This is a genomic window from Tessaracoccus rhinocerotis, from assembly GCF_007197885.1.
Lineage (GTDB): Bacteria > Actinomycetota > Actinomycetes > Propionibacteriales > Propionibacteriaceae > Arachnia > Arachnia rhinocerotis.
Genome location: NZ_VKKG01000005.1, coordinates 167,801 through 356,301, shown reverse-complemented (window position 1 = coordinate 356,301; position 188,501 = coordinate 167,801). Strand labels below are relative to the sequence as shown.

Genomic DNA, 188,501 nt, shown 5'->3' with positions numbered 1-188,501 from the left:
AAGCCTCTCAGCGCCGATGGTACTGCAGCGGGGACGCTGTGGGAGACTAGGACGCCGCCGGACTTATAATCACCCCCCGTTCATCCAACTTTTGTTGGGTGTCGGGGGGTGATTTTTTTGTCCCCATTTCACGTCAGACTGGTCGTCCGCCTGCTGGACGCTCGCGCCCGCCATGTGGGACTCAATGTGGTTCGGAGTAGTCTTCGGGGTTGAACCACCCAGGAAAGTGAATCGATGCCGCAACTGCGTTCCCGCACCAGCACCCACGGCCGCAACATGGCCGGAGCCCGCGCCCTATGGCGCGCCACCGGGATGGGGGAGTCCGACTTCGGCAAGCCGATCGTGGCCGTTGCGAACTCGTTCACGCAGTTCGTACCGGGGCATGTGCATCTCCGCGACATGGGGAAGCTCGTCAGTGAGGCGGTGGCCGAGGCAGGCGGGGTCGGACGCGAGTTCAACACGATCGCAGTCGACGACGGCATCGCCATGGGTCACGGCGGCATGCTCTACTCACTACCGAGCCGAGAGCTGATCGCTGACTCCATCGAGTACATGGTCAACGCCCACTGTGCCGATGCGCTCGTGTGTATCTCCAACTGCGACAAGATCACCCCCGGCATGTTCCTCGCGGCCCTCAGGCTGAACGTGCCGACCGTGTTCGTCTCCGGCGGCCCGATGGAGGCCGGCAAGGCCGTCATCCGGGACGGCGAGGTGGAGACCTCCCTCGACCTGGTCGATGCGATGGTGGCCGCCGTCGACCCCAATGTCTCCGACGACGAACTGCAGCGGATCGAGGACAACGCCTGTCCCACCTGCGGCTCGTGCTCGGGGATGTTCACGGCAAACTCCATGAACTGCCTCCTCGAGGCCATCGGTCTGGCCCTTCCCGGGAACGGATCGACCCTCGCCACCGCTTCGGCACGGAAGGACCTGTTCATCCGCGCAGGCAAGCTCGTGGTCGAGCTGGCCAGGCGCTACTACGACGAGGACGACCACTCAGTGCTCCCCAAGTCGATCGCCACCAAGGACTCCTTCTCCAATGCCATGCGGCTCGACGTCGCCATGGGGGGATCCACCAACACGGTGCTGCACCTCCTCGCCGCCGCGCAGGAGGCGGGGATCGACTTCGACCAACGTGACATCGACGCCATCAGCCGGGTCACCCCTTGCCTGGCCAAGGTGGCGCCCAACTCAGACCGCTACTACATGGAGGACGTCCACCGCGCGGGGGGCATTCCCGCCATCCTCGGTGAACTGCACCGGGGCGGCAAGCTCAGCGCCGACGTCCACAGCGTGCACGCACCGTCGCTGCAGGCGTGGCTGGACGAGTGGGACATCCGTGGCGGCAAGGCCTCGGGGTACGCCGTCGAACTGTTCCACGCCGCCCCCGGAGGAGTCCGGACGACGGAGGCCTTCTCGTCGAGCAACCGCTGGGCGAGCCTCGACACTGACTCCGAGGCCGGCTGCATCCGCTCCGTCGACCATCCCTACACCGTCGACGGCGGCCTTGCGGTCCTGTACGGCAACCTCGCCCCCGACGGCGCCGTGGTGAAGACTGCCGGCGTCCCGGAGCATCAGTGGGAGTTCACCGGCCGCGCGAGGGTCGCGGAGTCCCAGGACGACGCCGTCGAGATGATCCTCGGCAAGAGGGTCGTCGAGGGCGACATCGTGATCGTGCGCTACGAGGGCCCCAAGGGCGGCCCCGGGATGCAGGAGATGCTCTACCCGACTTCCTACCTGAAGGCACTCGGCCTCGGCCAGAAGTGCGCGCTCATCACCGACGGCCGGTTCTCCGGCGGGTCCTCCGGACTCTCCATCGGGCACGTCTCCCCGGAGGCCGCCTCGGGCGGAGCCATCGGCCTGGTGGAGGACGGGGACGAGATCACCATCTCCATCCCGAACCGTTCCATCACCCTCAATGTCGACGACGCCACGCTCGAGGGTCGACGCGCGGCGGCCGAACAGCGAGGCTGGAAGCCCAGGAACCGCCAGCGCGAGGTCTCCACGGCGCTGCGCATCTACGGTGCCCTCGCCCAGTCGGCGGACAAGGGCGCCGCGCGTAGGTTCACCGACTGACACGAGCCCGGGGCTCGATGAGCCCGCATCGTCATCCTTTGCTAGGTTGAAGTTGCGAAGGGAGGCCGAATGGCTGATATCGAGGACTTCGACCTCGACAGGACCACGGCGATGGCCTGGGAGGCATTCACCGACAGGCTCGACGACGTCCTGTCGGTGATGGACGAGACCGCCGACCTCACCATCTCCGTCTCCAGGAGCGGCGCCACGTTCGACGTGCCACCGGCGATCCGGTTCTCCGCCGTCCGCGACGGCGTCATCGAGGCCACGCTGCTGGGTCCGGACGACGTGCGCCTCGCCGGGCTGGGCTGGGTGGCACAACCGGACGGCACCGAACGCGTCCTCGTCGACCAGGAGGACTCGAGGCGGCTCGCCGAGATCACCACCGCGACGCTGTCCCAGGTCCTGCGCGTACTCCACCCCGTATTCCTCGAGCCGGACCAGCTGGCAGAACTCCTCAGCGGCATCCCCGAGGGGGAGGAGGTCTCCGAACCGGACACCCGCGGCGTGGTGAAGCCGGGCAGCCAGGAGGAGTTGGATGCGATGGTCGACGTCGAACTCACACGCGAGTTCGGCCACCCGCCCATGCGCAACAGCGACGGGGACGTCGCGATCCGCGTCGGCTCGACCATGATCTTCCTGCGTTCGACGCCGGACTACCGGGAGCTGGTCCTGTTCGCCGCACTCGTGCACGACGTCGCCGGACGCTCACGGGCGTGCGAAATCCTCAACGACCTGAACGTGGAGGCGCGCTACTGCCGGTTCGCGCTGCACCGCGACCGGGTGTTCGTGCAGCTGTCAGTCTTCACCCAGCCGTTCGTGCCGGAGCACCTGCAGCACGCCCTCGAGGCGATTTCTGCCGTGGCGGACGGGATCGATGACGAACTTGCCACCAGATTGAGCGGGCGGACCACGTTCCCCGGATAGACTTGTCTGATCCGGACCAGCAGGCCGGGCAACCAGGAGGAGCATGATGGAAGAGAAGAAGCTACCCCTCATCGTCGTCGGCGTCGATGGTAGTGAGGACGGCCTTCGCGCGGTCCGCTTCGGGGCAGGCACCAGCCTCGCCTTCGGCACCGAACTCCTCCTCGTGCACGCCGTCGACGACGCGATGCTCGCCGGGGCCTGGGGCGTTGTCTACGACCCGGAGGTCCTCCAGAACGCCGGGGCGACCGCCAACGAACAGGCCAAGGAGGTCGCCTTGGAGATGGGGGTCCCGGAGGACCGCCTGCGCACCGAGGTGGTGCTCGGTTCCCCCGGTGGCGTCCTTGGCCGCCTGAGCGAGGTCGCCGACCTCATCGTCGTCGGGCGCCGCTCGGTCTCCGGCCTTGAGCGCATGTTCGTCGGATCCACGAGTGTCAGCGTCGTGGCCAATGCCGCGTGCCCGGTGGTCGTCATCTCCGCCGCGTCCACCCCGAAGCCCGTCGGTGGCCTCGGCCTGGTGGGCGTCGGCCTCAACACCAGTCCCGGCAAGCACGAGACGCTCGAGGAGGCGTTCAAGTACGCCAAGCGCCAGAACGCCCGCCTGGAGATCGTCCACGCCCTCCAGCCCCCCATCGGGATCTTCGGGCCCAAGATGTCGCCCGACGAACTCGAGGAGCAGCTCGAGTTCACGCGCGGCGGCATCGAGGCGGTGGCGAAGTCCATGGCCGAGAAGTACCCCGAGGTGGCCTACGAGGTGGTCGTCGTGGCCGACAGCCCCATCAACGAACTCGTCTCCCGCTCCGCACGCTACGACATGCTCGTGCTCGGCACCAGCGACAGCGGCATCCCCGGGTTCGGCCTCGGCGGACTGCTACGCGGCCTGATGGCGCACGCCTCGTGCCCGCTGCTGATCATCGACTGAACCCGTTGACTGGCCCCAGCGCACCACGGCTCGAGTTCGACCCCGCCCTACCGATCTCGGCCGAGGCGCCCCACATCGCGTCCCTGATCCGCGAGCACCAAGTGGTGGTGGTGGCAGGCGAGACCGGTTCCGGCAAGACCACGCAGCTCCCGAAGATCTGTCTGCTCGCGGGACGCGAACGCATCGCCCACACCCAGCCTCGGCGCATCGCGGCCCGGACCGTGGCGCAGCGGATCGCGGAGGAGTGCGACGTCGAGATCGGTGACTTCGTCGGCTACCAGGTGCGCTTCACCCGGAAGGTGTCGCGCGAGACCCGCATCAAGGTGATGACCGACGGCGTGCTGCTCAGCGAGCTCACCCACGACCGGGACCTGAAGCGCTACGACACGATCATCATCGACGAGGCGCACGAGCGCAGTCTCAACATCGACTTCCTGCTGGGCTACCTCAAGCAGCTGCTCCTGCGCCGACCCGACCTCAGGGTCATCGTCACGTCCGCCACCATCGACACCGCCCGGTTCTCCGAGCACTTCGGCGACGCCCCGGTGGTCGAGGTCTCCGGACGCACCTATCCCGTGGAGGTCCGCTACAGGCCGGTCGAGGAGGACAGGGACCAGGTCGACGCCATCGCCGACGCGGTGGCGGAGATCGCAACCGAGTCCGGGACCGGTGACGTCCTGGTCTTCCTCTCCGGCGAGCGTGAGATCCGCGACGCCGCCGAGGCGATCGCGGGCCTCGGCCTCGACTGGGACATCCTGCCGCTGTTCGCCCGCCTCTCCGCCGCCGAGCAGCAGCGCGTGTTCCAGTCCCACTCGCGCAGGCGGGTGGTGCTCGCCACCAACGTCGCCGAGACCTCGATCACCGTCCCGGGAATCCGCTACGTCGTCGACGTCGGACTCGCCCGAATCTCCCGGTACTCGGCCCGCACCAAGGTGCAACGACTGCCGATCGAGCCCGTGTCGCAGGCAAGCGCGAACCAGCGCGCCGGCCGCTGTGGCCGCCTCGGCCCCGGCATCGCCATCCGGCTCTACAGCGAGGAGGACTTCGAGTCGCGACCCGAGTTCACGGAGCCGGAGATCCTGCGCACCAACCTCGCCACCGTCATCCTGCTGATGGCCCAGGCCGGGCTCGGGGACGTCGAGGGCTTCCCGTTCGTGGAGGCCCCCGTGGCCTCGCAGATCAACGACGGCGTCAGGGTGCTGTCGGAACTCGGCGCCATCAGCGCCCGCAAGCGCCACGAGCACATCAGGCTCACGCGCACTGGCCGGATGCTGGCGCGCATGCCCGTGGACCCCAGACTGGGCAGGATGCTCCTCGAGGGCTCCAGACGCGGCTGCCTCGACCAGGTCCAAGTCCTCGTCGCCGCCCTGACCGTCCCCGACGTCCGGGAGCGGCCCAGCGACCACCAGCAGGCGGCCGACACGCTGCACCGCCGGTTCTGGGAGGGGGTGCCCGGCTCCGAGGCGACGGAGCCGAAGCCGGACGGGGAACCCCTCCGACACACCGCCCACACCGGCACCCGCAAGGAGGCCGGCTCGAAGACGTCCCTCGAGGGAGGCGACTTCGAGGTCCTGCTGAACGTTTGGCAGTACCTACGGGCGCGGCGCCGCGAGCTCTCCGGCAGCGCCTTCCGCAGGCTGTGCCGGCAGGAGTACCTGCACTTCGTGCGGTTCCGGGAGTGGGAGGACCTGGTGTCCCAACTGCGGGAGGTGTCCAAGGAACTCGAGCTGAAGCGGGGCACCGCAGACATGTCCGAGGTGCTCACCAGCCTCCTGTCCGGCCTGTTGTCCAACGTCGGGCTGGCGCAGACCGAGCGTGCAAAGCCCCAGGAGCGCAAGCGCAAGCCGCTCACCGAGTACCAGGGCGCGCGTGGGGCGAGGTTCGCGATCCAGCCCGGATCCTCGTGTGCCAGGAGCACCCCACCGCTGGTTGTTGCCTACGAGCTGGTGGAGACCTCGCGGTTGTGGGCACGCACCGTCGCGCCCATCAAGGCGGACTGGGTGGAAGCTGTAGGGGCTCACGTCGTGACGCGAACCCTCTCCGAACCGCACTGGCAACAGCGCACCGGGACGGTGGTGGCGAGCGAGACTGTGAGCCTGTTCGGGGTGCCGCTGATCAGTGGCCGCCGAGTCAACTACGGAGCCCTCGAACCGAAACTGGCCAGGGAGATCTTCATCCGCACGGCACTTGTCGAGGGGGAGTGGGAGACCCGGCAGGACGTCGTCGTAGCGAACCGGTTCGCCCTGTCCGAGGCCGAACGGCTGACCGACAGGATGCGCAGGCCCGACCTACTCATCTCCGACGACGCCCTCTACGAGTTCTACGACGCCCGGATCCCGGCCGACGTGGTATCGGGCGCGTCGTTCGACAAGTGGCTGCGCTCACTGGACGACGACTCCTTCGTCAGGTTGACCCCGGCCGATTGCGTGACGCAGCCGGGCGCCCTCAGCGTCGCCGACTTCCCCGATCGCTGGCATGTGGGGGAGCACACCCTGCCGATCAGCTACGTCTTCGATCCCGGCGCGGGCCACGACGGCGTCACCATCGACGTGCCGCTGGAGCTCCTGCACCAGCTCGACGGCACCCCGTTCGGTTGGCAGGTGCCCGGGCTCCGTACCGAATTGGCCACCGCCCTGCTGCGCAGCCTGCCCAAGCGGATCCGTACCCGGTTCGTCCCCGCCCCTGACTGGGCGTCCCGAGCCCTGGCCTGGCTCCGGGATGACGGTGCCGGCACGGACGAGGCCTTCACTGACGCGCTCGCGCGTGCCCTCAAGGCGCTCACGGGCGAACTGGTGGCTCCCTCGGACTGGAACGCCGACGCCATCGACAGCCACCTGCGACCCACCTTCGTCATCCACGACGGCAAGCGGGAGGTTGCGCGCGGCAGCGACCTGGACGAACTGCGCACCGAGCTCGCGCCGAAGGTGCGCCAGAAGCTCAACCGGTCGGCCAGCCGCATCACCGCCAGCGGGCAGACCGCGTGGACGTTCGGGACCATTCCCACCACCGTGGAACTCGGCCCCGGAGTCGTCGGCCACCCCGGCCTGGTCGACGAGGGCAGCACCGTCGGGGTTGCCGTCGCGGAGACCCCCGCTCGGGCCCTGCGCCAGCACGAGCTCGGGCTGCGGCGGCTGCTGGTGTGCACCAACCCCTCTCCCGTGCGCTCCGTCGTGGCGCACATGTCCAACACCGACAAACTCGCCCTCGGCGCCAGCCAGTATCCCTCCGTGCCGGACCTGCTGGCCGACGCATGGCTGAAGGCGGGGGGACAACTCCTGCGGCAACACGCCGACCCATTCGACATCCGGGACGAGCAGGCATACCGCCGCGTGGCGGACCTGGTCCGGGCCGACTGCGCGCCCAGGACCCAGGAGGTCGTGCGGGTCGCAGCCCGCACCCTGGCGATCTCGGCCGAGGTGGAACGCCGCCTGGCGGCGATGGCCCCCGACGACCCCGTCCGTAGGGACATCGGCGAACAGCTGGCCAACCTCACGTTCAACAAGTTCATCTCGGCGACCCCGGACCCGTGGTTCGAACGGCTGCCCGCATACCTGCAGGCCATCTCGGTCCGGCTCGACGCACTGTCCAAGAACCCGAGCCGCGACGCGCGATCCAGGGCGGAGGTGGAGGACATGGAGATCCTCTACGCCGAGCTGTGCGACGAGCAGCCACCGGGTCGGCTGCCCGCCGACGTGGAGGAGATCGCCTTCCTCATCGAGGAGTTCCGGATCAGCCTCTTCGCGCAGGGTGTGCGAACCGCGGTACCGATCTCGCCGAAGCGAATCCGACAGGCGATCGCCCGAGCCAGATCAGCGGTGGCATGATGGCCGGGTGCCACATACCGTCGATGACCTGGTAGCCCTCTTCGAGATCGTGCAGGTCGCGGATCTGAAGTTCCGCGGTCCCCAACCCGACACCTACTTCCAGCGCCTCTTCGGGGGCCAGGTGTTGGCCCAGAGCCTCTGGGCCGCGCTCCAGACCGTGCCGGAGGACAGGCTGATCCACTCCCTGCACGCGTACTTCCTGCGACCGGGAACCCCTGAACACGCCCTCCGCTTCGAGGTTGACGACCTGCGCAACGGGCGCACGTTCAGTGCCAGGCGGGTGGCCACGCGCCAGGGGGACCGGGAGATCTTCCAGCTGAACTGCAGCTTCCAGGAGCCCGAGGAGGGGCTGAACCACTCGGCGCACCCACCCACCGACGTCCTCCCGCCGGAGGAGTGCAGGCCGTTGCGGGAGGTTCAGGAGGAGCAGTTCGGGAGCCGACTGGACCACCTCAACGAATGGGACGCCCTGGACGTGCGGCTCGCCAGCGAGCCCAGGCCCAGCGAGCAGGGCGGCGTCATGCGGGCGTGGGTGCGCACCCAGACGCCCCTGCCGGACGACCCGCGCCTGCACGCGGCCGTGGCTGCCTACCTCTCGGACATCACCCTGCTGAGCGTCTCGACCGTGCAGCACGAGATGGCTTTCATGTCCCCGAACCTGCAGGCGGCCTCCATCGACCACGCCATGTGGTTCCACAGGCCGTTCCGTGCGGATCGCTGGCTGCTCTACGACATGGTCTCTCCGTCCACGGCCGGGGCGAGGGGATTCTGCCGGGGCAGCCTCTACCAGGACGGCCTGCTGGTGGCCTCATGCGCACAGGAGGGCCTCATCCGGCTGGGATGAGGCCCTCCTGGGGAGACTTTACGGGGCTCAGGCCGCGGTCGACTGGGCCGCGTCGGTGGTCTCGCGCATCTTCGCCAGCGCCATTCGTTCGATCTGGCGAACCCGCTCTGCGGTGATCCCCCAGTGCTGGCCGATGTCGGCGAGCTTTGCCTGCCGACCGTCGACGAGGCCGTAGCGGCGGCGGACCACGTCCGCGGAGCGCTCGTCCAGGCCGGAGAGCATGCCGTCGAGACGGGCACGGTCCTCCGCGTCCAGCACCATCTCGTCCGGACCGGGCGCGGTCTCACGTGCGATCAGGTCGCCGAGTGCGGTGTCGCCGTCAGCCTCCACCGGGGCGTCGAGGGAGACGTGCTCGCGCGAGTAGCGGATGAGGTCGACGATGCGGGCCTCGGTGAGGTCCAGCTCCGCGGCGATCTCGGCCACCTCCGGCTCGCGCCCGAGCTCGCGCTCCAGGTTGCGACGCACGGCTGCCACCTGGTTGACCTGCTCGGCGACGTGCACGGGCAGGCGCACGATCCGTCCCTGCTGCGCGATGCCGCGGGAGATCGCCTGGCGAACCCACCACGTCGCGTAGGTGGAGAACTTGAAGCCCTTGGCGTAGTCGAACTTCTCGACTGCGCGGATCAGGCCCGTGTTGCCCTCCTGCACCAGGTCCAGCAGCGGCATCTGCGCACGTCCGTACTTTCGCGCCACGGACACCACCAGTCTGAGGTTGGCCTTGATGAAATGCTGCATGGCACGTTCGCCCTGGGCCACCAGTTCCTGGAGTTCGGGCTTCGTGGCCTTGACGGAGGTCTTCACCTCGCCGGCGAGGACCTTGCTGGCGTACAGGCCTGCCTCGATGGTGCGTGCCAACTCCACTTCGTCGGCGGCCGAGAGCAGTGCGGTCTTGGCGATCGAGTCAAGGTAGAGTCCAACAGCATCCTTGCCATCGATGCCGTCAGTGCTCCGGTTTCGAGCGGTTGAGATCATGGATGTCCCTTTCTCGCGTCTACAAATGCTTCAACGCCCTGGGGTCGCAGAAGGTTCCATCGAAACCCCCGAATCCCGCCAGAATCAGACTCAGGTACTACTCGGACGGCCTCGTGTGGGGGACAACCCTGAGGGTTCAACCCCGGATCTGGTTTGAGTCCTGCCCATTCGCGTGGAATCATGGAGGGCGACGTCCCTTGACTGACACGGGTCGTTGCGTGCCCAAAATTTGTAGGACCTTCCGAGAGGATCGCTGTGACTGCTGGATCGAGTCAAGATCAGGCCCCCGCGAAGGCGTCCCGTACCCGAACCACGGGGGCGAGCGCTGAGAAGAACACGACTGCCAAGCCTGCGACCCGTTCCCGAGCCAAGAGCTCCGACGCCGAGCCCGCCAAGGCCGCACCAGCCAAGGCTCCAGCAACGCGAAGGGCCGGTGGCCGCAAGGCTGCGGCGTCGAAGCTGGCCGAGCCCACCATCGAGCAGGCCACCTCTGGCGAGATCGAGGTCGAGGTCAAGCGCGAGGGGGACGACGTCGTCCTCACCGTGGGCGGCAAGAAGCGCTCGCTCGACGACGTCGACGACTCCAAGTTCGAGGAGGCCAAGGAGGCCCCCTTGGAGAAGGAGCTCGTCGAGGACGAGGGATTCGCGCTCAAGGACTCCGACGACGCGGACGAACCGGAGCAGCAGGTGGTCTCCGCCGGTGCCACTGCGGACCCGGTCAAGGACTACCTGAAGCAGATCGGCAAGGTCGCACTCCTCAACGCCGTCGAGGAGGTCGAACTGGCCAAGCGGATCGAGGCCGGCCTGTTCGCCGAGGAGCGGCTCGGCGACGAGGAGCACCCCGTCAGCGCCGAGGAACTCGACGACTACGACTGGATCGCCCGCGACGGTCGCAAGGCGAAGAACCACCTTCTCGAGGCGAACCTCCGCCTGGTGGTCTCGCTCGCCAAGCGCTACACCGGCCGCGGCATGTTGTTCCTGGACCTGATCCAGGAGGGCAACCTCGGCCTCATCCGCGCCGTGGAGAAGTTCGACTACACCAAGGGCTTCAAGTTCTCCACGTACGCGACCTGGTGGATCAAGCAGGCCATCACCCGCGCCATGGCGGACCAGGCGCGCACCATCCGTATCCCGGTGCACATGGTGGAGGTCATCAACAAGCTCGCCCGGGTCCAGCGCCAGATGCTGCAGGACCTCGGCCGCGAACCCACCCCCGAGGAACTGGCGGCCGAGCTGGACATGACGCCGGAGAAGGTCGTCGAGGTCCAGAAGTACGGGCGCGAGCCCATCTCCCTGCACACGCCGCTGGGCGAGGACGGGGACTCAGAGTTCGGCGACCTCATCGAGGATTCCGAGGCGGTCGTGCCCGCCGACGCCGTCAACTTCACTCTCCTCCAGGAGCAGCTCAACGACGTGCTCGACACGCTCAGCGAGCGGGAGGCCGGCGTCGTCTCGATGCGCTTCGGCCTCACCGACGGCCAGCCCAAGACGCTGGATGAGATCGGCAAGGTCTACGGGGTCACCCGTGAGCGGATCCGCCAGATCGAGTCCAAGACGATGTCGAAGCTGCGCCACCCGTCGCGCTCGCAGGTGTTGCGCGACTACCTGGACTGAGGTCCGCGCTCAGCGCGCGTAACGCTGCGCGAAACGCCGCAGGATGCTGTGCACCTGCGGCGTTATCGTTGCCGCCGACGTGGTGGCGAGGAGGGACTGTGTCTCCTCGGGCCGGAAGTAGCCGTTGTGCTTGTAGACCTGGATCCGTAGCCCGATCCCGGGGCCGTCGAGCTCCGGGTGGAACTGGGTGACGTAGCAGTTGGCGCCCACCCGGAACATCTGCACTGGACACTCTGTCCCCGTGGCGAGCAGCACGGCCCCGTCCGGGAGCCGCGAGACCGCCTCCTTGTGCCCGACGAACGCCGTGAATCCGCCAGGCAGCGCCGCGAGTTCTGCCAGCAAGTGGTCCCGGCGCCCGGCGTCGGTGAGCCGGATGTCGACAGCGCTGACCGGCTCCCCGAACTCGCGGTCGACGACGCCGCCGAGCTGGGTGGTGACAGTGCCGACGCCGTAGCAGAGCCCAAGGAAGGGCAGGTCGTCGGCCAGCACCTCCGTCAACACTCGACGCAGGTCGGCTTCGACCCGTAGTTGCAGTTCGGATTTGTCCGGGTCGCTGGAGTTGAAGGGGCCTCCGCCCAGGATCACCCCCGAGTAGTCGGACAGGTCCAGGGCGGGCATGGCGGCAGCCTCCACCCGGACGTGGCGCAGCTCGTCGGGGGAGAGGCCTGCGAACCGGGCAACCGCCCCGTGCTCGCCGATGGCCGCCTCGTCCTCGGCGCGGGTGCTCAGCAGCAGGAAGGGCCTCATTCGTGCCCCTCGAACCTGGGCCGGCCCTGCATCGTCTCGGCGATCACGGAGCGCACGACTGCGTGGACGTCGTCGGTGGCCGCCAGCACTCGTCGTTGCCGGACGTAGCTGGGTCCGGAGGCGAGCAGTCGACCGCAGTCGGCCAGGTGTGCCGCACAACCCAACTGGTCCGCCGTGGGCGCCAACTCGTCCAACCAACGCCGCAGGCCCTCGCGGAGCATGATCGTGTGTTCCTCCGGGCGAGGCGTGATCACCTCTGCACCGAGACCGTAGCGGGCCGAACGCCACTTGTTCTCCCGCATGAACCAGAACGGCAGCCGGTCGATGGTGCCGCCGGCATCCAGTGCCCGGGACATGCGCTCCACCAGCGACTGGCTGAGCGCGGCCAGCGCGCCGATCTCCATGAGGGTCGGGACGCTGTCCATCGACCTGTTCTCGACGGTCCCGAACGTCGAGGGGCGCACGTCCCACCTGATCTCCGACGGGGACTGGATCAGCCCGACGCCCTCGAGCTCGGTGGCGTACTTCTCGTACTCCGCCCAGGACTCCATGTGGTAGGGCAACCCGTTGGTCGGGAGCTGTTGGAACAGCATCGTGCGCTGTGACGCGAAGTGGGTGTCGACCCCCTCCCACAACGGCGAGGAAGCGGACAGCGAGATGAAGTAGGGGATGAAGCGGGCGAGTCCGAAGGTGATGGGCAGGGCCTTGTCCCGCTGCGCGATACCGGTGTGGATGTGCAGCCCGTTGACCGCCATCAGCTCACCCCACCACCCGTTGCGCTCGCGCACCCGCCGGTACTGCGCCTTGCGGACCGGTTCCTGTACGCGGGCGTTGCCGAAGGGGTGCGCGCCCATTGCCAGCACCGTGCAGCCGTGCGGCTCGAGCGCCGAGATCACCTGGTCCAACAGCGAGGCGAGTTCCGCGACGACCCCGGCGACGGTGGTGTGTACGCCGGTGACCAGCTCCACCATGCTGCGCAGGTACTCGCCGCGGATCGGGCCGTCCACCGGATCCTCCACGCCGTCGAGGACGTGGTGTGCCGCCGGGACCTGCTCCAGCGTCGTCAGGTCCACGATCGCGAGTTCCCACTCCACGCCCAACGTGGATTGCGGTGAGTCGCCGAAGGCGATCTTCATGCACTCCTCCTCGGTTGAGGAAAAGATAGTGCAGGCGGCGGCCTGAACACTTGGAATCCGCAACTGTCGGCCAGCGGTAGGCTTTGGTGCGCAAATGACGAAAGGTGCTGCCAATGCCCATCCTTGACCGCGTAGAGCTCGCCCCGGCGGATCCGATCCTCGGGCTCACCGAGGCCTTCAAGGCCGACGACCGGACGAACAAGGTGAACCTCGGGGTCGGGGTGTACCTGGGGGAGGATGGAAAGCTGCCGCTCATGGACGCCGTGCGGATCGCCGAGGAGCGGCTGGCGGGCCAAGCCAGGCCACACGGGTACCTCGGGATCGACGGACTGCCCTCCTACAACCAGGCCACCCGTGCACTCGTCTTCGGCGCCGAGTCGGAGGCCGTCGCCTCCGGCCGGATCACCACGGTCCAGACGCTCGGTGGCACGGGCGCGCTGAAAGTGGCTGCGGACTTCCTGCGCACCATCGACGCGGACGCCAAGGTCCTGATCTCCTCCCCGAGCTGGGAGAACCACCGTGCCCTGTTCACGCGGGCGGGGTTCACCGTCGAGGAGTACCGCTACTACGCCCCAGAGGCACGCGGCATCGACTTCGACGGGATGCTGGAGGACCTGGAGGCCGCCGCGGCCGGGACGATCGTGGTGCTGCACGCCTGCTGCCACAACCCCACCGGCTACGACCTCGCGCCCGAGCAGTGGGACCAGGTGATCCGGACCATCTCCGAGCGCGGCCTGGTTGCCCTCGTTGACATGGCCTACCAGGGCTTCGGCTTCGGGATCGAGGAGGACGGAGCGGTGATCGGCAAGTTCGTCGACGCCGGTCTGGAGTTCTTCGTGACCACCTCCTTCTCCAAGTCCTTCAGCCTCTACGGCGAGCGCATCGGTGCCCTGCACGTCGTCTCGCCGGATGCGGACACCGCCAGGAAGGTGCTCTCGCAGGTGAAGATCTGCATCCGCACCAACTACTCCAACCCCGCGACCCAGGGCGCCGCCCTCGTCGACATCATCCTCGGCGACGCCGAACTGCGCGCGAACTGGGAGGCCGAACTGGGAGGCATGCGCGAACGGATCAAGTCCCTGCGCAGCCGTCTGGTCCAGGGCCTGCAGGAACACGGGGTCGACGACATGGGCTTCATCCGCGAGCAGTTGGGGATGTTCAGCTACTCCGGGCTCACGAAGGACCAGATGGTGGCACTGCGCAACGAGCACGCCGTCTACGGCACCGACAAGGGCCGCATGTGCGTCGCAGCGCTCAACAGCAACAACGTGGACCACGTGGCGAGGGCGATCGCCGCCGTCCGCTGATCCTGGTGCCGGCGAGGCGGGTGCTCAGCGTCCCAGCCCGCTGGCGCGCCGGGCAGGCGTCCTGATCGCCTCCACCAGCGACTCGGGAGTTCCGTAGAGTCGCACTCCCTCCTTCGCACGCGTCACCGCCGTGTAGAGGAGTTGCCTCGTCAGGAGGGGGGAGCCCACGGGCGGCAGGATGACGCTCACCGTGCCGAACTGGCTGCCCTGGGACTTGTGGATCGTCATGGCGTGCAGGTCCACGGCGTCGTCGAGGACGGCGGGGTCGCGCCACAGGGGACCGCGAGCCCGGTCGATGCAGGCCACCAGCCGCCCACCGCGCCGCACGACGACGGCAGTGTCGCCGTTGGCCACCGTGTCGCTGCTGCGGGTGATCAGGAGCGGCTGGCCCACCCACGGACCCGCGGTGAGTCCGTAGTCGGGCAGGCGCTCGGACAGCCACGCCCGCGCGTTGGCCCCCCACCGGCCGACTCCGAAGGCGCCCTCGCGGTGTGCGCACAGGATGCGGTGTCGTTCCAGCTCTCGGTTGGCGAGTTCCCCGTCGCCGGCCTCCGCAGCGGCTCGCACCGCGTTGGCGCACCCGAGCAGGTCCGTGGTCAGCGTCGGGAACTGGGAGAGGGGCTCGGTCCCCGTGTACGGGGTCAGCGTGCAGGTGGTTCCGTCAGCCAGGAGCTGCAGCGCGAGGTCGGCGTCCCCGGTGCGGATCGTGCTCGCCAACGCGTTGATCTCCTGATTGCTGCGCCAGTTCCTGGTGAGTGACACGACCGCGCTGCCGGTGGGGGAGGAGACCAGCGCCTCGGAGTTCGCGATGTCGGCCAGGACGGCACCGACCTCGACGGACTCGAGCTGGTCCGGGTCACCGATCAGAACCAGCCGGGTGGAGTCGGCCACGGCCTCGAGGAGCCAGGACATCATCGTCAGGGACACCATGGAGGTCTCGTCCACGATGACCACGTCGTGGGGGAGCGGGTTGTCGGGCCCGTAGGTGCGCCGTTCGCGCCCGGGGACGATCTCCAACAGCTTGTGGAGCGTCGAGCTGCGCAACCGGAGCCCGTCGGCCTCGCCCAGTTGCTCGCGGACGGAGGTCTCCAGCCGTGTGGCCGCCTTGCCGGTCGGGGCAGTGAGCGCCACCAGGGGCGGGTGCTCGTGGTCCTGCAGGCCGCGCAGGATCCGGGCGACGGTGGTGGTCTTGCCGGTACCGGGCCCACCGGTGATCACCGTCGTGGGGTTCGTCAGCGCGGCCTCGACGGCGAGGTATTGGGGGTCGGCCGGCTCCAGCGCAGGGCTCGTGGCCAGTGCCGCCGCGAGCGCGTCGCCCGGGACGGGTGCCGCCGGTAGGGCGCTGCGTCGCAGCAGCACGGTCTCAACGGCGCGCTCCTCCGCCCAGAAGCGTTCCAGGTACAGCAGGTCCCCCACCAGCCGGAAGGGCCGATCGGGGCCAGCGGGACCGGAGACGGCCGGTGAGGCCTTGAGCGCGGCCAGCCACTCCTGCACCGGCGGCCACTCGAGGTCGGGTTCCGGGGCGCCACCCGGCTCGGCAACCTGGTCCTCCTCGACGTCGGGGCGCAGCGTGTGCGCCGCCGCGACGTCGAGGCAGACGGACCCGAGCCGGAGCTCGCGGGTGGCCAGCGCCATCGCGAGCTCGACCCGCTCGTCGCTCTCCTGGCTGAGCTGGGCCATCCGGCGGGCGAGGTGGAAGTCCACCGGCTGCAGCATCCCCGCCTCGCAGAACTGGAGCAGCACCCCACTGGCCGCGACCGGTACCTCGTGGGTCCTCATCGCACTCCTCCGATCAGTTCGGATGCCGCGAGCACGAGCTCGACCGGCGGGTTCCACGTGAACACACCGCAGGTGTGCCCGTCGACGACCGGCGTAAGTGCGCCCGCCATGCCACGCACGAACAGGTAGCCCGCCCCGCCGAGGTGCTCCTCCGGGCGGTAGCCGGGCAGCCGCCACGAGAGGTAGCGGTGCAACGCGACGCTGTAGAGCAGCGCCTGCAGGGGGTAGTGGGACTGGATCATGGCCTCGGCCATGGCGCGGGGCCGGTAGTGGCCCACGGCCAGCTCCTCATCGGGGCCCACGGGGAGCCGGTTGGTCTTGTAGTCCACAACGATGAAGCGGCCGTCGGTGGTGCGCAGCACCACGTCGATGGAACCGGTGAGCATGCCGTTGAGCACCTGCGTCGCGGCGGGCGAGTCGGCCAGGTGCTGCGGATAGGCGATCAGGGGGTCGCCGGCGGGCAGGAAGCGTGCCATCAACTCGGCGAGCGCGGCCACCGTGGCCGGGGCGCCCCGGTCCGCCATGGGCAGGTCGAAGTCCAGCTCGGCGAGTCGTTGAGCCAGTGGGAAGTCGGTGAGGGCCGAACCTTCGGCGAGTGGGCCCAGGGGCGTGTTGCACACCTCCACCACGGCGTGGGTGAGCCTTTCGGCGTGCTCGGGGGAGAGTCCGTGGCGCGGTGCCAACAGCTCCACCACACGCGCGGCACTGGCCTCCAGAGCACCCGGTGCCCAGTCAACCTCCTCGAACACGGCATGGACGAGGGTCCCGAACGCGGCGCCTCCGGGGAGCCCGGCCATCGGCGAGGCCAGCACGAGTTCCCCACCCGGCGGTGGCTGCACCTCGAGGTCGGCTTCGGGCTCATCCAAGACTGCCGCATGGGCCGCCTCGTGCAGGCCGGCGGTCAGGCCTGAGTAGGAGGTCCGTCGCCAGCTGGGGTCAACGCTGCGTGCCATGGTCGCGGCCCGCAGCGGGGCGTCGCTCACGGGCGGGGCGGTGCGCGACGGTTCCTCGCCGTCGAAGAACCTGGTCACGTTGATCAGGTCCGCGGCCAGCCTCGGTGTGCGCGGGACCTTCGGGTAGGTGGCTGCCAGCTCATCCGAGTCCCGGTCCCTCGCGAGGAGCGCGGTCAGGGCGCCGAGCGCGCTCCTGCGGCCCGTGACGTGCCAGGCGATGGCGAGATGCCGGGCCCTGGTGAGGCCCACGTACAGGAGCCTGAGCTCCTCGTCGCGGCACTGTCGCTGGTAGGCCGCCCAGGTCTCGTCCTCGCGGCGGGGCGGTGGCCCGACGTAGAGGCGGCGTCCACCCTCGGTGACCACTGGAAAGGGCTGGTTCTTGCGCAGCACGAGGTCGCTGACCTCGGGGAGCAGGACCACGCCGAACTCCAGCCCCTTGGCCGAGTGCAGGGTGAGGACCCGCACTGCGCCGACGTCGGAGGCCATCCGGTGGTCCACGGAGTCCACGTCCCGCGAGCGCTCGTCCCGCTGCCTGGTGAACCAGTCCAGGAGGTCCTGCAGGTTTGTGGGCGGCGCACCGCCGAGCAGTTCGGCGACGTGCAGCAGGTCGGCCAGCTGGCGTTCGCCGTCGGGCTGCGCCAGGATCCGGCTGCGCAGCCGGGTCCGGGCCTCGAGCGTTGCCGGCACCGCGGCGAACCCGCGCTCCAGGTAGGCGTTCGCGAGCTGTCGGACGACGACGAAGGCCTCCTCGCTGGCCCGGCTGCCGTCGTCCACGAGATCGGCGAGCCGGAACCCGAGCAGGTCGGTGCAGGCCGCCAGCACGATGCTGGAGCGGTTGGGTGATGCCATCGCCTCCAGGACGTGGGCCCACTCGGCGGCGGCTGGGGAGGTGAGGACGTTCTCCTGGCCTGCTGCCACGGCTGGGATCCCGGCTGCCTCCAGACGGCGCAGCAGCGAGGCGCCCTCGGCGCGGCTGCGCACCAGGACGGCGATGTCGGATGGTGCCAGCGCGCGGTCCTCGATCCGGGCGTGGGCGAGCAGTTGCCTCGTCATCTCGACGACGTCGCGGGCCACGGCGGTGTCGGCCGCCACGCCGAGTTCGTCCTCCTCCGCGCACCGGAGAAGGATCTTGGCCCGGGCCCCCCGCATGTCCAGACGGGACTGGTGACTTGCGTCCACCTCCTCGACGCGGATGTCCTCGTGGCCGAGGCGGACGGTGCCGAAGAGTTCCGCGACGCCGTCGACCACAGGCCTGTCGGAGCGGTAGTTCACGCCCAGGCTCTCCCGGCGGGCCGCTTGGCGTGCGTCCAGGTAGCTCAGCAGGTCCGCGTTGCGGAAGCCGTAGATGGATTGCTTCGGGTCACCGATCAGCACCGTGGCGCGGCCACGGTTCATGAAGGTGGACCGGAGGATCTCCCACTGCACCGGGTCGGTGTCCTGGAACTCGTCCACCATGACGAGCGTGAACCGCTTCCGGAGTGCTTCCACGGCCGCCGGGCCGACCTCCGGTGAAGCGAGCACCTGGGCCAGGCGAACGGGCATGTCGTCGAATGAGACGACGCCCAGTTCCCGCTTGCGCTGTGCGAACCGCTCCCTAACCGCTTCGCAGTACGTGGCCTCGACCGAACCCTGGGGCGCGAGCGGGAGCGTGGACTCGCACGCCTCACGGGCGACCAGCAGGGCCCGGCGCGGTTCCAGCACCACCTCCGGCGCGGTCGCGAACATGTTCAGGTAGACGTCGGTTGCGCACTGCTCGACCACGGCGCGGGGGTCGGACAGCACGGCGTCGTCGGAGTCCCAGTCCCCGAGGACGCCGAGTTCCTTGAGCATGCCCTCGCAGAACGCGTGGATGGTGGAGATCGTGGCACGGTCGAAGGTGGCGAGCGCCTCCCGCAACCGGTCCCGGTGCAGCTCTGCATCGCTCGTGCACAGCAGCGCGGAGACGGCGTCGGTGGGCACCTCGCCGCAGGCGAGGAATCTGGTGAGGGCCTCCTCGGTGTCCTGTAGCCGTTCGAAGACCCGGCTGCGGAGGTCCCGCGTGGAGCGCTCCGTGAACGTGATCAGCAGGACCTTGTCGATGCCCATCTCGGTCTCCGCCAGGAACCGGGTGGCCAGCGCGGCGATGGTCCAGGTCTTGCCGGTGCCGGCGCTGGCCTCGAGCAGCAGGGGACTGGTGGGAAGTGGCCCCGTCACGTCGAACATCATTCGCCTCCCTGGAACATCGGCAGGTAGATGGCTGCGGCCCAGGCCGCGAACGCCGAGTTGCGGCCCAATTGCTCAGGGGGGCGCGGGTCCCGCGTGGTGGCCTCGTCCACGAAGAGCTCGGACGGGACCTCGGAGTAGAACAGCCGCCAGTGCCGGGGGATCCGGCTCCATCTCGCCTCCCAGGATGGCGCAGTCACCTCCCAGGCCTTCTCCTCGTACTGGCCCGACGCCAGTTCCGCGGCGAACAGCATGGCCGGCTCCAGCGGCAGGGGAACCAGACGTGACCGTGACTGGGACCAGGCCCGGATGATGTGTCCGAGAGCCTGAGTGGCCACCTCCTTGCTCTGCGCGCCGAGCTGCGCGGTCTCGCGCTGCAGGGTGCCGTAATGCTTCCTCGTGCGATGCACGACACCGTCCGCCTCGATGCCACAGGCTGCCAGGGCGAGCAACTGCAGCCAGGGCTCGAGCTGCGTCTTGGTGCCGGATCCGGGACTCACCTCGACGATCCGGCCGCCGCGGGTGCGGACGGTGTCGGCCAGGACGACGTTGCCGAGTTCCAGTTCGACGCGGTGGTCCGCGGCCGGGGCCGACCACTCCGGCCAGGCGCGGCGCCACAGGTCCTTGGCGACCTCCAGTTGTTCCGCAAGCACGCGTCGCCCGATCTGGCCCGGGGGCAGAAGTTCCCGCTCCACCTCAAGGGCCTCGGCCTGTTCCGGGTTCAGGCCCTGCTTGAAGGCGGCGAGCAGACGGTCCCGGATGGCCCACTCGTCCAGGCCGTTCAGGACCAGGGGAAGCTCGTCCTCCAGTTCGGGCGCGCTGAACAGCCTGACCCCGGCTGCCGAGCGCAGGAAGTCCTTCGCTGGGTCCTTCAGGAAGGTGCTGAGTTCCCGGAGCGAGATTTCGTGGGCGACGTCGTCGTGCGGCAACGCCAGGGCAGCGCGGCGTCGCAGGACGTGGGGTGCGACGGAGCCGTGCGCGGCTGTGCGCAATGCCACTGCGGCCGAGAGGGCCTGCTGGTCGAAGCTGCGCCCGGCGGTGAAGTTCGACTCGCCATGGGCCAGCAGTGGGTGCTGCACGCGTTCGGGGGTTGCCCCCAGTTCGCGCAGGAACCACGAGATTGTGGTGGCACCCGCCACCTCCTGGTCGGTGAGGGGATCCCGCGTCTGGCCGACGACCAGCACCTCGTCCGCCGCCCGGGCGTGGGAGAGGAGACGGGCGAGCCGGAGCTTGCGGGAGTCTGGCACGTCACCGAGCGGTACCGCGTCGACGTCGCCGCTGCCTTGCCTGTCGCCGATGCCGAGGAGGCACACCAGCCGGAAGTCGACGTGGGCCAGGTCCCCGAGCCCGACGACCTGCAGCGAGCCGTTGCCCACTGTCGGGCGCGGCGCGAACTCCCTGGTCACCGACTCCAGGAGACGGGTGAACTCGCTGCGCTCGAGTGGTTCGGGCTGCTCGCGCAGCTGTTCGGCGAGGTCCGAGAGGGCGGAGTTGGTCTGGAGCAGCATCCACTCGTCGTCGAAGCTGCAGCCGACCACGTCGGCGAGCAGTTGTCGGACCCGGCCCACCCACTCCGAGGCCGGGGCAGCGGTGGCGGCCGCCAGGTTGAAGCGGCGCAGGCGGGAGAGCAACTCACCGACGGTGCCCACGAGGTCCAGGTCCGACGTGGACACTGCGGACACGCCGGTCACGGCCAGCGGGGCGGCCGAACCCGGAGCCAGCGCGATGCCGGCCAGCAACCTGTCCACACCGCGCACCCACGTGTTCTGGCTGATTCCGGGAACCCCGATCTGGGACCGGTGGTGCTGGTCGAGGCCCCAGCGGATGCCGGCGTCGGCGACCAGCGCGACGAGGTCGTCACGTCTGCTGGGACCGAGGCGCCAGCGGTGTGCCACCGGCGACAGCAGCATCAGCTCCACGACGTCCGACGCCGTGGCCCGGGACTCCGAGATCCGAAGGCAACGGCTCACGACCTCGACCACGAGGTTCGCATCCGCCACCGATCCCGTCTGGAGCCGCAGGCCCCGGCCCGGATGGGCCGTCGGGTCGTCCGGGACGGGGGTGAAGGCCGCCAGCAGGTGGGGGCGCCAGACGGCCGGATCCTCGCACACCACCAGCACGTCACGCGGCTCGAGGGTGGGGTCCGCGTCGAACCGGCGTGTCAGTTCGTCCCGCAGCACCTCCACCTGGCGGGACGGGCCGTGGGAGCCGTGGAGGCTGACCGGGGGAGCGGCCGGGCGGCCTGGGGCCGGGGTGGCCGCGTCCAGGGCCAGCGTCCAGTCCTCGAAGCCACTGCCCTCGACCTGCCACACCTGCAGGCCCTCTGAGGCGGCGAGGGCGGCCAGGACCTCACGCTGCGCCTCCGGTACCTCGGGCAGGCAGAAAACCTGTGGGGGCGGGGTTGGTGTGCCGGCGACGGCATTGGCCAGTCCGGCCCAGACGTCCACCGGATCAACCTCAAGTTGCTCCGCCACCCCGCGCAGCAGCGCCGGCTGCCAGGCCAGGTGCGCAGGCAGTTCCACGCCGGCGGCGTCGACGTCCAGGTCCTCGAGCCAACGCGAGACCATCTGCGGGGCATGGTCCACGTAGCGGCGGAACAGGCGCATGCTGCGCTGGGCGAGGAGTTGACGCCTCGCGGGCGAGCCGTTGGCGTTCAGGTGGGCGGCGAGTACCGGGTGCTCGTCTGCCAACTCGGCGAGGACCCGAGCCGCGACCACGACGGCGCGCACGCTCTGCCAGGCCTCGAGGTCCTCGAGCAGTCCATGCCTGCCGGCCGTGGTGCGCAACCACTGCGGCAGCGTGGGGAACGAGATTCCGGCGCAGATACCGCCCGGTAGGCGGGCCGCAAGCGCTTGGCTGAGCATCCTGCCGGCACCGTGTGAACTGACGATCACCTCGACCTGATCGAAGGGACCCGGTGCGGCGGTGGCCAGTTCGTCGGCCAGTGCCGTCACCAGTTCCCGCCACCGGCCGGCGCGATGGATGCGGACGCCCATCCCAGTCCCCCTTTCCAGGTACGGTGCACACCCTATCCAGCCGCACCGACAGATCCCGTCCGGGTCCGGCCGCGGCAGGACCTGTCAGCGGGGTGGCCCACAATGGGCCTGTGACAGATCCGATCCTCGACGTCCTCGACCCAGACCAGTTGAGAGTTGCAACCACATTGGAGAGCCCGCTCGTGGTGCTGGCCGGCGCCGGCACCGGCAAGACCCGTGCCATCACGCACAGGGTCGCCAACGCGGTCAGGGAGGGCCGCTACCTGCCGAGCGCCACCTTGGCCGTGACGTTCACCACCCGCGCCGCGGGGGAGATGCGCAGCCGGCTCGCGGGGCTCGGCGTGAGGGGGGCGCAGGCGCGCACCATCCACGCCGCCGCGCTGCGGCAGTGCCGCTACTTCTGGCCGCAGACCTTCCGCACCGAGTTCCCGGCCGTCGCCGACAACACGTTCTCGTTCGTGGCGCGGGCGGCCAACCAGGTGCTCGGCGGTGCGGAGACCGCCCTGGTGCGGGATCTCGAGACGGAGATCTCCTGGGCGAAGTCGAGCAACGTGGCGCCCGCCCGGTACGCGGAACTGGCAGGGCCCAACGGGCGGGACGTCTCGGGAGCCACCCCAACCCAGGTCGCCGCGGTGATGGTCAACTACGAGAAGGCCAAGTCCGCCGCCGGACTCGTGGACTTCAACGACGTGCTGCTCTGCGCCGCAGCGCTCCTGGCCGAGTACCCAACGGCAGGGGAGGCGATCAGGGAGCAGTACCGCCACTTCATCGTCGACGAGTACCAGGACGTCTCGGCCATCCAGCACCGCCTGATCTCGTTGTGGGTCGACGGCCGCAGCGACGTCTGCGTGGTGGGAGACCCGAACCAGGCGATCCACTCCTTCGCGGGGGCTCGGGCCGAGTACCTGCTTGGGTTCGCGGCGGAGCACGACGCCGAGCAGGTGCGGCTCGTGCGCAACTACCGTTCCACGCCCGAGATCCTGCAGGTCGCCAACAAGGTGCTGCGCCTTGGTGCCGCGGCCGACGCGGCGCTCCGGGCCACGCGCGGTTCGGCGGGTGCCGCGCCCTCCTTCCACTCCGAGGGCAGCGAGGCCGACGAGGCGGCCGCGGTCACCGACTGGTTCAGGACCCTGCACGCGCAGGGCACGCCGTGGTCCGAGATGGCGGTCCTGTTCCGGATCAACGCGCAGGCGCCAACCATCGAGGCGGCGCTCGCCAACGCCGCAATCCCGTACTCAGTGCGCGGCACCGATGCCTACTACCAGCGTCCCGAGGTCCGGCAGGCTGTTCACGCGCTGTCGGCGGCGGCGGCCCGGGAACCCACGGCGGAGCCGGTGGCGCTTGTCGGCAGGTACCTGGAGTCCACGGGGTGGACCAGCGAGCCGCCGTCGGGCATGGGCCGCCAGCGGGAGCAGTGGGAGTCCCTGAACGCGCTGAAGGACATGGCGGTGGCGGAGGCCGAGAGCAGGGTCGGATGGACGGCGGCTGAGTTCAGTGCCTGGCTCTCGGAACGGGCGGCCTGGGAGGAGTCCCCGGTGGCTGAGTCGGTCACGCTCACAACGATGCACGGCGCCAAGGGCCTCGAGTGGGACGCGGTCGCCGTGGTCGGAGTCCGCGAGGGGCTGGTCCCGTTCGCGCTCAGCACGGAGGAGCCCGCACTGTCGGAGGAACGCCGCCTGCTCCATGTCGCGCTCACTCGCGCCCGGACGCACCTGAGGGTCTCGCACCCCACCTCGGCGGTCAGGGGGAAGGCCGTCCGCTCACGGTTCCTGGACGGTGTGGCCGCCACCCAACCGGCGGCGCGACCCGCCACCGGCGGAGCGTCCTCACCACGTTCCCGGCGCTGCTCCGTGTGCGGTCACCCCGTCACCACGGGCGCCGAGCGCAAGCTGTTGAGGCATCTCGACTGCGTCGTCGAGTACGACGAGGGGCTGCTCGAGGCGCTTCGGGAATGGCGCACCAGGACGGCCGCCGTAGCATCAGTACCGGCGTTCGTGGTCTTCACCGATGCCACACTGCAGGCGGTGGCGGAGGCGGTGCCGAGGGACCGTGCCGAACTGCTGCGGATTCCGGGGGTGGGGGCGGTCAAGGCGGACCGCTACGGTCCGGGCGCCCTACAGGTCATCTCCGACCACCTGGCCGGGGCATAGAAAACGGGAGCGGGCCGGTGATCCGTCACCGGCCCGCTCCCGTTGAAGTCCTGTGGGACTCAGGCCTTGCCGAGGATGCGGTTCAGGTTGGTGCCGCACACGGGGCACTTGCCCTTGGCCATCTTCGTGCCCTTGGCGTTCACGACGACTTCACCGGTGGCGTCGCGCTTCTCCTTGCACTTCACGCAGTAGAACGAGCCCTCGTAGGTCTCTGCAGCCATTGTTCCTCCTAGATTGTTTTTAGTACCTTCGCCCCGGTCACCGAGGCGAGTCCTGTGCAACTGTAGCCGTCCGGGGGTGAATTACGGCGCAACCCGGGCCGCCCAATTCAACTTGCCGTCCCCGTGAACGTAGCGAGAGTCCCGTTGGCTGCACTCGCCTTCCCCTGCGCGTGCTTCCTTCGGGACCCTCGGTAGACGAGTCTGTCGGGACTTGAGTGCCCGCGTCAAGTGGTTCGTCAGTTTCCGCTGTCACCGAGCAGTTTTCGCAACTCCACGTCCAGTTCGTCCTGCTCTGGTTCGGCGGACGTCTCCTTGCCGTAGGAGAGCGGATCAGCGAGATGCCCCGCGGTGGGCAGGAGGTCCGGGTGCTGCCAGACCGCGTCGCGGCCCTCGGCTCCACGCTCGTGCTCGATGGCTGCCCACAGGTTCTCCGCGTCGCGCACCACCCGTGGGCGCAGGTCGAGGCCCAGCAGGTTGCTGAACACGTCCTTGGTCGGTCCGCCGGCTGCCCGACGCCGGCGCACCACCTCGCTCAGCGAGCCGGCGTTGGGCATCCAGGCCTCCGTGGCGCGGAAGGTGACGTGGTCCACCCAGCCCTCGATGAGGGCCAACAGCAGTTCCAGCCGCCCGAGGATCTCCAACTGGGTCTCGGTGCTCGCGGGCTTGAAGAAGGAGCCCCGGACCCGTTCACCGACGGCGACGATGTCCTCCAGCGAGAACTGCTCCAGGCTGGAGGGATCCAGTTCGGAGGAGATGGCCTCGAAGTCGATGACGATCTCGCGGGCGTAGTGGGCCAGCAGCGCGTTGAGCTGTGGGCCCAGCCACGTGACGTGGTGGAACAGCCGGATGCGAGCGGCCTCGCGCAGCACCAGGTAGAGCAGTACGTCGGCCTCGGGGATCTCGAGGTCCCGGGTGAACTCGGCGACGTTGCTCGGCAGGATCGTGACGCGTGCCCGGGGGAGGAGGTTGATGCCGATCTCGGTCCCCGTCAGGGTTGAGCCCGCCACCTCGGCGAGCACCTTCTTGAGGCGGTCGCGATAGATCAGGGAGGCCGACTGCTTCATCATCGGGGCAAGCATCGACGTGAGCGCCCCCAGCTCGGGCTCGTCCTCGGCCATTGCGCCACGGCCCAGAGCCTCGGCCAGCCCGTTCATGATCGGTTCCACGATCTCGCGCCAGCCGGCGCTGGTCTCGTCCAGCCAGTCCTCCCTGCGCAGGGTCTCCGGTGGCACCCCGGTCTCGGGGAAGGAGGTCTTGGCGGAGAGCCAGCTCTGCGCCAGGCGTTCGGCGTCCACGATCGCGTGGCTCTCAGAGGAGGTGAGCGCCGGATCCGGGCCGAGTCCCTGCGTCAACTGCTTCGCCGAGGTGATCGTCGTGCGCCAGGCAGCGTCCGGGTCGCGGTCGGCGTTGGTGAAGCCGAAGCCCACGCCCCCCGCGGCCTGTGCGCGCGAGAACTGTTCCATGAGCTTGGAGAAGTCAATGTCCCCGGCGCCGCTCATCCCCAGTTGTTCGAGCAGCTTGCGGAGTTCCTCGAAGTCGAATCCTCCGAAGCCCCCGGGCGTTGGTCCGGACGTGTCGCCGCCTGACATGGTGGGTCCCTTTCCTCGGCTGTAGGAACCATTGAACAACACCGGTCAAACACCTGCCCAATGGCACTTCCTCCATGGTTGGTACGCTTGGCCACTGTCGGGTGTCGGCGGTTGAAGGGAGGCTCGATGTCGCGCAACGTGGTGGCCATCGTCTCCTCTATCCTCTTCGTCGTACTGGCGGCGCTGATCGTGCTGGTCCCCGTGCCCGTCGTCACCTGGCGGCCGGGCGAGACCATCGACGTCCTCGGCGCCGACGAGGACGGCCCGCTGCTGCAGGTCAACGGGCTCGAGAACTACCCCACCCGCGGTGAGCTCCGCCTCACGACCGTTTCGCGCTCCAGCGTGGACGCGTCGGTCAGTCTCCCGGAGGCGCTGATCGCGCACCTGGCACCGGACTCCGAAGCGCTGCCCCGCGACGTCGTCTACCCGCCCGGAAAGTCCAACGAGCAGGTCCGGGAGGAGGCCGTGGCCTCCATGGACAGCTCGCGCGACCACGCCGTCGTGGCGGCGCTGCGGGCCGCCGGCCAGCCGGTCACGGAGATGCCGATGGTTTCCAGCGTGGTGCTGGCAGGTCCGTCCAATGGGAAGCTCCATGCCGGGGATCTCATCGAGAGCATCGACGGGCAGGTCGTCTCCACCCGCGACGACGTCGCAGAGGTCATCCGCAACCGATCGGTCGGGGACCCCGTCGTGTTCAAGGTGGTGCGCGACGGCGCCCAGCTGACGGTCAGCGTCGTGACCACGGCGAACGCCGACTCGCAGCCCTACGCCGGCATCGGCGTGGACGTGGGGTATCTCTTCGCGCCGCAGGTCGAGTACCGCATCGACCCTGCGGTCGTCGGTCCCAGTGCCGGGCTCGTGTTCAGCCTCGCCATCTACGACAAGATCACCGAGGGCAGCCTGATCGGCGACCACGTCGTGGCCATCACCGGAGAGGTGGACGCTTCCGGCAAGGTGGAGGGGATCGGTGGCATCCGCGCCAAGATTCGCGGCGCCGAACGTGCGGGCGCGACCATCTTCGTGCTGCCCATGGAGACCTGCAAGAACATCGGTGACTTCCGCACGGACCTGCGCCTGGTCCCGGTGGACACCCTGAAAGATGCCATCGCTGCGCTGCAGTTGATCAAGGAAGGCCAGTCCGACATGGAGGTACCCACCTGTGAGTGAGCCCGATTCCAGCAGGCTCGTCGCCTGTCTCGCCGACATCGAACGTCACGTCTCCGACAACGGTTGGGACCAGCCCGCGCGGCTCTTCGCGCTGGTGACCACCGCGTCCTTGCTCGAGCTGGAACCCCAGCTGCGCGGACGCGTCCCTGAGGCCATGCCCGACGCGCTCACCGCGATCGAGCAGGAGAACTTCGCGGCGGGCAACGACGTCTTCGACCGGCTCGCCGGCATCTACTGGCCGGAGACGGTCGACGGTGCCGCGATCGCGATGGAACGCTCATTCCTGCCCCCCGAGTTCGAGGACGAGATCCCCGAGGAGGTGGATGCCGCCGTCGACTTCGTGCGCAAGCACCCCAAGCGCACCGACGTCCGAGTGGTGGTGGGCGTCCAGCGCGACGGCACCCGCCACGGTCTCGCTCGACTCGTCTCCAATCCCGACGACTTGCTCGGAGCCGATGACTTGGTTCCCGGTCTCGCCGATGCCCTCCTGGGCACCTTCGAAGGAAAGCCGCAATGACAACCTCCAGTGCACACGCCCCCGATGACCAGCAGAGGCGGGGAGCCTTCCTGCCCGCCATCATCGTCCTCGCTGTCGTGGTGGCGATCGTGGTCATCGCCTCCCGGGTGTGGACCGACCTGCTGTGGTTCCGCAGCATCGAGATGGGCACCGTCTTCACCACCCAGCTCGCGGCGCAGGTGGGGCTCTTCCTGGTCTTCGCCCTGATCATGGGTGGCCTCGTGTTCGCGGGGCTGGCCATCGCCTACAGGCTGCGTCCCCGGGTTCGGCACGCGAACCTCGACTCGGAGATGCTGGTGCAGCTGCGCGACGTGCTGGACAGGCGCTCCACGCTCATCATGGCCGTGCCGTCCGCGGCACTAGGGCTGCTCGGCGGCGCCGTCGCGGCCAGCGCCTCCTCGCTGTTCCTCGCCTGGATCCGGGCGACCCCGTTCGGCGAGACCGACTCGGTGTTCGGACTCGACGCCTCGTTCTACGTCTTCCACCTGCCGTGGTGGCGATTCGTCCTCGGGTACGTGACCTTCGCGTTCGTGCTCGCCCTGCTCGGCGCGTTGATGGTGCACTTCCTCACGGGATCCCTGACCTCAAAGGCACTGCGGGGGCTCGGCAACGTGTCGCTGGCGGGCACCAAGGGCGGGCTGGCCGCGCAACGCCAGCTCTCGGTGATGCTCGGGGTGGTGCTGCTGCTGTTCGCAACCTCCCAGGTGCTCGACCGCTACTCGCTGCTGACGACCACCAACCACCTCTTCACGGGTGTCGCGTTCACCGACGCGGCATCGCGCATCCCCGCGCACCTGATCGTCGCGGTCATCGCAGCGATCTGCGCCCTCGTGTGCTTCTACAACGCGTGGCGGGTGCGCTGGAGCGTTCCCGGTGTGTCCATCGCCCTGCTGGTGGTGTCCTCGCTGATCCTCGGCATCGGCTACCCGTGGTTCATCCAGACCATCGAGGTGGACCCGGACGAGCCGGACAAGGAGCGCCCCTACATCGCAGCCAACATCGAGGCGACCAGGCACGCCTTCGGCATCGGCGAGGTGGAGATCACCGACTACGAGGCGACGACCACGGTCAGCGCCGGCCAGCTCCGCGAGGACGCCGCAGCACTGCCCGCCATCCGGCTGATGGACCCGGCGGTCATCCCGCCGGCGTTCGAGCAGCTGCAGCAGGTCCGTGGCTACTACGCCTTCCCATCCACCCTCGACGTCGACCGCTACACCATCGACGGCACGGAGGCGGACGCCGTCGTGGCCGTCCGTGAACTGGACCTTGCCTCCGTGGAGTCCGGTGACACCTGGAACAACATGCGCACCGTCTACACCCATGGGCACGGTCTGGCAGCCGCCTACGGCAACCAGCGCCAGTCCAACGGCGAGCCGGTGTTCTTCTCCGGCGGCATCCCGACGGTAGGAGTGCTGCCCGAGCACGAGCAGCGCATCTACTTCGGCGAGCGCTCCACGCACTGGGTGGTCGCCGGTGGGCCCGACGGTGCGGAGCCCGTCGAGCTCGACACCCCGGGCGGTGGCGAGGGTGGCATGGAGTCCAAGAACACCTACCAGGGCGACGGCGGCGTGCCGGTCGGTGACTTCTTCACGAAGTCGCTGTTCGCGATCCGTTTCGGAGACGTCAACCTGATGCTCTCGGACCGTGTCAACGAGGAGTCCCGCCTCCTGCACAACCGCGTCCCCGCGGACCGCGTCCAGGAAGCCGCACCGTGGCTGACGCTCGACTCCGACCCCTACCCGAGCGTCGTCGACGGCCGCATCGTGTGGATCATCGACGCCTACACGTCCACGGCCAACTTCCCGAACTCCACGAGGGTGGACTGGGCCCAGGCCATCTCCGACACCCGCACTGCGGCCGACAGGCTGCTGGTGGGGACGCAGGTCAACTACGTTCGCAACTCGGTCAAGGCCACCGTCGACGCCTATGACGGCACTGTGAAGCTCTACGAGTGGGACGAGAACGACCCGATCCTGCAGACCTGGGACAAGGTGTTCCCCGGCGTGGTCACCCCCAAGGAGGAGATCTCGCCGGACCTGATGGCACACCTGCGCTACCCGCAGGATCTCTTCAAGATCCAGCGTCAGGTGCTGGGCCGCTACCACACCACCAACACCAACACGTGGTACCAGGAGTCGGACATCTGGGAGGTGCCCAACGACCCGGTCGCACCTGGCCAGCAGCCCACCCAGGAACCTCCCTACTTCCTGACCATCCGTTGGCCGGGCGACACCCAGCCGCACTTCGCCAACACCACCGTGTTCGTGCCGCGAGGCCGCGAGAACCTGTCGGTCTACATGTCGGTCAACGCCGACGCGACCAGCGACAACTACGGCCAGATGCGTGCGCTGAAGCTGTCCGACACCGAACAGATCGCCGGTCCCGGACAGACCTTCAACGCCATCACCACGAACGAGGCGGTGGCCGAGAGGCTCCTGCCGTTCAACCGGCAGGAGGGTGCGACCGCGATCTACGGCAACCTGCTGACCCTGCCCCTGGGCGGCGGCCTGGTCTACGTGCAGCCGATCTACACGCAGAACGACGCCTCGGGCTCGTACCCGGCGCTGCGCTTCGTGGTGGTGCGCTTCGGCGAGCACGTGGGCATCGGCAACACACTGCAGGCCGCGCTCGACCAGGTGTTCCAGGGTGACGCAGGAGCGGACACGGGCGAGAACGTGGAAGAGGAGGAGATCGATCCCGAGGAGCCCGGCAGCGTCCTGGTCGGGGCCGAGCGCGCCAAGGAACTCCTCGCCGAGGGCATGCAACTGTTCATCGAGGCGGACCAGGCGCTCGCCGAGGGTGACCTCGGCACCTACCAGTCCAAGAACGAGCAGGCTCGCGCCACGATGGAGGAGGCGCTCACGGCCCTCGAGGAGAACTGACCGACCACAGGTTCAGCCGGCGCTGTCGAGCACGACGGGATCCAACCCGACGGCTCGCAGCGCCGGTTCCAGTTCCGAGGCGTTGCCGCTGACCGCGATCGTGACCCGGTCCGGACGCACGTGCTCTCGGAAGGCCGCCGTGACGTCGGCCGCGGAGGGCTCCTCCAGCCGTTCGAAGTGCTCGTTGACGAAGGTGGGGTCCTCGTCGGCCGCGGCCAGCACCGACGCCTGTCGGGCGATGTCGGATGCTGTCTCGTTTGCCAACGGGGCCACCCCGAGTAGGAAGGCGCGGGCGTCGGAGACCTCAAGCTCCGTGAACGGGGCGTGGAGTTCAAGGCCCTGCAGGATCCTCGCGACGGCATCGGCGGCAACCTCGGTGCGGAAGCTGCTGCCTGCGTTGAACTGGCCGTCGCTGCGGCGGGCGCCGAAGCCGCCCTGCACGCCGTATGTGTAGCCCAGACGCTCGCGCAGCTCCAGGTTGAGCCGGCTCGCGAACGCCCCGGTGATGGCGTGGCCGGCGAGCTTGAGGGCCGCCCAGTGCGGATGCCGACGGCCGGGCGTGAGGCAGCCCACCTGCACCGTTGCCTGGACTGCGTCGGGCATGTCCGCGATGACCACGGAAGGCGCCAGCGGCGGCGCGGCCGAGCGGGGTGCGGCCGTTCCGCCCACGGGCCACGCGCCGATGGGTGCCAGCACCTCGTCGACGTCGACGCTCGAGAGGTCCCCGGCCAGGATCACGGTTGCCCCGTCGGGGATCCAGTGCCGCTGGTGCCAGGCCACGACGTCGTCGCGCCTGATGGCGGCCAGCGTCTCGGGCGTGCCCGCCGCGGGGCGCCCCTCGCGGGCGTCGCGACCGAAGAGGGCCGACCTGAAGGCACGCTTGGCCACGGCGCCGGGGGAGGCCTCGAGGGAGTCGTGGGTGGCCACCTGCAACCCGACGTGGTGCGCCACGTCGTCGGTCGTGTAGGCGGGGCTCGACAGGACCTCCGCGAACAGGGTGGTGACCTCTGGCAACCGGTGTGCCGGCGCGTCGGTACCGAGCCGGGTGCTGGTCTGGAGGGTCACCCCGTGCACCGACGCCCCCTGCAGTTCGAGGAGTTCGGAGATCCGGCCGTCCGGGTGCGCAACGGTGCCCTCGTCGATGGCGGTGAGCGCCACGGTGGCGACGCCCTCCAGCCCGCGCGGCTCGGCCGCGAGCGGGGTGGGCAGGACGAGCTCCAGCGCGGCGACGTGCTGGCCGGGCAGGTGGAACACCTGCGCGCGCATGCCGTTGGGGAGAGTCCGGAGTTCGGGCGTGGGAAAGTGCCAGCGCTGCGCGAGGTGCACGGTGGGGCGGTTCATCGGGAGCTCTCCTTGGCGAGGTAGTGCAGTTCGCTCGGGGCGGGCCCGAGGTGTTGTCCCACGACGCGGCGAACGTCCTCCGGCGTCAGTGCGGCCAGTTCGGCGAGGCGGAGGTTGACCCGGGTGGGGTCGCCGTGGGTGAGCCACGAGTCGTTGATCATGTCGGCGCGGGCCTCGACGGTGGCGAGGTCCAGCAGCCAGTCCCGCTCGAACTGGGCCCTCGCGCGGGCGAGCTCCTCCTCGGTGGGCCCGGTGACGGTGAACGCAGCCAGTTCCTCCCGCAGCGCCTCGGCGACGGCGTCGGTCGGGACACCGTCGGCCGGCCGCGCCAGCAGGGTGGCGACGGAGCCGGCCCGCAGGTGGAGCAGCGAGGCGCTGTGCACCTCCTCGGCGACGTTGCGGCTGCGCACCAGCGCCCGGTGCAGTCGGGAGGTGTGGCCGTCGGTCAGGATGGCCAGTGCGATGTCGAGGGCCAGTTGGTCGACGTGCGCCGCGGGTGGGGTGGGCCAGGAGGCGTACAGCAACGAGTGGGGGACGTTGCGCGAGACGCGGGTAACCATTGGCGCCGAGAGCGCGGGGGGCGCCTCGGCGTGCTGGGGGCGGGGGAGCGCCGGCAGCGATCCGAAGTGCCGCTCCACGAGTTCGATGGCCTGGTCGACGGCCACGTTGCCCGAGAGCACCAGCCGGGCGTTGGAGGGCCGGTACCAGGCATCGAAGAAGGCCTGCACGTCGCCGAGGCCGGCGTCGTCCAGGTCCTGCATGGATCCGATCGGCAGGTGCCCGTACGGGTGGGTGGCATCGAAGTGGTGCGCGACCAGCAGTTCGAACAGGTCGCCGTAGGGCTGGTTGTCGTAGCGCTGGCGCTTCTCCTCCTTGACCACCTCCACCTGTGCGTCGAAGTTCGCCTGGGTGATGGCGAGGGAGTCCATGCGGTTCGCCTCGAGCCACAGCGACAGCTCAAGCGCTCCCACCGGGACCGTCTCGAAGTAGTTGGTGCGGTCCGTCGACGTGGTCGCGTTGACCGAGCCCCCCACGGCCTCCACGCCGGCCATGTGCTCGCCGCTGGCCACGTCACGAGACCCCTGGAACATGAGGTGCTCGAACAGGTGCGCGAAGCCGGACCGGCCCGGCTGCTCGTCGTAGGAGCCGACCTCGTACCAGAGGTTGACGGCCACGGCCGGCGCCTGCGGGTCAGGTTGGACACAGACCTGGAGACCGTTGCCGAGCGTGTGGGTTGCCAGCTCGTAGGCGAGCTCCGGGCCTGTGGTCATCGACACTCCATGTCATTGCGTACTCGGTCCAGCCCACCGGGTGAACCACTTGAGCCGCGAGTCTAGCCACACCGCGGCAAAGGCTGGACCGTGCCGGGCCCGACGCGTTGTTCCGCATTCCGGGACGCTCGTGACTGGTTTGCCTCGCAGTCTTCAATTTGACAAGCTGGGCATCGTGAAATTCGACGACACGTTGAGCCCCGAGGGTGTTGATGCCCAGACCATGCATCGCCGTGCGGTTTCCGTGGCCAACAGGCTGCTGGGCGGCAGCGGCCGGGCGGAGCTCTTCGCGTTCCGGGCGCAGCCACAGCACTCGATCCCGGTGCTCGCGCACGGCACGCTCCCCGATGGCACGTTCGTCGTCGCGGCATCCATCTCGAACGATGGCGTCGGCGCTGGCGAGCAATCGTTCGACGTGAGGCTCGACGTCGAGAAGGATGCGCCGGAGGCCACGCTGCGCATTCGGGCGGCCACCATGCACGCATTGGGTCGACTCACGTGGGTCGACGAAGAGTTCTCCTCGGGGCCGACGATGGCCGGGCAGCTTCCCGAGCTGGTGGCAGGCCTGGCAGGGATGCCCGGTGTGCGCATCGGGACGGTCGAGTTCCCCAAGGTCCTGCTGCACGACTGCGCAGGGATCATCCCCCTGACCTCGACCGAGATCGGGACGGCAGGCAAGACGGAACCGTTCCCGCAGTTCGGGGAGGAGCTCTCGGCGGCCGAAGCCGTCGCCTCCATGGCTGTGGCGGAGTGGGTCGAGGTCATCGAGGCCGTGCTGACTGGCCGCCTGCCCGGAGAGGAGCTGACCCGGGTGCACCTGCCGACCGGTTGCGCCCACACCCTGGGGACCGTGCGTTGCGTCGACGTGGACGCAACGGGCGTCACGGTGATGCACTTCACCGCCATGGACGCCACGACGGTTTTCGTTCCATTCGCCGCGCCAGTGGCCGACGTCGACGGGCTCCGGGCGGGGCTGGAAGCGCTACTGGCCTCCAGTTTGGCGCCCGCCTTCTGAGTGCGGCGGCTCAGACCGGGGCCACCTCGTAGGTCGTGCAGACGGCGGTGTCGGTGACGGTGATGTCGGCCGCGGTGCACATCAAGTCCTCGTTGTGGACGCACTCGAGGCGCTGGCAGGCGCCGACGGCTCCGTTGGCCACAGGCAGCCCGCCGCGGGCGTCGAGTGCCAGGAACGTGCCGCAGGTGGCGGCGTGGGCCGAGCCGGCGATGGTGATGGCGCCGGCCGCGCAACCGTCCTGGTTGTAGGCGCACGTGGTGGCAGCGCATGACTTCACGGGTGTGAGAGTGGGCATGTTCCCCGACCTTTCGTTAAGTGGTCGTCGTCGACTCGTTGGGCACCACCATACGCCTCTGACTAGCCCATCTCCAGCAAGTGGAGCCTAACCAAAGCGTTTCCGAATGCATGATTACGTTCCTCTGCTGTTGGCAAAATGTGTCGCCGGTGGCCAGAGCGGCCTTGGTCACTCGAACCGCACGATGTTGTTGAAGACCCACTTGTTCTCGCGGGTGTAGGTGTAGCCGCCACCGGACCTTGCGACTGCCCCCAGCACCGTCGCCCAGGTGTAGCTGCGGCAACCGTTTCGTCCGGTGGCCGCGGTGTCGCACTCGGTGCGCCAGCGGCGACCGTCGTCTGCGGTCCACGAGCCGTCGTGGCCCAGCGGGTTCTGGCGCCACAGCGAGCGCTCGCTTGGCAGGTAGGTGAGGTTGTTGAACGCCCAGCCCGTGACGCGACTGTAGGAGCCGTTGGCGTAGCGGACCTGCGTGGCGACGATTTCCGTGCGGCAGCGGGTCGTCTGCGAGTAGGGCTCGCACGTGGTGTTCCACTCACGCCCGTTGACGTGGTGGCGGCCGGGGGTGGTGTATACGTCGACGTCCGATGCCGCCGGGGTACCCGCCAGCAGTTGCGCGCCGTTGGCGTAGGTGGTGCCCAGGCCCGTCAGGTCTCCGCCCCAGAAGTTGACGGTGGAGTACATCCGGCCGCCGGGGGAGCGGGACCAGCCGATCGCGATGTGGTTGAACTCGGGGGTCAGGATGTTGTCCCGGTGGCCCTCCGACTTCATCCAGCCCTCCATTGCGGCGCTGGGCGTGCCGAGGGAGCCGCCTCCCCAGTACAGGTTCTCGCCCGCGCTGTTCGCGCCCGGCCACGCGAGGAGCGAGAGGTCCTGGTGCTCCAGCGGCGCGTCCGCGTCGGCGAGTTGGTCGTTGTACGGCTGGGAGAACTCGACGGCGAGGGTGGGGGAGTAGCGCAGGGGGCCGAGGCCGTGCTCGGCCCGGATCGTGTTGTGGAGGTCCAGCAGTTCGGCGATCTGGGTCCGGTAGGTGGCTTGTTGCTGTGCCGGTGGTGGCGCGGCTGCTGCGGGCAGGGGAGTGGTTCCGCTGCCGAGCAGGCAGAGGAACGCGACGAACAGGGGGATCAGCGTGCGCGTTGCGGCCTTCATGGGGCACCATTCTGGGCGCCGAGGGGTCCAGGCCCGTGCCCGGCGCAGCGGTGGTGCGTTCGCCTGGGCGAACGCGGTCAGTACGTGCGGCCGCCGGTCCGTCTCGCCAGGGCGTGGCGGTGGGTCAGCAGGATCTCGAGAAACTGCTGCAGGCTTTCTCGGAAAGCGGGTTGGTCGAACGGGTCGGTGGGGATGGTCCCGCTGACCCAGATGTCCCGCCGGGCGACGTGCCAGTCCAGCCAGCCGTCCCGGTTGAATATGCGGATGTCGGTGCGTGCCTCGCTCGGTGAACTGACATCCCGAACCACCCGCGCGGAAAGCCGCACCGAGGTCTGGTCGTCGCTGACGCGCACGAAGACCGGTTGGCGCTGCACGTAGAGGGCGAAGTCCACGTGGATGTCCGCGCCGTGCCCGACTGCGGCCTCGACCAGACTCATCAGGTCCTGGGTGGAGGTGGTGACGATGGGCATGGGTGGGCCGTCGTCGGGCTCGGTCGCTTGCGCGAACCGGATGCTGGCGCGTGCCTCGACGGGCACGTCGTCGGTGGCGAGGAGACCGAGGCGACTCGCGCCCGGGACGGCGTGGCCGTCGCCGCGGTAGGTCAGGAGGTCGGGGTGCGCGACCCGGTGGCAGTGCCGCAGCGCCCAGACGGCGTCCGCAGCCAGTTCGGCCAGTTCGCCGATCGGCCTCTCGGTGGTCCACCGTGTGCCGGTCTCCTCTCCCACGTACCAGCCGCGGCGTCGCAGGCCTGCGAGGGCGGCGTGCGCGTTGCCGCCGGCCGTCGCGTGCAGGAGCCTGTCGTCGCCATCGGTGGCCAGTTCGAGGTAGCGCCTCGCGGTGCCGCGTCCAAGGGCGGGGCCGGCGAGTTCCAGCACTAGTGTGTTGCGGCCGCGATCCCGAACCATGTCGGCCAGGTGCTTGATGAGGGCCGCCTCGAACCTGCGCCAGACGGCGTCGAGGGCCCTGATCTCGTCCGCGTTGACGAGATCGGGTGTTTCTCGGTCGTGGGTCTCGGTCATGCCTGCCTCCCCTCTGGGCACGATTGTCACCTGCGGCGCGGGCCAATCGATGCAGGTCGGCTCCGGGCGTGTCGCACGACGGGAAGTGGCGGCTGGACCACCGTGGACTTGCGCGCCATGTGAGGATTGGCGGCAGGACCCGTCTACAGGAGGCCAGCTCGTGACCACCCAGCAGGAAAACCGACCCGACGACGTGCAGCCCGCGCCAGAGGGCGGGGGTTCGGCCGAGGCGACCGGCCCGGACGCTTCCGGGGTCGCCGTCCGGAGCGCAGCCGCGCGGGCCGTGGGGGCGTGGAGTGATCCGCTTGGGCGTGCCGGTGCCCGTGCCGGGCAGACCCTGATGATCGGCGCGGTCGCGGCCGCAACCATCTGGCTGCTGTTGCGCGTCAGCCTGGTCGTCGTGGCGGTGCTGGTGGCGCTGATCCTCGCGGCCGCGGTCTCGCCCCTGGTCAGGTGGCTGGTGTCGAAGGGTTGGACCCAGCTGCTGGCCACCGTCGCCGCGTTCCTCGGGATCCTGCTCCTGCTCGGTGCGACGGTCACGGGAATCGTGTTCGCTGTCCGGTCCGAGTGGGACGACCTGGTGGCCTCGGCCGACGACGGCTGGCAGGCGCTCAAGGGCTGGGTCGCCAGCCTCCCCCTCCCGGTCGACGCCGCGGTGGTCGACGACGCCCTCGGCCAGATCACGGACCTGGTCATGAGCGGCAGCCTCACGAGCGGGCTTGCCAGCAACACCCTCAGCGGCCTGTCCGCCGTGACCCAGTTCCTGACCGGCCTGGTGCTGATGGCCGTCGTGCTGTTCTTCCTCCTCAAGGACGGCGGCCAGATCCTGAACTTCGGCCTGCGCTGGTTCTCCGGCAAGACCCGAGTCAAGCTCGCCGAGTCAGCGGAGCGCTCGTCCGGGGTGCTGGGCGGCTACGTGCGCGGTACGGCCATCATCGCCTTCGTCGACGCCGTGCTGATCGGCGTCGGCATCGCCATCGTCGGCGTGCCCCTCGCACTGCCCCTGGCCGTCATCGTCTTCGTCGGCGGCTTCATCCCCATCATCGGCGCCACCGTCGCGGGTGCGTTGGCGGCCATGGTGGCGCTCGTGGCAAACGGCCCGGTCGAGGCGCTCGTGGTGCTGGCCATCGTCATCGGGGTGCAGCAGTTGGAGGGCAATTTCCTGCAGCCCGTGGTGATGGGCCGCACCCTGAGCCTGCACGCCCTGATCGTGCTGCTCGCCCTGACCATCGGCACCATCGTCGGCGGCTTCTTCGGCGCGCTGCTCGCGGTACCCTACACCGCTGTCGGCTGGACCCTCGTGCAGATCTGGTCCGACCGCTACCAGACCGGCCACGACGAGGTGCTGGGAGACGACCCGGTCAGCCCGCCGGCCCGGAAGAAACCCACGAGCACGTCGTCACTCCTGAGCCGCTCGCTCGAGAAGCGCCGACGCCGCGGCTGAGCGTTGCGCTCGGCACAGTCCCCGATCTCGGCCGTGGATGCCTCAGTCGGCCTTGACGGTCCCTCGTCCGGGTCCGCCACCGAGAAGGACACGTCCGGAGGCAGACAGTTCGTGGATGGCTGTCCGGCCTGATCGGCTGGTGTCGATCAGGCCGGCGTTGCGCAGGACCGCCAGATGTTCACTGGCGGTGGGGGCTGTGACGTCCACGAGCGCGGCCACCACACTGGTCTGCAGTGGGGTGACGGCAATGGCCGCGAGGATCTTCGATCGCGTGCGGCCCAGGAGTTGCTCGAGGGACGCCGGCGGGACGGGCCTGGACCAGAGATATCTTCCGGGGGCGGGGTAGCAGATTGCAGGACCCCAGTGGTCAGAGGTGCTGCACTGGACCCGGTCAGTGATGAACAGGGAGGGGATCAGTACCAGGCCGTCCGGGCAGGCGGAATCCACGTCGACGCAGGTGTCCACGGTGAGCGTCGACTCCCGATACTCGACCGAGGGATGGAGTCGGCCGACCACGGATCGCAGGCCCTCGCGGCTGGTCTGGAGGGCTCGGTCCAGGAGTTCCGCACGCAGGGCCTGCCGCATCGAGGGCCATTCCGGCTCCACTGCGGCCCTCGACAGGCGCATGATCGCGCCGGCGGCCTCCACCTTGGTCCGCTCCGGACTGCCGGTCAGACGCTCGGCGGCCTCGCCCGAGCGGCCCCGGAATGCGTCGACCAGTTCGGCGTGGACCTGGTCTGTCGGCGTTGCCAGCAGTGCCTCCACACCCTCCTCGAAGGTGGGCTCAGGGTGGGGAGGGGGCGGATCCAGGAAATCGGGACGGTACGCCCCATCTGACATGAACACCGTCAAGGCAGACAGGTCGACGTCCTTCAGACGATGTCGTCGGCGGCGCAGCCACGGCTCGTAGACCCGATGCCGCTGCGGCTCGGTGAGCAGCCGTGCGAGGCTGACGACCTCATGGATGGGGGACATCGCCCACCGCACTCCGGCCGCCCCTGCCCCCAACTGATAGCGGATCACGCATCAAACGTTAGGCCACCGCCGAATTGAGCGCGAGGGTGGCGGGTGCGGCTCCAAGCTTGGGGCGTGGAAAATCCACCCCGTGAAACGGGTCCGATCCCGGGCAAGGAGCCTTCAACATGATGGAGATCACAGCTACCGTACTCGCCGGCCTTGTCGCCGCTGCCGTCATCCTGATGGGTTGTCGTGCCTTCTGGGCGCCGGAGGGAGCTGTCGCGTTCGGCATTCCCGGCACACCGGCAAAGGACCGCGCCTTCCATGCGTGGATCGCCGTGAAGGGGGTCCGTGACATCGCCTGCGGTGTGTTCCTCGCGGTCCTGCTGCTCCTGGGCCCCGCCCCTCTGATGGGGTGGTTCATGCTCATCGCGGCGGGCATCCCGGCAAGCGACGCCGTCATCGTTCTCCGCAGCCGCGGGCCCAGGGCCGCGGTCTACGGAATCCACGGTCCGACTGCGCTCACGATGCTGGGCATCAGCCTGCTGCTCCTGGTCGTGCAGCCGAGTCCCATCCTGTGAATGGGGCCAAAACGTGTCGGGGTACCCCTCCCGCAACGCCTTCAACGCTTTCGCTAGAACTGGCTTGGCTGCTGCGGGCAAGAAAGAACCCCCTGACTAGGCTGAGTGCCTTGTCAGGGGGCCATTCTCGTAGCGGGGACAGGATTTGAACCTGTGACCTCTGGGTTATGAGCCCAGCGAGCTACCGAGCTGCTCCACCCCGCGTTGCCTGATCAACAATACACGATGCCTGTCAGGGGCCAAAATCGTGGTTCGGGCCGGGTGCCTCGTCGGGGTCCTCGTAGTCCCTTCGACGGAGCCGACGCAGCCGGGCCGGGCGGAAGGTGACGTCGGCCGGACCCGGGAGTTGCCAGTTGCGCCAGCGAGCCACCAAACCCAGCGCGGTGGCGGTGAGGATCGCGACACCCATTCCGAGAGCGGGTCGTCCGTAGTGCTGCAGTGCGACCATTTCGAGCGCCGCCAGCACGCCGATCGTCGCGTAGATGGGCTTGCCGCCGAAGATCGCCGGCGTCTCGTTGACCAGCACGTCCCGGAGCATGCCGCCGCCCACGGCCGTGATCACCCCGAGCAGGATGGCCGGGATCCAGCCGAGGCCGGCGGCCAGCGCCTTGGACGCGCCGGTGGCGGACCAGCATCCCAGGGCGATGACGTCGACGAGGCTGAGCGCGCGTCTCGAGATGGGCCCGTCCAGCGTCAGCAGGTAGGCGATGACCGCCGCGGTCACGGCACCGCCCAGGTAGAGGGGGTCGGTGAGCGCGACGGGTCGTGCGCTGAGCATGACGTCGCGGATGATGCCCCCGCCCAGCCCGGAGACGATCGCGAGGAATAGGAAGCCGATCAGGTCGAAGCGCCTCGCCCGCGCCACGGCACCGCCCAGGAGGCCGTTGCCGACGACGCCCGCGACGTCGGCGATCCGGAACAGCAGGCTCGGGTCCCAGCCCTCCATCGGCCTCAGTCCTCCATCTGGGGGACCATGTCCCGGGCATCGGTGTACTCGACGCCGCACAGCTCGAGCAGGTCCACGAGCATGGAACGCACCTGGGCAACGATCACCGTCGAGGACAGGTTGGGCTCCAGCGCGACCTTGGACGAGGCGACGCCGACTGCGGCGATCTCCTCGATCTTCGAGTCGGGCCGACGTGCGGCGAACAGCTCGGCCGCGGAGTCGTCGGTGACCTCGGCGAGGCGGGTCAGCAGTTTCAGGTGGGCCTTGGGGATCTGCTCGCCTCGGTAGACGCCCATCGCGGCGCGCCGGGCGAGGACCCGCAGGTTGCGCGTGAACCGGTCGAGGGGGACGGCCACGTCCGCTATCTCCAGCACCTTGTGGCGACGGTGCCGCAGGAACGGCGAGGTCCGCACCACCGCAACCCCCTCGTTCACGAGCGTCGTCAACTCGGACATCTGGGCCTCCGTCGCGCGCGCCCGCTCCAGCACCTCGGCGGCGGCCTCCTCGTCGCGTTCGGTGAGCGCGATCACCATCGCGCGGATGGCCGAGGCCGTCTCGTGGAGCACCTTCGCCGCCTGGATGCGCGGCTTCTCCACGAGGCTGACAGGGGCGACCGTCGCGAACAGCAGCGCGACCCCGCAGCCGACCAGCGCGTCGGACCAGCGGGAGAATCCCGCGTCGAGGCCCGGTGGGATCGTCAGGACCACCGACGCCTGCACCGCGGCCTGGGTGACCATCAGGGTGCGGGCGCCGAGCCAGGTGGTGATGGACATCGCGGCGGCGATCACGAGCATGATCTGCCAGACCCCGGTGCCGAACCAGACCCAGAACAGGTCGCCGAGCGCCACCCCGACGGTGACCCCGACGGCGATCTCGAGGGCGCGGAACAGCCGCTGGCCGAACGAGAACCCCAGGCACACGATGGATGCCACGACGGCGAGGAAGGGCTGCTCGTGGCCCAGCAGCGTCTGCGAGATCCACCAGGACAAACCGGCCGCCAGCGAGATCTGGATGATGATGAACAGGCGGGAGCGCCAGCGGTTCACGCGCTTGCGCTGTGAGCGCCAACCCCGCCGGGCGGCACGTTCGCTGAGGTCGAATGCGCGCACCGAGGCGTGTTGGATTCCCCTGCCTGTGGCCTGCCAGGAGAACCCGCGTTGAGTTGGTTTCTCGCTCACAGTTCAGCTCCAGGGGTGGTGCACGAAACACCGGCTGCTCGGGAGGCCCGTCCGGCGTTGACGTGACCAGCCTAGTGCAGCGTCGGCGCCGATGAACACGGCTGCACGGAGCCCGCAGGCTAGGATGAGCGGCGATCCACCCACCTGCAAGGAACGTGAATGAACCCTCGTCGTCGCATCGCAGCACTGACCAGCCTCCTGGTGGTGCTCGCCATGGCACTGGTCGCCTGCACACGTCCGGACCAACTCCCGGGGGAGCCGGAGCCGGTCGTGCTGAACATCGGCGCGACCCTGGAGCCGACCGGCCTCGACCCGTCGACCGTCAGCGGGGCCGGGACGTCCTACGTGCTGCTGTACAACGTGTACGAGACGCTCGTGAAGCTGGACGAGGACAACCAGTTGCGGCCACTGCTGGCCAGTGAGTGGACGGTCTCCCCGGACAACCTCACCTACACGTTCCAGATCGACCCGAATGCCCACTTCGCGAGCGGGACCCCCGTCACCGCTGACGCGGTCGTGACCTCGTTCGAGCGTGCGATGACCGACGACAGCATCACCAGCCTCGTCAGCGGTGGGTTCGATCCCGTCGAGTCCGTCGAGGCGCAGGACGACGATACCCTCGTGGTCACGCTGGACCGGGTCAGCCACGGCTGGCTCTACCAGATGAGCGGCCCGGCCGGCATCGTCTACGACCCCGATGGCCTCGAGACGCTGGACACCCAGCCCGCCGGCTCGGGTCCCTACCTGTTCGACTCCTGGGACACCGGCTCCAGCATCACCCTCGCCACCAACCCCGACTACTGGGGCACCGGCCCGCGCGTCGACGGTGTCGTCTTCCGCTACTACGCCGACGCGAACGCCATGAACACTGCGATGGTCTCCGGTCAGCTGGACGCCATCTCCAACCTGACCATCCCCGATGCGCTGCAGCTGTTCGAGGACGAGAGCCGGTTCAAGGTCACCGAGGGCCTCACCCACGGCGAGGTGGTGCTGGGGTTCAACCACGAGAACGAGGCACTGTCCGTGCTCGAGGTGCGACAGGCCATCAACCACGCCATCAACCGCAAGCAGTTGCTCGCAACGGTGTGGGGGAGCAAGGGCGAACTGATCGGCTCCATGGTCCCGACCTTCGACCCATGGTTCGACGGCTCCCTGGTGGACCACTACGACTACGACCCGGAGCAGGCCCGTGAGCTGCTCGCCGAGGCGGGCTACGCGTCCGGGCTCAGCCTGCGGCTGCGCATCCCGACGCTGCCCTACGGCCCCAGCTCCGCGCGTGTCATCACCGACCAGCTGGCCGCCGTCGGCATCACCGTCCAGGTCGAGGAACTGCAGTTCAGCGCGTGGCTCGAGCAGGTCTTCACCAACAAGGACTACGACATGACCATCGTCGCCCACGTGGAACCCCGCGACATCGGCCAGTTCGCCAACCCCGACTACTACTGGAACTACGACAACCCCGAGCTCGCCGAGGCGATCGCAGACGCCGACGCAGCGCCCACGGAGGAGGAGTGGATCGACGGCATGCGCACCGCCGCCCGCATGCTGACCGAGGACGCCGCCGCGGACTGGCTGTTCCTGATGCCCAACATCGTGGTCACCACCACGGAGGTCTCCGGCATCCCAGTCAACGCCGCGAGCCTGGCGATCGACCTGACCGCCGTCGCCACCAGCCGCTAGCCAGACAGCTCGTGTCCCTCCTGCGCTCCCTCGGGCTGCGAGTCCTCGGACTGCTCGCGAGCCTGCTGGTGGCGTCAGTCCTGATCTTCCTCACCACCAATGCCCTGCCCGGCGACATTGCGCAGGTGATCCTCGGCACGAATGCCGCACCCGGCGAACTGGAGGCGCTGCGCGAGCGCCTCGGCCTGAACCGACCCCTCACGGTGCGCTACCTCGAGTGGATCGCAGGCGTGGTGCAGGGCGATTTCGGGACCTCCATGATCTCGGGCAGGGACGTGGTCGGCCTGATCGCGCCCAGGCTGGAGGTCTCCGTCTCGCTGACAGTGCTCGGCATGCTGCTCGCAGTGGCGCTGTCCATCCCGATGGGTGCGTTCGCCGCGATGCGTCGACGCCGCACCAGCGGGTTGGTGGTCTCCACGATCAGCCAGGTGGGGCTCGCCGTCCCGTCGTTCTGGGCCGGTATCTGGCTCGTCATCATCTTCGCCGTGTACCTGCGCTGGTTCCCGGCCGGGGGCTACGTCAGCATCTGGGTGGACCCGCTGCTGTGGGCCTGGCACCTGGTGCTGCCCGTGACCGCGCTCGCGATCGTGCAGGCCAGCCTGCTGTCCCGCTACGTGCGCAGCTCCGTGGTCGAGGTGCTGGGTGAGGACTGGTTCCGCACGGCACGCTCGATCGGCTGGTCACGGGTGGGGGCGCTGCTGCGGCACGGCGCCAGGAACGCCGGCATGAGCCTGTTGACGGTCGTCGGGCTCCAGCTCGCGACGGTGCTGGTGGGAGCCATCATCATCGAGCAGGTATTCGCCATGCAGGGACTGGGGTCCCGCCTGCTGCTCGCGGTGAGCCAGCGCGACCTCGTCGTCGTCCAGGCCGTGGTGCTGCTGCTCGTGAGCGCCGTGCTGGTGATCAACTTCCTCGTGGACATGACGTACCAGGTCCTCGACCCCCGGATCCGACGCGTTGGGGAGGCGGCATGAAGCACTCGAGCCTGGCTGTCGGTGGCCTGCTCATCGGCCTGATCGTGGCCACCGCCGTCGTCGGCCTGTTCTGGATGCCGTTCGACCCCAACGCGCTCGTCGGTCCCCGCCTGCAGGCACCGGGGTGGCCACACGTTCTGGGCACCGACGCGTTCGGCGGCGACATCGCCTCGAGGATCATCGACGGCGCCAAGCGGTGCCTGCTGATCGGCGTCGTGTCCGTCCTGGGGGCCGGCGTCGTCGGCATCCCCGTGGGTGTGGTGGCCGGGATGTCGCGATCTTGGTTCGGCGACGTGCTGGCCCGCGCCGCGGACATCCTCTACGGCTTCCCGGCGCTGCTGCTCGCCATCCTGTTCGCTGCCGCGCTGGGCGGCTCCACGTGGACGGCGATGGCGGCCATCGCGATCGCGACGGTGCCCGCATTCGTACGGATCGCGCGCGCCGCCACCATGCAGGTGATGGGACTCGGGTTCGTGGAGGCGGCGCAGCTGTCGGGCACGCCCACGTTCCAGGTGGCACTGCGCCACGTGCTGCCGAACATCGCGCCCGTCCTCGGGGTGCAGGCCTCGGTCAGCGTCGGCCTGGCCATCCTCGCCGAGGCAGGGCTGTCCTATCTCGGGCTCGGCTCCGGGCAGGACGAGCCCACGTGGGGCAGGATGCTCAGGGAGGCCCAGGACCAGCTGTTCAACGCCCCGCTGATCGCGCTCTGGCCGGGTCTCGCGATCGCGCTGGCCACCCTCGGGTTCAACCTCCTCGGTGACGGACTGCGAGACTTCCTGGACCCCCGCCTGCGGGAGATCGCATGAGCCACCTCGAGGTCACGGACCTGACCATCAGCTTCGGACGTCGCCGCAAGGTGGCGGTGGACCACGTCTCCTTCACCCTCGACAAGGACGAGCGGCTCGGCATCATCGGCCAGTCGGGGTCCGGCAAGTCCGTCACCTCGCTCGCCGTCATCGGCCTGCTGCCGGACAACGCCCACGTGTCCGGCTCCGTGCGGCTCGACGGCCGCGAGCTCGTGGGGATGCCCGAGCGCAAGCTCCAGGACCTGCGCGGCGACGAGGTCTCGATGATCTTCCAGGAGCCGATGACCGCCCTCGACCCCACCATGAAGGTGGGCCGCCAGGTCGGTGAGGTGGTTGCGCTGCACCACTCGGAGCGACGCGGCGGCATCCGTGCCGAGGTCATCGACTGGCTCGGCCGCGTGGGCATCCTGGACCCGGAGCGGATCGCCGAGTCCTACCCCCATGAGCTCTCCGGCGGGCAACGGCAGCGCGCCCTGATCGCGATGGCGCTGGCCAACCGGCCCGGCCTGGTCATCTGCGACGAACCCACCACCGCGCTCGACGTCCTGGTTCAACGCCAGATCCTCGACCTGCTCGACGTCGAACTCCGGGGGCGGGCTGCACTTTTCGTCTCCCACGACCTGGGTGTGGTCAGGCAGGTGTGCCAGAGGGTCGCGGTGATGCTCGACGGCCGCATCGTCGAGACCGGTCCGATCGAGCAGGTGGTCGCGCAGCCGCAGCATCCGTACACCAAGGGGCTGATCGCCTCGGCCAGGATCGGCGACGTGCCGCCGGGGCAGCGGCTGCCCACCGTGGCCGACTTCTACGAGGGGGCGGCGGAATGAACGCTCCGATCCTCGAGCTGCGCGGCGTGGACGTCACGTTCCGCCGGCGCGGCGAGGTGTTCAGGGCCCTGCACGAGGTCGACCTGGCGATTCACCGCGGGGAACGGATCGGTATCGTCGGCGGCTCCGGTTCCGGCAAGACAACCATCGCCCGCACGCTGCTGGGCCTCGTGCGCCCCAGCGCCGGGGAGGTCCTGTTCCGCGGCCGCAGGATCGACGGCCTCCCGGAGCGCCAGCTCGCAGACCTGCGGCAGGGGGTCTCGATGGTGTTCCAGGACCCCAACTCCTCGCTCAACCCCCGAATGAACCTGCGCGGCATCGTGGGTGAACCCCTACGCTCGCCCCTGCTGCGGGCGCGCGGCAACCTGCCCCCTGACACCGATGTCACCGTCGAGGCGGTGTTGGCATCCGTGGGGCTGGACGCGGAGGTGCTGCGACGATTCCCGCACCAGCTCTCGGGCGGCCAGCGGCAGCGCGTGGCCATCGCTCGGGCACTGGTGAGCGAGCCCGACGTCCTGATCGCCGACGAGCCGGTCTCGGCGCTCGACGTGTCAGTGCGCGCCCAGGTGCTGAACCTGCTCTCCGACGCTGTCAGCGAACGCGGGCTGGCCCTCGTGCTCATCTCCCACGACCTGGCCGTCGTCGGGCACCTCTGCGACCAGGTCGTGGTCGTCGAGCGGGGACGGGTCGTGGAGAGCGGTCCGACGCGGCAGGTGTTCGACGATCCCCAGCACCCGTACACCCATGACCTACTGGCTGCCAGCCTTCCCATCTGATTCCACCGACGGGCCGCCGAGATGGTGAACGCCCGCTCGCGGAGTAGACTCCGCGCCTGTGAAGATCCTGTTGCTTGAGAACATCCACTCCGAAGCTGTCCGCGTGCTCAACAACCGCGGCTACGAGATCGAGACCGCGTCCGGCGCCCTGGGCGAGGACGACCTGATCGAGGCCCTCGACGGCGTCGACATGCTGGGCATCCGTTCCCGCACCAACGTGACGCGACGCGTGCTCGAGGCCGCGCCGCAGCTGAGCGCCGTCGGCGCCTTCTGCATCGGCACGAACCAGATCGATCTCGAAGCGGCCTCGGACCACTCCGTGGCGGTCTTCAACGCCCCGTACTCCAACACCCGCTCCGTGGTGGAGCTCGCCATCGCGGAGATCATCGCAATGGCCCGTCACCTCACCGACCGCAACCGGGACATGCACGCCGGACTGTGGGACAAGTCGGCCACCGGTTCCCACGAGGTCCGTGGCCGCACACTCGGCATCGTCGGCTACGGCAACATCGGCTCGCAGCTGTCGATCGTCGCCGAGGCCCTCGGGATGCGCGTCTACTTCTACGACCTCGCCGACAAGCTCGCGCTCGGCAACGCCAAGCGCGTCGGTTCGCTCGAGGAACTGCTCGAGGTCGCCGAGACCATCTCGCTGCACGTCGACGGCCGCTCCAGCAACAAGGGGTTCTTCGGGGCGGAGCAGTTCGCCCAGATGCGTCCCCGTTCGCTCTTCCTGAACCTGTCCCGCGGCCAGATCGTGGACCTCGACGCGCTGCACGACGCCCTCGACAGCGGCCACCTGGCCGGTGCCGCCATCGACGTGTACCCGTCGGAGCCGCGCAACAAGGGGGAGGAGTTCGTCTCCAACCTGCGCGGCATGCCGAACGTGATCCTCACCCCGCACGTCGGTGGCTCCACGCTCGAGGCGCAGGAGGACATCGGTCGCTTCGTCGCCGGCAAGCTGGGCGACTACGACGCCCTCGGCAACACCTCGATGTCGGTGAACTTCCCCGAGGTCGCCGCGGCCGAGGTGACCACACGCCGGGTGGTCCACCTGCACCAGAACGTGCCCGGCGTGATGGCCCGCCTCAACTCCGCCCTCGCCAACCACGACATGAACATCGGGTCCCAGATGCTGGCCACCCGCGGCGAGATCGGGTACGCCGTCACCGACATCTCCGGTGACAGCTACGACGGGCTGCTGGCCGAGCTGTCGGCGCTCGACGAGACCAAGCGCGTCCGCATCCTCTGAGCCGTGCCGGGGTCCTGGGTCACTCGCCCAGGGCCCCCATCACTGCCTCGTGCAGGTGGCCGTTGGTGGCCAGGGCGCCCGGTCCCCAGGGACCGGTGGTGCCGTCCAGGTTTGTGAAGCTGCCGCCCGCCTCGCGGACGATGATGTCCAGCGCGGCCATGTCGTAGAGTTCCAGGTCCGGCTCGCAGGCGATGTCCACGGCGCCCTCCGCCACGAGCATGTAGCTCCAGAAGTCACCGTAGGCGCGAGTGCGCCAAACCTGCCGCATCAGGTCCACGAATCCCTGTCCGCGGCCTGAGTCGACCCACTCGGAGAGCTCGGAGAAGGACAGCGACGCGTCCTCCAGTGCGGCCACCCGACTGACGCTGATGTCCTTGGCGTTCATGATGGACTTGCCGGTGAACGCACCACCGCCGGCGCTGGCCCACCAGCGGCGCTGCAGCGCCGGGGCCGAGACCAGACCCGCAACGATCTCGCCGTCGTCCTCGAGACCGATCAGGGTCGCCCACACGGGTACCCCACGCAGGTAGTTCTTGGTGCCGTCGATGGGGTCGATGATCCAACGTCGGGTGGAGTCCCCGGTGTCGGCGAACTCCTCACCGTGGACGGCGTCGCGCGGACGGGTGCGTGACAGGGTGCGCCGGATCGCCTCCTCGACGGCCGTGTCGGCCTCGGTGACGGGGGTGTTGTCGGGTTTCTGGTCGAACCGGAGGTCCTGCGCCCTGAACCTGCTCATGGAGAGCGAGTCGGCGTCATCGGCCATGACGTGCATGAGGCGGACATCGTCGTTGAGAGATCTCGATTGGGCCATGCTCCCAACCTATCGAAGCCCGGCGAGGGCTAGGAGAAGGCGCGCTCCATTCTGCGGAACGACGTCAGCCGGGACCGGTCCAGGCGGCCCTCCTCGACTGCCTTGTCGAGGCCGCAGTCGATCGAGTCGGTGGTGTGCTTGCAGCCGCGGGGGCAGTCCGCGGTGAGCTCTGCGAGGTCCGGGAAGGCGGCGACGAACGACTCGGGCCTGACGTGGCTGATGCCGAAGGACCGCACACCGGGCGTGTCGATGATCCAGCCGCCCTGCGGCATCTCGATCGCCATGGCGGAGGTGGAGGTGTGGCGGCCCTTGCCTGTCAGGTCGCTGACCTGTGCGGTGGCGCGACCGGTGCCCGGGACGAGGGCATTCACGAGCGTCGACTTGCCCACGCCGGAGTGCCCGACCAACACCGTCCGATGGTCCCGGAGGATGTCCAGGACGTGCGTGAGGTCCATGCCCGGCCTGGTGACCACGATCGGGACGCCGAGCGGCTCGTAGGCGTTCACGAGTTCGTCGGGGCTGGCGAGGTCGGCCTTGGTGAGGCAGAGGATGGGGGCGACGCCGGCGTCGAAGGCGGCCACGAGGATCCTGTCGATCATGCCGGTGCGCGGGGGAGGGTCGGCCAGGGCGGTGACGATCATCAACTGGTCCGCGTTTGCGACGATCGGGCGCTCGAAGGTGTCGGCGTCGTCGGCGCTGCGACGCAGCATCGTGGTGCGGGGCTCCACCTCGACGATCCGGGCCAGCGTGCCCTCGTGGCCGGTGGTGTCGCCGTCGAGCTTGACCGAGTCGCCGACGATGATGCCCTTGCGGGAGATCACCCGTGCCCTCGTCGCGGTGACGTGGGTACCGTCGGCGGTCTGGCAGCGGTAGCGGCCACGGTCGACGGTGACCACGCGGGCGATGGGGGCGTCGTCGTAGCTCGGGCGCTCCTTGGTGCGGGGACGGCTCCGCTTGCGCGGCCGTTCGAAGGCCGCGTGGTCGTCCTCGTGGATTCCGCCGTGGGCCATCAGCCGTTCACCAGCGTCGACCAGTCCCGCTCGAAGTCAGGCATGGTCTTGCCCACGCACTCGAGGTCGGTGACCGTTATTCCGGGGATCCGCAGGCCGAGGATCGCCGCGGCGTGAACCAGCCGGTGGTCGGCGTAGGTCTCGAACGGCTGCCGGTAGGTGCCGCCGCCGCCGGTGATGACGATCCCGTCCTCGGTCTCGGAGGCCTTGATGCCCAGCTGGGTGAACTCGTTCACGAGGGCCGCCAGCCGGTCAGTCTCGTGCCCGCGGATGTGGGCCACGCCGCGGATCCTTGACTCGCCCTCGGCGAGCGCCATGAGCGACGCGACCACGAGGGTGAGTTCCGAGCCGGCGTGCAGGTCGACGTCGACGGCGCGCAGCTTGTCCGGACCGGTGAGCGTGACCGAGTCCCCATCGCGGGTGATGGTGGCGCCCATCTCCTCGGCGACGTCGAGGAAGATCATCCCCGGCTGCAGGCTCTCTGCGGGCCAACCCGGAATCGTGACCGTGCCGCCGGTCGCGGCGGCGGCAGCGAGGAACACCGACGCGTTGGTCAGGTCCGGCTCGACGCGGGTGTCGACGGCGGCGATCGGCCCGGGGGCGACGCGCCAGGTGACCTCGTCCACCTCCGTGACCTCGACGCCACGACCGCGGAGCATCTCGACCGTCATTGCGATGTGCGGACGCGAGGGCAGGCCCTCGCCGTCGTGCCGGAGCGTGAGTCCGTCGCTCAGGCGGGAACCGATGAGCAAGAGGCCGGAGACGAACTGGCTGGTGGCGGTCGAGTCGACGGTCACCTCGCCGCCGCGGCCCAGCGGTCCGGTGACGGTGAACGGCAGGCGGTCGGCATCGACGTCGGCGCCGAGCCGGCGAAGCCCCTCGAGGATCCCGGCCATGGGACGTTCGCTCGCGTGCGGGTCCCCGTGGAACGCGGTGGCGCCGTCGGCGAGCGCCGCCAGCGGGGGGACGAACCGCATCACGGTTCCGGCCAGGCCGCAGTCGATGCTGTGCTCGGCCGCGTGGAACGCGGTGGGCGGGGATACGTGGAGGGTGTCGGACCCCTCGGTGGAGACCTCGACGCCGAGCGCGCGCAGGGCCTCGACCATCAGGTCGCTGTCGCGGGACTTCAGGGCACCGACGATGGTGCTGGGGCCGTCGGCGAGGGCAGCCAGAACCAGCGCCCTGTTGGTCTCGGACTTGGAGCCGGGGACCTGTGCCCGGCCGGTGACGGGGGACAGGGCGTGGGGAAGCAGGTGGGTCATCAGGAAACCACGGACTCCAAGGACTTGCGGGTGCTCTTGGCGAGCTTGTCGGCCTGCTTGCGCGCCTTCTTCGCGGTCTTGCGGGCCTTGCGGGAGAGCTTCTCCGTGGTGTGCGAGGCCTGCTTCTCCACCTTGTCGATGGTGTGGCCGGCGCGCCAGGACAGGCTGGGGTTGCCCTGCAGGTCCTGGCTGGCGAGCAGAGTGCTCCCGAGCAGTGCCATCTGGGTGAGCACCTGCGGGCGGGCCGCCTTCTTCTCCGCCTTCCCGGCGTCCTTGGGAGGCATGGCGATGGCGATGTTCAGGACGCTGGCCTTGGCGAGCAGGAGCGCACCCAGTCGGCGGCCGATTCCGGTCGCGAACATGGCTCCGCCCGCGATCTGGGCGGCGCCCCCGATGCGGACCCACGTCTCGGCATCCTCGGGCACCCACGACGAGTAACCGGCGGGCGCCACGCGCTGAACGAGCGGCGTCACCTTCTCCGTGAAGTTCTCGGCCTCGGCCGCGGATTCGGCGGGCTTGGTCACCTTGTTGATGCCGTCCACGATGAACGTGCCGGCGATCAGGCTTCGGGCGATGAAACGCAAGAGACTCATGCCCCCAAACATACCCACTCGCGAGTCCGTGCGAACCGCTCAGGCATAGATTGGGCACATGTGCGGACGCTACGCAGCCACTGCCAACCCTGACGAGCTCGTCGAGGAGTACGACATCTCGCTGGTCACCGACGACGGGGCCGAGGCGTGCGCGCCCCGCTACAACATCGCCCCCACGGACACCGTGCCCGCGGTCGTGGAGCGGCTCGACGACGGGGGTGCGGTGCGCAAGCTCGTGGGTCTGCGCTGGGGGCTGGTGCCGAGCTGGTCCAAGGATCCCTCCGGAGCGGCCCGCCTGATCAACGCGCGGGTGGAGACGGTCGCTCAGAAGCCGTCCTTCCGGAAGGCCTTCGCCGCGCGCCGCTGCGTGCTGCCGGCGCTCGGATACTACGAGTGGCGTCCTGAGACCGAGGGCGGCAAGGCGGTGAAGCAGCCCTACTTCCTCCACCCGCAGGAGTCGCACACCCTCGCGATGGCGGGAATCTACGAGTTCTGGAAGGGACCCGACGGCTGGCTCGCGACGGCGTCGGTGATAACCACCTCGGCCACCGACGAGACCGGATGGCTGCACGACAGGATGCCGATGACCGTGTCCGACGTCGACGCGTGGCTCGATCCCACCCTCGATGACCCGGGGAGCGCCCGCGGCCTGCTGCAGCCGCCGTTCGACCTGGCGCCGCGTAAGGTCTCGCGCGCGGTGAACACAGTCGGCAATGACGGGCCCGCGTTGGTGGCCGAGATCGTGTGAGGCAAGCCCGGATTCCTGACCGGGACGGGAATACCGGACGGGGTGGGGGCGTTGACTGGTCATGGTCACGACAGTCGCGCCCCCGCGTCGGTTGGGCTCGTTCGGGTGGTCGGAGGTATCGTCCTACCTGATGAACATCGAGGCAACCGACGAGAAGGTCTCGACGGCTGACGCAGCGGCGTCGGACGTCGACCAGATCGCCGCGTTCGAAACCGAGGCGCTCAGCCACATCGACCGGCTCTACTCCGCTGCGCTGCGGATGACCAGGAACCCGGCGGACGCCGAGGACGTGGTTCAGGAGACCTACGCCAAGGCGTTTCAGGCGTACAAGACCTTCACCCCGGGCACCAACCTCAAGGCGTGGCTGTACCGGATCCTCACCAACACCTACATCAACCAGTACCGCAAGGCGAAGCGCTCGCCCCAGACCAGCGGCGACGCCGACGTCGACGACTGGCAGATCGCGCGCGCGGCGTCGCACGACTCGACCGGGCTGCGCTCGGCCGAGATGGATGCACTGGACCAGACCCCCGACCAGACGGTCAAGGAAGCCATGGAGCAGTTGCCGGAGAACTTCCGGCTCGCCGTGTACCTGTCCGACGTCGAGGGCTTCTCGTACAAGGAGATCGCAGAGATCATGGGCACGCCGATCGGAACCGTGATGAGTCGCCTGAACCGGGGACGCGCGCAGTTGCGCAAGCTGCTGGCCGACTACGCCGCGGAGCGCGGCATCGCCCGCGCCCGGGAAGGAGGGCGGTGATGTCCGACCCCGCCATGTCGAGCCACGACCACGACGAGCTCGACGAGTGCGTCCGGGCGCTCGAGTCCGTCCACGCGTTCCTCCACAACGAGCTCCTCGAGGCCGACGCGGACATGATCCGCCACCACCTGCACGCCTGTGAGCGATGTATGGAGAACTTCGAGATCGAGTCGACGATCACCGAGATGATCCAGCGCAGCCAGGTGCCCGCCGCGGCACCCGTCACCCTGACTTCGCGGATCACCCGACTCAGCGTTCGTCGTCGGGCCTGATCCAGCCCCGGAACCAAGAAAGCCCCCGCGAGATGCGGGGGCTTTGGCATTGTTCGGTCAGGCGTTGGGACGCTTGCCGTGGTTTGCCTTGTTCTTGCGTCGATCGCGACGCTTACGGCCTCGCTTGCCCATGGCTGCCTCCTAAGTTCTGGTGAGTGCTGGTCCATTCTGCCAGAGGTGAGCCGCCAAACTGAAACAGGAGGGGCCGGGTGGGCGCCGGTGGGTGCGCTTCTGGCAGAGTTGCGCCATGGCCAATGGAGACATTCACGCGTTGTCGGACACCGAGTGGCTCGACGCCTTCGTCGGACAGTGGCACCTGCTGTCCGACCTCAGTTTCTCGGACCTGCTCCTGTGGCTCCCCGACGAGGAGTTCGACTCCTTCACCTGCGTCGCGCAGATCCGTCCCGTCACGGGCCCCACGGCGCTCGAGGATGACGTCACGGGCGAGGTGCTCGAGTTCGAGCCGGACAACCCGGTTCTGGTGGCCTACCTGACGCGTGAGATGTCGGAGACCAGCGACAACGAGTTGAGCGCGGGCATCCCCGTCGACGTGCTCGCAGTGCCGGTGATACGCGGTGACCGCTGCATCGCGGTCATGGAGCGCCACACGAACCAGATGGGGGTGCGGGCCGTGGGTGCCCTCGAGGAGAACTACCTCGAGGCCGCGGAGGTGCTGACGAAGATGGTCCTCGAGGGCAACTTCCCGCTGGCACCGCCCAGCGACAAGGCGCTCGAGCCGAAGGCCGGGGACGGTGTGGTGCGGGTCCAGCCCAACGGTTCCATCACCTACTCGTCGCCGAACGCCGTCACCGCCTTCCGCCGGATGGGTGTGGAGCACGACATCGAGGGCGAGAACTTCAGCGACCTGGTGGCGTCCATGTGGGAGGGGGTCGAGTCGGTCGGGCAGACGCTGATGGCCGACCTCCAGGCCCAGCGGAGCGTGGTGTTCGACATCGAGCGGCCGCGGGCTTCGATGCGGTTCGTGCTGCTGCCCCTGGTGGTCAAGGGTGAGACCGAAGGGATGCTGGTGCTCTGCCGCGACACCACGGACCTGCGCCGGCGGGACCGGATGCTGGTGACCAAGGACGCGACGATCAGGGAGATCCACCACAGGGTGAAGAACAACCTCCAGACCGTCGCCGCGCTCCTGCGGATGCAGTCCCGACGGCTGACCTCGCCGGAGGGCAAGGAGGCGCTGCGGGATGCTAACCGGCGGGTGTCCTCGATTGCGCTCGTGCACGACACGCTGAGCCACAGCTTCGACGACGACGTCGCCTTCGACCAGATCTGCGACAGGATCCTGCGGATGGCGGGAGACCTCGCGGCGGCGTCGGGAACGGTCGACGCCCGACGCGTGGCCAGTTTCGGGGTCGTGCCCTCGGAGGCCGCGACCTCCCTGGCGATGATCATTACCGAGCTGGTGCAGAACGCGGTCGAGCACGGTCTGGGAAGTGGGTCGGGGAAGGTCGAGGTGCGTCCGCAGCGCGTCGGGCCGAACCTGACGGTTGACGTCCTCGACGACGGCGCGGGCCTGCCGGAGGACTTCGAGCTGGGTCAGCAGACCAGTCTGGGACTGGCGATCATCTCAACACTCATGAAGGACCACGGTGGGACCCTCGAGCTCCGGAACCGCGAGGATGGCCCGGGCGCGATGGCCCGGATCAAGCTCACGTTCTGACGGAGGGCTCAGCTGTTGCGGAGGCGGGAGCGGGCGGCGCGACGCTTGATGGCGCGGCGCTCGTCCTCGCTCAGGCCACCCCACACGCCGTGGTCCTGGCCAGCCTCGAGTGCCCAGGCCAAGCACTGCTCTCGCACCTCGCAGCGCTGGCAGATCTTTTTCGCATCCTCGATCTGCTGGAGTGCGGGGCCTGTGTTGCCTACGGGGAAGAAGAGTTCGGGATCTTCCGTAAGGCAGGCAGCCTTGTGGCGCCAATCCATCTGTGTGGCACTCCTTCTACAGAGGTGGGTCCGCCAACGGGCGGGTGTGAGCGAACAGAACTTACCCCCGGGAACCAAGATAAACAAGTATCCGACCCAAAGTGGGGACGTTGCGCAATTCGTGCGGGCGCGCGTCCCGGTTGCCTCGGGAACTCGCCTTCGGCAGAGTACCAGCATGCAAACAGAATCCGGGCCGTCTCATCTCGTGTCGTTGTGGACCGCCCTTGTCGGGGCGGGCCTCGTGGGCCTCGTGGTCATCGGATTCGGGATCGCCTCCGTCGCGTCGGACCATGCCGTGTTCAGCTGGGGGATCGGCCTGTTCCTGATCGTCTACGGGGCGTTCGTCTGCCTCGGGGCGTGGCTCGGGTGGAAGCGGAACTCGCTGGCGCGAGGTCTCATTGTGGCACCTGCGCTGCTGCACATCGCCATCGCCGTGAACCTGCTGACCGGAGGGGACACGCCCCAGAAGGTTGGTGCGGGCGCCGCCCTCGTGGTGCTGCTGGCCACCGTCGTGGCGGCGGTGCTGCCCAGCACCCGGGAGGCGCTCGAGACGAAGGGCAGCTAGTCAACGCTCGGCACCGTCGACGACGGTGTGCACGCTCGCTGCGCCGCGACCGTGGATCGGCAGTTCGTTGACGCCCATGATGCCCAGGAACAGCGTCTCGTAGCGACCCGTGACTCGAACTGTGATGACTCCCGCATCCAGCGACACCGTGCCCGTCAGGTCTGACGCCTCGACGTAGGCTGTGGCGGCCTGCCTGGCGTTGGACGTGTTCGGCTCCGGGCGAGATCCCGGGCCCGCATGCAGGTACTGCCCTCCGGCGCGGGCCGCCTCGGCCGCCACAGCCCGGGCGGACTGCTCCGCCGCAGCATGGCCCGCGAAGTCGACACCCAACCCGACGATGATCACGAATGCGGGGATCACCATCGCGGCCCACACCGCGATGGAGCCGCGCTCGGTGCATCGCCGGGTCCCCATGTCAGTCCTGCTCCACTGGAACGTTCAACACCTGGATCTCGGCCACGGTGAGTTGCTCCGGGGGAGTGGTTAGCTCCATCTCGATGGTGCCGGACTCCCCGATTCCGCTCCAGTTGACCTCCCAGTGGGTGGTGGCGCTGATCTGGTAGTCGCCGTCGTCGGTGTAGCGGTACCCACAGGTGGGGGACTTGATGTCGGTGGTCCCCATCCCCGTGTACTTCGTACCCTTGCCGCACGTGACGGTGTCCCCGTTGCCCATGTCCCAGACGACCTCCGTGACCTGCGCCGTCGCGGTGACGGTGTATCCGCCGGCCGATGCTGATCTCGTGATCGGTCCGAATGTCTCAGCAGATGCGTCGGATACCCACATCCACACGTTCCAGCCGATGATCCCGATGGATTCGGGTGACTGCTTAGTAGTGTGCGGGTACGAGCCGATGTCGATTGCGGTCATGTTCATCTGTGAGACCGCCCGCTGCGCCAAGACTTCTGGATCCGGAGGTGGGACTGGATCCGCGTTCTCGAGCCAGAATTCGAAGCGCACGATTCCGGACGGCGCGATGCACTCAGCGATAAGTCCATTAGTTCTGTTGTGCCACATCGTGTCGGTATGAGGCGGTTGAGGGTCCGCTACGCGCACGTAGCAGTTCTTGTCCGCGTGCCACCATCCGAATTTACCACTGCAAGGTATGACCTCCATGGCATAAGTGCATGTGACAGTCGAGGATCCGGCGTCTACGGGGTGGCCGGATCCTTCGCCCGGCTCTTCTCCAGGATTGACAACTTCGAGAACGCACTTTCCGTGCCTGTTATATTTTGCGCACTCGGCGCCGGTGTCTCCGAATGCTGGCACCGAGCCAACAATAAGGGAGAGGAGCCAAGCAGCGGTGACTGTCAGTATGTGAATTCGGCGAATCATACTCTGCAACCGTCCACGAAGTTGGTAAGGTCTCCGACGATCCAGCTCCCCGCCGGAGAAACGGCGTTGATGGCCCATGAAATCACCGGTACCCGGTCAGGGGAGAGAATCGACTGCCCAGTATCTTGGTCGATGACGTCAGATTGAGTTGAGTCGCTGCAGACCCGCACCTCAACGGTTTTCTGCCCTTCGCTTTCGAGCACTTCCCCGACTGTCAGAATACTCCAATCGACTTTTCCCACTTGAACCGCGTTCATCTCTCGGTACTCAATCAACTCTCCAAGGTAAGTGTCCTGGGTGCTCCCGACAGTGATGTCAGCTAAGGGTTGGAGTGACAGGTCTGGGTTCTGAGCCAACTCGTTTGAAAGACGGAAGAACTCGTTCACGACGTCACGGGCAGCCCGCTGGTCGGCGTCGAGGGTCTCGGACGGGCTTGGGGAGGGTGACGGCTCGGGAGACGCGCTGGTGGGGGTTTCGCTGGGCGTGGGTGTGGTTGCGGCGGACGTGGCGCTCGGCGTCGGGCTGGGGGTCGGATCAGCCTCGGGTGTGCATGCGGACAGGAGACCTAGAGTCACCATGAGTGTGGTGATCGCTGCGCTGCGTTTCATGTACTGCTCCACTGATCCGGGGAAACCGACGCACCGAATCCTGCCAGTCCGCGGGATCACAACCCAGCCGCCAAGGTTCAGCCTGTGGATAACTCGCCAGAGGGTCGGCAAGGGGTGGATGAGCAGACGAGCGTGCGCTCGGCTCCGGAGACGAGCGCACGATATTGACCAGCGTCGACGCAGGCGCGCCGAACGGGCAACTCGGCCTCAGGCCAGGCGGCCAGCTCCCGGTGACGGGGTCGCGATGAACCATTCCGGTGCTCCGAAGCCAGCTGCTGCGAAGGCGTCGGCCACGTTGCGGCCGATGCCGTCGCCCTCACCGGTGCGGCACAGGGCGATGATGCAGCCACCGAAGCCACCGCCGGTCATGCGGGCTCCCAGGGCGCCGGCGGAACGGGCGGTGTCGACCGCGAGGTCGACGGTGGGGACGGTGATCTCGTAGTCGTCGCGCATCGATGCGTGGGACGCGTCCAGCAGGGGAGCGAGGTCCGCGAGGCGACCGTTCATGGCGATCTGGAAGGCCTCCACCGTCCGGGCGTTCTCGGTGACGACGTGGCGCACGCGCTTGCGCATGACCTCCTCGTCCAGCTCGCCGAGTGCGGCCTGCAGGTCCTCGACGTCACGCAGGGCCGGAATGCCCAGCTTCGCGGCTGCTGCCTCACAGGTGGCGCGCCGCGCGCCGTACTCGCCATCGACGTGGCTGTGGGGGGTCTTGGTGTCCAGGACCAGCACCTCGAGTCCCTGCTCGGTCATCGGGAGCGGGACCAGTGAGGACTCGAGTGAACGACAATCGAGGAAAAGCCCCGCGTCGGCCTCGCACAGCGTGCTCGCAGCCTGGTCCAGGAGCCCCGTGGGGGCACCGACGTAGGCGTTCTCGGCGAGGCGCGCGACCTTGGCCCGCTCGACGGGATCGATGTCCAGTTGGAAGAGGTCCACGAGGGCCGCCACGACGGCGCACTCGATGGCGGCCGAGCTGGACAGCCCTGCCCCCAGCGGGACGTCGGAGGTGAGCACCAGGGTCGCTGCGCCCACCTCGGCCCCGGACTCGCGCAGCGCCCACACCACGCCGGCGAGGTAGGCGGACCAGCCCTCGGCGCCGGGTGCGAGGTCGCCGAGCGCGACCTCGACGGTCTCATCCAGTTCGAGCGAGTGCATCACAACCAGGTCGTCGTCGCGACGGCCCGCGGCCACGACGGCCTTCTGGGACAGGGCGAAGGGCAGCACGAAACCGTCGTTGTAGTCGGTGTGCTCCCCGATGAGGTTGACCCGCCCGGGTGCGAACCAGAGACCCTCGGCCTGCTCGTTGGTGAGTTCCGCGTACTTGGAGCGCAACCCCTCGAGGTCCAGTCCTGCACCGATCAGTTGGTCCGTCATCAGTCCTCCGGGTCATCCAGCCGGGCGAGCCAGGAGCCCAGCCGGTCAATCGTCGATTCGAACTCGGGGTTGAGGTCCACGAACGTGCGCAACTGCTCGGACAGCCAGCCGAACGTGATGGACTCGTCGCCCCTGCGGTCCTCGAGTTCCTCGAGGCCGCGATCGGTGAAGTACATCGGTTACTCCGCGAAAGCGCGCTCGTGCAGCTCGTCCGACTGCTGCAGGTGCACCTTGTGGGAACCCACCGAGGGGGCGGAGGCCCACCCGCGGGCAACTCGCTTCATGTGGAGCTCGATGCCCGAAGCGGTGCGGACCGCGTTCGGCAGGTGCACCGAAAGGAACGGCCACGCGCCCTGGTTGGCAGGTTCGTCCTGGACGAAGCGGATGTCCTCCACGTGCGAGTAGCGCTTCAGGATCTTGGCGACCTCCTCGCCAGGCAGCGGGTAGAGGCGCTCGAGGGAGATGATCGCCACCTTGCCCTCAAGTCCGTGCTTCTCGCGGTACGCGGCGAGCTCCCAGCGGATCTTGCCGGAGCACAGCAGCAGCCTCTCGACCTTGGACGGATCGGTGATCGTCGGGTCGTCGAGGGCCGGGTTCCACTGGCCTGAGGTGAACTCGTCCGGGGCCGACGCGGCAGCCTTGCTGCGCAGCATCGACTTCGGCGTGGCGATGACCACCGGGCGGTGGAAGTTCACGTAGGCGTGCTGGCGCAGCAGGTGGAAGTAGCTGGCCGCAGTCGACGGCTGGCACACGGACAGGGCGTTCTCCGCGCACAGCTGCAGGAACCGCTCGATCCGGGCCGAGCTGTGGTCGGGGCCCTGGCCCTCGTAGCCGTGGGGGAGCAGCAGGACCACGCCGGACTTCTGGCCCCACTTGGCCTGCCCGGACGAGATGAACTCGTCGATGATGGTCTGGGCGCCGTTGACGAAGTCACCGAACTGGGCCTCCCAGAGCACCAGCGCGTCGGGTCGGGCGACGGAGTAGCCGTACTCGAACCCGAGGGCTGCATACTCGCTCAGCAGCGAGTCCCACACCTCGAAGGATGCCTGGTCCTCCGAGAGGTGCTTGAGCGGGACCCACGCCTCGTTCGAGACCCGGTCCACGATCGCTGCGAATCGCTGCGAGAACGTGCCGCGGCGGGAGTCCTGCCCGGTCAGTCGGACCGGACGGTTCTCCAGCAGCAGCGAGCCGAAGGCCAGAATCTCCGCGGTCGCCCAGTCGATGGGGCCGTTGAGGATCTGGTCCGCGCGCCGCTGCACCTGCGGCAGCACCTTGGGGTGGCCGGTGAAGCCGTCGGGCAGCTCGGTGTGCACCCTCGAGATCAGCTCCAGAGTCTCCGGGGTGATCTCCGTCAGGCGCTGCTCGGGCTTGGTCGGGTAGTAGGGGACCCGCGTGTACTCGTCGTCCGGTGCGTCCTGGTTGCGGGCCTCGCGGACCTCCCTGAAGACGTTCTCGAGCCGGCTGCGGAACCGGTTCATGACGTCCTCGGCGTCGGCCATCGAGATGTCACCGCGACCGATCAGGGACTCCGTGTAGAGCCGGCGCACCGAGCGCTTCTGCTCGATCAGGTCGTACATCTTCGGCTGGGTGAAGCTCGGGTCGTCGCCCTCGTTGTGACCGCGACGGCGGTAACAGACGAGGTCGATGACGACGTCCTTGTGGAACTTCTGGCGGTACTCGAAGGCGATGCGGGCGGCGCGGATGCACGAGTCCGGATCGTCGCCGTTGATGTGGAGCACGGGCGCACCGATGGACTTGGCCACGTCCGTGCAGTAGAGGGAGCTGCGGCTCTCGCTCGGAGCCGTTGTGAAGCCCACCTGGTTGTTGACGACGACGTGGATGGTACCGCCCGTCTTGTAGCCACGCAGCTGGCTCATCTGCAGGGTCTCGAACACGACGCCCTGGCCGGCGAACGAGGCGTCGCCGTGCAGCAGGAGCGGCAGGACGGGGTAGTCATCGGAGCCGAGCACGTCCTGCTTCGCGCGGGCGATTCCCTGCAGGACCGGGTTCACGGCCTCGAGGTGGGACGGGTTGGCAGCCACGGAGGTCTTGATCGTCCGGCCGTTGCTGGCGACGAAGGCGCCCTCGGAACCGAGGTGGTACTTGACGTCGCCGGTGCCGCTGCGCGGGTCCAGGGAGCCGTCGAACTCGCGGAAGATCTGGGCGTACTTCTTGCCGACGATGTTCGCGAGGACGTTGAGTCGGCCGCGGTGGGGCATGCCGATGCAGACCTCGTCGACGGAGTCGTTGGCGGCCTGCTGGCAGATCTCGTCGAGCAGCACGATCATCGACTCGCCGCCCTCGAGGGAGAACCGCTTCTGGCCGACGAACTTGGTCTGGAGGAAGGTCTCGAAGACCTCGGCCTCGTTCAGCTTGTCCAGGGCGTGCATGTGCTCGTCGTGGGTGAGCGGGCTGCGCGGCACCTCCATCCGCTTCTGGAACCAGCTGCGCTGCTCCGGGTCAGGGATGTGCATGTACTCCACGGCCACCGTGCGGGTGTAGGAGTCCTGCAGGATGCCGAGGATCTCCCTCAGGCTCAGGTAGCCCCGGTCCTCGGTGCCGAAGCGGCCGACGGCGAACTCGCGGTCGAGGTCCCAGATGGACAGACCGTGGGTCTCGAGCCGGAGGTCCTCGGCGGCTCGCTGGCGGTACTCGAGCGGATCGGTGTCTGCGACGAGGTGTCCGAAGGACCGGTACGCAGCGATCAGCTCCAGCACCCGCCCGTGCTTGGTGACCTGGCTGGCGCGGTGGGCCGAGATGTCGTTCGACCAACGGAACGGCTCGTACGGGATGCGCAGGGCTTCGAAGATCTCGTCGTAGAAACCGTTCTTGCCGAGCAGCAGCTCGTGCATCTCCTTGAGGAACTCGCCCGACTGGGCGCCCTGGATGACGCGGTGGTCGTAGGTGGAGGTCAGGGTGGTGACCTTGGACACGCCCATCTCGGTGATCCGCGAGATCGAGGTGCCCTGGAACTCGGCCGGGTAGTCGATGGCGCCGACACCGAGGATCATGCCCTGTCCCGTCATGAGGCGCGGCACGGAGTGGCTGGTGCCGATGCCGCCGGGGTTGGTGATCGAGGCGGTTGTGCGGGCGAAGTCGTCGACCGTCAGCTCACCGTTGCGGGTCTTCGTGACCAGCGCCTCGTACGCGGCCCAGAACTGTGCGAAGTTGAGCGACTCGCAGCCCTTGACGTTCGGGACGAGCAGCTGGCGCGTGCCGTCCTTCTTCTTCAGGTCGATCGCGATGCCGATGTTGATGCTGGGGTTCTGGATGTGCGTCGGCTTGCCGTCGACCACGTCGTAGGCGTCGTTCATCGACGGGATGGCCTGGATGGCCTTGATCATCGCGTAGGCGATGATGTGCGTGAACGAGACCTTGCCGCCCTTGGAGGTGCGCAGGAAGTTGTTGATCAGGGTGCGCTGGTCGATCACCAGCTTCATGGGCACGTTGCGCACCGAGGTGGCGGTCGGGACCGACAGCGACGCGTCCATGTTCTTGGCCGTGCGCATCGGGGCGCCACGCATCGTGGTGAGCTTCGGCTGGGCGCCCGTGGGCTCGGGCCGAAGGCTCGGGTTGGGCGCGTTCGCCGACAGGCCAGCACCGGATCCGGGATCGGTCGGGGTCTCCTTGCCGGACTTGGCCGGCTCGGCCTTCGTCGGGGTGGGCTTGGCCTCCGCCTTCTGGGCGGCGGGCCGCTCGGCCTTCTCCGCGGGCTTCGCAGCCTGGGACTTGGCGGGGGCGGCCTTGGCCGCGGCGGGCTTGCCGCTGGCAGGCTTGGCCGCGGTCTGGGCCTTGGCGGGGGGTGAAGCCGCGGGGCTGGCCTGCTTCGTCGCCGGCTGCTCGGGCTCGGGCTCGTCCTCGGCGACTGAACTGGCGCCGGCGGCGCCGTTCGAGAAGAACTCTCGCCATTCCTCGTCGACCGACTGCGGATCCGTCTCGTACGCATCGCGCATATCGTCGATCAACCAAGAGTTGGCGCCGAAAGCGTCCTTTGAATCCGATGATGACATGTGTGCCAGTGGCTGGGCCACGATTCCCCTCTGTGAGTTGTCTTCCGGCGGCTGTGCCCCCGGACTGGAAGCTTACCCAATGGTCAACGCTGTCGCGGTCAGCCCGCGCCAGCGCTGACGGCCTCCTCGGAGTCCTGCTCCGTCTCGGCCCCCTCGAGTCGGGAGGCCTCCCCCTCGGGGCGCGACGTGGCGCGCCACGCGAGCCGTGTCGTGTACCCGAGCAACGCCACCAGTAGGAGGTTGCGCAGGATGAGCATGGAGGTTTCCAGCCCCGATCCGTTGGGCAGGGCCATGATCCCGTGGGTCCCCCACGGGTAGGTGTACTGCGTCAATCCGGCCACGACGACCATGGCCACCGACAGCACGACCAAGGGTCGCCGCAGCCATTCCGAGCGTCGGGCCAGCAGCAGCGCTGCGACGGGGCCGCCGAGCCAGGTCACGTACTGCGGCGAGAGGGTCTTGTTGGCCACGATGGTGGCCAGCACGATCGCGAGGATCGCCAGCAGCATCGCCTCGTGCAGGTGCCGGGAGTCCGCCCGGAAGCGTCGCACCAGACGCCAGGCCAGCAGTCCGGTCAGCACGAATGATCCGGCGGTGAGCACGGAGGAGACGGTCAGGAGCAACTCAACGCCGGGCCCATCGAGCTCGATCGCGTTGTACTCAGAGAGGAAGACGCGCCAGGCGGGGGAGTCCGTGAAGGTGCGCAGGAACATCAGCGGTGTGGCCGGCACCGACTCCTGCTGCAGCCCCCGCTCTCCCTGCCACGTGATCGGGGAGGCGGAGCGCTCCCATCCGACCGCCACCAGGGAGGCCGTTCCCAGCACCAGGCCGACCACCAGGAAGGACAGGACGCGTTGCCGACCCTTGGTGCGTCGCAACGGGTTCGGGGCGGCCATCGGGAAGGCGAGCAGGGCAGGCCAGAGCTTCACAGAGGCGCCAATGGCGACGAGGGCGCCGGCGATGCGCGGATGGGCGGTGATCCACAGGCACGCCCAGGCCACGAGGGCAGCGGGGATGAGGTCGAAGCGGAACCACACGATTGGGCCGCAGGCGCCCATGAACAAGATCCAGAACAGTGCGCCGCGAGCGTTGTCGCGTCGGAACAGCGTGATGGCGACGATCCCGGTGAGCGCCAGCATGAAGCCCGAGAACCAGGGTGCCCAGGTCTGCCAGCCGCCGCCGACGGTGTAGATCGCCTGCAGAATCCACACGGCGGGCAGCGGGTACTCGGCCATGACTTCGTTGCCGTTCACCAGCATGTCGTTGAGGTGGTAGCCGTAGTAGCTGATGTCGTTCTCGACGAACTTGACGGCCTCTAGCTGCCAGATCTGGAACGTGATGAAGGTGACCAGGACGAACAGTGCTGCCAGGCCGAGCGCCGGGAGCCAGCCCTGGGCGGGCCGGACGGCTTGCTCAGTGTGGCCTGTCACTGGCGTCCCTTCACTGGTGCTACCGATGCGCATGAAAAGCGCCCCCGCGAGGATTCGAACCTCGGCTCCCGCCTCCGGAGGGCGGTGCTCTATCCCCTGAGCTACGGGGGCTTGTGGCCCGTCGCCGAAGCGACCTGCAAAGGTTAGCAAAGATCTGGACCCATTCCTGACACCTGCCACCGCGGCAGCCTCGCAGGCGCCGCGGATGTCCGATGCTGAACGCCACATCGCGGGGCGGGTGTCCCATCTGGCAGGCTTGGAGACCATGACGCACACCCACATCGCCGGATCCATCCACGCGGACGTCGCACAGGCGGGGCCGCAGTGGTTGGAGCTGCCCGCGGACCTCAACGCCCTGGACCCCAAACTGTGGCCGTCCGGGACGCACCGGGACGAGGCAGGAGCGGTGGTCGTCGGCGGTGCCTCCCTGGTCGACGTCGCACGCGAGTACGGTACGGCGGCCTACGTGATCGACGAGGCCGACTTCCGCGCCCGAGCGGCAGCCTTCCGGGAGAGCTTCAAGGGCTGGGAGATCTACTACGCGGGCAAGGCCCTGCTGACACGCACGGTTGCACGCTGGGTGGCTGAGGAGGGCCTCAGTCTCGACGTCACCACCATGGGTGAGATGAAGGTGGCCCTGGCCGGCGGCATGCCCGCCGCGCGGCTCGGCTTCCACGGCAACAACAAGTCGGTCGAAGAAATCCGGTTCGCGCTCGAGCAGGGCGTGGGCCGCATCATCGTCGACTCGTTCGACGAGATCGACCGCATCGAGGCCCTCTGCCGCGAGCTCGGGGTCCGGGCCAGGGCGATGGTCCGCGTCACCACCGGTGTCGAGGCCCACACCCACGAGTACATCGCCACCGCCCACGAGGACCAGAAGTTCGGTCTGTCGATCAGCTCCGGGCAGGCACTGACCGGCCTGGTGCGGTGCCACACCTCCGACGTGATCGACCTCCTCGGCATCCACAGCCACATCGGCTCCCAGATCTTCGAGACGGCCGGCTTCGAGGTCGCCATCCGACGGACGCTCAAGCTCGCACACCAGTTCCGCACCGCCACCGGTGCCGAGCTGCCCGAGCTCGACCTCGGTGGCGGCTTCGGGATCGCCTACGTCTCTGCGGACGCACCAATGCCGACCCCGGACCTCGCGGCAGCCTTCGAGGAACTCATCGACCACGAGTGCCTGGCGCTCGGCCTGGAGCGCCCCCGGCTCTCCATCGAACCCGGGCGGGCGATCTGTGGGCCCGCGGGCGTGGCCATCTACGAGGTGGGCACGGTCAAGGTGGTCGAGGTCGAGAACAACAAGGCCCGCGTCTACGTCTCGGTCGACGGCGGCATGAGCGACAACATCCGTCCCGCCCTGTACGCGGCGGAGTACTCGTGCGTGATCGCGAACCGCAACTCGGACGCTGCGCCGGTGTTGTGCCGCGTGGTCGGCAAGCACTGCGAGGGGGGCGACATCCTGATCCGCTACGTGTTCCTGCCGCGCGACATCGCTCCCGGTGACCTGATCGCCGTGCCGGCCTCCGGGGCGTATGCGCGCGCCATGGCCAGCAACTACAACCAGGTTCCCAGGCCGCCCCTGCTGGGCGTCCGGGACGGCGAGGTCACCACGATGCTGCGCCGGGAGACCCTGGAAGACCTGATGCGACTGGACGTAGGGGAGTGAACATGGCTGAGAACGGACCATTGAAGGTGGCGCTGCTGGGCGCAGGCGTCGTCGGGTCGCAGGTGGCCCGGGTGCTCCTGGCGGAGGGCGACACCCTGGAGTCACGCGTCGGGCGTCGCCTCGAACTCGTCGGCATCGGCGTGCGCCGCGAGGGCATCGAGCGCGCCGGAATCGACTCCTCGCTGTTCACCACGGACTCCATGGGGCTGGTGACCCGCGGTGACATCGACGTGGTGATCGAGGTCATCGGTGGCATCGAGCCGGCGCGCAGCCTCGTGCTGGCCGCGATGCGCAGCGGCGCGTCCGTCATCACGGCCAACAAGGCGCTGCTCGCCCAGGACATGGCCAAGCTCTCCGCGACCGCCAACGACAACGAGGTGGACCTCTACTACGAGGCAGCCGTCGCCGGCGCCATTCCGATCATCCGGCCGCTGCGAGAGTCGCTCGTCGGCGACGAGATCCGCGCCGTGATGGGCATCGTCAACGGCACCACCAACTACATCCTGGACAAGATGACCACCGCGAGCCTCTCGTTCGAGGAGGCGCTGCAGCAGGCGCAGGACCTTGGTTTCGCGGAGGCGGACCCGACGGCGGACGTCGAGGGCCACGACGCTGCCGCCAAGGCCGCGATCCTGGCAGGGCTGGCGTTCCACACCGACGTGCGCCAGAGCGACGTGTTCTGTGAGGGGATCACCTCCGTCACCGCCGACGACATTGCCGCCGCGGACGCGATGGGCTGCGTGGTGAAACTGCTGGCCATCACGAAGTTGACCAACGACGACGAGCCGCGCGTGATCGTCAAGGTCCACCCCACGATGGTTCCCAAGACCCACCCCCTGGCGTCGGTCTCCGGCGCCTTCAACGCCATCTTCGTCGACTCCCGCGACGCCGGACAGCTGATGTTCCTGGGTGCAGGCGCCGGTGGGGCCCCGACCGCCAGCGCGGTGATGGGCGACGTCGTGACGGCGGCCCGCAACCGCCTGCGCGGCAGTGCGGCGCACGTCCAGACCGGCTACATGAAGCGCGAGGTGGCGCCCATCGGCGACGCGACCGCCCGCTACTACATCAGCTTCGACGTGGAGGACCGCCCCGGAGTCCTCGCGGCCTGCGCCACGGTGTTCGCACGCCACAACGTGTCGCTCCAGACCGTGCAGCAGTCCTACCTCGAGGGCCTCGAACGGCGCGACGGCTTCGCCGCGCGGCTCGGCGTGATGACCCACGAGGCGAGCGAGACGGACCTCGCCGGCGTGCTCGCCGAACTGGCCGAGGCGTCGTTCGTCGGCACCGGTGTCAACTACATGCGTGTCGAGGGCAGCTGAGTTGACGGTGCTACGGGTCAGGGTGCCCGGCACCACCGCGAACGTCGGATCGGGTTTCGACTGCGTCGGCATCGCCCTCGACATCGAGGACGAGCTGGAGCTCGAGCTCAAGGACGGCCCCGGCGCCACCACGGTGGTCGTCGACGGTGAGGGCGCCCACCAGGTACCGCTGGACGAGACGCATCTCGTGCTGCGTTCGCTGGACGTGGGCCTGGCCGAATGGGGCGGCCGGCGACACGCCATGGAGCTGCGCTGCACCAACCGGATCCCGCACTCTCGCGGCCTCGGGTCGTCGGCCTCGGCGATCGTGGCCGGGCTTGCCTTCGCATGGGGGATCGCGCACCCCGGACTGGAACTGGACCGGGCCGAGCTGACGCGGGTCTCCAGCCGCATCGAGGGCCATCCGGACAACGCCGGGGCTGCGGTCTGGGGCGGCGCCATCCTGGGATGGTTCGACGGCGACGACGTGGAGCTGGTCAGGTTGCGGGTGCCCGCCACCATCGGCACCCGGGTGTGGATCCCCGCCTTCGAGGTCGGCACCGCCGGCGCGCGCTCCGTCCTGCCCGACGAGGTGCCCCGCCGTGACGCCGTTGCGCAGGCGATCGCCTCGGCCGCGCTGCCCCTGGCGCTGGAGCGCCGCCCCGACCTGCTGCTGGCCGCCACGCGGGACCGGCTCCACCAGGCATACCGAGCCGAATTGATGCGACCCTCCTACGACCTGGTGCTGGCACTGCGGGAACTCGGGGTGCCCGCCACGATTTCCGGCGCTGGCCCGACGGTCTTCGCCGTCGGCACGCAGGAACAGCTCGCCCCGGGAGACGCCCTTGTCGCGGAGGGTTTCGCGCGGCACGCACCGGCAATCGGCGGTGGCGTGCAGCTCCAGCGGCTCGGCTAGGGCCGGGTTCCTGCTTGGAGTTGCGGCGCCGCGGTGCTAGCCTTTAGAGGTCAATCCACACAGATGGCGCCCAGCCCCTCTCTTTTCAGGCTGCCTGAGCTGCGCCGAGTGGTGACTAAATTCTTGACCTCCGGTGGACCCCCTGTACCCAGGCCCGTCCCCGGTGAATCCTTGGAAGGAAATCCGTGACCGATACCGGTACCAACCTGGCGGGCATGAAGCTGGCTGAACTCAAGTCCGTCGCCGCAGGGATGGGCCTTCGTGGTGTCTCCGCAATGCGCAAGGGGGACCTCGTCGCCGCCATCGCCGCCGCCGGGTCCAAGCCCCAGGCGCAGGGCAGCGAGGCTTCGCGTGGCCAGTCCCGTCGCACCCAGAAGTCCGAAGCGCCGACCTCCGACACCCAGCCTGCGCTGGCCGTCGAGACCGCGTCCGGCAAGCAGGACCGCTCCCGGCAGGACCAGCAGTCCGTGGCTGACGCCGTCGGCCAGAGGCTGACATCGGCCCAGCAGCAGTCCGGTGACGTCGGCGCTCAGGACCCCTCCGGCAAACGTGCCGCAGGCGGGAATGCCGGCGGTGGCGAGAACACCGGCGGGGGAGACAACTCCTCGAATGATGGCCGGGGCAACCGCCGCCGTCGTGGCCGGGACCGCGAGCGTGGCGACCGCGTTTCGCAGGAGCAGGTCAACGACGAGGTGGGCGAGCGGCTCGCTGCTGCCATGGGCACCGGTGGTGGCCAGCAGCAGGGCAAGGTGGCGCCCGCCCCCGAGCCGCAGCAGAACAACCAGAGCAGCAACAACAGCGGTGGCGGCGGAAGCAACAGCAACCGCTATGACGACGACGACAGCCAGGGTGGCCGCCGTGGCCGCCGGCGTCGGACTCGCGACCGCCAGAACCGTCGCGGCAGCAGCCGCGGCAACCAGGGCATGGAGCGCTACGAGAACGAGCCGAGCGTCAGCGAGGACGACGTCCTCGCCAACACCTCCGGCATCGTCGACATCCTCGACAACTACGCGTTCGTCCGCACCACCGGCTACCTGCCCGGCCAGAACGACGCCTACCTGCCGATGTCCACGGTCCGCAAGTACGGCCTGCGTCGTGGCGACGTCATCGCCGGCGCAATCCGCACCCCCCGCGACGGGGAGCGCAAGGAGAAGTACAGCCCGCTGGTGCGGATCGACTCCATCAACGGCGACGACCCGGAGAAGGCGAAGAACCGTCCCGAGTTCTCGAAGCTGACGCCGCTCTACCCGCAGGAGCGCCTCAAGCTCGAGACCGCCAGCGCGAACCTGACCGGCCGCATCATCGACATGGTCTCGCCCATCGGCAAGGGCCAGCGTGGCCTGATCGTGTCCCCGCCCAAGGCGGGCAAGACGATGGTCATGCAGGCCATCGCCAACGCGATCGCGGCCAACAACCCGGAGGTCCACCTGATGGTGGTCCTGGTGGACGAGCGTCCCGAGGAGGTCACAGACTTCCAGCGCAGCGTCTCCGGCGAGGTCATCGCCTCCACCTTCGACCGGCCCGCCGAGGACCACACCGTGGTCGCCGAGCTGGCGATCGAGCGGGCCAAGCGGCTCGTGGAACTGGGGCACGACGTGGTCGTCCTCCTCGACGGCATCACCCGCCTGGGCCGCGCCTACAATCTGGCCGCCCCCGCGTCCGGCCGAATCCTGTCCGGTGGTGTGGACTCCGCCGCGCTGTACCCGCCGAAGAAGTTCTTCGGTGCGGCCCGCAACATCGAGAACGGTGGCTCACTCACCATCCTCGCGACGGCCCTCATCGAGACCGGCTCCAAGATGGACGAGGTGATCTTCGAGGAGTTCAAGGGCACCGGAAACATGGAGCTGCGCCTGCGCCGCGAGCTGGCCAACAAGCGGATCTTCCCGGCGATCGACGTCGACGGCTCCGGCACCCGGCGCGAGGAGCTGCTCCTCGGCCGCGACGAGCTGAACATCATGTGGAAGCTGCGTCGTGCGCTCTCCGGGCTCGACGACCAGGGCGCCCTCGAACTCCTGCTCACCCGGATGCGCAAGACCGCCGACAACCACGAGTTCCTGCTCAGCGTCCTCAAGACCACACCCGCCCAGGACGGCTGAGCCCGGAGTTTGGAAGAACCGGTACGCAGTGGCAGAATTGCACCTCGTGCCGGTTCACGCACTCTGCGCTCCCAACGCGCTGCGACCCGGGTAAACACATCACTTAGGAGAAGCCATGAAGCAGGGAATTCATCCCGACTACGTCGAGACCGAGGTGCAGTGCACCTGCGGCAACAAGTTCACCACCCGTAGCACGTCCCAGAAGGGCAAGCTGAGCGCCGACGTCTGCGCCGAGTGCCACCCCTTCTACACGGGCAAGCAGAAGATCCTCGACACCGGCGGCCGCGTCGCACGCTTCGAGAAGCGCTTCGGCAAGAAGTAAGCACCCCGAACCGGGCGCTGTGCGGGCCAAGAGGCCCGTGCGGCGTCCGGTTTTCTCATCCCCGGGAGAATGATGTTCGAGTCAGCAGAGCCACTGGTCAAGGAGTTCCACGAGCTGGAAACCGAACTCGCGGACCCCGCGCTGCACTCGGACCCCGCCCGGTCCAGGAAGGTGGGCCGCCGCTACGCCGCGCTGCGCCCGGTCGTCGAATCGCTCGACGAGTACCGGCGGCTCGAAGGCGACCGCGCCGCCGCCGCCGAGCTGGCGGAGCTCGACCCGGCCTTCGCCGACGAGGTGGTCGAGTTGGAGCGCGCCCTCGAGACGACCACCGGCCGCCTCACCAAACTGCTGGCCCCGCGGGACCCCAACGACGACGCCGACGCGCTCCTTGAGATCAAGTCCGGCGAGGGCGGGGACGAGTCCGCGTTGTTCGCCGGAGACCTCCTGCGGATGTACACCCGGCACGCCGAGCAGGTGGGGTGGAAGGTTGAGCTGCTCGACGAGCAGACCACGGACCTGGGCGGCTACAAGTCGGTCACCGTCGCAATCAAGGGCGCCGCCAGGGACGGCGTCGGCCCCTATGGCCTGCTCAAGTTCGAGGGCGGGGTCCACCGCGTGCAGCGCGTGCCCGTCACGGAGTCCCAGGGACGCATCCACACCTCCGCCGCCGGTGTCCTCGTCATGCCCGACGTGGAGGCCGACGAGGTGGAGATCAGTGAGGACGACCTGCGCATCGACGTCTACCGTGCCTCCGGTCCCGGCGGCCAGGGCGTCAACACCACCGACTCGGCCGTGCGCATCACCCACCTGCCCACCGGCACCGTCGTGAGCTGCCAGAACGAGCGCTCCCAGCTGCAGAACAAGGACTCCGCGATGCGCATGCTGCGGGCCCGGCTGACCGCGCTGGCCGAGGAGAGGGCGGCCGAGGAGGCCTCCCAAGCGCGCAAGTCGCAGGTGCGCACGGTCGACCGCTCGGAGCGCATCCGTACCTACAACTTCCCGGAGAACCGGATCGCCGACCACCGCATCGGCTACAAGGCGCACAACCTCGACGCCGTGCTGGGTGGCGCAATAGGGCCGCTGCTCGAGGCCCTGCAGGAGCGGGACCTGGCGGACAGGCTCGGAGGCTCCGCCCAGTGAACTCCGAGCCGGCCTACGACGTCGCGCTCGCAGCCTCGGCAAGGCTGGCGGAGGCGGGCCTGCCCTCGCCCGGGGCCGACGCCCGCATCCTGCTCGCGCACGTGCTTGGGGTGGACGTCTCCCAGATGCTGCTGGCGCCCCGGGTCACCGCCGCGCAGCGCGACGCCCTCGACGTGCTGCTCGAACGGCGCGAGTCCGGCATGCCGGTCCAGCACCTGACGGGTGAGGCCCACTTCCGCTACGAGACGCTCCGGGTGGGGCCCGGCGTGTTCATCCCACGCCCCGAGACCGAGAACCTGGTCGACCTCGCCCTGCGTGAGCTCGCGCGCCGGCCACCGGAGCGCAGGCGGGTCGTGGAGCTGTGTGCCGGCTCCGGGGCCATCACGCGCTCTCTCGGCACCGAGCTCGGCGGCCTCGAACTGCACGCCGTTGAACTGTCCGCCGAGGCGTGGCCCTACCTCGTCCACAACCTCTCCGGGCTCGAGGTCGAACTCGTCCTGGGTGACATGGCAGATGCGTTCCGCGAACTCGACGGCGAGGTGGACCTCGTCGTCGCCAACCCGCCCTACGTCCCGGAGACTGTGCGCGACGCGCTACCGAGCGACGTGGTGGGCCACGACCCGGACCTGGCCCTCTTCAGCGGCCCCGACGGCCTCGACGCGATGCACGTCGTCAAGGCAGTCGCGGCCAGGCTGCTGCGGCCCGGCGGCTGGGTGATGGCGGAGCACGACGAGTCCCACGCCGACGCCGTCGTCGCCCTCTTCGACGAGCCGCGGTTCGACCACGTCCGCGACCACGACGACCTGACCGGTCGACCCCGCCACGTGACCGCGCAGCGGTCCGCCGTTCCCGACGTGGCAGGATTGGCATCGTGACCGAGACTCCCGCCGCGCCCGCTGTCCACGATCTCGACGAGGACCCGGGGGCAGGCATCGACGCAGCCGCCGCCGCGATCGCCGAGGGCCGTTGCATCGTGGTGCCCACCGACACCGTCTACGGCATCGCCGCCGACGCGTTCTCCGGCGATGCGGTGCGCGGCCTGCTGGCCGCCAAGCAGCGTGGCGAGGACATGCCGCCGCCCGTGCTGATCGCGGAGCGCTCCATGCTGCGGGCGCTGACGGCGGACATTCCGCGCGACGCCATGGCGCTCGCCCGGAACTTCTGGCCGGGGGCTCTCACGCTCATCCTGAAGGCGCAGAAGACCCTGAACCTCGAACTGGGGGAGACCGGCGGGACCGTCGCGGTGAGGGTCCCTGACCACGACGAACTGCGTCGGCTGCTGCGGCGCACCGGCCCCCTGGCCGTCAGCTCGGCCAACATCTCGGGCAAGCCCGCGGCCAACACCGTGACCGAGGCGCAGGAGATGCTCGGCGACGCGGTCGCCCTGTACCTCGACGGCGGCGAGTCCGCCGGGCAGGTTGCCTCCACCATCGTGGACTTCACGAAGTCTACCCGCGGCAAGGTGCTGCGCAACGGCGCGATCCCCTTCGAGGAACTCAAGCTCACCGCCCCGCGGCTGCAGCCGTTCGAGGAGCCGGAGCCGGAGGAGCCCCAGCTCGAGCAGCCCGCGACCGACGAGGCCATCGAGCCTGGCCCGGCGGAGGCCGGGCCGGCCGAACTCGACGCACCGGAGGCGCCGGGGCCGTCCGGGGAGGCCGACGCACCCGACGTCGGCGAGAAGCCGACAGATGCGTGAATACTCCCTGGTCCTGCTGGTCGCAGCCGCCGCCACCTACCTGCTGGCGGGCCTGTGCCGCAGGATCGCGATCAGGACGGGGACCCTGGCCCGGGTGCGGGCCCGGGACGTCCACACCCAGCCAATCCCCTACCTCGGTGGGGTGGCCATGCTCGGTGGGCTCGCCGTGGCCTTCCTGCTGGCCCGGCAATTGCCGTTCCTGGGCAAGCACGCCACCGTCGCACACGACGCGGACGCAGTCCTGTGGGCCGCGCTGATCATCTGCGTGGTCGGGGTGCTGGACGACAAGTTCGACATGCCCGCCATGGTGAAGCTCGGCGGGCAGGTGCTGGCCGCCGGCGTCGCGGTCCTGCAGGGCGTGCGGATCTACTGGATCCCCCTGCCCAACTCGATCTTCGCCCTGGACGATGCCACCAGCATCCTGGTCACAGTCCTGTTCATCGCCCTGTGCGTGAACGCGGTCAACTTCGTCGACGGACTGGACGGGCTGGCCGCCGGCGTGGTGGCCATCGGGTCCGGAGCATTCTTCAGCTACTGCTACCTGCTGGCCTATGAGCAGGAACTGGTACGGGCCACCACCGCGAGCCTGATCACCGTCGCGACGTGCGGCATCTGCCTCGGGTTCCTGGCGCACAACTTCCATCCCGCAAAGATGTTCATGGGGGACTCCGGAGCCATGCTGCTGGGCCTCCTGATGGCGCTCAGCGCCATCTCCTTCACCGGACAGACCGACGCCAGTGCACTCGCCAGCGGCGACATCCTGCCCGCGCTGCTGCCCATCCTGCTCCCGTTCGCGGCCCTCGCGCTGCCGTTCCTGGACCTGATCCTCGCCTACGTCAGACGAACCCGCAGGGGCCAGTTCTGGTTCGTCGCCGACAAGCAGCACATCCACCACATGCTGGTGCGGCGCGGCCACTCGCACCGAGGTGCGGTCTTCCTGATGTACGGCTGGACGGCCGTCTTCGCGGGGGGGCTTGTCTTCATCACCGTCACGCACAGGTCCACGGCCGTGTGGGGAGTCGGGATCGCGCTGGTGCTGGTGCTGATCCTGACCGTCTACCCGCTGCGCTCGGGCCACAGCCCGGCCGCCGATGCCGAGATGCCCCTCGAAGTGCCGGCCGTCGACCAGCCCACCCTTACGAAGGCCGACGCGGACGCCGAGGAGAAACATGGCGCGTGAGAGGAGGGTGAGCGGAGCCACGCGGAGGGCCCGCCAGATGATGGTGGGCGGTCTCGTGCTCGGCCACGCAGCCGGAATCACGGTCCTGGGCCTTGCCCTCGTGCTCGGTGGCGGCGACGCCGCAGTGACCGCAGCACTCGGCTTCGCGGCCGTGGTGATCTTCTTCTCCATCGGCCAGTTCATCGAGATCATCGCCTGCGAACTCGAGCCCGTCCAGGGCATGGGGCTCGCGCTGGTGTCCTACCTGGTACGGGTGGTCGGCGTCGGTGCCGGGATGTACTTCATCCTGCGAAATCCCGCCGTGGCGCCGCACGTGCAGCCGGGCTGGCTCCTGCTCTCCATGGTGGCCACGGTCATCGCTTGGGTGAGCGGTGTCGTGCTGGTGGCGACGCGGCAGCGCGTGCCGATATACGATGCCGAGTATGTTGGCCCCGCAGCCGGGAGCGAAGGTGATTAGCGGGGGATTTTCCGCTAGGCTCCATGTCGACATGGGCATGAAGAGTTCTTCGGACGAGTCGCCGGAACCCCGTCGGGGTGGCAACACGGATGACGGAATGGTTGTGCTCAGCTACATCTTGGCCGGGCTGATCCTCTACGGGGGTCTTGGCTGGTTGGGAGACCACTTCTTGCACACCTCGTGGTTGCTGCCGGTAGGCCTCATTGTTGGACTGGTCTGCAGCATCTACCTGATCATCAAGAGATACGGGAGATTTGAGTGAGGCCTGGACTCCTACCGCTCGAGGACGGCGGCTACACCCCGCCGGGCGTCGACGACTTCAAGTTCGGGGCGGCCTTCGCCGGTTTCCCTGACTGGATCAACAAGCCCTTCCTGCAGGCGGTGATCGGCGCGCTGCTGGTCATCCTGCTGTGGTGGTGGGCGTCGCGCAGGCTCAAGACCAAGCCCGGCAAGGGCCAGTTCCTCGCCGAGTACGTCTACGAGTTCGTCCGCAACGGCATCGCCCGGGACATCCTGCACCACGACTTCCGCAGGTTCCTGCCCTACCTCGTGGGGCTGTTCTCCTTCATCCTGGTGAACAACTGGTTCGGCGAGCTGTTCCTGTTCATGTACCCCACGTTCTCCAACGTCGGTTATGCATACGGCCTTGCCATCCTCTCGTGGCTGATCTACGTCGGAGCCGGCTTCAAGAAGTTCGGGTTCGGGTTCCTGAGGCGGTCCCTCATCCCAGAGGGCGTCCCGCCGTACCTCCTCCCGTTGATCATCCCGCTGGAGTTCCTGGCCACGTTCATCACCCGGCCGGTGACACTCGCGCTGCGTCTCTTCGCCAACCTGTTCGCAGGCCACCTGGTCGTCGTGGTGTTCGTCGTCGGTGGCGGCTACCTCCTGACCGTGCAGGACAACCTGTTCTACAACGTCGCCGGTGGCGTCTCGCTGCTGTTCAGCATCATCATCCTGTTCCTCGAGTTGTTCATCGGGGCCCTGCAGGCATACATCTTCACCGTCCTCACCGCCCAGTACGTCTCGACCTCAATCTCCGAGGCACACTAAGTCCGACTTCCCGCAGACCTGCCGGAAGCCACCCGAAAGGAAAACCATGCTGTCCCTCCTTGAACTCACCGGATCCATCAACATGATCGGTTACGCGATCGCCACCATCGGCCCCGCCCTCGGTGTTGCCTGGATCTTCGCCTCCGTCATCAACGGCACCGCCCGTCAGCCCGAGGCCCGTGGCGCGATGATGAGCACCGCCTTCATCGGCTTCGCCGTGGTCGAGGCGCTCGCCATCATCGGCATCGCCCTCGCCTTCGTTCTCAACTGAGTCGCAGCATGGTCCCCGCATTCGGGGTGTTGCAAGAGATCGACCTAGGGCCTCTTGCGCCCCACTATCTGTCCGAGATCATCGTCGGCATCGTCCTGATGCTGCTCATCTTCGTCGTGATGTGGAAGTTCATCGTTCCCGCATTCGAGAAGATGTACGAGGAGCGGTCGAACCAGATCGAGGGTGGCATGCAGCGCGCAGCCGCTGCCGAGGCCAAGGCCGAGGCCGCGCTGGCTGAGTACAACGCGCAGCTGTCCACCGCACGTGAGGAGGCTGCTCGCATCCGTGAGGACGCGAAGAACTCCGGCGCGCAGATCCTGGCCGAGGCACGCGACAAGGCCGCCAAGGAGTCCGCACGGATCCTCGAGAGCGGTCGCACCCAGCTCGAGGCCGAGCGCTCACAGCTCATCCTGCAGTTGCGCGGCGAGGTCGGCGGTCTCGCCACCACCCTGGCCGGCAAGATCGTGGGGGAGTCCCTCACCGACGACGAGCGCGCCAACCGTACGGTCGACGCGTTCCTGGCCGAGCTTGAGACGTCAGGTTCCGTTCGATGAGCGCCCGCGACGTAGCCACCAGCTCCCTTGACGCGAAGGTGGACGAGACACAGCTCGACGCCACCGCCTCGAGCGAACTGTTCGCTGTCGTCGACCTGCTCGACGGGCAGCCCCCGCTGCGTCGTTCACTGTCCGACCCGTCTGCGGCGGGCGAGACCCGTGCGGCGTTGGCGGAGCGCCTGTTCGGCAGCCGCATCAGCGCGGCCGCGATGCGCGTCGTCTCGACGGTCGTCGCCACCGGTGGCCTCACCGGCCGCCGACTCGTGGAGACCCTGGAACGCCAGGGAGTGCGCGGCCTGCTTCGTGTGGCACACGCCGGGGGAGACCTCGCGCGCGTCCAGGAGGAGCTGCACTCGTTCTCGAACGCTGTGGAGAACGACGCCGAACTCGGTGATGCCCTGCGCAACCGCCGCTACCCCCTCGAGGCCCGTCGTCGGCTGGTGTCGGACCTCACGGCCGGCAAGGTGCACTCGATCACCGGGGAACTCCTGAGCCGGGCCGCAGCAGGCCGCGTCAGGAACCTCCCGATCACCGTGGACACCTATCTCGAGATCGCTGCCAAGCTGGGCAACCAGCAGATCGCAAAGGTCACGGTCGCCAAGCCCCTCGACGAGTCGCGCACGCTGCGGCTGCGCCGCGCCCTCGAGACGCAGGTCGGCGGTCCCGTCGCCCTTCAGATCGAGGTGAACCCGTCAGTCCTGGGTGGTATGAACGTCCAGCTCGGCGACAACATCATCGAATCAACCGTGGCTGGGCGGCTCGAACAAGCCCGTCGGCTGCTGAACTCACACTGAACACTTTCGAAAGTAGGACGCAATGGCTGAACTAACCATCAGTCCGGACGAGATCCGCAATGCCCTGGACAGCTTCGTCCAGTCTTACCAGCCCGAGGCGGCCGGCAAGACCGAGGTGGGCACCGTCGTGACGTCGGGTGACGGCATCGCTCGAGTCGAGGGCCTTCCCTCGGTGATGGCCAACGAGCTGTTGCGCTTCGAGAACGGCACGATGGGAATCGCGCTGAACCTCGAGGAGCGGGAGATCGGCGTCGTGGTCCTGGGCGACTCCGAGGGCATCAACGAGGGTTCCGTGGTGCACGGCACCGGCGAGGTCCTGTCCGTCCCCGTGGGCGACGGTTACCTCGGACGCGTCGTCGACGCCATGGGCAACCCCATCGACGGCCTCGGCGAGATCAGCCCCCTCGAGGAGCGTCGCGCCCTCGAGATCCAGGCGGCCGGCGTCATGGATCGCCAGGAGGTCCGCGAACCGCTGCAGACCGGCATCAAGGCTATCGACGCCATGACGCCGATCGGCCGCGGCCAGCGCCAGCTGATCATCGGTGACCGCAAGACCGGCAAGACCGCGATCGCGATCGACACCATCATCAACCAGAGGACCAACTGGGAGTCCGGCGACCCGACGCAGCAGGTCCGCTGCATCTACGTCGCCGTCGGCCAGAAGGGCTCCACGATCGCCGAGGTGCGCAGCACCTTGGAGGCCGCGGGCGCCCTCGAGTACACCACCATCGTGCACTCGCCCGCCTCTGACCCCGCAGGCTTCAAGTACATCGCCCCGTACGCCGGTTCGGCCATCGGCCAGCACTGGATGTACCAGGGCAAGCACGTCCTCATCGTCTTCGACGACCTGACGAAGCAGGCCGAGGCCTACCGTGCCATGTCCCTGCTGCTGCGTCGTCCCCCGGGCCGCGAGGCCTACCCCGGTGACGTCTTCTACCTCCACTCCCGCCTGCTGGAGCGCTGCGCGAAGCTCTCCGACGAGCTCGGAGCCGGCTCGATGACCGGCCTGCCCATCATCGAGACCAAGGCGAACGACGTCTCGGCCTACATCCCGACCAACGTGATCTCGATCACCGACGGCCAGATCTTCCTACAGTCGGACCTGTTCAACGCCAACCAGCGTCCTGCCATCGACGTCGGCATCTCGGTGTCCCGAGTCGGCGGTGCGGCACAGATCAAGGCCATGAAGTCGGTCTCCGGCTCGCTGAAGATCAACCTGGCCCAGTACCGCGACATGCAGGCGTTCGCGATGTTCGCCTCCGACCTGGACCCGACTTCGCGTCGCCAGCTCGAGCGCGGCGCCCGCCTCGTCGAGATCCTGCGCCAGGGCCAGTACGCCCCGTACCCGGTCGAGGACCAGACGGTCAGCGTGTGGTCCGGCAACGAGGGCCACTTCGACGACGTCCCCGTCGACGACGTGCTGCGCTTCGAGCAGGAGTTCCTGGACCACCTGCGTCACAACGCCAACGTCCTGCAGGAGATCGCCGAGTCCAAGAAGTTCTCGGACGAGGCCAAGGAAGCGACGCTCGCGGCGCTGGCCGACTTCAAGCAGGTCTTCCGCACCTCCGAGGGCAAGCTGCTCGTCGGTCGTGAGGACTACGAGGCGATGGACGACAGCGAGATCGGCCAGGAAACCATCCGCGTCTCCAAGCGGGGTTGATAGACCATGGCGAGTAGCCTGCGAGAACTCAGACAGCGACGCCAGTCCGTGACGGCGACGAAGAAGATCACCCGTGCCATGGAGTTGATCGCCTCGTCCCAGATCGTCAAGGCGCAGCAGATCGCCCGCAACGCGATGCCGTACACCACGGCTCTGACCCACGCGGTCTCGGCCCTGGCATCGCACGGCGAGGTGGCTCACCCGCTGCTCGAGGACCGGGTCCCGGCCCGGCGTTCGGCGATGCTGGTGGTCACGGGTGACCGTGGCCTTGCGGGTGCGTACTCCTCGAACGTCATCAAGGCGGCCGAGCAGCTCTACACCAAGCTGACCGACGAGGGCCAGGAAGTGGTCCAGTACATCACCGGCAACAAGGGCGTGGGCTACTTCGAGTTCCGCAACCGTCCGGTGGAGCAGAAGTGGACCGGCTTCTCGGACAAGCCCCAGTACTCCCACGCACGGGAGATCGCCGAGGTGCTGATCGAGAAGTTCCTGCTCCCCTACGAGGAGGGTGGCGTGGACCAGATCCACGTCGTCGGGACGCGCTTCATCTCCATGCTGTCGCAGCAGGCCACCGCGACGCGGCTGCTGCCGCTCGTGGTGGAGGAGACGGACGAGCCGGCGACTGCGGGGGAGATCATCCCCTTCTACACCTTCGAGCCGAGTGCCGCGGCGGTGCTGGACCAGTTGCTTCCGCTGTACGTCGCCAACCGCGTCTACACCGTGCTGCTGCAGTCGGGCGCCTCCGAGCTCGCCAGCCGCCAGACGGCCATGAAGGCGGCAACGGACAACGCCCAGCAGCTGATCGAACGCCTGACGCGCGAGGCCAACCAGGCCCGTCAGGCCGAGATCACCCAGGAAATCTCTGAAATCACCGGCGGTGCCGCGGCGCTGGCCGAGTCAGCCGGAAACGAGTGAGGAAAGCAATGACTACCACTGCAGATTCGACGGAAGCTGTCGCCACCGGCGGCATCGGCCGAGTCGCCCGAGTGATCGGCCCCGTCGTCGACGTCGAGTTCGCGGCTGACCAGATCCCCCAGATCGGCAACGCGCTGCTCGTCGAGACGGAGGTCATGGGCGACAAGATGACCATGACCATGGAGACGGCGCTGCACATCGGCGACAACCTCGTGCGCGCCATCGCCCTGAAGCCGACCGACGGCATGCGCCGCGGTGCCGAGGTGCGAGACACCGGAGCCCCGATCTCCGTTCCCGTCGGCGACGTCACGAAGGGCCACGTCTGGAACGTGACCGGCGACGTGCTGAACGTGGACCCCGCGAGCATCGAGATCACCGAGCGCTGGCCGATCCACCGCTCGGCCCCCGCGTTCGACGCCCTCGAGTCCCGCACCGAGATGCTCGAGACCGGTATCAAGGTGCTCGACCTGCTCACCCCGTACGTCAAGGGCGGCAAGATCGGCCTGTTCGGTGGCGCCGGCGTCGGCAAGACCGTGCTGATCCAGGAGATGATCTACCGCATCGCCCACAACTTCGGTGGCACCTCGGTGTTCGCCGGCGTGGGTGAGCGCACGCGTGAGGGCAACGACCTCATCAACGAGATGGAGGAGGCCGGCGTCCTGAAGGACACCGCCCTCGTGTTCGGCCAGATGGACGAGCCGCCGGGCACCCGTCTGCGCGTTGCGCTGAGCGCCCTGACGATGGCCGAGTACTTCCGCGACGTCCAGAACCAGGACGTGCTGCTGTTCATCGACAACATCTTCCGGTTCACGCAGGCCGGCTCCGAGGTCTCCACGCTGCTCGGGCGCATGCCCTCGGCCGTGGGCTACCAGCCGAACCTGGCCGACGAGATGGGCCAGCTCCAGGAGCGGATCACTTCGACCAAGGGTCACTCGATCACCTCGATGCAGGCCATCTACGTGCCCGCCGACGACTACACCGACCCGGCCCCGGCGACGACGTTCGCCCACCTGGACGCCACCACGGAGCTCTCGCGTGCGATCGCCTCGCGTGGCCTCTACCCGGCCGTGGACCCGCTCACGTCGTCGAGCCGGATCCTGGACCCGCAGTACGTCGGTCAGGACCACTACGACACCGCCGTGCGCGTGAAGCAGATCCTGCAGCGCAACAAGGAGCTCCAGGACATCATCGCCATCCTCGGCATCGACGAGCTCTCCGAGGAGGACAAGATCATGGTGTCGCGTGCCCGCCGGATCGAGCAGTTCCTCTCGCAGAACACCTACACCGCCGAGAAGTTCACCAACGTGCCCGGCTCGACCGTGCCGCTGAAGGACACCATCGAGGGCTTCCAGATGATCACCCGCGGTGACGTCGACCACATCGCGGAGCAGGCGTTCTTCAACGTCGGCAGCATGGAGGACGTCATGCGCAACTGGGACAAGATGAGCAAGGAAGGCTGAGGCAGTGGATCACGAGCCACTCAAGGTCGAGGTCGTCGCCGCGGACCGGCAGGTGTGGGCCGGTGATGTCGTCAACATCATCGCCCGCACCACCGAGGGTGACGTCGGCGTCCTGCCGGGCCACGAGCCGCTGATGGCGGCCCTGGTCCCGTGCGTGGTGGAGATCGTCACCGCGGACGGACGCAGCGAGACGCTGGCCGTCGACGGTGGCTTCATCTCCGTCGCGGAGGGCCACGTGTGGATCCTGAGCCAGACAGCGGTCATGGGGCAGGAAGTGACCATTGACAAGGCCGAACGCGAGCTGGCTGAGCTGCGAGAGTTGCAGCGCACCGGTGACGCCGACGAGGACCAGGAGCACCGGATCCACATCCTCGAAGCGCAGATCCGGGCCGGCGAACGCGTCCGTTCGGCCTGATTTCTACAACAATTCGGCATCAATCGACCAAGGCGGTCCCACTCCGGGCCGCCTTGGTCATTTCTGAGGGAATCTAAGGGTATCTTTCATCCATGGATCTTGGGGCAGCGATCATCGTGGTGGGTGTCATCGCGATCCTGTGCATGCCCTTCGTCGGGCTCTACGCTCGCCGTCGTTGGCTCACCGGCCACGGCGGCCTTTTTGATTGTGCCTACAGGACCGGCGACGGCGTCCCCGGCAGCGGCTGGGTACTCGGGCTGGCGAGGTACCGCGGCGACCAGTTGGAGTGGTACCGGGCGTTCTCGCTCGCCCTGCGGCCGTCGCTGCAGTTCCAACGTGAGGTCACGTCATTCACCCACCAGCGCCCGTCCAGCGGGCTCGAGGCCGTGGTGCTGTTCGACGCATCCAGGATCGTGACGCTCAAGGACAGGGTGACCTCTCGTGAGCACGCCCTGGCCATGGACCCTGACGCCGCCATGGCGCTGATGAGCTGGCTGGAGTCAGCACCGCCGGGCAGCCACTACATCCCGCACAGCGCCGACTCGCCACTCTGACCCGCCTCCCGCAGGGCGGGTTTTCTCATGTCCGGTTGCGCTCGGGTTTCGGACGGTCGGTACCTGGCACCCACAGCACGTCGCCCGCGGTTCCGTTGGTCGCGCGGCTCATGATGAACAACAGGTCGCTCAGGCGGTTGAGGTAGGTGATGGCGAGGAGGTTCACGCCGCCCTCACCGCGCTCGTCGGAGACCTCGGTGCCGTGCTGCTCGAGGCAGCGCCACGCCACGCGTTCGGCGCGCCGGCACACGGTCCTGGCCACGTGGAGTTGTGCCGCGGAGGGGGAGCCCCCGGGCAGGATGAACGACTTCAGGTTCGGCAGGTCCTCGGAGAGCTCGTCGCACCACCGCTCGAGCCGCTCCACCGACGACTGTTCGATCCGGAGCGGGGGCCACTCGGGGCTGCTGTGCAGCGGGGTGGACAGATCGGCGCCCACGTCGAAGAGCTCGTTGCGGATCAGGTCCAGCATCTCCTCGACGCGTTTCGGGAGTCCGCCGAGTGCGACGGCGACCGCCACGGCGGCGTTGGTCTCGTCGACGGTGCCGTAGGCCTCCACGCGGAGGTCGGACTTGGCCGCCACCGAGTTGTCCGCCAAGCGCGTCTCGCCGGCGTCTCCGGTGCGGGTGTAGATGCGGGTCAGGTTCACCATGTGCGCAAACCTATCCGACATCGGCGTGTACCGAATCGCCCGTTCGCCGATGGGTCAATACAGTGGGGGGCGTGCTGAAGAGACTCCTCGCCGTGTGCGCGTCCACCTGCCTCGTTGCCCTCGTCGGATGTTCCGACGCAAACCAGTCCGCCGAGCCGGGGGAGATGGTGCAGGCCACCACGTGCGAGTACCCGGGCGACGGCTCGCCCGCGCGGCCGGTGGACCCGCCGCAGACCACCGATGTCCCCAACGCGGGCACCGTTGCGGTGACCCTGCACATGACCGCTGGCGACGTCGTGATCACGATGGACCGGGCCAAGGCCCCGTGCACCATCAACTCGTTCGTCTCGCTGGCCCAGCAGGGCTACTTCGACGACACCGACTGCCACCGCCTCGTGGACCAGGGGATCTTCATCCTGCAGTGCGGTGACCCGACTGCGACCGGTACCGGCGGCCCGGGGTACGTGATGGCCGAGGAACTGGAGCACACCAGTGAATACCCGGCGGGGACCGTCGCCATGGCGAAGCGCCAGCAGCCTGGCACCACCGGTGGCCAGTTCTTCCTGGTGTGGGCCGACACGCCGCTCCCGCCGGAGTACACGGTCTTCGGCACGATGGACCAGGCCGGTCTCGACGTCGTCGGCGGGATCGCAGCCCAGGGGGTGGCCGCCGAGGACGGCATGAGCCCCATCGCAGAGGCACACATCAGCTCGGTCACGCTGGGCTGATCCCGAGCCCGCGTTGCGGCTACCGGCTCAGGCGTGCAGGAAGTGCTTCACGGTGGCGATGAAGATTGCCGGCTCGTCGGCGTGCACCCAGTGGGATGCGGTCTTGATGGTTGCTGAGATCACCTTCGGGAACAGCTGGTGCATCGGTTCCCGGTGCTCGGGCAGGACGTAGTTCGAGAGCCCTCCAGCTACCCAGTAGACGACGCCGTCGTAGGTCGCCTCGATCGGGGGCCAACCGCCGATCGTGTAGAGGCTGTCTCCCAGCAGGTCCAGGTTGCAGGTCCATCCCCACTCGCCGCCCTTGCGCCGCAGGTTCTGCAGCAGGAAGCCTCGCACCGTCGAGTCCGGCACCTGGCGGGCCATCCTGCGGTCCGCCTCGCTGCGTGCGGGCAGGTCGTCGAGGTCAAGGTTGCGCATGGCCGAGACCAGGGTCGAGAAGTCGGTGGTGGCGTCGTTGCGCGCGGGGGAGATGTCGGAGACCAGCAGCCGCTCGACCAGTTCCGGGTGGCGCAGTGCCAGGCGCATGGCGATCTTCCCGCCGAGGGAGTGGCCGACGACGGCCACCGGGCGGTCGAAGGTCTTCCTCAGCCAGTCGGCGAGTACGTCGGTCTGGTTGTCGAGGGTGAACTCCACCGTCCAGGAGGATTGGCCGTGGTTGGGGAGGTCGACCAAGTGGGATGTGGCCAGGTCCTCGAGCCCGCGCGCCGTGGTGGTCCAGTTCTTCCCCTGCCCGAAGAGCCCGTGCAGGAAGACGACGTCGGTGGGGCCGTCTCCGACGGTCGTGGAGTTCAGGCTCACAGCGGCAACCTCCAGCAGTGCTTGTGCCAGTGACGGCGCTCCTCGAGTCCCGAGTTGGACCCGAGACCGGGGGTCTCCGGCCAGGCCACCACGTGGGCCATGCCCGCCGGGATCTGGTTGGAGCAACCGGGGCAGGTGTACGGCTTCAGCGCCCGCTCGGCGGGCACGTCGCGCACGAGGAACGTGCCCGAGCTCGTGGTCCGTCTCGACGCGTGCCGCTCCGAGCTGAGGGGGCGTGGCGGACGTAGGTGTTTGCTGGGACGGCGCTTGCTGGGCATCAGAACAGCCGCTCGTCGGCGTTGTCCATGCCTCGCAGGGCGTCGTAGTCGAGCAGTTGGCAGGCAATCCCGCGGTCGGCTGCGAGCACCGCAGCCTGCGGCTTGATCTGCTGGGCGGCGAACACCCCCCTGACTGGGGCGAGCTGCGGATCGCGGTTCATGAGGTCGAGGTAGCGCGTCAACTGCTCCACGCCGTCGATCTCGCCTCGGCGCTTGACCTCGACAGCGACATGGCCGCCGGTGGCGTCGCGAAGCAGCAGGTCGACCGGGCCGATGGGTGTGTAGTACTCGCGCTTGACCAGCTGCCAACCCTCACCGAAGGTGGTCGGGTGCTCCGCGAGCAGTGCCTGCAGGTGCGCCTCGACCCCGTCCTTCTGGAGGCCCGGGTCGACGCCGAAGGTGTGGTCGCTGTCCAGGAACACCTCCCCGATGCTGACCATCAGGGTGTCACCGTCCTTGGACCGGACCTGCCACACCTCGGTGATGCCCAGCTCCTCGGCGGCCGCAGGCTCAGGGGCCAGCACCTTCAGGGTGCACGGGGGGCTCATCCAGTTGAGTGGCTTGTAGGCGCGGTCGTCGGCATGGATGGAGACTGAACCGTCCGCCTTCACCATGATCAGACGCTTCGCAAGGGGAAGATGGGCGGTCAGCCGACCGGAGTAGTCGACCTGACACTGGGCAATCACCAAACGCACTCGGCCAATCTACCAAGCCCGCGGCGGGTGGTCAGGTCGCGTCTAGGTGGGGGATGACCACTTCCCGGAACAGGAGCAGGACGGCCGCGGCGGTTGGGATCGCGATGAGCGCCCCGATCACGCCCAGCAGCGTGCCCCCGATGATGGCCGAGAGGACGACCAGTGCGCCGGGCACCTTGACCGTCCGCTTCATGACGTTCGGGTAGAGCACGTACGCGTCGAACTGCTGGTAGATGAGGAAGTAGATGATGGTGACGATGCCGATGGTCGGGTTGACGGCGAACCCGACCAGCGCAACCACGATCATTGCCAGCGACGAGCCGACGAGAGGGATGAAGCAGAACAGGGCGGTGATGAAGGACAGGGCCAGGGAGTACTGCCCGAGACCCGCGAAGTTCATGAAGATGAAGGCGCAGCCCGAGGCCACGCTGACGATCATGAACATGCCGGTGATGTAGCCCGAGATGCCGCGGAAGATCTCGTCGGCGAGGTACCGGGCCCGTGCCCGGCGGCTCGCGGGGGCGAGACGGTAGATGGTCTCCTTGATCGACGGCAGCGACGCCAGGAAGTAGATCGTCAGCACCAGCGTCATGATCAGGGAGAACACGACGTTCGCGAGGATTCGTCCCGCCCCCCAGATCCCGCCGAAGAGGTTCTGGATCAGGTCTCCGGAGACCAGGAACTCCTCCAGCCGGCCGAGGAGCTGGTACTGCTCGTCCCAGGCAGCGATCTGCGGGTTGTTGTTCAGGTTGTCGATGGCGGTCGGGAGGCTCTTGGCGAGGTCCTGGATCTGGGACGAGAAGATCGGCACGAGCGCCGTGATCCCGAGTCCGATGATCCCCAGCAGAGTCAGGGTGACCACCATGACCGCCACGCCGCGGGGGACCCGGCGGCGGGCCAGGAACTCCACCGCGGGGCTCAGGCCCAGTGCAAGGAACAGCGACATGACGACGAGGATCAGGATGTTCGACACCTCGCCGACTGCGGCGAAGAGGGCCACGGCGACCAGGACGCCGATGGCACCCCAGAACCCGAGGGCGAACGGTGAGGTCTTCAGGAGGCGGGACTCCCCGCTTACGACCACGGGCGGTACGGGTGCGGGCCGGTCCTCGGGCTCCGGCGTCAGGAACTGCTTCGCCCCGCGACGCGCGTCGCCGAAGAACCGACCGGCCAGCCTTCGCGCGCGCGCGGCCATGCGACGGTCCTTCAGGCGCTCCTTGCGGTCCCGCCGTCGCTCGCGCCATCCCATCGCCACGGCGACGTCGTCGGCATCAGGTTCTGGTTGACTGGGGGCGGCCTCTTGTGGCGGCGGCGCCTCTGGGGCGAGGGCTTCTTCGGCCTCGTCCCGGTCAGGGGGCAGTGCCACCTGCTACTCGCTCTCCGGACTCAGCAGGACGGTGTCCTCGGAGTCCGCCTCGTCGGCCTCGGCCGCCATCTCCTTCAGGTTCCCCAGCGCAGCGACCATCGAGGCCCGCTTGGCGTTGAGGGCACCGATCTCGCGCTCCAACTGCTCCTTGCGCCAGGCCACCTGCTCCTCGATCGCGGCCTCGGTCTGGCGGGCGCGGTCCCGCATGGTGGTCAGGGTGTCCTCCGCCTCGCGGGTGGCCGCCAGCCGGATCTCCTCGGCCTCTGCGATCGCCTGGTTCCGGATCCGCACCGCCTCCTCGCGGGCCGCGGCTACGGACTCCGAGGCCGTCCTGGAGTTGGCCTCGCCCTCGGCGAGCTGCTCCCTGAGCGCGTCCTCGGCCTGCTTCGCCTGCTGGGCTGCCCGCGCGAGGGTCTTCTCCGCGCTCTGCTGTGCCTCAAGCTTGGTGGCGGTTCCCGAGCGCTCAGCCACCTGCAGCAGGCGGGCGGCTTCGACGCGTGCGGACTCCAGGGCTGCCTCGGCCCGGGCCTCGGCATCGGTGATGATGGCCTTGGCGCGGGCCTCCGCGTCCGCCGTGACGAGGGCGGCGTCGTTCTTCGAGGCCTCGAGGGCCTGCTTGCCGGCGTCGGCCTGCTCCTGTCGGAGCTTGCGCAGCCCGGCCAACCCACTCAGGCGGACGTCGTCAGCCTCCTTCTGGGCGGACTCGCGCAGGGCAGCGGCGCTGCGTCGGCCCTCGGACTTGATCCGCTCGGCCTCCTGCTCGCCCAGCCGGACAAGTTCGGCCGACTGGGCCTCGGCCGCCTGGAGCAGGTTCTTCGCATGGGCGCCCAGACGGGTGAAGTCACTGGTGCCGGTCTCCGCCCGCACGAACTCCATCTCGCGGCGGAGTTCGCGCAGCTGTACCCGCAGCTCGGTGACCTTCTGCTCCATCTCGCGCACGTAGCCGTCCACGGCCTGCCGGTCGTAGCCCAGCATCGAGTGAGGGAAATTGCCCGCCGCCGAGGCACGGTCCTCGAACAGGTTGAGTCCGGTTTCTTCCGTGTCCTCGTAGTCCCTGCGTGAATCAGTCACCAGTCATCCTCCTCGATCTCCCCCGACGAACTGCTGACGAGCCTAGCGGGTGTCACGGACAAATCGAGGGGGGACAGCCACTCAGTGGTCGGGATCGACAGCGGGTTCGACGAGCTCGAGCAGGACGCCACGGGCGTCCTTCGGGTGCACGAAGTTGATGCGGCTGCCGGCGGTCCCGCGCTTGGCCTCGGGGTAGAGCAGGCGCATCCCGCGGGCGCGCAGTACCTCGGAGACCTTGTCGAGGTCCTTCACGCGGTAGGCCAGTTGCTGGATTCCCTGGCCGTTGCGGTCGAGGAACTTGCCGATCGCGGAATCCGGGCGCAGGGGCGCCAGCAGCTGGATCTTGGCGTTCTCCTCGCCCTGCTCCCCGGTGCCGAGCATCGCCTCCGCGACACCCTGCTCCTCGTTCACCTCGCGGTGCAGTTCACGCCAACCGAACGTCTCGGCGTGGAACTTGACTGCTTCGTCGAGGTCCGGGACGGCAAGTCCGACGTGGTCGATGCAGATGAAGAGGTCGTCATTGTTCATGCACAAAGCCTCTCACGTGGGCCTTCACCGCAGGCGGGCGGGGTCGCATACGCGCCGAGCAGATCGCGGCTCCACCGGCGCGTCGCGCGGAAACGGTTGTGCGGTCGGGCAGACTGTGATCTTGGAATCACTGGGCGACACAGGAGGTAGTGCTGGTGGGCTGGATCAAGAAGATCCTGGTTGTGCTCGTGGCAGCCTTCGTCGTGTTCTACCTGTTCACGCGCCCGGAAGCTGCGGCCGAGGCCGTGAAGACCTTCTTCGGCGCGTTCGAGGCCCTCGGCACGTTCTTCACGAGCCTCGCCGGGTAGGAGCCTTCGATGGGCTTCCTCGCGAGGTTCCTCGAACCCGACGTACGCAGGCACCTCCTCGAGGTCGAGGGTGAGGTGGTGGTCGACGAGGTGCGCAAGCACTGGGCGGCGACGCTGTGGTGGTACGTCCTGATCGCGCTCAGCGGTGTCTTCTTCGTGCTGATGATCCCCGCGGGCAACTACTTCTGGGCCCCGCTCACGGTGGGACTGCTGGCGTTCTGCATCGGGATGTGGAAGTGCCACGTGGCGCACATGGACCGGTTCGTCATCACCAACATGCGGGTCTTCCGCATCCACGGCGTGTTCAACCAGCACCTCGCCACGATGCCCATGACGCGAATCCTGGACATCTCTTTGACCCAGTCGCTGGAGGGGCAGCTGCTCGGCTACGGCCACTTCGTGTTCGAGTCGGCCGCCCAGGACCAGGGGCTCAAGGAGATCCGTTTCGTCGGCCGTCCAGAGGAGCGGGACCTGACCATCCAGCGGGTCATCCAGCGCGCCGGCCTCCGCAAGACCATGCAACTGGACCAGACGCACTTCTGAGCGCCGGCGATGCCGCGTGGCCTGTGGACAAAGAAGTCGCGCGGCCCCGAAACACCAGAGTGTGGGCATGACATTCGAAGACCTGCCCCAGGACTGGGACGACAACCCGATCACCCACGACATGCTGCCCGACGTCGTCGACCTCTTCGTGAAGAGTTCGGACCGGTTCGAGGGCTGCCTCACGCTGCTGCTCCTGACGGAGGACCACAGGCTGATGCAGCCCGTCGCCATCGAGCACTTCGACCCCGCCCAGAACCCGGACGACGCCGAGGCGTTCCTGACCAGCATGTGCGAACTCGCGTGCGACTTCGGCGGGACCTACGTCGTCGCCCGCGGGCGGACGGGACCGGCCGTCGCCACCCCGGACGACCACGCATGGTTCGAGCCGGTCACGCGCAGTCTGGGCAACCACCTGCTGGCGGCCTTCGTCGCAACCGAGCGCGACGTGGTCCCGTTGGAGCTCGACGCGGTGTCGTGATCCTCAGGCGCCCAGGGTCGCGTTGACGAGGGCCTTCGCCTCGGCCTGGACGGCCTCGAGATGGTCGGAGTCCTTGAGGGACTCGGCGTAGATCTTGTACTTGTCCTCGGTGCCGGAGGGGCGGGCGGCGAACCAGGCGTTCGCCGTGGTCACCTTGATCCCGCCGATCGACGCACCGTTGCCCGGGGCCTCGGTGAGCACAGCCGTGATGGGTTCCCCGGCCAGTTCGGAGGCCGAGACGTCGGCCGGGCTGAGCTGCGCCAGGCGGGCCTTCTGCTCCCGGGTGGCGTCGGCATCGATCCGGGCGTAGTAGGACCTGCCGAACTCCGCCTCGAGGTCCGCGTAGTGCTCGCTGGGCGACCTGCCGGTCACGGCCTTGATCTCGCTGGCGAGCAGGGCCAGCAGGATGCCGTCCTTGTCGGTCGTCCAGGTGGTCCCGTCCTTGGCCAGGAACGAGGCGCCCGCCGACTCCTCGCCACCGAAGCCGATGGAACCGTCGGTCAGGCCCGGGACGAACCACTTGAAACCCACGGGGACCTCCACGAGCCTGCGTCCTAGTTTGGCGGCCACCTTGTCGATCAGCGACGAGGACACCAGGGTCTTGCCGATGCCCGCCTCGGGGCTCCAGCCGGGCCGGTTCGCGAACAGGTAGCCGATCGCCACTGCCAGGAAGGCGTTCGGGTTCATCAGGCCCGCGTCCGGGGTGACGATGCCGTGCCGGTCGGAGTCTGCGTCGTTGCCGGTGGCGATGTCGTAGCGCGTCCGGCTCGAGATCAGCGAGGCCATCGCGTCGGGGGAGGAGCAGTCCATCCGGATCTTGCCGTCGGTGTCCAGCGTCATGAACCGCCACGTGGGGTCCACCTCGGGGTTCACCACGTCGAGGTTGAGGCCGGTGGTCTCGGCCAGGTGCTGCCAGTACTGCACCGACGCGCCGCCCATCGGGTCCGCCCCGATGTGCACGCCCGCACTGACGATGGCGTCCAGGTCGAGCGCATCCGCCAGTTCGGCGCAGTAGGTCCTCCGGTAGTCGTAGCGAACAACGTCCGCTGCGGCTCGCTCGTAGGGGGTGCGTCCGATCGCTTCGGGGTTGCCCAACAGTTCGTTGGCGCGGGCTGCGATCGCCGAGGTGGCGTCGGAGTCCGCGGGGCCGCCGTTGGGCGGGTTGTACTTGAAACCACCGTCACGCGGCGGGTTGTGCGACGGGGTGACGACGATGCCATCGGCGAGTGCGCCCTTCCTGCCGCGGTTGTGGCGAATGATCGCGCGCGAAACGGCCGGAGTGGGCGTGAACTCGTCGTCACGCTCGGCGTGCACGGTGACGCCCGCGGCGTGCAGGACCTCGATCGCAGTGCGCCACGCCGGTCCGGATAGCGCGTGTGTGTCCTTGCCGATGAACAGGGGACCGGTGATGCCCTGCCCGCTGCGGTACTCCACGATCGCCTGTGTGGTGGCCGCGATGTGGGCCTCGTTGAACGCCGTGTCCAGGCTGGAGCCTCGATGCCCCGAGGTTCCGAAGACCACCTGCTGGTCCGGGTTGTGGGGGTCCGGTCGGCCGTCGTAGTAGGCGCCCAGCAGGGCGTCCACGTCGATGAGGTCCGATTCTGTGGCCGGCTGGCCGGCGCGCTCGTGTGCCATGGCCCCATACTGGCACCTGTCGGGTGTGGACGCACGCGATCGTCCGGTTGAACCGTTGCGCCGGGACGGCAAAGATGGGTCCATGACTGACCCGAACTTCACTCGTCCAGGAGCCGTCGACCTGTCGGCCCTCGCATCGGCCGCCGAGGCTCCAGCAGCCGGCGCTGCCAGCTACGTCGTGGACGCCGGCGAGGCGGACTTCCAGGCGCTGGTGAACCTGTCCGCGCAGCATCCCGTGATCGTGGAGTTCCACTCCGCGCGGGACGCCCGCGGCGCTGAGGTTTCCAACGTCCTGGCGGCCATGGTGAACGCCGGCGAAGGGCGGTTCCTGCTGGCGCGCGTTGACGTCGACGCCGCGCCCCAGATCGCGCAGCAGTTGGGCGTGCAGGCGGTCCCCACCGTGGTGGCGATCATCGGCGGCCAGCTCGCACCGCTGTTCCAGGGCACCCGCAGTCGGGAGGAGATCCAGCCGCTGCTCGACCAGGTGGCGCAGCTCGCCGTCGCGAACGGCATGACCGGCCGGGCGCAGCCGGTGCCCGGCGCCGGCGCGCCCGCTGCGGGCGCCAGCCAGGAGCAGGCGCCGCCGGCCGACCCCCGCTTCGCCGCGGCCGACGAGGCGCTGGCCGCCGGCGACTACGCCCGCGCAGTGGAAGAGTTCGACAAGCTCCTCGCCGCCACCCCCGGCGACGGTGAGGTGATCGCAGGACGCGCCCAGGCATCGTTGCTGCAGCGCAGCCTTTCCTTCGACGCCAAGGAGATCGTGGAGGCCGCTGCGGCCCACCCGGACGACGTCGCCGTCCAGTTGGACGCCGCCGACCTCGAGGTGATCCAGGGTGAGTACCAGGCGGCGCTGGACCGCCTGCTCGGCCTGGCCGCCGAGAAGTCGGCCGACGAGCGCGAGCCCATCCGGGTGCGGATCCTCGAGCTGTTCGAGGTCATCGGTCGCACCGACCCGATCGTCGCGAAGGCGCGGCGCCGCCTCTCCTCCCTGCTGTTCTAGCAGCAACGGTCGTGGGTCACCGGGCCGGCGGCGCGGTGGTGCCGCGGACGACGAGCTCCGTCGGGACCACCACCCTGTCGTGCCTCGGGATCGCGCTGCGCGGCGAGCGGATCTGGGACAGCACCAGGCGCACCAGCTCCTGGCCGATGTGGGTGAAGTCCTGGCGCAGTGTCGTCAGCGGCGGGTAAACGTACTCGCCGAGGGCGATCCCGTCGAAGCCGACCACCGACACGTCGGACGGGACGCTCCTGCCGGCCTCGCACAGGGCGCGGATCAGGCCGATAGCCATCTCGTCGTTGGCGCAGAAGACCGCCGTGACGTCCTGGCGCGCCGCCAGTTCGCGACCCACCTCGTACCCGGACCGGGGGGTCCAGTCGCCCTGCCAGACCGGCGGCACGGCGATGCCCGCCTGCTCGAGGGTCCGCTCCCAGGCGCGACGGCGCAGTTGCGCCGGCTCCGAGTCCTCCGGCCCGGCGACGTGGTGGACCGTTCGGTGTCCCAACTCGAGCAGGTGGCGCGTGGCGTCCCGGCCACCCTGCATCTGGTCGGCCGTCACGGCGGGGTAGTGGCCCACCAGCCGTGAGTCCGACACCGCCACGGGCATGCCAGCAGGCAGGGTCAGCGTTTCCGGTGTCGCCTCCTCGGCGCGGATGATCACCAGCCCGTCGATCGCCTGGCTGGAGATTCGGTGCGCGGCGCTCTCCCAGTCCGAGGCGTCGATGTTGTCTGCTTCGATGCTGAGCAGCGTGACGGTGTAGCCCTCGGCCGCGGTGGCCTTCACCACGCTTTCCGTGGTCAGCACCTCCCCGGTGCGCGCGTAGCGGTGGGCCAGCAGGCCGATGGTGCCGAAGGAGCCGTTGCGCAGCGCCCTCGCGGCACGGTTGGGGGAGTAGCCGAGCTGGGCCATGGCGGCCAGCACCTTCTCGCGGGTCTTCGGCCGCACCGGATCGGCGCCCGTCGAGACCCGCGACACGGTCTGCGCGGAAACACCCGCCAGCCGAGCCACGTCCTCGATGGAGGGGCCGGTCTTGCGTCGGCCGCGTCCGCTCACGGTACCCATGGCGGGCAGTGTAGCGCGCGCTTTGGTTACGTAACCATTGAACCGAAGCAGATGCGTGTCCGAGCGCGATCCGTCGTTACCGGATGGTTATGTGAAAGGGTCTGGCGGGCATGGTTCGGGGATGCTACGTTGACGTAAACATTCCGGCCGGTGGAAGCGTCCCCGGTCTCGACGAGGACAAGGAAGTCACATGAACGTCTGGAAGAAGCTCACATCGCTGGCGGTGCTCGTGCCGCTCGGCATCGCCCTGTCTGCCTGCGGTGGCAGCGGGGACGAAGGCAACGACGGCGGAGAGGGCAGCGGCGCCGACGGCGCCGGCACCCTGACCGTATGGGCGTGGGACCCGGCCTTCAACATCTACGCGATGGACGAGGCCGCAAAGATCTACCAGCAGGAGAACCCCGACGTGACGGTGGAGGTGGTGGAGACTCCGTGGGACGACCTCCAGACCAAGCTCACCACCCTGGCCCAGTCGCAGGAGTTCGAGGAGCTGCCCGACATCTTCCTCATGCAGAACAACGCGTTCCAGAAGAACGTCATCAACTACCCGGACCTGTTCAGTGACTACTCCGACAGCGAGGTGGACTTCAGCGAGTTCCCGGCCGGCGTCGTGGCCTACTCGACGTTCGAGGACGTCAACTACGGCGTCCCCTTCGACAACGGGACGGCCATCACGGCCCTGCGCACCGACGTCCTCGAGGAGGCGGGCTACACCGTCGAGGACTTCACCGACATCACCTGGGACGAGTTCATCGCCAACGGCGAGGACATCCTGGCCAAGACGGGTCAGCCGCTGCTCTCCGGGCAGGCCGGCTCCTCAGACCTGATGATGATGATGCTGCAGTCGGCCGGCGCCAGCCTCTTCGACGCCGAGGGCAACCCCACGATCGTCGACAACGAGGCCCTGAAGGAGGCCATCGACATCTACGCCCGTCTGGTCGACTCGGGTGTGTTCGTCGAGGTCAACTCGTGGGACGAGTACATCGGCACCCTGGTGAACTCCAACGTCGCCGGCACCATCCAGGGCGTGTGGATCCTCGGGTCCATCCAGACCGCCGAGGACCAGGCCGGAAACTGGGGCATCACCAACCTGCCCAAGATGGAAGGACTCGACGGCGCCACGCACTACTCCGCCAACGGCGGCTCGTCGTGGGCGATCAGCTCCAACGCCGACGTCGAACTCGCCCAGGACTTCCTGGCCAGCACGTTCGCCGGCTCCAGCGAGCTCTACGACACCATCCTGCCGTCCTCGGGCGCACTCGCGAACTGGCTGCCCGCCGGCGAGAGCGACGTCTACGGCGAGCCGCAGGAGTTCTTCGGCGACGAGGCCATCTTCTCCAAGGTGCTGGAGTTCGCTGCCGAGGTCCCGAGCAACAACACCGGTGCCTACTACTACGAGGGCCGGGACGCCGTGAGCGCGGCCCTGACCCAGATCCTCGATGGAGCCGACGTCGACACTGCCCTCGCCGAGGCGCAGAGCAACGTCGAGTTCGCGATGAGCTGACCGCTCGGCCAAGTCACTACCGGGGTGGGGCCGCGGACTGCCGGCCCCACCCCCGACACCCCGAGGGGATCGAGAACATGTCTCAGACAACCAGCACGGCCCGCCGACGGCGCGGCCCCACCGAGGAACAGGAACCCGGGTCCGCCCGCGCCGGTCGCAACCGCCGCTTCGGACTGGAGAAGCAGCGCAGCCTGACCGGCTGGATCTTCCTCCTCCCCGCGGCGCTCCTGATCCTCTGGATGAACTTCTGGCCGATGCTCCAGGCGTTCATCCTGTCCATGAAGACCGGTCGCGGCACCAGGCTCGAGTTCGCCGAACCCCTCTGGTTCAACTACGAGCGCCTCCTCAACGACGAGATCTTCAAGCTCACGGTCGGAAACACCCTGCTCTACCTGCTCGTCCAGGTGCCCATCATGCTCGTGCTGGCGCTCGTCCTGGCGAACCTCCTCAACGACCCGAAGCTGCGCTTCCGGGGACTGTGGCGGACCGCGATCTTCCTGCCCTGCGCCGTTTCGCTGGTCAGCTACTCCCTCGTGTTCCGCACGATGTTCGCCAACGACGGCTTCGTCAACGACCTGCTGCTCGGACTCGGTTTCGTGGACGCGCCCATCAACTGGCTCGGCGAGACCGACACCGCCCGGTTCGTGATCATCCTCGGGCTGCTGTGGCGCTGGACCGGCTACAACATGGTGTTCTACCTGGCCGCGCTCCAGAACATCGACTACTCGTCCCTGGAGGCCGCGAGGATCGACGGGGCGGGCTCGTTCAAGACGTTCTGGTACGTCACGATCCCGCAGCTGCGTCCCATGATCCTGCTGACGGCGATCATGTCCACCAACGGCACGATCCAACTGTTCGACGAGTCCTGGAACCTGACCCAGGGCGGACCGGCTTACACGTCGATGACCATGTCGCACTACCTGTTCGAGCTGTCGTTCCAGAAGAACCCCAACTTCGGCTACGGTGCCGCGATCTCGTACGTGATCCTGATCATGGTGGCCATCCTCGCCGCGATCCAGCTGAAGGTCGGTGACAAGCGTGACTAGGTCCCAGCTCCGCAAGGTTCCCGGCTACGCCTTCCTGACCGTTGCGGCGATCGTCTCGGTGTTCCCCCTGTACTTCATGGTGGTCTCTGCCACCAACACCAGCAACGACGTCCTGGACTCGAGACTGCTCCCGGGCACCGCACTGTTCGACAACCTCGGCAGCCTCCTCGGCCAGCAGGACGTGGTCTCGGCGATGTGGTACTCGACGATCCAGGCCGTCGGCACCACCGTCCTGGCCCTCTTCGTGTGCTCGATCGCCGGCTACGGCTTCGAGGTGTTCCACTCCAAGGGCAAGGACCGGCTGATGGCCTTCCTGCTGCTCGCGATGATGATCCCCTTCGCGGCGATCATGATCCCGCTGTTCCAGATGTTCGCGGACTACGGCATGGTGAACTCGTCGCTGGCGGTCATCCTCCCAGCCATCTCCACCCCGTTCCTGGTGCTGCTGTTCCGGCAGGCCGCGCGGACGTTCCCGCACGAGATCGTCGAGGCGGCCCGTCTGGACGGGCTGAGCGAGGTCAACATCTACCTGCGCATCTTCCTGCCGACGATGCGATCGACCCTGGCGGCCGCGGCCGTCATCACCTTCATGACCGCGTGGAACAACTTCCTGTGGCCGAAGGTGATCCTCGTCAACAACAACTACCAGACCATGCCGATGCTCATCTCGAACCTGAGGGCCGGCTACGTCACCGACTACGGAGTACTGATGCTCGCGGTCCTGCTGGCGTCCCTGCCGACGATGATCATCTTCCTCGTCCTGCAGCGCGCCTTCGCCGAGGGCATCACAGGAGCCATCAAATGACATTCGACCCCACCCGCATCGCGGACCCGACCTTCGTCTCGGAGAACCGGATGGCGGCGCACTCGGACCATCGCTGGTTCGCCGACCAGGGCGAACTCGCCTCGGGCACCAGCAGCTTCGAGCAGTCGTTGAACGGCACCTGGAAGTTCCACCACGCCCGCAACCGGGCCCTGGCCGTCCCCGGTTTCGAGGCCGTGGACTTCGACACCTCGGACTGGGACGACATCCGGGTCCCCGGCCACATCCAGCTCGCTGGACACGACCGGCCCCAGTACGCCAACGTGCAGCACCCGTGGGACGGCTACGAGGACATCGTTCCCGGCGAGGTGCCGCAGCACTACAACCCGGTCGGCAGCTACGTCACCCACTTCGCCCTCGACCACCCGCTGGGCGCGGGTGAGCGGTTGAGCGTCTCGTTCAACGGGGCCGAGAGCAGCGTCGCGGTGTGGGTGAACGGCCACTACGTGGGCTACGGGACAGACGCCTTCACCCCGTCGGAGTTCGACATCACCGACCACCTAGTCGAGGGTCGCAACAAGCTGGCCGCGCAGGTGGTCAAGCACTCGGGCGCGGCCTGGATCGAGGACCAGGACTTCTACCGCTTCTCCGGCCTGTTCCGCGACGTCGTGCTCCACAGGCGCCCGAGCGTCCACCTGGAGGACCTCAAGGTCACCACCGAGGTCTCGGCAGACCTCGGATCCGCCGTGGTGCGGCTCTCCGTGGCCCTGCAGGGGGAGGGGCGGGTGCGGGCCGTGCTGCGCGGCGTCGGCGCGCTCCACGACGATGCCGACGGCCTCGCCGTCACGGTGGACTCGCCGCGCCTGTGGAGCGCCGAGGACCCGCATCTGCACGACTTGGTGATCGAGGTCCTGGACGAGGCCGGCAGCGTCACCGAGGTGGTCCGGCAAGGGGTCGGCATCCGGCGGTTCGGGGTCGAGGACGGCCTTCTGCGGATCAACGGAAAGCGCATCGTGTTCAACGGGGTGAACCGGCACGAGTTCGGGCTGCAGGGCCGGGTGATGACGCGTGAACAGACGGAGGCCGACGTCAAGCTGATGAAGGCGGCCAACATCAACGCCGTGCGCACCAGCCACTACCCGAACAACACCTTCCTCTACGAGCTCTGCGACGCCTACGGGCTCTACGTCATCGACGAGATGAACCTCGAGGCCCACGGCATGTGGGACTGGGTCACCCGCGGTCGGATCCCGCTCGAGGAGGCGGTCCCCGGCAACCTGCCCGAGTGGCGCGACGCGCTTCTGGACCGCGCCACCAGCATGCTGGAGCGCGACAAGAACCACCCGAGCATCGTGATGTGGTCCTGTGGCAACGAGTCGTTCGGCGGCACCAACCTGCGCGACGTGGCCGACCACTTCCGATCCCTGGACGACCGGCCGGTGCACTACGAGGGGGTCCACTGGGATCCTCGCCACCCGGAGACCACGGACGTGGTCAGCCAGATGTACACCAGCGCGGCCGACGTCGAGGAGTTCCTGCTCACCAATCGGGACAAGCCGTTCATCCTGTGCGAGTACGCCCACGCGATGGGCAACTCGTTCGGCGCCGTTGACAAGTACGTCGACCTCGCGCACCGGGAACCGCTCTACCAGGGCGGCTTCATCTGGGACTTCGCGGACCAGGCCATCGCGCTGACCGACCGCCACGGCCGCGAGTTCTTCGGCTACGGCGGTGACTGCGGGGAGTCGCCCCACGACGGCGACTTCAGCGCGAACGGCATCCTGTTCGCCGACCACACCCCCAAGCCATTGCTGGCGGAGGTCCACAAGCTCTACCAGGGCCTCGCGATCGAGATCTCGGCCGACTCGGTCCGGGTCACGAACCGGATGCTGTTCACCGACACCGCCGCCCACGACTGCGTAGTCACGCTGCTGCGCGAGGGCCGGGTCATCGCGAGGGAGACGCTGACGGTGTCCGTGGCACCCGGCGAGACCGGCTCCTTCCCGCTGCCGGTCGAACTGCCCGACGTCGACGGCGAGTACGCGTTCGACGTCAGCTTCCGGCTCCCGCGGGCCACCGCATGGGCACCGGCCGGGCACGAGGTGGCCTGGGAACAGGCCGTGGTCACGGTCTCCGGCGTGCAGCGGCCCCCGGTGCGATCCCAGGAGAGGGCCCCGGAGGTCATCGACGGCGTCCACAACATCGGTGTGCGCGGTGAGCACTTCACCGCGCTGTTCTCGAAGCTGTACGGGGGCCTGGTCTCCTACCGCTTCGGGATGACCGGGGACGGTGGCCGCGAGCTGCTGCACGGGATCCCCAAGCCGAACTTCTGGCACGCCCCCACGTCGAACGAGCGCGGCTGGAACATGCCCTTCAGGGACGGCCAGTGGTTGCTGGCCAGCCGTTACGCCGAGGCCAGCGAGGCCGGACCGGTCCTGGAGCGCCGAGACGACGGCGTCGAGGTGCGCTACACCTACGAGTTGCCCAGCAACCCGGCGGGGGAGTGCGACGTGGCCTATCTGGTCCACGGGGACGGCCGGATCGAGGTCACCCTCACCGCGCGTCCCGGCGCCGGCCTGCCAGACATGCCGGAATTCGGGCTGCTGCTGACCACCACCCCTGAGCTGCGCCACCTCACGTGGTACGGAGAGGGCCCGCACGAGTGCTACGTGGACCGCCGCGCCGGCGCCAGGCTCGGGGTGCACAGCGCGGACGTCACCGAGATGCTCACGCCCTACGTGCGGCCGCAGGAGTCAGGCAGCCGCACCGGTGTGCGCTGGGCGGAACTCACCGACGGGCAGGGGGCCGGGCTGAGGTTCGAGACCTCCGAGGAGATGGAGTTCTCCGCCCTGCCGTGGACCCCGTTCGAGATCGAGAACGCCCTCCATCCCGTGGACCTGCCGCCGATCCAGCGCACGGTGGTGCGTCCGGCACTGCTGCGCCGCGGCGTCGGCGGCGACAACTCGTGGGGAGCCGAGACCCACCCCGAGTACCTGTTGCCGCAGGGCGAGGAACTGGTGTTCACCTTCGCCTTCCGGGGGATCAGGTGACCGGGAGCCCGTTCTCGGTCATCCCACGGTAGCCGTCCAGGACGAGCTCGAGGCGGCGGGCCGAAAGTGCTGTGACGCGCCGGGTGAACTCGCCCCTCGGAACCCAGTGGAGGGCCCGGATCTCGCGGTCGGTGGGTAGCAGGGCCGCGGCGACGTCGTCGGGGAGGACGCCGCCGTCGAAGATGTACTCCACGGCGTCGTCCCACCCGAGGTAGGGCGGCATCCAGTCCACCAGGGCGGGCTGTCCGAAGGTGACCGCGAGCCCGATCTCCTCGAGCACCTCCCGCTCGGCTCCCTGTCGCGGGGTCTCGCCGCGCTCGACGACGCCTCCCGGAAGTTCCCAGTCCTCCTTGTAGACCGTCTCGGTCAGCAGCACCTCGCCCGCCTCGTTGCGGAACACAGCGTGCCCGATCACCCGCTTGGTGGGCAGCACCGAGTTCATCACTCCCGAGAACCCCTCTGCACCGTAGACCGGGTCGACGGCCAGCCGCGCGTAGACGAGCACGTCGACGAGTTCACCCGAGGGCGTCTCCTGCGCCGAGCGCAATATGCCCTCCAGCCGGAAGCCACAGCGGTGCACGGCGCTGCGTGCCGCGCGGTCGCTGGCGAGCAGGTCGACCTGGAGCCGCCGCAGGTCGTGGGCGAGGATCGCGTCGTCCGACGCGAGGCTGACGGCGCGCTGCAGGGTGTCGGAGTCGACGACCTGTTCGTCCCAGCGGAGCCTGCCGACCCCACCCGAGATGTCGACGTGGACCCGGAAGTCCGTCACGGCTGCGCGTTGCGCCGCAACCACACGGAGGCGAGCGGGGGGACCGTTACCCTGGCCCGGGCGCTGAAGTGGCCCCAGGGTTCGGCCTCCGCCTCGACGGCGCCGAGGTTGCCGTGCTGGCCGGAGCCGTCGTAGTGGAGCGAGTCGGTGTTGAGGATCTCCTCCCACGTGCCCACCGCCGGCAGCCCGATCGAGTAGTCGCGCAGGGGCTCCGCCGAGAAGTTGGTGATGCAGGCGACGTGGTTGCCGGCCGAGTCGTTGCGCACCCAGCTGAGCGCGTTGTGGCCGGCGTCATCGGCGTTGATCCAGGTGAATCCCTCGGGGTCGTTGTCCAGCTCGTAGAGGGCGGGGTGCTCCCGGTAGATGTGGTTCAGGTCCCGGAAGAGGCGCTGGAGTCCGCCGTGGCCCCACAGGTCGGAGACCCACCACTCGAGGCTGGTGGACTCGTCGAACTCGGGACGCTGCGCGAACTCCGAGCCCATGAACACCAACTGCTTGCCGGGGAACGACCACATGTAGGAGTAGAAGGCACGCAGCGTGGCGAATTTGCGCCAGTCGTCCTGCGGCACCTTGTTGAGCATCGACCCCTTGCCGTGGACCACCTCGTCGTGACTGATCGGGAGGATGAAGTTCTCGGAGAAGGCGTAGACCATCGCGAAGGTGAGCAGGTTGTGGTCGTACTGCCGGTAGACCGGATCCAGCTGGAGGTAGCGCAGGGAGTCATTCATCCAGCCCATGTTCCACTTGAACCCGAACCCGAGCCCACCCTCGTGCACCGGCTTGGTGACGCCCGGGAAGCTGGTGGACTCCTCGGCGATCATCAGCACGCCAGGCTCACGCTCGTACAGGTGCCGGTTCACGTAGCGCAGGAAGTCGATGGCCTCGAGGTTCTCACGGCCGCCGTACTGGTTGGGCACCCACTGGCCCTCGTCGCGGGAGTAGTCCAGGTACAGCATCGAGGCGACGGCGTCCACACGCAGCCCGTCGATGTGGAACTCCTGGATCCAGTAGAGCGCGTTGGAGACCAGGAAGCTCTTCACCTCGTTGCGGCCGTAGTTGAAGATGTAGGTGCCCCAGTCGGTGTGCTCCCCCTGGCGTGGGTCAGCGTGCTCGTAGAGAGCGGTGCCGTCGAAGCGGCCGAGAGCCCACTCGTCCTTGGGGAAGTGGCCGGGCACCCAGTCCAGGATGACGCCGATGCCGGCCTGGTGCAGTTTGTCGATCAGGTGGCGCAAGTCGTCGGGTTTGCCGAAGCGGCTGGTCGGGGCGAAGTAGCCGGAGACCTGGTAGCCCCACGAGGGCTCGAAAGGGTGTTCGGAGACGGGCATCAGCTCGACGTGCGTGTAGCCCTGCCAGGTCAGGTACTCGACGAGTTCGTCGGCGAGCTCCAGGTAGGACTTGCCCTTGCGCCAACCGCCCAGGTGGATCTCGTAGACGCTCATCGGCTCCGCGTGCGGCCTGGCCTCGCTGCGGCGAGCCATCCAGTCGTCGTCGGACCAGGCGTAGCGTGACTTGTACACGATGCTGGCGTTGGCCGGTGCCTGCTCGCTGAAGGCCGCGACGGGGTCCACCTTCTCGCGCCAGACGCCGTCGGGACCCTGGATCCTGTACTTGTAGAGCGTCTCCTCCTCGAGGCCCTCGAGGAATCTGCCCCAGACTCCCGAGCCGGGGATCAGGCGCAGGTCGTCACCGGTCCACCAGTTGAAGGGACCCACCACCTGGACAGCCTGGGCATTGGGTGCCCAGACCGCGAATCGCACCCCGTCGACGGAGCCGTGCTCGTCGTCGGCGACGGTGATGTGGTGTGCGCCGAACTTCTTCCAGATCTCGGTGTCTCCGCCGCTGTGGAATCCCTCGAAGTCCCAGCCGGTGAGGCCGCCGAAGTAGTCGTGCGCCATGTCAGTTCTCCCTCGCGAGTGATTCCAGAAAATCTAGCGGTACATGCAGCCACGTGGGCCGGTTGCGGGACTCGTAGACGACCTCGTAGACCGCCTTGTCGACCTCGAGCGCGCGCAGCAGCCGCTGGTCGACGTCCCGCGCACCGTAGCCGTCGAGGAACGCCAGCCGGACCTCCTGCAGCCAGGTACCCGAGTCCATCCCGGTGCTCGCCGCCGCGTAGTCGAACGAGCGCAGCATCCCCGCGACGTCGCGCCAGGCGGTGTCGGGGCGCCGACGCTCCTCGATGGACTTCAGCGGCTCGCCCTCGAAGTCCACGTAGCGCCACTGGTCGTCGGTGAGCAGCACCTGCCCCAGGTGGCAGTCGCCGTGGATGCGCTGGGTGGGGAAGTCGTCGTGTCCGACCGCTGCCAGGGTGGACTCGACGAGGCCGCGGAGGTCGGCGAGTTGCGGCACCTCCCGCGCGGCGGCGTCGAAACGCACCCGTGCGGCCGTCGCGAAGTCGGTCCCCGAGGCGGTCGAGGTGGGCAGTCGTTGCGCCAGCGCCGCGTGGATGGTCGCCAACGCCTCGCCGAGCCTGCGCGCGTAGTCGGTGAAGCTGTGCCCGGCGGCGGCGTACTGGCAGGCCAGCACGTACCCGTCGAGCGGATTGGGAAGCGTCTCGAGGAAGATCGCGTGGTCCACCTCGCCGTCGCGCCACGTGCCGTACAGACCCGCGACCGTGCCGGTGTCCGCCAGTGCCTCGTGCAGTTCCGCGTCCGGGTTCCGACCCTCCTCGAGCCGTCGGAACACCTTGCACAGCACTTCGCGCCCGAAGAAGACGGTGGTGTTGGACTGCTCGCCGGAGTAGCGACGCCCGGGCAGCCCGGTCGGGACCTCACGGGCGGGGTGGAAGCCGGGGGCGCCGTCGGCCAGCAACTGCAGCAGCAGGGACGCGGCCCCCGGGTCGTCGAGGAGTTCCCCGACGCAGTACCGGACCCCGTCGACGGTGGCCTCCGCCAGCGTCGGGGCCACCTCGGTGCCCAGCGGGCGGTACACCAGTGGTACGAGGTAGCGCTCGGCTGCGGCGTCCGGATAGCCGACCTCCAGCGTCGCGGTGCGCAGCCCCGGGCCGGGCGAGGGGCCGACGAGCCAGTCGTCGAGCTCGAGCCCGACCGGCTGCCCGCCCCGGGATCGTCCCGAGAACCAGCGGGCGTCCTGCGCGAGCCCCCAGACGGCGGCCAGAAGTTCCTCGGCGGCGGGCACGGTGCTCACACGCCCGTGACGTGGAGGATGTGGGCCGGGCCGGAGGGGTGGAGCCGGACGTAGGGCTGCCGCCCCCAGAAGTACTCCTCGCCGGTCAGCTCGTCCACCACGCGCACCTCGGCGGAGGCGCCGGCGCCGAGGGCCTCGAGGTCCAGGTCGAGGACGGTTTCCACCGTGTTGTCGGGGTCGAGGGAGACCACCATCAGCACCACGTCCTGGCCGTCGTGCTTGGAGTAGGCGATCACCTGGTCGTGGTTGGTCTCGTGGAAGTCGACGTCGCGCAGCTGCTGCAGCGCCGGGTGGTCCTCGCGGATCTCGTTCAGGCGGCCCATCAGCAGGTTCAGGTTCGGCTGGGCGTCGTAGTCGCGCGGGCGGTACTCGTACTTCTCGGAGTCCATGTACTCCTCGCGACCGCGGGCATTGGGCTGGTGCTCGAACAGTTCGAAGCCCGAGTACACACCCCACGTGGGCGACATGGTGGCCGCGAGGATGGCCCGGATCGCGAAGATGGCCGGGTTTCCCGACTGCAGGTGGAACGGGTTGATGTCCGGGGTGTTGACGAAGAAGTTCGGGCGGTAGTGGTCCGCCATCGAGGTGGACAGCTCCGTCAGGTACTCGGTGAGCTCACCCTTGGTCACGCGCCACGTGAAGTAGGTGTAGGACTGCTGGAAGCCGACCTTGCCCAGCGCGCTCATCATCTGTGGGCGGGTGAAGGCCTCGGCCAGGAAGATGACCTCCGGGTTCGAGTGGTGGACCTCCTCCAGCAGCCAGTCCCAGAACTCCACGGGCTTGGTGTGCGGGTTGTCCACCCGGAAGATCGTCACGCCGCGGTCGATCCAGAACCTGACGATCCGCAGCACCTCGTGGTAGATGCCGTGCGGGTCGTTGTCGAAGTTGATCGGGTAGATGTCCTGGTACTTCTTCGGCGGGTTCTCCGCGTAGGCGATGGTGCCGTCGAGCCGTGTGGTGAACCACTCCGGGTGCTCCTTGACCCAGGGGTGGTCCGGTGAGGCCTGCAGCGCGAGGTCCAGTGCCACCTCGAGGCCCAGCGAGTTGGCCTTCGACACGAAGCGGTCGAACGACTCGAAGTCCCCGAGGTCCGGGTGGATGGCGTCGTGGCCACCCGCCTCGGAGCCGATCGCCCAGGGCGAGCCGGGATCGTCCTCGGACGGCGTCAGCGTATTGTTGCGACCCTTTCGGAACGCCCTGCCGATGGGGTGGATGGGCGGCAGGTAGACGACGTGGAACCCCATGGCGGCGGCCGCGTCGAGCCGGGCGTGGGACGAGTCGAACGTGCCGGAGGTCCAGGAGCCGTCCTCGTGCTGCTGCGCGTACTGCGAGCGGGGGAAGAACTCGTACCACGACGAGTACAGCGCGCGTCGGCGCTCCACCCTGATCGGGTACTCCTTGGTGGCGCTCACGAGGTCCCTGGGGCCGAAGCGGGCCATCGCACGGGCAACCGGCCGGGACTCGATGAGTTCCACCAGTTCCTCGGCCGGGGTCTCCGGGTGCAGCACCTCCACCAGCGCCTCCAGGATTGCCGCGGCGCTGTGCACGCCGAGCTTGTGGGCGTTGTCGATGGCGCGACCGACCACCTCCCGGCCCTCCATGCAGACCAGTTCGAGGTCCATCCCCAGCGGCAGTTTCGCCTCGGCGTTGTGCAGCCAGGTGCCCCACGGGTCGGACCAGCCCTCCACGCGGAACGTCCAGTCTCCCTCGGAGGCCATCCGGACGTGTGCCTGCCAGATGTCGAGGCCCATCGGCTCGACCTGTTTGAGGTCAACGCGGCGCTGCGAACCGTGCGGTGCGGTGAGGATGGCCGACGCGTTCACGGCGTCGTGGCCCTCCCTGAACACGTTGGCCCGGATCAGGATGCGTTCGTGCACCACCGCCTTGGCTGGGTAGGCGCCGTCGGCGATGACCGGCTGCACCCCGGTGACCGGGATACGGCCGAAGCCGCCCTCGGTACGGGTCAGGTGGGCACGTGCTGGGGCTGTTTCGCTCACGGTGCCAGCCTAGCGGCGGTGCCGACCGCCCGTGCTCACTCGAAGATCTGGGCGGTGTGCTCGGTGTCGAGCGGCTCGAGCTCCCGCAACTCCAGCAGGTCCGCGCTGGTGGCGGGCACGTCGGCACGCATCACCACCACGCAGCGCCCCGGCAGAGTGAAGGTGTCACCGGAGCCCAGTGGCCCTTCGGAGAGCTCGGCGTCGAGCACCGAGTGCCAGGCGATGGAGTAGCCACCGGCCCAGGGCAGGCTGGGCAGGTTGATCTCTACCGGGTCGGCGCCCGAGTGGAACCAGGTGAGGAAGGCCTCGGAGGAGTTGGACGCGTACATCCCCAGCAGGCGTCGGCTGCCGTCGTGCCAGTCGTCCTCGCCCATCTGGCCGTGCTCGCCGTCCATCCACGTCAGGTCCACGCGCTGCAGGTTCTCGCCGTGGGCGTTGATGACCTCCTGGTGGTAGAGGTACTCGTCGCTGCGCAGCAGCGGATGCGCCTCGCGCAGCGCCAGCAGCGCGGCCGTGCGCTCCCGGACGCGCTCCCACTCGTCGTCGACGTTCCAGTTCACCCAGGTGAGCGGGTTGTCATGGCAGTAGGCGTTGTTGTTGCCGCGCTGGGTGCGGCCGAACTCGTCGCCCGCCATCAGCATGGGCGTGCCGGCGGCCAGGATCTGGGTGGCCTGCAGGTTCAGGACCTGCCGGCGCCGCAGGGCGTTGATGGCCTCGTCATCGGTCTCGCCCTCCCAGCCGTGGTTCCATGAGCGGTTGTTGTCCGTGCCGTCGCGGTTGGCCTCGCCGTTGTACAGGTTGTGCTTGACGTCGTAGCTGACGAGGTCGCGCATCGTGAAGCCGTCGTGGGCGGTGATGAAGTTGATGCTCGACTGCGGGCGCTGGCCCGGTCGGTCGTACAGGTCCGGCGAGCCGGACAGCCGCGTGGCCAGCTCCTGCACCCCGGGTGCCGCGCCGCGCCAGAAGTCCCGCGCGTGGTCACGGAAGCGGTCGTTCCACTCGGACCAGCCCGGTCCGAACTTGCCCACCTGGTAGCCGTAGGGTCCGACGTCCCACGGCTCGGCGATCATCTTGATGCCCTCGAACGCCGGGTCGGAGTTGATCGCCCGCTTCAGGGGATGGTTCTGGTCCACGTGGTGGTTGCCGTCGCGGAACAGGGTGGTGGCGAGGTCGAAGCGGAACCCGTCGACGCCCATCTCCTGCACCCAGTACCGCAGCGAGTCCAGCACCAGCTGCGCGACCATCGGGTTGGCCGTGTTGACCGAGTTGCCGCAGCCGGTGACGTCGTAGTCGTCGCGGCGGTCGTTGGTGAGGCGGTAGTACTGGTGGTGGTCGATGCCGCGCATGGAGACCGTCGGGCCCTCGTGCCCGCCCTCCGCGGTGTGGTTGTAGACGACGTCGAGGATGACCTCGATGTCGGCCTCGTGCAGCGCGCTGACCATGGCCTTGAACTCGTGCACCTGGTGGCCCGTGGTGCCGAGCGTCGCGTAGAACGCGTGCGGGGCGAAGAAACCGAGGGTGTTGTAGCCCCAGTAGTTGCGCAGGCCGCGCTGGGCGACGAACGGCTCCGAGACGAAGTGGTGCACCGGCAGCAGTTGGACTGCTGTCACCCCGAGGTCCTTCAGGTAGGACACCACGCTCGGGTACGCGAGCCCGGCGTAGTTGCCGCGCAGGTGCTCCGGGACGGAGGGGTGGGTCTTGGTGAAGCCGCGCAGGTGCATCTCGTAGATGACGGACTCCGCGAGGCTGCGCCGGGTGCGCAGGGGCGATGGCGGCGGGGTGTCGGCCACCACCACTGACAGCGGGACCGAGCCGAACGAGTCGGTGGGGTCCAGTTCGAAGTGGTCGCCGGAGACGTGGTCGTGGATCGGCCCCGAGTCGTCGATGCCCCCGGTGATGGCACGGGCATAGGGGTCCACGAGCAGGCGGGCGGGGTTGAACCGGCTGCCCGCGCCGGGATCCCAGGGTCCGTGGACGCGGTAGCCGTACAGCTGCTGGTCCCCGACGCCCGGCACGAACACCTCCCAGATCCCGTCGGGACTTGACGACATCTCCACGTTCGACTGTTCCCACGACGCGGACACGAGCACCAGCTCGACGCGTTCGGCACGCGGCGCCCACAACCCGAAACGCACGCCCCCGCCGGTGACGCGCGCGCCCAGCCGGCCGGTGTCCGGAACCCCATCAGTCATTCAGTACAGTCCTGTATCCATCGTGGTCGGCCCACGAGTCATGGGCCAGTCCATTGTGCCGGACATCGCCGATCCTGTCGTGTTACCGCGCGGCGCGCTACGTTTGCCGTCGTGAGCGCAGCGAACACCTACCTCGACCACGCCGCCACCTCGCCGATGCGGCAGGTGGCGATCGAGGCGCTCAACCGGCACCTTTCCATCGTCGGCAACCCATCGGCGCTCCACGTCGCGGGGCAACGCGCCCGGCGCGCCCTGGAGGAGGCCCGGGAGCAGTTGGCCGCCGCCGTCGGGGCGCACCCCACAGAGGTGGTCTTCACCTCCGGCGGCTCCGAGGCCGACAGCATCGCCGTCGTGGGCGGCATGCGCGCCCAGGAGGCCGCTGGGAGGAGCCGCTGTCTGGTGTCCGCGATCGAGCACCCCGCCGTGCTCGGGATGACCGAGCGGGGCGCCGAGACCCTGCCCGTCACACACGACGGTGCGGTCGACGTCGAGCGCGCCGTGGCCCTCGTCGACGGTGACGTCGGAGTGGTCTCCGTGATGGCAGTCAACAACGAGACCGGCATCGTCCAGCCGCTGGAGCCCATCCGACGCGCGGCGCGGGCCGTCGGTGCCTGGTTCCACACCGACGCGGTCCAGGCACTGGGGCACGTGCCCCTCAGCTTCCGCGACGGCGGCTTCGACCTGATGTCGGTCTCGGCCCACAAGGTGGGCGGCCCCGTCGGCGTCGGCGCCCTGGCCGTGCGGCGTTCGGTCAGGCCCGGCGCCATCGGGCTCGGTGGCGGGCAGGAGCGCGAGGTCCGCTCGGGCACCGGGATGGTGGCACTGGCCGCCTCTTTCGCGGCCGCCGCCGAGCAGGCCGTGGCCGAGTTGGAGGCCGAGACGCTCCGGCTGCGCGGCCTGCAGCAGCGCGTGGTGGACCTGGTCTCCGGCTGTGGGGGAGCGGTCAACACCATCCGCGCGGAGCACGCACCCCACATCGTGAACGTCACCTTCCCCGGGCTGCGGGCCGACGACCTGCTGTTCCTGCTGGACCAGCGCGGCGTCTACGCCTCCGTGGGCTCCGCCTGCCGTGCCGGCGTGCACCAGCCCAGCGAGGTGCTGCTCGCCATGGGCCGCAGTGCCGACGAGGCCGCCGCCACCCTGCGATTCTCCCTGGGCCACACCAGCACGGGGGCCGACGTCGACCGCCTGGCCGAGGTGCTGCCCGGCTCCGTCGCACGTGCGAGGGCCGCGAACCCGTCCGCGTAGACTGGCGCCCATGCGTGTTCTTGCTGCAATGTCCGGGGGAGTCGACTCCGCCGTCGCCGCCGCCCGGATGGTGGCCCAGGGCCACGAGGTGACCGGTGTGCACCTGGCCCTGTCGAAGAACCCGCAGAGCTACCGCACCGGCGCCCGCGGCTGCTGCTCCATCGAGGACTCCCACGACGCCCGCCGCGCCGCCGACGTGCTAGACATCCCGTTCTACGTGTGGGACTTCGCCGAGGAGTTCCAGGAGCAGGTGGTGGACGACTTCGTCGCCGAGTACCGGGCCGGCCGCACCCCCAATCCCTGCCTGCGCTGCAACGAGAAGATCAAGTTCGCCGCCGTCCTGGACCGCGGCATCGCCCTCGGCTTCGACGCCGTCGCCACCGGTCACTACGCCCGCGTGGTGGACAACGGTTCCGAGGTGGAACTCCACCGGGCCGTCGACCCGGACAAGGACCAGTCCTACGTGCTCGGCGTGCTGAACCAGACCCAGCTGCGCCACTCGCTGTTCCCGCTCGCCGACACGCCCAAGACGCAGGTCCGCGAGGAGGCGGCCAGGCTCGGGCTCTCGGTGGCGAAGAAGCCCGACTCCCACGACATCTGTTTCATCCCCGACGGCGACACACAGGGCTTCCTGTCGCGCTACCTCGGCACCGACGAGGGCGACATCGTCGACGCCGACGGCGTGAAGCTCGGCATCCACCACGGCAGCCACAACTTCACCGTCGGGCAGCGCAAGGGTCTGGACCTCAAGATCCCCGCACCCGACGGCAACCCCCGCTACGTGCTCAAGATCGAACCGGTGAACAACACCGTCGTCGTCGGCTCCCGCGAACAACTCGCAGTGTCCATCCTGCGCGGCATCCGCCCCACCTGGACCCAGCACCCCGTCGAGGGACCCTGGCGCGGCCAGGCCCAGTACCGCGCCCACGGCACCCCGGTGGATGCCACCATCTCATTGCAGGCCGGGGAACTCGTCGTGGAACTCGACGAGCCCGCCACTGGAATCGCGCCCGGCCAGAGCGTGGTCGTCTTCGACGGCGACCGCGTCGTCGGTTCGGCGACGCTTGCGGAATCGCACTGATGCGGGTCACCGCGGCCGGGTCCCTGCCGGGTGACGACTTCCGCGGCGCTCTCTCTGCGATTGCCGAGGTGCTGCCCGAGATCCTGCCCCTGCCCGAGCTACCCGCTCGCGGATCCTCCTCGGGCATGGTGGGCCGCGCACTGGGACTGGTGGACGGGCTCGGCTTCGACCTCCAGCCTGCCGGTTGGCGACTGGTTCCCGGTTCCAGCCCCGAACACCGCCGCGCCGCCGCGCAGTGGCGCAACGACCTCGACGATACGGAGGAACTCCTCCAGGGCTTTGACGGGGTCCTCAAGGTGGGGGTGGCCGGCCCGTGGACCCTCGCGGGCAGCGTGGAGCGGCCCCGCGGCGACCGGCTGCTGGCCGACCACGGCGCCCGGCGGGAACTGGCCGAGGCCCTAGCTGAGGGGACCGGTGACCTCTTGGCGGAACTGCGCCGCCGTGTCCCGGCCGCCACCGTCCTGCTGCAGCTGGACGAGCCGTTGCTCGTCGCCGTGGCAGACGGTTCCCTGCCCACCGCCAGCGGGTTCTCCCGGCACCGCGCCGTCGACGGGCCCGAACTGGCAGCCGCGCTGCGGCCCCTTGCCGACGGCGCCCTCCTGCACTGCTGCGCTCCCGGTGACTGGCTGCCGACGGCCGGGGCCGCCGGATTCGCCGGCGCCGCCATCGACACCCGCCTGTTCACCTCCACCGCAGCGCTGGACCGGCTGGGAGAGTGGCTGGAGGCCGGCCACCAACTGGTGGCAGGAGTGGTGGACACGACCAGGTCCGAGGTGCAGGGCGCGGACGCCCTGGTCACCGAGGCGCTGCGGATCCTGCGACCCCTCGAACTCGATCCCGAGTCACTGACGCACCGCCTCGTGCTCGGCACCGGCTGCGGTCTGGCTGGCCTCCAACTGCGCGACGTGGTGCCCCAACTGGAGGCCCTGCGCGCCGCGGCACCCCTCCTCGAGGAGCAGCTCGCCCGTTAACAGGGGGGTGCCTGCAGGGGCCCGGGAGGCGGGTGAGACGCTGGGTACATCGAGATGATCGGAGGGACGAAATGCTCAACATCACCACCCGTACCCGCGCGAAGGCCCGCCCCGCGCAACTGACGATCACGACGCTCGACGACGTCGACGCCGCCCGCGAGGCGATCCTCGCGGAACTGGGAACAACCGAGGCGCAGCTGCGCCAGACACGACAGGTTCGTAGTGCCACCGAGTTGCGTGCACTGCGTCGCCTCGACGGCCTGGTGTGGGCCGAACGGGGAATCTGAGTCGAAGGACTCCGGTCCGTGGCTCGCTAGGATGGACGCGTGCGCGTCTTCTCCGACCTGAACCTGAACGGCTCCAGCCCCATGCGGGCCCAGCCGAAGGTGGGTGAGTGGGGCCCCGAACAGGTGCCCGGCACGCGCTGGAAGAAATGGCAGCGCGTCCTCGTGCCCGTCATCGCGGTCGCACTCGCCGTCGGTGTGTTCTTCCTGGCGCGCATGTTCTACCTGATGCTCACCCAGCCGCAGGCCATGGCGGCCGCGCTCGGGTGAGCCCCGCTGCACCGGGCCCCGGCTTGCGTCCCGCCGCGACGTTGAAAGAATGGGCCCATGACCCTGCCCGTCGCGCGTGACTCGAGGCGCGAGAACCTCAGCCTCCTCCTGGGTGGGATCGGCATGCTCATCGGAGGCCTCGTCGGCATCTTCGTGCTGGGCCCCGAGTCCCGACTGTTCGGCCGCGGTTCCGTCGGCGAGGTGGCCGCCGCGACGGCGCTGCCCGTGTCCGCCCTCGCCTTCGGATTCGCCATGAACTTCGTCATGGCAAGGGTGCGTCCCTGGCTGCGCCAGTTGCCCAAGTTCCGACAGGTGTACAGCATCCTGGGTCTCGCGCTGGTGCACGGCGCGCTCGCCACCCTGGTCACCGTCGGGCTGTTCTCCGTGTTCAACGAGGCCTTCCGCGGGGTCCTGCTCGACAACTGGGTGGGTGCGTTCATGGTGGGAGTGGTCTGCGGCATCTCCGCCTACGCCACGGCGGCCAGCGCCACGGCCCTCACCACCGAGTCGCTCTCGCAGCTGGTCGCTGTGTTCCTCGTCGTGGGTGCGCTCGCGAGCGCGCTCAACGCGTCGAACGAGTTGTGGTGGCAGGTTCACTTCTCCGCGCTCGGGGCCACCCTCGACGCATCCGGGATCGTGTTCAACTTCACCCTCATCCTCACGGGCGTCGTCCTGATCACGCTGGCAGACTTCCTCACGCATGACCTGAGGACCTGGGCGGAGCGGGTGGGGGAGCGTCGCTGGAAGGTCGGGGCCATCCGGTTGTCGCTGATCGCGATGGGGCTGTGCCTCGCGGGGATCGGGAGCTTTCCGGTGACCTTCTCCCGCTTCGGCCACAACTTCTTCACCTATTCCCTGATGTACGTCTTCGCCGCGACCCTGGTGGCGGTGCCGATCCTGTTCCGACGCTTGCCGGGTGGTTTCATCGGCGTCACCGTCGTGACCATTGTCCTGACCGTGACGTTCGTCTACCTGCGCAACGGCATCGACTACCTCAACGTCACGGCATTCGAGATCGTCGCCGTCGCACTCGTGTTCGTGTGGCTGCTGCTGTTCGTACGGACGGTCTCCGCCGCGCTGGTGGACCAGCCGCGGCCGCGGCCGGCGGCGGTGCGCGAGTCGGTCTCCTCAGCGGAGCGCGCTGCCCTCGACCGCAGCGGCGAACCAGCCCGTGATGGTTGACGGGTGCGTGATCGCGGTGCCGACGCACACCGAGTGGGCTCCCAGCGCCATCACGGCGGCAGCCTGTTCGACGGTGTGGACGCGTCCCTCGACCACGACGGGTCGGCTGCAGGCAGCGATCACCTCTCGGGCCAGCTCCAGGTCCGGACCCACGGTCTTCTCCCGGTCACCCGAGTAGCCGGCCAGGGTCGTGCCGATGATGTCCGCACCCTCGGCCTCGGCCCGCACACAGTCCTCGAGGGAGCCGCAGTCGGCCATCACGAGCACGTCCGGGTACTCGGCCTTCAGGCCGGCGACGATCTGGGCGAAGGTGGAGCCGTCGGGCCGGGGGCGGCTGGTGGCGTCGATCGCGACGATGTCGGCCCCTGCCTCTGCGCACGCCAGTGCATGCCGCAGCGTGGGCGTGATGTAGACGCCGGTCGTGCCGTCCTTCCAGAGGCCGATCAAGGGAACGTCGAGCACCTTGGCGGTCTCGCGGATGTCGTCGATGCCCTGCACCCGGATGGCGGCCGCACCGCCGACCACGGCGGCCTGCGCCACCTGTGCCATGGTGCGCGGGTCCCGCATCGCCTCGCCGGGATAGGCCTGGCAGGAGACCACGAGACGTCCCTTGAGGGAGGCGAGGTCGACGCTCACTTCAGCAGCCCCGTCCCGACCAGCACCTCGCGCACGGCAGCGACGTCCTCGGCGGGCATGGCCGGGAGCGGCTGCGGCTGTCGGGGTGAGCTGATGAGGCCGAGCAGGTGCATGGCGGTCTTGAAAGCACCGAGACCGGTGGCGTCGCCGCCGCGGCCGCGGGGCTTGAAGACGATCTCGAACTCGGAGTTGATCTGCTCCTGGAGCGAGACCGCGGTGGCCCAGTCCCCGCTCGTCGCGGCGTCCCAGAGGCGTCGGTACGAGACCGGGTCCACGTTCGCGAAGCCGGGGACCATGCCGTCACATCCCATCAGCACGACGGCGTCGTTGACCATCTCGTGGCCGGTGAACAGCTTCAGCGGTGATCCTGCGGCCTTGTTCTGGGCCACCAGACGGCGGTAGCCGACGTCGTCGCCGGAGGAGTCCTTCACTCCAGCGATGACGCCCTCGGTGCCCAGCTGCACGAGCATCTCCGGTGCGAGTTTCACGCCGCCCAGTCGGACCGGGACGTCGTAGGCGAACACCGGGACGTCGACACCCGCAGCGACGAGGCGGAAGTGGTCGGCGATCTCCGGGCCGTTGTTGAGCGCGTAGAACGGGGCGGTCACGACGATGCCGTCGGCACCGGCGGCGACGGCGCGTCGGCCCTGCTCGACCACGCGGGCCGCCGTCATGTCCATGCAGCCGACCAGGAGCGGCACGCGGCCGGCGGCGCGCTCGGCGATCCGGGTGATCACCTGCACCCGCTGCTCGTCGGTGAGGTATGCCACCTCGCCAGTGGAGCCGAGGACGAACAACCCGTGCATCCCACCGTCGATGAGGTGGTCCACGACGTTGCCCAGTGAGTCGAAGTCGATGCTCCCGTCCTCGTGGAGGGGGGTCACGACGGGCGGGTAGATGCCCTGGAAGGTGGGGCGTTCATGCGTTCTGCTCCTGGAGTAGCGACGGAACTGCGGACAGCAGTTTCTTGGTGTAGGGATCCTTGGGGGAGTTGAAGATCTCGTCCGTCGGGGCGAGTTCGACGACCTTGCCGAAGTACATGACGGCGATCCGGTCCGAGATGAAGCGGACCGTGTTGATGTCGTGGGAGATGAAAACCAGGCCGAGGCCCAGGCGCTCCTTGAGGTCCATCAGGAGGTTCAGCACCTGGGCGCGGACGGACACGTCCAGAGCGGACGTGGGTTCGTCGGCGATGATCACGTCCGGCTCGAGCGTCAGGGCACGGGCGAAGTCGAACTCGCGGGCCTGGATCGTCGCGTACGACCGGTCACCGTTCTTGCTGACGCCGCTGATGGACACCTCAGCGACCGGTTCTGTCGCCTGCGAGCAGTAGCACAGCGGGTCGGGGGTGGTGCAGCACCGAATCCCCTCGTCGTAGATGAACTTCACCTCGACGGTAGCCGGGTCGAACTGAACCGGCGAGACCGTCTCCTTCGCAGGCCCGTAGCCGCCGTAGCGGCGCGTCAAGTCGTTGATGTAGGTGTCCCGCTCGAGCCGCGCGGCCGTCAACCGGCCAGCACCCCACACCCGCAGCGCGTCCTCGTACTGCATCTGCTGCCCCTCCACCTTCGCGTCGACGACTCGTTCGGAGGTGACGTGTGCGGCACAGACGACAAAGCCGCGGGGCGAAGTTCACACGGTCGCCCGTTTGCCGACCCACCACGATGCCGTCGCCGCCAACGCGGCCACAGCCAGTAGCGGAGCGACCCACACACCCGCCTCGGTGACGAACCAGGCGCTGTTCGAGTCGTAGCCGAACAACGCGAGCAGCGTGGCCGCAACGACCCCGGGCACCGCCACCCAGCCCCGGACGCGTCCACGGACGAGCCCCACCACCAGCCCTGCAGCCATGACAAACCCGCCAGCCATGCAGATGATCGGCACGACGTTGAAGTAGGCGATGAGCAGGAAGTCGTACCAGGGACCGTTCGTGATCTTGTTGCCGCCCTCAACGCTCCACGTCGTCGCATACGTGGGCAGGAACATGATCACGACAGCGGCAGCAGTGACAACGAGACCGGCGACTGCGAGCAGTTTCTTCACAGCCATCACCTCAGCATGAAATGGGTATTGCTGGCGACGACCCCCGAGTTCAGGACGACGGCCTGCTTACCCGCGTAGGTGTAGTGAACGATGTTGTGCCCATCCTTCGATTTGCCGTAGGCGACGACGGCGTGGGGGATGGACTTACCGTTGACGTAGGCGTCCGGCAGGCTCCCGAAGAGGATGACTGGACGTCCTGCGTTCAGTGCTGAGTTCACATTCGTGCTCGCCCAGTTGTACCAAGCCTGCGAAGCAACCTTCTGACGTGTCAACGCGTGGTAGCCGATGCCATCTGCGACCGGCAGCCCCCAGGACGCCATTGAGCGCCCGTTCCGGATCAGGTCAGCGAAGTCGGCCCCGGAGACAGCCTTGATGTTCGTACCCGTACGGTGCGCTGCCGGGATCAAGACCTTGCCGGAACGGGCGTGCCAGTAACGCATGACAATCGTCGCTGCCACCCATCCGCAGCGTCCCTCGGCGGCAGTGTTGTGGAGGACTGTGCAGCCGGTGATGTAGCCGTAGGAGGGGATCCGGAACTGGACGTTCGTTCCGACCGGGGGCGGCACAGCGGTGATGCCCACACGCGAACGATTTTGTAGCGAGTAGACGTCCGCGGTGGCTGCCAGTGCGCCAATCTGGTCGGTGACCTCACCGATTCGATTCACACTCAGTTCCTCGCGGGGTGCGCCGTTGAGCGCATTCATTGCCTGTCCGTTGGGCATAGCAACGACGTACTCGCCTGGGCCGAGGTATGTCGCGTCCTGCCCTTCAAACCCTCGGAGCGGGCTCGTTGCATCGTCGGAGTACTCGATCATGGCTTGGGACGCCGCGTCGACCAGCACGTAGCCTGAGCGGGACAGCTCCCATAGCTCCAGCTGCGACTTTGGCCCAGAGATCAGTTCCCTCACAGTGAAGGGCGAGCCGGCGCGTTGTGGCCGCCTAGCATCGTTCCTGCACCAGCCAAGCCTGCAGCAACCAAGAGCTGCCGTCTCGAGATCATCATTGACCCTCTCTCCGTCGGTGTCATTGTGACCAGCCCGACTAGACGCAGTGTGCACCTTCGGATGGGGGTTGCGTGGGGATACCAACAAACCGCCCCTTGTCGATCTACGCCGCCACCTCGGCGTCGAACCGTGCACGTCTGCTCGGCGCCGAGGCGCGCCCCTTCAATCACCCGTCTTGCAGGATCCGCCACACTTCGGCCTGGACGCCGGCGTACTCGCTGGTGGACACCCTGGGGTCCCACAGCAGCTTCATGCCCGCCTCGGGGGGGGGGGTCCGGTCAGCCTTCGTCCCGTTGCAGCTGCTGCACGCGGCAACCAGGTTCCCCCACGTCCATCCGCCTCCGCGGGATGCGGGCAGGAGGTGGTCGACGGTGTTTCCGAACCCGCCGCAGAAGCAGCAAGTCCAGCCGTCACGGCGGAGAACGTCCAACCGTGCCACCTTCGTTGCAAGGTCGGGGGCGCGCCTGAACGGGATGTCGACCCAGTAGTTCAGGCGGACGATGACCGGCCAGGCGATGTCGATCCCGCCAGCGGAACGGATCCGTTTGGTGGGGTGGACCTTGAACTCGGTGTACGTGCCGTCGAGGAGACCGATCGTGGCGTCCTGCCACCCGATCTCATGCTTCACGTCGTAGTCGAGGCCGATGACGAACGTGGTCCGGGTGTGGTCGGCTACCTGCTCTGCGGCGATGTGCCGGTGCGGGCGCTGCTTCGTGCGGTTCGTGGACATGTCCGTTCCACCCCTCCATTCTGGGTTCGACGTGTGGGTGTTCGGCACTCGAGGCCACGGACTCAGGCTGGGTGTTGCAGGATGCGGCACATCCGGGACGCCGGGACCACACAAGGGGCACCGTGACGCATCGCACAGCAGCGCCGGGGGTAGCGTGCCCGCAGCCGCTGCAGTGAATGCGTCGTGTTGGTGTTGTGTCCGTCGCCGGGGCACGTGCCGGCTGTGCCGCTTCCAGCCGTCGCCGACTGGTCCCGTCCTTCCTGGGACGCTAACCCCGGGATGGTCCTGCACGGGCGGGAAGCTACCTCTCCGAGAACGACCCGTCCGGGTCACTACTTCCCTGCTCGGCTGCGTCGGGATGGCCGGATTTGAACCGGAATCTGCTGCGTATCAGGCAGCTGCTCTGACCTGGTTGAGCTACATCCCGTCGGCTGTTATCCGATGCAGGCGCAGTCGCCGGAGTTGGCGCGCAGCGTGAAGCATCCCAGGCACAGCGTCTCTGGTTGTCTCGTGTCAGCCATCAAAGGCCTCCTTTCATGTGTGTGGGTGTGGTGTTGGAGCCGGGGACCGGATTCGAACCGTCTCCCTCCCGCGTACGAAACGGGTGAACCTCCGAAGGTTCTTCCCCGGCAAAGGGGGGGTGTCCCTATGGTGTCTGTCAAGCCGCGACGGCAGGTCTTGGTTGGTAGTAGGTCCCGTTGCGGAGCATGGCGTGGAGGACATCGACGCGTCGTCGGGCTAGGCAGATGATCGCGGCGTTGTGTTTCTTCCCAGCGGCGCGTTTCCGGTCGTAGTAGGCGCGGGAGTCGGGGTCGTGGAGGGCTGCGAAAGCGGAGAGGAATAGGGCCCGTTTGAGGTGTTTGTTCCCTGCTCGTGAGGGGTGTTCGCCTCGGATGCTGCTGCCAGATCTGCGGGTGACAGGGGCCAGGCCGGCGTAGGCGGCCAGGTGTCCTGCGGTGGGGAATGCTGTGGCGTCACCGACGTCGAGGAGGAGTCTGGCTGCGGTCCTGATGCCGACTCCGGGCATTGACATCAGGAGCTGGGAAAGAGGGTGGGCATCGAGGGCCTCCTCAACCTGTTTCGCGGCTGCAGCGCGTTGGGCCAGGAGTCCTTGGAGTTGGGCAGCCAGTTGGGGCAACACCAGCTCGGCGGCGCGGGTGCCAGGAACAACTACGGTCTGCTCGGTCAGGGCTTTGATGATCGCGTCGACGAGCCGGGTGTGCATTCGGGGCGCCAACGGTTTCGTCGTGGTGGTCAGGCGTCGCCTGCCCGCGGCAGCGAGGCCTGTCGGGCCGGCGAACTTTGCCAACAGGGCGAGGACCGCGGGGTGGCCGATGTTGGCGCCGATGGCGCGTTCGAGGGCGGGATGGATCTGGGTGAGCATGCCGCGGATCCGGTTCGAGACGCGGTTGACTTCGCTGGCCAGCTCGTCGTCGAACCCAACGATCACAGCCAAGTCGGCGATGAGGTCATCGCCGCCGCCGACGCGTCGCAGCGCGTGGGGCATGGTGCGGCCGGCCTCAGCGATGATGAACGCCTCACGGGCGTCGGTTTTCGCGTTGCCCGGGTGGAGATCAGCGATGCGGCGCATCGCCAGCCCGGGCAGATAGGCGACCTCGATACCCATCGCTCGAGCGACGGTCACAGGCAGTGCCCCGATCGTGGCGGGCTGGTCCACGATCACCAACACCGACCCATGGACGGTGAGCTTGTCGAACACCTCGCGCAGGGCAGCCTCGTCTTGGGGCAGGGCCTTGTCATGCAGACGTCTCCCGGCGCTGTTGAGCGCGGTGGCATGGTGGTGTTCCTTGCCTACATCGAGGCCGACGAATACGTCGAACCGGTCTTGGTCCATGACAGTCCTCCTTAGGACCTAATTCTGGTCACCAAGTCGGGCGAAGATCGTCGGCACCCACGTTACGAAGAGACCACGCTGTCGATGCAGCGGGCCGTGTCCCTATCAGCGATCAACCCACGCCACCAGAACCCGGTGACAACACCCCCCGGATCATCTATGACAGGGGCAGTAAGTCATGCCGGGCCTGGTGACCAGAACCCCGACCATCGGGGCTACCTAGAAGGTAACGGGTGGCGCCCGCGGTCGGGTCCTGCTCAGGGGTGCCGCACGCGGCCAGGGTTGCCGTGAGGCCGGCGGCGGACGTTGTGGCACCGAGCAGCTTGACGAAAGAGCGACGCGAAAGTGCGCTGGCTTCGGTCGGGAGGTTCATCCTTGGATCTCCCCTGATGATCAGATGTCTGATGACTGATGTCAGGTATGCACTAGGGTTGAGTAACTGTGCAAGGGATGGACGTCCTATCCTGCGTGAACGTGACCCAATCGATACACATGGAGGTGTGATGGCCGCAAATGGCCAGCGTGCGGTCGTCAGGAATGGTAGTTCCCTGGCAAGTACCGCCGCCAAGCAGATCAAGGCGCTCATACTGTCCAACGGGCTCCACCCGGGCGACGCCCTGCCGAGCGAGTCGGAACTGTGCGAGCGGTTGAACGTCTCGCGCTCGTCCGTGCGCGAGGCCATCAGGACGCTCACCACGCTCGAGATCGTCGACGTGCAGCACGGCCGGGGCACCTTCGTGGGCGCCATGACCCTGCAGCCCCTCGTCGAGACGCTCGCATTTCGGTCCGTCATCAGCCCCGGCGACGACTTCCGGGCACTGCGCGAGGTGGTGGACGTGCGGGTGGGTATGGACCAAGCGTTCGCGAACCGCGTCGTGGCCCACTTCGCAGGCAGGCGCGACGACCGGCTCCACGAACTCGTGGACGAGATGGCCCGCCGCGCCGCGGTCGAGGAGGACTTCGAGGCCGCGGACAGGGAGTTCCACACCCGCCTGCTGCGCGAGACCGGCCTGGAGATGGCGGCGCAACTGGTGGCGGCCTTCTGGGACGTGCACACAGCGGTGAAGCCCCAGCTCGAGATCCCGACGCCCGAAGACATCAATGTCACGGCCGAGGCGCACGGGGACATCCTGCGAGCGGCGGAGGCGGGCGACGCGGAGGCCTACCGGGCCGCCGTGACCAAGCACTACGAGCCGATCCTGCGCGGGCTCAGCAAGGCCGCACGCTGAGCCGCTTTCCCTGAGGATGCCCGGGAGCCCTAGGATGGGCGGACCCAACCTTGCTAAGGAGATCGACCGTGGCGTTGACCCCAGAGGAGGTCGCCCGGCTCGCAGGTCTCGCGCGCATCCAGCTCACGGAGCAGGAGTGCGCGGAGCTTGCCCCCGAGCTGGACGTGATCCTGACCTCAGTCCACCAGGTGGCCGAAGTGGCAGGCCCGGACGTGCCGCTGATGACGCACGCCATGCCACTGGTCAACGTCACCCGGGAGGACGTCGTGCGACGGTCCCTCACGCCGGCCGAGGCGCTCTCCGGGGCGCCTGCAGTCGAGGAGGGACGCTTCCGTGTCCCCCAGATCCTGAGCGAGGACTGATGAGCGACGCACACCTGTTGACCCGCCCCGCCCACGAACTGGGCGCCCTGCTGACCTCCGGCGAGGTCGGCGCCGCTGAACTGACCCAACTTCACCTGGACCAGATCGAGGCGCTCAACCCCACCCTCAACGCGTTCCTGCACGTCGACGCCGACGGTGCGATGGAGACCGCGCGCTCCATCGACGCCGCACGCGCCTCCGGAGCCGAACTCGGGCCGCTGGCCGGGGTCCCGATCGCCGTCAAGGACAACTTCTGCACCCTGGGCCAGCCCACGACCTGCGGCTCCCGGATGCTCGAGGACTGGGTGCCGCCCTACGACGCCACCGTGGTGACTCGGCTGCGGGCCGCGGGTCTGGTGATCCTCGGCAAGACCAACATGGACGAGTTCGCGATGGGCTCGTCCACCGAGACCTCCGCCTTCGGGCCCACGCGCAACCCCTGGGACACCGACCGGATCCCGGGCGGATCCGGCGGCGGTTCCTCCGCAGCGGTGGCCGCCTTCATGGCCCCGCTGGCCGTGGGCTCCGACACCGGTGGCTCCATCCGCCAGCCCGGCTCGGTGACCGGCACCGTCGGCGTCAAGCCCACCTACGGCGGGGTCTCGCGGTACGGAGTGGTCGCCATGGCCTCCAGCCTGGACCAGCCCGGCCCGGTGACCCGCACCACCCTCGACGCGGCCCTGCTGCACGAGGTGATGGGCGGCCACGACCCGCACGACTCCACCTCGATCGCCCAGCCGCTGCCCGCCCTGTCCGAGGCCGCACGCCGCGGTGACGTGGCCGGCATGCGCGTCGGCGTCGTGAAGGAGTTCGGCGGCGAGGGCTTCGAGGCCGACGTCGAGGCCCGGTTCCACGAGGCAGTCGAGTTGCTGCGCGGAGCCGGTGCGGAGGTCGTCGAGGTCTCCTGCCCGAACTTCCTGTACGCGCTGAGTGCCTACTACCTGATCATGCCCTCTGAGCTGTCCAGCAACCTCGCCCGCTTCGATGCCATGCGCTACGGACTGCGGGTCGGCGACGACGGCACCCGCGGCGTCGAGGAGGTCATGTCGATGACCCGCGGCGAGGGGTTCGGACGCGAGGCGAAGCGTCGACTCATCATCGGGACCTACGCGCTCTCCAGCGGCTACCAGGACCAGTACTACGGGTCCGCCCAGAAGGTGCGCACGCTCGTGGCACGGGACTTCGAGGCCGCGTTCGCGCAGTGCGACGTGCTGGTCTCGCCCACCACGCCCACCGTCGCGTTCCGCATCGGCGAGCGCATGAGCGACCCGATGTCGATGTACAAGGCGGACCTGTGCACGATCCCGTCCAACCTCGCGGGCAACGCCTCCGCGTCGTTCCCCGTGGGGCTGTCCTCCGACGGCCTGCCGGTGGGCATCCAGGTGATCGCGCCCCCGATGGCAGACGACCGTCTGTACCGGGTGGGCGGTTTCCTCGAGGCGACGCTCGAAAAGCAGTGGGACGGCCCAATCCTGGACCGGATGGTCCCACTGGCCGGAACGAAGGTGGTGGCCCGATGAACGACGAGATCCTGGACTTCGACGAGGTGCTCGAGAGCTACGAGCCGGCGCTGGGACTGGAGGTCCACGTCGAGCTCAACACGGCGTCAAAGATGTTCTGCGGCTGTTCCACGGCATTCGGCGACGAGCCGAACTCCAACACCTGCCCGGTCTGCCTCGGGCTGCCGGGGGCGCTGCCCGTCGTGAACCGCAAGGCGGTCGAGAGCGCCATCCGGATCGGTCTGGCCCTCAACTGCCAGATCGCGCCCTGGGGCCGGTTCGCCCGGAAGAACTACTTCTACCCGGACATGACGAAGAACTTCCAGACGTCCCAGTACGACGAGCCGATCGCGCACGACGGCTGGGTGGAGATCGACGTCGAGGGGGAGACGTTCCGCGTCGAGATCGAGCGCGCGCACATGGAGGAGGACGCCGGCAAGCTCACCCACGCCGGCAGCAGCGGCCGCATCCACGGAGCCGAGTACTCCCTGATCGACTACAACCGCGCCGGCACGCCGCTCATCGAGATCGTCAGCCGCCCGGTGCTCGGCGCCGGCGCCAAGGCACCCGCCGTGGCCCGCGCCTACGTCGCCCACCTGCGCGAGATGATGCGCGCCCTCGACGTCTCGGACGTCCGGATGGAGCAGGGATCACTGCGCTGTGACGCGAACCTCTCCCTGGCACCCATCGGCTCGACGACGCTCGGCACCCGTACCGAGACCAAGAACGTGAACTCCCTGCGCTCCGTCGAGCGTGCCGTCACTTTCGAGATGCGGCGGCAGGCCGCCGTCCTCGCTGGTGGGGGCAGCGTCGTGCAGGAGACCCGTCACTTCGACGAGGCGACCGGCACCACCCGCTCCGGCCGACCCAAGTCCGACGCCGACGACTACCGCTACTTCGCGGAGCCGGACCTCGTGCCCGTGGCGCCCTCGGCGCAGTGGGTCGAGGAGCTGCGCGCCACCCTGCCCGAGCCGCCGGCGGAGCGCCGCAGGCGCCTGGCCAGCGAGTGGGGCTTCGACGAGATCGCCATGACGACGCTGGTCAACCTCGGGGCGCTGGGCCTGGTGGAAGACACCGTCGCGGCGGGCGCCTCGCCGCAGGCCGCTCGCAAGTGGTGGGGCACCGAACTCGCCCGTCGGTCCAACGAGGCGGGCATCGGCGTCGACGAGCTCACCATCACCCCGGCCCAGGTGGCCGAGGTGCAACGCATGGTCGACGAGGGCAAGCTGACCGACAAGCTCGCCCGTCAGGTCTTCGACGGCGTGCTCGCGGGCGAGGGCGACCCTGCGGAGGTGGTGGCCTCCCGTGGGCTCGAGGTGGTCTCCGACGACGGTGCGCTGGCCGCTGCGGTCGACGACGTGATCGCCGCGAACCCCGACGTGGCCGACAAGATCCGCGACGGCAAGCACCAGGCCGCCGGCGCACTCATCGGCCAGGTCATGAAGGCCATGCGGGGCTCCGCGGACGCCGCCCGGGTCCGCGAACTGATCATGGAGAGGCTGGCCTAGGGCTCAGAGTCCCTTGACCGACGCCTTGAGCGCCTCGATGGTCTCCGCCTCGCCGGTGAACTCGACGTCGGCGTGCTCCACTCGCCCGGCGCAGAAGTAGAGGATCTCCGACGGCGTGCCGGTCAGGTGGACGGGCCGGTCGCCGGTTCCGTGGGCAAAGCTGCCGCCGATGCTCGGCGTGACCACGAGCCGGCCGCCGAAGCCCTTGGCCACGTTCTTGGCGAACATCCGCGTCGTCGGCAGCAGCGTGCGCTCGTCGGCCTCGCTCAACTCGACCTCCAACCCATTGGGGCGGGCGACGTCGAGGTGGTGGATGGTGTACTCCGACGCGTTCGGGTAGGACATCAGCAGCCTGACAGGCAGCGGCGGCCGGCGCAGCCCGGCCACCAGCGCGTCGAATCCCATGGCATGCATGGTCTCCCGCTGCAGTCGCTCGGTGTGGCCCGCGAACCGCTGCAGCGCGATGCCCGGCAGCGCGTCGACCCGGCGGTCGCGGATCCACAGGTGGGCGGCGAGGTCCTGGGCCTGCCAGCCCTCGCAGTTGGTGGGTGCGAGGGCACCCACCTGCTCGAAGGTGTCACAGATGGCTTGGCGCATGCGGTGGGCGAGACTCATGGTCCCCAGCCTATTCGGGCATGATTGCAGACATGGAATCCACCTTCGACGTCGAACTCAAGCTCGGCCGCGACGGGCTCGTACCCGCCGTCGCGCAGGACGCCACCTCCGGCGAGGTGCTCATGCTCGCCTGGATGGACGCCGAGGCACTCGAGCGCACCCTCACCACGCGACGAGCCACCTACTGGTCGCGCAGCCGCGGCGAGTACTGGGTCAAGGGGGAGACCTCCGGACACACCCAGGAGGTGGTCTCGGTGGCGATCGACTGCGACAACGACACCATCCTGCTGAAGGTGAACCAGACCGGCGCCGCGTGCCACACGGGCAACCGGACCTGCTTCTTCACCGAGCTGACCGGAGCGGCCGGTGAGCAGGCATGAACATCAGCCCGGACCTGGAGCAGTTCCGCGCGCTCGCCGACGGCCGCCGGGTCATCTCGGTGCACGCTCGGATCGTCGCCGACGACGTCACCCCGATCGCGCTCTACCGTGCACTGTGCGGTGAGCGCACCAACACCTTCCTGTTCGAGTCCGCGGAGGCCGGCGTCTGGTCGCGCTACTCGTTCATCGGGGTCCGGACCGCCGCCACCCTGACCGAGACCGACGGGCGGGCCAGGTGGGTCGGCCGGGAGCTGGTCGGCGTCGGTGACGGGGACCCCCTCGCCGTGCTCGCCGAGACGCTCCGCGAACTCGCCACGCCCGCCACCCCGGGGCTGCCGCCGTTCCACGCAGGCATGGTCGGCTACCTCGGCTACGACGTCGTGCGCCGCCTCGAGAAGCTGCCGGACACCAACCCCGATGACCTGGACGTGCCCGAGCTGGTGATGATGCTCACCTCGGAGCTGGCCGTCTTCGACCACCACACCTCCGAGGTGTGGCTGATCGCGAACGCCATCAACTTCGACGGGGGGCCGGACGGTATCGACCGTGCCCACGCCGATGCCGTCGCGGCCGTCGAGGCGATGGCCGAAACGCTGCGCCGGCCCCGGGAGGCGCTGCACCCCATCGCGTCCGAACCGGTCGAACTCGAGGTGCGTCGCCAGCGCAGCAGCGAGGAGTTCCGGGGCGCCGTCGTGGACGCGATCGAGGAGATCAAGGCCGGTGAGGCCTTCCAGGTGGTGGTCTCCCAGCGCTTCGACGTCCCCTCCTCGGCCGATGCGCTCGACGTCTACCGGAGCCTTCGCCTGACCAATCCCAGCCCCTACCTGTACCTGCTGCGGCTGGACGGTTTCGACATCGTCGGCTCCAGCCCCGAGGCGTTGGTGACGGTCACCGACGGCGTCGCCACGACCCGACCCATCGCCGGCTCACGGCCCCGCGGCCGCACCGACGCCGAGGACCAGGCACTCGCAGCAGAGTTGCTGGCCGACCCGAAGGAGAAGGCCGAGCACCTGATGCTGGTCGACCTCGGCCGCAACGACCTGGGCCGCATCAGCAAGCCGGGCTCGGTAACCGTGCACGAGTTCATGAACATCCACCGCTACAGCCACATCATGCACCTGGAGGCGGCGGTCAGCGGTGAACTGGCGGAGGAGAGGACCGCCCTCGAGGCCACGCTCGCCTGCTTCCCGGCGGGCACCCTGTCGGGGGCGCCCAAGGTGCGAGCGATGGAGATCATCGACCGCCTCGAGGTGTCGAGGCGCGGCCTCTACGGCGGCGTGGTCGGGTACTTCGACTTCGCCGGGAACTCTGACGTCGCGATCGCGATCCGGACTGCGCTGCTGAAGCACGGCACCGCGCACGTGCAGGCGGGCGCCGGGATCGTGGCGGACTCCGTGCCGGAGACCGAGGACGCCGAGTGCAGCCACAAGGCGGCGGCCGTGATCGCCGCCCTGGGGCGCGCCGCCGCCACAGGAGCGGCCCAGTGAGGCGTCCCATCGTGCTGGCGATCCTGGCCACCGGTGCCCTTGGGCTGGTGATCGGCGCCAACCTCCTGGGAGCCGGCGGGGGAGTGGCACTCGGCTGGGCCGCCGCGGCCGGTGCCTTCCTGATGCTCATGCTCCGTGGCCCGGGCCTGCGGGCGATGGGCATTCTGCTCGTGCTGCTCGGCCTCGGAGCGGGGGTGTTGGCGGTGCTCACCGGCGGCACCGGATGGTTCCTGCTGGCCCCGGCGGCCCTGCTGGTGCTGGGCGGTGGAGCCGCTGCCCGCTGGGGTCCCGGCTGGCCGACGCGCACCGGCAGCGGGCCCCGGGACGCCCCGCGCGACCAGTGGAAGCAGTTCGACGCGGGCGAGGATCCCACCTCCGGTGACACGGACGTGGTCCCGGACGACGATCCACGATAATCTCACCCGGAGGACCCCGAAGGACAGGAAGGCCCAGCCATGGCACGGACCCCGAAGTACTACCACCACGGACGCAGCCCCGCTGCTTGGACCGGCTCCGTCATCGGTGCCGTCGGATTCATCGTCGCCGCCATCGGGTCCGTCCTCGGCCCCAACTGGGTGGTCACCGGCATCGGCGCCGCCATCGTCCTGGTCGCCTGCCTCACCACGATGGTGATGAAGGCCGCGGGTCTCGGCCAGCCCTGATGAGCACCGTCCTCGACTCCATCATCGCGGGCGTCCGCGCGGACCTGGCCGAGCGCAAGGCCGCCAAGCCCATGTTCTTCGTGGAGCGCGAGGCAGTCGAGGCCGCCGCCGCGATCTCGCCCATGGAACGGTTCCGCGCCCCCGGTCTGGCCGTGATCGCCGAGGTCAAGCGCCGCTCGCCGTCCAAGGGTGACCTGGCCGACATCGTCGACCCGGCAGCGCTGGCCGGCGCCTATGCGGAGGGCGGCGCCGCCGCCATCTCCGTGCTCACCGAGCGGCACCGCTTCAACGGCACCCTCGCCGACCTCGACGCAGTGCGCGCCCGCGTCGACGTCCCCGTCCTTCGCAAGGACTTCATGGTGGACGAGTACCAGTTCTTCGAGGCCCGCGCGCACGGGGCCGACATCGTCCTGCTGATCGTGGCGGCCCTCGACGACAGCGAGCTCGGACGGTTCCTCCACCTCTCGAAGGAGTTGGGCATGACCGCTCTCGTGGAGACCCACACAGCCGAGGAGGTGGACCGGGCGCTCGCGGTCGGGGCGGAGCTCATCGGAGTCAACAACCGCAACCTCAAGACGCTCGACGTCGACCTCGCGACCTTCGGCCTGCTGGCCGACCGCATCGGCGAGGACGCGGTGAAGGTCGCCGAGTCTGGCATTCTTTCTCCTGCGGACGCCGCGCGCGTCGCCTCCGAGGGGGCAGACGTCGTGTTGGTGGGTGAGGCACTCGTGAAGCACGGGTCGCCCACCGAGGCGGTCGCGGAGATGATCAAGGGGTAACACGCGCATGGCCGGTGGACTCGCTGCACTGCTGGACGACATCGCCGCTCTGGCCAGACTGGCCGCAGCCAGCGTCGACGACGTGGCCGCCGGTGCCATGAAGGCCAGCGCCAAGGCCGCCGGCGTGGTTGTGGACGATGCTGCTGTCACCCCCCGCTTCGTCGCGGGCGTCAGCCCCAAGCGGGAACTGCCGATCATCCGCAAGATCGCCGTCGGGTCCCTGCGCAACAAGCTCATCTTCATCCTGCCCGCCATCCTCCTGATGAGCGCGTTCCTGCCCTGGCTGCTCACACCGCTTCTGATGCTGGGCGGCACCTACCTCTGCTACGAGGGGGCGGAGAAGGTCTGGGAACTGCTCTCGGGGCACAAGGGCGAGGACAAGGCACCGGCCCTGGTCAAGGGAGAGGACGCCGAGAAGAAGGTGATCTCCGGCGCCATCACCACGGACTTCATCCTGAGCGCGGAGATCATGGTGATCTCCCTCAACGAGGTGGCCACCGAGCCGCTGTTGTCACGGTCGGTGATCCTCGTCGTGGTCGCCCTTGCCATCACGGCACTCGTCTACGGCGCCGTCGCGCTGATCGTGAAGATGGACGACATCGGCCTGGCACTGACCAAGCGGGACTCGGAGCGCTCGCAGGCCCTGGGACGCGGCCTCGTCGCCGCGATGCCCGTGGTGCTCAAGGTCATCTCCTTCGTCGGGATCTTCGCCATGATCTGGGTTGGCGGGCACATCATCCTCGCCGGCCTGGACACCCTAGGGTGGCACGCGCCCTACGAGTTCGTGCACCACCTCGAGGGCCTCGTCGCCGGGGTCCCCGTCGTCGGCGGGTTCCTGGCCTGGCTCGTCAACACCCTGTGCTCGATGGTCCTCGGGATCGTCTGGGGCGGCGTCGTCGTCGCCGTCCTCCACTTCCTCCCGTTCGGCAAGAGCCATGACGACGACGTCGTCGTGGTGGGTGCGGAGAAGACAGAGGCCGGGGACATCGCGGCGAAGGTCGTGGAACGGGCGCCGCGATCCGGGAGCCCGGACTCGCACTAGGCTGGGGGCATGACCCAGCTGCCCGACTCCATGGGACGCTTCGGGGACTTCGGCGGCAAGTTCGTGCCGGAGGCCCTCCAAGCCGCCCTGTCAGAGTTGGCCGAGGAATTCACCAAGGCCGCCTCAGACCCGACGTTCGCCCACGAGCTCCACCGCCTCCAGCGGGACTACTCCGGTCGGCCCACGCCGATCACGGTCGCGGAGAACTTCTCCAAGCAGTGCGGCAACGCCACCATCTACCTCAAGCGCGAGGACCTGAACCACACCGGGGCGCACAAGATCAACAATGTCCTCGGCCAGGCCCTGCTCACCAAGCGCATGGGCAAGACCCGCGTCATCGCCGAGACCGGCGCCGGCCAGCACGGCGTCGCCACCGCCACCGCGGCCGCCCTCCTCGGGCTCGAGTGCCGGGTCTACATGGGCGAGGTCGACACCCAGCGCCAGGCCCTGAACGTGGCCCGGATGCAGCTGCTCGGGGCCGAGGTGATCGCGGTCGCCGCGGGCTCCCGCACGCTCAAGGACGCCATGAACGAGGCCATGCGCGAGTGGGTCTCCACCGTCGAGACCACCCACTACCTGATCGGTACCGTCGGTGGGCCGCACCCGTTCCCGTGGCTGGTTCGCGAACTGCAGCGCGTGATCTCCACCGAGGCCCGGGCACAGATGATCGCCGACCACGGCGGCCTGCCGGACCACGTCGCGGCCTGCGTCGGCGGCGGGTCCAACGCCATCGGCATGTTCGCGGACTTCATCGACGACCCGTCAGTCGCCCTGCACGGGTTCGAGGCCGCCGGGGAGGGCATCGACACCACGCGGCACGCCGCCACCATCACCGCAGGTCGTCCCGGCGTCCTGCACGGCGCGCGGACCTACGTCCTGCAGGACGAGGACGGCCAGACGATCGACTCGCACTCCATCTCCGCGGGCCTCGACTACCCCGGTGTCGGGCCCGAGCACGCGTGGTTGGCAAGCTCCGGCCGCGCCACCTACGAACCCGTCACCGACGCCGAGGCGATGACCGCCTTCCGGGCACTGACGCGCACGGAGGGCATCATCCCCGCGATCGAGTCCGCGCACGCCGTCGCCGGCGCCCAACGCCTCGGACTGCGCCTGGCGCAGGAGCAGCCCGACCTGCGCCCGAAGATCCTCGTGTGCCTGTCAGGGCGCGGGGACAAGGACGTCGGCACGGCGTTCGAGTGGTTCAAGATGTCCGGCCGACCGGACGCAGTCGTGGGAGGCACGGAGTGAGCAGGTTCGCAGACGTCGACAGGTTGGGCATCTCGGGCAAGGTCCTGGCAGCCGCGGTCGACGAGGGGCGGGCCGCGCTCGTCGCCTACCTGCCGCTCGGCTATCCCAGCGTCGACGACTCGGTGGCGGCGTTCCGGGCCCTCACCGACGGCGTGGGCGCCGACGTGGTCGAGATCGGCGTCCCGTACTCGGACCCGGTCCTCGACGGCGAGGTGATCCAGCACGCCACCACCAAGGCGCTGCGCCGCGGCGTGCGCGTCCGCGACGCGTTCCTGGCCGCCGAGGCCGTGGCCTCCGGTGGCCGGACGCCGGTGGTGATGACCTACTGGAACCTGGTGGAGCAGTACGGCGCCGACCGGTTCGCCCGGGACCTGGCGGCCGCGGGCGGCGCAGGGGTGGTCACCCCTGACCTGACACCGGACCAGGCCGACGAGTGGATCGCCGCGAGCGACGCCCACGGCCTGGACAGGATCTTCCTGGTGGCCCCCTCCTCGAGCGAGGAGCGGCTGGCGATGACCATGCGAGCCTGTCGTGGCTGGGTGTACGCCACCAGCGTGATGGGGGTCACCGGAACCCGCACCCAGACCTCCGACGCGGCCCCCGTGATCGTCGACCGCGCCAGGCGTGCGGACCCCAGCCTGCCCGTGGGCGTGGGCCTGGGAGTCTCCAACGCCGACCAGGCGGCAGAGGTCGCCGCCTACGCGGACGCGGTGATCGTCGGCTCTGCGCTGCTCAAGTGCCTGGCCTCCGACGGCGCCGACATGCCGGGTGACTTGGACCGTCTCCGCGGGCTCGTCGACAAGCTCGCCGAAGGGGTGCGCAGGGGCCGCGGCTGAGGCCCGGCCCCGGCCGCGTTACAGCTGGTTTCCTGCGTCGCAACAGTTCTGCGACGCGGAAGTTACAATCGTGCAACAGGCCTGAATCCGGTCAAATCGCCCCTCTTCGCGTGCATATTCTCCAAGCCTGCAACGAACTTGGAGGTGCCGCATGACCCGTCAGATTTTCCCTCGTCATGAGAAGGTCGGACTCTACGACCCGCTGTACGAGCACGACGCATGCGGGGTGGCCTTCGTCGCCCGACTGGACGGTGTGGCCCGCCACGAGATCGTCGAACAGGGCCTCGAGGCCCTGCGCAACCTCGACCACCGCGGCGCCACCGGCGCCGACGAGGCCGCCGGTGACGGCGCCGGAATCCTGATCCAAGTCCCCGACGCGTTCCTGCGCTCCGTCCTCGATGTCAAGCTCCCCGAGCAGGGCGGCTATGCCGTCGGCATGGCCTTCCTGCCGCGCGAGGCCGACGCTCGCGCCGAGGCCCGGGCCGCGATCGAACGCATCGCCGAGGAGGAGGACCTCGACGTCCTGGCCTGGCGGGAGGTGCCGGTAGAGACCGCCACGCTGTCGTCGATCTCCCTGGACGCCATGCCGCACTTCGAGCACCTCGTCGTGGCCGGCCGCGCCGGACAGCTCGGGATCGACCTGGACCGGCTGGCCTTCGTGCTGCGCCGTCGCGTCCAGCACGAGGTCGGGGTCTATTTCGCCTCGCTGTCCGCCCGGACGATCGTTTACAAGGGGATGCTGACCACCTCGCAGCTCGAGGAGGTCTTCCCGGAACTGCACGACGAACGGCTGGCTTCCGCGCTCGCCCTGGTGCACTCGCGCTTCTCCACCAACACGTTCCCGGCCTGGGAGCTGGCGCACCCGTACCGGATGATCGCCCACAACGGCGAGATCAACACCGTGCGCGGCAACCGGAACTGGATGCGCGCCCGCGAGGCGCTGCTCGTCAGTGACGCGATCCCCGGTTCCCTCGAGCGACTCTTCCCCATCTGCACGCCCGACGGCTCGGACTCCGCCTCCTTCGACGAGGTGCTCGAACTGCTGCACCTGGGTGGCCGGTCACTGCCGCACGCCGTGCTGATGATGATCCCGGAGGCGTGGGAGGGCCACGACGAGATGTCGCCGGAGCGGCGCGCGTTCTACGAGTACCACGCCGCCATCATGGAGCCCTGGGACGGCCCCGCCTGCATGACCTTCACCGACGGCTCCATCATCGGTGCGTGCCTCGACCGCAACGGGTTGCGCCCCGGACGCTTCTGGGAGACCTCCGACGGCCTGGTGGTGTTCGCCTCCGAGGCCGGCGTCCTCCCGATCGACCCCGCGTCGGTGGTCCGCAAGGGGCGCCTCCAGCCGGGCAGGATGCTCCTGCTGGACCTCGAGCGCCACCAGATCCTCTCCGACGACGAGGTCAAGGGCGAACTGGCCGCAGAGAAGCCCTACGCCGAGTGGGTCGCCGCAAACACCATGAAGCTCGACCACCTCCCCGGACGCGCGCACATCGTCCACAGCCACTCCTCGGTCACGCGCCGCCAGCAGGTCTTCGGGTACAGCTCGGAGGAGCTGCGCCAGATCATCACCCCGATGGCCAACACCGGAGCGGAGCCGATCGGGTCGATGGGCACCGACACCCCGCTGCCCGTCCTCTCCGAGCGGCCACGGCTGGTGTTCGACTACTTCACCCAGCTGTTCGCGCAGGTCACCAACCCGCCGCTGGACGCCATCCGCGAGGAGCTGGTGACCTCCCTCACCACGAAGATCGGCCCCGAGCGCAACCTGCTCGAGCCCACCGCCGCCTCCGCGCGCCAGATCACGATGGACCGCCCCATCCTGGATTCGGAGCAGCTCGCGAAGATCGTGCGCCTGGGCGAGGTCCCCGGCTACGCCACCCACGTGGTGCGTGGCCTGTACAAGGTCGCCGGCGGCGGCCGTGCGCTGGGGGCGCGGATCGACGAGCTGTGCGAGGAGGTCTCGGCCGCCGTGCGCGGGGGAGCCCGCGCCATCGTCCTGTCCGACCGCCACTCCACACCGGCGCTGGCGCCGATCCCGTCGCTGCTGCTGTGCGCCGCGGTCCACCACCACCTGGTGCGGGAGAAGACGCGCACCCAGGTGGGGCTCGTGGTCGAGGCCGGCGACGTCCGCGAGGTGCACCACGTCGCGCTGCTGCTCGGTTACGGTGCCGCCGCAGTGAACCCGTACCTGGCGTTCGAGAGCGCCGAGGACCTCGCACGACGCGAGACCTTCGTGAAGGTGCTCCCGGAGGAGGCCATCAAGAACCTCACCAAGGCCTTCAGTAAGGGTGTGCTGAAGGTGATGAGCAAGATGGGGGTCTCCACCGTCGCCTCCTACACCGGCGCGCAGATCTTCGAGTGCGTCGGGCTGTCCCAGGAACTGGTGGACAAGTACTTCACGGGCACCACCACCCGCATCGGAGGGCTCGGGCTCGACGAGATCGCCGAGGAGGTGCGTCTGCGGCACCTGCAGGCCTACCCCTCCGACGGCATCCCGCTGGCCCACCGCGACCTGCAGGTGGGGGGTGAGTACCAGTGGCGCCGCGAGGGGGAGCCGCACCTGTTCGACCCCGAGACGGTGTTCCGCCTCCAGCACGCCACCCGGACCGGGCGCTACGACGTGTTCCAGCGCTACACCTCGCTGGTCAACGACAACTCCGAGCGGCTCATGACGCTGCGCTCCATGCTGGAGTTCCGCGAGCGCCAGCCGATCCCCGTGGAGGAGGTGGAGCCGGTGAGTGAGATCGTCAAGCGGTTCTCCACCGGAGCCATGAGCTACGGCTCGATCTCGCTCGAGGCCCACCAGAGCCTCGCCATCGCCATGAACCAGTTGGGCGGCAAGTCCAACACCGGCGAGGGCGGCGAGGACCCGGACCGCCTGCACGACCCGCTGCGCCGCTCCGCCATCAAGCAGGTGGCCTCGGGACGCTTCGGGGTCACCTCCGAGTACCTCTCCTACGCCGACGACATCCAGATCAAGATGGCCCAGGGCGCCAAGCCGGGTGAGGGCGGCCAGCTGCCCGGCCCGAAGGTCTACCCGTGGGTGGCCAGGACCCGGCACTCGACGCCCGGCGTCGGCCTGATCTCGCCGCCGCCGCACCACGACATCTACTCGATCGAGGACCTCAAGCAGCTCATCCACGACCTCAAGTGCGCGAACCCGTCGGCGCGGGTCCACGTGAAGCTCGTCAGTGAGGTGGGGGTCGGCACGGTGGCGGCCGGCGTCAGCAAGGCCAAGGCCGACGTCGTCCTCATCTCCGGGCACGACGGCGGCACCGGAGCGGCCCCGCTGACCTCGCTGAAGCACGCCGGGGGACCCTGGGAGCTCGGACTGGCGGAGACGCAGCAGACGCTGCTGGTCAACGGGCTGCGCGACCGCATCGTCGTGCAGTGCGACGGCCAGCTCAAGACCGGCCGCGACGTCGTGATCGCGGCCCTGCTCGGAGCGGAGGAGTTCGGCTTCGCCACCGCCCCGCTGGTGGTCACCGGCTGCATCATGATGCGCGTTTGCCACAAGGACACCTGCCCCGTCGGCATCGCCACCCAGAACCCGGAGCTGCGCGCCAAGTACACCGGCGACCCGCAGCACGTCATCAACTTCTTCGAGTTCATGGCGCAGGAGGTGCGCGAGATCCTCGCCACCCTCGGCTTCCGCAGCATCGAGGAGGCCGTGGGGCGGGTCGACGCGCTCGACGTGGGCCGCGCCGTCGGCCACTGGAAGACCGCCGGGCTGGACCTGTCACCGATCCTGGCCACCGTCGCACCCGAGGGTGCGGCGCTGCACAACACCGTCACCCAGGACCACGGCCTGGAGCACAAGCTCGACATGCGCCTCATCGAACTGGCCGAGCCCGCCCTGAAGCGGGGGGAGCCGGTGTCGCACACCCTCACCGTGCGCAACGTGGACCGCACGGTCGGAACAGTGCTCGGCCACCACGTGACGATGGCCACGCAGGGACAGGGGATGGAACCCGGGACGATCCAGTTCACGATGCACGGCACGGGCGGCCAGAGCTTCGGGGCGTTCCTGCCCCGCGGAGTGACGCTGCGCCTGGTGGGCGACGCCAACGACTACGTCGCCAAGGGACTCTCCGGCGGCCGCGTCGTCGTGGCGCCGCCCGCCGACGCCGGGTTCGAGCCGCGCGAGCAGATCGTGGCCGGCAACGTCATCGCCTACGGCGCGACGTCGGGCCAGCTGTTCCTGCGCGGGCTGGTGGGCGAGCGGTTCTGCGTCCGCAACTCGGGAGCATCCGCCGTCGTCGAGGGCGTGGGGGACCACGGCTGCGAATACATGACCGGCGGTGAGGTCCTGGTACTGGGACCCACCGGGCGCAACTTCGCCGCGGGCATGTCCGGCGGCACCGCCTGGGTGCTCGACCTGGACCTGATCCGTCTCAACACCGAGTTCGTCGATCCCGTCGAGCTCAACCCGGGCGACATCGCACGGGTGCGCGAACTGCTCCTGGAGCACCGTGACGAGACCGGCTCGACGGTGGCGGGGGAGCTGATCACGCTCAACGATGCCCAGCTCGCGGCCCGGTTCACCAAGATCCAGCCGCGCGACTACGCGAGGATCATGGAGGTGCGCGACCGCGCCGCCTCCGACGGCCTCGACGACGAAGTGACCACGCGAATGATGATGGAGGCCGCTCATGGCTGATCCGAAGGGTTTCATGACCACGCCCCGTGAGGTGGCCGAGCGCCGCCCGGTTGCGGAGCGGGTGAAGGACTGGAAGGAGGTCTACCCGGGGACCCCCGGCCGAGCCCTCCTGCCGATCATCTCCCAGCAGGCCGGGCGCTGCATGGACTGCGGCATCCCGTTCTGCCACAACGGCTGCCCGCTGGGCAACCTGATCCCCGAGTGGAACGACCTGGTCTGGCGCGAGGACTGGCAGCCCGCCCTCGAGCGCCTGCACGCCACGAACAACTTCCCCGAGTTCACGGGACGGCTCTGCCCCGCACCGTGCGAGACCGCCTGCGTGGTGGCCATCAACCGCGAGGCGGTCACCATCAAGAACGTCGAGGTGGCAATCATCGACAAGGCGTGGGACGACTCCCGCGTCGTGCCGCAGCAGCCCGCCTGGCACACCAACAAGACGGTCGCCGTCGTCGGTTCCGGCCCCGCGGGCCTCGCCGTCGCCCAGCAGCTGACGCGTGCAGGCCACACGGTCGTCGTCCACGAACGGGCCGACGCCGTGGGCGGCCTGCTGCGCTACGGCATCCCCGAGTTCAAGATGGAGAAGTCCGTCGTGGACCGGCGGCTCAAGCAGATGGTGTTGGAGGGTACGCAGTTCAAGACAGGCGTCACGATCGGCGAGGACATCACCGGCCCGGAGCTGCTCGAACGCTACGAGGCCGTCGTCCTGGCCATCGGGTCCACGGTGGCGCGTGACCTCCCGGTGCCCGGCCGCGAGCTCGGCGGCATCCACCAGGCGATGGAGTTCCTGCCGCAGGCCAACCGCGCTGCGGTGGGCCAGGTGGTCCCCGACCAGATCACCGCTCAGGGCAAGGACGTCGTGATCATCGGCGGCGGCGACACCGGCGCCGACTGCCTCGGCACCTCCACCCGCCAGGGAGCACGCTCCATCACGCAGCTGGAGATCATGCCCCAGCCACCGGAGACCAGGCCCGAGAACCAGCCCTGGCCGACGTACCCGATGACGTTCCGCGTCTCGTCCGCCCACGAGGAGAACGGTGACCGGGTCTACGCGGTCTCCACCACCCGATTCACCGACGACGGATCCGGCAACGTCTCCGGGCTCGACCTCACCGAGGTCCGGTTCGAGGGCGGCAGGTTCGTCCCGGTGCCGGGCACCGAGCGCCACATCCCCGCCCAGCTGGTGCTGCTCGCGATGGGCTTCGTCGGTCCCGAGAAGACGATCGGCGAGCAGCTCGGGCTCGAGTTCGACGCCCGCGGGAACATCACCCGCGACGACGACTACGCCACATCAGTGCCCGGCGTGTTCGTGTGCGGCGACGCCGGCCGCGGACAGTCGTTGATCGTGTGGGCCATCGCTGAGGGCCGCTCCTGCGCCAAGGGCGTCGACGAGTTCCTCTCCGGCAGCTCCAAGCTGCCGCGCCCCATCGGTCCGGAGGTGCGCCAGCTGCTGGCCTGAGTCGGCTGTCGGGGCGACGGCCAAGCGTTCGTGCACCCGCTTGCAGGGCGAACCTATGCCCACGGTCGTGCGGATGACTCCGCGCGTCCAGTCCCGCGTCGCGCTTATGCCGATGAGTGGCCGCGCCCCTTGGGCTGACTGGTGCGCACGGCTCCGTCTCCGGTGCCGTGCGCTCCACCCAGGTGGGCCAGTTGGGTGAGGTGCCACGTTGGCTCCGTCTCCGGTGTCAAACGCTCCACGCACAGATCTGCCACATCTGGCGCCTCGCATCGCAGTGATGGATGATGTCGGCATGTGCATCGAAGCGTGGTGGCCGAAGCTGAGGCAGCAGTCCCGTGACTATCTGATGGAGAACAACGGTGATGAGGTCCCGGTCCACCTCGTTGAAGAAATCACTGGGGCAGGCGGAATCATCAGCGCAGGTGCATGGTGGGTCGGCCAAGGCGGTCCAGCCGGGCTATACCTGTCGGACGAGGCGAACGACTGGATCGACGAGGTCGCCAACGGCGAGACCCCTGAACCTCGCGTAGAGGACCGGGCTCCAAATCCTGACATGCCGTGGTGTGCGACGGTAGCCTTCCGGCTTGCCTGGCATCCGAGCACGACGGCCCTCTATTGTCGCGATTGACGCGCGAGAATGACGGAGAAGCTCTCCGGCTGCTAAGCCTTCAAGTCCCCGCCTGCACGGCAAACCTATGCCCATGCCCGAGGGCTGCGATTGAGCGACAGAGGAGTGACTCCACGCAACGCTGATGTCACCCGTTCGTGCAGCAACCCCAACTCACCCTTCGCTTTCTACAAGGTTGTGGACAAGTCAAAGACTCTGAACTACGTCAACCGCGGCCAAGTCCTCGCCAGTTGCAAGGCCCTCAACACCGGAGTCACCTGCTCGATCTCCAAGGGGGCCTCGAGTACCCGAACCGTTCAGCTGGGGATGACTATGAAGCGAGCGGAAATCACCGGTAGCCTTGGAATCAGCAGTGCTGCAACCGTCTCGGTGAATGTCACCTGCACATCACCTACGATGTACAGTGGGCAGGTGTTCAAGGCCTTCCCGATGGGTGAACGCCACCGGTACAAGGTCCAGAGGGAGAGCCTGCTTGGGATCGAGAAGACAGGGTGGTTGTATGCCTTCAATCCCACCGTCAATGGGTTCGCCTGCGGTTTCTAGTAGGAGTCGCATGGTTACAGCGAGGGCGATCGTCGTCGATCGTGAGTCGAGGCACCCCACCCGCAAGGGGAAGCTGTTCCAGGCAGCTATAGGCGTGGGTCTGGCCGCGGCGTTCGTCCTCGCTGGCTGTGGGAGTCCACCACCTGCGGAACCACTGGTCGGCATGACCGTTCTTCAGGTAGAAGCAACTCTGCCTGACGCCACCTTGGTCATCTATGACGTGTCGACGCCGGTTCTGGGACTTGATCCCACATTCACGAACCTACGGGGGGGCGCATTCACGGTCATCAGCGCGTGTGGGGGGATGACCGATTCTGCTCAAGAGGTCGTTCCATTGGCAGTCATTCCGACAACAGAGGTCACTGAGCAGATTAGGGAACGCGCGAACGCCGGGCGGTTTGATGATCAGCTCAGTGAGTGTTCCCCGTGACGCACCCGTGGGTATAGAGCAGCATGCGTGACATCTCACCTGCCGGGTCACGCCTCGGATCGAACGCACTTCGGCAGCAGCTGCCGATCTGGCCGTGCAGGTAGGAACTTATCGCCCATCGGTGGAGCAGACCCCTTCCACAAACCATGCGCTGGTCTCGCTGCCGAGAGGCAGGAGAACTGTCCGGACTTCTCCGGGGCTCAGCGTGCTACGCTGCTGAGAGGCGGGTCGAAGAGCCTATCTCCGGGTCAGTGCCGCCACGCACGAGCTGACGGACGTGGACAAGCTCCACGGTCCTCCGAAGGCTGGGAATCACTAACTTCCCCCTTCCCTTCCGAGACTTCGACTCCTTCTACCGGCACCGGAAAAGGGAGGGGGCGACGGGGTCATACCAGGCGCGACGCGACATCCTCCACGAACTCTTCGAGCCCCTGCACGAAGTACTAGCGGAGCGCGAGGCAGGATCGATCACCTGGGTCTGCTGCACCGCGAGGTGACATCTGCTTTGGTTTACCCCCAGCGATGGGCCGGGGCGTAGCGATCCACTGGCGCACATCCTGGGAGGCGTTCTGCGGCCCCTCGTGGCCGAGTGTTGGAGATCGTCGAGACCAGTCCGTGCCACCAGTGCGTTCTTCCGCGAGCACGCAACCGCCGTAACGGATCGGTTCAACGTCATCGGCGCCCTCTTGGACGACATCCGCTACGTGCGCGACGAGGAGTTCTCAATCGTGCGTATCCACCCGACATGCGGCTGGCTCAGCGTTCCAGCTCCCACTTGCACTCCGTCGAACATGAGTGCCGGCTCCGGCCCAGCGCGGGGCTGGCGGTCTCTCATCGAACTCTCATCTCCAGCTCAGAAATCACTCACGCCCGGCTCATCCGCGACTCATCAACGGTTGGTTGACTCGTTGCATCAGTCGGGAGCCGGCCGAGAGCGAAGGATGAGATCTTGTTGAAGGTAGCGATGTACTCCCACGACTCCGTGGGTCTGGGCCACGCCCGACGCAACCGGGCGATCGCCCACGCGCTCGCGGAGTACCTGCCGGCGCTCACCGGACAGGAGGTCTCGGGCTTCCTGATCGCGGGTCACCCGGACGCCACCCAGGACTCCCTGCCCGCGGGCTGGGACTGGCTCGTGCTGCCCGGCTACGCCCGCGTCGCGGAGGGCTACGCCGCCCGCAGCCTCGGGTTCGCCGTCGAGGAGTTGGTCGACCTGCGCGCCGCCGCCGTCAGGGCGGCGCTGGAGGCCGTCGGTCCGGACCTGTTCATCGCCGACCGCCACCCCTTCGGCGTCGGCGACGAGCTCCGCCCCGCCCTGGAGATGCTGAGGGCCAGGCACCAGACCACCACCATCCTCGGCATGCGTGAGGTGCTGGACACTCCCTCGGTGGTCCAGCAGGAGTGGGAGGACATCGGCGGGGCGGAGGCAGCTGCCGCCATGTACGACGCGGTCTGGATCTACGGCGACGAGGCCGTCCACAACCCCCTGGCCACCGGCGAGCTGCCGGCGCTGTTCACCGACCGGGCGTACTTCACCGGCTACCTCTCCAAGGGCCGCCCCGCCGACGTCGGTGAGGACGCCGAGGTGCCCTACGTGCTGACCATCGTCGGCGGTGGATCCGACGGCGGCCACATCACCCGCGCCGCAGCAGCCGCGCGAGTGCCGCCAGGGCACCGCCACCTCATCGTGACCGGCCCCCAGATGCCCTCCGACGACGTCCGGGCGGCCCGCTCCCTGGCCGCCGCCAACCTCGACGCTGGCCGCATCAAGGTGCTGCACTCCGCCAGCAACGTGCCGGCGCTCATCCGCGAGGCCGCAGCCGTGGTCTCCATGGCCGGCTACAACTCGCTGGCCGAGGTCATGGCAACCTCCACCCCCGCCCTCGTCGTCCCCCGCAACACGCGTCGTGCCGAGCAGCCGATGCGCGCCAGCGACCTCGCGGCCCTCGGCGCCGTCGACGTCCTGCCCGCCGAGCGGCTGTCGCCGACCGCCCTCGGCGAATGGTTCGCGGGGGCCGTCCACCGCCGCACCACCCGCGAGGGCATCCGCCTCGACGGGCTCGCGGAGGTCGGACGGCTGGCCGCCGAACTGATCAACTCCCGCCACTCCGACGTGAAGGTCCCCGACCATGCAGCCTGAACCAGTCATCGGCTACGTGCTGAAGATGTACCCGCGCTTCTCCGAGACCTTCGTGGTCTCCGAGATCCTCGCCCGCGAGGCACAGGGCGAGCGGATCGTGATCTTCTCCCTGCGTCCCACCACCGACCCGAAGTTTCACCCGGAGCTGGCCCGGGTCCAGGCACCCGTCATCCATATCGGCCGGCCCACCTCGGTGAACCGGTTGTGGGAGCAACTCCGCGCTGTCGGGGAAGGGCTCGTCGACGACGTCGCCCGCGAGCTGCCCGAGCTGTTGGACCATCCCGCCGACGAGGCCGCACAGGCCGTGGAGGTCGCCCGGCAGGCCAGGGCCCACGGCGTCACCCACCTGCACGCGCACTTCGCGTCCATTGCCACCACGGTGGCGCGGCTGGCCGGCCGGATCGCGGGGCTGCCCTACTCGTTCACCGCCCACGCGAAGGACATCTTCCACGAGGACGTCGTCGAGGACGAACTCGGTCGCAAGCTGGGGGAGGCCCACCACGCCATCACGATCAGCGGCTACAACGAGACCGACCTGCGGCGCCGCTTCCCGCAGCAGAGCCTCAACCTCCGGCTGGTGCACAACGGGCTGGAGCTGGAACGATTCCCCCTGCGCACCGCCGGGGCCCGAGCCGACGGCGACCGCCCCCGGCTGTTGTCCGTCGGACGCCTTGTCGAGAAGAAGGGGTTCAGCCTCCTCGTCGACGCCGTCGCCGCGCTGCGGAGCCGCGGGATCGACGTGGACTGCGACATCGCCGGCGACGGCCCGCTGGCCGACGAGCTCGCCCGACAGGTCACTGCGCTCGGGCTGCAGGACCGCGTGCGCCTCCTCGGTCCCGTCACACAGGCGCAGGTGGGGCACCTGCTCGGCAGCCACGACGCCTTCGTGGCCCCGTTCGTTGTCGGAGCTGACGGCAACGCCGACGGCCTACCCACCGTGCTGCTGGAGGCGATGGCCCGTGGCATCCCCTGCGTGGCGGCGGAGGTGACCGCAGTGGGGGAGGTGGTCATCGACGGTGAGACCGGCTGGCTCGTGCCCACGGGCGACCTCGGAGCACTGGTCGACGCCATCGCCGAGGCCGTCGCGCCCGGGACCGACCACACCGAAATGATCCGCCGCGCCCGTCGGCTGGTCGAGGAGACCTTCGACTCGCGTCGCCAGGCCGCCCGACTGCGGAAACTCGTCACCACGGAAAGAGGAGACCGATGAGGATCGCATACCTGCTCGCCGACCCCGGCATCGGGGTCTTCGGCACCAAGGGAGCCTCCGTGCACGTCCAGGAGGTCGTTCGCGCCCTGCGCACCCAGGGGCACGACGTCACGGTCTACACCCTCCTGCGCGGCCTCAAGAACGGCGACGAACTGGTCCCCGACGACCTCGCGGACCTGGACGTGCGCGTCGTCGCGATGCCCCGGAACCGGGACGCCGCGAGTCGAGAACTGGAGGTTGCCGGCGCCGCCACGCGCATGGCCATGCAGGCCGCCGCAGATGCCGGGGACGACGGTCTCGACCTGGTCTACGAGCGCTACTCACTGGTCTCCGCCGCCGGCGCCCAACTGCGCGCCCTGCTCCGCGCCCGGGGCCACGAGACCCGGCTGGTGCTGGAGGTGAACGCGCCGCTGCTCGACGAGCAGCGCAGGCATCGCCACCTGGCCCACGAGGAACTCGCCGAGGACCTCACGCGGGCAGTGCTGGCCGCCGCCGACGTGGTGAGTTGCGTCTCTGCCCCGGTGGCCGACTGGGTCCGGGGACGCCTCCCTGGTTCCGCGCAACGGGTGCACGTCATCCCGAACGGGGTCAACACCGAACGCATCCGCCCCATCCCGCGCAGCGCCGAGCGGCCGTTCACCGTCGGATTCGTGGGCACCCTCAAGCCCTGGCACGGCACCGAGCTGCTGCTGGAGGCCTTCGCGGCGACCGGCCGCGTCGACTGGCGGCTCGAGATCTGCGGCGACGGACCCGAGCGTTCCCGTCTGGAGACACTCGCCACCAACCTGGGGATCGCGGCACGGACGCACTTCCACGGGGCGGTGGCCCCCGCCAAGGTCCCAGCCCTGCTGGGCGGCCTCGACGTCGCCGTCGCCCCCTACCCGGCGCCTGCGGACGAGGACGGCCACTACTTCTCACCGCTCAAGGTCTACGAGTACATGGCCGCCGGCGTGGCGGTCGTGGCCTCCGCGATCGGTGAACTGCCCGAGCTCCTGGAAGGCGGCAACGGCGTGACGGTCCCGCCGGGCCGGGTCCCCGCACTCGCCGAGGCCCTCACGCTGCTGGCCGACGATCCGGAGCTGCGGAACCGCCTCGGGCGCTCCGGGCGGGATGCCGCGGTGGCGACGCACGGCTGGCAGCAGCGCGTCCTCGAACTCCTCGGCCACCTCGACGGGGGAACCGACGGGGAGGAGCTCGCAGCATGAGTGCCCGCAACGAACGCGGCCGCCACAAGGACGGCCTGCGCCGCACTCTCCGGCTGCTCGTGCCCTACCTCAAGGAGCACAGACTCCTGATCGCCGTCGGCCTGCTGGCGCTGGCCGGGGACGTCGTGTTCCGGATCCTCGAGCCGTGGCCGGTCAAGTACGCGATCGACGCCGTCACCAGCGCGCTCGGCGCCGACCTTGCAGGGGCCGCGGGCATGGACCCCGACGTCTCGCGCACCCTCGTGACCTGGGCGCTCGTCCTGGCCGCGCTGGTGGCCGGCCGGGCGGCGTGCAACTACGTCTCGACCATCTCCTTCGCCAAGACCGGCGTGAAGGTCGTCACCCGACTCCGCACCCGGGTGTTCAATCACATCCAGTCCCTGTCCATGCGCTACCACTCGAACGCGTCCATCGGCGACACGTCGCAGCGCCTCGTCGGGGACATGGGCCGGCTGCAGGAGGTGGCGGTCTCGGCCGGCCTGCCGCTGGTGGGCAACCTGATGACCCTCCTGGTCCTCCTGGTTGTCGTGCTGGTGCTCAACCCGGTGCTGTCCGTGGTGGTGGTCGCCACCGCGGCCCTGTACTTCCTGCTGTCGCGGGTCTCCGCGCCGAAGATCACCTCCGCCTCCCGCGCCACCCGCAAGGGGGAGGGCAAGCTCGTCGGGGATGCCGCCGAGGCCCTCGCCGCCATCCGCGTGGTGCAGGCCTACGGGCTGGAGGCCACCGTCGCCAAGGGCTTCGCCTCGGGCAACGCCTCCGCGCTCAAGGCGAACATCCGGGCCCGACGCCTGTCCGCCCGGCTCGAGCGCTCCACCGACGTGCTCGTCGGCCTGTCGACGGCCGTCGTGCTCGGCTTCGGGGGCTGGCAGGTGCTGCAGGGGATCATGACGCCCGGTGACATGGTGTTGTTCCTGATGTACCTCAAGGTGGCCATGAAGCCGCTGCGCGACATGGCCAAGTACACCGGCCGCATCTCCCGCGCGACCGCCTCGGGCGAGCGGATCGCGGACCTGCTCGACGAGGAGGTGGAGATCGCCGACCCCGACCGTGCCGTGCCCATGCGCCGCGTCCGCGGCGACATCGCCTTCGACCGGATCAGCGCCCGGGACGGCAGGGGGCGCCAGCTGTTCGCCGGCCTCGACCTCCACATCCCGGCCGGGCAGCGCGTGGGCATCGTCGGTCCCTCAGGGTCCGGCAAGTCGACGCTCGTGAGCTACCTGCTCCGACTCGCCGACACCGACACGGGGGCCGTCCTCATCGACGGCTTCGACACCCGGCTGGTCAGCAAGGAGGACCTGCGCCACACCATGGCCATCCTCCTGCAGGAGGCCGTGCTGTTCGCCACCACCGTGCGCGAGAACATCCGCTACGGGCGCCTCGACGCCACCGACTCCCAGGTCGAACAGGCAGCGAGGCGGGCAGGTGCGCATGAGTTCATCATGTCCCTGCCCGACGGCTACGACACCATGCTCGGCCAGCGCGGCGACACGCTCTCCGGCGGCCAGCGCCAGCGCATCTCGCTGGCCCGTGCCATGGTGCGCGACGCGCCGATCGTGATCCTCGACGAGCCCACCACCGGGCTGGACCCGGCGTCCCGCCAACACGTGCAGGAGGGGCTGCGCGAACTCACCCGCAACCGCACGACACTGGCCATCACGCACGACCTGATCATGCTCCGCGACATGGACCGCGTGCTCTGGCTCGAGGACGGGCGTGTCCTTGAGGACGGCCACCCCCGCAGCCTCCTGGCCGACGCCGACAGTCGTCTGGCAAGGTGGGCCGCGGACCACAACCCGGAGGCCGAGGTCCTCGCGGCCTCGCCGCGGACCCCGGTGGAGGTCGACGCATGACCACCCCCAGCCTGCGCGACGCCACCGCCCACGTAGCCGCCGTCGCCGGGGTCGACGGAGCCGAACAGCTGTTGGAAAACTCGGCACTGTCGGGACTGGTCGGGCATCCGGTCAGCGTCCAGCACCTGCGCCTCAAGCCCGGGCGCAGCGTCCACGTGGCGTGGCGCACGGTGGACGACTCGCCCGCTCGCTGGGGATGGGCGGAGGTGACCGCGGACCCCGACAAGGCCGACAAGGCCGTGCTGCGCGCCGAGGCGGCGGGGGAGACGGTGGAACTGCGCCGTGGAGACGGTGCCGCGCTCCTGTGGGGAGGGCTGCACGGTGACCGTGGCCTCGCCAAGGAACTGCGCGGGGCGCGTGTGGTGCTGGGCGAGGACCTGCCTTGGGAAGTGCTGCGGTACAACCCGGGCAAGCGTGTCGTGGCGAGGCTCGACGACGGGACCGGCCCGGTGGTGCTGCGGGTCAGCCGCGGCACCGCTTCGTTCTTGGAGGCGTCGAGGCGCTGGGCCGAGGCCGGGGTTCCCACGCTCGTCCCGACCCCCGTCGGGGGCCGGGGCTCCGCCGTGCTCACCCCGTGGTGGGGGAGCTCGGACCTCCACCGCGCACCTCGGACGGCGGCCGCGCTCGAGGCCGGCCGGCTGGTCGGCGCCCTGCACCACGGCAGCCGGGGACGGGTGTGGCCTGGCCAGGTGCGGCGCGAGGCCACGCCGGCGGTCACGGCCGCCGGCCTGCTCGAGGTCGCCCCCTGGCTGCGGGGTCGGGTCATCGCGATCGCCCACCAGCTCGAAGCTCGGCTGGGTGAGCTCACCGAGACCGAACCCGCCTGGGTGCACGGCGACCTGTCTCCCGACCAGGTGCTCCATGACGGCAGGGGCGACATCCGGGTCATCGACCTCGACCGCGCGGGCTCCGGCCCGGCCGCCCTGGACGTGGGCAGCTGGCTCGCAGCGTGTGCCTCGATGGGGCTGCCGCAGCTCTCCGAACGGTTCCTGACGGGCTACACGGAGTCGACGGGGGTCGACGACCGGTCCCTCGCCATCTCCGAGGCCCTCGCCCAGTTCAGGGCTGCAGTCGACCCCTTCCGCAAGCTTCGGCGCGACTGGCCGCAGGCCATCACTCGGCGCATCGAGCTCGCCGAGCAGGCACTCGGGCGGATCTCGTGACCCGCGCCACAGCCGGCGCCCCGCCGTCGGAGGTCGTGCTGGGGGACGCCGTGTGGCGGATCTCCCGGGCCTGGCCGTTGGGTGCCGACCCGGCGGCAGGACTGGCGGTGGAGGCGAACTCGGGGCGGGACTCCGTGCGGGCCGCACTGTGGCGCGACGGCGGGCTCGAGTTGCTCGGGGTGGGGGAGGACCCGAAACTCAGCGAGCTCCGCGAACTGGCGTCGGCCGGGACGGTCGTGTCCCACCGCCTCCGCAAGCGCGCTGTGGTGCGGCTGACGGACGGCAGCGAGTTCGTGAAGGTGGTCCGCGCCGGCCGGGCGGACGGCATCCTCGCCGGGATCGAGCAGGCCCGCCCCTTCGAGGCCGGGTTCCGCACCCCCGAGGTCCTCGGATCCACAGCGGCCACCGTCCGGTTCAGCGCCCTGGCAGGCCGCAGCCTCCACGAGGCGACGGCGTTCACCGACGGTGAGTGGCACCGCGCATGGGAACAGGTCGGAAGCGGCCTGGTCCGCAGCCACGGCGCCACGTCGACCCTCGTCGGGAAGGCGCTGCGGCACCACGAGATCGGCGACGAGGTCCGCGTCCTCGAGGATTGGTACGAGCGCGCAGCCCCCTGGGTGGCCGATCCTGGCGCGCTGCGGCTGCTCGTGCTCGGAGCGGTGGCGGACCTGCGCCGCCTGGGCCGCCACGGCTGGGTGCCGACCCATCGGGACCTGCACGACAAGCAACTGATGTGGGACCCCGAGCTGGGGCCGGGGATGCTCGACGTCGACACGGCCTGCCTCTCACACCCTGCCCTGGACCTGGGCAATCTTCGGGCACACGCCCGGTGGCGGGTGCTGCAGGGACTGTGGAGCCGGGACCGGGCGGCCGTCGTTGCTGACATGGTGGATCGCGTCGCCGACTCCGTCGGTGTTCCCCCGGACGAGGTGGCCGTGTTCGAACGGGCCACCCTCGCCAGGATCAGCTGTGTGTACGCGTTCCGCCCCGGGCACGCCCGCACGGCGCAGCACCTGCAGAAGGTGCTGCGCCACCGCGTAAGCGGGCGACAGGGCGGATTTTGTACAAACGAGTTGTACTAATGTCTCCGGCATGACTGAAGCACTTGACCTCGACGTCCGAGAACTCGCCCCGGCGCAGCGCCACAGCACCATCTTCAACACCTGGACCGCACTCGGGCAGGGGGAGGCGTTCGTGCTGGTCAACGACCACGACCCGAAGCCGCTCTACTACCAGTTCGCGGCCGAGCACGAAGGCCAGTTCACCTGGGACTACGAGGAGAACGGTCCCGAGGTCTGGCGGGTCAGGATCGGCAGGACCGCCAGCTAGGTCGCGCCTCAGCGCTCCCGGCCACGCCGGAAGCGGCGCTTGAGGCGCAGGCTGGGCGGGAGCTCCGGGGCGGGCAGCCGGTCGGTCTGCCCGCGGTAGCCGCGGACGCGACCGAACCGGTCGTCAGGGGCTTCGTTCCACTCCTTGCGCAACCTCACGATGTCCTCGTGGCTGCGCCCGATGAAGTTCCACCACATCACGATGCCCTCGTCGAAGGGTTCGCCGCCCAGCAGCATCATCCTGGCGGAGGAGTCGGTGGGGTTCGTGAGCCGCACGTGGTCCAGGCCCGCGTCGCGCACACCCATCGTGCTGCGGTCGAGTCGGACGCCGTCGAAGTCCACGTGTCCGGTGTCCACCAGCACGCCGTGCTCGAACCCGGGATCGACGGCGAACTCCCAGGTGACGCCCGGGTCGAGGACCACTTCGGCGCCCAGCAGTGGGGTCTCGGAACGCACGGGCGAGGACGCGTCGTCGAGGGAGCCGACCAGCACCTTCGCCCGGACCCCCGCGTCCTCGTGGAGGTCCGGGACGTGGTGCTGGAAGTCACGGACCAGGTCCTTGTCCTCCTCCGGCAGCACCACCCACAGTTGCACGCCGTGGAGCAGTTCCCGCCTCGGCGTGGAAACCTCGGAGTGGGAGATGCCATGGCCCGAGGTCATCAGGTTGACCTCTCCGGGGCGGACCATCTCGTGCACCCCGGCGGAGTCCCGGTGCTCGATCTCGCCCGAGAACAACCAGCTGACGGTCTGCAGGCTCGTGTGCGGGTGCGGGGGCACGTCCATGCAGATGCCCTCCTCGGGCCCGTAGTGGTCCGCGAAGCACCACGCCCCCACGAATGAGCGGGTCATCGACGGCAGCGTCCGTCGCACCTGCATCGCGTCCGCACCGCCCAGGGACACCTCCTTGGGCTGGATGACCTGCACGTGGTCGGGGTGGTGCTCCCCGTTCACCACGCAGTCCACCAAGTCCGGATGGGTGTCGGTGTTGCTCATGCCGGGCCTCCTCGCCGTTGCTCCGAGAGTAGGCGAGTGGGCCGGGTCGCGGGCCGGAACTGTCGGGCTCCGGGGGTAGGGTGGGGGGTCGTTGACCAAGGCTGCGGAACAAGAGGAGATCGGGTGTCGGACCAGTTCGTCCACCTGCACGTGCACACGGAGTTCTCGATGCTGGATGGTGCAGCACGGATCCATGACCTGTTCAAGGGTGCGGAACGGATGGGCATGCCGGCCCTGGCGATGTCCGACCACGGCAACCTCTTCGGCGCGTACGAGTTCTACAAGGCCTCGAAGAGCTACGACGTCAAGCCGATCATCGGACTCGAGGCGTACCTGACGCCGCGCACGCACCGCTCCGAGCGCAAGCGCGTCCAGTTCGGCGACGGCACCGGGGACGACGTCGCCTCCAAGGGGGCCTACACCCACATGACCATGTGGGCGGCCAACAAGAGTGGCATGCACAACCTCTTCCGCCTCAGCTCGCGCAGTTCGCTGGAGGGCTTCTTCTACAAGCCGCGCGCGGACCGGGAACTGTTGAACGAGTACGGCAAGGGGCTCATCGCCACCACTGGTTGCCCCTCGGGCGAGGTGCAGACGTTCCTGCGGCTGGGCCAGTACGAGAACGCCCGCAGCGCGGCGGCCGAGTTCCGCGACATCTTCGGCGCCGGCAACTTCTACGTCGAGCTCATGGACCACGGCCTCGCCATCGAGAACCGGGTTCGCAAGGACCTCCTGCGGCTGGCGAAGGACCTACAACTCCCGTTGGTGGCCACCAACGACCTCCACTACGTGCACGCCGACGACGCCGACGCCCACGACACGCTCCTGTGCGTGTCGGCCGGCTCCCGGAAGGCGGCCACGGACCGGTTCAAGTTCGACGGCTCCGGCTACTACCTCAAGTCCGCGGCGGAGATGCGCGCCCTGTTCGCCGAGCTGCCCGAGGCCTGCGACAACACCCTCGCCATCGCCGAGCAGATCGAGACGGAGTTCGACGAGGGCATGGGCACCTACATGCCCAGGTTCGACGTCCCCGAGGGCGAGACCGAGGACACCTGGTTCGCCAAGGAGATGGAGCGAGGGCTGCGCGCGCGCTACCCGAACGGCATCTCGCAGGAGGTGCGGGACCGAGCCGCCTTCGAGACGCAGATCATCTCCTCGATGGGCTTCACCGGCTACTTCCTCGTCGTCGCCGACTTCATCAACTGGGCCAAGAACAACGGCATCCGGGTGGGGCCCGGCCGTGGCTCGGGCGCGGGTTCGATCTGCGCCTACGCCCTGCGGATCACGGACCTGGACCCGATCCAGCACGGCCTGCTGTTCGAGCGGTTCCTGAACCCCGAACGCGTCTCCATGCCGGACTTCGACATCGACTTCGACGATCGTCGCCGCGGCGAGGTGATCCAGTACGTCACCCGCAAGTACGGCTCCGACAAGGTCGCCCAGATCGTCACCTACGGCTCCATCAAGGCCAAGGCAGCCGTGAAGGACGCCTCCCGAGTCCTGGACATGCCCTTCGCGGTGGGTGAGCGCATCACCAAGGCCATGCCGCCCGACGTCATGGGCAAGGGCGTGCCGCTGACCGGCCTGTTCGACACCAACCACAAGCGCTACAACGAGGGCAACGAGTTCCGCGACCTGTACAACAGCGACCCGGACGTGCGCACAGTTGTGGACACCGCCAAGGGCATCGAGGACCTCAAGCGCCAGTGGGGCGTGCACGCGGCGGGCGTCATCATGTCCAACACGCCGCTGCAGGACGTCATCCCGGTGATGAAGCGGGAGGCCGACGGCGCCATCATCACGCAGTTCGACTACCCCGGCTGCGAGTCCCTCGGCCTGATCAAGATGGACTTCCTCGGGCTGCGCAACCTGACCGTGATTGACGACGCGGTCCGCAACATCAAGATCAACCAGGACGTCGACCTGGTGCTCGAGGACCTCCCGCTCGACGACCAGGCCACGTTCGACCTGCTGGCCGCGGGCGACACGCTCGGCGTGTTCCAGCTCGACGGTGGCCCCATGCGCGCCCTCCTGCGCTCCATGCGCCCCGACACGTTCGAGGACATCTCCGCAGTGGGTGCCCTGTACCGTCCCGGCCCGATGGGTGCGGACTCCCACAACAAGTACGCGCGCCGCAAGACCGGCCGCGAGCAGGTGGAGCCCCTCCACCCGGAACTGGCCGAGGCGCTGGAACCGATCCTGGGCGAGACCTACGGCCTGATCGTGTACCAGGAGCAGGTGATGGCCATCGCCCAGCAACTGGCCGGGTACACCCTCGGTGGCGCGGACATGCTGCGCCGGGCGATGGGCAAGAAGAAGAAGTCCGAGCTGGACGCCCAGTACGAGATCTTCTCCGGCGGCATGCTCGAGCGCGGCTACTCCAAGGAGGCCATCAAGGCCCTCTGGGACGTGCTCCTGCCGTTCTCCGACTACGCCTTCAACAAGGCCCACTCCGCGGCCTACGGCGTCATCTCCTACTGGACGGCCTACCTGAAGGCCAACTACCCGACCGAGTACATGGCGGCCCTGCTGCAGTCTGTGCGCGACGACAAGGACAAGTCCGCCGGGTACCTCGCCGAGTGCCGGCACATGGGGATCCGGGTGTTGCCGCCCGACGTGAACTCCTCCGAGACGCAGTTCACCCCGGTCGGCAAGGACATCCGCTACGGGCTGGGAGCCATCCGCAACGTCGGCGACAAGGTCGTGGTGGCGTGGACGGCCGAACGCGCCGAGAAGGGTCCCGCCAAGGACTTCAACGACTTCCTGGACAAGGCGCCGCTGCTGATCTGCAACAAGCGCGTCATCGAGTCCCTCATCAAGGCCGGTGCCTTCGACGAGCTCGGCCACACCCGGCGCAGCCTGATGAGTGTCTACGAGAACGCGGTCGACGGGATCATCGACGTCAAGAAGAACGCGGAGAACGGCCAGGACGACCTGTTCGGCGCGTTCGGCGACGAGGGCGGGGACGATGCCTACGAGCACGCGCCCATCCCGGACCTGGACGAGTGGGACCGCCGCACCAAGCTCGCCTTCGAGCGCGAGATGCTGGGCCTGTACGTCTCGGACCACCCGCTCAACGGGCTCGAGCACGTCCTGGAGGCCAACGGCCAGCACTCCATCACGTCCGTGACGTCCCCGGAGGGGTACCGCGGTGAGACCACCGTCTGTGGGCTGATCACCGCCGTCAACCGACGCGTCAACAAGAAGGGCGCGTTCTGGGCGACGATCACGGTCGAGGACCTCACATCGTCCCTCGAGGTGATGGTGTTCCCGCGCGTCTACGACCAGGTGGCCATGCACCTGGCCCCGGACACCATCGTCTCCGTGCGCGGGGTGGTCGACTCCGAGGAGGACCGGGTGCGCATGCGCGCCCAGGACCTCGTGGCGCCGCAGGTCAACCCCGACGGCGGCTCCGGGCCCGTGATGCTGACGCTGCCCGCCGTGCGCTGCACCCCGACGATCGTCGACCGCCTCAAGAAGGTGCTCTCCGAGTACCCCGGATCCGCGGAGGTCCACCTGCAACTGCGCAGCGAACAGAAGATCACCACGTTCAAGCTGGGCGACGGCTACCGGGTCGCGCCCGGCTCGCCGCTGTTCGCCGACCTGAAGGCCATCCTCGGCCCGAGCGCGGTGGGCGTGGCTAGAGTTGCACCAAATGAGTGAGATCCCCTTCGCCGCCGAGCCGCGCTGGTTCGTGCGCTGGCGTCGGACCCTGGCCGACGCGCGGTGGTCCATTCCGGCCTTCCTGGTCGGGTGCGCCCTCGCAGGTCTGGTGATGGGTGCAATCTGGTTCCTGGGTGCCCACCGCCCCGGCTACACGGTCCTGGAGGACCTCGGCGCCACCATGGACGAACGCGGGCTCGCCAGCCTGTTCGCGGCCGATGCCTTCTTCACGCTGCTGGTTGGGATCCTGGGGCTGGCGGCCGGGATCGTCAGTTGGCTGCTGTTCCGCAACACCGGCTGGTGGGTGTGTCTGCTCGCCGTGCTGGGCTCGACCATCGGCGCCGTTGTCGTGTGGCAGTTCGGGCTGGTGCTTGGCGGCAGCGGCTTCTCCGAGCGCCTGGCCGGAGCGGGGCCCGGGGACGTGGTCCCGGTGGACCTTGCGTTGCAGGCCTACGCGGCGATCCTGGTGGCGCCGTTCCTGGCGATCACCCCGGTGATGCTGTTCTCCGCGTTCTGGCCGGAGGAGGGCGCCCCACCCACGGACATCGTGGCGACCGAGGGCGTGGCGGCCGACTAGACTCTGTTCTCGTGCTGAGAACTGTTGACCTGACCGGAGTGGACGTCGACTTCCGGGCCCACCTCCCGCGCGCCGACTTCAACGTCGATGCCGCAGTGGAGGTCGTGCGCCCCATCTGCGAGGACGTCCATGCCCGTGGCGAGACCGCGCTGGAGGAGTACTCGGCGAAGTTCGACGGCGTCGTCCCCGACAGCCTGCGGGTCCCTGCGGCCGTTCTGGAGAAGTGCGCCGAGGAACTGGATCCCGACCTCGCCGCCGCCTTCGCCGAGGCCGTGCGCCGTCGCCGCCAGGTGGCCGAGGAACTCGAGAAGGACCCCAACCCGTCGCCCGCGTTCCTCGCGGAGGGCGCGACCGTGGGGCTGCGCAACATTCCCGTCGAGCGGGTGGGCCTCTACGTGCCGGGGGGTCTGGCGCCGCTGGCCTCCAGCGTCATCATGAACGTCGTGCCCGCCCAGGTGGCAGGCGTCAGCAGCATCGCCGTCGCGTCCCCGCCGCAGAAGGAGTTCGGCGGCTGGCCGCACCCCAACATCCTCGCGCTTTGCCACATGCTCGGTGTGAGCGAGGTCTATGCCGTCGGTGGTGCGCAGGCGATCGCCATGTTCGCCCACGGCGTCCCCGGGGTCTGTGAACCCGTTTCGCTGGTGACGGGCCCGGGCAACATCTACGTGGTCGCGGCCAAGCGGCTCTTGCGTGGCGTCGTCGGCATCGACTCCGAGGCCGGGCCCACCGAGATCGCCATCATCGCCGACGCCACGGCACGCCCCGAATTCGTCGCCGCAGACCTGATCTCCCAGGCCGAACACGACCCGATGGCCGCCTCGGTCCTCATCACCGAATCGGCGGAACTGGCCGAGCAGGTCCAGGTCGAGCTCCAGGCACAGGTGTCGGTCACAAAGCACGCGGAGCGGATCCGCACATCGCTCGGCGGCAGGCAGAGCGCGATCGTGCTGGTCAGGGACGAGGCCCAGGCCATCCGCGTCGCCGACGCCTACGGCGCGGAGCACCTGGAGATCCAGACCGCGAACGCGGAGGCGGTGGCGCGTCGAATCCGCAATGCCGGCGCCATCTTCGTGGGTGACTACTCGCCGGTCAGCCTGGGGGACTACTCCGCCGGGTCCACGCACGTGCTGCCGACAGCCGGCTGCGCCTGCCACAGCTCCGGGCTCACCGTGCGCAGCTTCATGCGCACCGTGCACGTCATCAATTACGACGAGCAGGGCCTGATGGCGCTCGCCGACGGCGTGGAGCGATTCGCCAACGCCGAGGACCTGCCCGGACACGCCGCCGCCATCACTGTGCGGAGGCCCAGGTGACGGGCGACTTCACGCTCGCGGACCTGCCCCTGCGGGCCGACCTGGTGGGCGCCGAGCCCTACGGCGCGCCCCAGCTCGTCGTCCCGGTGGTGCTGAACGTCAACGAGAACCCGTACCCGCCGTCGGAGGCCGTGCGCCGGGAGATGGCCGAAGCGGTGGTTGCCACCGCTGGGTCCCTCAACCGCTACCCTGAGCGCGAGGCCCTCGCGCTGCGCAAGGACCTGGCCGCCTACCTGGGCCACGGCCTGAGGCCGGAGAACATCTGGGCGGCCAACGGGTCCAACGAGATCATGTCGCAGCTGCTGACCGCCTTCGGCGGCCCGGGCCGCAAGGTGCTGGCATTCACGCCCACCTACTCCATGTACCCGGAGTACGCGCGCAACACCTGCACCAGCTACGTGACCGTTCCGCGCAGGCCCGATCACACGCTGGACGCGCGTCTGGTGCTTGACGCCATCGCCGAGCACGACCCGACCGTCGTCCTGGTCACCACCCCGAACAACCCCACGGGCACCTCCACCGGTCTCGACGTGATCGAGGAGGTCGCCGCGAACACCGACGCGGTCATCGTCGTGGACGAGGCCTACCAGGAGTTCTCGCAGGGCCCCTCGGCGTTGGAGCTGCTGCCACGGTTCCCGCGTCTGGTGGTCTCGCGGACCATGAGCAAGGCGTTCGCACTGGCCGGTGGCCGCGTCGGCTACCTGGCCGCGCACCCCGCCGTCGTGGACGCCTGCCGGATCGTGCGGCTGCCCTACCACCTCAGCGCCCAGACCCAGGCCGTGGCCAGGGTGGCGCTGCGCCACGGTGACGAACTGCTCGCGCGCGTGGACGAGCTGGCGGCCGAGGCCCGCGGCCTGCAGCAGTGGCTGCGGGAGCGCGGCTACGACGTCGTGCCCTCCGACGCGAACTTCGTACTGTTCGGGAGGTTCCCTGACAGGCACCGCGTCTGGCAGCAGCTGCTGGATCGCGGCGTCCTGATCAGGGAGACTGGACCCGAGGGGTACCTCCGCGCATCGGCGGGCACCCCGGACGAGATGGCGGCCCTCAGGGACGCCCTGACCGACATCGCGCCGACGCTGGAAGGAACCAAGCCATGAACCGCACCGCAACCAAGGAACGCTCCACGAGCGAGTCCACCATCAAGGTCTCCATCGACCTCGACGGCACGGGCCGGTCCAACATCTCCACCGGCGTCGGCTTCTACGACCACATGCTCACCGCCCTGAGCAAGCACTCGCTGATCGACATTGACATCCAGGCCAGCGGCGACGTGCACATCGACGGACACCACGTCGTCGAGGACACCGCCATCGTGCTCGGCCAGGCCCTGCGCGAGGCCCTCGGCGACAAGTCCGGCATCCGACGCTACGGCGACGCCCTCGTCCCGCTCGACGAGGCGCTGGCGCAGTGCGTCGTCGACGTCGCGGGCCGTCCCTACGTCGTGTGCGACGGCGAGCCCGACGGCCAGGTCTACGCGCTGATCGGTGGCTCCGGCGTGCCCTATGCCGGATCGATGACCTACCACGTCGTCGAGAGCCTCGCCCTCAACGCCGGGCTCTGCGTCCACCTCAAGCTCATCTCAGGGCGAGACCCGCACCACATTGTCGAGGCCCAGTTCAAGGCCCTTGCCCGTGCGCTGCGCACTGCAGTCGAGCCAGACGCCCGCCAGCAGGGCGCGATCCCGAGCACGAAGGGCGCACTCTGAACGGGCCGAGGCGGGTCGGCCTCCTCGACTACGGCTCTGGCAACCTGCACTCCGCGGCCCAGGCGCTGCGTGCCGCCGGCGCTGCTGTGGTCGTCACCTCCGAACACGACGTGCTCCTGCGTCAGGACGCCCTCGTGGTCCCCGGCGTCGGAGCGTTCGCGGCCTGCATTACCGGCCTCGAGGCCGTCGGCGGCCGTGAACTCGTGGCCGACTGGGTGTCCTCCGGGAGGCCCCTGCTGGGCATCTGCGTCGGTCACCAGGTGTTCTTCGAACGTGGCACCGAACACGGCGTGGACACAGCCGGCCTCGGCCTGTACCCCGGCACGGTGGAACAGTTGCCCGTGCGAAGGCTGCCACACATGGGCTGGAACACCGTCGAGGTGCCCCCCGATTCCCGGCTCTTCGACGGGCTGGCGGGGGAACGGTTCTACTTCGTGCACTCCTACGCGGCGCTCGCCGCCCCGCCCGACGCTTTGGCGACCACCGCCCGGCACGAGGACCAGGAGTTCGTCGCCGCGCTCGAGCGGGACAACGTCGCCAGCACCCAGTTCCACCCGGAGAAGTCCGGTGCGGCCGGCGCACGCCTGCTGCGCAACTGGCTCGCCTCCTGAGCGATACCGCCACGTCGAAGGGAGCAGCCATGGTTCAGCAGTCCCCCCGTGACAGGGGCGCCCGCGTGGGCCTGGGGGCCCTGCTGGGTGCAGTGGCTGGCTTGGTCGGGCTTCTGCCCTGGCTGACGACCGGAGGCACCGCTCCGCTCCAGAACCTGTGGGCGACGGCTACGCCGCCCGACGGCATGCCCTTCGTCCTGCTGCCGTTCAGCCAGTACCACGTGACCGACATCATCGGCCTCGTCGTCGTCGGCTCCGCGGCCGCTGGGCTCATCGGTCGGATCCTGCGCGGCCGACTCTCCAGGGCAGGGATGATCGCGCTCGTCGGCGCGGCGCTGCTCGTGCAGTTGGTGGCCCTCGGCCAGACGACGCTCGAGATCAACGCCGGGCTGCAGGCCGGAACGGCCTCGGCGATCTACCTGGCGACCCTCGTGGGGGTTACCGCGCTGGCCGTGGTGGTGGGTCTGGTTGCAATGCTCCTGGTGTCACTCGCGCCCAGGGCGGGGGCGGTGGTGGGGCTGGCAGTGGGTGCCCTCGCGTTGGGGCCGTGGATGACCGGGCCGTGGATCGGCGGGGGCGAGCTCATCCCCGGCGCCGGAGGCGTGCTGCTCGCTGTTGCCCGCTGGCTGCCGCCCATGCTGGTCGGCGCCGCCATCGCGTGGGCCGGGCTCCGGAGCCTCGGCCGGGTGCTGGCGGCTCTCGTCGGGCTGCTGCTGGTGTGGGTCGTGCCGGCGCTGACGACGGCCATCCAGGCCTCCCTCGGATCGAGGGCGCTGCTGCGGGACCTCCCCGGCCTCCTCGACTACTTCCTCCGTGTCCTCGCCGCAGCGGCAACCACCCCCGCCGTCGCGCTGCCCCCGTTGGTGGTGTGCGTGGTGGTGGCCGGGCTCGGGATGCTGGTCCACCGTGGGCGCCGAGTCGGATAGGGTTGACCGTCGTGGAAGCCTTGCAGTTGTTGCCCGCAGTCGACGTCCAGAACGGCCAAGCCGTCCAACTCGTCCAGGGGGTGGCCGGAACCCAGAAGGAGTTCGGCGACCCGTTGGCCGCCGCCATGCGCTGGCAGGACGACGGGGCCGAGTGGATCCATCTCGTGGACCTGGACGCAGCCTTCGGTCGTGGGTCCAACGCCGAGCTCCTGCGCGGCATCATCGAGCAGCTCGACGTGCAGGTGGAGCTCTCCGGTGGCATCCGCGACGACGCCTCGCTCAAGCGTGCACTCTCCACCGGTTGCCGCAGGGTCAACATCGGAACCGCGGCGCTCGAACAGCCCGAATGGTGCGAGCGGATCATCGCCGAGCACGGCGACCGGATCGCCATCGGACTGGACGTCCGCGGCGAGAACCTCGCCGCCCGGGGCTGGACCCGTGAGGGCGGCCCGTGGCAGGAGACCCTCGACAGGCTGTCGGCCGCTGGCTGTGTGCGTTTCGTTGTCACCGACGTCAACTCCGACGGCATGCTGACCGGCCCCAACTTCGACCTGCTGCGCGCCGTGTGCGAGCGCACCGACGCCGCCGTCATCGCCTCCGGTGGCATCTCATCCCTGGACGACCTCCGCCGCCTGCGGGAGCTGGTGGGCGCCGGTGTAGAGGGCGCCATCATCGGCACCGCGTTGTACATGGGCAACTTCACACTCCCGGAAGCGCTCGACGTGGCCGGGAGGCCCTGACATGGCCAGCGCGCCGAGGAGCAGCTTCGGCGTCCCGGAGACCGCCTCCGTCCACACCCCGCCCCTGCTGGACGGGAGGATCCGGGACCTGCTGGCGGGCAAGAAGGTGGTGATGACCGGTGTCACCGGCTTCATCGGCGAACAGATGCTGTGGAAGTTCCTCACCGAGTGCCCGGAGGTGCGCACCGGAGTGCTGGTGCGCCGCAAGGGCTCTGTGACGGCCGCAGAGCGCGTGGCGAGCCTGCTGAAGAAGAAGATCTTCAAGCCGCTGGTCGAGACTGCCGGATCCGTCGAGGCCCTGATGGCGGCGCGGGTCGACGTCATCGAGGGTGACCTGCCGAACGTGCCGGACCTGCCACGCGACATCGACGTCCTCGTCCACTGCGCCGGCGACGTGTCCTTCGACCCGCCGATCGACCAGGCCTTCATGACCAACGTGATCGGCACGAAGGCGCTGCTCACCAAGTTCCGAGAGTCCTGCAGCGACGCCGCCGGCAACCTCGAGCGCATCCCGCACTACGTCCACATCTCCACCGCCTACACGGCCGGACGTCGCCGCGGCGCCATCCCCGAGGCGGCGCACGCCCACGACGTCGACTACGAGGCCGAGACGCGTGCCGCCATGGCGATGAAGGAACACGTCGAGACGCTCTCGCGAAGCTCGGAGCAGCTCACCGAACTCCGCAAGCAAGCGGAGAGGCTGCACCGTCGCGCCGGTTACCTCACGACGTCGGAGGACACCGAGCGCCGCCGCCAGGACTGGGTCGACCGCGAACTGGTGGCCGCCGGCACAGAGCGGGCCCGCTCGCTGGGCTGGACCGACGTGTACACCTTCGCCAAGGCGATGGGCGAGCGCGTCGTGACGGACCTGGGTGGGGACATGCAGGTCTCGATCGTGCGTCCGGCCATCGTGGAGTCCTCGCTGCGCGACCCCTACCCGGGTTGGATCGAGGGGTTCAAGATGGCTGACCCGCTGATCCTGGCCTACGGCCGGGGGCAGCTTCCGGAGTTCCCGGCCTCGCCCGATGCCGTGATCGACATCATCCCCTGCGACTACGTCGTCAACGCGATCGTTGCGGTCTGCGCCACGCAGCCGGAGATCGGCCAGCCTGAGTTCTACCACTGCAGCTCCGGAGCGAGGAACCCGCTCACGTTCCGGGGGATCTACGAGCACATCCGCTCCTACTTCTCGCAGCATCCCTACACCGAGGGGCAGGGCTCCGTCCCGCTGGCAGTGTGGAACTTCCCTGGCGCCGAGCCCGTGGAGCGGTTGCTCTGGTTCGCGGACAAGGGCATCAAGGTGGGCAACAAGCTGCTCAGCTTCGCGCCGAGGGGAAAGCAGGTCCGGGCGGCGGCGATGTCCCTGGACAAGACCGCCAAGCAACTCGACTTCCTGAACAAGTACCTGTCGCTCTACGGCGAGTACCTGCAGTCCGAGGTGCACTTCGTGGACGACTGCACCCTCGCGCTGCACCACTCTCTGCACCCCGAGGACCGGGAGGCCTTCGGGTTCGACTCCGGCGACGTGGACTGGACCCACTACCTGGAGGAAGTGCACGTCCCCGCGATCACCGACCCGGTGCGGCGTCTGGAGGCCGCGCGCAAGCGGCGCAGCCAGCGCTCCGCCACGTACAAGGCGCTCAAGCCGTCGGAGCCCGGCACTGTGCTGGCGGCCTTCGACCTCGACGGCACCGTCATGGCCACCAACGTCGTCGAGACCTACCTCTGGCTGAAGCTGCCCGAGCTGTCCATCGCGGAACGCGCCGCCGAGGTGGCGAAGGTGATCTGGCAGCTGCCGAACTACATCGGTGCCGAGCGCAAGGACCGCGGCATCTTCCTGCGCCAGATCTACCGGCGCTACGCGGGTGCCGACCTGGCCGAGCTCGAGAACTTCGTGGAGGAGCACCTGTCGGCCTTCATCCTCGACCGCACCTCGCCCGAGGCCATCCGCCGGATCCGCGAGCACCGGGAGGCGGGCCACACCACGGTCCTGATGACCGGTGTCATCCGCCCCCTGACGCGGCCCTTCGAGGGCCTCTTCGACCACATCGTCGCGGCGGACCTGGCCACCGACGCCACCGGTGTGTGCACCGGCTTCCTGTCCGGGCCACCGATGGTGGGGGAGTCGCGTTCCGCATGGCTGCGCCACTACGCGAACCTGCACAAGTTCGACCTTTCCAAGTCGTTCGCCTACGCGGACAGCCACGTCGACCTGCCGATGCTGCGCGCCGTCGGCAACCCCGTCGCCGTCAACCCCGACGTCGGCCTGATGCGGGCGGCCCGCTCCAGCAGCTGGTCAGTGATCGAGTGGCCGTCGGACTCCCCACAGCCCCGCTGGAAGCTTCCCCACGTGAGAGAGGAACGGTAGATGTCCCGTCCCGGTTTTGTCCTTGAGGTCGACGAGAAGACCCCGCCGCTGCTCACGCTGTCCGGTGCCGACCTGCGGCTGGAGCGCTTCGGCGTCGGAACCCGGGTCGCGTACCCGGCAGACTCGGTGGCCTCCGAGGACCCGGTGGGCCTGATCGACGCCGCGCTCGAGAGCCCCGTCGGGGCCGAGCCGCTCCCCAGCACCCTCGACCGCTCCACGAAGCTGACCATCGTGGTCCGGGACGACAAGCAGCCGGAGCCGCGGATGCGCTTCGACGTGCGCCGCAGCATCCTCGAGCGAGTGCTCGAGCATGCGGCCCGGGCCGGGGTGGACGACGTCCAGATCGTGATCGCCACCGGTCTCAACCGCCGCTGGAGCCGACCCGAGATCAGCAAGATCCTGGGTGACCGCGTCGCCACCTCCTTCATCCCGGACGGCCTCATCAGCAGCCACGACGTGACCGCCGAGGACCTGGTCACCATCGGCGACGTCGACGGCGTCCCCGTCAGGCTCAACAAGCGCGTCGCCGAGTCCGACCTCGTGGTCAGCATCGGAGTGGCCAGCGATCACACCTCGGGCTGTGGCCTCGCGCTCGGGCTCACCGACACCGAGACCATCAACCGCCTGGAGGGCCTGTACGCCGACCGGGCCACCACCGACCGGATCACTCGCATCGTGTACGACGCCGTGCCGACGTTCGCCGTCACCGCCGTGCTCGGGCAACCGCTGCTGGGGACGTCCCTGTCCTTCCTGAACAAGCGCGAGTGGGAGTGGCGCCTGCCGGACCAGTTCGCGTTCGCGACGGCCCGCCAACTGGTCTCCGCCCTGACCAAGCGCGGCTCGCAGAAGCTGTTCGGAAATCCCCTCGCCGACTACGCGATCTCCGACATGATCGGCGGGGACGCCGCGCTCGTGCGCCAGCAGGCACGCGAGGCGTGGATGGCCGCCAACTCCGTCGAGTTGCCCGGATCCGCCGACGTCCTGGCCGTCTCGGTATGGGGCTCCTCGTTCGACAACGGCAACCCGGTCGGCTCGCCCATCAACGCGGCCCACGATGCACTGGTGGAGCAGGCCGGTAGCCATGCTGGGACCCCGCTCGTGCGAGAGGGCGGCGTCCTCATCGCGCGCCACCCGCTGTCGCGAAACTTCTCCAACCGCACCCAGTCGGCCGCGGCCGACCTGTTCGCCAAGGTGTTGCCCGAGACGCTCGACCCGGAGGTCATCCGCGAGCGGTTCGAGGGCGCCGCCTCGCTGGACCCCTGGTACCTGGCGCTGTACCGCGAGCACTACGCCAACCACCCGCTCAAGGTCTTCCACACCTGGTACCGGATCAGGGAGGCCACCAACAGGCTCGGCGACGTGATCTGGGTGGGCGGGGACCGGCGCAGCGCCGCCGTCCTCGGGCACCGGGCAGCCACAACCTTCGCCGATGCGCTCGAGATCGCCTCCAACACAGTCGGCTCCCACCCGGACATCACGCACCTGCACGGGCCCGGCCAACTGCTCGGGGTCGTGCGGTGAGCAGGCAGCTCGAGTCCTGGGCCCAGGAGCGGCGCGAGCGGCCCAGGGTGAGGGTGACCTGGTTCTCCGACGTGTTCGGGTTCGCGGGCAGCCTGTTCGGGTTGTGCCACCGGCGCCCACAGGGCGCACCCCCGAAGGCTCCCACCCAGCGGCTGCGCCTGGGCCTGACGGACCTGCAGAAGACGCCGAACCTGCTACAGCTGCTGACGTGGCGCCTGGACTACCAGGTGGCTGGTCTCGACGCGCTCTCCGGCCTGCAACCGCCGGTCATCTTCGCGGTGAACGAGGCCGGTGTCCTGGACTGGCAGGTGCTGCGCGCCGTCCTGCCCAGCGGGCTGCGTGCGACCATCCGGACGCCGAGCCGTTCCCTTGCCCGCGGCAACAGCGTCGTGTTGTTCACCGAGGATCCCGTCGTGGACGGGGAGGTGGGGGAGTTCACCCCGCTGGCGGCCCAGCTGGCGAGCCAGTACAACGTCCCGATCGTCCCGGTCGCGCTGGTGGGCACGTTCAAGCTCAATGAGGTGCTGGGTCTGGCACTGCAGAACAAGCCGCACGTGTCGGTCCGCTTCGGCTCGCCGATCTACGTGCGCGGACGCTCGCTGGCCGAGGCCACCGGTGAACTGCAGTCTGCCGTGGGGCAGCTGTTCCACACGGGGGACCTCTCCTGGTGGACGGTGCAGCACCGACGCGCAGACGACCAGCCCGCCGCGGAGGCGATGCCCAGGTGGCGCAGGCTGTGGCAGCAGACCACGCCGCGCGTCGCCAGGACGCGAAGGCGGATTTGGCGTCGGCCCTCGACCCGCCGCGGATAGACTCGGTGCCAACGAAGCACCTGGGGGTGGCATGGACCCGTACGTCGGCAGGCACCTGAACTGGCGAGCGCTGACCGATGACGACCTCGTTGACCTCGACTCCCTGCGTGGCCAGATCGAGCTGCTCGACGATCCGGTGGTCTCCTCCCTGGAGCGACTCGTCGGCATGGACGACGTCACGGACCTTTCCGACAACAGCGTCGGGGGCTGGGACGACTTCGGCAACCTGCTGGCCTACGGCTGGAACATCGTCGACGAGGACGGGATCGCGAAGGTCTACCTGCTGGGTGGTGTGCACCCGACCCACCGCTACCTCGGGATCGGGCGCTCGGTGCTCGAGTGGCAGCAGCGGCGGGCGATCGAGTGGCGCGACGAGCACCGCCCGGGTGAGCCCGTCTGGCTCGGTTGCTATGTCGACCACGCCCAGGCCGGCCTCGGCAAGCTCCTGGAGAAGCTCGGCTTCGAGCAGGAGCGTTACTTCTACGACATGCACCGACCGCTCGACGACCTGCCTCCGCTGCTCGACGTGGACGGCGTCCGCATCGAGCGCTTCGACCAGCGCCACGCGACGGACCTCCTCAAGCTGCACAACATCTGCTTCCGCGACACCTTGGGCACGCGCAGGGTGGGCAACAGCGTCTGGCAGGAGTCGCTGACCCGCGACAGCTTCCGTCCCGCGTGGTCGTGGGTGGCCCTGGTCGACGACGCACCCGTCGGTTACGCCCTGTCGGGTCTCGACGAGGAGTTGGCGCTCGAGGGTGCCACGTTCGGCTGGACCGACCGGGTGGGCGTCCACCCCGATTTCCGTGGCCGCGGAATCGCGATCGCGCTGCTGCAACGAACCCTCGTGGCGATGGCCGAGGACGGCTGCGACGGAGCCGGGATCGGGGTCGACACGACCGACCCGGCGTCGCCCGGGTTGCTGAAGCGCAACCTCGGCTACGAGCCGCGTGACGGCCTCGTCCTGATGAGCAAGGTCGTGCCCGCCGAGCATCCCTGAGTTCGATAGGGTGGAGGGCGAAATCCGTCCACCCACAACACAAGGCAGGTCGCATGAGCGGACACTCCAAATGGGCCACCACCAAGCACAAGAAGGCCGTCATCGACGCCAAGCGCGGCAAACTGTTCGCCAAGCTCGTGAAGAACGTCGAGGTGGCCGCACGCCTGGGCGGCGGGGATCCCTCCGGCAACCCGACCCTCTACGACGCCATCCAGAAGGCCAAGAAGTCCTCGGTACCCAACGACAACATCGACCGCGCGGTGAAGCGCGGCTCCGGTGCCGAGTCGGGTGGCTCTGACTACGAGACCATCATGTACGAGGCCTACGGCCCCTCCGGCGTGGCAATGCTGATCGAGTGCTTGACCGACAACCGCAACCGTTCGGCCTCCGACGTCCGCGTCGCGGTCACCCGCAACGGCGGCACCATGGCCGACGTGGGATCCGTGCTGCGCCTGTTCGCCCGCAAGGGCGTCGTGGTGGTCCCCAAGCACCAGGCCTCCGGGGAGGTCACCGAGGACGCCGTCCTCGAGGCGGCGCTCGAGGCAGGGCTGGAGGAGACCAACGACGCGGGGGAGAGCTGGGAGGCGATCTCGGACCCCAACGACGTCGTGGAGGTGCGCAAGGCGATCGAGGCCGCAGGTCTCGACTACGACTCCTCCGAGGTCCAGTTCGTCCCGTCCTTCGGCCAGCTGGTGGACTCGGCCGACGTGGCCGGCAAGGTGATGCGAATCGTCGATGCCCTGGAGGACTCCGACGACGTGCAGAACGTCTACGACAACGTCGAACTCAGCCCCGAGGTGCAGGCGCAACTGGCCGCCGAGGACTGAGGGCCTGCGTGTCGGGCCGCGGTCCGGGGTCGCGCCCGCTAGGATCCGAACAGATGTTCGAGAGGGTGTGACATGCGAGTTCTGGGGATCGACCCCGGCCTGACGCGGTGCGGTGTCGGTGTGGTCGAGGGCGACATCGGGCGTCAGGTCAGGCTGGTCGGCGTCGGCGTGGTCCGCACGGACGCCGCCCTGGACGTCGCCAACCGGCTCGCTGAGGTGGAGGCAGGGCTCGAGTCCTGGTTCGACGAGTACCGACCCGACGTCGTCGCCGTCGAACGCGTGTTCGCGCAGCAGAACCTCAACACGGTGATCGGAACGGCCCAGGCCTCCGGCGTCGCAGCCCTGGTCGGGGCACGGCGGGGACTGCCCGTGGCCTTCCACACGCCCAGCGAGGTCAAGGCGGCCGTCACCGGCTCCGGCCGGGCGGACAAGGCACAGGTGGGCGCCATGGTGGTCCGCATCCTCAAGCTTGCCTCGGCCCCCAGGCCGGCCGACGCGGCCGACGCCCTGGCGCTGGCCATCTGCCACCTCTGGCGCGGCGGGAGCAGCAACAGGTACGCCGCCGCGGTGGCGAGAGCGAAGGGAATCGCATGATCGCGCAGTTGACGGGGACGGTCCTGCAGGCCGGGGCCACGCAGTTCGTGCTGGAGGTGGGCGGCGTCGGCTACCTCGTCCACACCACCCCTGCCACCGCGGCTGCGGTCCGTCCCGGGGAGACCTCGACCATCCACACCTCCATGGTGGTCCGCGAGGACTCCCTGACCCTGTACGGGTTCCAGTTCCCGGGGGAGCGGGAGGCGTTCGAGCTGGTCCAGACCGCCTCCGGCGTCGGCCCCCGCCTGGCCGCCGCCATCGTCTCCGTCCTGAGCCCCGCCGAGATCCGTCGCGCCGTCAACAGCGAGGACCTCAACCGGCTCTGCAGCGTGCCCGGGATCGGCCGCAAGGGTGCCCAGAAGCTCGTGATCGAACTCAAGGACAAGGTCCTCCTGCTCCCCGACGACGAGTCGGGGGCCGCTGCCGCCCCGCAGTCGTCGACCCGCGGCGAAGCGTGGCGCGAGCAGGTCGGGGACGGGCTGCAGGGGCTGGGCTGGTCGGCGCGGGACGCCGCCGCCGCCTGTGACAACGTCGCGCACCTCGTCGACGAGGACCCGGGCATCGCCATCGGCACCCTGATGCGTGCCGCGCTCAACTCACTGGCCCGCAAGTGAGCCGCCCCATGGAGCACTCCGAGGTGGACGCGTTGGCGCACCCCGAGGACAGCGAGTTCGAGTCGGCGCTGCGCCCCAAGCGCCTGGACGACTTCCACGGCCAGCCCAGGGTCCGCGACCAGCTCGGTCTCGTCCTCGAGGCCGCCCGCTTCCGCGGCACCAGCCCGGACCACGTGCTGCTGTCCGGGCCACCCGGGCTCGGCAAGACCACTCTCGCCATGATCATGGCGGTCGAGCTCGACTCCAACCTCAGGATCTCCTCGGGACCCGCAATCACCCATGCGGGCGACCTGGCCGCCATCCTGACGGGGCTGGACGCGGGGGACGTGCTGTTCCTGGACGAGATCCACAGGCTGGCCCGGCCCGCGGAGGAGCTGCTCTACCTCGCGATGGAGGACTTCCGCGTGGACGTCGTCGTGGGCAAGGGACCCGGGGCCACGGCGATCCCGATCGAGCTGCCGCCGTTCACCCTGGTGGGCGCCACCACCCGCGCGGGGCTGCTGCCAGGACCGCTGCGCGACAGGTTCGGGTTCACGGCGCAGTTGGACTTCTACGCCGCCGCGGACCTGGGCGGGATCGTGCGCACCTCCGCCCGGAAGCTGGGAGTGGACATCCGCTCGGACGCCGCGGACGAGATCGCGGGGCGTTCCCGTGGCACGCCGCGGATCGCCAACCGACTGCTGCGACGCGTCCGCGACTACGCGCAGGTGGGTGGTCACCCCGTCGTCGCCGTCGCCGAGGCGCGCCAGGCCCTCGAGCTCTACGAGGTGGACGAGCTGGGGCTCGACCGGCTGGACAGGTCCGTGCTCACGGCGCTGTGCAAGCTCTTCGCCGGGGGACCGGTGGGCCTGTCCACCCTGGCGCTCAGCGTCGGCGAGGAGGTGGAGACCATCTCCGAGGTGGCCGAGCCCTTCCTGATCCGCGAGGGCCTGATGATGCGCACCGCCCGTGGCCGCGTCGCCACACCCGCCGGATGGCGTCACCTCGGGATGGAGCCACCAGCGGGTTCCACGCCGTCGCTGTTCGACGAGGACGCCTGAACACCCGGGTGGGGGTTTCGTGACCGGTGAGCTAAAGTGATCGACGGCAAACCTGCTTGTCCCAATGAAGGAAAACAATGGATCTCATTCTTATGGTCGTCGCCTTCGGCGCGATCATGTACTTCCTGATGATTCGTCCGCAGCAGAAGCGGATGAAGCAGCACCAGGAACTCATCGCCTCCCTCCAGCCCGGTTCCCGGGTGCTGCTGACCTCCGGCATGTTCGCAACCCTGCGCCACGTCGGTGAGAAGCAGATGATCGTGGAGCTCGCACCGGGCGTGGAGATCACCCTGCTGAAGGGCAACGTCGCCCGGGTCGTCACCGAGGACGAGGAAGAGTTCGAGTTCAGCGACGATGCCGTCATCGAGGCCGATGACGTCGATGTCGAGGGCGTCGAGGGCGCGGAGGAGTTCAGCGCCGACGACCTCGAGCCGCACCACTTCACCGAGGGCTCCGGCGCGGCCGAGTTCGACCCGCGTCCCTCCGAGGACGACGAGAATCGCAAGAACGACAACTGATCCACGGCGCCGGCAGCGACGCCCCGACGAAAACGACTCAAAACTGTGGCAACAAGTTCCCGCAAGCCCCGCCCGGGTCTGACGCTGACGGCCTTCCTGGTCGTCGTCGGCCTGATGTACACACTCATGGCCGTGACCAGCACCTGGACCCCCAAGCTGGGTCTGGACCTGCAGGGCGGCATGACGATCACCCTGACGGCCACAAACCGCGAGGTCCCGGCGGAGTCGCTGGAGACCGCCAAGAACATCATGCAGCAGCGCGTCGACGGCCTCGGCGTCGGTGAGGCGTCGGTGTCCACGTCCGGTGACCGCAACATCATCGTGTCCGCACCCAACGTGCAGCGCGACGACCTGGTCGACCTCGTGGGCGCCACCGCCCAGCTGGCGTTCCGGCCGGTCCTGGCCGTGGCCACCGGCACCGGGATAGTCCCCGAGCCCGAGGACGAGGGCCCCGGCCTGCCCACCGCCCCGCCCGAGGAGGGCGACGGCGAACGGCTCCCGATGTCCGAGGTACTTGCCTACACCCCCTCGGCCGAGGACACCGCCGCGTTCAACGAGTACGTCTGCGGGTCGGAGACCCCTGACAGGCTTGACCAGCCGCTGTTCGCCTGTGACTCCATCGGTTCGCAGAAGTACCTGCTCGGCCCCGTGGCGATCGCCGGTGAGCAGGTCACCGACGCGTCCTCCGGGATCCCGGCGCAGCAGGTGCAGTACGTCGTCACCCTCGACTTCGACGACGCGGGCGCGCAGCAGATGTCGCAGCTCACGCAGACCCTGCTGCCGAAGACCGAGCCGCTGAACATGTTCGCGATCGTGCTCGACGGTGTCGTCGAGTCCGCGGCCACCACGAACGCCCACATCACCAACGGCGAGGCGATGATCAGCGGCAACTTCACCGCCGAGTCCGCCGCGGCGCTGGCGAACGTCCTGAAGTTCGGGTCCCTCCCGCTGTCGTTCGAACCGTCGCAGGTGGAGAACGTCTCACCGACCCTGGGTGGCGAGCAACTGCAGGTCGGTCTCCTCGCCGGCCTGGTGGGGCTGATCATCGTCCTGCTGTACTGCTTCGTCTACTATCGCGGCCTCGGCATCGTCGTGCTCGGCTCGCTGGCAGTGGCGGCACTGGCGACGTACGCGTCGATGGTGTTGCTCGGGCAGGCCGTGGGCTTCACGCTCAGCCTGCCGGCCATCGCCGGCGCGATCGTGGCGATCGGCGTGACGGCGGACTCGTTCGTCATCTACTTCGAGCGCATCCGTGACGAGATCCGCGAGGGCCGCAGCCTGCGCTCGGCCATCCAGACCGGTTGGGTGAAGGCCCGCTCCACGATCATCATCTCCGACCTGGTGCAGCTCCTGTCCGCCACGGTGCTGTTCCTGCTCGCCGTCGGTGGCGTCCAGGGCTTCGCCTTCGCGCTGGGCCTGACCACGCTCATCGACCTCGCGGTGTGCTTCTTCTTCACCAAGCCGATGGTCACGCTGCTGGGGCGCACGAAGTTCTTCGGTGAGGGACACAAGCTCTCCGGGCTCGACGCCGCCCACATGGGCGTCTCGCGGGACTCGCTGCTGGGCCGTCGCATCCGCCGCACCACCCGACTCAAGGAGGCGTGATGTCAGCCACCAAGATGGGCCTCGCCCACCGGCTCTACACCGGTCAGACATCCATCCAGTTCATCAAGAACCAGCGCATCTGGTACATCTTCTCGGGCGTCCTGCTCGGGATCGCGCTGCTGGCGCTGCTGATCCGCGGGCTCGTCCTCGGGATCGAGTTCGTCGGTGGCACCGACTTCCAGGCCCCGATGCAGGTCACCGCCAACACCGTTGACGAGGTCCGCGCCGCCGTCGACGAGTTCGAGGTGGCGGACCTGGAGGCGCAGGTCTTCGCCCTGGGTGACTCGGCGATCCGGATCCAGGTCCGTTCGCTGAACCCCGACGAGACCACGTCGGTCCGGGCGGCGATCGCCGAGCTTGCCGGGGCCACGCCCGAGGACGTCACGTACAACGCCATCGGCGCCTCGTGGGGCCAGCAGGTCTCACAGCAGGCCGGTATCGCCCTGGTGATCTTCGTGGTCCTGGTCATGCTGCTCATCTGGGCCTGGTTCCGGGACTGGAAGATGTCGGTGGCCGCCGTCCTGGCACTCGCCCACGACGTGGTCATCACGCTGGGCGTCTACGCCCTGGTCGGCTTCACGGTCACGCCCGCCACCCTGATCGGCATCCTGACCATCCTCGGTTACTCCCTGTACGACACCGTGGTGGTGTTCGACAAGATCAAGGAGAACGTCACCGGCCTGAGGGACTCCAGGGACACCTACTCGGAGCGGGCGAACCTCGCCATCAACCAGGTCGTCGTCCGCTCGATCAACACCACCATCATCGGCGTGCTGCCCGTGGGTGCCCTGCTGATCGGTGGCCTGACCCTGGCCAGCGGCCCGCTGCAGGACCTCGGCCTGGCGCTGTTCGTCGGAATGATCGCCGGCGCCTACTCGTCGCTGTTCATCGCAGCGCCGTTGCTGGCGCTCCTCAAGGAGCGCGAGCCGGCGCAGGTCGAGCACCGCGAGACGATCAAGCGTCGCATCGAGCGGTCCGAGGCAAAGGAGCAGCGTCGTGCGGAGCGGGAGGCCGAACTGGCGCGAGCCGCCGTGGGCGGTGGCGGCGAGTCGTCACCCGGAGTGGCATCCGCCTCGACGGGGCCGCGCAAACCTCGTAGGTCCAACACCACTCGTGCGGAGCGGAAGAAGCATTGATTCATCTCGAGCAGAGTGAGGCCCGCAAGCGACTGATTGCGGGCCTCATCCGTGACGTGCCGGACTTCCCGAAGCCCGGGGTCACGTTCAAGGACATCACCCCGTTGCTGGCCTCGCCGAACGGGTTCCAGGCCGCGATCACCGAGATCATCGATGCCGCTCCCAGGGACATCGACGTGGTGGTGGGGATGGAGGCGCGCGGGTTCATCTTCGCATCCCCCGTGGCGCTGGCGCTCGGTGCCGGTTTCGTCCCGGTCCGCAAGCCGGGCAAGTTGCCCGGCGCGGTCCTGAGCCAGTCGTTCGAGCTGGAGTACGGGTCCGCCGAGCTCAACCTGCACGCGGACGCCATCAAGCCCGACGCCCGGGTGCTCGTGGTCGACGACGTGCTCGCCACCGGCGGTACCGTTGGGGCCACCGCTGCGCTGCTGAAGCAGATCGGGGCCGAGCTCGTGCACGTGTCCGTGGTCATGGAGCTGGGGTTCCTCGGGGGCCGGGAGTACCTGGTCCAGCGTGGCATCGACAGTTCAAGCGCAATCCTGACAGTCTGATACCCATGGCAAGACTGAGGCGGGCCGACTCACAGGGCATCAACGCCATGGTCAGCATGCCGCGGCCGACCTCCCGCCCCATCATGGAGCTCGTGCGGCGCGCGCTGCTGGCCTTCGGCCTGCTGCTGTTCAGCACCATGCTGGTGTGGCTGGACCGGGGCGCCTACGTGGACAACGTGAACGCCGACGGCGTCGGCTTCATCGACGCGCTCTACTACTCGACCGTCACCATGACCACAACCGGCTACGGCGACATCACACCGATGGAGCCACACGCCCGGCTCCTCAACGCCATCATCATCACGCCGATGCGCGTCGGGTTCCTGGTCCTGCTGGTCGGCACCACCATCGAGGTGCTCGCCAACCAGGGCAGCCGCGTCATCCGTGACCTGCAGTGGAGGAAGAGAATGCGCAACCACGTCGTCGTGATCGGCTACGGCACCAAGGGCCGTAGCGCCGTCAACACCATGCGCCGCCACGGGGTGCCTCCTGAGAAGATCGTCGTGATCGACGGCAGCTCCATGGCGGTCGAGGACGCCAACCTCGACGGGCTCGCCGCCTTCCAGGGCGACGGCACCCGGCGCCAGTTGCTGCGGCGCGCGGAGATCTCCAAGGCCAAGGAGATCATCATCTGCCTGGACAGGGACGACGCCGCCATCCTCACAACCCTGACGGTGCGACAGCTGAACCCGTCGGCCGGGATCGTGGTATCGGTGCGCGAGCACGAGAACGTGCCCCTCGTGCGCCAGTCGGGCGCGACGTCGGTCGTGACGTCGGCTGACACCGTCGGGCGCCTGATGGGCCTGTCCGCCGTCGGTCCAGACCTCGGTGCGATCATCCAGGACCTCCTGACCAGCGGCACCGGGCTCGAGGTGAACCAGCGCCAGGCGACCCCGGACGAGGTGGGCAAGAACCCGGCCTCGTTCGTGGGCGAACGCGTGATCGGCGTGGTCCGCAACGACACGCTGCGCCGCTTCTACGACCCGACGGCCGCGAAGATCGAGGCCGGTGACGAGCTGATCGTCGTCCGCAAGGGCGCCGGTCGGATCGACGGGAAACGCGAGCGGGAGGAGTAGTCTCGGCGATGGAGGTGGACCATGGCTGAGCCAGAAGTTGAGCAGGGCAACGTTCTGCGGCGGTTCTCGTCGCCCGAACAGCCCCGGTTTCGCATGCGCCACCGCCTTGCGCGCCTCGGGGCGGTGCGGTCCCGTGCGGCCGTGCTGGACCCGTTGTTCAAGATCGTGCGCACCAGCCACCCCAAGGCGGACCTGGAGATAATCGAGCGGGCCTACCGCGTGGCCGACCACCACCACCAGGGCCAGAAGCGCAAGTCCGGCGATCCCTACATCACCCACCCCCTCGCAGTGGCCACCATCCTCGCCGAGCTCGGCATGACCGAGCCGGTCATCGTCGCCGCGCTCCTGCACGACACCGTCGAGGACACCGACTACTCCCTCGAACAGTTGCGCGCGGACTTCTCCGACGAGGTGGCGCGGATGGTGGACGGCGTCACCAAGCTGGACAAGGTCACCTACGGGGAGACCGCAAAGGCCGAGACCATCCGCAAGATGATCATGGCCACCAGCGAGGAGGTGCGCGTCCTGGTCATCAAGCTCGCGGACCGGCTGCACAACATGCGCACCCTCGGTTTCCTGCGGCCCGACAAGCAGGTCCGCATCGCCACCGAGACGCTGAACATCTTCGCCCCGCTGGCCCACCGACTGGGCATGAACACCATCAAGTGGGAGCTGGAGGACCTCTCCTTCGCCGCGATCGAGCCCAAGGTGTTCGCGGAGATCGCCGCGCTGGTCACCGCCCAGGCGCCCGGCAGGGAGAAGTACCTGCGGGAGCTGATCGCGCAGTTCCAGCAGCTGATGGGCGAGAACAAGATCAAGGCCACCGTCTACGGACGTCCGAAGCACTACTACTCGATCTACCAGAAGATGATGGTGCGCGGCCGCGACTTCAAGGACATCTTCGACCTGATCGGCCTGCGGATCCTGGTCGAGGACGTGCGTGACTGCTACGCGGTGCTCGGCGTTGCGCACTCCGCGTGGAAGCCCATCCCGGGCCGGTTCAAGGACTACATCGCCAACCCGAAGTTCAACATGTACCAGTCGCTGCACACGACGGTGCTGGGTGCCCGCAACGAGCCGGTCGAGCTGCAGATCCGCACGCACGAGATGCACCGCCGCGCCGAGTACGGTGTCGCGGCCCACTGGAAGTACAAGGCGAACCTCCGCGACGGCGTGACGCCCGAGGAGGCCGGCCTGCGGGCCATGCACCAGCTCGGCGTGATGAGCAAGGAGACCGAGGACCCGGGCGAGTTCCTGGACTCGGTGCTGTTCGAGATCAACTCCGACGAGATCTACGTCTTCACCCCGAAGGGCGAGGTGATGGCGCTGCCGAAGGACGCGACTCCGGTCGACTTCGCCTTCTCCGTTCACACCGAGGTGGGCTACCACTGCATCGGTGCCAGGGTGAACGGTCGGCTCGTGGCGCTGTCGACGCCGCTGGTGCAGGGCGACAAGGTGGAGATCCTCACCTCGAAGAGCCCCAACGCCGGTCCCAGCCGCGACTGGCTCGAGTTCGTCGTCTCGAGCCGGGCCCGCCAGAAGATCCGTCAGCACTTCTCCCGCGAACGCCGGGACGAGGCCATGGACGCCGGCAAGGAGATGCTCGCCAAGCAGCTGCGGCGCACGGGGCTGCCGATGCAGCGCCTGCTCACCCTCGAGAACCTCACCGCGGTCGCGAACGAGTTGCGGCAGACCGACGTCTCCAACCTCTACCAGGCGATCGGCGAGGGCCAGGTCTCGGCGCAGTCCGCCGTGGAGCACCTCGTCGCCCTGCACGGCGGGGAGGACGAGACCGTCGACACGGTCACCGAGGACGTCGTCGTCAAGCAGCGGCACCGGCCGGACACCTCCGGCGACACCAGGATCCTGGTGGAGGGTGACGCGTCGATGGTGGTCAAGCTCGCGAAGTGCTGCTACCCGATGCCGGGCGACGAGATCGTGGGCTTCATCACGCGGGGCGACGGCGTGTCGGTGCACCGCGCCGACTGCACCAACGTGCCGTCACTGAGGGAGCAGCAGCCCGAGCGCATCATCAACGTCTCCTGGGCCGACAACGTCGGTTCCTTCATGGTGACGATCCAGGTGGAGGGCCTCGACCGGGCCAGGATGCTCTCCGACGTCAGCGCCGCCTTCTCCGAGCAGCACATCGACATCCTGTCGGCCAACATCACCACGTCGAAGAACCGGCAGTTCATCGGCCGCATCACCTTCGAGGCGCCCGACCCGACGCACCTCGGCCACGTGATCAAGCAGGTGCGCCAGGTACCGGGCGTCTTCGACGCCTTCCGCGTCTAGGGGATCGGGCCCCTAGGCGTTGAACTCGGCCAGTGTCTCCTTGGCCTGGTCCAGCCAGGACTGGTAGGTCTCCAGCGACTTCGCGGTGTCCTTGACCTTGCGCGTGTCGCCCTTGGCCTCGGCATCGGCGAGGTCGGCCTGCAGCTTGTCCACCTGCGACTGGAACAGTGCGACGGTGTCCTCCGCGCGCTGCCTGGCCTCGGGGTCGGTGCGGCGCCACTCGTCGGCCTCGAGCTCGGAGACCTTGTCGCCGATCCGGCGGACCCGGTTGTCCAGGTCGCGCATGGCCTTGCGCGGCACGTGGCCGAGCTCGGAGTACTTCTCGAGGAACTCGCGGTGGACGGACTTGGCCTTCTCGACGTCGGTGACGCCCTCGAGGTCCTTCTCCACCTGTTCCACGAGCGCTGTCTTGGCGGCCAGGTTCTCGGCCTCCTCGCCGTCGACGGCCTGCTGGGCGTTGGTCCGAGCGTCGAAGAACTTGTCCTGGATGGCGCGGAAGCGGGCCCACAGGGCGTCGTCGTCGGAGCGGCGCGCCGAGCCGGCGGCCTTCCAGCGTGCCATCAGGTCACGGAACGCGCCGGCGGTCGGGCCCCAGTCGGTCGAGTCGGCGAGCGGCTCGGCCTCGGCGATGATCGCCTCCTTGATCGCCTTCGCCTCGTCGCGGTGGGAGTTCACCTCCGAGAAGTGAGCCTTGCGGCGCCGCGTGTACTGCGTGCGAGCCGAGGAGAACCGACGCCACAACTCGTTGTCAGTGGCGCGGTCGATGCGGGGGAGGGCCTTCCACTCCTCGAGGAGGTTGCGAAACCTGTCCACGCCTCCGCGCCAGTCGTTGCCCGTGGAGAGTGCCTCAGCCTCGTCCACCATGGCCTGCTTGGCCGCGACGGTTGCGGCGTTCTGCTCGGCCCGCGCCGCCTTGCGTGCCTCGATCTGTGCGGGGAGGAGCTCCTCGAGCTTCTCGAGCTGCGCGGTCAGCGCCGGCAGGTCACCGACGGCGTTGGCCTCGGCGACGTTGGCCTTCAGGGTGTCGATGGCCTTGCGGGCATCCTCCGGCGACATCGCCTGGGATTCGACGCGGGAGCCGAGGAGGTTCACCTCGGCGGCAAGGTTCTCGTAGCGACGGGTGTAGAACCCGAGCGCCTCTTCGGGGGTGGCGTCGGGGACCTGCCCGACGCTCCTTTCTGTGTCACCCACTGTGACGTAGACCGTGCCGTCCTCATCGACGCGGCCGAAGTCCTTGGGCGCTTGCGTTTCAGTCATGCGCACAAATCTAGCCGGAATGAGTCACGGCGTCGCATCGTTGTCCGATCCGAGTAGGCTGAACGCGACTGTGGCCCTCGAGGTAACAGTTCCATAACCGAATCGAGTTCCCTCCGAGGTCACCCCACACATGGCACGCCCCAAGCCGATTTCCGGCTTCCCAGAGTTCCTTCCCGCCGGTCGCTTCGTCGAGACGATGGTGCTGCGCACCGTCACCGAGACGTTCGAGCTGCACGGTTTCGCACCCATTGAGACCCGAGCAGTCGAACCGCTGGACCAGCTCGCGCGCAAGGGAGAGATCGACAAGGAGATCTACGTGGTCCGGCGGTTGCACGCCGCCGATGGCGAGCCGGACGAACTGGGCCTGCACTTCGACCTGACGGTGCCGTTCGCGCGCTACGTGCTGGAGAACGCCGGCCACCTGGCGTTCCCGTTCCGCCGCTACCAGGTCCAGAAGGTCTGGCGCGGTGAGCGCCCGCAGGAGGGCCGCTATCGCGAGTTCACCCAGGCCGACATCGACATCGTCGGCCAGGGCAACCTGGCGTCCCACCACGACGTCGAGATCCCGCTGGTGGCCCTCGACGTGTTCGAGAAGCTGCACAGGGACATGGGGCTGCCCCCGGTCAGCCTGCGGGTCAACAACCGCAAGCTCCTTGAGGGTTTCTACCGCGGTCTGGGAATCGAGGAGACCGCGCCCGTGCTGCAGCGCGTCGACAAGTACGACAAGATCGGGCCGGCCGCCGTCCGCGATCTCCTGACCGATGAACTGGGCCTGACGGCCGAGCAGGCCGCCAAGTGTGTCGCGCTTGCGGGGATCAGCGCCACGGACGAGTCGTTCGTCGACGACGTCTTGGGACTCGGTGTCGAGGACGAACTGCTGTCCAACGGGTTGGAGGAGCTCTCCGCGCTGGTCCGGGTGGCCAGGCGCTCGGTACCCGACCGCGTCGTCGCGGACCTGAAGATCGCCCGCGGCCTCGACTACTACACGGGCACGGTCTACGAGACCCTGCTCGTGGGCTCTGAGAAGCTGGGTTCCGTGGCCTCCGGCGGCCGCTACGACTCGCTGGCCACCGACGGGAAGACCACCTTCCCCGGCGTCGGCTACTCCTTCGGCATCACCCGCATCCTCGCTCCGCTGATCGGCAAGGGCCTCCTGGCGGCGAATCGTTCGGTGCCCTCAGCGGTGCTGGTGGCGGTCGACAACGAGGACACCCGGGAGGACGCCATCGCAGTCGCTGCCGCCATCCGGGCGCGCGGGATCGCCGTCGAGGTGGCACCCAAGGCCGACAAGTTCGGCAAGCAGATCCGTTACGCGGAACGCAGGGGCATCCCGTTCGTGTGGTTCGGCTCGGACTCGGTGAAGGACATCCGCAGCGGCGAACAGGTCACTGCGGATCCGGCGACGTGGGAACCGCCCGCCGAGGACCGGGCACCGGGCGTCATGCCCGGCTGAGATGCGGTGGCGTCGTCGTGCCGTCAAGGTCGATGACGTACTCGCGGCCCAGCGGTGAGCGCCAGGCGTAGTGCCCGGTGCTGGTCTCCATGACGTGCCAAGCCCCTGCCGTCTTGGCCCGGTGCACCCGTCTGCTCAGCGGAGTGAGGTTGTGGGTCCCGGTCTGGCCCGGTTCCCAATCAGCGCCGTGCCTGTACCGATCCAGGTGGTCCAGGTCCAGGGAGCGGGAACCGCGAGAAGAGAACGGGAAGTTCTCGACCGGGTGTCGCCGGTGGACCGCGTCCCTGATCCGCTCGGGGATCTCGTAGGAGTCCACCGGCGCGATGAACGCGTCGTCGACCACAGGCCGCACCGTGACGTTGGAGCCGGTGAGGAACTCCGGCAACGAACCGGTGGTGAGCGGCCCGAACCCTTCGATCCGCGCCACTCCCGAGTCGGGATCCGCGATGGTCCCTGCAGCGAGGTGGACGTGCACCACGGCGCGCCCTCGGCGTGCGCCAGAGGCCGCCATCGTCGTCTGGCCGGGGGTGGCGGCGGACCCGTTCAACCAGTCGAGCGCGGCGGCAGGGTCTGCGAGCAGACCGAGGGCGCTGGCGCGACGCTGCTCACGGGTCCGCGCGTCGCCGGCCCTGCCCATGCTGCGGGCGATCTGGTTGATGGTGTCGTCGAGGGCCCTCGCGTCGCGGGCCTCGAGGGAGGCGTACATGTCCGTCGTGCCGGCCTCCGGTTTGCCGAACCTGACGGTGCGGTCCTGGCGCAGGTCCTCCTCCTGCCGCTTGCGCAGCTCAGGGTCGGCCCTGGCCACCAGTCCTCTTCCAATGCGTTGCAGCCGCGGGAACGAGACGCGCCCCACCCTGGGGGCGAGCTGCTCGTCCACCCAGTGGGCGGCTGCGACGTCGAGGGCAATGGTCAGTTCGGTCAGCTTGACGGCCTGCCAGCGAGGGATGAGACCCGCGCAGAATGCGTCCCACAGGGCGGGGTGTCGGTACTTCAGGTCCAGCACTTCGGCCACGAGGTTCAGTGCCGTGCGCTGCGTGGTGCCGGTGGCAGCTGACAACTCGAGCGCGAGGAACTCCGAGACGAGCGGGGTGCCGTCGTTGCCAGGGCGGACGTAGGCGTCCTGCAGCTCCCCGATGATCGTGTCCACCTCGACCCGGTACGCCAGAGCCAGGTCCACCAGCGCCACCGCCTGCTCCACCTCCCCGAGGCGGATCCGTTCCTGCGCGCGCTGCACCTGGGTGAGTGCCTCGTTCGCGACCTGCTTCCTGTCCAGGGGAAGGACTGTGATCTCCATGAACCAACACTGTCACCCACCACTGACAGTTCGGCGCCCACCCGGCAGGCACCCGTTCGTCAGATGTTGGGGAGCGCACTAGCATGGACGTCGGTGGCTGCACCGTCTCTGCAGTCCGCCCAGAAAGGAATAGCTTCATCATGCTGCGCACCCACAAGGCCGGAGAGCTGCGAGCCTCCCACGCCGGTGAAACCGTTGTACTGAGTGGTTGGGTCGGCAAGCGCCGCGACCACGGCGGCGTCGCCTTCATCGATCTCCGTGACGCTTCCGGAGTTGCCCAGGTGGTGGTCCGCGACGAGGTCCTCGAGTCCTCCGGCGCCCACGACCTCCGCAACGAGTACTGCATCCAGGTCACCGGCGTCGTCGAGGTGCGGCCTGACGGCAACGCCAACCCGGATCTCCCCACGGGCGAGATCGAGGTGGCCATCAGCGAACTGCAAGTGCTCAACACCGCAGCCCCGCTCCCGTTCCAGATCGACGAGCGTGTCGACGTCGGCGAGGAGGCCCGCCTGAAGTACCGCTACCTGGACCTCCGCCGCCCGGCCCCCGCCGCTGCCATGCGCCTGCGCTCCGACGTGAACCGCGCCGCCCGCAAGGTGCTCGACGCCCGCGACTTCGTGGAGGTCGAGACGCCGACGCTCACGCGCAGCACACCCGAGGGTGCCCGCGACTTCCTGGTGCCGGCGCGCCTGGCCCCGGGATCCTGGTACGCCCTGCCCCAGTCGCCCCAGCTGTTCAAGCAGCTGCTGATGGTGGCCGGCATGGAGCGCTACTACCAGATCGCCCGCTGCTACCGCGACGAGGACTTCCGCGCCGACCGCCAGCCCGAGTTCACCCAGCTCGACATCGAGATGAGCTTCGTCGACCAGGACGACGTCATCGAGCTCGGCGAGGCCGTCGTCAAGGAGGTCTGGGCGCTCAAGGGCGTAGAGCTCACCACGCCGTTCCCGCGGCTCACTTTCGCCGACGCCATGGACCGGTACGGCTCGGACAAGCCCGACCTGCGTTTCGACCTCGAGATCACCGAGCTGACGAGCCTGTTCTCCGAGACCGCATTCCGTGTCTTCCAGGCCCCGTACGTCGGTGCCGTCGTCATGCCCGGCGGCGGTTCGCAGCCCCGCCGCCAGTTCGACGCGTGGCAGGAGTGGGCCAAGCAGCGCGGCGCGAAGGGGCTGGCCTACGTCACGGTCTCCGAGACCGGCGAGCTGGGCGGCCCGGTGGCCAAGAACCTCTCCGAGGCGGAACTGGCCGCGCTGCCGGAGCGCACCGGCGCCAAGCCCGGCGACTGCATCTTCTTCGCCGCCGGTGCGCGCACCTCGTCGCAGAGCCTGCTGGGCGCCGCCCGCAACGAGATCGGGCGTCGCTGTGGCCTGATTCCCGAGGACGCCTGGAGCTTCCTCTGGGTGGTCGACGCGCCGCTGTTCAAGCCAACGAACGAGGCGGTCGACGAGGGCGACGTCGCGCTGGGCGACTCCGCCTGGACCGCGGTGCACCACGCTTTCACCTCGCCGAAGCCGGAGCACCTCGACACCTTCGACACGGACCCCGGCAGTGCCCTTGCCTACGCCTACGACATGGTCTGCAACGGCAACGAGATCGGCGGCGGGTCCATCCGTATCCACCGCCGTGACGTCCAGGAGCGCGTCTTCGACGTCATGGGCATCGGTCCGGAGGAGGCGCAGGAGAAGTTCGGCTTCCTCCTGGACGCCTTCGCCTACGGTGCACCGCCGCACGGTGGCATCGCGTTCGGCTGGGACCGCATCGTCGCTCTGCTGAGCAAGTCCGACTCCATCCGCGACGTGATCGCTTTCCCCAAGTCAGGCGGCGGCTACGACCCGCTGACCCAGGCCCCGGCGCCCATCACGCCCCAGCAGCGCAAGGAGGCCGGCATCGACTTCAAACCCAAGGACAAGGACGAGAAGTCGAAGGACCGCCCGGACGCGAAGCACGGCGAGTCAGCCGACCCGGTCCAGGTTCCCTGACCGATTGACACGAAAGAGGCCCTCCCCGTCCGCGGGGAGGGCCTCTTCGGCTCCTCGTCAGTCGAGCGTGATCTGCAATTGCCAGGGGCGGACGAGCACCCACAGCACGACGACCGAGGCCAGTGCGCAGATCAGCATCGCGGCAGCCATCGGAACCGCGCTCGTCATGGCGAAGGTGCCGATGACGGGGCCCACCACGGCCGACAGGCCCATGTTGAGGGCGCCCATGAGGGATGCCGCCGTGCCGGAGTCCCGGCGATGGTTCTGCAGCGCGATCACCTGGCAGCTCGGCATCGAGGAGCCGAAGCCGAAGGTGTAGAAGAACATCGGGGCCACCAGTTGCCACGCGTTCGTGGCGATGGTGCCCACGCCGAGCAGCACCAGGGCGGCCACCACCATGACTGAGGTGCCCATCACGAGCGTCCACTGCGGACCGAGGCGCGAGGCCAGCCGGCTGCCCGCCTGGACGCCGATGAACACGCCCACGGAGCAGAGCGCGAAGATCAGCCCGAAGCCGCCGGGGGACAGGCCGAAGGTCTCCTGCAGCAGCACGGACGAGGTGGAGACGTAGGAGAACAGCCCGGAGAAGGCAAGGGCTGCGGTGATCCAGACGCCGACAAAGGTGCGGTCGCCGAGCACCCGACCGTAGGCACCCTTCAACTCGCGCACCCCACCGGTGGAGCGGTCGGCGGCGGGACGGCTCTCGGGAACCAGGACCGCCACCAGGACCACGACCACGAGCCCGTAGGCGGCGAGCACCCAGAAGATGCCGCGCCAGTTGAACAGGCCGACGAGCCACGACCCCATGACCGGCGCGATGATCGGGGCGAGGCCGGAGATCAGAGCGAGGCGGGAGAGCATCACGACGAGGCGGCGACCGTCGAACAGGTCACGTGCCATCGCCATCGCGACGACGGCGCCACCCGCGGCCGCGAAGCCCTGGAGTGCGCGCAGGACGGTGAGAAAGGTGATGTTCGGAGCCAGTGCCACCAGGACCGAGGCCACGACGTGCAGCGCGGTCATCGCCACGAGCGGAAGCTTGCGTCCGAACCGGTCGCTCAGCGGACCGATCAGCAACTGCCCGACGGCGAAGCCGACGACGGTGGCCGAGAGCGTCAACTGCACCTGGGGATCGGTGATCCCGAGGTCGGCCTTCAGTCTGGGGAAGGAAGGCAGGTAGAGGTCGATGGTGAACGGGCCGAGAGCGGTCAGCAGACCGAGGGCCACGACGATTGCGATGCGGCGGCGGCTGCTGTAGCGGTCGCCCGGATTGGTGGTGTCCACGTTGCTCCGGAAGTGGTGCGGAATGAGAAAGCGCCCACGGCGGAGTCGAGGACTCGGGCGTGGGCAACGTTGCCAGCCGATGCTATACCCAATCCCCGGGTGTGCGAACACCGGTTGCCGGCGGACTCACCCACCCAAGGCGCGGGTGGAGCCGCGCGGCACGAGGTGCACCGGCGCGACGATGTGCTCCGCCGGCGCGGCACCGTCTGCCATCCTGCGATGCAGGAGCCGGACGGCCTGCTGGGCCACACCCTTGTGGTTGGCGTCGATCGACGTGATGCCCGGCGGCACGAAGCGCGATATGTCAAGGTTGTCGAACCCGGCGAGCTGAACGTCCTCGGGCACGCGCCGCCGGTGGTCCGCGAGCGCCGCCAGGGCACCGAGGGCAAGCACGTCGGTCGCGGCGAAGACTCCGTCGAAGGAGAGGCCTGAGGCCAGAACCGCGTCGAGCGCGGCACGGGCCGCTTCGTGGGAGTAGGTCGACACGGGCACGACGAGCTCCCTGTCGACTCGGATGCCGGCCTCTTGGTGGGCAAGCTCCCACCCGCGACGGCGGTCGCCTGCCATCGTGTGCGCCGACTCGAATGCACAGCCGAGTGCGACGATGCGGCGGGAGCCGCGCTGGATCATGTGGGTGGTGGCGAGCCGGGCACCCTCCTCGTTGGCAAGACGGATGTGGTCGAAGCGTTCGGGGACGTCACGCTCCCCGAGCAGGACGAGGGGTTTGGCGCTCCGGACGCGGTCGAGTTGTTGCAGGTTCAGGCCAGCCACTGAGAGGAGGACGCCGTCGTACAGGTTGAGGTGCGCGACGGAGAGGGACGCCATCTCCTGTTCGGGCTCGGCGCTCGTGCGTGCCAGGACCAGGTGGCGACCTTCCGCCTCGATGAGAGGGGCGATCTCGTCGGCGAGCTCGCCGAAGTAGTCGTGAAAGGTGGGCACGATGAACGCGACGGTGTTGGTCCGTCCGGCCTTGAGCGCCCGGGCGGTCAGGTTGATCTCGTAGCCCAGGAGTTCCGCGGCGGCGAGGACGCGCGCCCGCGTCGACGCGCCGACCGGCCTGCGTTCGTTGAGGACGTTCGACACGGTCATGGTGGACACGCCTGCCTGGCGGGCGACGTCGGCCATCGTCACCATGAACGTCCTCCCGGGGGCATCGTAGCAACTTCCTCACTGACGACAGCCTGCCTTATGACCGTGCCCGGGTGGACTCTGGGGCGCGGCAAGCACCTCGATTTAGTGATGGATTGCAACATTTTGTGTCCTAGGGCTTGACTGCGGGAGTTCCGACGGCTTAGTTTATCGCTACATTCCGACGGGATGGGGACGCCAGGCCGATCTGGTTTCCTCGGTGCGATGGAGGCTCGGAGTCCGACCCCGGCTCCACGTCACACCCTAGGAGAAACGGTTCGCTCAACGAAGAGAGAAGACATGAGAACCACTGGCAAGAAGTTGTCGGCGCTGGCCCTGGCTGCAGCGGTCGCCGTCGGGTTGGCCGGGTGCACCGGCCAATCCCAGGAGAAGGAGGAGGTCCCGCAGGAGGATGTGGTCATCCCCGAAGGGGACCTCGCCGACGAGTCCGGGATGTTGACGCCCAGCAACCCCACCACCCTCACGACATGGATCACGTCTGCCTCGCAGGCCCCGGCCCCCGACAACAAGATCACGAAGCTGCTCGAGGAGCAGTTGGGGGTGACGCTGGAGTACGAGATCGTCGCGCCGGACAACGTCGACCAGAAGATCGGTGTCATGCTCGCGGGCGGAGAGTTCCCCGACCTCGTCGGCACCACCGACCTGCGGCTCCGTCTCCTGGAGGGCGGCGCCCTCATCCCCCTGGACGAGATGCTGGCCACCGGTGACTACCCCAACATCGCGACCCATGTCGAGGACGACATCAAGAAGATGAGCTACTCCGGCAGTGAGGTGGACCCGGGCCTGTACATCATCCCGAACTACAACCGCTTCTACGGCGAGATCACCGGCGGCACCTACTACGGCCCCGCGTTCTGGATCCAGAAGCGTGTCCTCGAGGAGGCCGGGTTCCCGGACCTCGAGAACATGACGCTGGAGCGATACTTCGAGCTCATCGCGGACTTCAAGGAAAAGCACCCCGAGACTGACGGCATCCCGACCGTGGGCTTCGAACTGCTGGCGTCGACGGGCCGTGAGTGGGGCATGACCAACCCGCCGGCGCTCCTGGCCGGCTCCCCGAACAACGGTGGCGTGATCGTCGACGAGAACGACCACGCGGAGATCTACGCGGACAAGGAGATCGCCAAGGACTTCTACGAGGTCCTCAACGAGAAGTACGCAGCGGGTCTCGTCGACCCCGAATCCTTCACGCTGACGTTCGACCAGTACACGGCGAAGCTCGCCACCGGCGCCGTACTGGGCATGCACGACCAGGGCTGGAACTTCCAGACGGCCACAGACTCGCTGCGCAGCGCCGGCAACGACCAGTACACCTACGTGCCGCTCATGCCCGTCTACGACGGAGTGGAGCCCTGGTACGCCGACCGCGACGTCATGAACACCAACCAGGGATTCGGCATCTCCGCCTCCAGCGAGCAGCCGGAGAAGGCACTGAAGTTCATCGACCTGATGCTCAGCGAGCCCTGGCAGAAGGTGCTCTCCTGGGGCATCGAGGGTGAGGACTACCTCGTCGGCGAGGACGGCATGTTCCACCGGACCGAGGAACAGCGGGCCAACGCCCGAGACCTCACCTGGCGCTCGTCCAACCGCCTCGAGGCACTGCTGGACGTGTTGCCAAAGCACCAGGGCCAGTTCTCCGATGGCAACGCCTACGGCCCCGATGACCAGCCCGCCGAGTTCTTCGCGACGCTGACCGAGTACGACGCCGCCGTCATGGAGGCCTATGACAAGCAGACCTGGCGTCAGTTCGTGAACGAGCCGCCGGAGAATCCGAAGTACTACCCGGCCTGGAACATCGGGCTCGACGACGCCGCCAACCAGGTCAACCAGCAGATCACCGACGCCAGTGTGCAGAACTTGCCGAAGGTGATCGCTGGCAGCCCAGCCGACTTCGACGCGAACTGGCAGGCCTATGTTGACGCCATCGACGCCATCGACGTCCAGGTCTACGAGGACGCGATCAATGCCGGCATCCAGGACCGCCTGGCCAATTGGTAACCGTCAGTGAGCCCGTGGTGGGGGCGTTCGCGCCCCCACCACGGTTTGCTCGGCGACCACCCGAAGCTCCTGACACAGAGGTTGGACAGATGACGAACGCCACGATCGAACCCCTAGCGACCGCCACCGGCACCGAAGCGGTCGTCGGGCTCGCGGACGCGCGCAAGCCGGACAGGAAGGCCAGAAACAAGGCAGCGAAGCCTCCCAGGCGCAGGATCACCTGGGACCTCATCTGGGCGCAGCGCGCCCTGCTCCTGATGGCCGTTCCGCTGCTGCTCTACCAGATCCTGTTCAAGTACGTCCCGGTCTACGGGTGGGCGATCGCTTTCCAGGACTACAAGCCGGGTCGCGGCAGCATCTGGAACCAGGAGTGGGTGGGTTTCGAGAACTTCGTCAACCTGTTCACCGGTGTCATGGGGGAGCGGTTCATGCGAGTCGTGACCAACACCCTGGGACAGTCGCTCCTGTCACTGTTCGTGGGGACCGTCGGAGCCATCGTCCTCGCACTGCTGCTGAACGAGGTCAGGAACCAGCCGTTCAAGCGGATCCTGCAGAACATCACCTACATGCCGCACTTCCTCAGCTGGGTGATCGTGGCGAGCCTGGCGTCGGTGGCGCTGTCGCTGCCCTCCTCCGGCGGGTTCATCAACCAAGGGCTCCTGGCTCTGGGCATCGTCGACGAGCCGGTGCTGTTCCTCACCGAGCCCAACTACTTCTGGGGAATCGTCGCCGGTACGAACCTGTGGAAGGAACTGGGCTGGAACACGATCCTCTACCTGGCCGCGATCACCGCAATCGACCCGAACCTCTACGAGGCTGCCGAGGTCGACGGTGCCGGCCGATATCGCAAGATGTGGCACATCACGCTGCCCGGGATCAAGCCCACGATCGTCGTGCTGCTGATCATCAACAGCGGCTGGATCCTGTCCACGAACTTCGAGCTGCCCTACTTCCTCGGCAACGGTCTGATCTCCGAGAGGGCCGAAACCATCGACGTCTTCGTGCTCCGGTACGGATACGAACTGGGCAACTACAGCCTCGCGGTCGTCGCGGGCATCTTCAAGACCATCGTCGCCATCATCCTGGTGGGCTCGGCGAACATGGCGGCCAAGCGCCTCAACCAAGAGTCGCTGGTCTAGGAGGACCTCATGCCAAGCACTGTTGCTACCGAGCCCCGGATGCGGGGCACAGGACGACGCAGGTCGCACCGTCAGCGGTGGACGGCCGAGCGGATCATCTTCACGACTCTCAACAGCACCTTCCTGGTGCTGCTGTCGGTGCTGATGCTCTACCCGCTGCTCAACACGTTGGCGGTCTCCTTCAACGACGGCATGGACGCAGTCAGGGGAGGGATCGGCATCTGGCCCCGCGTGTTCTCGCTGCAGAACTACGAGGTGGTGTTCAACATGCACACGATCTACCAGGCGTTCTTCATGAGCGTCCTGAAAACGGTCGTCGTCGTGTTCACGAACCTGCTGTTCACCTCGATGCTCGCCTACGCGCTCAGCCGCAACGAGTTCATCTTCCGAAGGCCGATCACCCTGATCTTCGTGCTCACGATGTACTTCGACGCCGGGTTGATCCCCAACTACCTGCTCATCAGGGACCTGGGAATGTTGAACACCTTCCAGGCCTACTGGGTGCCCGTGATCATCAGCGCGTTCAACCTGATCCTCCTGCGCACGTACATGAAGTCGATCCCGGAGGAGGTCATCGAGTCGGCACGTCTCGACGGTGCGGGCGACTTCCGGATCTGGTGGCAGATCGTGATGCCGCTGTGCAAGCCCACGCTGGCCGTGGTCGGCCTGTTCGTGGCGGTGGGCAGTTGGAACGCCTGGATCGACACCCTGCTCTACAACTCGGGCGAGCAATGGCTTTCAACCCTGCAGTACGAACTGCAGAAGCTGTTGTCCAGTTCGATGAACGCCGGAGTGAACCAGGGTACCGCGGGCAGTCAGGCGACCGTGGCGAGTGGTGGACAGGTGACCACACCGATCGCACTCCGCTCCGCCATCACCATCGTGGCGGCCGTCCCGATCCTGTTCGTCTACCCATTCCTGCAGAAGCACTTCGTCTCCGGTCTCATGATTGGCTCCGTGAAGGGCTGAACCCTCCTGAAAGGCTTCCACCATCTTCCGTTACAACCCCCGCTCGAGACTGTGGCGCATTGTGGACGCGCTCGGTTCGATCATCGTGATCAACCTGCTCTGGCTGGCGAGCATCGCCCTGGTCGTGACGGCGGGAGCAGGCACGGTGGTGGCCTACGAGCTCTGCCGCCGCGAGGTCCTGGGCAAGGACACCGGCATGGTGGCCATCGCTTCCAGCGCCTTTCGCCACAGCTGGAAGCAGGCCACTGTGATCGGCGTGCTGGCGGTCGCGGTCGCGGCCGTCGGCGTCCTCACACTGTCCTACCTGCCCTCCCTCGGACTGGGACAAGTGCTGGTTCCCCTGGTGATCGTAGTTCTGTTCCTGGTGATCCTCGTGTTCTGGTGCCTCCCCCTCGTGGCTCGCTTCACCAACCCGACCTGGCGCCAGTTGCAGAACGGGTTCACGCTGGGGCTGACGACTCCCGGCCTGACGGTCCTGCTCGGGATCGCCGTCGCCCTCGGGGGGTGGGCCGTGTGGAACTTCATGCCCGCGGTGTTCTTGGTCCCGGGCCTGATCCTGGCGTGGTGGTGCTACCTGCTGGAGCACTTCTTCATCAAGCGCGGATTCGTGCAACCGGACGCGGAGTGAGGAGCGGCTACTTGCACCTCGCGGACACTACGGTCATGATTGCCTCAAGAAGAATTGAGCAATGGAGGTGGCGCCGTGGATCTGGTCGAGGTGCATGCAGCCCTTGCCGACCCGCTGCGGCTGGCCGTCGCCCAGTACCTATACGACACCGACGAGACTCCGGGCCGACTGGGGGAGCGATTCTCGGTGCCGTCGAACCTGTT

Annotated in this window: 168 protein-coding genes and 4 tRNA genes (1 of these 172 cut by a window edge); 112 read left to right on the top strand and 60 right to left on the bottom strand. The window is 68.6% G+C overall.

The window, feature by feature from the left end:
* Positions 1–234: 234 nt before the first annotated feature.
* The 5 genes from ilvD (at position 235) to FOJ82_RS13360 (ending at position 8,590) form a co-directional block, all read left to right on the top strand.
* Positions 235–2,076 (top strand): dihydroxy-acid dehydratase, encoded by a 1,842-nt coding sequence (gene ilvD / locus FOJ82_RS13380; RefSeq protein WP_143938973.1) that lies wholly within the window; start codon positions 235–237, stop codon positions 2,074–2,076.
* A gap of 69 nt (positions 2,077–2,145) precedes the next feature.
* Complete coding sequence (locus FOJ82_RS13375; RefSeq protein ID WP_143938972.1) at positions 2,146–3,003, top strand: T3SS (YopN, CesT) and YbjN peptide-binding chaperone 1; 858 nt, start codon at positions 2,146–2,148, stop codon at positions 3,001–3,003.
* A 46-nt stretch (positions 3,004–3,049) separates the two neighbouring features.
* Positions 3,050–3,922, top strand: a complete 873-nt coding sequence (locus FOJ82_RS13370; protein WP_185975795.1) for a universal stress protein — start codon at positions 3,050–3,052, stop codon at positions 3,920–3,922.
* A 5-nt stretch (positions 3,923–3,927) separates the two neighbouring features.
* Positions 3,928–7,746 carry an ATP-dependent RNA helicase HrpA gene (hrpA, locus tag FOJ82_RS13365; RefSeq protein ID WP_143938970.1) on the top strand — a complete coding sequence of 1,273 codons (3,819 nt, stop codon included), beginning with the start codon at positions 3,928–3,930 and terminating at the stop codon, positions 7,744–7,746.
* Positions 7,747–7,753: 7 nt separating this feature from the next.
* Positions 7,754–8,590: an acyl-CoA thioesterase gene (locus FOJ82_RS13360; RefSeq protein ID WP_143938969.1), complete on the top strand. Its 837-nt coding sequence runs from the start codon at positions 7,754–7,756 to the stop codon at positions 8,588–8,590.
* 27 nt (positions 8,591–8,617) lie between these two features.
* Here the strand turns inward: FOJ82_RS13360 and FOJ82_RS13355 are convergent, their stop codons facing one another.
* Entirely contained in the window at positions 8,618–9,562 is a 945-nt protein-coding gene (locus FOJ82_RS13355; RefSeq protein WP_143938968.1) for a sigma-70 family RNA polymerase sigma factor, read from the bottom strand.
* 249 nt (positions 9,563–9,811) lie between these two features.
* Here FOJ82_RS13355 and FOJ82_RS13350 point away from each other — a divergent pair, with 249 nt between their 5' ends.
* On the top strand, positions 9,812–11,176 hold the full coding sequence (locus FOJ82_RS13350) for an RNA polymerase sigma factor (protein ID WP_185975796.1): 1,365 nt from the start codon (positions 9,812–9,814) through the stop codon (positions 11,174–11,176).
* Between the two features lie 9 nt (positions 11,177–11,185).
* Here FOJ82_RS13350 and FOJ82_RS13345 read toward each other — a convergent pair whose 3' ends face one another.
* Together FOJ82_RS13345 and FOJ82_RS13340 are read right to left on the bottom strand one after the other, a co-directional pair.
* Positions 11,186–11,923, bottom strand: coding sequence for a glutamine amidotransferase (locus tag FOJ82_RS13345; protein WP_143938966.1), 738 nt, complete (start codon positions 11,921–11,923; stop codon positions 11,186–11,188).
* Positions 11,920–13,059: a carboxylate-amine ligase gene (locus FOJ82_RS13340; RefSeq protein ID WP_143938965.1), complete on the bottom strand. Its 1,140-nt coding sequence runs from the start codon at positions 13,057–13,059 to the stop codon at positions 11,920–11,922. Before FOJ82_RS13340 ends, FOJ82_RS13345 begins: the two co-directional genes overlap by 4 nt.
* Before the next feature lie 113 nt (positions 13,060–13,172).
* Between FOJ82_RS13340 and FOJ82_RS13335 the strand changes: the two genes are divergently transcribed.
* A complete protein-coding gene (locus FOJ82_RS13335; RefSeq protein WP_143938964.1) occupies positions 13,173–14,366 on the top strand; it encodes an amino acid aminotransferase in 1,194 nt (397 codons plus the stop codon).
* Positions 14,367–14,390: 24 nt separating this feature from the next.
* On the opposite strand, the gene recD is transcribed toward FOJ82_RS13335, so the two are convergent.
* Genes recD through FOJ82_RS13320 form a run of 3 tightly spaced genes read right to left on the bottom strand, consistent with a single transcriptional unit; the run spans position 14,391 to position 22,296 of the window.
* A complete protein-coding gene (gene recD, locus FOJ82_RS13330; protein WP_143938963.1) occupies positions 14,391–16,145 on the bottom strand; it encodes an exodeoxyribonuclease V subunit alpha in 1,755 nt (584 codons plus the stop codon).
* Positions 16,142–19,291, bottom strand: coding sequence for a UvrD-helicase domain-containing protein (locus FOJ82_RS13325; RefSeq protein WP_185975794.1), 3,150 nt, complete (start codon positions 19,289–19,291; stop codon positions 16,142–16,144). The genes recD and FOJ82_RS13325 overlap by 4 nt, the downstream gene beginning before the upstream one ends.
* 8 nt (positions 19,292–19,299) lie before the next feature.
* Entirely contained in the window at positions 19,300–22,296 is a 2,997-nt protein-coding gene (locus tag FOJ82_RS13320) for an exodeoxyribonuclease V subunit gamma (RefSeq protein ID WP_143938961.1), read from the bottom strand.
* 110 nt (positions 22,297–22,406) lie between these two features.
* On the opposite strand from FOJ82_RS13320, the gene FOJ82_RS13315 reads away from it, so the two are divergent.
* Positions 22,407–24,446: an ATP-dependent helicase gene (locus tag FOJ82_RS13315; protein ID WP_246099884.1), complete on the top strand. Its 2,040-nt coding sequence runs from the start codon at positions 22,407–22,409 to the stop codon at positions 24,444–24,446.
* Positions 24,447–24,505: 59 nt separating this feature from the next.
* Here the strand turns inward: FOJ82_RS13315 and FOJ82_RS16300 are convergent, their stop codons facing one another.
* Together FOJ82_RS16300 and FOJ82_RS13310 are read right to left on the bottom strand one after the other, a co-directional pair.
* Positions 24,506–24,667 carry a DUF5679 domain-containing protein gene (locus FOJ82_RS16300; RefSeq protein WP_185975793.1) on the bottom strand — a complete coding sequence of 54 codons (162 nt, stop codon included), beginning with the start codon at positions 24,665–24,667 and terminating at the stop codon, positions 24,506–24,508.
* Between the two features lie 236 nt (positions 24,668–24,903).
* Positions 24,904–26,256, bottom strand: a complete 1,353-nt coding sequence (locus tag FOJ82_RS13310) for a zinc-dependent metalloprotease (RefSeq protein WP_143938959.1) — start codon at positions 26,254–26,256, stop codon at positions 24,904–24,906.
* A gap of 126 nt (positions 26,257–26,382) precedes the next feature.
* Between FOJ82_RS13310 and FOJ82_RS13305 the strand changes: the two genes are divergently transcribed.
* Genes FOJ82_RS13305 through FOJ82_RS13295 form a run of 3 tightly spaced genes read left to right on the top strand, consistent with a single transcriptional unit; the run spans position 26,383 to position 30,822 of the window.
* Positions 26,383–27,423: a YlbL family protein gene (locus tag FOJ82_RS13305; protein ID WP_185975792.1), complete on the top strand. Its 1,041-nt coding sequence runs from the start codon at positions 26,383–26,385 to the stop codon at positions 27,421–27,423.
* Positions 27,416–27,940 (top strand): PPA1309 family protein, encoded by a 525-nt coding sequence (locus FOJ82_RS13300; RefSeq protein WP_143938957.1) that lies wholly within the window; start codon positions 27,416–27,418, stop codon positions 27,938–27,940. Before FOJ82_RS13305 ends, FOJ82_RS13300 begins: the two co-directional genes overlap by 8 nt.
* The gene (locus FOJ82_RS13295) at positions 27,937–30,822 is read left to right on the top strand and encodes a UPF0182 family membrane protein (RefSeq protein WP_143938956.1); all 2,886 of its coding nucleotides are present in this window, start codon (positions 27,937–27,939) and stop codon (positions 30,820–30,822) included. The genes FOJ82_RS13300 and FOJ82_RS13295 overlap by 4 nt, the downstream gene beginning before the upstream one ends.
* A gap of 12 nt (positions 30,823–30,834) precedes the next feature.
* Here the strand turns inward: FOJ82_RS13295 and FOJ82_RS13290 are convergent, their stop codons facing one another.
* Positions 30,835–32,163, bottom strand: a complete 1,329-nt coding sequence (locus FOJ82_RS13290; RefSeq protein WP_143938955.1) for a M16 family metallopeptidase — start codon at positions 32,161–32,163, stop codon at positions 30,835–30,837.
* A complete protein-coding gene (locus FOJ82_RS13285) occupies positions 32,160–33,434 on the bottom strand; it encodes a M16 family metallopeptidase (protein WP_143938954.1) in 1,275 nt (424 codons plus the stop codon). The genes FOJ82_RS13290 and FOJ82_RS13285 overlap by 4 nt, the downstream gene beginning before the upstream one ends.
* 175 nt (positions 33,435–33,609) lie before the next feature.
* Between FOJ82_RS13285 and FOJ82_RS13280 the strand changes: the two genes are divergently transcribed.
* On the top strand, positions 33,610–34,449 hold the full coding sequence (locus FOJ82_RS13280) for a DUF2470 domain-containing protein (protein ID WP_143938953.1): 840 nt from the start codon (positions 33,610–33,612) through the stop codon (positions 34,447–34,449).
* A gap of 10 nt (positions 34,450–34,459) precedes the next feature.
* Here the strand turns inward: FOJ82_RS13280 and FOJ82_RS13275 are convergent, their stop codons facing one another.
* From FOJ82_RS13275 to FOJ82_RS13265, 3 genes are all read right to left on the bottom strand, one after another.
* Positions 34,460–34,744: a DUF1540 domain-containing protein gene (locus FOJ82_RS13275; protein WP_143938952.1), complete on the bottom strand. Its 285-nt coding sequence runs from the start codon at positions 34,742–34,744 to the stop codon at positions 34,460–34,462.
* Between the two features lie 168 nt (positions 34,745–34,912).
* Entirely contained in the window at positions 34,913–35,890 is a 978-nt protein-coding gene (locus tag FOJ82_RS13270; protein WP_143938951.1) for a CAP domain-containing protein, read from the bottom strand.
* Positions 35,891–35,967: 77 nt separating this feature from the next.
* Complete coding sequence (locus FOJ82_RS13265; RefSeq protein WP_143938950.1) at positions 35,968–36,909, bottom strand: T3SS (YopN, CesT) and YbjN peptide-binding chaperone 1; 942 nt, start codon at positions 36,907–36,909, stop codon at positions 35,968–35,970.
* Positions 36,910–37,069: 160 nt separating this feature from the next.
* Here FOJ82_RS13265 and FOJ82_RS13260 point away from each other — a divergent pair, with 160 nt between their 5' ends.
* Positions 37,070–38,353 (top strand): AI-2E family transporter, encoded by a 1,284-nt coding sequence (locus FOJ82_RS13260; protein ID WP_221933160.1) that lies wholly within the window; start codon positions 37,070–37,072, stop codon positions 38,351–38,353.
* Between the two features lie 42 nt (positions 38,354–38,395).
* Here the strand turns inward: FOJ82_RS13260 and FOJ82_RS13255 are convergent, their stop codons facing one another.
* Positions 38,396–39,376: a winged helix-turn-helix domain-containing protein gene (locus tag FOJ82_RS13255; RefSeq protein ID WP_143938949.1), complete on the bottom strand. Its 981-nt coding sequence runs from the start codon at positions 39,374–39,376 to the stop codon at positions 38,396–38,398.
* Between the two features lie 119 nt (positions 39,377–39,495).
* Here FOJ82_RS13255 and FOJ82_RS13250 point away from each other — a divergent pair, with 119 nt between their 5' ends.
* The gene (locus FOJ82_RS13250; RefSeq protein ID WP_143938948.1) at positions 39,496–39,891 is read left to right on the top strand and encodes a DUF4267 domain-containing protein; all 396 of its coding nucleotides are present in this window, start codon (positions 39,496–39,498) and stop codon (positions 39,889–39,891) included.
* A gap of 130 nt (positions 39,892–40,021) precedes the next feature.
* Here FOJ82_RS13250 and FOJ82_RS13245 read toward each other — a convergent pair.
* The 3 genes from FOJ82_RS13245 to FOJ82_RS13235 all read right to left on the bottom strand — a co-directional run bounded on the left by FOJ82_RS13245 (position 40,022) and on the right by FOJ82_RS13235 (position 41,946).
* Positions 40,022–40,095, bottom strand: a tRNA-Met gene (locus tag FOJ82_RS13245).
* Between the two features lie 28 nt (positions 40,096–40,123).
* Positions 40,124–40,837, bottom strand: a complete 714-nt coding sequence (locus FOJ82_RS13240; RefSeq protein WP_143938947.1) for a trimeric intracellular cation channel family protein — start codon at positions 40,835–40,837, stop codon at positions 40,124–40,126.
* 5 nt (positions 40,838–40,842) lie between these two features.
* Positions 40,843–41,946, bottom strand: a complete 1,104-nt coding sequence (locus tag FOJ82_RS13235) for an FUSC family protein (protein WP_185975791.1) — start codon at positions 41,944–41,946, stop codon at positions 40,843–40,845.
* A gap of 228 nt (positions 41,947–42,174) precedes the next feature.
* Between FOJ82_RS13235 and FOJ82_RS13230 the strand changes: the two genes are divergently transcribed.
* From FOJ82_RS13230 to serA, 6 genes are read left to right on the top strand one after another with little or no spacing between them, the layout of a single operon-like run.
* Positions 42,175–43,695: an ABC transporter substrate-binding protein gene (locus FOJ82_RS13230; protein ID WP_143938945.1), complete on the top strand. Its 1,521-nt coding sequence runs from the start codon at positions 42,175–42,177 to the stop codon at positions 43,693–43,695.
* An 11-nt stretch (positions 43,696–43,706) separates the two neighbouring features.
* Positions 43,707–44,669, top strand: coding sequence for an ABC transporter permease (locus FOJ82_RS13225; protein WP_143938944.1), 963 nt, complete (start codon positions 43,707–43,709; stop codon positions 44,667–44,669).
* The gene (locus tag FOJ82_RS13220; RefSeq protein ID WP_143938943.1) at positions 44,666–45,475 is read left to right on the top strand and encodes an ABC transporter permease; all 810 of its coding nucleotides are present in this window, start codon (positions 44,666–44,668) and stop codon (positions 45,473–45,475) included. Before FOJ82_RS13225 ends, FOJ82_RS13220 begins: the two co-directional genes overlap by 4 nt.
* On the top strand, positions 45,472–46,299 hold the full coding sequence (locus FOJ82_RS13215; RefSeq protein WP_143938942.1) for an ABC transporter ATP-binding protein: 828 nt from the start codon (positions 45,472–45,474) through the stop codon (positions 46,297–46,299). The genes FOJ82_RS13220 and FOJ82_RS13215 overlap by 4 nt, the downstream gene beginning before the upstream one ends.
* Positions 46,296–47,075: an ABC transporter ATP-binding protein gene (locus FOJ82_RS13210; RefSeq protein WP_221933159.1), complete on the top strand. Its 780-nt coding sequence runs from the start codon at positions 46,296–46,298 to the stop codon at positions 47,073–47,075. The genes FOJ82_RS13215 and FOJ82_RS13210 overlap by 4 nt, the downstream gene beginning before the upstream one ends.
* A gap of 58 nt (positions 47,076–47,133) precedes the next feature.
* Positions 47,134–48,324, top strand: a complete 1,191-nt coding sequence (gene serA, locus FOJ82_RS13205) for a phosphoglycerate dehydrogenase (protein WP_143938941.1) — start codon at positions 47,134–47,136, stop codon at positions 48,322–48,324.
* Positions 48,325–48,343: 19 nt separating this feature from the next.
* Here the strand turns inward: serA and hisN are convergent, their stop codons facing one another.
* Genes hisN through FOJ82_RS13185 form a run of 4 tightly spaced genes read right to left on the bottom strand, consistent with a single transcriptional unit; the run spans position 48,344 to position 52,000 of the window.
* Complete coding sequence (hisN, locus tag FOJ82_RS13200; protein WP_143938940.1) at positions 48,344–49,135, bottom strand: histidinol-phosphatase; 792 nt, start codon at positions 49,133–49,135, stop codon at positions 48,344–48,346.
* A 29-nt stretch (positions 49,136–49,164) separates the two neighbouring features.
* Positions 49,165–50,145: a ribosome small subunit-dependent GTPase A gene (rsgA, locus tag FOJ82_RS13195; RefSeq protein ID WP_143938939.1), complete on the bottom strand. Its 981-nt coding sequence runs from the start codon at positions 50,143–50,145 to the stop codon at positions 49,165–49,167.
* Positions 50,145–51,407, bottom strand: a complete 1,263-nt coding sequence (gene aroA / locus FOJ82_RS13190; protein ID WP_143938938.1) for a 3-phosphoshikimate 1-carboxyvinyltransferase — start codon at positions 51,405–51,407, stop codon at positions 50,145–50,147. Before aroA ends, rsgA begins: the two co-directional genes overlap by 1 nt.
* Positions 51,407–52,000, bottom strand: a complete 594-nt coding sequence (locus tag FOJ82_RS13185) for a DoxX family membrane protein (protein ID WP_185975790.1) — start codon at positions 51,998–52,000, stop codon at positions 51,407–51,409. Before FOJ82_RS13185 ends, aroA begins: the two co-directional genes overlap by 1 nt.
* Before the next feature lie 58 nt (positions 52,001–52,058).
* Between FOJ82_RS13185 and FOJ82_RS13180 the strand changes: the two genes are divergently transcribed.
* The 3 genes from FOJ82_RS13180 to FOJ82_RS13170 all read left to right on the top strand — a co-directional run bounded on the left by FOJ82_RS13180 (position 52,059) and on the right by FOJ82_RS13170 (position 53,780).
* Positions 52,059–52,748, top strand: a complete 690-nt coding sequence (locus FOJ82_RS13180; RefSeq protein ID WP_143938936.1) for an SOS response-associated peptidase — start codon at positions 52,059–52,061, stop codon at positions 52,746–52,748.
* 130 nt (positions 52,749–52,878) lie between these two features.
* Positions 52,879–53,508, top strand: a complete 630-nt coding sequence (locus FOJ82_RS13175) for a sigma-70 family RNA polymerase sigma factor (RefSeq protein ID WP_185975789.1) — start codon at positions 52,879–52,881, stop codon at positions 53,506–53,508.
* Complete coding sequence (locus tag FOJ82_RS13170; protein WP_246099883.1) at positions 53,508–53,780, top strand: zf-HC2 domain-containing protein; 273 nt, start codon at positions 53,508–53,510, stop codon at positions 53,778–53,780. The genes FOJ82_RS13175 and FOJ82_RS13170 overlap by 1 nt, the downstream gene beginning before the upstream one ends.
* A gap of 57 nt (positions 53,781–53,837) precedes the next feature.
* On the opposite strand, the gene FOJ82_RS17060 is transcribed toward FOJ82_RS13170, so the two are convergent.
* Positions 53,838–53,912, bottom strand: coding sequence for a 50S ribosomal protein bL37 (locus FOJ82_RS17060; RefSeq protein WP_143938999.1), 75 nt, complete (start codon positions 53,910–53,912; stop codon positions 53,838–53,840).
* Between the two features lie 115 nt (positions 53,913–54,027).
* Here FOJ82_RS17060 and FOJ82_RS13160 point away from each other — a divergent pair, with 115 nt between their 5' ends.
* Entirely contained in the window at positions 54,028–55,458 is a 1,431-nt protein-coding gene (locus FOJ82_RS13160; protein ID WP_143938934.1) for a sensor histidine kinase, read from the top strand.
* Between the two features lie 8 nt (positions 55,459–55,466).
* Here FOJ82_RS13160 and FOJ82_RS13155 read toward each other — a convergent pair whose 3' ends face one another.
* Positions 55,467–55,718, bottom strand: a complete 252-nt coding sequence (locus tag FOJ82_RS13155) for a WhiB family transcriptional regulator (protein WP_143938933.1) — start codon at positions 55,716–55,718, stop codon at positions 55,467–55,469.
* Positions 55,719–55,893: 175 nt separating this feature from the next.
* Here FOJ82_RS13155 and FOJ82_RS13150 point away from each other — a divergent pair, with 175 nt between their 5' ends.
* Positions 55,894–56,283: a hypothetical protein gene (locus FOJ82_RS13150; RefSeq protein WP_143938932.1), complete on the top strand. Its 390-nt coding sequence runs from the start codon at positions 55,894–55,896 to the stop codon at positions 56,281–56,283.
* On the opposite strand, the gene FOJ82_RS13145 is transcribed toward FOJ82_RS13150, so the two are convergent.
* The 8 genes from FOJ82_RS13145 to FOJ82_RS13110 form a co-directional block, all read right to left on the bottom strand.
* The gene (locus FOJ82_RS13145) at positions 56,284–56,697 is read right to left on the bottom strand and encodes a pilus assembly protein TadG-related protein (RefSeq protein ID WP_143938931.1); all 414 of its coding nucleotides are present in this window, start codon (positions 56,695–56,697) and stop codon (positions 56,284–56,286) included.
* Between the two features lies 1 nt (position 56,698).
* Positions 56,699–57,151 carry a hypothetical protein gene (locus FOJ82_RS13140; RefSeq protein WP_143938930.1) on the bottom strand — a complete coding sequence of 151 codons (453 nt, stop codon included), beginning with the start codon at positions 57,149–57,151 and terminating at the stop codon, positions 56,699–56,701.
* A gap of 461 nt (positions 57,152–57,612) precedes the next feature.
* Positions 57,613–58,002 (bottom strand): hypothetical protein, encoded by a 390-nt coding sequence (locus FOJ82_RS13135; protein WP_143938929.1) that lies wholly within the window; start codon positions 58,000–58,002, stop codon positions 57,613–57,615.
* A gap of 429 nt (positions 58,003–58,431) precedes the next feature.
* Positions 58,432–59,598, bottom strand: coding sequence for a galactokinase (galK, locus tag FOJ82_RS13130; protein ID WP_185975788.1), 1,167 nt, complete (start codon positions 59,596–59,598; stop codon positions 58,432–58,434).
* Complete coding sequence (locus FOJ82_RS13125; protein WP_143938928.1) at positions 59,598–59,774, bottom strand: DUF6104 family protein; 177 nt, start codon at positions 59,772–59,774, stop codon at positions 59,598–59,600. The genes galK and FOJ82_RS13125 overlap by 1 nt, the downstream gene beginning before the upstream one ends.
* A 3-nt stretch (positions 59,775–59,777) precedes the next feature.
* Complete coding sequence (locus FOJ82_RS13120; RefSeq protein ID WP_425472503.1) at positions 59,778–63,629, bottom strand: multifunctional oxoglutarate decarboxylase/oxoglutarate dehydrogenase thiamine pyrophosphate-binding subunit/dihydrolipoyllysine-residue succinyltransferase subunit; 3,852 nt, start codon at positions 63,627–63,629, stop codon at positions 59,778–59,780.
* Positions 63,630–63,706: 77 nt separating this feature from the next.
* Positions 63,707–65,038, bottom strand: coding sequence for a hypothetical protein (locus FOJ82_RS13115; protein ID WP_143938926.1), 1,332 nt, complete (start codon positions 65,036–65,038; stop codon positions 63,707–63,709).
* Positions 65,039–65,077: 39 nt separating this feature from the next.
* Positions 65,078–65,149 (bottom strand) — tRNA-Arg (locus FOJ82_RS13110).
* 154 nt (positions 65,150–65,303) lie between these two features.
* On the opposite strand from FOJ82_RS13110, the gene lysA reads away from it, so the two are divergent.
* From lysA to FOJ82_RS13010, 19 genes are all read left to right on the top strand, one after another.
* Positions 65,304–66,707 (top strand): diaminopimelate decarboxylase, encoded by a 1,404-nt coding sequence (lysA, locus tag FOJ82_RS13105; protein WP_143938925.1) that lies wholly within the window; start codon positions 65,304–65,306, stop codon positions 66,705–66,707.
* Between the two features lie 2 nt (positions 66,708–66,709).
* Entirely contained in the window at positions 66,710–68,026 is a 1,317-nt protein-coding gene (locus tag FOJ82_RS13100) for a homoserine dehydrogenase (RefSeq protein WP_143938924.1), read from the top strand.
* The gene (thrB, locus tag FOJ82_RS13095) at positions 68,010–68,921 is read left to right on the top strand and encodes a homoserine kinase (RefSeq protein ID WP_221933158.1); all 912 of its coding nucleotides are present in this window, start codon (positions 68,010–68,012) and stop codon (positions 68,919–68,921) included. The genes FOJ82_RS13100 and thrB overlap by 17 nt, the downstream gene beginning before the upstream one ends.
* 215 nt (positions 68,922–69,136) lie before the next feature.
* Complete coding sequence (gene rho, locus FOJ82_RS13090; RefSeq protein WP_143938997.1) at positions 69,137–71,017, top strand: transcription termination factor Rho; 1,881 nt, start codon at positions 69,137–69,139, stop codon at positions 71,015–71,017.
* A gap of 115 nt (positions 71,018–71,132) precedes the next feature.
* Positions 71,133–71,339 (top strand): 50S ribosomal protein L31, encoded by a 207-nt coding sequence (rpmE, locus tag FOJ82_RS13085; RefSeq protein WP_143938922.1) that lies wholly within the window; start codon positions 71,133–71,135, stop codon positions 71,337–71,339.
* Positions 71,340–71,411: 72 nt separating this feature from the next.
* A complete protein-coding gene (gene prfA, locus FOJ82_RS13080; protein ID WP_143938921.1) occupies positions 71,412–72,479 on the top strand; it encodes a peptide chain release factor 1 in 1,068 nt (355 codons plus the stop codon).
* Complete coding sequence (gene prmC, locus FOJ82_RS13075; protein WP_143938920.1) at positions 72,476–73,354, top strand: peptide chain release factor N(5)-glutamine methyltransferase; 879 nt, start codon at positions 72,476–72,478, stop codon at positions 73,352–73,354. Before prfA ends, prmC begins: the two co-directional genes overlap by 4 nt.
* The gene (locus tag FOJ82_RS13070) at positions 73,351–74,175 is read left to right on the top strand and encodes an L-threonylcarbamoyladenylate synthase (RefSeq protein WP_246099881.1); all 825 of its coding nucleotides are present in this window, start codon (positions 73,351–73,353) and stop codon (positions 74,173–74,175) included. Before prmC ends, FOJ82_RS13070 begins: the two co-directional genes overlap by 4 nt.
* Entirely contained in the window at positions 74,168–75,355 is a 1,188-nt protein-coding gene (locus FOJ82_RS13065; RefSeq protein ID WP_143938918.1) for a glycosyltransferase family 4 protein, read from the top strand. The genes FOJ82_RS13070 and FOJ82_RS13065 overlap by 8 nt, the downstream gene beginning before the upstream one ends.
* On the top strand, positions 75,345–75,812 hold the full coding sequence (locus FOJ82_RS13060) for a hypothetical protein (protein WP_143938917.1): 468 nt from the start codon (positions 75,345–75,347) through the stop codon (positions 75,810–75,812). Before FOJ82_RS13065 ends, FOJ82_RS13060 begins: the two co-directional genes overlap by 11 nt.
* Positions 75,813–76,070: 258 nt before the next feature.
* Positions 76,071–76,862: a F0F1 ATP synthase subunit A gene (gene atpB / locus FOJ82_RS13050; protein WP_143938915.1), complete on the top strand. Its 792-nt coding sequence runs from the start codon at positions 76,071–76,073 to the stop codon at positions 76,860–76,862.
* A 46-nt stretch (positions 76,863–76,908) separates the two neighbouring features.
* Positions 76,909–77,133 carry an ATP synthase F0 subunit C gene (gene atpE / locus FOJ82_RS13045; RefSeq protein WP_143938914.1) on the top strand — a complete coding sequence of 75 codons (225 nt, stop codon included), beginning with the start codon at positions 76,909–76,911 and terminating at the stop codon, positions 77,131–77,133.
* Positions 77,134–77,141: 8 nt separating this feature from the next.
* Positions 77,142–77,687, top strand: a complete 546-nt coding sequence (locus FOJ82_RS13040) for a F0F1 ATP synthase subunit B (RefSeq protein WP_143938913.1) — start codon at positions 77,142–77,144, stop codon at positions 77,685–77,687.
* The gene (locus tag FOJ82_RS13035) at positions 77,684–78,481 is read left to right on the top strand and encodes a F0F1 ATP synthase subunit delta (RefSeq protein ID WP_143938912.1); all 798 of its coding nucleotides are present in this window, start codon (positions 77,684–77,686) and stop codon (positions 78,479–78,481) included. The genes FOJ82_RS13040 and FOJ82_RS13035 overlap by 4 nt, the downstream gene beginning before the upstream one ends.
* 22 nt (positions 78,482–78,503) lie before the next feature.
* Positions 78,504–80,141, top strand: a complete 1,638-nt coding sequence (gene atpA / locus FOJ82_RS13030; protein ID WP_143938911.1) for a F0F1 ATP synthase subunit alpha — start codon at positions 78,504–78,506, stop codon at positions 80,139–80,141.
* A gap of 6 nt (positions 80,142–80,147) precedes the next feature.
* The gene (locus tag FOJ82_RS13025; RefSeq protein ID WP_143938910.1) at positions 80,148–81,056 is read left to right on the top strand and encodes a F0F1 ATP synthase subunit gamma; all 909 of its coding nucleotides are present in this window, start codon (positions 80,148–80,150) and stop codon (positions 81,054–81,056) included.
* Positions 81,057–81,064: 8 nt separating this feature from the next.
* On the top strand, positions 81,065–82,516 hold the full coding sequence (atpD, locus tag FOJ82_RS13020) for a F0F1 ATP synthase subunit beta (RefSeq protein ID WP_143938909.1): 1,452 nt from the start codon (positions 81,065–81,067) through the stop codon (positions 82,514–82,516).
* Positions 82,517–82,520: 4 nt separating this feature from the next.
* Positions 82,521–82,931, top strand: a complete 411-nt coding sequence (locus FOJ82_RS13015; RefSeq protein WP_143938908.1) for a F0F1 ATP synthase subunit epsilon — start codon at positions 82,521–82,523, stop codon at positions 82,929–82,931.
* 92 nt (positions 82,932–83,023) lie between these two features.
* On the top strand, positions 83,024–83,485 hold the full coding sequence (locus FOJ82_RS13010; protein ID WP_143938907.1) for a DUF2550 domain-containing protein: 462 nt from the start codon (positions 83,024–83,026) through the stop codon (positions 83,483–83,485).
* 25 nt (positions 83,486–83,510) lie between these two features.
* Here the strand turns inward: FOJ82_RS13010 and FOJ82_RS13005 are convergent, their stop codons facing one another.
* Complete coding sequence (locus FOJ82_RS13005; protein ID WP_143938906.1) at positions 83,511–84,134, bottom strand: cob(I)yrinic acid a,c-diamide adenosyltransferase; 624 nt, start codon at positions 84,132–84,134, stop codon at positions 83,511–83,513.
* Positions 84,135–84,205: 71 nt separating this feature from the next.
* Between FOJ82_RS13005 and FOJ82_RS13000 the strand changes: the two genes are divergently transcribed.
* The gene (locus tag FOJ82_RS13000) at positions 84,206–84,862 is read left to right on the top strand and encodes a peptidylprolyl isomerase (protein WP_246099880.1); all 657 of its coding nucleotides are present in this window, start codon (positions 84,206–84,208) and stop codon (positions 84,860–84,862) included.
* Positions 84,863–84,889: 27 nt separating this feature from the next.
* Here the strand turns inward: FOJ82_RS13000 and FOJ82_RS12995 are convergent, their stop codons facing one another.
* The 6 genes from FOJ82_RS12995 to mce all read right to left on the bottom strand — a co-directional run bounded on the left by FOJ82_RS12995 (position 84,890) and on the right by mce (position 89,598).
* Positions 84,890–85,660 carry an alpha/beta fold hydrolase gene (locus FOJ82_RS12995; protein ID WP_221933157.1) on the bottom strand — a complete coding sequence of 257 codons (771 nt, stop codon included), beginning with the start codon at positions 85,658–85,660 and terminating at the stop codon, positions 84,890–84,892.
* A complete protein-coding gene (locus FOJ82_RS16760; RefSeq protein ID WP_143938905.1) occupies positions 85,657–85,938 on the bottom strand; it encodes a hypothetical protein in 282 nt (93 codons plus the stop codon). The genes FOJ82_RS12995 and FOJ82_RS16760 overlap by 4 nt, the downstream gene beginning before the upstream one ends.
* Entirely contained in the window at positions 85,938–86,633 is a 696-nt protein-coding gene (gene nucS, locus FOJ82_RS12985) for an endonuclease NucS (protein WP_143938904.1), read from the bottom strand. The genes FOJ82_RS16760 and nucS overlap by 1 nt, the downstream gene beginning before the upstream one ends.
* Before the next feature lie 31 nt (positions 86,634–86,664).
* Complete coding sequence (locus FOJ82_RS12980) at positions 86,665–87,999, bottom strand: AI-2E family transporter (RefSeq protein ID WP_246099879.1); 1,335 nt, start codon at positions 87,997–87,999, stop codon at positions 86,665–86,667.
* Between the two features lie 3 nt (positions 88,000–88,002).
* On the bottom strand, positions 88,003–89,070 hold the full coding sequence (locus tag FOJ82_RS12975; RefSeq protein WP_143938903.1) for a coiled-coil domain-containing protein: 1,068 nt from the start codon (positions 89,068–89,070) through the stop codon (positions 88,003–88,005).
* An 81-nt stretch (positions 89,071–89,151) separates the two neighbouring features.
* Complete coding sequence (mce, locus tag FOJ82_RS12970; RefSeq protein WP_143938902.1) at positions 89,152–89,598, bottom strand: methylmalonyl-CoA epimerase; 447 nt, start codon at positions 89,596–89,598, stop codon at positions 89,152–89,154.
* Positions 89,599–89,753: 155 nt separating this feature from the next.
* On the opposite strand from mce, the gene FOJ82_RS16295 reads away from it, so the two are divergent.
* The 3 genes from FOJ82_RS16295 to FOJ82_RS12960 all read left to right on the top strand — a co-directional run bounded on the left by FOJ82_RS16295 (position 89,754) and on the right by FOJ82_RS12960 (position 90,927).
* Entirely contained in the window at positions 89,754–89,906 is a 153-nt protein-coding gene (locus FOJ82_RS16295; RefSeq protein WP_185975797.1) for a hypothetical protein, read from the top strand.
* Positions 89,907–89,915: 9 nt separating this feature from the next.
* A complete protein-coding gene (locus FOJ82_RS12965) occupies positions 89,916–90,449 on the top strand; it encodes a PH domain-containing protein (protein ID WP_143938901.1) in 534 nt (177 codons plus the stop codon).
* Between the two features lie 67 nt (positions 90,450–90,516).
* Positions 90,517–90,927, top strand: coding sequence for a hypothetical protein (locus FOJ82_RS12960; RefSeq protein WP_143938900.1), 411 nt, complete (start codon positions 90,517–90,519; stop codon positions 90,925–90,927).
* 3 nt (positions 90,928–90,930) lie between these two features.
* Here FOJ82_RS12960 and pgm read toward each other — a convergent pair whose 3' ends face one another.
* Positions 90,931–92,562, bottom strand: coding sequence for a phosphoglucomutase (alpha-D-glucose-1,6-bisphosphate-dependent) (pgm, locus tag FOJ82_RS12955; RefSeq protein ID WP_143938899.1), 1,632 nt, complete (start codon positions 92,560–92,562; stop codon positions 90,931–90,933).
* Between the two features lie 82 nt (positions 92,563–92,644).
* Here pgm and FOJ82_RS12950 point away from each other — a divergent pair, with 82 nt between their 5' ends.
* Positions 92,645–93,562 (top strand): tetratricopeptide repeat protein, encoded by a 918-nt coding sequence (locus FOJ82_RS12950; RefSeq protein ID WP_185975787.1) that lies wholly within the window; start codon positions 92,645–92,647, stop codon positions 93,560–93,562.
* A 16-nt stretch (positions 93,563–93,578) separates the two neighbouring features.
* Here FOJ82_RS12950 and FOJ82_RS12945 read toward each other — a convergent pair whose 3' ends face one another.
* On the bottom strand, positions 93,579–94,622 hold the full coding sequence (locus FOJ82_RS12945) for a LacI family DNA-binding transcriptional regulator (RefSeq protein WP_143938897.1): 1,044 nt from the start codon (positions 94,620–94,622) through the stop codon (positions 93,579–93,581).
* Positions 94,623–94,812: 190 nt separating this feature from the next.
* Between FOJ82_RS12945 and FOJ82_RS12940 the strand changes: the two genes are divergently transcribed.
* The 4 genes from FOJ82_RS12940 (at position 94,813) to lacZ (ending at position 100,985) form a co-directional block, all read left to right on the top strand.
* Entirely contained in the window at positions 94,813–96,126 is a 1,314-nt protein-coding gene (locus FOJ82_RS12940; protein WP_143938896.1) for an ABC transporter substrate-binding protein, read from the top strand.
* A gap of 77 nt (positions 96,127–96,203) precedes the next feature.
* Positions 96,204–97,172 carry a carbohydrate ABC transporter permease gene (locus FOJ82_RS12935; protein ID WP_143938895.1) on the top strand — a complete coding sequence of 323 codons (969 nt, stop codon included), beginning with the start codon at positions 96,204–96,206 and terminating at the stop codon, positions 97,170–97,172.
* A complete protein-coding gene (locus FOJ82_RS12930; protein WP_221933156.1) occupies positions 97,165–97,977 on the top strand; it encodes a carbohydrate ABC transporter permease in 813 nt (270 codons plus the stop codon). The genes FOJ82_RS12935 and FOJ82_RS12930 overlap by 8 nt, the downstream gene beginning before the upstream one ends.
* On the top strand, positions 97,974–100,985 hold the full coding sequence (gene lacZ / locus FOJ82_RS12925; RefSeq protein ID WP_143938894.1) for a beta-galactosidase, LacZ type: 3,012 nt from the start codon (positions 97,974–97,976) through the stop codon (positions 100,983–100,985). Before FOJ82_RS12930 ends, lacZ begins: the two co-directional genes overlap by 4 nt.
* Here the strand turns inward: lacZ and FOJ82_RS12920 are convergent.
* Genes FOJ82_RS12920 through glgX form a run of 5 tightly spaced genes read right to left on the bottom strand, consistent with a single transcriptional unit; the run spans position 100,978 to position 109,090 of the window.
* Complete coding sequence (locus FOJ82_RS12920) at positions 100,978–101,754, bottom strand: NUDIX hydrolase (protein WP_143938893.1); 777 nt, start codon at positions 101,752–101,754, stop codon at positions 100,978–100,980. The two genes, lacZ and FOJ82_RS12920, sit on opposite strands and share 8 nt — an antisense overlap.
* Entirely contained in the window at positions 101,751–103,649 is a 1,899-nt protein-coding gene (gene glgB, locus FOJ82_RS12915; RefSeq protein ID WP_143938892.1) for a 1,4-alpha-glucan branching protein GlgB, read from the bottom strand. Before glgB ends, FOJ82_RS12920 begins: the two co-directional genes overlap by 4 nt.
* 1 nt (position 103,650) lies before the next feature.
* Entirely contained in the window at positions 103,651–104,901 is a 1,251-nt protein-coding gene (locus FOJ82_RS12910) for a phosphotransferase (protein WP_185975786.1), read from the bottom strand.
* On the bottom strand, positions 104,898–106,898 hold the full coding sequence (locus FOJ82_RS12905; protein WP_143938890.1) for an alpha-1,4-glucan--maltose-1-phosphate maltosyltransferase: 2,001 nt from the start codon (positions 106,896–106,898) through the stop codon (positions 104,898–104,900). Before FOJ82_RS12905 ends, FOJ82_RS12910 begins: the two co-directional genes overlap by 4 nt.
* A 35-nt stretch (positions 106,899–106,933) precedes the next feature.
* Positions 106,934–109,090, bottom strand: coding sequence for a glycogen debranching protein GlgX (glgX, locus tag FOJ82_RS12900; protein WP_143938889.1), 2,157 nt, complete (start codon positions 109,088–109,090; stop codon positions 106,934–106,936).
* A 111-nt stretch (positions 109,091–109,201) separates the two neighbouring features.
* Between glgX and FOJ82_RS12895 the strand changes: the two genes are divergently transcribed.
* From FOJ82_RS12895 to FOJ82_RS12870, 6 genes are all read left to right on the top strand, one after another.
* On the top strand, positions 109,202–110,338 hold the full coding sequence (locus tag FOJ82_RS12895; protein ID WP_246099878.1) for a cysteine desulfurase family protein: 1,137 nt from the start codon (positions 109,202–109,204) through the stop codon (positions 110,336–110,338).
* A gap of 10 nt (positions 110,339–110,348) precedes the next feature.
* Positions 110,349–111,419 carry a tRNA 2-thiouridine(34) synthase MnmA gene (mnmA, locus tag FOJ82_RS12890; RefSeq protein WP_143938888.1) on the top strand — a complete coding sequence of 357 codons (1,071 nt, stop codon included), beginning with the start codon at positions 110,349–110,351 and terminating at the stop codon, positions 111,417–111,419.
* Entirely contained in the window at positions 111,419–112,390 is a 972-nt protein-coding gene (locus tag FOJ82_RS12885; RefSeq protein WP_143938887.1) for a uroporphyrinogen decarboxylase/cobalamine-independent methonine synthase family protein, read from the top strand. The genes mnmA and FOJ82_RS12885 overlap by 1 nt, the downstream gene beginning before the upstream one ends.
* Positions 112,391–112,461: 71 nt before the next feature.
* Complete coding sequence (locus FOJ82_RS12880) at positions 112,462–112,677, top strand: hypothetical protein (protein ID WP_143938886.1); 216 nt, start codon at positions 112,462–112,464, stop codon at positions 112,675–112,677.
* Positions 112,678–112,716: 39 nt separating this feature from the next.
* Entirely contained in the window at positions 112,717–112,944 is a 228-nt protein-coding gene (locus tag FOJ82_RS12875) for a hypothetical protein (protein WP_143938885.1), read from the top strand.
* Between the two features lie 57 nt (positions 112,945–113,001).
* Positions 113,002–114,126, top strand: coding sequence for a DUF998 domain-containing protein (locus FOJ82_RS12870; protein ID WP_143938884.1), 1,125 nt, complete (start codon positions 113,002–113,004; stop codon positions 114,124–114,126).
* Here the strand turns inward: FOJ82_RS12870 and FOJ82_RS12865 are convergent.
* From FOJ82_RS12865 to FOJ82_RS12825, 9 genes are all read right to left on the bottom strand, one after another.
* Positions 114,073–114,762 carry an N-acetylmannosamine-6-phosphate 2-epimerase gene (locus tag FOJ82_RS12865; RefSeq protein WP_143938883.1) on the bottom strand — a complete coding sequence of 230 codons (690 nt, stop codon included), beginning with the start codon at positions 114,760–114,762 and terminating at the stop codon, positions 114,073–114,075. The genes FOJ82_RS12870 and FOJ82_RS12865 overlap by 54 nt on opposite strands.
* On the bottom strand, positions 114,759–115,661 hold the full coding sequence (locus FOJ82_RS12860) for a dihydrodipicolinate synthase family protein (protein ID WP_281279954.1): 903 nt from the start codon (positions 115,659–115,661) through the stop codon (positions 114,759–114,761). Before FOJ82_RS12860 ends, FOJ82_RS12865 begins: the two co-directional genes overlap by 4 nt.
* A 19-nt stretch (positions 115,662–115,680) precedes the next feature.
* Positions 115,681–116,313: an ABC transporter ATP-binding protein gene (locus FOJ82_RS16910; RefSeq protein WP_221933155.1), complete on the bottom strand. Its 633-nt coding sequence runs from the start codon at positions 116,311–116,313 to the stop codon at positions 115,681–115,683.
* 81 nt (positions 116,314–116,394) lie between these two features.
* Positions 116,395–116,811 carry a hypothetical protein gene (locus tag FOJ82_RS12850; protein WP_143938881.1) on the bottom strand — a complete coding sequence of 139 codons (417 nt, stop codon included), beginning with the start codon at positions 116,809–116,811 and terminating at the stop codon, positions 116,395–116,397.
* Positions 116,811–117,713, bottom strand: a complete 903-nt coding sequence (locus FOJ82_RS12845) for a hypothetical protein (RefSeq protein ID WP_143938880.1) — start codon at positions 117,711–117,713, stop codon at positions 116,811–116,813. Before FOJ82_RS12845 ends, FOJ82_RS12850 begins: the two co-directional genes overlap by 1 nt.
* A gap of 262 nt (positions 117,714–117,975) precedes the next feature.
* On the bottom strand, positions 117,976–118,539 hold the full coding sequence (locus FOJ82_RS12840; RefSeq protein ID WP_143938879.1) for an HNH endonuclease: 564 nt from the start codon (positions 118,537–118,539) through the stop codon (positions 117,976–117,978).
* Positions 118,540–118,892: 353 nt separating this feature from the next.
* Positions 118,893–118,966, bottom strand: a tRNA-Ile gene (locus FOJ82_RS12835).
* Between the two features lie 128 nt (positions 118,967–119,094).
* Positions 119,095–119,170: transfer RNA gene (locus FOJ82_RS12830), tRNA-Thr, on the bottom strand.
* A 27-nt stretch (positions 119,171–119,197) separates the two neighbouring features.
* Entirely contained in the window at positions 119,198–120,394 is a 1,197-nt protein-coding gene (locus FOJ82_RS12825) for an IS110 family RNA-guided transposase (protein ID WP_143938878.1), read from the bottom strand.
* Between the two features lie 503 nt (positions 120,395–120,897).
* On the opposite strand from FOJ82_RS12825, the gene FOJ82_RS12820 reads away from it, so the two are divergent.
* The 4 genes from FOJ82_RS12820 to gatB all read left to right on the top strand — a co-directional run bounded on the left by FOJ82_RS12820 (position 120,898) and on the right by gatB (position 124,992).
* Positions 120,898–121,623 (top strand): FadR/GntR family transcriptional regulator, encoded by a 726-nt coding sequence (locus tag FOJ82_RS12820; RefSeq protein WP_143938877.1) that lies wholly within the window; start codon positions 120,898–120,900, stop codon positions 121,621–121,623.
* 68 nt (positions 121,624–121,691) lie between these two features.
* On the top strand, positions 121,692–121,985 hold the full coding sequence (gene gatC, locus FOJ82_RS12815; protein WP_143938876.1) for an Asp-tRNA(Asn)/Glu-tRNA(Gln) amidotransferase subunit GatC: 294 nt from the start codon (positions 121,692–121,694) through the stop codon (positions 121,983–121,985).
* Positions 121,985–123,505, top strand: coding sequence for an Asp-tRNA(Asn)/Glu-tRNA(Gln) amidotransferase subunit GatA (gene gatA / locus FOJ82_RS12810; protein ID WP_143938875.1), 1,521 nt, complete (start codon positions 121,985–121,987; stop codon positions 123,503–123,505). Before gatC ends, gatA begins: the two co-directional genes overlap by 1 nt.
* A complete protein-coding gene (gatB, locus tag FOJ82_RS12805) occupies positions 123,502–124,992 on the top strand; it encodes an Asp-tRNA(Asn)/Glu-tRNA(Gln) amidotransferase subunit GatB (protein ID WP_143938874.1) in 1,491 nt (496 codons plus the stop codon). The genes gatA and gatB overlap by 4 nt, the downstream gene beginning before the upstream one ends.
* 3 nt (positions 124,993–124,995) lie before the next feature.
* Here gatB and FOJ82_RS12800 read toward each other — a convergent pair whose 3' ends face one another.
* Entirely contained in the window at positions 124,996–125,607 is a 612-nt protein-coding gene (locus FOJ82_RS12800) for a maleylpyruvate isomerase family mycothiol-dependent enzyme (RefSeq protein WP_143938873.1), read from the bottom strand.
* Positions 125,608–125,639: 32 nt separating this feature from the next.
* Here FOJ82_RS12800 and hisI point away from each other — a divergent pair, with 32 nt between their 5' ends.
* From hisI to FOJ82_RS12700, 20 genes are all read left to right on the top strand, one after another.
* Positions 125,640–125,987: a phosphoribosyl-AMP cyclohydrolase gene (hisI, locus tag FOJ82_RS12795; protein WP_246099876.1), complete on the top strand. Its 348-nt coding sequence runs from the start codon at positions 125,640–125,642 to the stop codon at positions 125,985–125,987.
* The gene (locus tag FOJ82_RS12790) at positions 125,984–127,474 is read left to right on the top strand and encodes an anthranilate synthase component I (RefSeq protein WP_143938871.1); all 1,491 of its coding nucleotides are present in this window, start codon (positions 125,984–125,986) and stop codon (positions 127,472–127,474) included. The genes hisI and FOJ82_RS12790 overlap by 4 nt, the downstream gene beginning before the upstream one ends.
* Positions 127,471–127,890 carry a hypothetical protein gene (locus FOJ82_RS12785; protein ID WP_143938870.1) on the top strand — a complete coding sequence of 140 codons (420 nt, stop codon included), beginning with the start codon at positions 127,471–127,473 and terminating at the stop codon, positions 127,888–127,890. The genes FOJ82_RS12790 and FOJ82_RS12785 overlap by 4 nt, the downstream gene beginning before the upstream one ends.
* A 39-nt stretch (positions 127,891–127,929) precedes the next feature.
* Positions 127,930–128,136 (top strand): HGxxPAAW family protein, encoded by a 207-nt coding sequence (locus tag FOJ82_RS16290; protein WP_185975785.1) that lies wholly within the window; start codon positions 127,930–127,932, stop codon positions 128,134–128,136.
* A complete protein-coding gene (trpC, locus tag FOJ82_RS12775; RefSeq protein WP_143938869.1) occupies positions 128,136–128,915 on the top strand; it encodes an indole-3-glycerol phosphate synthase TrpC in 780 nt (259 codons plus the stop codon). Before FOJ82_RS16290 ends, trpC begins: the two co-directional genes overlap by 1 nt.
* Before the next feature lie 7 nt (positions 128,916–128,922).
* Positions 128,923–129,957 (top strand): DUF808 domain-containing protein, encoded by a 1,035-nt coding sequence (locus FOJ82_RS12770; RefSeq protein WP_143938868.1) that lies wholly within the window; start codon positions 128,923–128,925, stop codon positions 129,955–129,957.
* 9 nt (positions 129,958–129,966) lie between these two features.
* On the top strand, positions 129,967–131,205 hold the full coding sequence (trpB, locus tag FOJ82_RS12765) for a tryptophan synthase subunit beta (protein WP_143938867.1): 1,239 nt from the start codon (positions 129,967–129,969) through the stop codon (positions 131,203–131,205).
* A 23-nt stretch (positions 131,206–131,228) separates the two neighbouring features.
* The gene (gene trpA / locus FOJ82_RS12760; protein ID WP_246099892.1) at positions 131,229–132,041 is read left to right on the top strand and encodes a tryptophan synthase subunit alpha; all 813 of its coding nucleotides are present in this window, start codon (positions 131,229–131,231) and stop codon (positions 132,039–132,041) included.
* A 151-nt stretch (positions 132,042–132,192) separates the two neighbouring features.
* The gene (gene gltB / locus FOJ82_RS12755; protein WP_143938865.1) at positions 132,193–136,710 is read left to right on the top strand and encodes a glutamate synthase large subunit; all 4,518 of its coding nucleotides are present in this window, start codon (positions 132,193–132,195) and stop codon (positions 136,708–136,710) included.
* Positions 136,703–138,166, top strand: coding sequence for a glutamate synthase subunit beta (locus FOJ82_RS12750; RefSeq protein WP_143938864.1), 1,464 nt, complete (start codon positions 136,703–136,705; stop codon positions 138,164–138,166). The genes gltB and FOJ82_RS12750 overlap by 8 nt, the downstream gene beginning before the upstream one ends.
* A 277-nt stretch (positions 138,167–138,443) precedes the next feature.
* Positions 138,444–138,794, top strand: coding sequence for a hypothetical protein (locus tag FOJ82_RS16285; protein WP_185975784.1), 351 nt, complete (start codon positions 138,444–138,446; stop codon positions 138,792–138,794).
* Positions 138,795–138,884: 90 nt separating this feature from the next.
* Positions 138,885–139,337, top strand: coding sequence for a hypothetical protein (locus FOJ82_RS12740; RefSeq protein ID WP_143938863.1), 453 nt, complete (start codon positions 138,885–138,887; stop codon positions 139,335–139,337).
* A 10-nt stretch (positions 139,338–139,347) separates the two neighbouring features.
* The gene (locus tag FOJ82_RS12735; protein WP_143938862.1) at positions 139,348–139,767 is read left to right on the top strand and encodes a hypothetical protein; all 420 of its coding nucleotides are present in this window, start codon (positions 139,348–139,350) and stop codon (positions 139,765–139,767) included.
* Between the two features lie 949 nt (positions 139,768–140,716).
* A complete protein-coding gene (locus tag FOJ82_RS12730; RefSeq protein ID WP_221933154.1) occupies positions 140,717–141,907 on the top strand; it encodes a glycosyltransferase family protein in 1,191 nt (396 codons plus the stop codon).
* The gene (locus tag FOJ82_RS12725) at positions 141,897–143,117 is read left to right on the top strand and encodes a glycosyltransferase (RefSeq protein WP_143938860.1); all 1,221 of its coding nucleotides are present in this window, start codon (positions 141,897–141,899) and stop codon (positions 143,115–143,117) included. The genes FOJ82_RS12730 and FOJ82_RS12725 overlap by 11 nt, the downstream gene beginning before the upstream one ends.
* Positions 143,114–144,322, top strand: a complete 1,209-nt coding sequence (locus FOJ82_RS12720) for a glycosyltransferase family 4 protein (protein WP_143938859.1) — start codon at positions 143,114–143,116, stop codon at positions 144,320–144,322. Before FOJ82_RS12725 ends, FOJ82_RS12720 begins: the two co-directional genes overlap by 4 nt.
* The gene (locus tag FOJ82_RS12715; RefSeq protein WP_143938858.1) at positions 144,319–146,172 is read left to right on the top strand and encodes an ABC transporter ATP-binding protein; all 1,854 of its coding nucleotides are present in this window, start codon (positions 144,319–144,321) and stop codon (positions 146,170–146,172) included. The genes FOJ82_RS12720 and FOJ82_RS12715 overlap by 4 nt, the downstream gene beginning before the upstream one ends.
* Positions 146,169–147,335, top strand: a complete 1,167-nt coding sequence (locus FOJ82_RS12710; RefSeq protein ID WP_143938857.1) for a phosphotransferase — start codon at positions 146,169–146,171, stop codon at positions 147,333–147,335. The genes FOJ82_RS12715 and FOJ82_RS12710 overlap by 4 nt, the downstream gene beginning before the upstream one ends.
* Positions 147,332–148,417 carry a phosphotransferase family protein gene (locus FOJ82_RS12705; RefSeq protein ID WP_143938856.1) on the top strand — a complete coding sequence of 362 codons (1,086 nt, stop codon included), beginning with the start codon at positions 147,332–147,334 and terminating at the stop codon, positions 148,415–148,417. The genes FOJ82_RS12710 and FOJ82_RS12705 overlap by 4 nt, the downstream gene beginning before the upstream one ends.
* A 10-nt stretch (positions 148,418–148,427) precedes the next feature.
* Complete coding sequence (locus tag FOJ82_RS12700) at positions 148,428–148,664, top strand: DUF2249 domain-containing protein (RefSeq protein ID WP_143938855.1); 237 nt, start codon at positions 148,428–148,430, stop codon at positions 148,662–148,664.
* Positions 148,665–148,672: 8 nt separating this feature from the next.
* Here FOJ82_RS12700 and FOJ82_RS12695 read toward each other — a convergent pair whose 3' ends face one another.
* On the bottom strand, positions 148,673–149,656 hold the full coding sequence (locus tag FOJ82_RS12695) for a pirin family protein (protein ID WP_143938854.1): 984 nt from the start codon (positions 149,654–149,656) through the stop codon (positions 148,673–148,675).
* A gap of 123 nt (positions 149,657–149,779) precedes the next feature.
* On the opposite strand from FOJ82_RS12695, the gene dnaE reads away from it, so the two are divergent.
* The 22 genes from dnaE (at position 149,780) to FOJ82_RS12590 (ending at position 175,145) form a co-directional block, all read left to right on the top strand.
* Positions 149,780–153,319 carry a DNA polymerase III subunit alpha gene (dnaE, locus tag FOJ82_RS12690; protein WP_185975783.1) on the top strand — a complete coding sequence of 1,180 codons (3,540 nt, stop codon included), beginning with the start codon at positions 149,780–149,782 and terminating at the stop codon, positions 153,317–153,319.
* On the top strand, positions 153,312–153,896 hold the full coding sequence (locus tag FOJ82_RS12685) for a hypothetical protein (protein ID WP_143938852.1): 585 nt from the start codon (positions 153,312–153,314) through the stop codon (positions 153,894–153,896). The genes dnaE and FOJ82_RS12685 overlap by 8 nt, the downstream gene beginning before the upstream one ends.
* Positions 153,897–153,907: 11 nt before the next feature.
* The gene (hisD, locus tag FOJ82_RS12680; RefSeq protein ID WP_143938851.1) at positions 153,908–155,209 is read left to right on the top strand and encodes a histidinol dehydrogenase; all 1,302 of its coding nucleotides are present in this window, start codon (positions 153,908–153,910) and stop codon (positions 155,207–155,209) included.
* On the top strand, positions 155,206–156,306 hold the full coding sequence (locus tag FOJ82_RS12675; protein ID WP_143938850.1) for a histidinol-phosphate transaminase: 1,101 nt from the start codon (positions 155,206–155,208) through the stop codon (positions 156,304–156,306). Before hisD ends, FOJ82_RS12675 begins: the two co-directional genes overlap by 4 nt.
* Complete coding sequence (hisB, locus tag FOJ82_RS12670) at positions 156,303–156,914, top strand: imidazoleglycerol-phosphate dehydratase HisB (RefSeq protein ID WP_143938849.1); 612 nt, start codon at positions 156,303–156,305, stop codon at positions 156,912–156,914. Before FOJ82_RS12675 ends, hisB begins: the two co-directional genes overlap by 4 nt.
* The gene (gene hisH, locus FOJ82_RS12665; RefSeq protein ID WP_143938991.1) at positions 156,911–157,525 is read left to right on the top strand and encodes an imidazole glycerol phosphate synthase subunit HisH; all 615 of its coding nucleotides are present in this window, start codon (positions 156,911–156,913) and stop codon (positions 157,523–157,525) included. The genes hisB and hisH overlap by 4 nt, the downstream gene beginning before the upstream one ends.
* A gap of 29 nt (positions 157,526–157,554) precedes the next feature.
* Entirely contained in the window at positions 157,555–158,451 is an 897-nt protein-coding gene (locus FOJ82_RS12660; RefSeq protein WP_143938848.1) for a hypothetical protein, read from the top strand.
* 11 nt (positions 158,452–158,462) lie between these two features.
* The gene (gene priA, locus FOJ82_RS12655; protein ID WP_143938847.1) at positions 158,463–159,191 is read left to right on the top strand and encodes a bifunctional 1-(5-phosphoribosyl)-5-((5-phosphoribosylamino)methylideneamino)imidazole-4-carboxamide isomerase/phosphoribosylanthranilate isomerase PriA; all 729 of its coding nucleotides are present in this window, start codon (positions 158,463–158,465) and stop codon (positions 159,189–159,191) included.
* A gap of 1 nt (position 159,192) precedes the next feature.
* The gene (locus FOJ82_RS12650) at positions 159,193–161,559 is read left to right on the top strand and encodes an HAD-IB family hydrolase (RefSeq protein ID WP_143938846.1); all 2,367 of its coding nucleotides are present in this window, start codon (positions 159,193–159,195) and stop codon (positions 161,557–161,559) included.
* Positions 161,560–163,080, top strand: a complete 1,521-nt coding sequence (locus tag FOJ82_RS12645; protein ID WP_143938845.1) for a lactate racemase domain-containing protein — start codon at positions 161,560–161,562, stop codon at positions 163,078–163,080.
* On the top strand, positions 163,077–163,892 hold the full coding sequence (locus FOJ82_RS16280) for a lysophospholipid acyltransferase family protein (RefSeq protein ID WP_185975782.1): 816 nt from the start codon (positions 163,077–163,079) through the stop codon (positions 163,890–163,892). The genes FOJ82_RS12645 and FOJ82_RS16280 overlap by 4 nt, the downstream gene beginning before the upstream one ends.
* 31 nt (positions 163,893–163,923) lie before the next feature.
* The gene (locus FOJ82_RS12640; protein WP_185975781.1) at positions 163,924–164,892 is read left to right on the top strand and encodes a GNAT family N-acetyltransferase; all 969 of its coding nucleotides are present in this window, start codon (positions 163,924–163,926) and stop codon (positions 164,890–164,892) included.
* Positions 164,893–164,945: 53 nt separating this feature from the next.
* Positions 164,946–165,719, top strand: a complete 774-nt coding sequence (locus tag FOJ82_RS12635; protein ID WP_143938843.1) for a YebC/PmpR family DNA-binding transcriptional regulator — start codon at positions 164,946–164,948, stop codon at positions 165,717–165,719.
* Between the two features lie 81 nt (positions 165,720–165,800).
* Positions 165,801–166,313 carry a crossover junction endodeoxyribonuclease RuvC gene (gene ruvC / locus FOJ82_RS12630; RefSeq protein WP_221933164.1) on the top strand — a complete coding sequence of 171 codons (513 nt, stop codon included), beginning with the start codon at positions 165,801–165,803 and terminating at the stop codon, positions 166,311–166,313.
* On the top strand, positions 166,310–166,927 hold the full coding sequence (ruvA, locus tag FOJ82_RS12625) for a Holliday junction branch migration protein RuvA (RefSeq protein ID WP_143938841.1): 618 nt from the start codon (positions 166,310–166,312) through the stop codon (positions 166,925–166,927). The genes ruvC and ruvA overlap by 4 nt, the downstream gene beginning before the upstream one ends.
* Positions 166,928–166,935: 8 nt before the next feature.
* The gene (gene ruvB / locus FOJ82_RS12620; RefSeq protein WP_143938990.1) at positions 166,936–167,967 is read left to right on the top strand and encodes a Holliday junction branch migration DNA helicase RuvB; all 1,032 of its coding nucleotides are present in this window, start codon (positions 166,936–166,938) and stop codon (positions 167,965–167,967) included.
* A 77-nt stretch (positions 167,968–168,044) separates the two neighbouring features.
* A complete protein-coding gene (yajC, locus tag FOJ82_RS12615) occupies positions 168,045–168,485 on the top strand; it encodes a preprotein translocase subunit YajC (protein ID WP_143938840.1) in 441 nt (146 codons plus the stop codon).
* A gap of 114 nt (positions 168,486–168,599) precedes the next feature.
* On the top strand, positions 168,600–170,090 hold the full coding sequence (gene secD, locus FOJ82_RS12610) for a protein translocase subunit SecD (protein WP_143938989.1): 1,491 nt from the start codon (positions 168,600–168,602) through the stop codon (positions 170,088–170,090).
* A complete protein-coding gene (gene secF / locus FOJ82_RS12605; RefSeq protein WP_143938839.1) occupies positions 170,090–171,226 on the top strand; it encodes a protein translocase subunit SecF in 1,137 nt (378 codons plus the stop codon). Before secD ends, secF begins: the two co-directional genes overlap by 1 nt.
* Entirely contained in the window at positions 171,226–171,774 is a 549-nt protein-coding gene (locus tag FOJ82_RS12600) for an adenine phosphoribosyltransferase (RefSeq protein ID WP_143938988.1), read from the top strand. Before secF ends, FOJ82_RS12600 begins: the two co-directional genes overlap by 1 nt.
* Positions 171,775–171,779: 5 nt before the next feature.
* Positions 171,780–172,850 carry a potassium channel family protein gene (locus tag FOJ82_RS12595; RefSeq protein WP_143938838.1) on the top strand — a complete coding sequence of 357 codons (1,071 nt, stop codon included), beginning with the start codon at positions 171,780–171,782 and terminating at the stop codon, positions 172,848–172,850.
* Between the two features lie 21 nt (positions 172,851–172,871).
* The gene (locus FOJ82_RS12590; protein WP_143938837.1) at positions 172,872–175,145 is read left to right on the top strand and encodes a RelA/SpoT family protein; all 2,274 of its coding nucleotides are present in this window, start codon (positions 172,872–172,874) and stop codon (positions 175,143–175,145) included.
* Positions 175,146–175,157: 12 nt separating this feature from the next.
* Here FOJ82_RS12590 and FOJ82_RS12585 read toward each other — a convergent pair whose 3' ends face one another.
* The gene (locus FOJ82_RS12585; protein WP_143938836.1) at positions 175,158–176,402 is read right to left on the bottom strand and encodes a DUF349 domain-containing protein; all 1,245 of its coding nucleotides are present in this window, start codon (positions 176,400–176,402) and stop codon (positions 175,158–175,160) included.
* 130 nt (positions 176,403–176,532) lie between these two features.
* On the opposite strand from FOJ82_RS12585, the gene hisS reads away from it, so the two are divergent.
* Complete coding sequence (hisS, locus tag FOJ82_RS12580) at positions 176,533–177,855, top strand: histidine--tRNA ligase (RefSeq protein ID WP_143938835.1); 1,323 nt, start codon at positions 176,533–176,535, stop codon at positions 177,853–177,855.
* Here hisS and FOJ82_RS12575 read toward each other — a convergent pair.
* Entirely contained in the window at positions 177,842–179,149 is a 1,308-nt protein-coding gene (locus FOJ82_RS12575) for a DUF222 domain-containing protein (protein ID WP_143938834.1), read from the bottom strand. The two genes, hisS and FOJ82_RS12575, sit on opposite strands and share 14 nt — an antisense overlap.
* Before the next feature lie 140 nt (positions 179,150–179,289).
* Between FOJ82_RS12575 and aspS the strand changes: the two genes are divergently transcribed.
* A complete protein-coding gene (aspS, locus tag FOJ82_RS12570; RefSeq protein WP_143938833.1) occupies positions 179,290–181,131 on the top strand; it encodes an aspartate--tRNA ligase in 1,842 nt (613 codons plus the stop codon).
* A gap of 57 nt (positions 181,132–181,188) precedes the next feature.
* Here the strand turns inward: aspS and FOJ82_RS12565 are convergent, their stop codons facing one another.
* Together FOJ82_RS12565 and FOJ82_RS12560 are read right to left on the bottom strand one after the other, a co-directional pair.
* On the bottom strand, positions 181,189–182,415 hold the full coding sequence (locus FOJ82_RS12565; protein WP_143938832.1) for a multidrug effflux MFS transporter: 1,227 nt from the start codon (positions 182,413–182,415) through the stop codon (positions 181,189–181,191).
* 126 nt (positions 182,416–182,541) lie between these two features.
* Positions 182,542–183,549, bottom strand: coding sequence for a LacI family DNA-binding transcriptional regulator (locus FOJ82_RS12560; protein ID WP_143938831.1), 1,008 nt, complete (start codon positions 183,547–183,549; stop codon positions 182,542–182,544).
* A gap of 294 nt (positions 183,550–183,843) precedes the next feature.
* Between FOJ82_RS12560 and FOJ82_RS12555 the strand changes: the two genes are divergently transcribed.
* From FOJ82_RS12555 to FOJ82_RS12535, 5 genes are all read left to right on the top strand, one after another.
* Positions 183,844–185,562 (top strand): extracellular solute-binding protein, encoded by a 1,719-nt coding sequence (locus FOJ82_RS12555; protein WP_143938830.1) that lies wholly within the window; start codon positions 183,844–183,846, stop codon positions 185,560–185,562.
* 89 nt (positions 185,563–185,651) lie between these two features.
* Positions 185,652–186,701, top strand: a complete 1,050-nt coding sequence (locus FOJ82_RS12550; RefSeq protein ID WP_143938829.1) for an ABC transporter permease — start codon at positions 185,652–185,654, stop codon at positions 186,699–186,701.
* 9 nt (positions 186,702–186,710) lie between these two features.
* A complete protein-coding gene (locus FOJ82_RS12545; RefSeq protein ID WP_143938828.1) occupies positions 186,711–187,670 on the top strand; it encodes a carbohydrate ABC transporter permease in 960 nt (319 codons plus the stop codon).
* A gap of 61 nt (positions 187,671–187,731) precedes the next feature.
* Positions 187,732–188,298, top strand: coding sequence for a DUF624 domain-containing protein (locus FOJ82_RS12540; RefSeq protein ID WP_221933153.1), 567 nt, complete (start codon positions 187,732–187,734; stop codon positions 188,296–188,298).
* A gap of 75 nt (positions 188,299–188,373) precedes the next feature.
* A protein-coding gene (locus tag FOJ82_RS12535) for an arsenate reductase/protein-tyrosine-phosphatase family protein (protein WP_246099875.1) crosses the window boundary here: on the top strand, positions 188,374–188,501 show its 5' portion. Its footprint extends 553 nt past the window's final position; only the first 128 of its 681 coding nucleotides appear in the window; the start codon lies at positions 188,374–188,376; the stop codon falls past the right edge of the window.

What these genes read in the sequence shown, in the direction of transcription:
- ilvD (WP_143938973.1), top strand. Translation starts at nt 235, where the DNA reads ATGCCGCAACTGCGTTCCCGCACCAGCACCCACGGCCGCAACATGGCC.
- FOJ82_RS13375 (WP_143938972.1), top strand. Translation starts at nt 2,146, where the DNA reads ATGGCTGATATCGAGGACTTCGACCTCGACAGGACCACGGCGATGGCC.
- FOJ82_RS13370 (WP_185975795.1), top strand. Translation starts at nt 3,050, where the DNA reads ATGGAAGAGAAGAAGCTACCCCTCATCGTCGTCGGCGTCGATGGTAGT.
- FOJ82_RS13355 (WP_143938968.1), bottom strand. Translation starts at nt 9,562, where the DNA reads ATGATCTCAACCGCTCGAAACCGGAGCACTGACGGCATCGATGGCAAG.
- FOJ82_RS13345 (WP_143938966.1), bottom strand. Translation starts at nt 11,923, where the DNA reads ATGAGGCCCTTCCTGCTGCTGAGCACCCGCGCCGAGGACGAGGCGGCC.
- FOJ82_RS13340 (WP_143938965.1), bottom strand. Translation starts at nt 13,059, where the DNA reads ATGAAGATCGCCTTCGGCGACTCACCGCAATCCACGTTGGGCGTGGAG.
- FOJ82_RS13335 (WP_143938964.1), top strand. Translation starts at nt 13,173, where the DNA reads ATGCCCATCCTTGACCGCGTAGAGCTCGCCCCGGCGGATCCGATCCTC.
- recD (WP_143938963.1), bottom strand. Translation starts at nt 16,145, where the DNA reads ATGAGGACCCACGAGGTACCGGTCGCGGCCAGTGGGGTGCTGCTCCAG.
- FOJ82_RS13320 (WP_143938961.1), bottom strand. Translation starts at nt 22,296, where the DNA reads ATGGGCGTCCGCATCCATCGCGCCGGCCGGTGGCGGGAACTGGTGACG.
- FOJ82_RS16300 (WP_185975793.1), bottom strand. Translation starts at nt 24,667, where the DNA reads ATGGCTGCAGAGACCTACGAGGGCTCGTTCTACTGCGTGAAGTGCAAG.
- FOJ82_RS13310 (WP_143938959.1), bottom strand. Translation starts at nt 26,256, where the DNA reads ATGTCAGGCGGCGACACGTCCGGACCAACGCCCGGGGGCTTCGGAGGA.
- FOJ82_RS13305 (WP_185975792.1), top strand. Translation starts at nt 26,383, where the DNA reads ATGTCGCGCAACGTGGTGGCCATCGTCTCCTCTATCCTCTTCGTCGTA.
- FOJ82_RS13295 (WP_143938956.1), top strand. Translation starts at nt 27,937, where the DNA reads ATGACAACCTCCAGTGCACACGCCCCCGATGACCAGCAGAGGCGGGGA.
- FOJ82_RS13290 (WP_143938955.1), bottom strand. Translation starts at nt 32,163, where the DNA reads ATGAACCGCCCCACCGTGCACCTCGCGCAGCGCTGGCACTTTCCCACG.
- FOJ82_RS13285 (WP_143938954.1), bottom strand. Translation starts at nt 33,434, where the DNA reads ATGACCACAGGCCCGGAGCTCGCCTACGAGCTGGCAACCCACACGCTC.
- FOJ82_RS13275 (WP_143938952.1), bottom strand. Translation starts at nt 34,744, where the DNA reads ATGCCCACTCTCACACCCGTGAAGTCATGCGCTGCCACCACGTGCGCC.
- FOJ82_RS13270 (WP_143938951.1), bottom strand. Translation starts at nt 35,890, where the DNA reads ATGAAGGCCGCAACGCGCACGCTGATCCCCCTGTTCGTCGCGTTCCTC.
- FOJ82_RS13265 (WP_143938950.1), bottom strand. Translation starts at nt 36,909, where the DNA reads ATGACCGAGACCCACGACCGAGAAACACCCGATCTCGTCAACGCGGAC.
- FOJ82_RS13250 (WP_143938948.1), top strand. Translation starts at nt 39,496, where the DNA reads ATGATGGAGATCACAGCTACCGTACTCGCCGGCCTTGTCGCCGCTGCC.
- FOJ82_RS13240 (WP_143938947.1), bottom strand. Translation starts at nt 40,837, where the DNA reads ATGGAGGGCTGGGACCCGAGCCTGCTGTTCCGGATCGCCGACGTCGCG.
- FOJ82_RS13230 (WP_143938945.1), top strand. Translation starts at nt 42,175, where the DNA reads ATGAACCCTCGTCGTCGCATCGCAGCACTGACCAGCCTCCTGGTGGTG.
- FOJ82_RS13220 (WP_143938943.1), top strand. Translation starts at nt 44,666, where the DNA reads ATGAAGCACTCGAGCCTGGCTGTCGGTGGCCTGCTCATCGGCCTGATC.
- FOJ82_RS13215 (WP_143938942.1), top strand. Translation starts at nt 45,472, where the DNA reads ATGAGCCACCTCGAGGTCACGGACCTGACCATCAGCTTCGGACGTCGC.
- FOJ82_RS13210 (WP_221933159.1), top strand. Translation starts at nt 46,296, where the DNA reads ATGAACGCTCCGATCCTCGAGCTGCGCGGCGTGGACGTCACGTTCCGC.
- hisN (WP_143938940.1), bottom strand. Translation starts at nt 49,135, where the DNA reads ATGGCCCAATCGAGATCTCTCAACGACGATGTCCGCCTCATGCACGTC.
- rsgA (WP_143938939.1), bottom strand. Translation starts at nt 50,145, where the DNA reads ATGGCCCACGGCGGAATCCACGAGGACGACCACGCGGCCTTCGAACGG.
- aroA (WP_143938938.1), bottom strand. Translation starts at nt 51,407, where the DNA reads ATGACCCACCTGCTTCCCCACGCCCTGTCCCCCGTCACCGGCCGGGCA.
- FOJ82_RS13185 (WP_185975790.1), bottom strand. Translation starts at nt 52,000, where the DNA reads ATGAGTCTCTTGCGTTTCATCGCCCGAAGCCTGATCGCCGGCACGTTC.
- FOJ82_RS13180 (WP_143938936.1), top strand. Translation starts at nt 52,059, where the DNA reads ATGTGCGGACGCTACGCAGCCACTGCCAACCCTGACGAGCTCGTCGAG.
- FOJ82_RS13175 (WP_185975789.1), top strand. Translation starts at nt 52,879, where the DNA reads ATGAACATCGAGGCAACCGACGAGAAGGTCTCGACGGCTGACGCAGCG.
- FOJ82_RS13170 (WP_246099883.1), top strand. Translation starts at nt 53,508, where the DNA reads ATGTCCGACCCCGCCATGTCGAGCCACGACCACGACGAGCTCGACGAG.
- FOJ82_RS13160 (WP_143938934.1), top strand. Translation starts at nt 54,028, where the DNA reads ATGGCCAATGGAGACATTCACGCGTTGTCGGACACCGAGTGGCTCGAC.
- FOJ82_RS13155 (WP_143938933.1), bottom strand. Translation starts at nt 55,718, where the DNA reads ATGGATTGGCGCCACAAGGCTGCCTGCCTTACGGAAGATCCCGAACTC.
- FOJ82_RS13150 (WP_143938932.1), top strand. Translation starts at nt 55,894, where the DNA reads ATGCAAACAGAATCCGGGCCGTCTCATCTCGTGTCGTTGTGGACCGCC.
- FOJ82_RS13145 (WP_143938931.1), bottom strand. Translation starts at nt 56,697, where the DNA reads ATGGGGACCCGGCGATGCACCGAGCGCGGCTCCATCGCGGTGTGGGCC.
- FOJ82_RS13140 (WP_143938930.1), bottom strand. Translation starts at nt 57,151, where the DNA reads ATGACCGCAATCGACATCGGCTCGTACCCGCACACTACTAAGCAGTCA.
- galK (WP_185975788.1), bottom strand. Translation starts at nt 59,598, where the DNA reads ATGACGGACCAACTGATCGGTGCAGGACTGGACCTCGAGGGGTTGCGC.
- FOJ82_RS13125 (WP_143938928.1), bottom strand. Translation starts at nt 59,774, where the DNA reads ATGTACTTCACCGATCGCGGCCTCGAGGAACTCGAGGACCGCAGGGGC.
- lysA (WP_143938925.1), top strand. Translation starts at nt 65,304, where the DNA reads ATGACGCACACCCACATCGCCGGATCCATCCACGCGGACGTCGCACAG.
- FOJ82_RS13100 (WP_143938924.1), top strand. Translation starts at nt 66,710, where the DNA reads ATGGCTGAGAACGGACCATTGAAGGTGGCGCTGCTGGGCGCAGGCGTC.
- rho (WP_143938997.1), top strand. Translation starts at nt 69,137, where the DNA reads ATGAAGCTGGCTGAACTCAAGTCCGTCGCCGCAGGGATGGGCCTTCGT.
- rpmE (WP_143938922.1), top strand. Translation starts at nt 71,133, where the DNA reads ATGAAGCAGGGAATTCATCCCGACTACGTCGAGACCGAGGTGCAGTGC.
- prfA (WP_143938921.1), top strand. Translation starts at nt 71,412, where the DNA reads ATGTTCGAGTCAGCAGAGCCACTGGTCAAGGAGTTCCACGAGCTGGAA.
- FOJ82_RS13065 (WP_143938918.1), top strand. Translation starts at nt 74,168, where the DNA reads ATGCGTGAATACTCCCTGGTCCTGCTGGTCGCAGCCGCCGCCACCTAC.
- FOJ82_RS13060 (WP_143938917.1), top strand. Translation starts at nt 75,345, where the DNA reads ATGGCGCGTGAGAGGAGGGTGAGCGGAGCCACGCGGAGGGCCCGCCAG.
- atpE (WP_143938914.1), top strand. Translation starts at nt 76,909, where the DNA reads ATGCTGTCCCTCCTTGAACTCACCGGATCCATCAACATGATCGGTTAC.
- FOJ82_RS13040 (WP_143938913.1), top strand. Translation starts at nt 77,142, where the DNA reads ATGGTCCCCGCATTCGGGGTGTTGCAAGAGATCGACCTAGGGCCTCTT.
- FOJ82_RS13035 (WP_143938912.1), top strand. Translation starts at nt 77,684, where the DNA reads ATGAGCGCCCGCGACGTAGCCACCAGCTCCCTTGACGCGAAGGTGGAC.
- atpA (WP_143938911.1), top strand. Translation starts at nt 78,504, where the DNA reads ATGGCTGAACTAACCATCAGTCCGGACGAGATCCGCAATGCCCTGGAC.
- FOJ82_RS13025 (WP_143938910.1), top strand. Translation starts at nt 80,148, where the DNA reads ATGGCGAGTAGCCTGCGAGAACTCAGACAGCGACGCCAGTCCGTGACG.
- atpD (WP_143938909.1), top strand. Translation starts at nt 81,065, where the DNA reads ATGACTACCACTGCAGATTCGACGGAAGCTGTCGCCACCGGCGGCATC.
- FOJ82_RS13010 (WP_143938907.1), top strand. Translation starts at nt 83,024, where the DNA reads ATGGATCTTGGGGCAGCGATCATCGTGGTGGGTGTCATCGCGATCCTG.
- FOJ82_RS13005 (WP_143938906.1), bottom strand. Translation starts at nt 84,134, where the DNA reads ATGGTGAACCTGACCCGCATCTACACCCGCACCGGAGACGCCGGCGAG.
- FOJ82_RS16760 (WP_143938905.1), bottom strand. Translation starts at nt 85,938, where the DNA reads ATGCCCAGCAAGCGCCGTCCCAGCAAACACCTACGTCCGCCACGCCCC.
- mce (WP_143938902.1), bottom strand. Translation starts at nt 89,598, where the DNA reads ATGAACAATGACGACCTCTTCATCTGCATCGACCACGTCGGACTTGCC.
- FOJ82_RS12965 (WP_143938901.1), top strand. Translation starts at nt 89,916, where the DNA reads ATGGGCTTCCTCGCGAGGTTCCTCGAACCCGACGTACGCAGGCACCTC.
- FOJ82_RS12960 (WP_143938900.1), top strand. Translation starts at nt 90,517, where the DNA reads ATGACATTCGAAGACCTGCCCCAGGACTGGGACGACAACCCGATCACC.
- pgm (WP_143938899.1), bottom strand. Translation starts at nt 92,562, where the DNA reads ATGGCACACGAGCGCGCCGGCCAGCCGGCCACAGAATCGGACCTCATC.
- FOJ82_RS12950 (WP_185975787.1), top strand. Translation starts at nt 92,645, where the DNA reads ATGACTGACCCGAACTTCACTCGTCCAGGAGCCGTCGACCTGTCGGCC.
- FOJ82_RS12945 (WP_143938897.1), bottom strand. Translation starts at nt 94,622, where the DNA reads ATGGGTACCGTGAGCGGACGCGGCCGACGCAAGACCGGCCCCTCCATC.
- FOJ82_RS12940 (WP_143938896.1), top strand. Translation starts at nt 94,813, where the DNA reads ATGAACGTCTGGAAGAAGCTCACATCGCTGGCGGTGCTCGTGCCGCTC.
- FOJ82_RS12935 (WP_143938895.1), top strand. Translation starts at nt 96,204, where the DNA reads ATGTCTCAGACAACCAGCACGGCCCGCCGACGGCGCGGCCCCACCGAG.
- lacZ (WP_143938894.1), top strand. Translation starts at nt 97,974, where the DNA reads ATGACATTCGACCCCACCCGCATCGCGGACCCGACCTTCGTCTCGGAG.
- glgB (WP_143938892.1), bottom strand. Translation starts at nt 103,649, where the DNA reads ATGGCGCACGACTACTTCGGCGGCCTCACCGGCTGGGACTTCGAGGGA.
- glgX (WP_143938889.1), bottom strand. Translation starts at nt 109,090, where the DNA reads ATGACTGATGGGGTTCCGGACACCGGCCGGCTGGGCGCGCGCGTCACC.
- mnmA (WP_143938888.1), top strand. Translation starts at nt 110,349, where the DNA reads ATGCGTGTTCTTGCTGCAATGTCCGGGGGAGTCGACTCCGCCGTCGCC.
- FOJ82_RS12885 (WP_143938887.1), top strand. Translation starts at nt 111,419, where the DNA reads ATGCGGGTCACCGCGGCCGGGTCCCTGCCGGGTGACGACTTCCGCGGC.
- FOJ82_RS12880 (WP_143938886.1), top strand. Translation starts at nt 112,462, where the DNA reads ATGCTCAACATCACCACCCGTACCCGCGCGAAGGCCCGCCCCGCGCAA.
- FOJ82_RS12870 (WP_143938884.1), top strand. Translation starts at nt 113,002, where the DNA reads ATGACCCTGCCCGTCGCGCGTGACTCGAGGCGCGAGAACCTCAGCCTC.
- FOJ82_RS16910 (WP_221933155.1), bottom strand. Translation starts at nt 116,313, where the DNA reads ATGCAGTACGAGGACGCGCTGCGGGTGTGGGGTGCTGGCCGGTTGACG.
- FOJ82_RS12850 (WP_143938881.1), bottom strand. Translation starts at nt 116,811, where the DNA reads ATGGCTGTGAAGAAACTGCTCGCAGTCGCCGGTCTCGTTGTCACTGCT.
- FOJ82_RS12840 (WP_143938879.1), bottom strand. Translation starts at nt 118,539, where the DNA reads ATGTCCACGAACCGCACGAAGCAGCGCCCGCACCGGCACATCGCCGCA.
- FOJ82_RS12825 (WP_143938878.1), bottom strand. Translation starts at nt 120,394, where the DNA reads ATGGACCAAGACCGGTTCGACGTATTCGTCGGCCTCGATGTAGGCAAG.
- FOJ82_RS12820 (WP_143938877.1), top strand. Translation starts at nt 120,898, where the DNA reads ATGGCCGCAAATGGCCAGCGTGCGGTCGTCAGGAATGGTAGTTCCCTG.
- gatA (WP_143938875.1), top strand. Translation starts at nt 121,985, where the DNA reads ATGAGCGACGCACACCTGTTGACCCGCCCCGCCCACGAACTGGGCGCC.
- gatB (WP_143938874.1), top strand. Translation starts at nt 123,502, where the DNA reads ATGAACGACGAGATCCTGGACTTCGACGAGGTGCTCGAGAGCTACGAG.
- FOJ82_RS12800 (WP_143938873.1), bottom strand. Translation starts at nt 125,607, where the DNA reads ATGAGTCTCGCCCACCGCATGCGCCAAGCCATCTGTGACACCTTCGAG.
- hisI (WP_246099876.1), top strand. Translation starts at nt 125,640, where the DNA reads ATGGAATCCACCTTCGACGTCGAACTCAAGCTCGGCCGCGACGGGCTC.
- FOJ82_RS12790 (WP_143938871.1), top strand. Translation starts at nt 125,984, where the DNA reads ATGAACATCAGCCCGGACCTGGAGCAGTTCCGCGCGCTCGCCGACGGC.
- FOJ82_RS16290 (WP_185975785.1), top strand. Translation starts at nt 127,930, where the DNA reads ATGGCACGGACCCCGAAGTACTACCACCACGGACGCAGCCCCGCTGCT.
- trpC (WP_143938869.1), top strand. Translation starts at nt 128,136, where the DNA reads ATGAGCACCGTCCTCGACTCCATCATCGCGGGCGTCCGCGCGGACCTG.
- FOJ82_RS12770 (WP_143938868.1), top strand. Translation starts at nt 128,923, where the DNA reads ATGGCCGGTGGACTCGCTGCACTGCTGGACGACATCGCCGCTCTGGCC.
- trpB (WP_143938867.1), top strand. Translation starts at nt 129,967, where the DNA reads ATGACCCAGCTGCCCGACTCCATGGGACGCTTCGGGGACTTCGGCGGC.
- gltB (WP_143938865.1), top strand. Translation starts at nt 132,193, where the DNA reads ATGACCCGTCAGATTTTCCCTCGTCATGAGAAGGTCGGACTCTACGAC.
- FOJ82_RS12750 (WP_143938864.1), top strand. Translation starts at nt 136,703, where the DNA reads ATGGCTGATCCGAAGGGTTTCATGACCACGCCCCGTGAGGTGGCCGAG.
- FOJ82_RS16285 (WP_185975784.1), top strand. Translation starts at nt 138,444, where the DNA reads ATGGATGATGTCGGCATGTGCATCGAAGCGTGGTGGCCGAAGCTGAGG.
- FOJ82_RS12735 (WP_143938862.1), top strand. Translation starts at nt 139,348, where the DNA reads ATGGTTACAGCGAGGGCGATCGTCGTCGATCGTGAGTCGAGGCACCCC.
- FOJ82_RS12725 (WP_143938860.1), top strand. Translation starts at nt 141,897, where the DNA reads ATGCAGCCTGAACCAGTCATCGGCTACGTGCTGAAGATGTACCCGCGC.
- FOJ82_RS12720 (WP_143938859.1), top strand. Translation starts at nt 143,114, where the DNA reads ATGAGGATCGCATACCTGCTCGCCGACCCCGGCATCGGGGTCTTCGGC.
- FOJ82_RS12715 (WP_143938858.1), top strand. Translation starts at nt 144,319, where the DNA reads ATGAGTGCCCGCAACGAACGCGGCCGCCACAAGGACGGCCTGCGCCGC.
- FOJ82_RS12710 (WP_143938857.1), top strand. Translation starts at nt 146,169, where the DNA reads ATGACCACCCCCAGCCTGCGCGACGCCACCGCCCACGTAGCCGCCGTC.
- FOJ82_RS12700 (WP_143938855.1), top strand. Translation starts at nt 148,428, where the DNA reads ATGACTGAAGCACTTGACCTCGACGTCCGAGAACTCGCCCCGGCGCAG.
- FOJ82_RS12695 (WP_143938854.1), bottom strand. Translation starts at nt 149,656, where the DNA reads ATGAGCAACACCGACACCCATCCGGACTTGGTGGACTGCGTGGTGAAC.
- FOJ82_RS12685 (WP_143938852.1), top strand. Translation starts at nt 153,312, where the DNA reads ATGAGTGAGATCCCCTTCGCCGCCGAGCCGCGCTGGTTCGTGCGCTGG.
- hisB (WP_143938849.1), top strand. Translation starts at nt 156,303, where the DNA reads ATGAACCGCACCGCAACCAAGGAACGCTCCACGAGCGAGTCCACCATC.
- FOJ82_RS12660 (WP_143938848.1), top strand. Translation starts at nt 157,555, where the DNA reads ATGGTTCAGCAGTCCCCCCGTGACAGGGGCGCCCGCGTGGGCCTGGGG.
- FOJ82_RS12650 (WP_143938846.1), top strand. Translation starts at nt 159,193, where the DNA reads ATGGCCAGCGCGCCGAGGAGCAGCTTCGGCGTCCCGGAGACCGCCTCC.
- FOJ82_RS12645 (WP_143938845.1), top strand. Translation starts at nt 161,560, where the DNA reads ATGTCCCGTCCCGGTTTTGTCCTTGAGGTCGACGAGAAGACCCCGCCG.
- FOJ82_RS12640 (WP_185975781.1), top strand. Translation starts at nt 163,924, where the DNA reads ATGGACCCGTACGTCGGCAGGCACCTGAACTGGCGAGCGCTGACCGAT.
- FOJ82_RS12635 (WP_143938843.1), top strand. Translation starts at nt 164,946, where the DNA reads ATGAGCGGACACTCCAAATGGGCCACCACCAAGCACAAGAAGGCCGTC.
- ruvA (WP_143938841.1), top strand. Translation starts at nt 166,310, where the DNA reads ATGATCGCGCAGTTGACGGGGACGGTCCTGCAGGCCGGGGCCACGCAG.
- ruvB (WP_143938990.1), top strand. Translation starts at nt 166,936, where the DNA reads ATGGAGCACTCCGAGGTGGACGCGTTGGCGCACCCCGAGGACAGCGAG.
- yajC (WP_143938840.1), top strand. Translation starts at nt 168,045, where the DNA reads ATGGATCTCATTCTTATGGTCGTCGCCTTCGGCGCGATCATGTACTTC.
- secD (WP_143938989.1), top strand. Translation starts at nt 168,600, where the DNA reads ATGTACACACTCATGGCCGTGACCAGCACCTGGACCCCCAAGCTGGGT.
- secF (WP_143938839.1), top strand. Translation starts at nt 170,090, where the DNA reads ATGTCAGCCACCAAGATGGGCCTCGCCCACCGGCTCTACACCGGTCAG.
- FOJ82_RS12595 (WP_143938838.1), top strand. Translation starts at nt 171,780, where the DNA reads ATGGCAAGACTGAGGCGGGCCGACTCACAGGGCATCAACGCCATGGTC.
- FOJ82_RS12590 (WP_143938837.1), top strand. Translation starts at nt 172,872, where the DNA reads ATGGCTGAGCCAGAAGTTGAGCAGGGCAACGTTCTGCGGCGGTTCTCG.
- FOJ82_RS12585 (WP_143938836.1), bottom strand. Translation starts at nt 176,402, where the DNA reads ATGACTGAAACGCAAGCGCCCAAGGACTTCGGCCGCGTCGATGAGGAC.
- hisS (WP_143938835.1), top strand. Translation starts at nt 176,533, where the DNA reads ATGGCACGCCCCAAGCCGATTTCCGGCTTCCCAGAGTTCCTTCCCGCC.
- FOJ82_RS12575 (WP_143938834.1), bottom strand. Translation starts at nt 179,149, where the DNA reads ATGGAGATCACAGTCCTTCCCCTGGACAGGAAGCAGGTCGCGAACGAG.
- aspS (WP_143938833.1), top strand. Translation starts at nt 179,290, where the DNA reads ATGCTGCGCACCCACAAGGCCGGAGAGCTGCGAGCCTCCCACGCCGGT.
- FOJ82_RS12560 (WP_143938831.1), bottom strand. Translation starts at nt 183,549, where the DNA reads ATGGTGACGATGGCCGACGTCGCCCGCCAGGCAGGCGTGTCCACCATG.
- FOJ82_RS12555 (WP_143938830.1), top strand. Translation starts at nt 183,844, where the DNA reads ATGAGAACCACTGGCAAGAAGTTGTCGGCGCTGGCCCTGGCTGCAGCG.
- FOJ82_RS12550 (WP_143938829.1), top strand. Translation starts at nt 185,652, where the DNA reads ATGACGAACGCCACGATCGAACCCCTAGCGACCGCCACCGGCACCGAA.
- FOJ82_RS12545 (WP_143938828.1), top strand. Translation starts at nt 186,711, where the DNA reads ATGCCAAGCACTGTTGCTACCGAGCCCCGGATGCGGGGCACAGGACGA.